Source organism: Micromonospora okii, from assembly GCF_020884795.1.
Taxonomy (GTDB): domain Bacteria; phylum Actinomycetota; class Actinomycetes; order Mycobacteriales; family Micromonosporaceae; genus Micromonospora; species Micromonospora okii.
In genome coordinates this window covers 364664-592385 of the sequence record NZ_BBZF01000012.1, presented here as the reverse complement: position 1 = coordinate 592385, position 227722 = coordinate 364664, and the positions used below count along the sequence as shown (strand labels likewise).

Below are 227722 nucleotides of genomic sequence, written 5' to 3'. Positions count from 1 at the left end.
CCCCGAGGCGGACCAGCTCGCCGACCTCGTCCCGGCACTGGGCGATCACCCGGTCCACGCCACGCCCCAGCTCCCGCTCGTGGTCGATCCGGCCGGCGGGGCTGGTGTCCTGGGCGCCCTGGTGGCGGCGCTTCACCGTGCCGAGGGCGTGGTACGTCTGCACCACCGGCACCCCGGTCCGCCGGCCGGCGGCCAGCGCCGCCAGGCCGCTCATCCAGAAGTGCGCGTGGACCACCTCGGGCGTCCACTCCCCGCCGCGCCACCGCTGCGCCAGCCACCGGCCGAACGCCGGCATGTGCGGCAGCAACGCGTCCTTGGCCACCGGCTCGGCGGGGCCGGCCGGCACGTGCACCACGTCGTAGCCGCCGGGGCCGCGCACCGTGGGCGGCAGGTCCACCGCGTCCCGGCGGGTGTAGACCCGCACGTCGTGGCCGGCGGCGGAAAGCGCGGCGGAGAGCTCCGCGACGTGCGTGTTCTGGCCGCCGGCGTCCTCGCCGCCGAGCACGGCGAGCGGGCTGGCGTGCTCCGAGATCATCGCGATGCGCATACTTCCTCCTCCAGCAGCCGGTCCCAGTCGGCGAGGAAACGCTCCAGGCCGTAGCGGTCCCGGGCGGCCGTGCGGGCCGCCGCGCCCGCCCGGGCGGCGGCGTCCCGGTCGTCGAGGAACCGGCGGGCGGCCTCCAGCAGGTCGTCGACCCGGGTGGAGAGCGCCCCGGCCGAGGGCGGCACCGCCGCCACCGCCTCGGTGGCGGCGAGCGCGACGACGGGCATGCCCAGGGTCATCGCCTCGACGAGGCTGAGCCCCAGGGAGGTCCACCGGCACAGGTGCAGGTACGCCCGCCGCCGGGCCAGCTCGGCGTGCATCCGGTCCTGCGGCACGTCGTCGTGGACGGCGATCCGGTCGGCGGGCAGCCCCAGCCGCTCGGCGAGCCCGGACACCCCCATGCCGAAGACGTCCAGCGGGGCCAGCTCAGCGAAGCGGGGCAGCAGGTCGGTGCCGGTGACCCGCCAGCGGCGGACCGGCTCGTTGACGACGACGGCGAGCCGGTCCAGCTCGCCGGTCCAGCCGACGGCCGGGGGCACGACGCCGTGCTCGACGACGGCGGTGCGGGTGACGCCGCTGTCCCAGAACAGCGCGTTGAAGTGCGTGACGTGCACCAGCAGCAGGTCGTCGCGGTCGGCCATCGGGTGGCGGGTGTTCGGCACGTCGCCCTTGGGGGTGTTGTGCTCCACGTAGACCGCCGGCACGTCCCGGCCGACCCGCCGGCCCAGCCAGTCGCAGGCCAGGTCGAACTCCTCGGGGCGCTGGAGGATCACCGCGTCGACGTCGGCGTGGCGCAGCTCGGCGGGGGCGACCTCGACGGCGTCGTCGGGCCACGGGTAGGTGCGGGCCCGGCCGAGGCCGTAGGGGCCCCGGTCGGGGGTGACCGGCACCAGGTAGCGGTGCTTGCCGTGGACGAACGACGTGGTCCACGAACCGTGGACGTGCCACACGAGGACGTTCATCGGCCGCTCCCGCCGGCGGTCGTCGCGGCCCGGGTGGTCCGGCCGGCGGTCCCGCCCCGCGCCCCGCCGCCGGGCACGCCGAGGATGCGTAGCGCGTCGAGGGCCGCGTCGGGGTCCAGCCGGCTGAGGCAGGGGTGGCCGGGGACGGGGCAGGTGGCGGCGCGGGTGTCGCGGCAGGGCGCGTCGGCGTCGCCGAGGCGGACGGTGGGCACCCGGTACGGCCCCCACTGCCCGAAGGGGACGGTGGGGGCGAAGAGGCTGACCACCGGCACGCCGAGGGCGGCGGCGAGGTGGGCGGGGCCGGTGTTGCCGGCCACGAGGGCGGCGGCGCCGGCGAGGACGCCGGCCAGCCCGGCGAGGTCGGTGCGCCCGCCGAGGTCGGTGGCGCGCCCGGCGGCGGCGACGCGGGCGGTCAGCTCCCGTTCGCCGGGCGCGCCGGTGACCACCACCCGGTGCCCCGCCCCGGTGAGCGCGCCGGCGATCCGGGCGGCCAGCTCGGGCGGGCAGGCCCGGGCCGAGGACGCCGAGCCGGGGTGGAGCACCACGTACCCGGGGCGGTCGAGGCCCGGCGGCGGCCCCGGCACCGCGTCGGGCCGCAGGCGCAGCCGGGGCTCGTCGCCGGCGGGCAGGGCGTAGCCGGCGGCGGCGGCCAGGGAGAGGGCGCGCTCCGGCTCCGGCACCCCCACCGGCACCCGGTGCCGCACGTCCAGCAGGCTGCCCGGGTAGTCGTCGCTGATCGCGGCGACGCGGGGCACGCCGGCCAGGCGCAGCAGCAGGGCCAGGGGCAGCGGCGACTGGTGGAAGCTGGTGAAGAGCACGGCCTCGTCGGCCCCCACCGCCGCCAGCCGCTCCACCAGCGCGCGGGTGCGCGCCGGGTCGACCGGGCGGGGGCGCGGGTCGATCCACTCCAGGGGCCACTCCACGACCTCGTCGACGCCGGGTAGCAGGTCCGCCGCCGCCCGGCCGCGCGGCCCGCACAGCAGCACCACCCGCCCGGCGTGCGCCGCCACGGCCCGGATGCCCGGCCCGGTCACCAGCACGTCGCCGGCCGAGTCCGACCGCGCCACCAGCACCGTCCCGCCCGTACGCGGCGCGGCCGGGGTCAGCGCGCGCTGCCGGCGCAGGATCTCCTCCGCCGCCGCGCCCAGCGTCGGCGCGACGTGCGGGGCGGCGGCGACCTCCTCCGGCCGGGTCACCGGCGTGGGCACCAGCACCCCGGTCGCCCCCGCCGCCAGGGCCGCCGTCATGTCCCGCCCGATGTCGCCCACCACCGCGCACCGCTGCGGCGTGGTGCCCAGGTCGGCGGCGGCGGCGCGGACCAGGCCCGGGGCCGGCTTGCGGCACCCGCAGCCGGCGTCGTCGTCGTGCGGGCAGACCCGCCACGTGTCGAACGGGCCGAGCAGCTCCTCGACCCGGGCGTGCACCCGGGCCAGTTGCGCGGCCGTGAAGTATCCCCGGGCCAGGCCCGACTGGTTCGTCACCACGCCCAGCCGCAGCCCGGCCGCCCGCAGCCGGTCCAGCGCCTCCCGCGCCCCCGGCAACGGCCGCACCTTCTCCGGGTCCCCGTTGTACGGCACGTCCTCGACCAGCGTCCCGTCGCGGTCCAGCAGCACCGCGTCGAACGGGACAGGCCCGCGGGCGCCCGGGTCGCCCCGGGCTGACCCGCGCCGCTGCGGCTCCCTCTGGTCCCGTCGCACGGGCGGCGCGTTCCCTGCGCCCCGGGGAGTAAACGTCGCCGCCCCGGCGCCGGGCCGCCGCGCCGACCCGGCCGGCGAGGGGCCCCGACGGCGTGGCGGAGCGCGCGTGTCCGCGGTGCGGCGATACCCGCCGCCGCGGAGAAGCTAACCCGCGCGGGTCGTTAGCCCGGACGCCCGCCAGGGTACGGGGGCGATGTGGCGATTGTGGAGAAAGTGATCGAGGCGGACCCGCAGCAGGTCTTCGACGTGCTGGCCGACGGGTGGACGTACAGCGACTGGGTGGTGGGCACGGTGCACGTGCGCGACGTCGACGAGGCGTGGCCCCGCGTCGGCGCGCAACTGCACCACAAGGCCGGGCCGTGGCCGTTCTCGCTCCAGGACAGCTCCACGGTGCTGCTCTGCGAGCCGCCGCACCGGCTGGTGATCCGGGCCGGGCTGTGGCCGGCGGGCGAGGCGATCGTGTCCTTCAGCCTGGAGCCGGTCGGGACCGGCTCGACCCGCGTGCGCCTCGGCGAGGACTTCGCCGCCGGGCCGCTGCGCTGGGTCCGCAACAAGGTCAACGACCTGGTGCTGCACCAGCGCAACAAGGAGACGCTGCGCCGGCTCGCCGACATCGCCAAGCGGAAGGTGGAACGGTGAGGCGGCGCGGCGGTCGGGCGGCGCCACGGAGGGCGGGGCGATGACGCAGACGGTGATGATCACCGGGGCCAGCGCGGGCGTCGGGCGGGCGGTGGCCCGCGCGTACGCCGAGCGGGGCGCCCGGCTCGGGCTGCTCGCCCGGGGCGCGGCCGGGCTGGCCGCCGCCGAGCGGGAGTGCCGGGAGCGGGGCGCGGCCGACGTGCGGACGTACCGGGTGGACGTGGCCGACGCCGGCGCGGTGCAGCAGGCCGCCGACGACCTGGCGCACCACGCGGGCGGGCTGGACGTCTGGGTCAACGACGCGATGGTGTCGGTCTTCGCCCCGGTCTGGGAGATCACCGCCGCCGAGTTCCGGCGGGTCACCGAGGTCAACTACCTCGGCACCGTGCACGGCACGCTCGCCGCGCTGCACCACATGCGCCCGCGCGGGCGCGGGCGATCGTGCAGGTCGGCTCGGCGCTGGCCTACCGGGGCATTCCGTTGCAGTCGGCGTACTGCGCGAGCAAGCACGCCGTCCAGGGCTTCAACGACTCGCTGCGCGCGGAGCTGCTGCGCGACGACCCGGGGGTGGCGCTGTCGATGGTGCAGCTCCCGGCCGTCAACACGCCGCAGTTCTCCTGGGTGCGGACCCGCCTGCCCCGGCACCCGCAGCCCGTGCCGCCGATCTTCGCGCCGGAGGTCGCGGCGCGGGCGATCCTCTGGGCCGCCGACCACGGCCCGCGCGAGCTGAACGTCGGCGGGCCGACCTGGCGGGCCCGGCTCGGCAACGTCCTCCTCCCCGGTCTGCTGGACCGCATGCTGGCCCGCGACGGCTACGACAGCCAGCAGACCGGCACGCCGATCGACCCGTCGGCCTGGCGGGACAACGTGGACCGACCGAGGGACGACGAGACCGACCACGGGGCCGAGGGGGTCTTCACCGACCGGGCCCGATCCCGGTCGGCGGCCCTCTGGGTGAGCGCCCACAAGCCGGCCCTGTCGGCGGCCGGCCTGCTCACCGTCGCCCTCGCCGCCACCGGCCTGGCCCGCCGTCTCCGCTGAGGCCGCGCCCGTCCCCTCCCCCGCCGCGCCCGGCTTCGTACCACTGCTCGCCCGGTTGTCGTCCCACTGCTCGCCCGGCTTCCGTCCCACCGCTCGCCCGGTTTTCGTCCCGCTGCACGGCCCGTCACGCGTGCGGGACGGGGAGCCATTACGACATGGAACGGGCAAGTGGCTACCCTCTCAGTGAACGTGTCCGCAGACCGAGGGTGTCCGTCATGATCAAACCCGTGGAGTTGCCCGCCCCCTGGCGGGACGCACGCCTGACCGTCGTGGTTCCCACCTACAACGAGGCGGGGAACCTCCCGGTCCTGGTCGAACGGCTCCTCGCCCTGCCGCTGCCGGGCCTGCGGGTGCTGGTCGCCGACGACAACTCCCCCGACGGGACGGGCGAGGTGGCCGACAAGCTGGCCATCGAGCACCCCGACCGGATCACGGTGCTGCACCGGGCCGGCAAGGAGGGGCTGGGCCGGGCGTACGTCGACGGCATCAGCCGCGCCCTCGACGACGGCGCGGAGTACGTGGCGCAGATGGACGCCGACCTGTCCCACCCGCCGGAGGCGCTGCCCGGGATGCTCGGCGCGCTGCTCTCCACCCAGGCGGGCGTGGTCATCGGCTCCCGCTACGTGCCGGGCGGCCAGCTCGACGAGGCGTGGCCGCTCTACCGCCGCGCGCTCAGCGGCTGGGCCAACCTGTACGTGCACACCCTGCTGCGGGTGCGCATCCGGGACCTGACGGCCGGCTTCAAGATCTGGCGGGCCGACGCGCTGCGCGACATCGGGCTGGAGCGGGTGCAGTCGAACGGGTACAGCTTCCAGGTGGAGATGCACTACCTGGCCACGAAGCTGGGGCACACCATCCTGGAGGTGCCGATCCGCTTCGAGGAGCGCCGCGAGGGCGCGTCGAAGATGACCACCGCCACCAAGATCGAGAGCGCGCTGATGCCGTTCAAGCTGCGCACCCGGCACCGCAACATCGAGCGCTGACCCGGGGCGACCGGCCGCCCGACCGCGAGCGGCCGGCGGCGCCCCGCCCCCGGCCCGCCGGTCAGCGGTAGATCGCCCGGTGGGCCGCGCCGACGACACCCGCGTAGAGGCCGCCGGTGACGGCCCGGTCGCGGGCCAGCGCCGCCCGCGCCGCGTTCGCGCCGGGCGCGCCGTGCACCCCGCCGCCGGGATGGGCCGAGGCGCTGGCCAGGTAGAGCCGGTCCACGGGGGTGTCCGCGCGGCCCAGGCCGGGGATCGGCCGCAGGAAGAGCTGCTGGTACGCCGCGGCGGTACCGCCGCCCAGCGCCCCGCCGACCAGGCTCGGGTCGCCCCGCTCCAGGTCGGCCGGGCCGGCGACGTGCCGGCCGACGACGCGGGCGCGGAAGCCGGGAGCGGCGGCCTCCAACACCTCCTCCATCCGCTCGACGTGCGCGGCCACGTCCTCGGCCCGCCAGTCACGGCGGAACGGCAGGTGGGTGTACGCCCACAGCGACTCCGTGCCGGGCGGCGAGTGGCTGGAGTCGGCGACGCTCATCTGCCCGAGCAGCAGGAACGGGTCCTTCGGGATCTCGCCCCGGGCCAGCTCGGCGGCGTACGTGGTCAGGCCGTCCAGGTCCGCGCCGAGGTGCACGGTGCCGGCGCCGGCCACCGCCGGGTTGGCCCACGGCACCGGCCCGGACAGCGCCCAGTCGACCTTCAGCGTGGAGCCGTCCCAACGGAAGTGGGCCAGGTCCTCGACGAGGCGGGGCGGCAGCGCGGCCGGGCCGACGAGGTCCAGGTAGAGCGCGGGGGCCGGGACGTCGGCCAGCACCGCCCGGCGGGCCCGCCACGCCGCGCCGCCGACGGTGCGCACGCCCATCGCCCGGCCCCGGGCGGTGAGCACCCGGTCGACCCGCGCGCCGTAGACGATCCGGCCGCCCCGCTCGGTGAGCCGGTCGACCAGCGCGTCGGTGATCCGCTGCGCCCCGCCCACCGGCACCGGCCAGCCGACCTGCTGGCCGAGCATGGCCAGCAGCCAGCCGTACACGCCGGAGCCGGCCTCCTCCGGCGCGAGGTCGGTGTGCAGGGCGCAGCCGGCCAGCAGCAGCGTGGCGCCCTCGCCGTCGAACAGCTCGGCGCCGAGCTTGCGCACCGGCACGACGAGGCGGCGGGCCAGCCGCAGCGCCCCGCCGACCCGCAGCCGGCGCAGCAGGCCGAGCCCGCCGCGCACCGGCGGGAAGGGCGTGGTGATGGTCTCCAGCATCGGGCCGGACACGTCCCGCCAGTCGGCGTAGGCGTGCCGCCAGCGCTCGTCGTCGCCCGGCGCGAACGTCGCCATCGAGGCGGCCGTGACGTCGAGATCGCGGTTGAGCACGGCGGCCCGCCCGTCGGGCAGCAGGTGGGCCAGCACGTCGGGGGCGTGGGTCCAGCTCAGGCCGTGCCGCTCGAGGCCGAGGTCGACCAGGACCGGCGAGGCGTACCCGAGGGGGTAGAAGGAGCTGTAGAGGTCGCTGAGGTAGCCGGGGGCGGTCACCTCGGCGGAGCGCACCGCCCCGCCGGGCGCGCCGGTGGCCTCCAGCACCAGGACGTCCCAGCCGGCGTCGGCCAGCAGGTTGGCGGCGACGAGGCCGTTGTGGCCCGCGCCGACGACGACGGCGTCGGCGCTCTCCGCGCCGCTGGGGGTGCCGGTGGCGATCATCCGATCCGCCTACCCGGCCCCTGACGGGGCGAAACGCGTTTGCCCCGCCGGGGCCGGGGGATGCACCGCCGCATGTACACGGTTGCGCAGCTCATCGGTGGCGTGTGGGGGGCGGGCGGCCAGGGCGGGGAGCTGGTCGTGCGCGACCCGGCCGACGGGTCACCGGTCAGCACGGTGCCGGTGGCGACGGCCGACGAGGTCGGCAAGGCGGTGGAGGCCGCGCGGGGCGTGGCGGACGGGTGGGCGGCGACGGCCCCGGCAGAGCGGGCCGCCGCGCTGCACCGGGCCGCGGACGCGGTCGAGGCCGTGGCGGAGGAGCTGGCGGCGGCGGTGACCGCCGAGATGGGCAAGCCTCTCGCGGACGCCCGCGGCGGCGTCGAGGCGGGCATCGGCACCCTGCGACAGTACGCCGAGCTGGCCCCGGTGCGCGGCGGACGCACCCTGCTCGGGGGCGGCCACACCATCGACTTCATGACGCCGCAGCCGCGCGGCGTGGTCGCCGCGATCACCCCGTGGAACGATCCGGTGGCGATCTCCTGCGGGCTGCTCGGCGCGGCCCTGGTGACCGGCAACGTGGTGCTGCACAAGCCGAGCGAGCGGGCCCCGGCGACCGGGTGGCTGCTGGCGCGGGCGCTCGACGGCGCGCTGCCGGCCGGGGTGCTGTCGCTGCTCACCGGCGGCGGCGAGGTCGGCGCGGCGCTGGCCGCGAGCGACGTGGACGTGGTGGCCCACGTCGGCTCCAGCGCCACCGGCCGGGCCGTCGCCGCGGCGGCGGCCCGCAGCGGGGCGAAGGCGCTGCTGGAGAACGGCGGCAGCGATCCCCTCGTGGTCGACGCCGACGTCGACCCGGTCTGGGCGGCCGGGCAGGCGGCGCTGGGGGCGTTCGCCAACGCGGGGCAGATCTGCGTGGCGGTGGAGCGGATCTACGCGCACCGGGACGTCGCCGAGGACTTCGCCGACGCCCTGGTGGGGCGGGCCGAGGCGCTGCGGGTCGGCGCGGGACGGGACCCGGCCACGGAGCTGGGGCCGCTGGTCGACCGGCGGCACCGCGACCACGTCCACGGGCAGGTGACGGCGGCGGTGGCGGAGGGGGCGCGGCTGCGCACCGGGGGCACGCTGCCGGACAGTCCGGGGGCGTTCTACCCGGCGACGGTGGTCACCGACTGCCGGCACGAGATGGCCCTCGTACGCCAGGAGACGTTCGGGCCGGTCGCCCCGGTGGTCGTGGTCGACTCGTTCAGCGAGGCGCTGCGGTGCGCCGCCGACTCGCCGTACGGGCTGGCCGCCACGGTGCTCACCGGCTCGATGAGCCACGCCCAGCGCGCCTGCCGGGAACTGCCCGTCGGCACCGTCAAGGTCAACGCGGTCTTCGGCGGCGCACCGGGCGGCGCGGCCCACCCGCGCCGGGGCAGCGGCCAGGGCTACGGGTACGGCCCGGAACTGCTGGACGAGTTCACCGCCACGAAGGTCGTACACATCGAGGCCCCGGGCGGCGGCCACTGGTAGGGGTGCGCGTGGCACGGAGAGGGGTACGGCCGCGTCGAGCGCCGCCGTACCCCCTCTCGGTCCTCACCGTCGCTCGTCGCGCGCCTTGCGGGTGCTGCGGTCGTTGGCCTTCTCGATGGCCTTGACCAGTTCGGGCTTCGTCATCCTGGACCGGCCGCGAACGTCGAGCTTGCGGGCCACCCCCATCAGGTGCTCCTTGGTGGCGTTGGCGTCCACGCCGCCGGCCGTGGGCGCCCGCCGCTCCGGCCCGCCGCCGGCCGCCTGCCGGTCGCTGGGGCCCTTGCGGCCCTTCGGCTCCCAGTGGTCGCCCACCTTCTCGAACTCGTGCTTCACGGCGGCGAAGGCGGTGCGGTGCGCCCGCTCCCCCTCGCCGTACGTCTCCACCGCCGAGTCGTGCGTCTTCTCCCACGTGCGCTGCGCCTTGTCCGGGGAACGCCGCAGCGTGCTGGGCAGTACCTCGCGCCCGGGCATGTGACTCCTCCTCCGCGTCGGTTCCTCTACCCATCACGGTTCCCCCGCCCCACCCCCCGAAACCGCCCCCTCCCACCCTCACCCCCGGCCCGTCCCGCCCCACCTCCACCAGGCGGCCCACCGGCTCCACCCGTTGCGCCCGCCCTACCGGGCGCGCCCGGGCGCGCCCGCGCGTCCGGCTTGCGGCGGTCGAGGTGACGCGGCGGCCGGGAGCGGGCCCGGTGGGGTTCGCTCGGCCCCTTTGGAGCTGATGTCGTGGACGGATCGTGTCCCACGGCGGCGTGGGCGAACTGTGCGGACGACTGCGCGGACGACTGTGCCCCGATGTCACGGACGACTCAGCTCCAAAGGAGCCGAGAAGGTGACTGGCCGGGCGATCGGGGTCCCGGCAGGGGGCTGATCAAAAAAGGTAACGGGCAACGGGAGCGCCAGCCGGGACGCGACCGGCGGGATCGGCGGTCTGCGCCTGAGCGGCAGCCGCCGCCGGCCCGGGCAGCGTGCCCAGCCCGTGAGGCGGGGCGGGGCGGGGCCGGTGGGGTTTGTCGATTTTCGGGGGCGGGTACCGGCGGGCGGCGAGCGTCGGGTGGCCGGGCACCCGGGGCGCGGGCGCAGGGAGCGGGCATGGCGGCGACGACGGAAGCGGGCAGTGCGCCGACCGGCCGGCCGGCGCGGCTACCCCGGCGGGTTCGCCAGTTGAGCTGGCGCACCTGGCGCGGGGTGCTGGTGCGCAGCGGGCGGAACTTCGTCGAGGACAACTGCTCGGACTGGGCCGCCGCGCTCACCTACTACGGGGTGCTCGCGCTCTTCCCGTCCACGATCGTGGTGGTCGCCCTGGTCGGGCTGGTCTCCGACGGGGAGCGCACGGTGGACACCGTGATCGACCTGGCCCGGGAGGTCGGCGCCGGGGCGGTGGTCGGCAACGACGCCTTCGTGGGCGTGGTCCGGGGTGTGGTGGAGCAGCAGAGCGGGGCGAAGGTGCTGCTCAGTTTCGGTCTGCTCGGCGCGCTCTGGTCCGCCTCCGGTTTCATCGGGGCGTTCACCCGGGCCTCGAACGCGATCTACGGGGTGCGGGAGGGGCGGCCGGTGTGGAAGCTGCGCCCGTTGCAGATCGGCCTGGCCGCCGTGACGCTGGTGCTGCTCGCGGTGGTGGCCACCGGGCTGATCGTCAGCGGCCCGGTCACCGACGCCGTGGGCGACCTGGTCAACGCGGGCGGGCTGGCCCGGACGGTGTGGAGCGTCGCGAAGTGGCCGGTGCTGGCGCTGGTGATGATGGTGCTGCTGTCGCTGCTGTTCTGGATCGCCCCGAACGTGCGCCAGCCCCGGTTCCGCTGGCTCACCCCGGGCGGGGCGGTGGCCCTGTTCGCCTGGGCGCTCGTGTCGTTCGGCTTCGGCCTGTACGTGGCGAACTTCGGCTCGTACGACGTCACGTACGGCAGCCTCGGGGCGGTGATCGCGTTCCTGGTCTGGCTCTACCTGTCCAACTCGGCGCTGATGCTCGGCGTGCAGATCAACGCGGAGTTGCAGCGCGGACGGGCGATCCAGGCGGGCGACCCGGACCCGAGCGAGCCGGTGCTGCCGCCCCGGGCCCCGGCCGACGGTGAGCCCGAGCCTGCCGTTTCGTGACCGCTTGCGGCTTTTCTGGCCCCTCCTTCGGTTTACCGGCGGCCCCGCCGGGTAGCGCAGAAGGCATGGAACGTGGCAGCAGCAAGCACAGCCCGAGGGTCGACGAGCAGATGAGCCAGGAGGTCAGCGGCCTGGTCCAGGGCCCCGGCACCGGCGGCTCGCGCGTCGACGAGTTCCGGCAGCCCGAGCCCGCGGGCGAGGACCAGCCGGAGGCGACCACGGCGCCGGCGGGCGAGCTGCGCACCGGGGCCCCGAAGGGCATGAGCTCCACCGACGTGGCCGAGCGCAGCCGGCTCGGGCGCTACATCACGATGACGGCCCTGCCGGGCGACCGGGAGACGCTGGTCGCCAACGCGCGCGACAACGACGCGCCGGACGACATCGTCGCCGCCCTGGAGGGCCTGCCGCCGGGCACCCGTTACCAGACGGTTTCCGAGGTGTGGGCCGCGCTCGGGAACAAGAACGAGACGACGCGCTGGTGACCCGGATCGGCCCACGATCCGGACCCCGCACCGGCGCACTGAGGAGGATTTGCTGATGAGCGGCGTTACCGAGCACGTCGACGTGGACGTCCCGATCCGCACCGCGTACGACCAGTGGACCCAGTTCGAGGAGTTCCCGCACTTCATGGAGGGGGTGCAGGAGGTCCGGCAGCTCACCGACACGATGACCCACTGGACGGTGGAGATCGCCGGGGTGAAGCGGGAGTTCGACGCCGCGATCACCGAGCAGCTTCCGGACGAGCGGGTGGCGTGGCGGTCCACCGGTGGCACCCAGCAGTCCGGCGTGGTGACGTTCCACCGCCTCGACGAGGCCAAGACCCGGGTCACCCTCCAGTTGGAGTTCGAGCCGCACGGCGTGGTGGAGCAGGCCGGCGACAAGCTGGGCGTCGTCGACCGCCGCGCCAAGGGCGACCTGGAGCGGTTCAAGCAGTTCATCGAGCGGCGCGGTCAGGAGACCGGCGCCTGGCGGGGCAAGGTCGACCGCCCGCAGCCCTGATCCCCCCGGGCACCCGCACGATCCATCCGATGGCCGCCGGACCCCGGCGGCCATCGTCGCGTCCGTGCCGGCCGTTTGCGATCACGGGCCCCGGGTACCGCGACAGGCATGACGGACAACGACAGCCACGTGTGGCGTGACGAGGAACGGGTCCCCCTGCACGAACTGGACCGGGCGATCGCCCGCTCGACGCTCGACGGGCAGGCCGACGACGTGACCGGCAACGACGCGGGCGAGGAGGCCGAGTTCGGGCACGGCCCGGAGGCGGTGGACCGGGGCGCGGCACCCGCCGGGCGGGAGCGCGAGCGCACCGACGCCGATCGGGCGTACCGGCCGTCGACCACGGGACGGACCGGCCCGGACTCGATGTGAGAGCCCTCCCCGCCCCGCCGCCGCCGGCGGGCGCCACCGAGCGCCCGCCGGTGGCGGCGCTAACAGCGGAGCGCCCTGCCCGCTTCCCCCGAACCGGCGAGATGTCCGGTACGTAAGGTTGGTAAAGCGGTCAGGTCATCCAGAATCGGCCGATCGGGTGACGGCGATCGGGCGACATCGCGCAAGACTTTCGGAATGCAACAGGGCTCCGGGTTCCTCACCGTTCGTCAGCGCCGCCTCGCCTGGCTCGGCTTCCTGCTCGCCGCCGTCCAGGCTCCGGTCTCGGCCAGGTTCGCCGCCGACGACTCGTGGCTGTTCGCCGTCTGCGTCGCCCTGATGGTCGCCACGGTGATCATCGCCGACGACGCCAGTCGCCGCCGCCCGGCGGGCGCTCCCTCCTCCGACTAGCGGCCCGGGGGCCGGCCGGTCAGCTCCCGCTCGCCGGCAGCGCCTCGTGCCCCGGGCGGCCCCGGGTACGCCGCCGCTCCTTCATCTCCGCCTCGTACAGGTGTCGGCGGCCGTCGGCCAGCTCGTCGCGGGCCTGCCGGTCCAGGTCGCGGAAGAGGGCGTAGTAGCCGTCGTCGAAGTCCTCGACGATCTGGAACGTCCACCGGCCGGCGATGACGTTGCGGCCGACCAGGTCGGTGGCGATCCGGTCGGCGACGGCGTCGTGACCCGCCGCGCGGAACTTCTCCACCGCGTCGTCCAGCATCAGGTCGGCGTGGCCGACGAGCTGGTGCAGCGAGTAGAGGTGCCCGCGCACCCGCTCGACGGTCTCCAGCGCCTCGCTGAGCTTGCCCAGCGCCTCGACGGTGGCGTCGCTCACCCCGGCCGGGCGGCGGTGCCGCTCGTCGGGCCCGTCCTGCTGTCCCATGTGTTCCTCCACGGTGCCGGCCGCGCCGGTGTCGACCTCGTTCCCCTTCTGCCCCGTCGCGGCCGGGTCAATCCTGTCGGCCGGGGTCAGGCGATGGGTGGGGGATTCGTAACCGACCGAGCGGGCGAGGTCGCGACGGTTACCGGGCCGTTAACCTCGGTCCTCATGCGTGTGCCGTCGAACCGGGCGCCGAGCCGCTCCGCCGTGGACTCCGCCAGCTCCGCCCTCGCCGTGCTGACCGTCTCGCTCGGCACGGCCGGGCTCTCCGCCGCCGCGGCCCGCCCCGGGCTGCTCGCGGAGGTCGACCAGCACGCCGCCGCCGTACGGGACAGCCTCGGCGGGGACCGCCGGCCGCTGACGGCGTCGGCGCTCGCCGGGTACGCCGAGGGCGTCCGGGACGCGGCGCGCGAGCACGGTTGGCAGCCGCCCGCCCGCTCGGCGGACTGGTCGGAGCCGGACTGGCTGCTCACCCGCCTGCTCGCGGTCTGCGCGCTGGCCCGTTCCCTGGACACCCGCCCGGGTCCGCTGCCCACGCCGTAGGGCCCCGGCCCGCGTCCGTCCGTGCGACGCAGCCGACCCCGACCCGCGTCGGCGCGCCCGTGACACCCTGGCCCGCGTCCGCGCGACGGAGGGGGCCCGCGCGGGCCCCCTCCGTCGCCTGCCGTCCCGTCAGCTACCCGGGCGACCGAACTGCTGGGTCTCGTCCCCCGGCGCGTTGCCGGAGCGGTACGTGCCCTGCCCGCCCCGGGCGCCGGACATCGACTCCTGGGTCATCGGCCTGGGCCCGGTGCGCTCGGCGCCGGCCCGGTCGGCCATCTGCCGATCCACGTCGCCCCGCCCGGTGGCCTGGGCCTGGCGGTGCTCCCGCAGCGCGCGGGACTCCTCGGCGGCCCGGCTCAGCCAGCCCTCCCAGCGGTTCTGCATCGGCCGCACCAGGCCGCCGCCGACGCCGATGATCAGGATGCCGGCCACCGTGGCGAGCACCGCGATCAGCACCGGCGTGGTCACCGTGGTGGCGATACCCACCTGGTTCAGCGCGGCGATCACGCCGAGCGCCAGGATGAAGATCGCCGTCACGTCGGCCAGCACCCGGCCGTACGACAGCCCGCCCAGGAAGCCGGTGACCAGGTCGCGCACCGCGTTGGCGATGGCAGCGGCCACGACGACGATGACGATCGCGACGAACGCCCGGGGCAGCCAGGCGACCACGCCCCGGATCAGGTCGCTGATCGCGTTCGGCCCCCACACCCCGAAGGCGAACTGCAGGGTGAACAGCAGGACGGCGTAGTAGGCCAGCTTCGCCAGGATGTCGCTGGCGTCGTACTTGGTGCGTTCCAGCGCACGTCGGATCCCGCCCCGTTCGACCGCGCGGTCGAACCCCACCCGTTCCAGTACCGTGTCCACGATCTTGAGGACCGCTCGGGCGACGAGCCACCCCACCACGAGGATCGCGACGAACGCGATCGCCCTCGGGATGAAGAGCAGCACCGACCTCCACATATCGGTCAGGGCATCACCGATGTCGACCTGCCCGACCGCGAGGGTTCTCTGCATGGTGTCCCTCCTGTCGCATGGACTTCGGCGCGCGCATACCCGTCCCGTCCGGCGGCACGCCGCGCGACCCGTACCGAATTTCCCGACATCTCCTCCCAGAGGGGCGCTGGCCTGCACGGATGGACAGCGGCCCCACCCGGTCGCGGGGTCCGCGTCGCCGCCCGGCCCGACGGCCGGGCCGGGCGCGGACCCGTTCCGGTTAGGCTGCGGACATGCCAGGCACGGTCGGGCGAGTCCCCACGCCAGCAACGCCCGCCGCGACGGCGGCGACCGCCGACGCGGCGGGCGTCGTCCTCGGCCACCCCTGGGCCGCCACGCCGCTCGGTCCGCCCCAGCAGTGGGACCCGGCGGTGCGCGGGGTGGTCGACCTCGTCCTCGCCTCGCCCGTGCCGATGATGCTCGCCTACGGCGACGACCTGCTGATGCTCTACAACGACGGGTACGCGGCGCTGATCGGCGACCGGCACCCGGGCGCGGTCGGGCGGCCGGCCGCCGAGGTGTTCGCCGACGTCTGGGGCGAGCCGGGCGTCGGCGACGTGGTCACCCGCGCCTACCGGCGGGGCGAGTCGTTCCTGGAGAAGGAGGTCGTCCTCCCCTTCGACCGGGCCCGGCCGGGTGCCCGCGAGCAGGCCGTGTTCACCCGGGGGCACTCCCCGGTGCGCGACAGCGCGGGGCGGGTCGTCGGGGTGCTCACCGTCGCCGCCGAGACCAGCCACGTCACCGAGCAGTTACAGAGCCTCAGCGACGTCGCCGCCGCCCTCGCCGGCACGCTCACCCTCGACGACGTCGCCCGCGTCGCCCTGCGCTACCTGCTCACCGCGTTCGACGCCGACCGGGTCACCTTCGGCGTGGACGACGGCGCCGGCTGGCGCACGGTCCGGCGGGTGCGCGGCGAGTTGCTCGACGAGGCCGACGAGCGGCTGCCCCCGCTGTGGCGCCGCTCCCCCGCCGACTCCCCCGGCCCGCTGATCGTCGCCGCGCGCACCGGGGTGCCCCAGTTCGTCGGCGACGGGCAGCCGCTGCGGGACATCGCCGTCGACCGGCACGACCAGAAGGTACGGGCGCTCGCGGCCCAGCCGTTGCGGACCTCGGCCCTGCGCGGCGGCCTGACCGTCGGCTACCACGCGGCGCGCCCCTGGTCGGCCGCCGAGCGGGCCCTGCTGGCCGCCTCGGCCGAGCTGATCGGCCAGGCCGCCGAGCGGGCCCGCCGCTTCGAGACCCAGCACGGCACCGCCCAACTGCTGCAACGCAGCATGTTGCCGGAGCACCTGCCGGACCTGCCCCGGCTGCGGATCGCCGCCCGCTACGACCCCGGCGTCGACGGCAACGCGGCCGGCGGCGACTTCTACGACGCGTTCCTGCTGCCCACCGGGGAGCTGGGCGTCGTCCTCGGCGACGTGGCGGGGCACGACGTGCAGGCCGCGGCCCGGATGGGGCAGGTCCGGGCGGCGCTGCGCGCGCTGGCGCTCGCCGACCCCCGGCCGGACGCGGTGCTCGCCGGGCTGGACCGCCTCGTGGCCAGCCTCGGCACCGAGACCGGCAGCCAGGAGCTCTTCGTGACCGTGGTCTTCGGCGTCGTCGACGCCCACCGGGAGCGGCTCACGCTGGCCAGCGCCGGGCATCCCGCGCCGCTGGTGCGGCGTGCGGGGGCCGACGGAGAGCCCGTCGCGGCGTACCTGGACGTGCCGCCCGGCGCGCCGCTCGGGCTCGGCTGCACCCCGCGCACCACCACCGTCCCGTTCGCGCCCGGGGACACGCTGCTGCTGTTCAGCGACGGGGTGATCGAGCGGCGGCGGCGCAGCCTCGCCGCCGGGCTGGACGACCTGGCCGTGGCCGTGGCCGGCGCGGCCAGCGGCGACCCCCGGGCGCTGTGCGCGGTGGCGACCGCCGCCGTCGCGGGAGCCACGGAGGACGACGTCGCGGTGCTGGCGGTAGAGCACGCGCTGATCCCCAGCCGCTCGGCGAGCATGGAGGTGCCGGCGGAGCCCACCGCGCCGAGCCGGGTGCGGCACTGGATGACCGCCCAGCTCACCGACTGGCAGGTGCCGGAGGGTGTGGTCGGCGCCGCCGTGCTCTGCACCAGCGAGCTGACCACGAACGCGCTGCTGCACGCCGGCACCGCCGCCCGGGTCGAGATCGACCTCAGCCCGGAGCGGCTGCTGGTGTCGGTGGCCGACTCCGGCACCCGGGGCACCGTGACCCGGGCCCGCACCGACACGTTGAGCAGCCGGGGCCGGGGGCTCGGCCTGATCGAGCAGCTCAGCGACGCGTGGGGCACCGACCCGACGGTGCGCGGCTCGACGGTGTGGTTCGAGATCCTCATTCCGGCCGAGCCGCCACGCGTCGGCACGCCGCCGGCCGGGTAGGAGGGGCGCATGGCCACCGACAATCCTCGCGGCGTCCTCCTCGACGTCGACGGCACCCTGGTCGACACCACCTACCTGCACACGGTGAGCTGGTGGGAGGCGCTGCGGCAGCACGACCGGCCGGTGCCGATGGCGACCATCCACCGCTCGATCGGCATGGGCGCCGACAAGCTCCTCGACCACCTGCTCGGCCCCGAACGGGACCGCGGCGCCGACGGCAAGCTGCGCGAGGCCCACAGCACCCTCTACGGCGAGTACTGGGAGCGGCTGACCCCGCTGCCCCGCGCCGCCGACCTGCTGCGCGCCTGCGCCGACCGGGGCCTGCGGGTCGTGCTCGCCACCTCGGCCGCCGAGCACGAGGTCGGGGCGCTGCGCCGGGCGCTGGCAGCCGACGACGTGATCGAGGCGGTCACCTGCGCGGCGGACGCGGAGGAGACCAAGCCCGCGCCCGACATCCTGGTCGCCGCGCTGGAGCAGGCGGGTTTGGAGGCGTCCCGGGTGGTCTTCGTCGGCGACTCGGTCTGGGACGTCGCCGCCGCCGGCAAGCTGGACATCCCCTGCGTGGGCCTGACCTGCGGCGGCACCAGCCGGGGCGAGCTGGCCGGCGCGGGCGCGGTCGCCGTCTACGACGACCCGGCCGACCTGCTGAAGTCCCTGTCCACCTCGCCGATCGCCAGGCTGGGCTGACGGTCGCCACGGCGGCCGGTCCCTGACCCAACCCGGGTCGGGACCACGCGGCCCCTGCAGGGGCCGGTTCGTACGCACGGCAGGGGCGCTCGGCGACACCGCCGCCGGATGCGGCACGGGATCGCTTTGGGACAGCGCGCATACGGCGGTCGTTCACTGGGCAAGGTCCGTCACCGCCTGCCCGCGCCGCGCGGGCCGGGCGGAAGGGTGATGCCGTGGAGCCGGTAGACGTCGCGTTCGCGGTGGTGGGGCTGGGCGCCCTGCTCGCCGGGATCCTCCCCCGGGTGCTGGAGCACCGGCCCCTGTCCATGCCGATCGCGTTCCTCGGCCTGGGCGTGCTGGTGTTCCTGCTGCCGACCGGCCTGCCCAAGCCGGACCCGCTGCGCTACCCCGAGATCGCCACGCACCTCACCGAGATCGGCGTGATCGTCGCGCTGATGGGCGCGGGCCTGAAGATCGACCGGCCGCTGAGCTGGGCTAAGTGGTCGTCGACCTGGCGGCTGCTGGCGATCGCGATGCCGGTGTGCATCGCGGCGGTGGCGCTGCTCGGCTGGTGGTGGGCGGGGCTGGTGCCGGCCGCCGCGCTGCTGCTCGGCGCGGCGCTCGCCCCGACCGACCCGGTGCTCGCCTCCGACGTGCAGGTCGGCGAGCCGACCGACGCGGAGGACTCCGAGGACGAGGTGCGCTTCGCGCTGACCTCGGAGGCGGGGCTCAACGACGGTTTGGCCTTCCCCTTCGTGTACGCGGCCATCGCGATCGCCACCACGGGCCTCGCCCCGGGCGGGTGGTTCGCCGACTGGTTCACGGTCGACGTGCTCTACAAGCTGGCCGCCGGCGTGGGCGGCGGGCTGCTGGTCGGGTGGCTGCTCGGCAAGCTGTTCTTCCGCGCCCCGAGCCGGCTGCGGCTGGCCCGGCACGCCGAGGGCTTCCTGGCCCTGGCCGCCACGTTCCTGGCGTACGGGCTGGTCGAGGTGATCGGCGGCTACGGCTTCCTGGCCGTGTTCGTGGCGGCGCGGGCGATCCGGTCGGCCGAGCGCACCAACGAGTTCCACTCGGTGCTGCACGACTTCGCCGAGCAGGTCGAGCGGCTGCTCACCGTACTGCTGCTGCTGCTCTTCGGCGGCGCGGTGGTCGGCGGCCTGCTCGCCCCGCTGACCTGGCCGGCGGCGCTGGTCGGGCTGGCGCTGCTGTTCGTGGTCCGGCCGCTGGTCGGCTGGGTGTCGCTGCGCGGCGCGCCGGGGCGGCGCGCCGAGCACTGGGTTATCTCGCTGTTCGGCATCCGGGGGGTCGGCTCGTTCTACTACCTGGCGTACGCCACGACGAAGGCCGACTTCCCGCAGGCCGACCTGGTCTGGGCGACGGTCGGGCTGGTGGTGGTCGTCTCGGTGGTGGTGCACGGGGTGGCCGCCACGCCGGTGATGCAGTTGCTCGACCGGGAGGGCGAGCGCAGCCAGGACCCCTCCGAGCGGGAGGCGGCCACGGCGAGCGCCTGACCGGGCGGCCGGCGCCGGTCAGGGGCGCAGGCGGGCGGCCAGGTCGCGGCCCAGGTCGCGGCCGGAGCGCCAGGCGGTCTGCACGCGGGGCGCGCCGAAGGCGTCGCCGGCCAGCCCGATCCCGTCGGCGTCGAGGTGGTAGGTGGCGTCGCCGGCGGGGGCGGCCGGCATGGCGTACGTCCAGCGGTGCACGTGCACGTGCGCGGCGCGCTCGGGCAGGGCGAGCAGGTCGCGCACGGCCTGCTCCACGGCCGGGGCCGCGCCGGTGGGCTGGGCGAGGTGGCCGGCGGCGAACCCGGGCGTGGTGTGCGCGACGAGCACCGGCGCGCCGTCGCCGCGCCGGTCGCCGTCGTCGCAGACCAGGCGCAGCAACGGGTGGTCGTTGACGAACGCCCCCCGGAAGGCGGGCCAGGAGCGGGCCGGGAAGCGCAGCACCCCGCTCAGCGTCGACGACCAGCGCTGCGCGGCGACGGCGGCGGTGGCCGCCGCGAGCGCCGGGTCCAGCAGCAGCGCCGCCTGGGGCCCGGGCAGGGCGAGCGCCACGGCGGCGCAGCGCTCCCCGTCGACGTGCGGGCCGGGCTCGACGCCGAGCACCAGCCGGTCGACCGCCACGGGCAGGTCGGCGGCCAGGTGCTCGACCAGCGAGCGCAGCCCGCGCGGGGCGGCCCAGCGCACCGGGCCGGGGGCCTCGCGCCGGCCGTCGGCCGAGTACGCCACGAAGGTGTCGGTCCACTCCCGGGCCAGCCCGGCGGCCTCCCAGCCGCGTACCACCCGGGCGAAGTCCGGGTCGCTGACGGTGAAGTACGCCGCCCCGAGGTCGGCGGGGCGGCCGTCGAACCGCTTGCTGGCCATCCGGCCGCCCGCCACCCGGGCCCGCTCGTAGATCCGCACGGGGACGCCCGCGCGGGCCAGCTCCGCGCCGCACGCCACTCCGGCGATGCCCGCCCCGACCACCACGACCCGTGCCCGGTCCGCTCCCATCGGGTGATGGTAGGCCCCGCCCGGCTCCGACCCGTCCCGCCGCGCGCGCCGGGGACCGCCGGGCCGGTGAGCCGGGCGGCTCAGCGGCGGGGCAGGCGGGGCGGCTCGACCCGGTCGAGCCGCCCCGCCGCCACCTGCGCGGTGACGTAGGTCGCGTACGGTTCGCGCCGCCGGTCGGTGGGCGAGCCGGGGTTGAGCAGGCGCGGCCCGCCCGGGGCGACGGTGTCCCACGGGATGTGGGAGTGGCCGAAGACGAGCAGGTCGACGTCGCCGTACGCGGCGGCGCAGCGCTCCTCGCGGCGGGCGCGCGGGCCGGTCTCGTGCACCACGGCGACCCGCAGCCCGTCGAGCTCCACCCGAGCCACCTCGGGCAGCCGGGCCCGCAGCTCCGGCCCGTCGTTGTTGCCGTACACGCCGACGAGGCGGCGCGCGCGGGCCTCGACGGCGTCGAGCAGCGCCACGTCGACCCAGTCGCCCGCGTGCAGCACGACGTCGGCGGCGTCGATCGCCGCCCAGAGCTGTTCCGGCAGGTCGCGGGCCCGCTTCGGCACGTGGGTGTCGGCCGTGACGACGAGGCGCATACCGCCATTCTGGTGGGCCGGGGGCCGCCGCGCCGGGCGGGGCGGGCGAGGCGGGGTCTTCACACGGGCGCAATGGGCGCGTACCTTGACGGAAACATCCGCGTGGGAGCGCTTCCACGCACATCCGTCTATCCGTGAGGGATGCCCATGAGAAGCAGACCGGCGCTCGCGGCCCTGGCCGCGACCGCGACCGCGCTCACCGCCACCGTCGCGGTCGGCCTCCTGGACTCGGCGCCGGCCGCCGCCGCCGACTCCGCGTTCTACGTCGACCCGCAGACCAACGCCGCCCGGTGGGTGGCCGCCAACCCGGGCGACCAGCGCGCCGCGGTGATCCGCGACCGGATCGCCACCGTGCCGCAGGCCCGCTGGTACACCACCACCAACACCTCGACCGTACGCGGCGAGGTGGACCAGTTCGTCAGGGCCGCCGCGGCGGCGGGCAGGATCCCGATCCTGGTGGTCTACAACATCCCCAACCGCGACTGCAGCGGCGCCAGCACCGGCGGCGCCCCCGACCACCCCACCTACCGGCAGTGGGTCGACCAGGTGGCCGCCGGGCTGGCCGGGCGCCCCGCCACCATCGTGCTGGAGCCGGACGTGCTCCCGCTCATGACGAGCTGCCAGAACGCGAGCCAGCAGGCCGAGACCCGGGCGTCGATGGCGTACGCCGGCAAGAAGCTCAAGGCCGGCTCCGCGCAGGCGAGGGTCTACTTCGACGCCGGGCACTCGGCGTGGCTCGCCCCCGCCGAGATCGCCTCGCGGCTCAACGGGGCGGACATCGCCAACAGCGCCGACGGCATCTCGCTCAACGTCTCCAACTACCGCACCACGGCGGAGTCCGTCGCGTACGCCAAGCAGGTCATCGCCGCCACCGGCGTGTCGCGGCTCAAGGCGGTCGTCGACACCAGCCGCAACGGCAACGGGCCGGCCGGCTCCGAGTGGTGCGACCCGCCGGGGCGGGCCATCGGCACGCCGAGCACCACGGCCACGGGCGACGCGGCGATCGACGCGTACCTGTGGGTGAAGCTGCCCGGCGAGGCCGACGGCTGCATCGCCGCCGCCGGCCAGTTCGTTCCGCAGCGGGCGTACGACCTGGCGGTCGCCGCCGGGCCGGTCCCGACGACCCCCGTCCCGACCACGCCGCCCGCCACCACGCCGCCCCCGACCACTCCCCCGCCCACCACTGGCCCGCCGACCACGCCGCCGTCCCAGGGCTGCGCGGTCACCTTCACCCCGAACACCTGGAGTGGCGGGTTCACCGCCGAGCTGCGGGTGACCAACCGGGGCGCGGCCCTCAGCTCGTGGACGTTGGCCTTCACCGCGGGCCCCGGCGTGCGGCTGACCAACGGCTGGAGCGGCGAGTGGAGCCAGAGCGGCGAGCGGATCACCGTCCGCAACTCCCCCTGGAACGGCAGCCTCCCCTCGGGCGGCACGGTCAGCGTCGGCTTCCAGGGCACGTACTCCGGCGCGAGCCTGCCCACGCCGGGCGGCTTCACCCTCAACGGCGCGCCCTGCGCCTGATCCCCCACGGGAGCGGGCGGGGCGTTACGGCCGGGCGACCGCGGGAACGCGGGCGGTTGACGAAGGAGGAGGCTCATGACCAGACCTTCGACACCGAACCTCGCCCGGCACCCCGCCGGACCGGGCGGCGACCTCCCGCCCGGTCCGGCGGGCCGCCCCGCCCCGCCCAGCGGCGACGGGCACGGCCCGCAGGCCGGGCCGCCGACCGTGACGATCGGGTCGTATCCGGACTACCCGTCGGCGCAGCGGGTGGTGGACCACCTGGCCGACAACCGGTTCCCGGTGGAGCGCACCGCGATCGTGGGGACGAACCTCACCCTGGTCGAGACCGTGCTGGGGCGGATGACCACGGGCCGGGCGGCGCTGGTCGGCGCGGGCACCGGCGCCTGGTTCGGCCTGTTCATCGGGCTGCTGTTCGGGATCTTCACCGCCGGGAACTGGGTGGCGGTGATCCTCGTGGGCCTGGTCGTCGGTGCGATCTGGGGCGCGGTGTTCGGCGCGGTGGCGCACGCGATGACCGGCGGACAGCGGGACTTCACCTCCGCCAGCTCGCTGCGCGCCGGCCAGTACGCGGTCACCGTCGACGCCGACGTGGCCGAGCAGGCCCGGCAGTTGCTGGGGCGGCTGCACCTGACGCCCGCCGGCGCGACGCCCGGCTGATGCGCCCACCGGTCACCGAGGCCGGGCCGGCGGCCCGGTGATCGCAGTGACGGACGGCCCCGGGGATGCCCCCGGGGCCGTCCGCCGTGCCGGTCAACCGTCGGTCGCGAGGCGGGCGTGCAGGTGCTCGTCGTGCCGGCGGCCGTCGCCGTAGCGGTACGACTCGCGCAGCGTGTTGCACGGGGCATTCTGGCACGCCGCCGGGCCCGCCCGCCCAGTTTTTCACGCCATCCTCTTCACATTCGAATCATCTATGGCCGAACCTGCCCCACTCGACCGATCAACCAGCCCCGGTGCATGTTGTTAAATTTTGAACTAGTGCTAGTGTTGCGGCATGACGGAGAGCCTGGACAGCGAGCGGATGGCCTGCTGGCGCGCCTACATCGAGTCGAGCCAGCGGCTGTTCACCCAGCTCGAGGACGACCTGCGGGCCGACAGCGAGCTGAGCTTCGCCGACTACCACGTGCTCGTGCTGCTCTCCGAGGCGCCGGGGCAACGGCTGCGGATGGGTGAGCTGGCCGGCCGGCTGGTCTTCTCGCCCAGCCGCCTGACGTACCAGATCACCTCGATGGGCAAGCGCGGCCTGGTGGCCAAGCAGCCCTGCGCCGAGGACGGGCGGGGCAGCGAGGCGGTGCTCACCGCCGCCGGGCTGCTGGCGCTGCGCGAGGCCGCGCCGCACCACCTGCGCTCCGCGCGTCACCACCTGATGGACGACCTCGACGACGCCGAGATCGCCTGCCTGACCCGGGTCTTCGAGCGGCTCGGCCGACGCCTGCGCGCCGACCGCGACGCCTCGGCCACCCCCAGCGAATAAGGAGTTCGGGATGCCCGCCATCACCGTCGACGACGTCCTCGTCCTGCCCCGCCTGCCCCGGCTCGACGAGACCACCGGCTACCGGCCGGTCCGCCGGCTGACCACCGCCCCCAGCGGGTACGAGGGCGAGGGCTTCCCGGTCCGCCGCGCCTTCGCCGGGGTGCCCACGCACGAGCTGGACCCGTTCCTGCACCTGGACCAGATGGGCGAGGTGGACTACGCGCCCGGCGAGCCCAGGGGCACCTCGTGGCACCCGCACCGGGGCTTCGAGACGGTGACCTACATGATCGACGGGATCATGGACCACCAGGACTCGCAGGGCGGCGGCGGCACCATCACCGACGGCGACACCCAGTGGATGACGGCCGGCACGGGGATGCCTCTAGACGCACATCACACGACGGCGAAACGCTAGACGGGCAGCGCTTCGCGCTAGACGTCGAGCGTTGTACGCTAGACGCCATGCCCCTTCCGCTAACCGGGCCCGTCGCCGGCCGACGGCGACCCCGCGCGAGTATCTACGTCCGCCTGTCGCACCAGGCGGACGAGTCGAACACGTCGCTTGAAAACATGATCGCCGAATGCCGGGCCCTGCTCGCCCGGGAAGACTTCGAGGAGGCCGCGTTACACATTGACGACGGAATCTCGGGCGGGGTGCGCGACCGCCCCAAGTTCGTCGCCTGGCTCAATGACGCCCGGTATGGGCGCTGTGACGTGTTGGTCGCGCATCACGTCGACCGCATGACCCGCGAGGGTTTAAACGTCGCTGCGATGATTCTCGACGTTCAGGAAGGCAAAGACCCGGCGACCGGGCGAGTCATTCGCCCGCCCGTCCGCCTCATGGACACAAAGGGCGTTGACTCTAACGGCGGGGTGGCGTTCCGCCTCATGTTCCTGATCAAGGCAGAGGCGGCCCGCGAGGAGCGCGAGCGTGCCCGCGAACGGGTCGCCGGCCGCGCCACCCGGCTACGCCTAGCCGGGCGCTGGCCCGGGGGCGAGGTCCCCTACGGATACCGAATCGTGCCCGCGCCCGACGGCAAGGGTAAGACGCTGGCCGAGGCCGAGGAGGAGGCCGCCGCGCTGCGCGACTGCGCCTCGCGCATCCTGGCCGGCGATCCACTCGCCCGGACGGTCCGATGGATGAACCGGCACGGCCCGAAACCGCGCCGCGCCCCCGAATGGTCGCGGATCACGCTCGGGCAATCCCTGACCGGCGACCACATTCTAGGCCGCGTAACCGTCGGCAACGTTGTCCAGCGCGACGCCGACGGCCGGGCGCTGACGCCGTTCCCCGCTGTGCTCGACCTACCCACGGTGACCGAGCTGCGAAAGGCCCTCGCGCCGTCCCCCGACCCCCGGAAGCGGGGCGGACGGAAGCCGGCCCGCCTCGCCTCGCGGCTGGTCGAGTGTGGCGGGTGCGGGGCGTATCTATTCGTCGTCCGACGCACCGCCTCGCACACTGCAACCGAGATCGCGGCCGGTCGCCGCGGGCGGTCAGACCTAATCGCCTACAGGTGCCAGCGACGGGCCGGGGGCGGTCTCTGCGACGCGCCCGTGGTCGTGTCGGCGCTCCCCTTCGAGGCACACCTAGAATCGATGTTCCTCGCTGATTTCGGACGTCTGCCGATGGTGGAGAAACGAGTAGTCGTCGCCGACGACGGCAAGCTAGCCGAGGTCGAGGAGATGATTTCGGCGACGCTGGCCCAACTCGCCCAGGCCGTCACGCCCGAGGCCGTCGCGCGGCTGCAATCGCTACAGGGTGACCGGGACCTCCTCGCGTCTGCGCCCCGCACGCCCGTCGTGACCCGGGTAGCGACGGGGCGGACGATGGCCGAGGAATGGCACGCCCGCGACGTCGAGGGTCGCCGCGAACTACTCGCCGACGCGTACGAATTGCTACGCCTCGGCCCCGGCAAGCGCGGGCGGCGAGGATTCGACCCGGCGCGGCTGACCGCGATTCCCGCCGAAGGTGAGCACGACCCCGAGGATTAGCGCCGGGAGACGGACGCGGGGGTGACGGAGTGACCCCAGTAGCTACACTCCCCTATTCTCTCTCTAGTCGTCGTCGTCGTCTCTAGAGAGAGAATAGGGAAGTGTAGCTACGGGGAGCACTCCGTCACTCCCGCCCACAGAGAAAGGCCCCCAGGGCTAACCCCGGGGGCCTTTCCGTTGCGCCGGTTAGCGCGACGTACGCGCCATGCCCACGAACCCCGCCCACGCGGCCGGGCTGAAAGCCAGCGCCGGCCCGCTCGGGTCCTTCGAGTCCCGCACGGCGACCACGCCGGGAAGGTTGTCGGCGACCTCGACGCAGTCACCGCCGTTGCCGCCGCTGTACGTGCTCTTGCGCCACCGCGCCCGGGTCAGGTCCATGTCTCTGCCGCTTTCGTGAGTAGGTCTAGGGACTGCCCCCGTGGCAGCGCCTCGCCACGGATGCGCTCCCAACGCCGTTCTAGCGTAGCGACCTCGGCCGGCTGGTCAACGATGACCGCGTGCGCCTGACTGTCGACATGCGCCGCCCGTCCGCCGTCGGCGAGTGCGGCGAGCGTGAACGGTCCGTCAAGGCCCGGGTACGTCGGTACGTCCGCGGGCACAATGTGAATTTGGACAGTCGGCAGGTCCGCGCACGCGGCGAGGTGCGCGAGCTGGGCCGCCATGACGCCCCGGGGCCCGGCGGCGGGTCGCCGGATCGCCTGTTCGTCGATCACGGCGACCACGGACGGGGGCCGCTCCCGCGTCAGGATCGCTTGCCGGGCGAGGCGGGCCGAGACGAGGTCGTCGACCTCGGCGGGCGGTAGATCCTGGCCGGCGAACGTCGCCCGCGCGTACGTCTCTGTCTGAAACAGCCCCGGTATCCACGCGAGGTGGAACGCGCGCAGCGACAGCGCCTCGCGCTCGATATCGACCCACGGCCGGAACCACGCCGGTTCGCGACGCTGGATTACGTCCGGCCAGAGGTCCTTTACGTCCCGCCCGAGGATCGCTGCGAGCTGCGAGCGGTACCGGGGCCGCGGCACCCGTCCGCGACTGACCCACCGCTGAGCGGTTTTCGGGTCCACACCCACCTGACCAGCGAGACTGTCGGCGGTCTCGCCGGCCTCGGCCATTGCGGCAATAAGTCCGTGGTTCACACGGCCCTCCCCTGGGGACTCTTTGGACGTCCGGCGGACCCACTTTAGCGCGGTGTTAGCGTCCCGTCACTATCCGCCAGGGTAGGTCCATGACGCCCCGGGCCGGGGGTTACCAGGATCGGGCCCGGGGTTGTCGGGGGCCGCCCGTCCTTCCACGGCACCACACCCGAGCGGGCGGCCCCCTTCCACCATCCCCACCGGACAGGAGGCGTGCTATGGGCGGGCGAGGCGGTCGACACCGGGCCGGCAACCGGCGGGACCGCCCCGCCCCGGCCCCAGCGAGCAACGTCCCGCCCCCGCGCACGACCCCGGGGCACGGGAACGACGCGACGGCGATTCTGTGGTGGCAGGATGGCGCGCGGCCGACCCCGGCGCAGGAATGGCGCGCCAACGGGGGCCGCTGGTGACCGCGCCCACGCTGCGCCCGATCAAGGCCGGCGACGTGCTGCATCTGACCCGCGCCGCGAGTGTGCAATTCGTACGCCCGATCATCGTGCGGGTGATCCGCGAGCTGACCGACCGGCACACCTATTACGGCTGGACGTGGATCGAGGTTTACCAGCTTGACGCCCGCGGCGAGGCGGTCTCGCGGCGAGAGCTGTTCGTGAGGCGGGCGGGGCTGGTATATCTGCGCGCGACTCCCGCGCCCGCCCGCGCCCGGGTGGCCGCGCGGTGACCGCCCCGGAACATAGCCCGGTGCGCCCCCTGTGGCTCTGCCGGCGCTGTGCGGCCCCGTGGCCGTGTGGGGCCGCGCGGGTGGCGTTGCTCGCCGAGTACCGCGGTAACCGGGTGGGTCTCGCGGTCTACCTCGCCGCCCTGATGACCGAGGCCGAGGACCAGCTAACCAAGCTGACCCCCGCGACCCCGCCGGCCGACATGGTCAACCGCTTTCTTTCCTGGGTCCGCGCCCCGCGCCCCTGACCCCCGCCCCGGTGCGGCCCCCTCCCCCGGGGCCCCCGGGGCGGGTCTCTGTCCGGGCCCCGGAAAAGAGTGTGGGGCCGGGTGAACAATCTCGCAGCCCTGGCGCATAGGCGCTGTGTCCGAGCAACACAGCGCCTTAGGAGGCAGCGTGAGCGAGTACATCAACCTTCCGACCACCGACGGTGAAGGCGAGACCGTCGGCCGGCTGTCCGTCGCGCCGTCCGCGTGGGTCGACGGCGGGACGTTCGTCGAGCTGACCCGGTCGGGTCGGCGCAACATCGGCCACCTGTCCGCCGAGGAGGCCGCCCGCCTGGGCGCGTTCCTGGTGAAGCGGTACGGCCTCGACGGCTGGACGGCCGAGGTCGGCGAGCCCGTCGGTTTCAAGGCCGGGACGTGGCCGGCGCGCGACGCGACCCGCGGCACGGTCGAGGCCGCGCCGGATGGCGACGGCGCTTACCGGATCACGTTCACCGAGGGCCCCCGGGCGGGCGGCACTCACTACGTGTACCGGGGCTGCGTGGTCCCGCTCGCGGTCGTTGAGGCCGCCGAGGCACGGAAGCCGGCCGAGGTCAAGACCGAGACCGCGCCCGCCCCTCGCATCGTCGAGGGTGGCGTCTACCGGCTGCTGCCGAACGCCGAGACCGCGCCGGGCATCGGGTCGCAGGCCGCCCGGGACGGCGTGACGAGGGTCAAGGTCGTCGACCTGACCCCGTACCCCAATTCGGGGGCCGTCCGGGCGGTCCCGCTCGACGGGGAGGGGGTCGGACGCGCCGAGCGTCGGTACCTGATCCTGCCGAAGTACCTCGCCCCGCTCCCGGCGGACGCCGAGGCGTCGCCGGCCCCGCTGACGCGTGGTGACCGTGCCGTGGTGACCGAGGATTTCAAGGCCAACTACCGGCAGTTCCGCGCGGGCGACGTTGTCGAGGTGTACACGGTCGGTTCCACGCTGGCCGGCGTGCGCCGGCTGTCCGACGGCGCGACGTGCGCGAGCCGCCTGGACAGGCTGCGCCGGACCGACTCGCCCGCCCCCGCGCTGGCCCCGCTGACGCCGGGCGACATCGTCGCGCTGAAGCCGCGCGCGAAGACGTCGACCGGCGGGAACGTGTACTTCCGGCCCGACGTGACCCGCGTACGGGTCGTGCGCGCGATTTCCGACAGTGATTTCGTCGTGCGCAGCGTCGACGGCTCGGGCGTCGACGGCGGCGGCAAGCGCGCGGCGTTCGGCACGCAGTACGTCGGCCGGGCGTTCCTCGGCGACCCGGAGACGGTCGAGCCCGTCGCGCCGACCGCGCTGAAGCCCGGCGACATCGTCGCGCTGAAGCCGCGCGCGAAGACGTCGCACGGTCACGAGGTCTACTTCCTGTCGGACGTGACCCGCGTCCGGGTCGAGGCGGGCCCGGACCCCGACGGCGATTACCGGGTGTGCAACGTCGACGGCGCGGGGACCGCGTTCGGCCGCGGGACCTACCGCACGCAGTACGTCGGCCGCGCGTTCCTCGGCGACCCCGAGGCCGCGCCGGGCGAGGAGTCGCGCCCGTGGGCCGTCGGCGACGTCGCGGTGGTCACCGACGCCGACGCGTTCGGTCGGTTCCGCTTCCGGGTCGGCGAGCGTGTGCGCCTGGTCATCGACAAGGGCCGGCGCGACGGGAGCGCGCGGCACGCGTACTGGGCCACGTCGGTCGACGGTAGGCACACGGGCATGGTCTACGCGGTGGTACTCCGCCGGGAGGCCGCCCCCGCCGCGTGGGCCGTCGGCGATGAGGCGATCATCACGGAGGACTTCCCGCACTGCGCCTCGCTCTACGCGGGCGACCGGGTCCGCGTGACCAGCATCGGCGACCGTTCGGACAACATCCGGGCGGAGTTCGTCTCCGGCCGCGGCGAGCGGTTCAGCCTGGCCGGCGGGTGGTACCTGTCGACCGGGGTCATCCGCCGCCCGTAACACCCCCTGAAAAGGCCCGTCCCCTCCTCGGGGGCGGGCCTTTTTCATGCTCAAAAACAGGGGCCCTGGGGTGAACAGCCGGCCCGCGCTGGCGCATAGGCGTGGTGTCCGACCACACAGGTCCCGAGGAGGCCCTACATGCCCGAGGTATTCAGTCACACGGACCGCGACGGCGACCGGATCATGGTCGAGCGCCTTACCGCTCGACGGAGCGACGGCGCGACGTTCGGCGTGGTCGCCGACGACTCGCGGACCCGTGAGACGGTCGCCGTGTACCTGACCGACGCCGCCGCGGCCGACTTGCGCGACGCGCTCACGCCGCCGCGTCCGGCCCGGACGGGTGACCGCCGGCCGTCCGTGGTCGCCGACATCGAAGACGCCACCGGCGACAGCCTGACCGTTTACACGCGGTCGACGGGGGGCGCGCCGCTGTCGGTCACGATCAACGCCGAGACTGACCGCGAACAGACCATGACGCTGACCCCGGCGAACGTGACCACGCTGCGCGCGGCGCTGAAGCCGCACGACCCGGCCGAGCGGGACGCGCCGGCCCCGCTCACGACCGTCGAGGCGGGCCGTGTGTACCGACTCCTGCCGTCGGCGACGCTGGCGGGCGGGACGCCGTCGGTCATGGTGCGTCACGGTGTGACCCGCGTCGAGGTGGTCAACGCGCGACCGGACAGCGACGGCGACGTGTGGGTGAAGCGCCTCAACGGTAGGTACGTGGGCACGCGCAACTGCGTTCACCCGTCCGGCCTCGCCCCGCTCGACGACGCCCCGGCGACGCCCGCCACGCCCGACGCCGTCGAGGCGCTGTCGTCGAGGCTGACCGACGTCGCCCCGCAGCTCGACCCGGCGCGGGTCGCCGCGTGGGAGAAGGCCGCCGCCCTGCTGGCGGACAAGGAGGTCGAGTCGTTCGAGGTGCGGGCGCTGGCCGAGTTCCTGATTGGTGACCGGCCGTGAAGCGCGCGCTCCCCTACGCCCTCGGCGGTGCCCTCCTCGGGGCCGCCGGGGGCCTGTCCCTGGGCCTGGGCGTGTGGTGGGCCGCCTGGGTCGTGTGGTTCCTGTACTTCGCCGCGGTCGAGGGCATGGCGCTGTTCAACAGCCGGGCCGGCGACACGCTTTCCGAGCACGTCTGGGCGTGGTTCGGCACGGCGACGCACCCCGGCGGTATGCGTGCTCCGTCCGGGTGGGCGCGGGCGCGGCGGTTCGTGTTGCTGGCCTTCATGTGCTGGCTGTCTGTGCATTTCTTGACGGGAGGGCTGTTCTGATGACGGTCAGTGACTTCAACGGCGTTCAGGTGTCCGACACGCTCGACCGCGACGGCGAGGCCCGTTTCGAGGTCGACGGCGAGTGGCGCTGGTTGCGGCGAAGCGACGTGCGCGAGCTGCGCGACCACCTCTCGCGGCTGCTGGGCGACACCCCGGCGACCGCGCCGGCCGCGGTCGAGTTGGTCGAGGGCCGCGAGTATCGGTTGCTGCCGGATTCGCGGTACGCCGACGGGGGCCGGACCGTGCTGACCGAGGAGGGCGCGACCCGCGTTCGGTTGACCCGGGCGACGCCGGACGACGACGGCGACGTGTTCGTGAAGCCCCTCGACGGTTCGGCGGGGCACATCGCCCACGCTCATCGCTACGTCGACCCGAAGTACCTCGCCCCGCTCGACGACGCCTCGCCGGCCCCCGCGCCGGACGCCGTCCGTGCCGCGCGGGAGGTCGCCGAGGAGTCACGCACCGCTCACCACTACATCACGGCCCGGTGGTGGGACGCGTTCGCCGACAAGCTCGAAGGGAAGGCCCCGTGAAGCTCATCGCCGCGGTTCTGGCCCTGTTCGCGTACCTGATGCTGACCGCCTGGGCATTCATGGTCACGGTCGGCGTGATCCGGGCCGAGTGGGTGCCCGACCTGCCCACCATCGGCTACGGGCCGTCGATCCTGGTCGTCGGCCTGTTGACGGTCATCGCCGCGCTCATGCGGGGCTCATCGTCCGCGTCCGACTAACCGCCTCCTCGAAAGGCCCGCCCCGCCTCGCGCCGGGCGGGCCTTTCCCGTTTCCATCACTAAGGAGATTCTGTGTCCCGCACCCGCTCCGCTCTCCGTCGCCTCGGCGCGGCCATGCTCGCGGCGGCTGTCGCGCTGTCCAGCCTCGCCGCGCTGGTCGCGTGTGGTGACCCTGCGCCGGCCTGCGCCGGCCCGGTCGTGCCTCGCCCAGCCCCGCCCGCACCTCGGCCCGCCGGCCGTCCGGCTGTCCCGCCGGCCCGCCCCGCCCCGCCGGTCAGCAAGCCGTCCGTCTACCGGACCGAGTACCGCGACGGCGTCCCCGTGGTCGTGCCGGTCATCGTGCCCGTCGACCTCGACGACGACGATTGCAACTGACCATGACCGACGACCTAGCGACCCTGTCCGCGCACCTCGCCGAGGCGCACGGCCTCGACCCGGCCGACCTCGCCGCGCGCGTGCGGGCCCAGCTCGCCCGGCGGGCCCGGCGCGGCCGGCAGGCTGTGAAGCGCTGCGGCGACTGCGGCGAGGTGCGGCCCCTGTTCGACTTCGCCGCGGATCGCTCGCGCCCGGACGGGGCGCAGCGCCGTTGCCGGCCGTGCGACAGCGCCCGGCAGGCTGCTCGACGCGCGTCACCCACCCGTGGCGCATAGGCAGTACGTGAGGGCTCGCTAGCACGTCCTCACCCCGCTATGCCCACCGCCGACGACCCGTGAGCCCTATGGGACGGGCTCGGCGGTGGGACCGCATGCACCCGGGACGGGAAGGTCTCGACGCCGACGACAGCCGCACGCGGACCGTCGGCGCACCCGAGTTCGACTCTCGGCCGTTCCACGTACGCCCCTTTGGCCCTCTGTGCTCTGGCACACGGCACTGCCCGCGCTCGACGCGGGGCGCAGACGTGCGCGGGTTTCGTCGCCTGGGCGACGTGCGCTCCTAGCGGACCTGGCCGCGAGGGTGCGTCGCCCGGGTTCCCCTCACGCCCCCGGGTGTGCGCTCCGCTCGCTAGCGATCATTGACCCGCGGCTACGGCGCGGGATGCGGCGTTGAGCGCCCCGGGGGCGTTCTCAAACCCTGGGGGCGTAGCTGTGACGTGGGAGGGTTCCGATCGTAGGGCCCGGCTTCCGCACGACTGGGCCCTGCGCCGGGTGCGGGTGCTGCGTCGGGACGGCTACCGATGCCGGGCGGTGTTCAGCACGGGGGCGCGCTGTGGTGCCCCGGCGGGCGAGGTCGACCACGTCAAACGTGGGGACGACCACGACCTAGCCAACCTGCAAGCGCTGTGTACCTACTGCCACGCCCGGAAGACAGCAGGCGAGGCAGCACAGGCCCGCCGGCCACGGCCCGCGCGTGCGCGACCGAGCGAGCGCCATCCTGGCGCGCTGTGACCGAGTGTGAAGCGCTGACCGTCACGCTGCGTGACCCTGGGGGGAGGCCCCCTCCCCCGCCCCGCCCCCAACCGAAGCGGCATAGCGCCCCGGGCTCTGTACGGGCGTAGAGGTCGTGACGGAAAGCGACCGCGGTTGCATTCCGTAACCCCCTTCGAGAGGTATCAATGCCCCTGTTGGTCCCGCCCCCGGTGCCCACGCCGCGCCACCCGGATACCGAACACTTCCTTCCCCTGTTCGACACGTCGCACCTCCCGCCGCACCTCGCCGCGGTCGCCGCGCCGCTCGCCGCAACGGCGTTCACCACGATTGCGGCCCTGCCGGACGGCCCCGAGCTGACCGCGTGCCTGCGGAAGTTGCTCGAAGCCAAGGATTGCGCCGTGCGGGCGCGGGTGCTGGCGGGGTAGCACCTATTTCGACGTCAGGTGGAATTCGCCGCATGGGCCGCAGGGGTACACCCTGAACGCCACGCCCGGTGGGGTGTGCCGCGCGGCATCCCTGGCGTGCTCTCGCGTTGCGTACCATCGTTTCTCGGGGGTCACCGCACAGGGACCGCGCCGCGGCACATACCACCGCTCGCACTTAGGGCACTGGCTTGCCGCCCTTGCCAGCGACCGGGGGCTACCCCCGAAGCGCGCTGCGAGGGATTCGACCGCCGCCGCGCGACTAGCGAACATACGGCGCGTGCCATGGTAAAGGCACGATGCGGGTAAATCCCCTGCCACATACCAGGCGTCGCAGGGCTCGCAGAAATACGGCGCGGGTGGAACTGGCAGCTTATATAGCTCCGCACTGGCAAGCGCGGATTCCTGGGCGGCCCGTTTGGTCGCATATCGACGGTCGCTCCGGTGCGTGCGCGGGTTAGGCACCCACCACATACCGCAGCACTCGCGGGGTGCGGGGTCGAACGCACAGCCCGGAAAGTGCCCCGAATGCTCATGGACGTAAAGCCGAGCCCCGGTAAGGGTCCAATGACCTGACTCGTTCTCGTGTTCGCGGCACGTCGCCGTTTGCGCCTCGCTGCTCACGTTCCCGAGTTTACGCATCCCACCGCGCTAGCCCGAAAGGAGGTCCCGCCGTGGCCCGCGGCACCATGCACGCCCCTAAGCCCGACGCGACGCGACGCCGTCGCAACGCACCGACGCACGGCGAGACCGTCCTACCGGCCGACGACGGGACCGTTCGCGGCCCTGCGCTGGCGGACCTACTCCCGGGCCGTCCGTTCGCGCCCGAAGTCGCCGCATGGTGGGAAGACTGGCGACGCGCTCCCCAGGCCGCCGCTTTCGAGCGGACGGATTGGCGGCGACTCGCCACGCTCGCGCCGATCCTCGATGCGTATTGGCGTCGCCCGAGCGCCGCGGCGCTGTCTGAGATTCGCATGAACGAGGAGAGGTTGGGCGCGACGGTCGTCGACCGGATGCGCGCACGAATGCGGGTCGAGACCGACGCGGACACCGCGGACGCGCTCCCCGCGGGCGTCACCTCCCTGACCGAGCGTCGCGCCGAGCTGCGCGACCGCCTCGGGTGACCGCGCCGGACGCCCGGGAAGCCGAACTAGCAGACCTCGCCGCCCTCGCCGCGCTCGAAGCGCGCAGGGCCGTCGCTGCACACGCCTTGACCACGCTCGCCCTTTTCCCGCTTGACGGGAGCGTGAAAACGCTTGGCTGGGGGGTCGTTGAATGGGTCGAGGCGTGGTTGCTTCAGCCCGATGGCGACGAGGCCGGCGAGCCATATCGGCTTACCCGGGAACAGCTCAACTTTGTCTTATGGTTTTACGCGGTCGACGACCGCGGGCGCTTTATCTACCGCCGCGCCGTCCTTAGGAGGGCGAAGGGCTGGGGAAAAGCCCGTTCCTCGGCGCTTTAGCGCTGGCCGAGCTGTGCGGCCCGGTCAGATTTTCGCATTGGAGCGCCGAGGGTCGGAATGAGGACCCGCGCCGCGACTTCGAGCCCGTCGGCAAGCCGCACCCCGCGCCGTGGATCGTGATTGCGGGCGTCAGCGAGACGCAGACCGAAAACACAATGGCCGCGATTCGCGCAATGGTCGAACAATCACCGTTGGTCGAGGTCGAGGGCCTTGACATTGGTAAGACGCGAATCTTCACGCCGTCGGGCGGGAAGATTATGCCGGTTACCGCGTCCAGCTCGACCCAGGAAGGTGCGCGCCCGTCCTTCGCCATTATGGACGAGACGCACCATTGGACCGAATCTAACGGCGGGTACGCCCTCGCCCGCGTGATCCGGCGCAACCTCGCTAAGAGCCGCGACGGCATGGCCCGCGCAATCGAGACCACGAACGCGCACGCGCCGGGACAGGACAGCGTCGCCGAGATTTCCTATCTCGCCTATCTGGCGATGCTCGAAAAGCGCACCCGCGCGACCGGCATTCTGTACGACTCCCGCGAGGCCCCCGGGACGATCGACCTCGCCGACCGGGACGCCCTCATGGACGGCCTAGCAATGGCCTACGGCGATTCGCTGTGGGTTGACCTAGAGCGTATCGCCGAGGAGGTCTACGACCCGGCGACCCCGCCCGAGGAGGCGCGGCGATTCTATTTGAACCAAATTGTAGCCGCCGCCGATAGCTGGCTAGCGCCGCACGAATTCGACGCGAACGAACGTGACGACCTCGCCCCGCTGAAGCGCGCCGAGCCTGGTAAGTGGCGCGAGGCCGACACGGTCACGCTCGGGTTTGATGGCTCACGGACGGACGACAGCACGGCCCTTGTCGCCGTACGAATGTCCGACGGCGCGGCGTTCCTCCTCGGCCTCTGGGAAAAACCGGAAGGCCCTTCCGGCGTCGGGTGGGAAGTCAATCAAGACGACGTTCGCGGCGTGGTTGACTACGCGTTCGCCACCCTCGACGTAGTCGCGTTCTTTTCCGATGTCGCGTATTGGGAAACCGACGTGGATCGCTGGCGCGAGCTGCACGGCGAACGCCTGTTGGTGAAGGCGACGACCCGTCACGCCGTCGGGTGGGACATGCGCGCCCATCGCGCCGAGACCGTCCGCGCCGTTGAGGCGCTTCACCGTGCGTTTGTCGACGGCGAGGTCCCGCACGACGGAGACCAACGGCTACGCCGGCACGTCCTGAACGCTCGCCGCCGGCCGAATCAGTACGGCGTGAGTTTCGGCAAAGAGACACGCGAGTCGCCGAAAAAGGTTGACGCACTCGCCGCGCTTCTCCTCGCCGTGATGGCCCGGCAGCGCGTGATCGCCGACGGCGCGCTAGCGAAGCGCCGGAAGCCGACCGGCCGCCTGTACGGATTCTGACCGCTTACACGCCTCGGAAGGGGGCCCGCCCGTTGCCGACTAACGGCAGTATTACCGGCCTCGCCGAGGAACTGATAGGCGAGCACGCACGGGAAACCGGCAACCGCAACGACGGGGCCGGTAAGGTCGCGCGGTACCTCCGTGGCGATCACGATTTGCCGTACGCCCCGCGCGGTGCGCGTGAGGAGTATGTGTCGCTTGCGCGGAAGTCGGTTACCAACTGGCTTCCCCTGATCTCGGAAACGTACGTCAAGGGCCTGTTTGTCGACGGCTACCGCGCCGAGAAGACGACCGAGAACGCGCGCCCCTGGGCGTTCTGGCAGGCTAACCGCCTCGACGCACGGCAAACGATCGCCCACCGCGGCGCGCTCGAATACGGCGCGGCGTATGTGCGGGTCCTGAGGACCACGGCAGAGCCGAGCATTCGCCCGCTTCCGGCGCTGAAGACGCACGCGCGGTACGAAGATGACGACGACGATTTTCCCGTTCACGGCCTTCATATCCTCGGCCGGACCAGCGACGGCGCGCAGCTTTACGACCTGTACGACGGTACGGCCGTGCACCGACTCGCACAGGAGCGCGGCGGGTCGCTGGATGTGGTCACCTCGACGCCGCACGACCTCGGCCGGGTGCCGTGGGTCCGGTTCCGCGACCGCCTCGACGGCGAGAATCGCGGCATCGTCGCGCCGCTGCTGGTCCTACAGGACCGAATCAATGAGGCCGTTTTCTCCCTGCTGATCGCCTTGCAATTCGCGTCGTTTCGACAGCGTTGGGCGACCGGCCTTGCAATCCCGGTCGTCGAGGATGAGGAAAGTCCGCTTTACGGTCAGCCGGTCGAGCCGTTCCAAGCCGCGGTAGATCGCCTGTGGGTCACAGACTCGCCGGACGCAAAGTTTGGTTCGTTCGACCAGACCGACGTTTCCGGGCACCTCGAAACCTACGGTTCCGGCGTGCGAACGCTCGCCGCAATCGCGCAGCTTTCGCCCCATGTGCTGCTCGGCGACCTAGTCAACCTGTCCGCCGACGCGCTCGCCGCCGCCGAGGCCGCGACGCAACGAAAAATCGGCGAGTACGAGACAATCTTCGGCGAGAGCTGGGAACAGGTGTTGCGCCTCGCTGCGTTCGCGGCCGGCGACACGGCCTCGGCCGGCGACACGGCATCCCAGGTGCGCTGGCGCGATACCGAGGCCCGCTCGATGGCGGCGACGGTCGACGCGCTCGGCAAAATGGTCACGATGTTGTCGGTCCCTGCCGAAGCGGCATGGGAGCGCATTCCGGGCGTGACCGACACGGACGTCAAGCGCTGGCGCGAGCTTGCGAGGTCGTCCGACGGCCTGACGCAGCTCGCGGCGACGCTGGCGCGCCGGGCCGAGCCCGCCCGGCAGTCCGGCGACGACCCGGGGGCCGCCGGTGGCACCGACGGCTAATCAGGTCGCCGACGAATACCGGCGACTGCAATCCGAGCTGTCGGGCGAGGCCGCGGCGCAGGTCGCCGTCGCCTATTCGACCCTGCTCGACCCGCTCGACCTCGACCGGACGTGGCCCGTCTATGCCGAGGTGGTCGCGCAGATCATCGAGGCAGCCCGGCGCACCGCGGCGACCCTCGCGGGGGCGTTCTACGTTGCCCACCGCGAGGCGTCGAGGGTGCTCGGCGAGGTCCCGCCGATCGCTTACGCCGGGCAGCTCCCGGCGGCCCAGCTCTCGACGTCCCTTCTCGTGACCGGCCCCGTTCGGGTCAAGTACCTGACGGGGCGGGGCACGCCCCCGGCCCAGGCCGCGACGCAAGCGCGTGCGGCTACGGCCCGCGCCGCGGTTCGCCACGTCACGGACGCCGGGCGAGACACGATCCGCGACACGTCCCGGCGGGACCGCCTCGCGCTCGGATACGCCCGGGTGACCGACGGCGACCCCTGCTATTTCTGCGCGATGTTGGCGAGCCGTGGCCCGGTTTATGAGTCCGAAGAGACCGCCCGCGGCGACGACCCGTATCACGACGGGTGCGGGTGCGTGCCCGCGCCGGTCTACCGCCGGTCGGACCCGTGGCCCGGCGGGGCCCGGGACTACGCGGCCCTTTGGCGCGAGGCGACAGCCGGCAGGTCCGGCCGCGCCGCGATCAACGCCTTCCGGCGCGCGTACGACGCCGCCCGCTGAGACGACCGGAGAGCGGCTGACGCGTGTCGCCCGGCCCGATCCCCTACCCGCTCTGCGCTAGTCGCCTAGCGGAGTTCTGAGACCCGCGCGGACAGGTGCCGCGCATTCGGCACAGGAGGCCGCCCCATGTCCGACCCGACCCCCGCTCCCGCCCCGTCCGCGCCGCCCCCGGCGACCGACCCCGCACCCGCGCCGGCCCCGGTCACCCTCGACGGCCCGTACGACGAGGCGCGCGGTACGCGCCTAATCGCCAACCTTCGTGCCGAGCTGGCCGAGCTGAAGGCGCAGCGCGCCGCGCCCGAGGTTGCCGAGCTGCGGTCGCAGCTTGACGCACTGACCGCCGACCTGACCCGCACGCGCCTAGACGCCGCACGGGCCGAGGCCGCCACCGCGGCGGGCGTCCCCGCGCACCTGGCCGCGTACGTCAACGGCGCGACCGCCGAGGAGATCAAGGCAAGCGCCGAGCGGGTCGCGGCCGACTTCGCGGCGACGCGGACCCCCGCGGACCCGCTCCCGGCAATGCCGCGCCCGGCCCCGACCCCGGGGCGCGCGCCGGCCGACGCCGCTCCCGCTTTCGACCCCGTTGCGACCGCCCGCGCGGCGCGGGGTTACTGACCCCCGAGAGGTAGTTAATGCCGCACGATTTCGTAATCCCCGAGCAGGTCCTTTCGACGGCAATCGCGCTGGTCACTGATGACCTGGCGCTTGCCGCGACCGTGAATCGGGACTATGAGGACAGTTTCGGCGGTGGCCGGGGCACGGTGGTTAACGTGCGCGTGCCGGCGACGCTGAAGGCCCGGCGTCGGAAGATGACGCAGGACGGTACCCCGATCGTGGTCGACACGGTCACCGAGGAGACGATTCCGGTCACCATGACCGAGCACGTCTATTCGGCGACCGACATCAGCGATCTTCAGCTTCGGATGGACGTCACCGATTTCACGCGGCAGGTAACCGTTCCCCAGGTCCGCGGCATGGTCGAGGACCTTGAAAACCTGGTCGCCGAGACCATGCAAGAGCTGCCCGAGTCGGTCGGTATCGCGTTCGACCCGGCGGCCCCGAATAAGACGTTCAACGCCGCCCGAAAGACGCTGCGCGACCTCGGCGTGTCGCCGAACGGCATGTACGCGGCCGTCGGCACCGACGTTTACCGACAGCTTCTCGACGCGCGGGTCCTGTCCGACGCGAGCCAGGCGGGCACCACGTCGGCGCTGCGGAACGCGACCGTCGGCGCGCTGTCAGGCTTTACGGTTGTCGAGAACAACCGTATCGACGAGGACGAGATTATCTGGTATTCGCGCGATGCGTTCACCCTCGCCATTCGCGCCCCGTACCCGCCGGACGGTGCCGCTTTCGCGGCGTCGACCTCGAATGGCGGTTTCGCTATGACGTGGATCAAGGATTACGACTCGTCGATTCTGAAGAACCGGAGCGTTTTCCAGACCTACGCGGGCGCGCAGGCCATGCAAATCAAGCGCCTTGCGAAGGACGGCACCACCTCGAAGGTCGTGCCGGCCCTGCGCGTGAAGACCTCGACCGTCCCGGCCTGAACGGAGAACGCGTGAGCCTGCCCCCGCTCGCCCCGGTTGCCGCAATGGAGCGGCGGCTAGGGGTCGCCCCCGGCACGCTGGCCGGCGCGGACCTGGTCCGGGCGGGGGCGGCCCTCGACGACGCCTCGACGATGGTCCGCGCCGAGGCGGGTAACGACTGGGTCGCCGCCGACGGGACCACGGTCACCGCGCCCCCCGTGGTCGTGACCGTGGTCGTGTCCGCGGCGCTGCGGACCTACCGCAACCCCGACGGGTATTCCGGCGAGTCTGTCGGCGACTACTCCTATCAGTACGCACGGGATTCGACGTCGGGCTACCTGACGCCCGCCGAAGTGCGGATCATCCGGCAGGCCGCCGGCCGCACCGGGCAGGCCGTCTACTCGATTCGGACGCCGTCGGCGTATGAGGGCCCGCCCGCGCCCGGCCTGCCCCCGGCGGTGGTCGCGTGAGGTTTCCCGACGCGGTGACCGTGCTGCGACAGCTCGCCGCCGATGAGTACGGCAACCCAGGCACGGGCGGCCCGTTCGTGCCGGTCGCCGTGCTCGCCGGCTTCCGGGCCGGCGATGCGGTGTACCTCGCCCCCGGCGCAAACATCCAGCGGGGCGACCGCCTGACGATCGGCCCGGACACGTTCGACGTCGAGGGCGACCCGCGCCGGCTGCGGTCGCCGAGCCGCGAGGTGCTGACCCGGGTCGCCGTCCGTCCGCACAGGAGGTGACCGCGTGGCGCGCGTATCCATCCGCTTAGACCACAAGGGTATTGCCGAGCTGCTGAAGTCGCCGGAGTTTGCCGCGGTCATGACCACGAAATCGGCCGAGGTCGCCGCGGTCGTCGGGGCCCATCAATCCATCGTGCGTCACGAAATGCCGGTGACCGCCGAGCCGTACCAAACCGACCGCGCCGCGGCCGAGGTGACAATTGAGCACGCGGGCGGGATCGGCGTCGAGGCGAAGTACGGCGCACTGACCCGCGCGGCGACCGCGACCGGGCTAGAGGTGACCACACCGACCGAGGCGGACGCCCGCATAGCCCAGGCCGACCGTGCCCGTGAGCGTCGGGAGCGTGAGCGAAACCCCCGGGACCTTCGATGGTGAGGGCCCCAATCCGGTTTCACGACCCCCGCGCCTCGACCCTGGCCGTTCTGCGCGAGCTGCGCCCCGGGCTGAGCTACGGCACCAAGCGGTTAGAGGATTTCCCGGCGGGCGACGTGCCGGCCCTGCCGTACGTGATGGTTGCCGCCGACGGGACTTTCGTACGGCAGCGCGCGACAGCGACGGCGACGGTCCGGGTCGCCGCGTGGGGCGAGAGCGACGCAACGGGATACGACCTCGCCGACGACCTTCACGCCCGCCTCCTCGCCTATGAGGGCGGCCCCGGCGTACACGGCTTCCTGCCAATGGCAGGCCCGCTTCCCGCCGAGGATTTCGACACGGGCCGCCCAATGACGTTTTTCACTGTTCGCGCCCGGCTGCGCCCGCGCGACTAAGGAGCAATATGGCAGTCAATCAGTGGACGGGCGCGGACGTTTACACGGCCCCGCCGAACACCGCCGGCCCGTCCGATCTCGCGTCGGCGTGGGCCGATCCGTGGGACGTCGCCGGCCTCCTCGACGGCGCTGAGGGCTTTACCGAGGAGCGCGACGGCGACACTTCCGAGTTCTACGCCTGGGGCGGGAAGCTAGTCAAGGTCGTCCGCTCGAAGCACAAGCGCACCATTACGTTCGTCGCAATGGAAGACAGCGACGTCGTTTTCGCGCTGCGCAATCCGGGGTCGACCCGGACCACGTCCGGCGGCGTCACCACGTCGGTAATCCGGGTGCCCGAGACGCGGGAAACGGGGATCGGCTTCGAGACCCGCGAGGGCGTGCGCGTAAAGCGCCGGATCGTGAAGCGGGCCGTTGCCGAGGTTGACGGCGAGATCAAGGAATCCGAAGAGGCCCCAACCCTCTTCAAGATCAAGGTCACGATCTACCCCGAGGCCGACGGCACGCTCTACACGGAGATTGAGGGCGACGTCACCCCCACCCCGTAACCCGCACTTCCCCAGGCCCCGGAATCGCCGCGCGGACGGTTCCGTGGCCTGTTCCTCCGCGCCCTCTGCGCCGACTCCCGAGGAGACCGAATTGAGTACTAGCCGTGCCCGCGCCGCCCGCGCCGAGGCGACCGAGACCGCGACGACCTTCGATTTTGACGGCGAGTCGTACAGCGTCGCCCCCTCAAATCAGTGGGACCTTGACGCCCTCGACGCTTTCGAGTCCGGCCGCATTCTGACCGCCGTGCGGCTGATTCTGGGCGCTGACCAGCTCGCCCGATTCCGCTCGAAGCCGCGGACGATTGGCGATCTGGACGCGCTTTTCGACGCCGCTCAGAAGGCCGCAGGGATCAGCGAGGGAAACTAAGGGCGCTCGCCCGCGCACTCGCTCGCCACTATGACGCCGTCGAAGCTGACCTTCAGCGCGTCTACGGTATCGACCTCGGCGATTTGTGGGTGGGCGCTCTCTCGCTGCGCCGGCTGTGCGCGCTAGTCGCCAATCTCCCGGCAGGGTCGGCGCTCTGGGCCGCCGAGCACGGCCTACCATTCGGAATTACGCCCTCAGACGTGATCCTTGCCGACATTTACCACGCGGTTACGGGACAGACTCACCCGCTTAGACCCGCTCCGCGCACGGCCTCGACGGACCCCGTCGAGCGTCACAAATCGCTTGCCGATCGCCTCGCCGCCCAGCGCGAGCGGATTCAACGCGCCCGAGAGGAGGGCAAGTGAGTAACGTCGGTTACGCGACGCTGCAAATTCTGCCCTCTCTGCGGAATCTGCGGAAGCACTTGCAGAAAGACGCAGACAAGATCCTCGCCGATTGGGCGAAGGACGCTGGCGAGACCATCGGCGACGCGCTTTCGGAAGCCGCCGGGCGGGGCCTGGGCGACGCGCTGTCACAGGCAACCGAGCTGGACGCCGACCGTATCGCGCGCCCCGTCCGCGAAGGTGTCCGCGAGGGCGTGCGGGACGGGGCCGACGAAGGTGCCGCCGAGGCCGGTAAGCGAGTGCGCGTGCGTCTCCTCGGCCCGACTCGGGCCGCGGTCGCGGACGGCTTCCGGCGCGGGTTCCGCACGGGATTCGGGGTTACGCAGTCGCAGGGCCGCCGGATGCGGGACAGCCTCGCTTTCGGCGTGGCCGGCGGTCTCATCGCAGGTGCGAAGCAAGGCTTTACTGCGCTGACCGAAGGCGTTCAGGCGTTCGTCTCGAATGCTAATGAAGCCTTGCGCGGAATGGCTAAGGGCGCGTTGTCGAGCATCACCACCGCCATTGAGGGTGCGGGCCTCACCGCAGCTACCGGCGGTCTCAATCTGCTGATCGGCGCACTACTCGCTATCTCGATGGCGGTGCCCGCGATTACGACGGGATTCCTTGCGCTAGCGCCGGTCGTGGCGTTGGTCGGCGGTCTCGCCGGCTCGCTGTTTACAATCCTGCTCGGCGGGGCGGCGACCGTAGGCGTTACTGCTCTCGCCTTTCGCGGCCTGGGTGACGCTTTTAAAGACGTCATGGACGACGGGAAGCTAACCCGCGAGACGCTGCGCAAGCTCCACCCCGAGGCCGCGAAGTTTGTCAAGGAATTCGGCAAGCTGCGGAAGCCGTTCCGCGACCTCGCCAGATACGTTCAGGGGCGGTTCTTCGAGGGCCTATCGAAGCCGTTCCGCGACCTGTCTCGGCGCTGGTTGCCCGTGCTAGAGCCGATGCTCGGCAACCTCGCCGGCAGTTTTAACCGCGTCGGCAAACAGGTCATGGACGCGCTCGGCAAGCCCGACTTCATTAAGAATGTGCGACTCGCGGTCGCCGGATTCGGGAAGTTCGTCGAGCACATCGGCAACGGGCTAGAGCCATTCATCGGGGCTATCGGCCGTCTAGGGAAGGCCGCGGTGCCGTTCCTTGATGAACTGGGGCGCAGCCTCGGCGGGGCGCTCGAAAACTTCTCGAAGTGGATCGAAAAGGCCGAGAAGTCGGGGGCACTCGCCGATTTCATGACGGACGCCGCCCAGGCCCTTAAGGACATCTGGGCTATTGGTGGGCTGGTAATCCGCATCGCGGGCGAGCTTATCGATACCTTCTTTCCGTCGTCGAAAAAGGCGTCCGACTCTGTTCTAGGCGGAGTACGCGACGCGCTCGAAAACGTGCGTGCCTGGCTTGCGGACCCCGAGAACAAAAAGCGGCTGCAAGAGTTCATGGACAAGGTGCAAGAGTTTGCCAACCGGGCGGTTACGGAATGGATTCCTAGCCTAATGATGGTCGGCGACACCGTCGACGGCTGGGTCAAGAAAATCGAGGGCTGGGGCCGCAACCTCGAAGCGTGGAAGAACCACGTCAGCCTGATTTTTGCCGCGGTTGAGCTGAACGTCGGAATGCGGATTACCGCACTGAAGCGGGGTCTCGGGACTATCAGCAACGCCGTCACGTCGGCGCTCGAAGCTTTCGAGCGATTCCGCCGGGGCGCAGTCGACCGACTAGGCCGGCTGGTCTCATTCGTGCGAAGCATTCCGGGCCGGATCGTCGCCGCGCTCGGCGACCTCGGCGGGCTGCTGTTCTCGGCCGGGGCGCGCATCGTCGAGGGAATGGCCCGCGGGATGCAGTCCCGAATGGGACTGCTGACCGGCGCGGGATCGGCGCTCGGGGCCGCCGCTCGGCGGGCGGTCGAGCGGTCGCTAGACATCAACAGCCCCTCCCGGGTGTTTATGCGGATCGGCGGTTACGCGGCTGAAGGTATGGCACTGGGCCTGACCGCCGGTACGCCGGCCGTGACCCGGGCCGCCGCCGAAATGGTGCGGGTACCCGATGTCGCGCCGCGCGAGGCGACGCCCTCGCCGGCAGGGGTGCCGATTGGCGCGACCACGTCGCCCGGTCAGACGCATTTCCATTTGCACAACGGAAACGCCACGCTCGCGCAGCTTGAAGCGCTTATGACGCGACAGGCGATTAGGGCACGGATCGGGAGGGCCCGCTAATGCCGCTCATCATTAGCGGGCAGTATCGGGGGCCGGTCATTCCGGCCCCCGGGCCGCCGCCGGCCCTTCTCCCGTTCGTGGCGGACGACCCTACGGCGACCTACCTCGACCCGCGCGGCGGCGTATGGCCGCTGTCGGACCCGGCTCAGGGCTGGGCCACCCTCGACGCCGTCGCCGGCCTGGGCGCGGTGGTGTACGACCTGACGACCGACGCTCACCCGCGCGGCGGGTCGAGGCTGCGCCACGCACAGCCGCAATCGCGCGTCATCACCTGGCCGGTACTGGTCTGGGGCGACACGCACGCCGAGTTCCTGACGCGCTGGCGCGCACTCGCGCGGGCGCTGACGATGACCCTGCGCGCAGGGCCGGGCCGGCTGCGGGTGTATCGCCCGGACGGGTCGGCGCGGGAAGTGCTAGTGCGCTATCAGGGCGGATTTGAGGGCGAGCCGGGTCAGGGCATCACGTACGACACGGCAATTGTTTCCCTCCTCGCTGAGGACCCTTATTGGCGCGACCCGCCGACGACGCTGCGGTTTAGTCAGGCCACGCCGAGGCCGTTCCTTAATCCGTATCCGTCACTGTCGGCTAGCCGCGTATTCGGCGACGTCACGGTCACGAATTCGGGCGACGTCGAGGCGTGGCCGGATTGGGTGCTGCGGGGGCCGTGCAACGGCCTTGCGGCGACCAACCTCACCGCGGGCGAGTCATTCACGCTCACCTACGCGCTAGGCCCCGGCGAGGAAGTCAGGATCACCACGGACCCGCCGGCTGTGCGGGGGCCCGCCGGGCAACCGCTTACGTCGGCGCTTGCGTGGCCCGGGGCGGTGCTCTGGGCGCTCACTGACGGCGCTAACCGCGTGCGGTTGACCGTGCCCGGGTCCGGGCCCGGCGCAGAGGTCGCGTTGTCCTTTACCCCGCGGCACGAAACGGCGTGATGACGTACACCATTCTAATTACAAACCGCGACCTCGACGTGATCGGCGACCCGCTCTCGCGCTGGACTGACCTAGATATCACGTTGCGATTCAACGAACCGGATTCGGGGTCGTTGACAATCCCCGCCGACGGCGTATCGGCCGCCCAGCTCGCCCCGGGTAACCGCGTAGTCGTCGTGCGGAATCCCGTTCCCGCGATCGGCTTTCCGGGCGACGTGGTAACCGCTGGCCCGATGGAGGTACCGGGCGAGCAATCATGGTCCGCCGAGAGCGACCCCGGGGCCGGCACGATGAAAATTGCGTGGGCGTCCGACCTCGCGCGGGTCGTCGGCGAGGTGGTCTACCCGGACCCGCTGAACGAATTGAGCGAGCAGACATCGGTTAGGCGTAAATTCGTAGAGGGCCCCGCAGAGACGACTATGTATCAGATAGTCCGCGAGAGCGTCGGCGCGTCCGCACTCCCCTACCGGCGCATACCGCGGCTAACCCTGGCGGCCCCGGCGGGAATTGGCACCCCGGTTACGACCGGATTCCGCATGACCCCGCTTGGGGACGCCCTCCGGTCGGTCGCCTCGGCGGGCGGGGGCCTGGGATTCCGTACCCGGCAGGTTGGTACGGAAATCCGCTTCGAGGTCTACCAGCCGCGCGACCTGACCGCACACGTCCGATTCTCCCGCGGCCTCGGAAATCTGCTGTCGTACCACTACACGCCCGGCGCGCCGACGGCGACGGTTGCCATTGTCGGCGACGGGTCGGGCGAGGGCGCTAACCGCGCCTGGTTTCACGGTGTCGGGTCCGGCGCGCCGGCCTGGGGCCGGTATGTGACGGTCGTCGACCGACGCGACACCGCCGATGAGCGCGAGATTTGGGCCGCCGCCGAAGAGGCGCTAGCGGCGGGCGCTGAGTCCGCCCAGCTTCGCGCAACCACAATCGACACGCCGACGCAGAGATACGGCGTGCATTACGGCCTGGGCGACCGGGTTTCGTACGAGCTGAATACCGGCGTGGTGCTCGCCGACATCGTCCGCGAGGTCACCATTTCCGCCACCCCGGACGGGGGCGAGCTGGTCACGGCGACCGCCGGCACTGCCTCGGCGAGCACGGACCCGGATTACGTCCGCCTGTTGCATCAATTGATTACCCGCCTGCGGCGATTGGAGGCTGTCTAAATGGCGCAGGAATCGCCGTTGTCGGCTACGGGGGCACTGCACGAATCCCAGTACGAAATGATGGCCGCGGCGACACAGCCGGACGGCCTTATCGGTCACCCGTCGGACCCCGCGCCCGTCCGGGTTTCCGGCGGTCAGGTAATCGTGCGGGCCGGTCTCGAAGGTGCCCTTCGCGGTTTCCCGTGGCGCTCGGGCGACACCGACACCGTTTACACGCCCCCGGTTGCCGGCCCCGCGCGCACTGATCTTGTCGTGCTGCGCCTCAATCGCCCGGACGGGTACGCGGTGCATACGGCTTACCGGGAGGGCACCTCGACGTTCCCGCCGGAACCGGCGAGCGGCACCGGCCCTGACACGGCGTTTGAAATCCCGCTAGCGGAAATCGGCGTCTCGGCCGCAGGGCTGACCGTGCGGCGCATTCGCGCGTGGTACCTCGGCCCCGACGGTCAAATTCTGTGCACGGGTGACAGCCTCCCGCCGCACTCCCCCGGTCGCCGCGTGCGCCGGATCGACACGGGGCAGACGCTTGAATCGAACGGGACTAGCTGGGTTCCCCTCCTCGACGATTCCGGCAACGTCGCATTTCCGTTCGCGGGCGGCTGGTCGGCGAGCATCAAAACGATGTGGAGGCGCAACGGTAGCGCATTCCTGGCGCTGAGTCCGCAACGCACGGGCGCGCCTATCGCAGCGAACGCACCCGTGCTGCTGGGGACGCTGCCCGACGGTTTCAAGCCGGTAACCGCATTCGAGGCGAATCTACACGCGCCGTCGAGCGGTCCGGGCCGCTATTCCGTGTCCGTGAACGGACGTATCGAAGTTGTGCTCTATGGCGGGCTGACGAAAGACAAGTTCATAAACATGGACCCCGTTACCTATTTCGTCGGCCCCGGGCCGCTGTTCACCCCCAACTAGAGAGGCGCTTAATGCGGTATCCCTTTGGCGGGGGCCCCGCCGATTATGTAATTGGTGTCGGCGACGCGGTCACGATCGGTACCCCGCCGACGGCCGTCGAGGGCCGTCAGGCCGTACTCCTCGGCGGGGTAAGCGTCGAGTTTTGGTCGGCCGAGGTGGGCGGGACGCGTTACACGGACCTCCTCGACGACCTCGGGACGCCGGTCGAGGCGGTCGCCTCGGCGAACGGGTCCGGCGTTCGGGGCCTCGGCCAGATTCCGCCCCTCGCCGGCCCGGACAACGTCACGGACATGTGGGCCTCGGCGGGCGGCGGTCCGCGGGTGCGCCTGGTCGCGCTGACCGGCCCGCGCGTCGTCCAGACCGCGGCCGAGCTGGCTACGCACGTCGCCGACCCGACGGCGCACGGCACTAGCGCCGCGGACCTCGCCGACGTCACCATGCCGCCGCCGGCCAACCGGACGCCGGGCGACGTGCTCGGCGTGGTCGAGGGTGGGTCATTGGGCCTGATCACCCCGGCCCAGGCGTCCGGTGCGGTGCTCGCCGACCCGCCGAAGGTCAATGGCGTTTACACGGGTAACACGGTGGCCCCACCGGACGTGACTGCCGGTCAGAACGGCGCGCCGTGGCTACGGATGCACCTGCCGTACTCCGGCGGCGACGACAACCCCGACGCGATACAGATTCACTCGACGTCGTCGACCGGCCAGAGCATCAAAACCGGGTGGTTCAACGGCAACGGCGAGCTTCGCGCCGCGCCCTCGACGCCTAGCAGGGTCGCCGCCCGCGTCTTCGAGGCTTACTCAAACCGCGGCGGCCCAAGTACCGGCCGCTACGTCGAATGGAGTACCAACCCGCCGTCGGCCGGCGACCGCGAGGCCCTGTTGGGCGGCTACGGCACCGGCCATAGCTCCATGCCCGGATGGGTCGTCGCTACCCGGGTGGTCTGGGCGCAGCGCGGGGTGCAAGCGGGCGGCAACTACAACGGTTTGCAGGCGGTCAATTTCCGGGGCCGGTCGACCTCGCTCGGGGCCCCTACCTCGGGCACCTGGGCTGCGGGAGACGTCGTGATCGATGTCGCGGGGGCGCTCTGGCTGTGCACGGCGACCGGCACGCCCGGCACCTGGGCGACCGCCTCGGGCGGTAGCGCGGCCCCGTCGGCGTACGTCGACCTGGCCCCGGGTGTCGGCATGTCCCTCGACGCCGGCAAGCGCGCGGCGGCCCGCCGGGAGCCCGGCGACGTGGTCCGTCTGCGAGGCACGCTGAACGCGACCGCGTCCGTCTCCTCGGGCGCTGTGCTGGCGGTGCTCCCGGTCGGTCACCGCCCGACGGTCACGGCGAACATGTTCGCCCGCTCGACGAGCGGCGGAAATCGCCTGATCGTCACGCCGAATGGCGAGGTCACCTATCAGGCGTCTTTCACCGCAGGTCAGTCGCTCTGGCTCGACTCGCTGACCTTCGATCAGCTTCCCTGACCGCCCGCCGGGGCCGTCCCTCGCCGGGGCGGCCCTCGCGACGTGGCCGAAAGGATTTCATGACCACGGCACCTAAGAACCTGATCGCCGTGCGCGCGTTGCTGCTCGACCACCTCGGCGCGCACGGCCTAGCCTCGGCCGAGGTGGGCATCGTCGGCGACGCTGCGCACCGCGGCGGGTATCACTGCGGGCGAAACCGCGTCGACCTCGACGACTACTCGGTACGGGAGTCGCCGCGCGACCGCGCCGGCCTGGGCGACGACGCCTCGGCGCTCGACGTCGGGACGTTCGCCGTCGGCGCGTACGACCTTCGCCAATTCTCGGCGTGGTTGGTCGCCCAGTGCGCCGCGGGAGCGCCGGACACGGCCGATATCCGCGAGGTCATTTACTCGCCGGACGGGCGGACGGTCAAGCGATGGGACAGGCTCGGCCGGCGCAACAGCGGCGACCGCTCCCACCTGACGCACACGCACATTTCGTTTTTCCGTGATGCGACTAGGTCCGGCCGCGACCTAACTTCGGTTTTCCGCCGGTACCTGAACGCAATCGGAATCCTCGACGGGGAGGCTACTTTGTTCTGCGCGAAGGGCGACAAGGGCACGCATGTTCAGGCCCTACAGGTCGCACTTAATTACCTCGGATTCGACGCCGGGGCCGAGGATGGTTCGTACGGCGACGCGACCACCGCCGCGGTGCTGCGCATGCGCCGGGCCGCCGGCTCGCAGACCACGACCGGCGACAAGTACGACGCATGGGCGCACGTCCAGTTGCAGATTTGCATGGCTCGCAAGTTTGGTGCGGGTGCCCAGGGCCCGAAGGGCGACCGGGGCCCGAAGGGTGACCCGGGCCCTGCCGGCGAGGTCGACTACCCGCGCCTTGTTGGTGCGCTGCTCGCCGAGGCGCGGGGGTAACCATGCCGCACCTGTCCCCCGTCGGCGACCCGGCCGCGCCCCTGCCGGCCGACGGCACCGCCTCCATGCTGATCATCCTCGCCCGGCTAGAGGGCAAGGTCGACGTAGTCACCGCCCAGCACGGCGCGCAGCTCGCCGAGCACGCCCGCCGGATCGACGACAGCGAGGCGCGGCTACGCGCGGTCGAGGCCCGGCCGCCCGTCGCGCCCGCGGTCGACGACCGCCTACGCGCCGTCGAGGCGCGGCCCGTGGTGACGCCCCGGGCGGTCTGGGCGGGCGTGGGCACGATCGGCGCTCTGATCGTGGGCGCGGCGGGCGTGGTGATCAACCTTGCGTCGTGACCCCGCCCAGGCCCCGCCCATCGTGCGCCAACCGATCCTGACGCGCGCCCTAATCCTCGCCGCGCTGGGCGTGGTCTGGGCGGTGCTCGCCCACTACGCCGCGCCCGTCCCGCCCACGATCCGTGAGGCCGTAGACGCGTTCGCCCTCGCGGGCGTCCCGCTCGCCCTCGCGTACTGGGCGCGGCGTCACACCACGCCCACCGCTGACCCGCGGGACGCCCAGGGCACGCCCCTTGTGCCGGCTACGGGCCCCGACTGACCTGCGCTTTCGGGGCCTGGGCGGGCCGTGGGCGGGGCTGGGCGTCGCCCGGTTATCGCCCGTCGCCCGCCCGGACCTCGCCCGAGGCATGCCCGCTACCGCCCGCACCTCGCCCACGCCCCGCCCCCGGCACGCCCAGGGGGCGGGGCGTTTTGCGTGCGTGGTGGGCGGGCTCGCCCAGGGCCGCTGGGCGGGGTGGGCGGGGCTCGCCCAGCGGTGGGCGGGCGGTGGGCGCGGGCCGGACGGGCGTCGCCCGGGACCGGCGGGCGTGGTGGGCGGTTCGCGTGGGGCGGTGGGCGAGGCCACCCGCCCGGTTTGCGCTAGTCGGCTAGCGGAAGGTATCGTCCGGCGTGTAAACAGCGCCTCGCCGGGCGCGGGCCGCAACCCCGCACGCTCCCGGGCGTTAGGCTTTACCGAGGAGGTCTCACATGGACGTTGAGAGCATCGCCGCGCGGGTCATTGCCCAGTCCCGCGCAGAGAGCGGGCGCACCGCCGCTGAGTTTGACCACGACATCGCCGTAAACGGGATCGGGGGTGTTTTCGGCCCGCTGGGGAACGCCGTGGGCGCCGTCGCCAACGCGCACATGCCCGAGGTCGTCCCGGGGCAGGACAACCGGCTTGCCGAGCGGGAGGCGAACACGGCCCGCATGTGGGACGCCCTGCGCCCGGCGTTGGAGGCGTACGGGGAACGGTGCCGCGCGCGAAAGTACCGGGGTTGGTCGTCCGCCGCCCAGGCGCTCGGGCAGCGCATCCGGTACGCCGACTGACCCGCCCCACCCCGAGGCCCCCGGCACCACGCCGGGGGCCTTTCTGCGTTCCCGAGTGAACACACTGCCCAGGGCTGGCGCATATGCCCTGCGTCCGTTCAATCGACGTAGGGAGCCGCATGGCACCGGAGTTCAGGGCGTGGCCGAAGACGCCGCGCCTTCACCGCGACATGATCGTGACCGAGAAGATCGACGGCACGAACGCCGCCGTCATCATCGAGCCGCGCCCCGTGAGCGCCGCCCGTGACTACTTCGGCTGTTACCCGGTCGCGCCCGGGTGCATCGAGGTCAACGGCGAAGGGTGGTTCGTCGGCGCGCAGTCCCGTAAGCGAATCATCACCCCGGGAGACGATAACTTCGGTTTCGCCGCCTGGGTGCGCGAGCACGCCGCGACGCTGGTCGCCCGCCTCGGCCCCGGCTACCACTACGGCGAATGGTGGGGCCACGGTATTCAGCGCGGCTACGGCCTGCCGCGCGGTGACCGGCGCTTCAGCCTGTTCAACGTCAGCCGGTATACCGATCTCGACGTAAGCGACAGTATCGGCCTGGGCGTGGTGCCCGTGCTCGCCCGGCACACGTTCGACACGGGCCGCGTGGCGTCCGTGCTCGACGACCTTCGGCGCGGTGGGTCCTTCGCAGCCCCCGGTTTCGACAGACCGGAAGGCGTCATTGTCTTTCACTCCGCCGCCGGTTGCGTGTTCAAGGCCCTCATTGAGGGCGACGACCGGCCGAAGGGCGAGAGCGCATGACCGTCACCATCACGCGAAACGGTATCGAGATCACCTCGGGCACGCTGGTCCTTACCGGCCGCGCCCTGGGCCGCGTGACCCGCGTCGGCACGCACGCCGGGGCCCCGGGCGCGTGGGTGGTCTCCTCGACCGGCGACCCCGGATCGGCCGGCGGGTACCCGACGTTCTGCCCTGACGTGTGCCTGAAGCCCGCCGTGGTCGGCATGACTGTCTGTGCGACGCCCCGGGGGCACTGCTACTGCGGGCGGGCGCACCTGAGCGCGGGCGAGCTGGGCAGGCTGTCGACCGAGGAGGTGCCCGCGTGACCGTCACCTTCGACCGCGCTGCGGACGACCTCGCGGCCCTGATCGACGCCCTGTACCCGCCCCGGGCCGCTGACGCTCGCGACACCGTCCCGCCCCGCCCCCGTACGGCCCTCGCCGCCCCGCCCCCGCCGCTGGTCGGTCTCCTCGGCCGGGCCCGCGCCGGGAAAGACACGGTCGCGGCGCGGCTGGTCGAGGCGCACGGCTTCCGGCGGTACGCGTTCGCCGACGCGCTGAAGGAAGCCGCACTGATCGCGGACCCGATCGTGGTCCCGGTCGACACGGTCGCCGGGTCGCGCCGGCTGTCCGAGGTCGTCGCCGAGGTCGGATGGGAGGGTGCGAAGGAAATCCGCGAGGTCCGCCGCACTCTGCAACAAGTCGGCGTCGGCGTGCGGCACCTCGACCCGCATTTCTGGGTCAGCGTGGTGATGGACGAGGTAACCGACCCGACGCGCCGCGTGCCGGTCGTCATCACGGACGTCAGATTCCCGAACGAGGCGGCGTCGATCCGGGCCGCGGGCGGGACGCTGGTCCGGGTGGTCCGCCCGGGTCAGGACGAGTCCGACCGGCACGTTAGCGAAGTGGCGCTTTTGGATCACCCGGTCGCCGCCGAGATCACCAACGGAAGCACGCTCGCAGCGCTGCGTGCCCAGGTCGACGCCCTAGCACACATGCTGTAACCCACATCACTCTCACACGGTCGTGATCAAGGCCCCCGTGATGATCAGCTTAGGCTGACCGTCACGGGGGCCTTTTGCGTTTACACATGCTTTAAGACAGGCATAAGACATCGGCTCGGTACCACGCTCGCCGCCGAGCGCGGTTTATGCTGCCGGTACCCCCACGCGACAGGACGGGACGCACCCGCATGACCGAAATGGATAGTCCACGCGACAAGCTACGCGCGCAACTGCTACGGGTACTGCGTGCGCTGCGCCGGGTCGGCGACGATGCCGCACGCCGGACGGCGCTCTACCGCGAGGCCGCCGGGTTGATATTCGATCTGCGAGAGCATTTCAAGACCGGGAGCGGCGACCCCGATTGGCGGGGCGCGACGCCCGCTTACCGGGAGTACGTCCGCAGCGCCTACGCCGAGACCGGGTGGGCACGCGACGCCGCGACGACGGCGCAGACCGCGATCCGGCACCACATATCCAGGCTGGCGCGGGAGCGACTAGCGCCGGACCAGCTCGAAGACCTCGGGTTGCGTGCGGACAACTTCGCCGAACGAAAGCGGGACTCTCGCGCCGCGACCTCGGCGAAGTTGTCAACACTCGGCGAGACCGATCCCCAGCTAGACGCCGCGCGGGCGCTCGCCGCGGCACTGGTCATGGTCGAGCGTGTGACCGCCGAGCAGGCGCGCGAGCTGCGCGGGCGAGGCCGCGAGCAGGCGCGAGCGGTGCTGGCGCGGCTGATAGCGCGGGCCGAGGCACTTCACGCCGAGGTGACGGAGTGACGCAGGTTCCTACACTTCCCTATTCTCTCTCTAGAGTCTTCTTCTTCTTCTAAGAGAGAAATACGGGAGTGTAGCTACTGGCGTCACTTCGGCACGGCACCCCGACCCCTCCCCCGCGAGACCCGCCCGGCCCCGTCCCTGGCGGGTCTCTTGCGTGAACAGTGCGCAATTGCTGGCGCATAGGCCCTATGTACGCATCCGCGCGCATAGGAGGCCCCCGCATGACCACGCCCAAAATCAATACCATTAGCCGGGGGGGCTCACGTTTCTACGTGAATCCCGAGACCGGCGCGAAAGCCCCCGGGGTGACGTCCATCCTGGGGATGCTCCCGAAGCCGTTCTTGCAGCATTGGGCCTCGAAGGTGGTCGCAGAGTACGCCGCCGACAACCTCGGCGAGCTAGTCGGGCTGCGCATTCGCGGCGACCGGCAGGGCGTGATCGACTACCTGAAGGGTGCGCCCCGGCGCGACACGGCGAAGGCCGCCGAGACCGGCACCGCAGCTCACGACATCTTCGAGCGCATGGCGAAGGGTCAGCCCGTCGGCCGCGTGCACCCGGACTATCAGCCGTTCGTCGACCACTTCGCCGCCTTCCTGCGCGTCTTCTCGCCGGAAATCATCCTGACCGAGGAGACCGTGTGGAGCGAGGCGCACGACTACGCCGGTAGCTTCGACGCGTACGGCGTGATCGACGGTCAGCGCGTTTGGCTCGACTGGAAGACGACCCGCTCGGGCGTTCACCCCGAGGTCGCGCTACAGCTAGCCGCGTACCGGCACGCTGACTACATCATCCGCCCGGACCGCACCCGCGTACCGCTCCCGCCCGGCAACGCCGGGGCCGTGCTGCACGTCCGCCCGGAGGGGTGGTCGCTGGTCCCGGTGCGCTGTGACGCCGAGGTGTTCGAGGTGTTTAAGACGCTGCGTAGCGTCTTCGACTGGGATCGGTCAATGAAGGAAACCGTGATCGGTCTCCCGCTGACCGGCTCGAAGCCGGCCCCCGCCGCCGCCCGGACCCCCGCGCCGCGGCGGGCCGCGTGATGACGCCCGAGGAGATCGCCGCGCGCTGCGAGCGGGTCGAGGGTGACGGCCTGGGCGCGTCCGGGCGTGACCTGATCACCGCCATAGCGCGTGGGCGCACGGTTGACGTCGAGGTGACCCACTACTTCGGCGAGTCACAGCGCTTTCGCATCACGGTCGAGGAGGTGACCGGCGAGACCCCCGAGGAGGTCCGCGCCCGGGTCGCCGCGCCGTACGCGCTGACGTTGTACGGCTTGACCGCGCTGGCGTTGTTGGCGATGTGCGTCGGGGTGGTGATGTCCCGGTGAAGACAGTCATTGTCGACAACGGAGACTGCGTGTGCCGGGACTGCGCCCCGTCGGGTGCCCCGATCGAAACCGCGCGCAGGGATGACGTGATCTGGCTCGCCGGCCTTCTCGAAGGCGAGGGCGCATTTGACCTTCAGAGGGGCCGGTACCCCCGCGTGCGTCTGGCGATGACGGATAGGGACGTGACCGGCCGCGCTGCAACCCTCATGGGCGTATCAGTTCGGCTCTCTCTGAAGCCTGCCCCCAACCGGGCCATGTGGCACGCCGAGGCACAGGGCCCGAAGGCTGAGGCGGTCATGCGCGCGATCCTCCCGCACATGGGCGCGAGGAGGTCCGCGAAGATCGCCGAGGTTCTGGGCCGCGCCCCGCTGACCTCGAAGGTCCCGCCGTCGATCTCCCGTCCGCCGGGCCTCCCCCGCGGCTGAACAATCGCGCCTCGCTGGCGCATAAGCGGTGTGACCACCCGTTCGCGCGCGGGGTCCGGGCCCCTTCGCCGCCCGGCTCAAACGACAGGCGTAATTGCGCCCGCGCGCCCACAAAAGGAGTCCCTTAATGGGCCTACGTATCTGGGAGACCGACCCCGAGGCCGCGCCGAAACCGCGTCAGCGACAGGACATTGTCGGCAGGTTCCGTAGCGGCACGCAAATCAACGATCGCCCGATGGCCCTCGACAAGTGGCGCGTGACGACCGGCGACCCCGATGTCGCCGAGGCCGTGCGCCGGCTGTTCGGCGGCGACCCGGCGCAGACGTGGGAAACCAAGGGCGAGGATAACCTCGAAGTCTTCACCACCGCCCCGCGCGTGAAGATCCTCCTCGACGGCCCCGCCGCGGTCAGGCAGGAAATGGTCCTGTTCGGCCCGCGCGGCGCGATCCGGCGCTGTGACGGCGTCGAGCAGACCGGCACGGACGCCACGGACCCGGCGAAGGGCACGCCGTGCGCGTGCCCGGCGAGTTTCGCTGACCGGAAGGATGCCGCGAAGGCGGGCCGCGGGTGCGGGCCGCGTATCACGACCTACTTCACGTTGGCGGACGATCCGTCGTTGGGTCGGTTCAAGTTCGTGTCGGGGTCCTGGTCATTGGTCCGCGACATCGGCACCGCCGAGGCCGCGCTGACCGAGATCGACGGCCCGGCCGAGGCGTGGTTGGCCCTCGAACTGGTCGAGTACACGGCGAAGGCAACCGGCGCACAGCGCAGCTTCATGAAGCCGGTTCTCGACGTGATCGGCCGCGCCCCGGGCGATACCGTCCAGCCCGCCTACTGACCGTCGTACGCTAACCGGCTAGCGGAAAGGGGCCCCGTTGCGCGAATTCGAGTGGAACTGATCTGACAACGGCCCCGGGGTCGGCGCTGCCAAAGGGCCGCCGGCCTCGGGGCCTTTCATTTTTGGAGGGTCGAAATGGAAACGCCGTACCTCCCGCCGGTCGTGTGGCGGGTCGCCATTCCGCGCCGGTCGGGTTACCACGCCACGCCCGCCGGACGCACTTACACGAGCGAGCGCGGGGCGCGCGACTACGCCTCGCTGTACCCCGGCGCTCGCATCTTCCGCGCCGAACAGACCTGGGTCGAGGTGACCGCATGAGTAGCTACGCCCGCGAGTACGTCGAGCCCTACGCCCCGATGTACCGGGCCGCCGCGTACAGCGCCGACGGCGTCTGCGTCGCCTCGACGGGGCCCTACGCCACCCGGGGCGCGGCCTCGTGCTCCCGCTCGCGGATCACCCGGCGCGGTGTGCGGGTCCGGGTCGAGGAGTGCGCCCCGGTCTGGGTTGCCGTGCCGGGTACCGAGGTGACGCGGTGAGTGTCCCTGGCCGCGTGACCGTGCTCGCCCGCACCCTACCCGATGCACGCGCCGCACGCCGTGCGCTGATTGCCACGCATCCCGAGGTCCGCGGTGCGTTCCTCGCGTCCACGCACGGCGCATGCTGGCGCAACCTGGGCGGTCAGCGCACGGCCCGTGCGTTCGTGGTGCCGGGCGCGGAGACCGGGCCCGGCTACCTGCGGTGCCTCGACGTCTTGCGGCGCAACTTGCGAAAGACGCCGGGGGCTGACGCGGACGTGTGTTTCTTGCCCGTGCCGGTGCCACCTGCGGAACGCGCCGTGCGGGCGGTGCTGGCGCTGCACAAGCCGATCACGGGTACCTACGTCAACGCACCTGACGTCGCCGTGTGCGAGCACTGCACAGCCGGCGGCGACCCGTATTGCTATGTCGCCGATACCTACCCGTGCCCGACGGTCGCCGCGGTGCTGGCCGAGGGCGTCGAGGTGATGCTGTGAGCACCCCTCGCCCGCGCTGCGTTGTCCTAATTGCACACGACGATGCCGAGGCCGCCCGCTACGCCCCGTTCGTCGACCCGCATCGGGTAATCCTGACGTCGGGTGCCACGCGCCCGGCCGTTGACGGGCTACGCGTGACGGCGGTCGTCGAGACCGTGGGTGCCTGGCAGGGCGCTCACTATCACGAGGCTTTGGCCGTACTGCGCCGAAGCCTGGCGTTGCTGCCCCGCGATGCCCCGCGCGCCGTGGCGCTGATCTCGGGAGTCCCCTCGTGAGCGCCGCGAAGCGGAAAGGCACCGCGTACGAAACCCTCTGCGTGCGGGCGCTGCGCCGGGTCGGTATCGGCGCGTACCGCCCGGCGCAAGAGGGGTTCCGCGACACGGGAGACCTTCACGGCATGTCCCCGTGGGTGGCCCAGTGCAAGGCGTACGCGAGTTGGGAAGACGCGATCCGCCTCGGCCTCGACGGCGCAGAGAAACAGCGTTTACACGCCCGCGAGTCGTACGGCGTCGCGTTAGTGAAGCGGGTCCGGCGCAGCGTCGGCGAGTCCTACGCCGTCCAGACGCTAGCGACCTGGGCGCGGGTGTACGTCCGCCTGCGCCGTGCCGAGGCGCTGTTGGCCGAGCACGCCCCCGCGGCGCACGCCGAGCACATGCGACAGGTCGGCGTCGAGCTGTCGACGCCGTTCCCGCTCGGAACCGAGCGAGACCCGGATGAACAATCCGCCGTCGCTGGCGCATAAGCGTTTCGAGAGCCCGGACGGGCACCGTAACCACTACTTCCCCAGGGAGTCACCGTGACCGACATCTACACCTCGACCGAGACCCCGCTTCCCGGCACCTCGGCCCTGAGTGAGACCACCGCCGAGACCACCGCCGAGGCCCCGGCGAGCAACGCCGCGTCGGCCGCCGACGTCCGGGCCTGGGCCCGGTCGCAGGGCCGTACCGACGTCGGCGACCGGGGTCGGCTCTCCCGCACGGTCAAGGAGGAGTTCACCAAGGCGACCGGCCGCCCCGTCGCCTGACCCGCACCGCCCCGCAAACGCCCCCGGCACCTCGCCGGGGGCGTTTTGCATTTCCGGCCCGGCCGCTGAACACCGCGCCGGGCGCTGGCGCATAGGCGCGACATGAAACCGCACCGCGGCCTTCGCCGCTTCCGCCTCGCACCGCGCTTCGAGCACAAGCGGAGCGAGGGCCTGACCACGCGCAGGACCAACGGCGGTACGCGGGCCCTGATCCTGCCCGCGCCGGCCCCCTCGACGTCGTCGACCACCTCGACGGAAGGAATCACCCTGTGAAGTTGACTGACCTCCTCGCCCGCCTCGACGCGGTCGACGACGCCGACGGCTGGATTGCCCGGTGCCCGGCGCACAGGGACAGCCGGCCGTCGCTGCGCATCGCCGTCGGCGAGACCGGCGCGGTGCTGTTGAAGTGCCGCGCCGGGTGCCCGACGGCCCCGGCCCAGCGCGCCGACGACCGGCCCGGCGTGCTCGACGCGCTCGGCATGACCTGGGCGCAGCTCGACGCGATCGACACGGCCGACGCGCCGGCCCGCGCCCGGTCGACGTCCCGCCCGGCGGACCCGTCGGCGGTCGCCGCGCTGGCGGCGCAGCTCGACGGGTGGGCGTCCGCCCTCACCACCCGGGCCGCCGATGGACAGGTGTACGCCTGCGGACAGGCCGGCGGCGCTGCGCAGATTTACGCCGCTGACAGGTTCGGCCTAGACGCGGGCGACTGTGCCCGCCTGGGCCTGGGCCTCGCGCTCGACCTCGGCGGGGGCCCGCGCCTTGTCGTCCCGTTCCGCGACCGCGACGGCGTCCCGCGCGGCTACCAGGCCCGCGCCCTCGACCCGGCCGCGCGGGTGCGCTGGCTGGGCCCGCCGTCGCCCGACGGCGCGAGCTGGGCCAAGGTGGGATGGCTGCCGGGTGAGGCCGGATGGTCGGAAGTGATCGTGACGGAGGGCCCCGGCGACGGCCTGACCGCGTGCGCAACCGGGTACGACGCTGCGCCCGTGCGCGGTGCGGGACAGGCCCCGGCCGCGGTCGCCGCCGAGCTGGTCGCGCTCGCCGCCGGCAGGCCGTTCGTCGTCGTCGGCGACGCGGACCCGGCCGGCGACCGCTTCGCGCGGGGCCTGGTCGCCGAGCTGGCCCGGTGCGGCGAGTCGGCGCGGGCGGTCCGGCCGCCGATCGACGGCGACGACCTGACCGAATGGCGTAAGCGCAACAAGGAAGGCTTTGCTACGGAGTTCGTCCGCGCCGTGGTGACCAGTGAGGACCCGGGCGCGCTGCGGGCGCGCCTCGACGCGTGGACCGACGCGGACCTGACCGAAGTCGCGTCGGCGCGCCGGCTGCGCGAGCACTTCGAGGCGAGCGGGTCCGGCGTGCGGTACTCGCCCGAGGCGGGTTTCTTCATCTTGACCGCGGGCGTGTGGACGCTCGACAGCCTCGACCTAGTCCGCACCACCGCGCAAGACGTGGCGGCAGCCTTGTGGGAGGAGGCTTCCGCACTGGCCGACGCGCTGAAGGAGGTCGCCCAGGCGGGCGACAAGGCCGCAACTAAGGAACTGGGCGCGCGGGTCGGCAAACTGAAGGCGTTCGCTAGGGCTGCGAACAGCTCTCGGGGCATTGACGCGATGGTTAAGGAGCTACGCGCACTGCGCGGGGTGGCTCACGACATCAACGAATTCGACAGCCATCACCACCTCCTTGCCTGCCGAAACGGGGTGATCGACCTCCGCACGGGAAAATTGCTCCCGCATGACCCTGATCTGTTGCTGACCAAGCGCGTCGACATCGAGTACGACCCCGAGGCACAGGCCCCGCGGTGGGAAAAGTTTCTGCGCGAGGTGTTCCCCGCAAACCCGGACCTGCCGGCGTACATGCAAAGGCTGACCGGGTACGGCATCACGGGCGAGACCTCGGAACAGTGTTTCGCGGTGTTCTTCGGCAAGGGCCGAAACGGTAAGGGTGTTTTTACCGAAGTGCTCGCGCACCTGTTCAAGGCTCACACCGTGGCAACGCCGTTCAGCACGTTTGAGGCTAAGCCTGCCGGGGGCATCCCGAACGACATTGCCGCGATGAAGGGTGCGCGGTTGGTGCTGGCGAGCGAGGGCGAGGCCGGGGCCCCGATGGCGGAGTCCCTGCTGAAGCGGGTCACGGGTCAGGACACGATCAGCGCCCGCTTCATGCGGAAAGAGTTCTTCGAGTTCCTTCCGACGTTCCTGATCATGTTGAGCACGAACAACAAGCCCAATTTCAAAGGGCAGGATGAAGGGCTCTGGGCGCGGGTGAAGCTCATCCCCTGGGTGCGCTACTTCGCGCCGCACGAGCGCGACCGGAAGCTGAAGCACAAGCTGATTACCGAGGAGGCCGCCGGCATCCTGGCGTGGGCCGTTCGCGGGGCCGTGGATTGGTACCGCGACGGACTTCAGGACCCGCCGTCGGTTATCGCAGCGACGGCGGAATACCGTTACACGTCCGACGCCCTCGCCGGCCTGTTCCCCGGGGTATTCGTATTCGAGGAAGGGGCGCGCGTTCAGGCACGTATCGCGTGGGACGCCTACCGCCAATGGTGCGAAGACGAGGCACTTCCGGCTAAGGAGCGCTGGACGCGTCGCGCATTCTTCGCCGCGCTCGAAGAACGGAAGGCGACGAAAAAGCGAATGAACACGGGAGTCGTCTTCGAGGGTATCCGCCTCGCCCGTCCCACGGACCGCGCGGCGGACGTCGAGGAGGCCGACGGCGAGACCCGCGAAGAAAAGTCGGCCGAGGCGCGAACAAACCCCGATCCGCTGGCGCATAAGCCGGGCGTAAGCATCCCCACCGCCGGGCCGAGCCTCGACGACGTTTTCTAGGAGTGACATGGATCGCAAGCCGTACGTAATCACGCTCGCCACGCCGCGAGGTGAAACCGCCACCGTGGTCTTGCTCACCGAGGTCGAGGCCGACACGGTCCGATTCGTGGCCGAAGGGATCATCTCGGCCGTCAAGGACGGCGCGATCGACGCCTTCGAGGTCGAGGAGGCCCGCGGCGACTGCGCCGGCTGTGGGGGCCTGGGCGAGTACCCGTCGTGGTCCGGTACCCCGTGCGAGACGTGCAAGGGCGTGGGCACGGTGCCCGCCGACAGCCCGGACGCGCTGAACGGGGCGGTCGTCGAGGGTACGGCGGTGCGCCCGTGACCGCCCCCGCCGACGACTGCGGCGTGACCGGCGGTTGCCGGGCCTGCCCCCTGTTCGCCGCGAACGTGTGCGGCGACCCGGGGTCCGAGACCGAGAGCGCGGCCCAGCCCAACTGGGCCGCGCTGGTCGACGCCTACCTCACGCGCGAACTGGCGCGGCTGTCGCCCCCGGCCCGCTTCGAGGTCGACGGGGCCGGCACGGTGACCGACCGGGACGCGCCACCGCTGGTCATCTGCCAGTACGGCGCGACGCCGCACCCGCTCGACGATGAGTGTCAGCGGGTCACCCCGGCCACCCTCGACGCCCCCGACCGCGACCCGGCGGAGCCGGACCTGAGCGGGTGCGACTACTACCGCGGCAAGGGCACCTGTTCCGAGTCGCCCCGGTGCCGGGCGGAACCGGCGTGCATCACGGACGCGCCGCCGGGCGGGTGGCCGGCGCAGCACGAGGCCGCCACCCCCGACGCCGGACCCGTCCCGGTCTGCGTCCAGACGCCCAGCGGGGTTGTTCCGTGCGGGGTGGCAGTGCTGTGCCGGTCGCCCGAGGAGGTCACCGCGGCCCGCACGGGGTACCGCGTTGTGCGGTACGGGGGTGGCACGGTCCGGTACATCGCCCCGGACGCCCCCGACGTCGACCCGGCCGAGCCGCGGCCGGACGGGGCCGGGTGCTGCGGGGGTGCGTGCGGTGGGTGAGTCCTACCAAGACGCGCTGATGCGCGAGCGGCGCGAGACGCTGACCGCCATTGAGCCGTTCGTCAAGGCCGGTATCGGCATGGTGCGTTACCTCGCGTGGATGGCGGTCGCCCGGCAGGGCGTAACGCTGGCTGACTGGCGGGCGCTGTCGTACCCCCGCCGTGAGCGTGTGCTGATCGCCGACCGGAAGGCGGGCGGATGCCGGCGAATCTGCCCGATCGGGCCTCGACCGCGCGGGACGTGGTCGCGGTGACAGGTGCCACGTGGGAAACCGAGCCGATCGGCCCGCCGACCGATCACGTACACGACGTGTCGTGTTGGTACCGCGGGTGTGAGCGGTACGACGTGCACGGCGACCCCGCCGAGCCGAGCGCCGCGAGCCGTCCCGTAGAGACCGACTGATCCGACCGACCTGCTGAAGGGCCGCTTCCCACCCGGGGGCGGCCCTTCAGCCGTATCCGAAAGGGGGCCGCGCGTGCGGACCCTGACGCACAGCGTCGCCGGCTCGACGGTCGGCATTCACATTCCCGAGCGCCGCGACGACCTCGACCGCTTCCGGGCGTTCCTCGCCCAGGGCGACAAGGTGTTGGCGTTCGACACCGAAACGACCGGCCTCGACGTTTACACGCCTGAGCACCGCCTGCGCCTCGCCCAGTTCGGCAACAGCCGCGAAGCGTGGGTGTTGCGCGCTGACGCGTTCGGCGAGGAGATCGCCGCGGCGCTGCGACAGCCGCGCCCGTACACGATGCACAACGCGCAGTACGACCTGTTGGTGGTCGACAGGCATCTAGGCGTGCGCCTCGAAGACCTGGGTCCGCGGACGTACGACACACGCGTCCTGGCGCACCTCCTCGACCCGCGCGCGCCCCAGGAAGGTGGGATCGGCCTCGCGCTGAAGCCGCTTTCGGCGGTGTACGTCGACCCGGACGCCCCGGACACGCAAGAGGGTCTGACGACCGAGTTCCGTCGCCTCGGGCTGACCAAAGCAACTGGGTGGGCTGGCATCCCGATCGACAATGAGTTGTACACCAGGTATGCAGGTCTAGACGTGATCTTCGCGCACCGCCTGTTCCGCGTGCTGGGCCCGATGGTGCGCGAGATCGGGCTAGACCACCTGTCCAAATTCGAGCATCACCTACAAATCCTGTTGGCTATTCTTCAGCGCCGGGGGTTCCGCCTCGACGTGCCGTACGTCGAGACCCTTCGGACGGACCTCCTCGCCGACGCCGAGGCGTATAAACGCGTCGCGGGTCGGTACGGGGTGACCAACGTCAACAGCACGACGCAGGTCGCCGCCGCGCTTGCCGCAATGGGCGAGGCGCTGACCGAGCGGACGGCGTCCGGCGCGACCAAAGTCGACAAGGGCGTTCTCTTGCCGCTCGCCGATCTGTCGCTCGGGTGGGAACGCCTCGACGTGCGCGCGCCTAACCTGCTCGCTGACGCGGTGCTTCGCAGCAAGCGGGCCGAGAAGTGGGCTACGGCGTACGCGTCGGCGTTCCTCGACCTGAAAGACGCGGACGACCGGCTTCACCCGTCGATCGGCGCGCTTCAGGCCCGGACCGCCCGCATGTCGATCAGCCGGCCCCCGCTGCAACAGCTTCCGTCGTCCGACTGGACGATTCGCCGCGCGTTCGTCGCCGACCCGGGGCACACGATCATTGCGGCCGACTATCAGGCGGTTGAAATGCGGGTACTCGCGGCGCTGGCGGACGTGCCGCGCATGAAAGAGGCAATCGCCAACGGCGAGGATCTTCATGCCTTCACGGCGCGACTGATCGAGGGCGACGGGTTTACGAAGCGTCACCGTAAGCTCTATAAGGGCGTGGGCTTCGGCAAGGTCTACGGGGGCGGGGCGGTAACGCTCGCCCGGCAGACCGGCGCGGACCTCGACGCGGTCAAGCGAGCTATTGCGGCGTACGACCGGGTCTATCCCGAGATCAAGCGGTATTCCCGTCGGCTCATGGAACGCGCAGAGTTCGGCCGGCGCGAGGTTGTCACGCCGAGCGGGCGACACCTACCCCTAGACCGTGACCGCCTGTACGCGGCGACCAACTACGTCGTCCAGTCGACGGCGCGGGACCTCCTCGCCCAGGCAATCGCGGATATCTTCGCCGCCGGCCTCGGCGACCACCTGCTACTGCCGGTGCATGACGAGCTGATCGCCCAGGCCCCCACGGCTGACGCCGAGGAGGTTATTCGGGAGATCGGCCGCGCAATGGAGTCGACATTCTTCGGCGTGCGGATTGAGTCTGACCCCGACGTCTACGGGCCTAGCTGGGGGCACGGCTACGGATGCGCAGAAAAGAAGGGGCGCTGCGTGGTTCGTGAATCGCACCCGCGGAAATGGGGAGTTAGGCATGACTAAGGAGGCGGGACGATGACGCCAAGGCGCGGCGGCCCGCGCCGCGCGGTCGATCTTGCCGACCGCGCGCGGGTCGGGGTGGGAGCGCTCGCAAGGGCCCTACCAGGCGTGATGTCCGCACATCGGTCTACCCCGCCCGGCGCGCGGCCGAGGCACGCCACGGCCGAACGGCCAGCAAATATGCACAGTGCCCGCTCCCTGCGATTCGGCGTGGTTGCGGCGTCGTGCCTGGGTAGTACGCTCGGCGAACGCACTTACCGGCGTGATTCTGGCCCGCGACGGCCGGCGCGCCGGGAAGTGCTGTCGGCGCTTGCGCCGCAGAACGGGGAGGACAGCAAATGATCACCGCACGACGGGCGGACGACCTTACTCGCATGGCAGGGCAGCGCGTGTACCTCCTCGGCCCGAGCACGGGCACCCCGGGCGACCGGGCGGCCCGGTTCGGGGCCGCGCTCGACGCGCTGCGCGCGGCCGGCTGCGAGGTCGTCGCCCCCGGGCTAACCGCCGATGCGGCCGGCGACCTGGTTGCCGACGTCGCCGCCGACATGGACGCGCTGACCGCGGCCGACGTGGTCGTGACGCTGCCCGGCGCTGAGGGCCTGTGGGAGTACGCGCTAGCCGCCGCGCTGGGCCTGCGCGTGGTCGCCTACACGGCGCGCGAGGTGCGCCGGTCGGCGTAGCGCGCACTGTCCGATCGGGGCCCCGGGGGTGATTCCTCGGGGCCCTTTGGTGTTCCGCCCCCGCCCGTACGGCGGGCCCTACCTGCCCGTTCGTACCGATGATCGAACAACTCTTGCGCTAGTCGGTTAGCGGAGTAGCGTCGACAGCGCGCCACCGATCGCACACCCGTTCGATCAAAGGCCGGCCTTCAGCCGGCGACCCCGTCACGCCCCCAGGAGGCTACTTATGTCCATCTACGCCCGACTTTGGGACGCTCCCCACCGCGAGATCGCCGACCCCGCCGAGGAGGTCGAGACCATCGCGGCGGCCCGCGACGGCGACGCCGACGCCTACCTGCGCCTCACCTCGGCCTACGTGCCGCACCTGCGCCGCGCCGTCGCCGCCTTCACCCGGGTACTGCCCCTTGACGACGCCCGTCAGGCCGCCTGGGTGGGCCTGATGTCCGCGGTCAAGGCGTTCGACCCCGCCCGGTCGTCCCGGTTGGTGTCGATCCTGCGTCAGCACATGCACGCCGAGCTGACCGCCGCCGCAGCCCTCGCCGGCACGGGGTTCACGGTCCCGCCCCGCACCGTGGAGCGGTTTTTCGGCATCCTCGCCGCGGCTGACGGCGACCCGGCACGGGCCGCGGACCTCGCCCCGTCGTACGCCATGACCCGTGAGACGTTCTTCGCGGTGCTGGCGGCGGTCACGGCCGGACAGTCGATGGAGGCCGCGATTTCGGCGTACGGCGACGGGTCGCTGTCGCCCGTGGTCACGCCGTCGGCGGTCAGCGAGGCGGAAGACCGGGTGCTGTGCGGCCTCGCGTTCGGCGCGGTCGACGCCGCCGAGGAGTCCGTGTGTCGGCTGAAGTACGGCTTCGACGACCGCGCGGCCGGCGACGAGCTGTCCGACGACGCCGTGGGTCACTACCTCGGCATGTCCCGCCTGAAGGCGTACCGCACGCGCACGCGCGCCCTGGGCAAGATGCGTGCTGCGCTCTGTGCGCTAGACGCCTAGCGCAGAAATCGGGGGCCGGGTGGCGAACAGCCCGGCCCCTGCTGGCGCATATGCCGCCTGTCCCGCAAGAGAGGAATTCCACAATGGACCTGTTCGACTTCGAGGCCGTCCGCACGGCCGACACGGGCGGCGAGGTGTACGACCGCCTTGACTTCGAGGCGCGCGACGCGGTCGACGCCGACGCCGCGGCCCACATGCGCGAGGTCGTGACCGGCCTGCCGGCGCGGCCGGGGGTGCTGCGGTGAGCGCCCCGGAGATCGGCCCCGCCGACTTCGCCCCGCACCGGGCCGAGATCACGGGCTGCGAGTGCCCGACGTGCCGCGAGGTGGCCTACGCGTCGTCGAGTGTGCTCGACGGCCCGACGTCGCCCCGGTCGCTCGCCGCGTGCTCGGCCCTCCTCGCCGAGCTGCGCGGGGGCCGGCACCACCGGATGACGCTCGCCGAGCGGGCCGCCCAGGCGCGCGAGGAGAAGGCCGCCCGCCTCGCCGAGCTGTACGCGGCCGGGGCCCCCGCGAGCGAGATCGCGGCGGTCGAGCGGGGCTACGTCAAGTTTCCGTTTTCCGACCCAGTCAAGGGGTCGGGGATCGGCATTGGCGGGAGAATTCAGTGACCGCCCGCCGCCGGCCCCGCGCCGTCCCGCACCCCGGTTCGGCGTGCTGCGACCCGGCGCAGGATCTCGCAGGGTGGATCACCCGTGAAACCGCCCGCCTCGACGTCGCCGACCGATGGGCACGGGTGCTGTCCCGCCGCGGGCAGCGCTTGCGCCGGGCCGGGACGTCGGCGCTGTCCCGGGGCGACCGGGAGCGCGCCGCGCAGCTCGACGCCGAGGCGCTGTCGTGTTCCGGCCGCGCCATGGCGATATGGCAGACCTCCCAAATGCACCGGGGGCACGTCGAGCGCGTCGCCGAGGCGCACGCATGGCGGCTCTCCCCCGCCCCTACCGAAAGGCTCTCCGCATGACCTCGACGCGCGACCTCCTCGCCCAGCTCCCGCCGCGGCTGATGCACGCCGGTACCGGCCTGCTTAACTGGGTCGAACACAGCAAGTGGGAGCACGCCGACAAGGCGGACGACACCGTACGCAAGCTGACCGAGGAGATCATTCGACTTCGGGCCCACCTGGGCCGGCGCGAGTCGTACCTTCTCGACGAGGAGGCGATTCACCCGACGTTGCCGCGGCGCAGTGACGCCCAGTTCGGCCACGCGATCCACGCGGACACCTGCCCGATGTGCGCCGACGACGTCGAGGTGTTCGCAGCATTGCAGCGGAGCGCCGACCGGAGCGAGGCGGGGCGGATCGCCTACGTCGGCGGGGTTCACGAGATTCAGGAGTACCTACGCGCCCTTGACGACCGGCGCAAGCTGGGCGCGACGTTGCCGACGACGGCCGAGCTGGTCACGGCGATGCAAAAGGCACTTACCAAGTTGGGCGAGCGGGCGCGTAAGGCGTTCGCGTGAGCGCGCCCGCACGCGTGTACCCCCGGGCAGACATCGAGGGCCGTCGGGACGGGGCGGAGTCCTGTCCCGGGGTGTGGGTCCGGGTGCCCGGCACTGAGCGCGAGTACCCCGCGAAGGGCATAGGGACTGTGAAGCTGGTATGCAGCGCCCGGCCGAACCACACCACCGCGGGTTTCTGGTTCTTCCCCGCGCAGACCAGCAACCCGCCGGCTTGACCATTTCCGGGCGTCGCTCGCACTTCCCGCGGGCGACGCCCGTTCGCGCTGTGCCTGTTCACGGGCGTTTTTGGATTCGGGGTTGCGCTAGACGGCTAGCGCAAGCTAGGTTGTTTACACGTTCCGCCCCCGAGCAAGGGAGTTCCGAAATGACCGCGCAGCACTCCACCTGGGCCACCGTCAAGGGTCACGGCAAGCCGGAAACCCTGATGTACCACGGGGGCAACCGGAAGGGCCCCGACGCGAACGGCATCCTGGTCCGTGTGGAGCGTTACCACTCCGGCTACTTCCTCCGCGCGGTGGAGGGTGGCCGGGCGGTTCGTGACCTGGGCGTGGCGTCGCGGTTCTGGGCCGCGCCGGTCGAGGTGACCGACACCCCTGAGCCGAAGACCGTGACCGACGTGTCGGCCCCGGTCGCGGGCGCGGTCCCCACCCCCGCCCAGGCGCGTGCCCTGGTCGCCGCGCTGATCGACCAGGCGTACCACGGCCGCGACTTCGCCGACCTGTTCGCGAGCAACGCCCGCGCCGACATGATCGCCCGCATGCACGCCGCCGGGTGGGTCGAGGACCCGGAGGTTATCGGCCTCCCGAGCAAGGCGTTTCGCGTGACCCTCGCCGGCCGCGACGCGGTCGCGCACCTGATCCCGCAGCGCGCGATCGACCGGGCGCACGCGGCGGCGCTGCGGGAGCACGCCGAGCGCGAGGGCCGGCACCTGACGAAGGTCGGCGTTCCTCACCGGACGGTGTGCGGAAAGGTCGCGGCTAACGTGCCCGTCACCGCGCTGCCGCGGAAGGCAACGTGCCCGAAGTGCGTCCCCGTCCCGCCCGCGTGGCCGGTCGCCGCCCGGCGCGAGGAGACCCCCGCCCCGCGCGTCTGCAACGCCGAGGCCCCGGCCCAGGGGCGCGCGTTCGGTACCCGGGAGGAATGGTTGGTCGAGGCCGTCGACATGTTCGTCCCGATCTTCGCGGCCGTAGGCGCGCAGCTCCCGCGCGTGCGCGTCTCCGTCGGGTGGCCGGGCGTGTCCAGCCGGAAGGGCCTTCACAAGGTCATCGGGCAGTGCTGGGCGAGCACGGTCAGCGCCGACAAGGTCCCCCAGGTGTTCATTTCGCCCGTACTCGACGACGCCGGGACCGTGCTCGCCACGCTCGCGCATGAGCTTGTGCACGCGGTCGACGACTGTGCGAGCGGTCACAAGGCCCCCTTTGCTCGCCTCGCCCGTGGGATCGGCCTCGCCGGCAAGATGACTGCGACCCATGCCGGCGACGCCCTCGCGGCCCGCCTCGCCGAGATCGCCGACCACCTCGGCCCGTACCCACACGCCCGGCTGTCGACCGGCGCGGCCGGGGCCGGGGCCGGCGAGAAGAAGCAAACTACGCGAATGATCAAGTGCGAATGCGGGTGCGGGTATGCGGTCCGCACGACGCGGAAATGGTTGGACTCCGTCGGGGCCCCGATTTGCCCTGCCTGCGTGGAGCGCCTGACGGTCTGCGACTAGCGCACCGGGGCGCTTGCCGGTACCGATACGCTCGGCCGGCAAGCGCCCCGACTCCATTAGGGAGAGACCGTGTACCAATCGCCATACCCGCAGCACACGCCCGCCGCCGAGGAGGCCGCCCGGCAGAAAGCCGGGCTGTTCCGCGCCGGCAAGGTCGCCGCGTGGGTGTGGGTCGTGCTGACCATCGGGACTATCGCACTGATCGCCATTTGCTGCGGACTGTGCGTGCTGGGCGGTGCTCTCGGGGTGGTGCTCCCTGCGCCATCCCCCACCCCGTAACGAACAAAGGAGAGACACAATGGAGACGACCACGGCCGGCAAGCTGACGGCGGGGGCACGGGTCCTGATCACGACGGACCCGCACGCCCCGGCGACCTTCGCCACCGGCCCGGACGACGGCCGGGCGGCGATCGTGACGGCTACCGAGAAGACGGGCCGCCGCCGGCTGATCCGTACGGACCTCGGCGACGTCGAGGCGGGGCCGACGGCGCGCGTCGTGCTCGCGCCGACCTCCGTCGAGGTCGAGGAGGGCGCGCCCGCCGAGGTCGAGGCCGCGCCCGCCGTCGAGGAGACCCCGCCGCCGGCCCCGACCGCCCACCCGACGGCGGTCGCCGCGGTCGACCCGGCGGGGCGGTTGACCACGTCGAGCACGGTCACGGTCGAGGGCCGTACCGCGCCCGTGCCGGCCCGGACCGAGCGCGCTGGCATCCTTGCCCCCGTCCGCCTCGCTGAGGCGCTGTCGTCGCTCGGGTGGCGTCCGGTGACCCGGTGGGAGACCGGCCCCGGCGGGGGCAGCGTGACGTGTTTGGTCGCGCCCGTCGAGGACTAGTCACACCCCGTTTAAACGCCCCGTGACCTGGGATTTCCCAGGCACGGGGCGTTTCTACTTGCGCTAGACGGTTAGCGCAGCTATTGTCCTCTCTATTCCCGGCCCCGCTCGAAAGGATCTCCCCGTGACCCGCGCCCCCGCCGACGGTATCCGTTGGATCTACGCCGGGATGATTCTCGGCCTCCTCGCCTCAATCGCGTTCAACGTGGGCCATGCGTTCATCGCCCCGGCTGGGGCCTCGGCGAGCTGGGCCCCGTCGCCGGGCCGCATCCTGTTCGGCGTGTTCCTGCCCGCGGCTGTCGGCATTTTGCTCGAAGTGCTGACCCGGGTCGCGTGGCCGCACAGCGCGGGGTCGACGGCGCTGCGATTCTTGGGCGTCGGGTCGGTCGCACTCGCCGCCGGCTACGTCTCGTATCTGCACACGTCCGGCGTGCTGGCGCACTGGGGCGAGGATCGCCGGACGCAGGTGCTAGGCGCGCTGGCAGTTGACGGCCTGTTGGTGATGTGCTCGACGGCGCTGGTGCTGATCCGTCGCGCGCCGGCCGAAGGCCCGTCGCTGGCTGACCGCCTGGGCGCGGTGGTGGACACGCTCGCCACGGCCGAGCACGTTGCCCCGCCCGCCCAGACGTTCGCCACGGCCCCGGCGCAGCCCGCCCCCACCGCAGACACCTACGCCCCCGCCCCGGCCCCGCACGCGGATTCCTGGGCCCCCGCGCTGGACGCTGTCGCCGCGCCGGTCGAGGCAGTCCCGCCCGCCGTCGAGGTCGAGGCCCCCGCCGACGTCGAGACCGCGGCCCCCGCGCCCGCCGACCCGCGACGGGTGACCGCCGTCGAGATCCCGGCCGCGTGGCCGTCGGCGTGGCCGACCGACCCGACCGAGCGCCGCGCAGAGATTCGGCGTGTGGTGACGCTGCTGAAGGCCGAGCACCCGAAGAGGTCGCAGCGCGACATTGAGGCCCTGACCGGCGTGCCTCGCTGGACGCTGCGCGACGCGCTCGCCGAGGAGGCCGCGCCCGCGCCGACCAGCCCGCCGGTTCTTCAGCTTGTTTCGACGTCCTGACCTGCCGAAACGCCCGCCTCGGGCCGCACCTGGGGCGGGCGTTTCGCTTTCCGTCTTGCGCTAACCGTCTAGCGCAAGCTAGGTTGTTTACACGCCCCACGGGGAACGCAGAACCGAGGAGATAGCCGTGAACGTGCTCGACCCCGCCGCCGTCATCGCCGCCACCCCCGCCCAGCTCGCCGCGCTCGGCCCGGTCGCCCTGGGCGACGCCCGCCGGACCGCCCGCGTCGCCGCCACGATGAGCCGCCCCGGCGCGGCCGAGGCGCTGGCCCGGGTCGAGGAGGCGCGCGCCGCGCGGCCCGCGCTCGTGTTCCGTACCGGCTGGGTCCGCGACCCCCTCGCGGTCGACCCGTCGGCGTTCATCCGGCACGCGTCCTACGCGGGCGACGCCCGGTACTCCGTTCGCAACGCCGCGCCCGGGTGGCCGATGGTCGTCGCGTACGACGGGTTCGGTATCGGCATGGCGGACTGGGGCAACTGGGCCCAGGTCGCCGACGTGGTCGCCCGCCACCACGCCGCGCGGGTCGCCTCCTGACCCGCCCGGGGCCCGCCTCGACCGGGGCGGGCCCCTACCCTGAGGCACAGCGAAGGAGAGACCGTGAGCAATCGAGCGGATAACCGACTGAAGGCCGGCGACTGGGTCGAGGTACCTACGTTCGGTGCGTGGCGACGTGCGCAGGTGACCCACGTCGGGCGGGGGCACCTGATCGCCAGGACGGACATTGGCGGGCAGTGGCGAGGCGACCCCGCGCAGGTGCGCCGAGAAGCGCCGTCGGCCGCCGCCGACCCCGCCCCCGTGCCGGTCGCCGAGGCGCTGCGGGAGTTGGCCGGTGACCCGGGCGACCCGTCGCACGTGATCGTCTCCCGCGCCTACCTGCTGAAGCTCGCCGCCCAGCTCGACGCCTGACCCGCCTACCCAGACAAGGGCCGCTTTATGAGCCGCGTTCAACAGTTCCGCGTCTACTGGGACACGTACAGTCCCAAGGTCGACAAGTTCCGTGACCTGCGCATCGCCCGGCGGTGGATGGAATCGGGCGTACCGGCCCCGGAAGCCGCCGCCTGGGCAAACCTCGGCTTCCTTCCCGAGGAGGCCGCCCCGCTGATCGCCGACGGCATCACCGCGGACACTGTCGAGGAGACCGAGCGGCACGCCGCGCAGGCCGTCGGCGGGCCTGAAGCCCTAGCCGCGCTGCGCGTCGCCGAGCTAACGGGTACCGGGGCGCTTGTCGGCCCGGATGACCTGATTCGGGTCGTCGACCCGCTCGACCCGACCCGAGAGATCATCACGGTACGGCCTACCGACTGACCGACCCCGCCGAACGCCCCGCCCCGGACCTCGGGCGCGGGGCGTTTCGCTGTCCGGGGTGTCCCGTTCTTAGATGTGCGTCTAGAGGCATGTCCGTGGGCAGCGGCCTGCTGCACATCGAGGCGCCGCCGGAGCACCTGGTGGCCAGCGGCGGCCTCTTCCACGGCCTCCAGCTCTGGGTGAACCTGCCGAGGGCGGCGAAGATGATGCCGCCGCGCTACCAGGACATCCGGGGCCGGCAGTCGGCGCTGCTCACCACCGTCGACGGCGGCGCGCTGATCCGCGTCATCGCCGGTGAGGTGGCCGGGCACCGGGGGCCGGGCTCGACCCACACCCCGATCAGCATCGCCCACGTCACGGTGCAGCCCGGTGCCGAGCTGAGCCTGCCCTGGCAGCCGGACTTCAACGCGCTGGTCTACGTGCTCGCCGGTCGCGGCACGGTCGGCACCGACCGCCGGCCGATCCACACCGGCCAGCTCGCCACCCACGGCCCGGGCGACGCGCTGCGGGTCACCGCCGACGCGAAGCAGGACTCGAACACCCCCGCCCTGGAGCTGTACGTCATGGGCGGACAGCCGATCCGGGAGCCGGTGGCGCACTACGGCCCGTTCGTGATGAACACCCGGGCCGAGCTGATCCAGGCGTTCGAGGACTTCCAGGCAGGCCGGCTCGGGGTGGTTCCGGCGGAGCGGCTGCCGCACACCGGCGGCCGGGGCGACCGCCCCTGACCGGCGGAACGGGCGTCACCGGGCTGCCCCGGTGGCGCCCCTCGGCGGGCTCAGGAGACCGCGAAGATCCCCGCCACCCCGAGCAGCACCATCACCAACACGGCGACCAGCGCGCCCCGCTCGTTCTCCACGGGCTGCTCGCGGTGCTCGGTCACGGCATCGGTCGTCTCGGCGGGCATGGAACGGCCTCCTCGGTGTTCGCGTCGGGTCTCGGGTGGCGCCACGTCGATTGTCGACCAGGTCACCGGGGGTGCCCGTCGGCGTGCGGACGCGGCGCGGGGGTCCTACCGTGAAAACGTTGTCGACCTCGGAGGGCTGGAACGTGGCGCTGTGGGACTGGTTCCTCACCACGCCGGAGCGCGCCAACCCGGCCTCTGAGTTACCCGTCTGGACGACTGGAAACCTCGTCGAGCCGCTGATTCACGGCGCGGAGTACTTCGACCGGCTGGTCGACGAGGTGGAGGCCCTGGGAGAGGGCGACCACCTCTTCTTCACCGACTGGCGGGGCGACCCGGACGAGCGGCTGCGCCCGGACGGCCCCACCGTCGCCCAGCTCTTCGCCCAGGCCGCCCAGCGCGGTGTGCTGGTCAAGGGCCTGATCTGGCGCTCGCACCTGGACTCGCTGTCGTTCAGCGAGGCGGAGAACCGCAGCCTCAGCGAGCTGGTCTGCGCGGCCGGCGGCGAGGTGCTGCTCGACCAGCGGGTCCGGCGCGGCGGCTCGCACCACCAGAAGCTCGTCGTGCTGCGTCACCCCGGCGCGCCGGAGCGCGACGTCGCCTTCGCCGGCGGGATCGACCTGTGCCACAGCCGCCGCGACGACGCCGACCACCACGGCGACCGGCAGGCGGTGGCGATGTCGCCCCGCTACGGCGACACCCCGCCCTGGCACGACGTGCAGCTCGCGCTGCGCGGGCCGGTGGTCGGGGCCCTCGACGTCCTCTTCCGGGAGCGGTGGACCGACCCGATGCCGCTGGACTCGGAGAACCCGCTGGCGTACCTGCGGGACCGGCTGCGCGGGGCGGACCTGCGCCCGGACCCGCTGCCCGAGCGGCCGACCGACCCGCCGCCGTGCGGCCCGCACCAGGTCCAGGTGCTGCGCACCTACCCGGCGGTCCGCCCGCGCTACTCCTTCGCCCCGGACGGCGAGCGCACGGTGGCGCGCGGCTACACCAAGGCGGTGCGCCGGGCCCGCCGGCTGATCTACCTGGAGGACCAGTACCTCTGGTCGACCGAGGTCGCCGACCTGTTCGCGCGGGCGCTGCGCGCCAACCCGGAGCTGCACCTGGTGGCCGTGGTGCCCCGGCACCCCGACGTCGACGGCCGGTTCGCGCTGCCGCCGAACATGGTCGGCCGGGAGCAGGCGCTGGCGCTGTGCGGCAAGGCCGCCCCCGACCGGGTGCACGTCTTCGACGTGGAGAACCACGCGGGCGACCCGGTCTACGTGCACGCGAAGGTGTGCGTGGTCGACGACACCTGGGCCAGCGTCGGCAGCGACAACTTCAACCGCCGCTCCTGGACCCACGACAGCGAGCTGTCCTGCGCGGTGCTGGACGAGACCCGGGACGACCGGGCCCCGCTGGACCCGGGCGGCCTGGGCGACGGGGCCCGGCGCTTCGCCCGGGAGCTGCGGCTGCGGCTGTGGCGCGAGCATCTGGACCGGGCCCCGGGCGGCGGCGAGGACGACGACCTGCTCGACCCGGCCTCGGCGGTGGCGGCGATCACCGCCGCCGCCGACGCGCTGCAACGCTGGCACGACTCCGGCCGGGTCGGCCCCCGGCCCCCGGGTCGGCTGCGCCCGCACCGCCCCGAGCGGCTGCCCTGGTACACCCGGGCGTGGGCGCTGCCGGCGTACCGGCTGGTCTACGACCCGGACGGCCGGCCGCTGCGGGCGCGGTTGGCGGGCACCTGGTGACCGCTCGGGTCGCCGGCCGGCGGGCCGTGGGCGAGGGCGCCCCACCCGCCCGGGTACGCGAACGACGCGCGCGGGGAGTAGAAGCCCTCGGTGATGTCGAGCGGGTTCGCCGGGCGTAGCGGGTGGACGGGGTGGTGCGGGTCGAGGAAGTCGACCGACTCCACCTCGAACGGCGCGACCGGCTCGACCAGGTACGGGTGGACCCCGTGGAGCAGCTCCCCGCCGCGGGCGGTGAGGTAGCGGTGGTGCCCGCTGCGGACGACGTGACCGGTGTCGCCGACCAGGGAGCGGGTCCGGATGAGCGGCACGCCGTCGACCTCGGTCTGCGCCACGAGCGTGCCGCCCCGCTGCTCCAGCCAGGTGTGCCCTGCGGCGACCGGGGCGCCGCGCACGGCGGCGTACCCGCGCACCCGGGCGCTGGAGCAGAGGTAGTGCGTCCACCAGCCGCCGGGCTCGTCGACCCCGGCGAGCCCCACCCCGAGGTAGGTCAGCGAGTACGCCCCGAGCCCGGAGGTCTGCGTCCCGTCGTCGACCACGTACTGGTTCATGAAGACCCGCCGGTCCTCGGCGGCGCGCAGGGCGGCCGGGAGCAGGGCGGCGACCGCGTCGGGGTCAGCCGGCAGCCAGCTGAGGAAGACCATGCGGCTGTGCACCACGAGGTGCGGGTCGGCGGGGTCGAGCACGGTGCCTCCCGGGCCGGGGCGACGTTCCCCGCGACGCTACGGGCCGTCCCGTGGGCGGGACAACGACGGAAAGTCGACAGCCCGCCCGCCGGTTTCGAGCCTCGGCAGGAGGAGCACGGGACCTCAGGAAGGAGTAATCGCGATCACAAGTTCCTAGGTTTGCCGCCCTTCTGGGCGTTTTGTTCCTGAAAACACCTTAGACGCATCGTACTTTCGGCTAGATTTCCTGGAGCTGATCGGGCTAAGGTGAGTCCCGAACGGCCCATTCGAAGCTAAACCACAGCGTCACGTCTTTTATCCGCGGACGAGGTGCAGGGAGGACCACCCATGACCGCGCCAACGACCAGCGAGCGGACCACCACAGCTCCGTCCACGACGGAGAAGCTCGACCCGCGTGCGCTCACCGACAGCGCCGCCGACATCCTGAACGCGATGGCCGCGCTGCCCGCCAACCACCCGTCGCGCGCCGCGATGCGGGACCGGGCGATCGAGGCCTGGCTGCCCCTGGCCAACCACCTCGCCCACCGCTACAGCGGCCGGGGCGAGCCCACCGACGACCTGGCGCAGACCGCCGCCGTCGGCCTCATCAAGGCCATCGACAAGTTCGACCCCTCGCGCGGCGTCGACTTCGCCGGCTACGCCATCCCGACCATCATCGGCGAGCTGAAGCGGCACTTCCGCGACCGCACCTGGGACATCCGGGTTCCGCGTCGCCTCCAGGAGCTGCGGCTGGCCATCTCCGACGCCAACAGCTCGCTGCTGCAGACCCTCGGCCGCTCCCCGACGGTCGCCGACATCGCCGCCCACCTCAAGCTCACCGAGGAAGAGGTCCTGGAGGGCCTGGAGGGCGCCCGCGCGTACAACGCGGTGTCGCTGTCCACCCCGACCGGCGACGGCGACCGGGCCACCGAGCTGGGCGACATGCTCGGCGGCGAGGACAACGAGTTCGAGCTGGCCGAGCTGCGGGTCGCCCTCGGCCCGGCGCTCTCCACGCTCGACGAGCGCGAGCAGAAGATCCTGACCCTGCGCTTCTACGGCAACCTGACCCAGTCGCAGATCGCCGAGCAGATCGGCGTCTCCCAGATGCACGTGTCCCGGCTGCTGGCCCGGGCGCTGACGAAGCTGCGGGGGCAGCTCGACGGAACGTACTAGGGCTGAGCCCCACCGGGCCCGGTCGGCGATGCGCCGGCCGGGCCCTTTCGTGCCCCGGTACGCCCCGACGGCCCGGTGGCGGCCGGTGGGACAGTAGGACGGTGCTCGCCGACGTACCCCTCGACCTGCCGGTCCGGCCCGCGCTGCCGGCGCTGCTCGATGCGCTGCGCGCGGCCGGCGGCGCGGTGCTCGTGGCCCCGCCGGGCACCGGTAAGACGACCCTCGCGCCGCTGGCCGTGGCCGGGGCGGTCGCCGGCCGGGTGGTGATCGCCCAGCCGCGCCGGGTCGCCGCCCGCGCGGCGGCGCACCGGATGGCCGCGCTGCTCGGCGAGCGGGTCGGCGACCGGATCGGGTACGCGGTGCGCGGTGAGCGGCGGGTCGGCCCCGCCACCCGCGTGGAGGTGGTGACCACGGGCCTGCTGGTGCGCCGGCTGCACCACGACCCGGAGCTGCCCGGCGTCGACGCGGTGCTGCTCGACGAGTGCCACGAGCGGCAGCTCGACGCCGACCTGGCGCTGGCGTTCAGCGTGCAGGCTCGGGAGGCCCTGCGCCCCGACCTGTGGCTGCTGGCGATGTCGGCGACCCCGGACGCGGACCGGTTCGCCGCGCTGCTCGGCGTCGACGGCGCGCCGGCCCCGGTGGTCCGGGCCGCCTCGGCGCTGCACCCGGTGACCCGGGTCTGGGCCCCGCCGCCCCGGCCGGTCACGCTGACCCCGTCCGGCCGGGTGGACCCGGCGCTGCTGGACCACGTGGCGGCCACCGTCCGCCGGGCCCTCGCCGAGCGCGAGGGCGACCTGCTGGTCTTCCTGCCGGGGGTCGGCGAGATCGCCGGGGTGACCGGCCGGCTGGCCGACCTGCGCGGCCCGGTCGCCCTGCTGCCGCTGCACGGCCGGCTGCGCGGGGCCGAGCAGGACGCCGCGCTGCGCCCGGCCGACCGGCGGCGGGTGGTGCTGGCCACCGCCGTGGCCGAGAGCAGCCTGACCGTGCCCGGGGTGCGGGTGGTGGTCGACGCCGGCCTTTCCCGGGTGGCCCGGGTCGACCTCTCCCGGGGCCTCGGCGCGCTGGTCACCGTGCCGGTGTCCCGGGCGGCGGCGACCCAGCGGGCCGGCCGCGCCGGCCGGGAGGCCCCGGGGCACGTCTACCGGTGCTGGTCGGAGGCGACCCACGCCCGGCTCGCGGCGCAGCCGGAGCCGGAGATCGCCACCGCCGACCTGACCGGGTTCGCCCTGGAGCTGGCCGCCTGGGGCGACCCGGACGGCTCCGGGTTGGCCCTGCCCGACCCGCCCCCGGCGGCGGGGATGGCCGTCGCCCGGGAGACCCTGACCACCCTCGGCGCGCTCGACGCCGACGGCCGGGTCACCGCGCGCGGCCGGGCCATCGCCGGGGCTGGGGCGCACCCCCGGCTGGCCCGCGCCCTGCTCGACGGGGCGCCGGTGGTCGGCGCGGACCGGGCCGCCGAGGTGGTGGCGGTGCTCGCCGAGGACGCCCTCGCCGGGCCGGGCGACGACCTGGCCGCGTCGTGGCGGCGGCTGCGCGCCGGGGTCGACCCGGCGGCCACCGCCCGCTGGCGGGCCGAGTCCCGCCGGCTGCGCGCCGCCCTGCCCGCCGGCCGGCCCCCGAACGGTGGCCCGGCCCCGAACGGTGGCCCGTCCGCGCGTCGGGAGGGTCGCCCGGCCGTCCCGAGCCGGGGGCCGGGGGCCGACCGGCTGCCCGACGACCTCGCCGCCGGGCTGCTGGTCGGGCTGGCGTACCCGGAGCGGCTGGCCCGCCTGCGCCGGGCGGGCGGGTCGGCGTACCTGATGGCCGGCGGGACCGCGGCGGAGCTGGCGTCGGGCTCGGGGCTGGCCGGCGCGGCGTGGCTGGCGGTCGCGGTCGCCGACCGCTCCCCCGGCGCGCCGACCGCGCGGGTACGGCTGGCCGCGCCGCTGGACGAGGCCACCGCCCGGGAGGCCGGCGGGGCGCTGCTGCGCACGGAGCGGGAGGTGACCTGGTCCGGCGGGGACGTGGTGGCCCGGGAGGTGGTCCGGCTCGGCGCGATCGAGCTGGTCGCCCGGCCGCTGACCCGGCCGGACCCGGCGCTGGTCGCCGCCGCCCTGCGCGACGGGCTGCGCCGCGACGGCCTGGCGCTGCTGACCTGGACCCCGGCCGCGCGGGCGCTGCGCGAGCGGCTGGCCTTCTGCCGGCACGCGCTCGGCCCCGACTGGCCGGACGTGGACGACGCCGCCCTGCTCGCCTCGGTGGACGCCTGGCTCGGCCCGGAGCTGGCCGCCGCCCGCCGCCGGGCCGACCTGGCCCGGGTCGACGTCGCCGCCGCGCTGCGCCGGCTGCTGCCCTGGCGCGAGGCGGCCCGGCTCGACGAGCTGGCCCCCGAGCGGCTCGCCGTGCCCAGCGGCTCGCGGGTGCGGGTGGACTACGCCGACCCGGCCGCCCCGGTGCTGGCGGTGAAGCTCCAGGAGACCTTCGGCTGGGCCGACGCGCCCCGCATCGCCGACGGGCGGGTGCCGGTGCTGCTGCACCTGCTCTCCCCCGCCGGGCGGCCCGTCGCGGTCACCGCCGACCTGGCGTCGTTCTGGCGCACCGGCTATCCGCAGGTCCGCGCGGAGCTGCGCGGGCGCTACCCCCGCCACCCCTGGCCGGAGGACCCGACCACCGCCGAGCCGACCCGCCGGGCCGCCCCGCGCCGCCGCTGACCGGCCGCCGCCCGGCGTCAGCTCTCGGCGACGACGTCGGCGACGACCACGGTGACGTTGTCGGGGCCGCCGGCGCGCAGCGCCAGGTCGATCAGCCGGCGGGCGCACTCCTCCCGGTCCGGGTACCCGCCGAGGACCTCGGCGAGGGTGTCCGGACGGACCACGTTGGACAGGCCGTCGCTGCACAGCAGCCACCGGTCGCCCGCCCAGGGCACCATCGTGGCGTACGACGGGGAGACCTCGCCGCCCTGCAACGCCTGGGTGACCACGGCCCGGCGGGGGTGGCTCGCGGCCTGGTCGGGGGTGATGAGGCCCTGGTCGACGAGCATCTGCACGAAGGTGTCGTCCCGGGTGATCTGCTTGAGCACCCGCTCCCGGTAGAGGTACGCGCGGGAGTCACCGACGTGGGCCAGGGCGAGGCAGCTCCCGGTGCGGGCGAAGAGCAGGGCGGTCAGGGTGGTGCCCATGCCCTGCCGCTCGGGGTCCTCCTCGACCGCCTGGCGGATCCGCGCGCTGGCCAGCTCGATGCCGCCCTGGAGGGCGGCGACGAGGGCGTCCTCGGGTGTCGCCTGGTCCAGCGGACCGACCGCGTCGATGGCGATGCGGCTGGCCAGATCGCCGGCGGCCATCCCGCCCATGCCGTCGGCGACGGCGACGAGCCAGGCCCCGGAGTGCAGGGCGTCCTGGTTGCCGCTGCGGATCAGCCCGCGGTCGCTCGCCCCGACGGAACGCAGCTTCAGGGTCATGGGTGGCAGCCTGCCAGTTGGAGGCAGCAGTTGTCTCTAGGAGATCGCGACGACGCCGCGTGGCGCGGCGAATCTCACGCGGCGCCTCGGCGGGGGAAGCGAGCCGACCCCACATTATTCAACTCTCTCGATTGACACGGCCGACGCCCGCTGGAAACATCGGACCGAAAACTGGGAGCGCTCCCAGTTTTCGGCACCCGTCCCCCCGGAAGGATCCCCCCGTGACGCCATCCCCCCGCCGCCGACGCCGCCTGGCGTTGCTCGCCGCGGCGACCGCCCTGGCCCTCACCGGCACCGCCCCCGGCGTGGCCCACGCCGAGGTCCCCCCGGACGCCCCCGAGCAGATCAAGAACGGCACCTTCGACGCGGGCGTCTCCCCCTGGTTCTCGTACGGCACCGGCCCGCTCGGCGTCACCGCCGGCCGGCTCTGCGCTACCGTCCCCGGCGGGCTGGCCAACCCCTGGGACGCCGGCATCGGTCAGGACGCCGTGCCGCTGAAGGCCGGCGCCGAGTACGAGCTGTCCTTCGACGTCTCCGCCACCCCCGGGGCGAACGTGCGGGCCGTGGTCCAGTTGGGCACCGCCCCCTACACCCAGTACGCCGCCGTGGACGCCGCCGCCACCGGCACTTCCCGGCGCTTCGCCACCACCTTCACGGCGAGCGAGGACAACCCCAGCGCGCAGCTCATCTTCCAGGTCGGCGGGGCCGCTGCCGAGCAGACGGTCTGCCTCGACGACGTCTCGCTGCGCGGCGGCGAGCCGCCGAAGCCGTACGAGCCGGACACCGGCCCCCGCGTCCGGGTGAACCAGGTCGGCTACCTGCCGGGCGGCCCGAAGAACGCCACGATCGTCACCGAGGCCACCGCCCCGCTCGACTGGCAGCTCAGGTCGGCCTCCGGCGCGGTCGTCGCCAGCGGGCGGAGCACCCCGCGCGGGGTCGACGCCGCCTCCGGCCAGAACGTGCAGACCGTCGACTTCTCCGCCCACCGGACCCCGGGCACCGGCTACACCCTCGTCGCCGACGGGGAGACCAGCCACCCGTTCGACATCTCCGGCACCCTCTACGACCGGCTCCGCAGCGACGCCCTCCAGTTCTTCTACATCCAGCGCAGCGGCATCGCCATCGACGGCGACCTGGTCGGCGAGGAGTACGCGCGCCGCGCCGGCCACCTCGACGTCGCCCCGAACCGGGGCGACACCTCCGTGCCCTGCCAGCCGGGCGTCTGCGACTACTCCCTCGACGTGCGCGGCGGCTGGTACGACGCGGGCGACCACGGCAAGTACGTGGTCAACGGCGGGATCGCCACCTACCAGCTCCTGAGCACCTTCGAGCGGACGAAGACGGCGGCCACCGCCGACGGCGGCGCGGCGCTGGGCGACTCCACGCTGCGGGTGCCCGAGCGCGGCAACGGCGTGCCCGACGTGCTCGACGAGGCCCGCTGGGAGCTGGAGTTCCTGCTGCGCATGCAGGTGCCCGCCGGCAAGCCGCTGGCCGGGATGGCCCACCACAAGATCCACGACCGGAACTGGACCGGACTGCCGCTCGACCCGGCCGACGACCCGCAGCCGCGCGAGCTGCACCCGCCGTCCACTGCGGCCACCCTCAACCTGGCCGCCGTCGCCGCCCAGTGCGCCCGCCTCTTCGCCCCCTACGACGCGGCGTTCGCCACCCGCTGCGGCACCGCCGCGCGGAGCGCGTACGCGGCGGCCAAGGCCCACCCGGCGATCTACGCGAGCCCGGCCGACAGCACCGGCGGCGGCGCGTACGACGACACCGACGTCAGCGACGAGTTCTACTGGGCCGCCGCCGAGCTCTACCTGAGCACCGGCGGGGCCGCGTACCTGACCGACCTGACCGCCTCGCGGCACCACACCGGCGCGGTCTTCGGCGACCAGGGCTTCGCCTGGCAGGGCGTCGCCGCGCTGGGCCGGCTCGACCTGGCCACCGTGCCGAGCGGTCTGCCGGCCGCCGACCGGGCCCGGGTCCGCGCCTCGGTGACCGCCGCCGCCGACCGCTACCTGGAGATCCTGCGCGGCCAGGCGTACGGGCTGCCGATGCCCGGCGACGCGAACAGCTACTTCTGGGGCGCCAACGGCAACATCGCCAACAACGCCGTCGTGCTGGCGACCGCCTTCGACCTGACCCGCGACGCGAAGTACCGGGACGGGGCCGTGCAGACGGCCGACTACCTGCTCGGGCGCAACGCGCTCAACATGTCGTACGTGACCGGGTGGGGCGAGCAGCACGCGCGCAACCAGCACAGCCGCATCTTCGGCAACCAGTTGGACCCGACCATGCCGAACCCGCCGGCCGGCTCCCTCGCGGGGGGCGCGAACGCCGGCCTGCAGGACCCGTTCTCGGCGAACCTGCTGGCCGGCTGCAAGCCGATGTTCTGCTTCGTCGACGACATCAACTCGTACTCCACCAACGAGGTGGCGATCAACTGGAACTCGGCGCTGGCGTGGCTGGCCTCGTTCCTCGCCGACCAGGACGACGCGGCGGCGGTGCCCGCGCCGACCTGCGCCGCCACGTACACCAACTACGGCGCCTGGTCCGGCGGCACCGGCTTCACCGCCCAGGTCACGATCCGCAACACCGGCACCGCCACGGTCGACGGCTGGACGGCCCGGTTCGCCTTCACCGGTGACCAGAGGGTGCGCGACGCCTGGCTGGCGAAGGTGACCCAGTCGGGCGCCACGGTGACGGCGCGCAACGAGTCGTACAACGCCCGCCTGGCCCCGGGCGCGACGGCGACGTTCGGCTTCAACGCCACGACGTCCGGCGGCGCCAACCCCGCGCCCACCCTGATCACCCTCAACGGCGCCCCCTGCACCCTCTCCTGACGCCCACCCCGCCCGCAGGGGCGCGCACGTACACGGAACGAGGGGTCGTCCCGCTCGGGATGACCCCTCGTTCCGTGTGGTCGTCGGGGTGGGGCCGGCGCGCCCGCTCCCGTTGCGGAGGGAGCGGACGCGCCGACGCGTGGGGGTCAGACGGGCAGGCCGCCGACCTGGGTGTTGATCCAGGAGCGGATCGACGGCAGGTCACCGTAGATCGACGGGGCGGTGGCGCAGGTGGAGCTGTTGTTGCCCGCCCGGCTGGTCGCGCCGATCAGGTTCCACACGCCGTTGGCCCCCCGGGTGACCTGGGGACCGCCGGAGTCGCCGTAGCAGGCGCCGGCGACGCCGCCGGTGTTGTTGGTGCAGATCTCGTACGGGCCGTTGATGCCGCTGCACCGGGTGTCGGCCACGATCGAGGTGTCCAGCTCCCGGGCCCCGGTCGGGGCGGAGCCGCAGCCGGGCGTCGCGCAGGTCTGGCCCCAGCCGATGATGCGGGTGGCGGTGCCGACCGGGCCCGAGGTGGTCGGGATCGGGGCCGGCGCGTGGCTGACCGAGGTGCCGAGCTGCAAGAGCTTGACGTCGATCGTCGGGTGGTTGACCGCCCGGATCACGGAGGCGACCGTGCCGCCGCTGGTGCGGTTGGTGCTGCCCACCCGCACCGAGGCCGGCGTCGAGCAGTGCTTCGCGGTGACCACCCAGTTCGCCTTGATCAGCGAGGCGGTGCAGCCGGAGCTGTAGACGAGGAAGGAGTAGTTCTCCGACGCGGGCACGCCGCCGACGACGTTCGGCGTGATCTCGCCGCCGCTCTCCTCACCGTTCCAGACGTACGTCTTCTCGCCCGCCTGCGCGGCGAGGCCGCCGGCGAAGAGCGAGTTGACCCGGGTCGCCTCCGCCGCGCTGGGGTTGGCGTTGGTACAGGACACGGGCGCGCTGCTGCCCGACATCAGGTCCGAGCAGAGCCCGGTGCGCCGGTCCGGCAGGCCGAGGATGTGGCCGAGCTCGTGGGTGGCGATCCGGGTGCGGTGGTAGCCCTGGTTCACCGCCTGCCAGCCCATCCAGACGTACCCGCTGCCGAGCGAGGTCGTCTGGGCGCGGGGCCAGCCGCTGTCGACGTAGATGGTGATGTTGCCCGGCGTCGCGGGCAGCAGCCGCACCGTGCTGACGCTGCTGTTCCAGATCTGGGCGGCCTGGTCGAAGTTGGTGCGGAACTCGCCGGCCCGGCTGGCGTCGTAGTAGACGGTCCGGACGGCGGAGGCGCTGGTGCCGGTGGCGACCAGCATCCCGGCGGCGGCCAGGACGGCTGCGGCTGCGGCTCCCGCCGCACGCAGCAAGTTTCGTCGGAACACGCGCACTCCTCTGGATACGGGCGGGGAATCCGCCTCCATGGATGTGCGTCGATATTAGAATGAGTCCGGTCGATCCGGCGCATAGCGGTTGCGTCATACGAGCCGCGTGGGCGGGCCGGCGCTCAGCCGATCTCCTCGTCGACGAAGCACCAGCGCCACGTCTCCCCCGGCTGGACCGAGCGCATCACCGGGTGCCCGCTGGTCTCGAAGTGCCGCGTCGCGTGCCGGTACGGCGAGGAGTCGCAGCATCCCACATGCCCGCAGGTGAGGCAGGCCCGCAGGTGCACCCAGTCGTCGTTGCCGACGGCCACGCAGCCGGGGCACTCCGACGTGGTCGACGGCTCGGCGGCGCCCGCCCGGGTCAGGTGCTCGCAGCTCATGACTTCTTCTCCTGTCGCAGCAACGACTCCTCCAGGTCCAGGTCACGGTAGGCCCGCACCAGCACCTCCTCCGGAATCCGGCCGGCGTCGCGGGCGGCCCGGAACACCTCCCGCTCCGCGTCGATCATCTCCTGCCGCAGCCGGCCGTACGCGTGGGACGGGGTTTCCCGCCCGGTGCCGCCCAGCCGCTCCCAGGCCAGGTTGGTGCGCTCCTCCAGGCCCCGGCGCAGCCGGTCCACGACGGCCTTCGGCGCGGTGTCGGCCAACGCGTCCAGCCGCTCCCGCGCGGCGTGACTGGCCTGCTGCTGGACGCCGGCGGCGGAGAGCGCGTCGGCAACCGGGTCGTCCGGCGGCAGCCTGAGCCGGCGTGCCACCGCCGGCAGGGTGGCCCCCTGGGCCACCAGCGTCACCACGATCACCGCGAAGGCCAGCCAGACGAACAACTGCCGGGGGTACGGGCGCTCCTGCGCGAGGGTGAGCGGCAGGGCCAGCGCGGCGGCCAGGGTGACCACGCCGCGCATCCCCGCCCAGCCGAGGACGACGGGGAACTTCGCCAGCGGCGCCGGGTCGCGCTGCCGCGCCCGGGACACCAGCCGGGTCAGGTAGGTGACCGGGAAGAGCCAGGCGAACCGGGTCAGGACGACGGTGGCCAGCACGGCGGCGGTGATCGCGACCAGGAAGCCGAACGGCTCGTTCAGGTCCCGCACCACCTCGCGGAGCTGGAGGCCGACCAGCAGGAAGACCAGCCCCTCCAGCAGGAACCGGGCCAGCCGCCAGAACGCGCCGATCTGCAACCGGGAGGCCGCCGACATGAGTAACGGCATCCGGTGGCCGATGCCGAGACCGGTCACCACCACGGCGACCACCCCCGAGGCGTGGATCTCCTCGGCGGCGAAGACCACCGCGAACGGCACGATCAGCGACACCGCGTTGTCCAGCAGCGGGTCGCTGATCCGCTTGTGCAGGTATCCGAAGACCAGCACCCCGGCCGCCCCGACGAGGATGCCGCCGCCGGTGGCCACCAGCACCTCCCGGGCCACGTCGCCGACCCCGACCGACGTGCCGAGCGTCGCGATGGTGGCCACCCGCAGCAGCACCAGCGCGGTGGCGTCGTTGAGCAGGCTCTCGCCCTCCAGGAGGGTCACCACCCGGCGGGGCAGCCCGATGCGGCGGGCCACCGCCGTGGCGGCCACCGCGTCCGGCGGGGCCACCACCGCGCCCAGCGCGAGGCAGGCCGCGAAGGGCACCCCCGGCAGCAGCAGGTGCACCACGACGCCGACGGCGAACGCGGTGAAGATCACCAGGCCGATGGCGAGCAGCAGGATCGGGCGCAGGTTGAGCCGGAACGCCGGCACGGAGGTCTCCAGCGCCGCCACGTACAGCAACGGCGGCAGGATGCCCACCAGCACCAGGTCGGGGTCGAGCCGAACGTGGGGGAAGCCGGGCACGAAAGAGAGCGCGAGGCCGAGCACCACGAGCAGGATCGGCGCGAGCACCCCGAGCTTGCGGGCCAGCGCCGCCCCGAGGGTCGCCACCGCGAGGACGACGACGACCTCGAACAGGGACTCCATGAACTACGAGCCTAGGCCGCGGCCCGGCGACGGGCTGGTCACACCCCCCGCAGCTTCGGCAGCACCTCGGCGGCGAAGGCGTCGATGAAGGCCCGCTGCTCCTGCCCGACGTGGTGCAGGGCGATCTGGTCGAAGCCCAGCTCCACGTACTCCTCGAGCCAGCCGACGTGCCGGCCGAGGTCGGCGGAGACGTTGACGGTGGAGGTGACCTTCTCCATCGGCACGTCGGCGGAGACCGCGTCGAAGTGCTCGGCGGTCTCCAGGTCCCAGCAGATCGGCGGGGGGAAGACGTTGCTGCGCCACTGGTCGTACGCGATGGCCTCGGCCTCGGCCTGCTCGGGCGCCCAGCTCACGTGCACCTGGAGGTGCAGCGGGCCCCGCCCGCCCGCGTCCCGGTAGGCGTCGATCATCCGCCGCAGGTGGTCGGTGGGGGCGTTGACCGTGATCAGGCCGTCGGCCCACTCGGCGCACCAGCGGGCGGTGGCCACGCTCACCGCCGCGCCGACCAGCGCCGGCGGCTCCTCGGGGCGGGTCCACAGCTTCGCCCGGTCGACCGTGACCAGGCCGTCGTGGCTGACCTCCTCGCCGGCCAGCAGCGCCCGGATCACGTCGACGCACTCGCGCAGCCGGGCGCTGCGGACGTCCTTGCGGGGCCAGGCGCCGCCGGTGATGTGCTCGTTGCTGGCCTCGCCGGTGCCCAGGGCGGCCCAGAACCGACCCGGGTACATCGCCGCCAGGGTGCCGATGGCCTGCGCGATGATCGCCGGGTGGTACCGCTGGCCGGGGGCGTTGACCACGCCGAGGGGCAGGTCGGTGGCCTGCAGGGCCGCGCCGAGCCAGGACCAGGCGAACCCGGAGTGCCCCTGCCGCTCGCTCCACGGGGAGAAGTGGTCGGAGCACATGGCGGCGTCGAAGCCGGCCCGCTCGGCGTGGATCACCGCCTTCAGCAGCTCGGCCGGGTGGATCTGCTCGTGGGACGCGTGGAAGCCGAACACCGTCATGGCTGCCGTTCCTACCCATGACGGCGTCCGCCCAATCGCTACTCCGAGTGCGCCCCGACGCCCGCCCCGGCCCCCTCCTCGCCCCGGCCCACCCAGACGGTCTTGGTGTTGCAGAATTCGCGCATCCCCAGCGCGGACAGCTCCCGGCCGTACCCGGAGTTCTTCACCCCGCCGAAGGGCAGCTCGGGGAAGGAGGTCGTCATCCCGTTGACGAAGACGTTGCCGGCGTCCAGGTCGGTGGCGAAGCGCTCCTGCTCGTCCGGGTCGGTGGTCCAGGCGTTGGAGCCGAGGCCGAACGCCGTGCCGTTGGCGACCTCGATCGCCTCGTCGTACGAGGAGACCCGGTAGAGGCCGGCGACCGGGCCGAACACCTCCTCCGACCACATCCGCATCTGCGGGGTCAGGTCGGCGACCACGGTCGGGGGGTAGAACCAGCCGTCGCCGTCGGGCACCTCGCCGCCGCAGAGCACGGTGGCGTCGCGCTCGACCGCGTCCCGGACCTGGGCGTGCACCTCGTCCCGGCCGCCTTCGCTGGCCAGCGGCCCCACGTCCGTGGCCGGGTCCATCGGGTCGCCCACGGTCAGCGCGGCCATGTTCGCGACGAACCGCTCGGCGAACGCGTCGTAGACGTCGGCGTGCACGATGAAGCGCTTGGCGGCGATGCAGGACTGGCCGTTGTTCTGGCAGCGGGCGGTCGTGGCGGCCTCGGCGGCGGCGTCCAGGTCGGCCGAGGGCATCACCACGAACGGGTCGCTGCCGCCGAGTTCCAGCACCGTCTTCTTCAGCTCGCGGCCGGCGATCTGGGCGATGGACCGGCCGGCGCGCTCGCTGCCGGTGAGGGTGGCGGCGCGGACCCGGGGGTCGCCGAGGACGCGCTCGACGGCGTCCGAGCCGACGAGCAGGGTGGTGAACGCGCCTTCGGGGAAGCCGGCCCGGCGGAACAGGTCCTCCAGGTAGAGGGCGGTCTGCGGCACGTTGGAGGCGTGCTTGAGCAGGCCGGTGTTGCCGGCCATCAGGGCCGGCGCGGCGAACCGCACGACCTGCCAGAGGGGGAAGTTCCACGGCATCACCGCGAGCACCGGCCCGATCGGCTGGTACCGGACGAACGCGCGGGTGGCCTTGACGGCGCGGGCGTCGGCCGGCTCGTCGGCGAGCATCCGCTCGGCGTGCGCGGCGTAGAACCGGCAGGCCGCCGCGCACTTGGTCACCTCGGCCCGCGCGGCGGCGTACGTCTTGCCCATCTCGGTGGTCATCAGCCGGGCGGTCTCGTCGCGCTCGGCGTCGAGCAGGTCGGCGGCGGCGCCGAGCCACCGTCCCCGCTGGGCGACGGTGGTCCGGCGCAGCTCCCGGAAGGCGAGGTCGGTCCGCTCGATCGCGGCGTCGACCTGCTCCTGCGACATCGGGTCGTACGACCTGAGCACCGCGCCGGTGGCGGGGTTGGTGGTGGCGATGGGCATCTCGTACTCCTGTCACTCGAACAGCGAGTGCCGCGCGCCCGGCTCCTCCCGGCGGCGCGCGGCCCGGCGGCGCTGGATCACGACCAGGTCGACCACGGCGACCACGGCGAAGACCGCGCAGACGACGCCCAGGACCACCAGGTCCGCCCGGAACGCCAGCACGGCGAAGACCGTCATGACGACCAGGCCGAAGGCGGCGAGCACGAGGCGGAGGTTCAGCGCGCTGTACGCGTGGCCCACCGTGCCCCGGGCCCGCCGGGGTTGCGATCTCGTCATCCTCCCGGGCTACCCCCGATCGGCCCGGTTAACCGACCGCCGCGCCTCTACCACAGGCGGGGCGAGCCCGGTGCCGACTGCCGGAAAGCCGACAGCACGCCACCCTCCACCCCGGCGCGGCGCGTAGGGTTACCCCGCTGTCGCACTCCGCCACCCCCCTGGGAAGTCATGCCTCGACGCTGGGTTGCCGCCGCCGCCTGCCTGCTGGCCCTGGGCGCGCTCGCCTGCGAGAGCGGCGGCGAGGCCAGCCCCCGCCCCACGGGCAAGCCGCCCGCGTCCGGCACGCCCGCCGTGATGGCCGCCCTCGGCGACTCGATCACCGCTGGCTTCGCCTCCTGCGTGACGCTCAGCTCGTGCCAGCGCAACTCCTGGTCCTCCGGCGACGGGCTGCGGGTGGAGAGCCACTACCAGCGGCTGCTCGACCGCAACCCGAAGCTGCGCGGGAAGGCGTACAACCACGCCAGGCCGGGGACGCGGGCCGCGGCGCTCGCCGGGCAGGCCGAGGCGGCGGTGCGCAACCGCGCCGACTACGTGACGGTGCTGATCGGGGCGAACGACGCCTGCCGCGACGACGTCGACGCGATGACCCCGGCGGCGACGTTCCGCGACCAGGTGGACGAGGGCCTGCGGGTGCTGCGCAAGGGCCGCCCGAAGGCGCGGGTGCTGGTGGTCAGCGTCCCCGACCTGTACCGGCTCTGGGAGGTCGGGCACACCGAGCCCCGGGCGGTGCGGGCGTGGCGGCACGGCGTCTGCCCCTCGCTGCTGGCCGACGCCACCTCGACCGCGCCGGAGGACAGGGCCCGCCGGGCGAAGGTGCGCGACCGCGTCGAGGCGTACAACGACCAGCTCAGGGCTGCCTGCCGGGAGTACGGCTCGCGCTGCCGGTACGACGGCGGGGCGGTGCACCGGGTGCGGTTCAGCCTCGACATGGTCAACGCACTGGACTGGTTCCACCCCAACGTCGCCGGCCAGGGGCGGCTGGCCGACGTGACGTGGCGCGCCTCCGGCTTCGACTGACGGGCCGGGTTCCGGGGCGCGCCGGCCGACCGGCGGCCGGGCCCCCGAGGCCGGCCCGCCGCTCGCCGGCCGGGCCGACCCGACTCCCGGCCGCCCCGCGCGGACCGGCTAGCCGCGCGGCCCGGGCAGCGCGGCGGCCGAGCCCGCGTCCCGGTAGAGCTGCCGGGAGCGCTCGGCGAGTTCCTTGGTCGCCGACGAGTTCGCCCAGGTGCCGAGGATGATCGCCGCCCCCGGGACCACCTTCGCGAACATCCGCTTCGCGGCGCGCACCCCGGCCATCTGGGCCAGCCGGACGCCCAGCCGCAGCATCACCTTGCCCAGCGCGGCCTGACCGGTCGAGCCGAACAGCGCCCCGGCCCGCTCCCGCCCGGCGGCCACCCCCAGGGCCAGGCGGGCGGTCTCGGCGACCTTGTGCACCCGCTGGAGCACCAGCAGGTCGGTCGCCCGGTCGGGGTGCGTCGGGTCGATGCCGTGCGCGGCGGCGATGTGCAGCACCATCCGGGCCTGGGTCCAGGCCAGCACCCCGACGTCGATCACCGCGCCGGGCAGCCCGGCCGCGCCGGAGACCGCCCCGGAGAGCCGGGCGTGGTTGACGAACTTCCGCACCGCCTGCTCGGCCAGCTCCTCCGCCGGGGCGGCGGGGCGCTCCGCGCGCGCCCGGGCCGCCCACCGGGCCGCCTCGGGGCCGAGCCGGCGCACCGCCTCCAGCGCCAAGTGCTCCGGGGCGTACTGCGGGTCCTCCCGCATCCGGTCCCAGAGCCGGGCCGGCGGCGCCTCGGGGACGTCCTCGATGGGTACCAGGGACGCCGCCGGCTGTCGCGGCGCGGGCGGCTCCGACGCGGCGGGCTCCGACCCGGACGGCTCCGACGCGGACGGCTCCGCCGCGGTGGGCTCCGGAAGGGACGCCGGGGTGACGGGCTGGCCGTCGACGGGGGCGGAATCGGTCACGGGGGCTCCCAGGGGATGGGTGACAGGCGGAGACGCGGGTCAGCGGCGGGTGGACAACCGAGAGGCTAGCCGCTTCAGTTTCTGCTGGTTCTCCGGCTTGGCCATCTCGCGTCGGCCCCGGTCGACCAGTTGCTGCCCCTGCGGGGAGCGGAGGAACCGGCTGATCCGCTGCACCAGTGCTGACATGTCGTCCTCCTGTACGGGGTGACGGGCTACCCCATCTGTGTACCCCGTCCCGGCAACATCACTCGTCCACAGTGCCCGGTACGAAACGCCGCCGGCCCGGGCGGGGGTTGCCCACCCGGGCCGGCGGCGCGGGGCCCAAGCGTCCACCCGGGCCGGCGGCGCGGGGCCCAGCCTCCTGCCCGGGCCGGCGGCGCGGGGCCTACAGGAACGCGTCGACCACCCGCGCCGCCCGGGACTCGTGCTGGGCGTACAGGTCCGGATACGCCGAGATCTGCACGGACTGGGCCGCGACCGTCAGCGGCAGCTCCTCCCAACCGGGGATCTCCGCCAGGGCGCGGAGGAACTGCCGGGTGGCGAACTCGGGGTCCATGAGCTGACCCACCTCGCCCCACCCGCTGCTGGCGCGCTGCTGGAACAGCCCGACCGAGTCGTGGTCCCAGCCGATGCCCTGGTGCGGGTGCTCCTGCGACTCGGGCAGCACGCCGCTGGCCACGTTGTAGAGGTTGCTCTCCTGCATCGAGGTGGCCACCGCGATGACCAGCCCCCGCCGGGGGAAGCCCATCTTCTGGCCGGTGCGCACGATCACCTTCGCGTTGGCCATCTGCGCCCTGGTCAGGCCCGCCACCGGGGCGGGGTCGGCGGGGCGGACGGGCCGCGGGCGGGTGACGACCCTGTGGGTCGGGGACGCCGAGGCGGAGGGGGTCGGGGAGGCGGTGGAGGGGACGGGGGTGGGTGAGCGGTCCAGGGACCGGGTCACGGCCTCGGCCTCGGCGCGCTGCGCCAGGTCGGCGTCGGCGGTGGCGGTCGGCCCGGAGTCCGTCTCCTGCCCCGCCTGGGCGAGGGTGGCCAGGCCGAGGCAGCAGGCCACGCCGGCGGCCACGGCCACGCCGGCGCGGCGGGCCCGGCGGGGCGTCCGGGCGGGGTCGGTCGCGCCCTCGGCGGGGCGGCCGGGAAGTGGGAGGTTACGGACCCGCCCGGGGCGGGTACGGGAGAGGGCGGCAAGGGAACTCCAGCGGCGCGCGGGGCGCGCGTCGCCGGTGGTGGTGGATGGCCGTTCGGACGAGGGGGTAACGTCCGAACGGCCTGCCGCCGGTTCGGGGCTCTGCTGGTCGTCGAGGGTGCCGTCGTCACGCATTCGACGAGGCTAGGCAGGTCAGCCCCCGGATGACCCCGGCACATCCGGTGGCCATCGCCACAATTCCGGGTCCCGGAAACGGACAGCCGACCGCGCGACATTTCGGACAGGGTCGGACCGGGCACACCCGGCCAACCCCCCGGGCAGCCATGGACGCTTCCTTTCCGGCGGTTATCACCCGCAAGTCGGGCGAGACCCCTCAAGATCCCTTCCCTCCCCCGTTCGACCGACCCCGGCACCCCCGCCCGGCCGGACGCGGCGGGGACACCCGGCCGAGTGCGGGCTTGGCCGAATTGTGATCATGGATGGCGCGTCGCATCGTCCGAAACAGGAATGCACGAGGATGGCGGGTACGTTCCCCGAACCGGGAGCCGCGCGCGACGCGGCCCCGTACGCGCATCTTGGGAGGTCCGCACCGGTGCTCGACCCACACGAGCTCTACGAGCTCTCCGACGATCTGCCCGAACTCGGGCAACCGGTCCTCGTCCAGGCCCTCACCGGCTTCGTCGACGCCGGAAACGCCACCCGGCTGGCCCGCGAGCAGCTGTTCTCCTCCCTCGACGCCCGCCCGGTCGCCCGCTTCGACGTCGACCAGCTCTACGACTACCGCTCCCGGCGACCGACCATGACCTTCGTCGAGGACCACTGGGAGGACTACGACGCCCCCAAGCTGGAGCTGCACCTGCTGCGCGACGACGACGAGACCCCCTTCCTGCTGCTCACCGGCCCCGAGCCGGACCTGCAGTGGGAGCGGTTCGTGGCCGCCGTCGCCGGGCTCGCCGCCCGCCTCGACGTCCGGCTCACCGTCGGGCTCAACTCGATCCCGATGGCGGTGCCGCACACCCGGCCGACCGGGGTGACCGCGCACGCCACCCGGCCCGAGCTGATCGCCGGGTACGAGCCGTGGCTGCAACGGGTCCAGGTCCCCGGCAGCGTCGGGCACCTGCTGGAGTACCGCCTCGGCGAGGCCGGCCGCGACGCGCTCGGCTTCTCCGCCCACGTGCCGCACTACGTCGCCCAGGCCGAGTACCCGGCCGCCGCCGAGGTGCTGCTCGCCTCGGTGTCGCGCAGCACCGGGCTGCTGCTGCCGGGCGACGCGCTGCGCTCCGCCGCCGAGATGGTGCGCGTCGAGATCGACCGGCAGGTCGCCCAGACCGAGGACGCCGCCGCCCTCGTGGCCGCCCTGGAGGAGCAGTACGACGCGTTCGCCCGGGGCCGGGGCGAGAAGAACCTGCTCGCCGCCGAGGCGGGCCCCCTGCCCACCGCCGACGAGCTGGGCGCCGAGCTGGAGCGCTTCCTGGCCGAGCAGGGCCGGCCGGGCGGCGACACCCAGGGGAGCTGACCGGCGGCCGGGGCGGGGATGGGGCAGGCTGGGGACATGCGCCTGGCGACCTGGAACGTGAACTCGGTGAAGGCCCGCCTGCCCCGGCTGCTGGACTGGCTGGCCACCACCGGCCCCGACGTGGTCTGCCTCCAGGAGACCAAGTGCCCCGACGGGGCGTTCCCGGTGGCCGAGGTCGGCGAGCTGGGCTACGAGGTGGCCAGCCACAGCGACGGCCGGTGGAACGGCGTGGCCGTCCTGTCCCGGGCCGGGCTGGCCGACGTGACGGTCGGCTTCCCCGGCGAGCCGGGCTTCCCCGAGCCGGAGGCCCGCGCCATCTCGGCCACCTGCGGCGGCCTGCGGGTCTGGTCGGTGTACGTGCCGAACGGCCGCGCCCCCGAAGACCCCCACTACGCGTACAAGCTGGCCTGGCTCGCCGCGCTGCGGGACGCGCTGGAGCGGGAGCTGACCGGCGGCCCGCCGCTGGCCGTCTGCGGCGACTTCAACGTCGCCCCCACCGATGCCGACGTGTGGGACCCGGCCCTGTTCACCACCTCCACCCACGTCACGCCCGCCGAGCGGGCCGCCCTCGCGGCCCTGCGCGACCTGGGGCTGCACGACGTGGTGCCGACCCCCATGAAGGGCCCGCACCCGTACACGTACTGGGACTACCGGGCCGGGATGTTCCACCAGAACAAGGGCATGCGCATCGACCTGGTGTACGCGTCCGAGCCGTTCGCCCGCGCGGTCCGCTCGGCGTACGTGGACCGGGAGGCCCGCAAGGGCAAGGGCCCCTCCGACCACGCCCCCATCGTGGTGGACACCGACGACCCGGCCCCGGCGGCCGGGACGGCCTGACCGCGACTGCCGGAGCCCTCCTGACCCCGGCCGCCGGGGCATCCTGACCCGGCGGCTTGCGGCGACCGGGGCGTCCTGACCGCCTCGCCGGCCGAGCGGGCGGGCCGCTGTCGAGACGCGCCGACCCCGCGCCGGCCTGCCGGGGGCGGCGTCGGTGGCTAGGGTGGAGCCATGGCAGTCGTGAAAATCAACGCGATCGATGTTCCCGAGGGCGCGGGCGAGGAGCTGGAGCGGCGGTTCGCCGCCCGGGCCGGCGCGGTGGAGGGCTCCCCCGGCTTCCTCGGCTTCGAGCTGCTGCGCCCCGTGGGCGGCGAGAAGCGCTACTTCGTCTACACGCGGTGGGAGAGCGAAGAGGCCTACCAGGCGTGGGCGGCCGGGCCGTCCCGGGCGGCGCACGCCGGCGGCGAGGGCGGCGAGCAGCGGCGGCCGGTGGCCTCCGGCGCGTCGCTGCTGGAGTTCGAGGTGGTCCAGCAGGTGGCCCCCCGGTCCTGACCGCCCCGGGTGACGCCCGGCACCGCACCGACCGACCCGACCGGCGGCCTCCCGCCCCGGGCCGGCGCGCCCGGGCCGAGCGGGAGGCCCCGGCATCGGAGGCCGGTGCCCGGCCCGGTAGCTTCGGCCGCGTGAGCGCGGCGGCCGGTCAGGTGGAGGCGGACCCCGTTCCGGGGGTCCGGAACTTCCGGGACGCGGGCGGCGTCGGCGCCCTGCGCCGTGGCGTGCTGTACCGGTCCGGCGCGCTGCACGAGCTGTCGCCGGCGGGAGCGCGGTCGCTGGAGCGGCTGGGCGTGCGCACGGTCGTCGACCTGCGCAGCGTGCCGGAGATGGCCGACCGGCCGGACGTGCGGGACGGGCTCGGCGCCGGTCACGTGCGCGCGCCGGTGTTCGCCGAGCGCAGGTGGCCGAGCGACCAGTTGGAGCTCTACCCGTTCATGGCCGAACACGCGGGACGCTCCGTGGTCGCCGTCGTGCGCTGCCTCCTGGCGCCGGGCCCGCCCGTGCTGGTCCACTGCGCCTCGGGCAAGGACCGCACAGGTGTCGTCGTCGCCGTGCTCCAGACGTTGCTGGGAGCGTCCGAGGCGGAGGTCACCGCGGACTTCCTCCGGTCGAACGCCGGGCTGGGCCTGACCGCTGATTCGGCCTCGTCCACGGCGGCGGGACACGGGGGCCTTCCCGTCTCCGCCACGCTCATCCGGCGGGCCATGCTCTGGATCCGCAGCATCCACGGCTCCGTGCCCGCCTACCTCCTGAGGCACGGCGCCGAGCAGTCGGAACTGACGGCGCTGCGGGCGTCCGTCGCCTGACGGCCCCGGGCGGCCACCCGTTCCGGCGAGCCGCGAAACGGCGCGCCCCTGTCGCCAGCCCCGGTTGCCGGCGACAGTCGACGCTCAGGGACGGCGGGTGTCCACCAGCGAGGCGAAGGCGATGACGTTGTCGGCGTAGCCGGTGCTGCCGCCGACCCACACCCCGCCGCAGGTGATCAGCCGCAGCTCCGGCGGGCCGTCGTCGCCGTACACCCGGTCGGCGGGCAGGTCGTCCTTGTCGAAGTGCTCGACGGAGTCGACCGCGAAGACCGCCACCCCGCCGTCGGCCCGGCTCACCTCGATCCGGTCTCCGGTCCTGAGCCGGCCCAGTTGGTGGAAGACCGCCGGCCCGCTCCTGGTGTCCACGTGCCCGACGACGACAGCCCGGCCCGGCTCGCCCGGGGTCGGGCTCCGGTCGTACCAGCCGGTGTCGTCGGCCCGTTCCAGCGGCGGCACGTCGATCGACCCGTCGGCGGCCTGCCCGACCGGGCCGACCGGCGCGGACACCCCGATGGCGGGCACCCGCAGCCCGACCGGGCGACTGGCCGCCAGCCGGGGGAAGTCGCCGGACGCGCCGGCCGTCCGGGCCGCAGGGCCGGCAACCCAGTCGAGCGGCCCCGCCACGCGGCCGAGCCCCGCGCCGGTGACGAAGACGCCCAGCAGCACCAGGGCCACGGCCGCCGGCACCGACCACGGCCGCCGGCCCTCGCCGGCCCGGGACGGCACGACCGGCCGGGACGACACGACCGGCCGGGACAGGCGCGCGGACGACACGACCGACCGGGACACGCGCGCCGACGCCACGGCCGCCGGGGACACGCGCGCCGACGCCACGGCCGCCGGGGACACGCGCGCCGACGCCGTGGCCGGCCGGGACGGGCGCGCCGACGCCACGGCCGGCCTCAGCCGCGGTACGCGCCACGGCGGGCGCGGGGCCGGCGGGCCGCGACCAGCCCGATGGTCACCCCGGCGATGGTCAGCGCCACGCCGCCGGGCAGCAGCAACCCGCCCGAGTCGTCGTCGCCCGCGCCGCCGAAGCCGGTGTTCGGTCCCCGGCTCGGGTGCGGGGCGGGGCGGTGGGTGGGGCGGTCCGGCTGGGAGTGGGTGGGCGCGGGCGAGGGCGTCTTCTTCACCACCTGGAGCATCGTGGTGGCGGTCTCCCCGTCCCGGCACTCCAGCTTCACCCGGTAGTTGCCGGGCCGGGTGCGCTCGTGGACCATCGGCGTCCCGACGAGCACGCCCCGCTGCGCGTGGACGGCGACCCGGCCGAAGGCGTCGGAGACCACGATCGCCGGCACGGTGTTGTCGCGGCAGCTCGCCCGGATGCCGACGAGGTAGCCGGGCTGCACGGTGCCGGGGGTGACCTCGACGAAGACCCAGCCGGGCTGCTGCCCGCCGCCGGGCGGCTCGGGCGCGGGGGCTGCGGCGGGGGCCACGGCGGTGAACCCGGCGGGGGCCACCGCGGAGAACCCGGGGGCCCACGCGGAGGCCGTCCCGGGCGTGCCAGCGGCCCGGGCGACGGTCGCCGGGAGCGGGCCGGCCGCCGCGCCGATCGCCACCGCCAGGGCGGTGCCGAGGCGCGTCGCTGATCCCATGGCCCCTCCCGGTGTCGGTGCGCCGGCCGGTCAGCGGTCACCCGGCCTGCCGTACGGGATGAATCGTCTCATCCCCGTACGTACCTCACGTTCAGCTTCGGCGGATTCGTCGCGTACTCTCGGTGGACTGTGACCACCACCGACCCGCACCCGGCCGCGACCGTCCCGCCGCACGCGTCGCGCATCCGCACCTTCCACCCCCGGCGGGGCCGGATGAGCGGTCGCCAGGTCGACGCCCTGGACCGGCTCTGGTCGGCGTACGGCCTGACGATCACCGACGACCTCGCCGCGCCCGTGGACCTGGCGGCGCTGTTCGGCCGTCGTGCCCCGCTGGTGCTGGAGATCGGCTCGGGGATGGGCGACGCCACGGCCGCGATGGCCGCCGCCGACCCGGACCGAGACTATCTGGCGGTGGAGGTGCACACTCCGGGAATCGCCAACCTGCTGGACCTGGTGGAGGGGCGCGGCCTCGGCAACGTCCGGGTGGCCCGGGGCGACGCCCTCGACCTGGTCCGGGCCCTGCCGGAGGAGTCGCTGGACGCGGTGCACGTGTTCTTCCCCGACCCCTGGCCGAAGGCGCGGCACCACAAGCGGCGGATCATCCAGCCGGCCCACGTGGCGCTGCTGCGCTCCCGGCTGGTGCCCGGCGGGACGCTGCACTGCGCCACCGACTGGGCCGAGTACGCCGAGGCGATGCGCGAGACGCTGACCGCCGACCCGGGGCTGGTCGACGTCCACGGCGGGTACGCGCCGCGCCCGGCGCACCGGCCGGTGACGAAGTTCGAGCGCCGCGCCCTGACCGCCGGCCGCCCCGTCTTCGACCTCGTCCACCTGAAAGGAGGGGCACCTTGTTAACGCATTCCGTTGTACAAGGGGCCCCTCCCAACCGCCGCCGCGCGGGGGCGGGCACCGGCCCGGTTGGCGCGCGGGCGCGTACGGCAGGCACGATGGACGGGCTATGACGCTCACCGCCGCGCTGCCCGCAAGCGCCGACCCCGACACCCTCTTCGACGCGTTCGCCGATTGGGCGAAACAGCGCGGCCTCGACCTCTACGCCCACCAGGAGGAGGCGGTCATCGAGATCGTCTCCGGCGCGAACGTGATCATGAACACGCCGACGGGCTCCGGCAAGAGCCTCGTCGCGATCGCCGCGCACTTCGCCGCCCTGGCCGACGACCGGACCACGTTCTACACCGCCCCGATCAAGGCCCTCGTGTCGGAGAAGTTCTTCGCGCTCTGCGAGGTCTTCGGCGCCGACAACGTCGGCATGCTCACCGGCGACGCCAGCGTCAACGCCGACGCCCCGATCATCTGCTGCACCGCCGAGATCCTGGCCAACCTCGCTCTGCGCGAGGGCACGCGGGCCGACGTCGGCCAGGTGATCATGGACGAGTTCCACTTCTACGCCGAGCCGGACCGGGGCTGGGCCTGGCAGGTGCCGCTGATCGAGCTGCCCCAGGCGCAGTTCGTGCTGATGTCCGCCACCCTCGGCGACACCACCCGCTTCGTCGACGACCTCACCCGCCGCACCGGCCGGCCGACCGCCGTCGTGCGCTCGGCCGAGCGGCCCGTCCCGCTCATCTTCACGTACGCGATGACGCCGCTGCACGAGACCCTCGAGGAGCTGCTGGAGACCAAGCAGGCCCCGGTGTACGTCGTCCACTTCACCCAGGCCGCCGCGCTGGAGCGCGCCCAGGCGCTGATGAGCGTCAACGTCGCCACCCGGGCCGAGAAGGACATGATCGCCGAGGCGATCGGCCGGTTCCGGTTCACCTCCGGCTTCGGCAAGACGCTGTCGCGGCTGGTCCGGCACGGCATCGGCGTGCACCACGCGGGGATGCTGCCCAAGTACCGCCGGCTCGTGGAGACCCTGGCCCAGGCCGGCCTGCTCAAGGTCATCTGCGGCACCGACACCCTCGGCGTGGGCATCAACGTGCCGATCCGCACCGTGCTCTTCACCGGCCTGAGCAAGTACGACGGCGTCCGCACCCGGCTGCTCAAGAACCGCGAGTTCCACCAGATCGCCGGGCGCGCCGGCCGGGCCGGCTTCGACACCCTCGGCCGGGTCGTCGTGCAGGCCCCCGAGCACGTGATCGAGAACGAGAAGGCCCTCGCCAAGGCCGGCGACGACCCGAAGAAGCGCCGCAAGGTCGTGCGGAAGAAGCCGCCGGAGGGCTCGATCGGCTGGGGGCGACCCACCTTCGACCGCCTGGTGGAGGCCGAGCCGGAGCCGCTGACCTCCAGCTTCCAGGTCAGCCACTCGATGCTGCTCAACGTCATCGGCCGCCCCGGCGACGCGTTCGCCGCGATGCGGCACCTGCTGACCGACAACCACGAGGACCGCGCCGCCCAGCGCCGGCACATCCGCCGGGCCATCGCCATCTACCGGGCCCTGCGGGCCGGCGGCGTGGTGGAGGAGCTGCCCGAGCCGGACGAGACCGGCCGCCGGGTCCGGCTCACCGTCGACCTCCAGCTCGACTTCGCGCTCAACCAGCCGCTCTCGCCGCTCGCCCTGGCCGCCATCGAGCTGCTCGACGTCGAGTCCCCGTCGTACGCCCTCGACGTGCTCAGCGTCATCGAGTCGATCCTCGACAACCCCCGCCAGGTGCTCTCCGCGCAGCAGTTCAAGGCGCGCGGCGAGGCGGTCGCCGCGATGAAGGCCGAGGGCATCGAGTACGAGGCCCGCCTCGAACTGCTCGACGAGGTGACCTGGCCCAAGCCCCTCGCCGAGCTGCTGGAGGCCGCGTACGAGATGTACCGGCGGGGGCACCCGTGGGTGGCCGACCACGAGCTGTCCCCCAAGTCCGTCGTCCGGGACATGTACGAGCGGGCGATGACCTTCACCGAGTACGTGCAGTTCTACTCCCTCACCCGCTCCGAGGGTCTCGTCCTGCGGTACCTCGCCGACGCGTACAAGACGCTGCGGCAGACCGTCCCCGAGGACGCCAAGACCGAGGAACTGATCGACCTCATCGAGTGGCTGCACGAGCTGGTCCGCCAGGTCGACTCCAGCCTGATCGACGAGTGGGAGCGGCTGAAGAACCCGTCGGACGTCGCCGAGGCCGCCGAGGCGCACGCCGCCCTGGACGAGCGGCCCCCGGCGGTCACCCGCAACACGCGCGCGTTCCGGGTGCTGGTGCGCAACGCGCTGTTCCGCCGGGTCGAGCTGGCCGCCCTGCGCCGCTGGGACCTGCTCGGCGAGCTGGACGCCGGCTGCGGGTGGGACGCCGACGCCTGGGCCGACGCGCTGGAGCCGTACTTCGAGGCGTACGACGCCATCGGGACCGGCCCGGACGCCCGCGGCCCCGCGCTGCTGATGATCGAGCAGGGCCGGGAGCGGTGGACGGTCCGGCAGATCCTCGACGACCCGGACGACGACCACGACTGGGGCATCAGCGCCGAGGTCGATCTCGCGGCCTCCGACGAGGCCGGCGCGGCCGTCGTGCGGATCACGGAGGTCGGCCAGCTGTAACCAGCTCTACCGTGTGCCGATGCTGATCATTCGGACGGAAGAGCCCCGCGACTGGGAGCCGGTGGACGCGATCCACCGGGCGGCCTTCGGCGACGGGCACGGCGACGTGGTGGTGGGGCTGCTGGACGCCCTGCGCGCCGACGACCCGACCGCCGTGTCGCTCGTCGGCGAGCGGGACGGGACGGTGGTGGGGCACGTCCTGTTCAGCCGGTGCCGCCTCGACGCGCCGCGCCGGCTCGTCGACGTGGTGACGCTGAGCCCGCTCGCCGTGGCCCCGGCCGCGCAGCGGTGCGGCGTCGGCGGCGAGCTCGTCCGCCACGGCCTGCGGGAACTCGACGCGCGGGGCGTACCGCTGGTGTTCCTGGAGGGCGACCCCCGCTACTACGGCCGCCTGGGCTTCTCCCCCGCCGGCGGGCACGGTTTCCGCAAGCCGTCGCTGCGCATCCCCGACCGGGCGTTCCAGGTGGCCCGGCTGTCCGCCCACGAGCCCTGGATGACCGGGACGTTCGTCTACTCGGACACGTTCTGGCGGCACGACTGCGTCGGGCTGCGCGCCGACGACGCCTGACCGGAACCGGGTTCGGTCCGGCCCTCCAAACCCTGGGCGATGTCAGACCCGTCGATTAGAATGTATGTACTAATCAGCGTCGCTGAGCTGGGAGGACGCCCATGACCGCGCCCGCCGCCACCCCCCTCGCCCCGTACGCCACCCTGCTGGGATTCACCCGCTACGTCGACCGCACCGGCCCCACCAAGGCCAGCTTCGTCGGCGGCCTGCGCAAGCAGCGGGCCAGCCGGCACGGCTTCAACCCGCACGGCCAGTTCGTCAAGGCGCTCAAGGCCGACGTCGCCTTCCACACCGGCGGCACCCACCTGACCCAGGTCGTCGACGCGGTCAAGCCGCGCTGGCGCCCGCTCTACGAGGCGCTCGTGCCGGGCGCGACGGCCTGGCTGCGCTCCCTCGGCGAGCCGACCGGCGTCGACCTCGCCCGGACCCGCGACGCGCTCGCCATGCTCGGCGACCTGCCCGTCAAGATCAACCCCCACTTCGGCATCCGGTACGCCTCCGACGGCCGCGCCGAGGCCGTCCGGCTGCACTTCGACGAGACGCCGCCGAGCGAGGAGGCGGCCCTGGCCACCCTGCACCTGATGGCCCGCCACATGGACGCGGTCCTGCCGCACGCCGAGCCGGTCCTGGTCGACGTCCGCCGGGGCGTGACCCACCGCATGCCCGACACGGTCAAGGTCGACCAGGTCGAGCAGTGGCTGGCCGGCGAGGCCGCCGCCTTCCGCGCCATCTGGTCCACCGCCGCCTGACCCCACCCCACCTACGCCCCAAGATCCGTGCAACTTCGGTGAAACTGCTGTCTCGGCGCGCTGCGACCCGGCACCTTCCCTGAAGTTGCGCGGATCTTGGGGTTATCCACAGGGGGTGCGGAGAAAGGGCGAGGCAGTACAGGGTGGGCATGTGGGTGTTTCTCCTCGGCGGCCCGAGCAGTTGCGGGGGCGCGTCTTCCGGGGTTCACAGGTCATCGCCGGTGGGCTGCTGACTCGCTCCGAGCTGCGCAGCAGGGCGTGGCGACCGCTGTTCAAGGACGTCTACGCGGACGCGGACATTGCCGTCACCCACCGGCTCCGGTGCTCCGCCGCCGCCCGGTGGTTGCTCCCCGCCGGGGTGGTGATCGCCGGGCGCAGCGCCGCCGCTCTGTACGGCGCAGGCAGCGTGGACGCCGCCGACCCGCTCGACGTCTTGGTGCCCGCCGGGCAGCGGTTCGGGCCCGTCACCGGACTCGCCGTGCACACCGCGGCACTGTCCGGCGACGACGTCCGCCTGTGGGACGGGATCCCGGTGACCACGCCGGAGCGCACCTGTTGGGACCTGGCCCAGTGGCTCCCGGTCGAGGAGGCGGTGGCGGTGACGGACGCCCTCGTCCGGCGTGGGCTGGTCCACCCCGGTTCGCTCGCCGCGCGGGCCCGGGCCGATGTCGGTGCCCGAGGCTGGAAGCGGACGCTTCGGGTGGCCGGGCTGACCGACGGCGGGGCCGAGTCGCCACAGGAATCCCGGCTACGGGTGCGGATCGTGCTCGCCGGTCTGCCGCCGCCGGTGACCCAGTTCGTCGTCGAGCGCGACGGTCGCTTCATCGCCCGCGTCGACCTCGCCTGGCCGGCGCTGCGGGTCGCCGTCGAGTACGACGGCCTGTGGCACCACGATCCCGAGCAGTTCCACCGCGACCGGCAGCGCCTCAACCGGCTGCTCGGCGAGGGCTGGGTCGTCCTGCACCTCACGGCCACCCGCTTCCGCACTGATTTCGCGGGATTCCTCACGGAACTCCGCCGCGCCCTGGCCGTCCGCGCCCGCTGACACGAAGATCCGCGCAACTTCGCCGAAGATGCTGCCGCGGTGGATGCCGGGGCGGCAGGTTCCCTGAAGTTGCGCGGATCTTGGCGCGGGCGAGGGGAGGGCGGGTCAGGCGAGGTGCTTCTCCAGGTCGTCGATGATCTTGTTGGCGGCGCCGACGCCGATGCCCGTCATCCAGACCTCGTCGGAGACCACGTACGTCTTGCCGGCCTTGACGGCGGACAGCCCCTTCCACAGGGTGCCGCCGGTGACGTTGGCCTGCTCGGCGGCGGCCTTCTCGCCGTACGCGGTCACGAAGATGACGTCGCCGTCGACCTCGTTGACGCGCTCGGGGCTGACCGCGTCCATCCGCTTGTCCTCCTTGCCGGCGAGCTGCTGCCGCTCGGGGCGGCCGAGTCCCGTGTCGCCGACGACGATGCCGGAGAACGAGTCCGGCCCGTAGACCCGGATCAGGCCGGGCATGAAGCGGACGATGGAGATCTTCCGCTGGGCGGCGTCGCCGAGCTTCGCGCCGAAGTCCCTGGCCCGCTTCTCGTACGTGGCGAGCAGGTCGCGGGCCTGCTGCTCCTTGCCGAGGGCCTTGCCGTCGAGGAGGAGGTTCTCCTTCCAGGTGATGCCGACCTTCTCGGTGAACACGGTCGGCGCGATGGCGGCCAGCTCGTCGTAGAACTTCTCCTGGCGGAACTTGCTGCCGAGGATCAGGTCGGGCTTGAGGGCGTTGATCGCCTCCACGTCGGGCTCGGTCAGCACCCCGACCTCCTTGATTCCGGCGAGCTTCTCCGCGCCGAAGTAGGTGGGCCAGCCCTTCGCCTCGCCCGCCGTGGCCGCGCCGACCGGTGTGACGCCCAGCGAGAGCGCTGTGTCGATCTTGTCTGTGTCGAGAACGACGATCCGCTTCGGATCGGCCGGCACCTTGGTGGTGCCCATGGCGTGGGTGATCTCCCGGGTCTCCCCGGTGGCGGTGCCGGCGACGGGGTCGCTCTCACCGCAGGCGGTGAGCCCGACGCCGAGGGCGACGGCCGCGGTGAGCACGGCGGCGAGACGACGCATGGATGGTTCCTTTCGGAGGGGTTCAGCCGGCCGACGGGCCGGCGGAGGACGAGACGGCCGAGGAGGTGGTGGAAGACGAGACGGCCGAGGGGGTGGAAGACGAAACGGCCGAGGGGGCGGTGGTGGAGGAGCCGTCGGGGAGGGCGGAGGAGCTGTCGGGGAGGGCGGCGGGGACGGCGGCGGTCAGGGAGGGGGTGGTGAGGGCCGGGACGACGAGGGGCGCCCCGCTCACCGGGCAGGGCACGACGACGCAGTCGAGGCCGAAGACGTCGCGGACCAGCTCCACGGTGAGGATCTCCCGGGGCGGGCCGACTGCCACCACGCGGCCGGCGCGCATGGCTACCAGGTGGTCGGCGTACCGGGCGGCCTGGTTGAGGTCGTGCAGCACGGCGACCACCGTCCGGCCGCGCTCGACGCGCAGCCGGTGCAGCAGGTCCAGCACCTCCACCTGGTGGGCCAGGTCGAGGAAGGTCGTCGGCTCGTCCAGCAGCAGCGTCTCGGTGTCCTGGGCGAGGGTCATGGCGATCCAGACCCGCTGCCGCTGCCCGCCGGAGAGGGTGTCCACCGGGCGGTCCGCGAGGGCCGCCACGTCGGCGAGGGCCATCGCCTCGTCGACGGCGGCCCCGTCCCGCTCCGACCACTGCCGCCACCACCGCTGGTACGGCTGCCGCCCCCGGCCGACCAGGTCGGCGACCGTCACCCCCTCGGGCACCAGCGGGCTCTGGGGCAGCACCCCGAGCCGTTGCGCGACCTCCCGGGTCGGCAGGTCCCGGATCGCGGTGCCGTCGAGCAGCACCGCGCCCCGGCTCGGGGTGAGCAGCCGGGCCATCGTGCGCAGCAGGGTGGACTTTCCGCAGGCGTTCGGCCCGACGATGACCGTGAACGCGTCGGCCGGCAGGGTCAGGTCGAGACCGTCCAGGACGGTCCGCTCGTCGTAGCCGACGACCAGGTCGCGGGTGGAGAGCATCGCGGCTCCTCGGGAGGGATCGGCGGAGGGGGTCGGGGCGGAACCGGGCGGGACGCGCGGTGTCACGGGGGCACCGGCAGCGGCGGCCGACGCCGGGACGGGAGGAGGCGGCGTCGGGGCGGGAGAAGGCGGCGGCGGCGCGGCGGGAGAAGGCGGCGGCGGCGCGGCGGGAGAAGGCGGCGTCGGCGCGGCGGGAGAAGGCGGCGTCGGCGCGGAAGAAGGCGGCATCAGGACGGGCCCCGGCGTCGGCGCAGCAGCAGGAAGATCAGGTACGGCCCGCCGATGGCGGCGGTCAGCACGCCCGCCGGAAGCTGGGTGGGGGCGAACAGCCGGCGGCCGGCGAGGTCGGCGAGGGTCAGCAGCAGCGCGCCGAGCAGGGCGGAGCAGAGCAGCGGGGGCCGCTCGGCACGGACCAGCCGCCGGGCGAGTTGGGGGGCGACCAGGGCGACGAAGTCGACCGCGCCGACCTGGGCGGTGGCCATCGCGGCGGCGAGCACACCGGTGCCGGCCAGCCCGACGCGGCGGGCCACCGGGCGGAGCCCCAGGCCCCGGGCGGTGTCGTCGTCCAGGGCGGTGCTGTTCAGCGCCCAGCCGGCCCAGAGCAGCGCGGGCAGCAGCGCCAGCAGGGTGGCGGCGATCCAGGCCGTCTCCGTCCAGCCTTTGCCGGCGAGGGTGCCCAGCAGCCAGATCTGGGCGCGCATCCCGTCGATCGGGTCGGCGGCCATGAGCACCACCTCGATCAGCGCCCGCACCCCGAAGGCCACGGCGACGCCGGCCAGGACGAACCGCTGGGCGGCAAGGCCGTGGCGGGCGCCCAGGGCGAACACCGCCGCCGCCGCGGCCAGCCCGCCGAGCAGGGCGGCCGGGGCGATCAGCACGGCGGCGACGCCGCTGGTCAGGGCCACCGTGGCGGCCAGCCCGGCGCCCTGGGTGATGCCGATGACGTCGGGGCTGGCCAGCGGGTTACGGGAGACGCTCTGGACCAGCGTGCCGGCGACGCCGAAGGCGGCGCCGGCCACCGCCGCGAGCACGAGCCGGGGCAGCCGCAGGTCCAGCACCACGAGGTCGTACGGGGTGCCCGCGCCGGTGAGCGCACGCAGCACGTCGGGCGGGGCGACGTAGGGGGTGCCGAGGGAGAGGCTGAGCACCCCGGCGGCGGCGAGCAGCGCGACCAGGGCGGCGGCGACCAGCAGCGGGCGGCGGCGCACGGGCGCCCGCAGCGGGCCGAGGCGCAGCAGGGTACGGCCGGCCGGGGCCGACCGGGGGTGGGCCTCGGTGAGGGGGCGGGCGCTCACGCGGTCACCACCCGGGCGCGGCGGACCAGGAAGGCCAGCAGCGGGGCGCCGAGCAGCGCGGTGACCACCCCGGCGGGCACCTCGCCGGGCGGGGCGACCAGCCGGCCGACGACGTCGGCGACGAGCAGCAGGGCCGGCCCGAGCAGGGCGGCGACGGCGAGGGTCCAGCGGTGGTCCGCGCCGACGAGCGCCCGGGCCAGGTGCGGCACGGCGAGCCCGACGAACGCGATGGGCCCGGCCGCCGCCACGGCCGCCCCGGTCAGCAGCACCCCGGCCGCGCCGCCGCCGAGGCGGACCAGGCCGATGCGGTGGCCGAGGCCACGGGCCACGTCGTCGCCGAGGGCGAGCGCGTCCAGGCCCCGGGCGACCAGCGCGGCCAGGATCAGCCCGGCGAGGACGAGCGGCAGCACCTCACCGGCAACGCCAACGTCGCGGCCGGTCAGCCCGCCGACGACCCAGAACCGGTACTCCTCGAAGGTGCGGGCGTCGATGCTGAGCAGCGCGTACACGACGGCGCCGAGGCTGGCGTCGAGCGCGGCGCCGGTCAGGGCGAGGGTGACCGGTGAGGCGCCGTCGCGGGCCCGGTTGGCGACCGCGAAGACGGCCGCGCCGGCCAGGAGCGCGCCGGCGACGCCGAACCAGACGTACCCGGTGAGGCTGCCGACGCCGAAGACCGCGATGGCCAGCACCACGCCGAACGACGCCCCCGCGCTGACGCCGAGGATGCGCGGCTCGGCCAGCGGGTTGCGGGTCAGCGCCTGGAACAGCACCCCGGCGACGGCGAGGGCGAGCCCGACGACGACGCCCAGGGCGGTGCGGGGCATCCGCAGCTCGCGGACGATGGTGGTGGCGTCGCCGCCGTCCGGGGCGACCAGCGCGTGCCACACCGCGCCGGGCGCGAGCGGCCGGCTGCCGAGGGCGAGGCTGGCCAGCACGGCCAGCGCCAGCACGGTCGCCGCCGCGGCGGTGACGGCAGCCCGGCGGCGGGGCCCACGGCTGCTCCGGTTACGGGCCCGGCCCGCCCGCGCGGCGACGATGGTCACGAATCTCCCTCAACTTAGGTCCGCCTTACCTTAGCGGGGAGTAGTTGAGTGCCGTAACGGGCGGTCTTCGGTCCGGTTCGCCGTACCCCGGTGAGCAGTGTCGTCGGTGACGGAATCGGCGCGCCGGCGGCAACGCCGCCCAACTGACGGTCACGCCGTGTAGCGGAAAGGAGTTGCGGCGGGACGGCTGTGCCCGCAGGCGTGGGGGCGATCGTCCGAGGCGAGTCAGCCGGCCGGCTCGGGCCGGGGCGCCGGCAGCGTGACGGGGGCGGCTGCCTGGTGGTCGGCCCAGACGTACTCCTCGGGCAGCAGCTCGGCGACGGGCACCACGCGCAGCGCGTCCGCCGGACCGACGATCACCCGGATCGAGGGGAAGTAGTCGAGGAGCACCTGTCGGCACCGGCCGCACGGCGGGAGGACGCCCCGCCCCCGGTCCCCCACCGCCACGATGGTCTCCAGCTCCCCCGCGCCCTGCGTGGCGGCGGCGCCGAGGGCCACCACCTCGGCGCACGGCCCGCCGGTGAAGTGGTAGACGTTCACGCCGGTGAAGACCCGGCCGTCGACGCTGCGGACGGCGGCGGCGACGGTGTGGTTCTCGCTGCGGCAGCGCAGCTTCGCCACCGCCGTGGCGGCCTGCACGAGCGCCCGGTCGGTGTCTCGCATGGTCATTCCTGGGCCCCCGTGGTCGTGTCGGTCGGCGGTCAACTCTAGACCCCGGCCGGCGGGCGGGACCTCCGTAACCGGGGGGCGGTTCGGCCGGCGGCTGCCTATCCTTGGCGACGACATGCAGAATCCAGCCGTACCCGCCGCGCCCGACACCGTCCGTGAGCTGCACCGCCGCCTGCCCAGCCTGATGTTCCGCGACCAGCGCCGCATCGGGCGGCGGCTCGACGGCGTGCGCCGGCTGCGCGACCCGCAGCGGCGCGAGGCCGCGCTCGCCGAGATCGCCGCCGACGTGGCGCGGGCCGAGCAGCGGCTCGCCGAGCGCCGGGCGGCGGTGCCGGTGGTCACGTACCCGGCCGGGCTGCCGGTCAGCGAGCGGAAGGACGATCTGGCGGCGGCGATCCGCGACCACCAGGTGGTGATCGTGGCCGGCGAGACGGGCTCCGGCAAGACCACCCAGCTTCCCAAGATCTGCCTGGAGCTGGGGCGCGGGGTGCACGGGCTGATCGGGCACACCCAGCCCCGGCGGCTGGCCGCCCGGACGGTGGCCGACCGGATCGCCGAGGAGCTGGGCACCGAGCTGGGCGACGTGGTCGGCTTCAAGGTCCGCTTCAGCGACCAGGTGAGCGACCGCAGCCTGGTCAAGCTGATGACCGACGGCATCCTGCTCGCCGAGTTGCAGACCGACCGGATGCTGCGCCAGTACGACACGCTGATCATCGACGAGGCGCACGAGCGCAGCCTCAACGTCGACTTCATCCTGGGGTACCTGCGGCAGCTCCTCCCCCGCCGCCCCGACCTCAAGGTGGTCATCACCTCGGCGACCATCGAGACGGACCGGTTCGCGAAGCACTTCGCGGACGCCGAGGGCAGGCCCGCGCCGGTGGTCGAGGTGTCGGGGCGGACGTACCCGGTGGAGGTGCGGTACCGGCCGCTGGTCGAGGTCAGCGAGAGCGAGGACGAGGGCGACGACGGGGAGAACGTCCGCGACCAGGTGCAGGCGATCGGCGACGCGGTCGAGGAGCTGGCCGCCGAGGGGCCGGGCGACATCCTGGTCTTCCTCTCCGGCGAGCGGGAGATCCGCGACACCGCCGACGCGCTGGGCAAGCTGGTGCAGAACAAGCGCTCGCTGCTGGGCACCGAGATCCTGCCGCTGTACGCCCGGCTGTCGGCCGCCGAGCAGCACCGGGTGTTCGCCCCGCACTCCGGTCGCCGGGTGGTGCTGGCCACCAACGTGGCGGAGACGTCGCTGACCGTCCCCGGCATCAAGTACGTGGTGGACCCGGGCACCGCCCGGATCTCCCGCTACTCCAGCCGGCTGAAGGTGCAGCGGCTGCCCATCGAGCCCGTGTCGCAGGCGTCGGCCAACCAGCGCAAGGGCCGCTGCGGGCGCACCTCGGACGGCATCTGCATCCGCCTCTACGACGAGCAGGACTTTCTCTCCCGCCCCGAGTTCACCGACCCGGAGATCCTGCGCACCAACCTGGCCTCGGTCATCCTCCAGATGACGTCGATCGGGCTGGGCGACGTCGCGGCGTTCCCGTTCATCGACCCGCCGGACCGGCGCAACATCACCGACGGCGTGAACCTGCTGCACGAGCTGGGCGCGCTCGACCCGGCCGAGGCCGACCCGGCGAAGCGGCTCACCGCGCTGGGCCGGCGGCTGGCCCAGCTCCCGGTGGACCCACGGCTGGCCCGGATGGTGCTGGAGGGTGAGCGCAACGGCTGCGCCACCGAGGTCGTGGTGATCGCCGCCGCGCTGTCGATCCAGGACCCGCGCGAGCGGCCGGCGGAGAAGCAGGCCCAGGCCGACCAGGCGCACGCCCGGTTCGCGGACAAGGAATCGGACTTCGTCGCGTACCTGAACCTGTGGCGGTACCTGCGGGAGCAGCAGCGGGCCCTGTCGTCCAGCGCGTTCCGCCGGATGTGCAAGGCGGAGTACCTCAACTACCTGCGGGTGCGCGAGTGGCAGGACATCGTCGCCCAGCTCCGCCAGGTGCTGCGCACCCCGGACGGGGGCGACGGGCGGCGCGGCCCGGCGGCGGACCTGCCGGAGGAGATCGATACCCCGAAGGTCCACCAGTCGCTGCTGCCCGGCCTGCTGTCCCACGTCGGGCTCAAGGACGCGCAGAAGCACGAGTACCTGGGGGCGCGGGGGGCGAAGTTCGCCCTGTTCCCCGGGTCGGCGCTGTTCAAGAAGCCGCCGCGCTGGGTGATGGCCGCCGAGCTGGTGGAGACCTCCCGGCTGTGGGGTCGGGTGGCCGGGCGGGTCGAGCCGGAGTGGGTGGAGCCGCTCGCCCAGCACCTCGTCAAGCGCAGCTACAGCGAGCCGCACTGGGAGAAGAAGCAGGCGGCGGTGCTGGCGTACGAGAAGGTCACCCTGTACGGCGTCCCGCTGGTCACCGCCCGGAAGGTCAACTTCGGTCGGATCGACCCGGCGCTGTCGCGGGAGTTGTTCATCCGGCACGCGCTGGTCGAGGGCGACTGGTCCACGCACCACCAGTTCTGGGGGGACAACCGGAAGCTGCTCGCCGAGATCGAGGAGTTGGAGAACCGGGCCCGGCGGCGGGACATCCTGGTCGACGACGAGACGATCTTCGCCTTCTACGACGAGCGGATCCCCGCCGACGTGGTCTCCGGCCGGCACTTCGACGCCTGGTGGAAGAAGGAGCGGCGGCAGCAGCCCGACCTGCTGACCTTCACCCGGGAACTGCTGGTCAACGCCGGTCGGGGCGGCGTCGACGAGACCGACTACCCGGACGAGTGGCGGGCCGACGGGGTCACCCTGCCGCTGACGTACACGTTCGACCCGGGCACCCCCACCGACGGGGTGACCGTGGACATCCCGCTGCCGCTACTCAACCAGGTGCCGGCGGAGAGCTTCGACTGGCAGGTGCCCGGCCTGCGCGAGGAGCTGGTGATCGCGCTGATCCGGTCGCTGCCCAAGGCGGTCCGGCGAAACTTCGTCCCGGTCCCCGACTACGCGCGGGCCGCGCTCGCGGCGATCACCCCCGGGCAGGAGCCGCTGCTGGACGCGCTGGCCCGCCAGCTCCGCCGGATGACCGGGGTGACCGTGCCCCGGGACGCCTGGGCGCCGGAGAAGCTCCCCGACCACCTGCGGGTCAGCTTCCGGGTGCTCGACGAGGAGAACAAGCCGGTCGCCGAGGGCAAGGACCTGCCGGCCCTGCAACGCCAGCTCCGCCAGGAGGTACGCCAGGTGGTGGCGGCCGCCGCGCCGGACGTGGCCCGCACCGGGCTGACCGAGTGGAGCATCGGCACGCTGCCGCGCACCATCGAGCAGGTCCGCGCCGGGTACGCGGTGACGGCGTACCCGGCGCTGGTCGACGAGGGCGCGACGGTCGGGGTGAAGGTCTTCGACTCCGAGGCCGAGCAGGCCGCCGCCCACTGGGCGGGCACGCGCCGGCTGCTGCGGCTGACCGTGCCGTCGCCGGCGAAGTTCCTACAGGGGCGGCTCTCCAACGAGGCGAAGCTGGCGCTGAGCCGCAACCCGCACGGCGGGGTGCAGGAGCTGATCGCCGACGCGGCCGGGGCGGCGATCGACAAGCTGGTCGCCGACGCGGGCGGCCCGGCCTGGGACGCCGAGGGCTTCGCCGCGCTGCGTGACCGGGTCCGCGCCGACCTGGTGGACACCGTGGTCGAGGTGATGGGCCGGGTGCGGCAGGTGCTCGCCGCCGCGTACGCCGTCGAGCAGCGGCTCGGCAAGACCCAGAACCTGGCCGTGGTGGCGGCCCTGGCCGACGTCCGGGCGCAGCTCTCCGGCCTGGTGCACGCCGGCTTCGTCACCGAGACGGGGTACGCCCGCCTGCCGGACCTGCTGCGCTACCTGACCGCGATCGAGCGGCGGCTGGACCGGCTGCCGGGCAACCCGCAGCGGGACCGCCAGCAGCAGGACCGGGTCGCCGCCGTGCAGAAGGAGTACGCCGACCTGCTCGCCGCGTTGCCGCCGAGCCGGCGCGGCTCGGCGGCGGTGCGGCAGATCCGCTGGATGATCGAGGAGCTGCGGGTGAACGTGTTCGCGCAGGCGCTGGGCACCCCGTACCCGGTCTCGGAGCAGCGGATCTACCGGGCGATGGACGACGCCGAGGGGCGCTGACCCGGCTCCGGCCGGCGGGCCGGGTCAGTGCACCGGGGCGGGGACCGCGCGGCCGACCGGGAGGCCCCGCACGGAGTTGGTCAGCGGCCCGACCTGGGCCTCCGGGTACGCGTGCGCCCACCAGGCCCGGTTCTCCCGGTACCAGTGGAAGACCTCGGTCAGCCCGTCGACGAACCGGATCCGCGGCTCGAAGCCCAGCTCGTCGGAGATCTTGGTGTAGTCGAGCGAGTAGCGCTGGTCCTGCACCTTGCGGTCGGCGACGTACCGCACCCGGTCCCAGCCGGCCCCGGCGATGAGCAGGATCTTCTCGGCCAGCGCCCGGTTGGTCAGCTCGACGTCGCCGCCGATGTTGTAGACCTCGCCGGCGCGCCCCTTGGCCAGCACCAGCGCGATGGCCCGGCAGTGGTCGTCGACGTGCAGCCACTCGCGCACCGCGCCGCCGTCGCCGTGCAGGGTGACGTCCCCGCCGGTGAGCAGGCTGGTGACGAAGCGCGGGATGACCTTCTCCACGTGCTGGTACGGGCCGTAGTTGTTGGCGCAGCGGGTGATCGACACGTCGACGTCGTAGGTGCGCCAGTACGAGCGGACGACGCAGTCGCTGGCCGCCTTCGACGCCGCGTACGGGGAGTTGGGCTCCAGCACGCAGCGCTCGGTCCACGAGCCGTCGGTGATCGACCCGTACACCTCGTCGGTGGAGACGTGCACGACGCGGCCTACGTTGGCGCGGGCGCAGGCGGCCATCAGATGGTGTGAGCCCATCACGTTCGTCTCGAAGAACGGGGCGGGGTCGTCGATGGAGCGGTCCACGTGGGACTCGGCGGCGAAGTGCACCACCGCGTCGTGGCCGGGCACCACGTCGGCGAGCAGCGCGCGGTCGCAGATGTCGCCGCGCACGAAGACCAGCCGCGGGTGGTTGGCCGGCAGGTTGTTCCGGTCACTGGCGTAGGTCAGCTTGTCGACCACCGTGACGTGGCAGTCCTCGAAGCCGACGTACCGCCCGTTGAGCAGGCTCCGGGCGAAGTGCGACCCGATGAAGCCGGCACCGCCGGTAACCAGGATCCTCATGTGGTGGCCTCCCTGCCACGCGAGCCCGCGCGGTCGACTCTTCCTCCGCAGGCCGACGGGCGTCGCGCCTGCGCAAGGCTTCACCATAAGTGACCAAGAGGGCCAACGAGCCGTATACCACTCGCTTAAGGACTATTTAACCCAGACGGACATAATCGGGCGGCCGAGGCGCGGATCGTTCAGCAGGGCTCCACGCCGGGCGGCAGGTCGCCCCGCTCGATCGCCGTGCGCACGTACTCCATCAGGATGCGGCGCAGCTCGCGCCCGGCGTGGGTGGGCACGGCGTCACGGCGTCGGGCCACCGCGATGGTGCGGCGCACCCCGGGCGGGGCCAGCCGGGTGACCCGGACGCCGGGGCGGCGGGCCACCACCATGCCCGGCACCAGCGCCACCCCCAGCCCCGCCTCGACGAACCCGAGGACGGCGTCCATCTCGCCGCCGTCGACGGAGAGGGTCGGCTCGAAGCCGGCGTCCCGGCACGCCTGGAGGGTGGCGTCGCGCAGGTCGTACCCCTCGCGGAACATGACGAGGGGCTGGTCGCGCAGGTCGGTGACGCGCAGTTCGCCGGCCGGCGAGGTGCCGGGCACCTCGCCGAGGGAGGCCACGACGAGGCTCTCCCGCAGGATCTCCTCGGCGCGCAGCCCGGGGTCGGCGCCCTGGGCGGGCATGATGATCAGCGCGAGGTCCAGGTCGCCGCGGAGCAGGTGGCGCACGAGGTCCTGCGAGCCGCTCTCCTCCACCCGCAGGTCGACGGCGGGGTGGGCGTCGCGGAACCGGCGCAGCACGGGCGGGGCGAGCGAGGTGGCCAGGCTGGGGGTCGCGCCGAGCCGGACCCGGCCGCGCCGCAGCCCGACCAGCTCCTGCACCTCGCGGGTGGCGGTGTCGACGTCGGCGAGGATGCGCCGGGCCAGCGGGAGCAGCACCTCCCCGGCGGCGGTGAGGGTGATGTTTCCCCTTACCCGCTCGAACAGCGGGGCCCCGAGGTCGGTCTCCAGGGCGTGAACTTGCTTACTCAATGAGGGCTGGGTTATGCCGACGATGTCGGCGGCTTGGGTGAAATGTCGCACTTCTGCTACCGCAACGAAGTACCGAAGCTGATGTAACTGCACCTGAATAGCCTACGGCTATCAAGACTGCGACTTCGATGCATTGGACGACTGATCCCAGGTGCTCCTAGCGTCGGCCGAGTGGTACTCACGAAAACTCGGTCGCCCATCCGCTCCAACGTCGGCCTGAAGGCCGTCATGGCGGTGACGGGCATCCTCCTTGTGCTGTTCCTGATCGCGCACATGCTCGGCAACCTGAAGATCTTCACCGGCGAGACGGCGTTCGACCACTACGCGCACTGGCTGCGCGGCCTCGGCACGCCGCTGCTGCCGGAGACGTGGTTCCTGTGGATCCAGCGCACGGTGCTGCTGGCTGCCGTGCTGGGCCACATCGTCGCCGCCACCGTGCTCGCCGTACGCGCCCGCGCCGCCCGCCCGGTCAGGTACGCCCACCGCAAGGCGGTGCGCGGCAGCTACGCGGCCCGCACGATGCGCTGGGGTGGGGTGATCATCCTGCTCTTCGTGATCTACCACATCCTGGACCTGACGACCGGCCACCTGAACCCCCAGGGCGACTCGGCCAACCCGTACGGCAACGTGGTCGCCGACTTCGCCCCGGAGCGCTGGTACGTCACGCTCTTCTACACCCTGGCGATCGTGGCGCTCGGCTTCCACCTGCGCCACGGCGCGTTCAGCGCGTTCCGCAGCCTCGGCCAGCAGACCCCGGGGGGCGAGCGCCGGGCGCGCGCCGCCGCGCTGGTCTTCGCCGTCGTGCTCTGCGTCGGCTACCTCGTGGTCCCGTTCGCCGTACTCACCGGATTGGTGGCCTGACATGGATCTGTTCACCGAGGGCGACCCGATCGCCGACACGAAGGCCCCCGACGGCCCGGTCGAGACCCGCTGGGACCGCCGCCGCTTCGACGCCAAGCTGGTCAACCCGGCCAACCGCCGCAGGATGACCGTGATCGTGGTCGGCACCGGCCTGGCCGGCGGCTCGGCGGCGGCCACGCTCGCCGAGCAGGGCTACCGGGTCAGGTCGTACTGCTACCAGGACAGCCCGCGCCGGGCCCACTCCATCGCCGCGCAGGGCGGCATCAACGCGGCGAAGAACTACCGCAACGACGGCGACTCGGTGCACCGGCTGTTCTACGACACCGTCAAGGGCGGCGACTTCCGCTCCCGCGAGTCCAACGTGCACCGGCTGGCCGAGGTGTCGGTCAACATCATCGACCAGTGCGTCGCGCAGGGCGTGCCGTTCGCCCGCGAGTACGGCGGCCTGCTCGACACCCGTTCCTTCGGCGGCGCGCAGGTGCAGCGCACCTTCTACGCCCGGGGGCAGACGGGCCAGCAACTGCTGCTCGGGGCGTACCAGGCCCTGGAGCGGCAGATCGGCCTCGGCAACGTGGAGATGAACGAGCGCCACGAGATGCTGGAGCTGGTCGTCGTCGACGGCCGGGCCCGGGGCATCGTGGTCCGGGACATGGTCACCGGCGAGATCAGCACCGAGATGGCCGACGCGGTGGTGCTCGCCTCCGGCGGGTACGGCAACGTCTTCTACCTCTCCACCAACGCCAAGGGCTGCAACGTCACCGCCACCTGGCGGGCGCACCGCAAGGGCGCGTACTTCGCCAACCCCTGCTACACCCAGATCCACCCCACCTGCATCCCGGTCTCCGGCGACCACCAGTCGAAGCTGACGCTGATGAGCGAGTCGCTGCGCAACGACGGCCGGGTGTGGGTGCCGAAGGCCAAGGGCGACGACCGGGCCCCCCGGGACATCCCCGAGGACGAGCGGGACTACTACCTGGAGCGGATCTACCCCTCGTTCGGCAACCTGGTGCCCCGGGACATCGCCTCCCGGGCCGCGAAGAACGTCTGCGACGAGGGGCGGGGCGTCGGCCCGACCAAGCTCGGCGTCTACCTCGACTTCGCCGACGCCATCACCCGGCTCGGCCGCAAGGCCATCGAGGCCAAGTACGGCAATCTCTTCGAGATGTACGAGCGGATCACCGGCGAGGACCCGTACGAGGTGCCGATGCGGATCTACCCCGCCGTGCACTACACGATGGGCGGCCTCTGGGTCGACTACGACCTCCAGTCGACCATCCCCGGCCTGTTCGTGATCGGCGAGGCGAACTTCTCCGACCACGGCGCGAACCGGCTCGGCGCCTCCGCGCTGATGCAGGGCCTCGCCGACGGCTACTTCGTGCTTCCCGCCACCATCGCCAACTACCTGGCGTCTGGGGCGCTGGAGAAGGTCGACGCCGGGCACCCGGCGGCCGTCGAGGCGCGCGCCGAGGTGGAGGACCGCATCCGGCGGCTGCTGGCCGTCGACGGCGACCGGACGGTCGACTCGTTCCACCGCGAGCTGGGCCAGATCATGTGGGAGCACTGCGGGATGGAGCGCAGCGAGGCCGGGCTGCGCAAGGCGATCGACGAGATCCGGGCGCTGCGCCAGGAGTTCTGGAAGCGGGTCCGCGTCCCGGGCAGCGGCGAGGGGCTCAACCAGTCGCTGGAGAAGGCCGGCCGGGTGGCCGACTTCTTCGAGCTGGCCGAGCTGATGTGCATCGACGCCCTGCACCGCGAGGAGTCCTGCGGCGGCCACTTCCGGGCCGAGCACCAGACCCCGGACGGGGAGGCGCAGCGCGACGACGACCGGTTCGCCTACGTGGCGGCCTGGGAGTACACCGGCGACGGCGAGCCGGTCGTGCTGCACAAGGAAGACCTGAAGTTCGAATACGTGCACCCGACGCAGCGGAGCTACAAGTGAACCTGACCCTGCGCATCTGGCGCCAGTCCGGCCCTCAGGACAAGGGTCGGATGGTGGCCTACCAGGTCGACGACGTCTCCCCGGATATGTCGTTCCTGGAGATGCTCGACGTGCTCAACGAGCGACTCATCCTCTCCGGCGAGGAGCCGGTGGCCTTCGACCACGACTGCCGCGAGGGCATCTGCGGCATGTGCGGCCTGATGATCAACGGCGAGGCGCACGGCCCGCAGCGCGGCACCACCGCCTGCCAGCTGCACATGCGGCAGTTCTCCGACGGCGACACGATCGACATCGAGCCGTGGCGGGCCCGGGCCTTCCCGGTCGTCAAGGACCTGGTGGTCAACCGGGGCGCCTTCGACAAGATCATCGCCGCCGGCGGGTACATCACCGCGCCGACCGGCAGCGCGCCGGAGGCGCACGCCACCCCGGTGGCCAAGGCCGACGCGGACGCCGCCTTCGAGGCGGCGGCCTGCATCGCCTGCGGCGCCTGCGTGGCGGCCTGCCCGAACGGCTCGGGGATGCTCTTCACCGCCGCCAAGCTCACCCAGCTCTCCCTGCTGCCCCAGGGCCAGCCGGAGCGGTACACGCGGGTGATCGGCATGGTCGACGCCCACGACGAGGCGGGCTTCGGCGGCTGCACCAACGCCGGCGAGTGCACGGCGGTCTGCCCGAAGGGCATCCCGCTGAACACCATCGGCCGGCTCAACCGCGACTACCTCAAGGCCACCGCCAAGGGCGCCGGCACCCCGGGCTCCTGACCCGATCCACCTACCGCCCACCACCGACCGCCGCGCCCCACCGGGGCCGGCGGTCGGTGCGTCTCAACGCGCCCGACCGAAGGGATACGGCCGGGGACGCTCCTCGGGGGCGCGGCCGGGGGAATGCCACCTGCCGTCCCTTTGGAGCTGAGTCGTTAACGACATCGCGGTCGTCGGCAGCATCGCGGTCGTTGGCGGTCGCGGTCGTTGGCGGTCGCGGTCGTTGGCGGTCGCGGTCGTCGGCGACTTCGCGCGCAGCACGTCGACCGCAATCAGCCCACCGCCCGCCCCAGCGGGCGTCACCGCTGTTCCGCTCAGTCGGCGACCATTCGGCGTGGGCCGTCCCGCACGCCGTTCCGCAACAGCCGTTCCGGCTTCTCCGCACGCTTGAGTCGTTCACGCCATCAGCTCCAAAGGGGCCGGCAGACATCCGGGTCGCCGGGCCAGGCCGGGACCGGGGCAGGTCAGGGCAAGGGCAGGTCAGGGCACGGGCAGGGCGGGGCCTGGGCAGGGCGGCCGGTTCAAGCACCGCAACGCGGGTAGCAGCTCCCGCAGGACACGACGAGGTGAACAAGGGGACGGACGAGATGAAGGCACTGACGTGGCAGGGCAAGCGGGACGTCCGGGTCGAGGAGGTACCGGACCCGCGTATCGAGGAGCCGACGGACGCGATCATCCGGATGACCTCGACCGCGATCTGCGGGTCCGACCTGCACCTGTACGAGGTGCTCGGGCCGTACCTGAAGCCGGGCGACATCCTGGGCCACGAGCCGATGGGGATCGTCGAGGAGGTCGGGGCCGGGGTGACCCGGCTCAAGCCCGGCGACCGGGTGGTGGTCCCGTTCAACATCGCCTGCGGTTCCTGCTGGATGTGCGACCGGCAGCTCTACGCCCAGTGCGAGACCACCCAGGTCACGTCGCAGGGCAAGGGCGCGGCGCTGTTCGGCTACACCTCGCTGTACGGCTCCGTGCCGGGCGGGCAGGCCGAGTACCTGCGGGTGCCGCACGCCCAGTTCGGGCCGGTCAAGGTGCCGTCGATCGGCCCGGACGAGCGCTGGCTGTACCTGTCGGACATCCTGCCGACCGCGTGGCAGGCGGTGAAGTACGCCGACACCCCGCGCGGCGGCACCCTCGCGGTCTTCGGGCTCGGCCCGGTCGGGCAGTTCTGTGCCCGGATCGGCCGGTACCTCGGCGCGGAGCGGGTGATCGGCCTGGACCTGGTGCCCGAGCGGCTGGAGATGGCCCGCCGGCACGGCATCGAGACGCTCGACGTCAGCCAGCTCGACGACGTGCCGGGCGCCCTGATCGACCTGGTCGACGGGCGCGGCCCGGACGCCGTGATCGACGCGGTCGGCATGGAGGCGCACGGCTCCGCCTCCGGCAGGCTGGCCCAGACCGCCGCCGGCCTGCTGCCGGACAAGCTGGCCCAGTCGATGATCGACAAGGCCGGCGTGGACCGGCTGACCGTGCTGAAGGCCGCCCTCAAGGGCGTCCGCCGGGGCGGCACCGTGTCGATCTCCGGGGTGTACGGCGGCGAAACCGACCCGCTGCCGCTGATGGAGATGTTCGACCGGGGCGTGCAGGTGCGGATGGGGCAGTGCCACGTGCGCCGCTGGACCGACGAGATCCTTCCCGTGCTCTCCGGCGACGACGACCCGCTGGGCGTGGAGGACCTGCGCACCCACCGGGTGCCGCTGGCCGAGGCGGCGAAGGCGTACGAGATGTTCCAGAAGAAGGAGGACGGCTGCGTCAAGGTCGTGCTCGCTCCGTGACTCACGCGGTCACCGAAGTCGATCTCTTCCCCTAGGGTGGCGGATGGATGATCCCCCTCACCGACGGGAGAGACGAGTGACGATCAGGGCGAACCGCAGGGTCGCGTTGGGGCTCGGCACCGTGGCCACCGCCGGCACGGTGCTCGGCGCGGGCGCGTCGGCCTCCGCCGCTCCGCGCCCGCGCCGGCCGGCCACCGCGTCGGAGGCGGCGAGCCGGGTGGCGGCCACCTACGCCCAGGAGTCCGCCCGCGCCGGCGGCGCCTGGCGGGGGTACGTGAGCGTCGCCGACGCGTCCGGCGCCCCGCTGGTGGCCGTCGCCGACGAGGCGGACGCCCGGATCGAGGCGTACAGCGTGAACAAGGTCGCGGTGGCCACGGCGGTGCTGGACAAGGTCGACCGGGGGCTGCTCACGCTCGCCCAGCGGGTCGACGTGACGGCGTCGATCGTGGTGCCCGGCGGGGACGGGATCTTCAGCCTGGACGGCGCGTACCCGAGCAGCGTCACCCTCGGGCACGCGCTGGCGGCCCTGCTCACCGTCTCCGACGACACCGCCGTGCGGCTCTGCGGCCTGGTCTGCCCGGCCGCCGAGCTGAACCAGATCCTGGTGGCGAAGGGCTTCCCGAACACGCAGGTGCAGCCGGTGGCCAACCCGAACCGGTTCTTCCTCGGCACCAGCACCCCCCGGGAGACGCACGACCTGCTGCGGGCGCTGGTCGCCGGCACGCTGCTGTCGGTGTCCTCGACGGCGTTCCTGCTCGGCCTGCTGCGCTCCCCCATCGCGTTCACCGACGGGGTCCGGCGGGAGATGTCCTCGGCGCAGCGGGCCCGGATCGCCACCAAGGCGGGCTGGTTCGGCGACGCCCGGCACGAGGCCGGGGTGATCTTCGACGCGGCCGGCGCGGCGGTGCTGACGTACGCCCTCTTCGCCGACGGCCAGGCCGACGCGGACAACTTCGGCGCGACCCACCCGGCGGTCCGGGCCCGGGCCCGGATGGGTCGCGGCTTCCTGGCCGCCGTCGACGGGTTGGGCGGCGCCGGGCCCGTCCACCGGGCGGCGGAGCGGCGGCCGAGCAACGGCGGCTGACCCGGCCCGCACCCGCGCGGTCGGGCCGCCGGAGGCCCGGCGCGCGGGTGCGGCGGCGGACTACGGTGTACTGGCGGGCACCGGCGGAGGGAGGACGGCGCATGGGGGCACCGGCGGAGCGGGCCGCGCGGCGGGCCGTCGCGCTGCGGCTGGGCGGCGTGGCGGGGCTGGCCGCGCTGGCCGGCCTGGCCTGGGTGGCGCGGGACGTGCCGGCGGCGCTCGGCGGGCGGCTGACCGGGGCCCGCGCGGAGCGGGCGGCCCGCTCGCCGCAGTTCCGCGACGGCGCCTTCCACAACCGGGCGGCCACCCGGACGATGGCCAACCCGCCCGACCGCAGCCTGATCCGGGAGCTGATCTTCGGCAAGCAGCGGCGGCGGCCCCGAGCGGCCGTCCCGCTGCTGCGCCCGGCCGAGGCGCCCGCCGCCGAGCGACAGCTCGACATCGTCTGGTACGGCCACGCGTCGGCGCTGATCGAGATCGAGGGGCGGCGGGTGCTGGTCGACCCGGTCTGGAGCGACCGCTGCTCGCCGTCGGCCGTGGTCGGCCCCCGGCGGCTGCACGCGCCCCCGGTCGGCCTCGACGAGCTGCCCCCCGTGGACGCGATCCTGATCTCCCACGACCACTACGACCACCTCGACATGGCCACCGTGCAGGCGCTGACCGCCCGGCAGTCGGCGCCCTTCCTGGTGCCGCTGGGCGTCGGCGCGCACCTCGACCGGTGGGGCGTGCCGGCGCACCGCATCGTCGAGCTGGACTGGTCGGCCAGCCACCGGGTGAACGGGCTGACGATCACCGCCACCGCCGCCCAGCACTTCTCCGGGCGGGGGCTGCGCCGCGACGGCACGCTCTGGAGCTCCTGGGTGGTGGCCGGGGCGCACCGGAAGGTCTTCTACACCGGCGACTCCGGCTACTTCGACGGGTACGCCGAGATCGGCGCCGAGCACGGGCCGTTCGACGCGACGCTGATGCAGATCGGCGCGTACGACGTGGCGTGGCCGACCATCCACATGTTCCCCGAGGAGGCCGTCGCCGCCCACCTCGACCTGCGCGGCGGGCTCCTCGTGCCGGTGCACTGGGCGACGTTCAACCTGGCCCTGCACGACTGGTCGGAGCCGGTGGACCGGCTCTGGGCCGAGGCGAAGGCCCGCGACGTCCGGCTGGCCGTGCCCCGCCCCGGCGAGCGGCTGGTGGTCGACGACCCGCCCGCCGTCGACGGCTGGTGGCAGGCCGTGGCCTGACCGGGCGGCGCGCCGACCGGTCCCGAAGGTCCGCTTCGGGGCGGTTCACCTGGTAGACCTGTTTCCCATGTTGAACGGTCGACTCGTCACCGTCCGCCCCACCCGGGCCGACGACCTCGACTTCCTGGCCGAGCTGGCCGTCGCCGACGGCGTCCGGCACAACGTCGTCGGCTGGGACTGGCCGGTCAGCCGCGACGGTCAGGAGGACTGGTTCCGCCAGTCCCTGCGCGATCCCCGGGTCCGCCGCCTGACCGTGGCCGACCCGGCCACCGACCGGCCGGTGGGCCTGACCGGCCTGTGGGAGGTCGACTGGCACAACGGCACGGCGCTCACCGCCACGAAGCTCATGCCCGGTGCCACGCCGCGCGGCGCCGGCACGGACTCCATCATGCTGATCATGGCGTGGGCCTTCCACGAGGTGGGGCTACGCCGGCTGCACAGCACCATCCTGCCGTTCAACGCCGCCAGCCTCGGCGCGTACGTGCGCAAGTGCGGCTGGCGGGTCGAGGGCCGGGATCGGGAGGCGGTGTTCCGTCGCGGCGAGTGGCACGACCTGCTGCGGGTCGCCGTCCTGCGGCGCGAGTTCGACGCGCTGCCCGACGCCGAGGAGTACGTCGAGCGGGTGTGCGGGCCACGCATCGGGGTGCCGGCGCAGCCGGAGCCGGCTCACAGCACGAACGCGTCCGTCCAGAGCGCCCCGGAGCGGCCGGAGAGGGCGTCGAGCATCGCCACCGCCTGACCGTCGGTGAGCTGCGCGACGAAGTCGACGATCGCCCGGCCCCGGGCCCGGCCGATCCGGTCCGGGGTGCGCGGGTGCAGCTCCGCCTCGGCCAGCTCGACCAGGTCGTGCAGCCGGCGCGGGAGCCGGGTCGCCTCCTCCGGGTCGAGCAGCCACTCCCACAGCGCCTCGACCAGGGTGCCCAGCAGTCGGGCCTGGCCGCGCTGGTGCAGGGCGAGGTCGGGCCGGGCCAGCACGAACCGGTGGTGGACGAACTTGAGCACCTGCACCTCGTGCCACTGCGCGGGGGCCAGCAGCACGTGCCCGGAGCGCATCGACGGGGCCTCGGTGACGGTGATGGCGTCGACGAGCCGGGTGGTCCACCGCGCGGAGAACCGGGCCACGTACTGCTCGGCCTCGATCGAGCCGTCGAACGGCAGCGCGAGCAGCCCCTCGACCAGCTCCTGCCGGACGTGCTCCACGGCGGCGGCGAACGCCTCGTCGTCGGCGATCCAGCCGTCCTTGCGGTGCAACTGCCGGCGTAGCTGCTCGATCGCCGCCCCCGGCCGGCGGCCGGGGGCGGCCAGCGCCGACGCGGTGACGGCCCGGAGGTGCCCGTTCTCCCGCTGCCAGGCCATCAGCTCGGTGGCCACCGCGCCCTGCTGGAGCACCCCGACGCGGTAGAAGTCCTCGACGTCGTGGATGGCGTACGCGATGTCGTCGGCGGTGTCCATGATCGACGCCTCGACGGTCTGCTGCCAGTCGGCGATCCGCCCGGCGAACGGCTCCCGCGCCTGGCGCAGGTCGGTCAGCTCGGTGCGGTACGCGCCGAACTTCGCCGAGCCGCTCTCCGGGTCGTCGGGCGGGGCGGCGGCGCCCCGGGGCGCCGGGTCGAGGTGCCGGGGGTGCGGGTCCGGGTGGTCCAGCCGCGTCCACGGGTACTTCAGCAGGGCCGCCCGGACCGCCGCCGTCAGGTCCAGCCCGGTGGTCGCCGCGCCCCGGATCTCGGTGCTGGTGACGATCCGGTACGACTGCGCGTTGCCCTCGAAGCCGTCGGCCAGGCCGAGCCGCTGCCGGGCCAGCCGGTCGAGCACCCGCTCACCGAGGTGCCCGAACGGCGGGTGCCCGAGGTCGTGGGCGAGCGCGGCTGCCTCCACCACGTCCGGGTCGCAGCCGCCCAGCTTCTCCAGCAGCTCCCGCCAGCGCTCGTCGGCGGTGAGCCGCTCGGCGATGGCCCGCGCCACCTGGGCGACCTTGAGGCTGTGGGTGAGCCGGTTGTGCACCAGCAGGCCGGAGCCGCCGGGGCTGATGACCTGGGTGACGCCGTTCAGCCGGGCGAAGAAGGGCGAGGCCACGATCCGGTCCCGGTCGGCCCGGAACGGGCTGTTGGCGAGGTCGCCCAGGGCGCGGGCGCTGCCGCCGAAGAGCCGCCGGGCGCGCGGGTCAGCGGGGGGTTCCATGATCGCCACGCTAGCGCAGCCCGCGGCGGGTCGCCCGCGGTGGCCGGGAGGCGACGCGCGGGCCGACGGGTGCGGCGAGCCGCGTCGGCGGGTGCGGCGGGTCGCGTCGGTGCGGGGCGGCACAATGCAGGGGCGGAACCCACCGGAGAAGGCGGATGAAGATCGTGACCCAGTCTGTGCACCAGCGGATCGCCGACGAGCTCGGCGTGGCCGAGCGTCAGGTCCGGGCGGCCGTGGAGCTGCTCGACGGCGGCGCCACCGTGCCGTTCGTCGCCCGCTACCGCAAGGAGGCCACCGGCGCCCTCGACGACGCCCAGCTCCGCACCCTGGAGGAGCGGCTGCGCTACCTGCGCGAGCTGGACGAGCGGCGCGCCGCAGTGCTGGAGTCCATCCGCAGCCAGGGCAAGCTCGACGAGGCCCTCGAGGCGCAGATCATGGCCGCCGACTCGAAGTCCCGGCTGGAGGACATCTACCTGCCGTACAAGCCGAAGCGGCGCACCCGGGCGCAGATCGCCCGCGAGGCCGGGCTGGAGCCGCTGGCCGACGCGCTGCTGGCCGACCCGACGCTGGACCCCAGGGAGACGGCCGGCGGGTACGTCGACGCCGAGCGGGGGGTCGCCGACGCCGCCGCCGCGCTGGACGGCGCGCGGGCCATCCTGGTGGAGCGCTTCGCCGAGGACGCCGACCTGATCGGCACGCTGCGCGAGCAGATGTGGTCGCGGGGCCGGCTGGTCTCCCGGGTACGCGACGGCCAGGAGGCCGCCGGGGCGAAGTTCGCCGACTACTTCGACTTCGCCGAGCCGTACCCGAAGCTGCCCTCGCACCGCATCCTGGCGATGTTCCGGGGCGAGAAGGAGGGCGTGCTCGACCTCACGATGGACCCGGAGGCCGAGGGCGACTCCGACGCCGCGCCGACGGGCCCGAGCCGGTACGAGGCGGCCGTCGCCGGCCGGTTCGGCGTCGTCGACCACGGCCGCCCCGCCGACAGGTGGCTGGCCGACACGGTGCGCTGGGCGTGGCGCACCCGCATCCTCATCCACCTCGGGGCGGACCTGCGGATGCGGCTGTGGCAGGCGGCCGAGGAGGAGGCCGTGCGGGTCTTCGCCACCAACCTGCGCGACCTGCTGCTCGCCGCGCCCGCCGGAGCGCGGCCGACGATGGGCCTGGACCCGGGCCTGCGCACCGGCGTCAAGGTCGCGGTGGTCGACGCCACCGGCAAGGTGGTCGCCACCGACACGATCTACCCGCACGAGCCGCGCCGGCAGTGGGACGCCTCGCTCGGCACCCTCGCTCGGCTGGCCGCCGCGCACGGCGTCGATCTGGTCGCCATCGGCAACGGAACCGCCAGCCGGGAGACCGACAAGCTGGCCGGGGACCTGATCAAGCGGCACCCGGAGCTGAAGCTGACCAAGGTGGTCGTCTCCGAGGCGGGCGCGTCGGTCTACTCCGCCTCCGCGTACGCCTCGCAGGAGCTGCCGGGGCTGGACGTGTCGCTGCGCGGCGCGGTCTCCATCGCCCGCCGCCTCCAGGACCCGCTCGCCGAGCTGGTCAAGATCGACCCCCGCTCGATCGGCGTGGGCCAGTACCAGCACGACCTGTCCGAGGTGAAGCTGTCGCGCTCGCTCGACGCCGTGGTGGAGGACTGCGTGAACGCCGTCGGCGTCGACGTGAACACCGCCTCCGCGCCGCTGCTGACCCGGGTCTCCGGCATCGGCGCCGGGCTGGCGGAGAACATCGTGCTGCACCGCGACGCCAACGGCCCGTTCCGTTCCCGGTCGGAGCTGAAGAAGGTGGCCCGGCTCGGCCCGAAGGCGTTCGAGCAGTGCGCCGGCTTCCTGCGCATCCCCGGCGGCGACGACCCCCTCGACTCCTCCAGCGTGCACCCGGAGTCGTACCCGGTGGTGCGGCGCATCCTCGCCCGCACCGGGCAGGACCTGCGCTCGTTGATCGGGCGGAGCGCGATCCTGCGCGGGCTGCGGGCCACCGACTTCGTCGACGACACCTTCGGTTTGCCCACGGTCACCGACATCCTCGCCGAGCTGGAGAAGCCCGGGCGCGACCCGCGCCCCGAGTTCCGCACCGCCACCTTCGCGGAGGGCGTGGAGAAGATCGGCGACCTGATCCCGGGCATGGTGCTGGAGGGCGTGGTCACCAACGTGGCGGCGTTCGGCGCGTTCGTCGACGTCGGCGTGCACCAGGACGGCCTGGTGCACGTCTCGGCGATGTCCCGCACCTTCGTGAAGGACCCGCGCGACGTGGTGAAGTCCGGCGACGTGGTGCGGGTGAAGGTGCTCGACGTGGACGTGCCCCGCAAGCGGATCTCGCTGACCCTGCGGCTGGAGGACGAGCCGGGGGCGGCCGGGGACGGCGACGGCCAGCCCCGCCGGGAGGCCCGCGCCCCCCGCGAGCGCGCGCCCCGCCCGGCCGGCGGCCGACGCTCCGACGGCGGCGCGCGCGGCGGCCAGCCCCGGTCGGGCCAGGGCGGCGGCCAGCCCCGGTCCGGCCAGGGCGGCGGCGGGGGCCAGCCGGCCAACGACGCGATGGCGGACGCGCTGCGCCGCGCCGGCCTGGTGCGGTGACCCCCGTCGGCGCATCACCGGTGAGCCACCGGGTCGTTGTACGGGGGACGACGACCGGCCTGGGCTAACCGGAGCGGGACATGACCTTCCAACGGCGACTGTTGACGGCCCTCCACCGGCGCGTGGGCTTACGGGCGAGTGCCCGGCTGGGGGGCCTCTACCTCTCGGCCCGGGGCCGCCGGCGGTGCGCGGTGGCGTACGACGACGGGATGTGGGTCCACCGGTACCGCGACGGCGCGGTGGTGGACACCGCCCTCACCGGCCGCACCCCGCACGGGCAGGACGGCAACGCCGAGGACGTCTTCCTGTTCGGCCACCGCCCCGGCCCGGGCGACACCGTCGTGGACCTCGGCGCGGGCATCGGCGGCGAGGTCCGGCTCTTCTCCCGCCTGGTCGGGCCGGCCGGGCGGGTCGTCGCCGTCGAGGCCCACCCCCGCACCTTCGCCTGCCTGCGCCGCGCCGTCGAGGAGAACGGCCTGGCCAACGTCACGGCGGTGCACTGCGCGGCGGTGGGCGAGCCGGGCACGGTGTACCTGGAGGACGGCGCGGACGGGCACCTCACCAATGGCCTGACCGCCGACCCGGCCGGCCTCCCGGTCACCGGCCGGACCCTGGAGGAGATCCTCGACCGCGCCGGGGTGGACCGGGTGGGGCTGCTCAAGATGAACATCGAGGGGGCGGAGCTGCCCGTCCTCGAGGGCGCGCTCGGCGTGCTCAAGCGGGTCGACAACCTGGTCGTCTCGTGCCACGACTTCCTGGCCGACGCCCCCGGGCGGCAGTGGCAGCGCACCTTCGACGCCGTGGTCGGGCTGCTCCGGCAGGAGGGCTACCACCTGCGCACCCGCCCGCACGATCCCCGGCCCTGGGTCCGCTGGTACGTCTACGCCTCCCGCCCCTGACGCCGGCCTGCTCGCGCCGCGGGCGTACCGTCGCCGGCATGGACGACGGCCCGGCGTGGCGGGAGCGGCAGCGGCGCGCGGTGCGCGCCCACGCCGAGGCGGACGAGCGGCGGCGGGCCGCCGAGCGGGCCGAGGCGGCCCAGATCGTGGCGTGGTTCGTGGCGGAGGCGACCCGGCGGGGGCTGCCGACCACCCGGCTGCGCGCCCGCTCCTACGACGGCCACGGCCGCTACCGCACCCGGCTCACCGGCTGGTACGTCGACCGGGCCCGCAGCCGGGCGGTGGACGCAGCCGGGCGGTGGTACCTGCTCACCGTCCCGGCCAGCCTGCGCGCGCGGCTGCTCGGGGCCGACCCGCCGCCCTCCCCCGCGCCCCTGGTCGTCGGCGAGGGCGGACGCGACGGCGAGTCGATCCCGCTGCGCGCGCTGCTGGCCCGGCGGCTCGACGAGGGCGACGGGCGGGGCTGACCGGCCCGGCAGCCGGTCAGCCGGCTGCGGCGGCGCGCCGGGCGCGCCGCCGGACCCGCCGGGCCACGCTCCACCACCAGACCTGCTGCACCGCGAGGGTGGCCAGGCCGGCCAGCACGATCGCGCACAGGTTGATCACGAGTTGGAGCGCCGAGCCGGTCGCCTCGTGCCACACCCCGTACGCGACGGCGACGGCGGCGTTGGCGGCGGCCGGCACGGTGGTGACCGAGATCAGCACGCCGACGAGCGAGCCGGACTTCTTCGACGTCAGCGAGAGCATCCCGGCCACTCCGGCCAGCAGGCCGACCACCCAGGACAGCGCGTCGGGCCGCCAGATGAAGTCGGTCAGCGGCCGGGCCGCCAGCAGCATGTCCCGGTCGACCAGGCCGGCGGCGGTCAGCGCCCAGGTGCTGAGCACGGTGGCGGACATGGCCGCCAGGAAGCCCACCACGAGGGCCTGCACCGAGCGGCCGACGACGCCCGGGTCGCGGCGCAGCAGCGCCACGCAGAGCGCGGCGAGCGGGCCGAACTCGGGGCCGACCACCATCGCGCCGACGATGAGGATGGGCTGGTCGAGCAGCACCCCGATCCCGGCGATCATGGTGGCCACCACGATGAGCACCAGGTAGGTGCCCGACAGTTCGGTCTGCTCGCCGGTCTTGGCGGCCACCTCGTCCCAGACGACCGCGTCCGCGCCGCTCCCGGGGGCCTCCTCGGCGGCCCGGTCGGCGGCTGCGGAGAGGGTCATCTCGACGTCGTCGGCGGCGATGCCGCCGCGCGCCTCGACGCCCAGCCGCTGGAGTCCGTCCAGCACCGCGTCGGCCCGCTCCCGGACCACGTCGCAGAGGATCAGGTCGCCGCGCGGCTGCCGGGCCGCGCCGGGCAGCACCACCAGGTGGGTGACGCCGGGGTCGGCGCCCAGCAGGTCCGCCACCGCCGAGGACTGGTCCGGTGGCGCGATCACCCGCAGATGCAGCACGTCGCCTCCCCTCGCCGCCGCCCACGGCGGGCCGGCCGGAGCACTGTACCGGGGGCGGGAAGGCGCCGCACCGCGCCGATCCCGTAATCAACGGCTTTGACGCTTGCGTCCGTAACGTTCCTCGGGACCGGCCGGTTAAGGGAGTACCGGCCTGCCCGTCACGGGGCGCCGGGCGTGCGCCGGTGCCGACGAGAGGGGCTGCGGACATGGCGGGGCAACGGGTCTGCGTGCTCCTGAAGACGAACGAGGGCGGCCTCTGGGTCGTCCCCCAGGTCGAGGAGCTGCGCCGGCGCGGGCACGACGTGGTCGTCGTGCTCCCCCCGGGCCCCGGACACCTGACGGCGCAGCTCGCCGCGCGCGGGTTCCGCACCGTGGACTCGCCGTTCGACTTCCGGTTCCGCCCCACCCCGGCGACCCTGCGGGGCCTGTGGGCGCTGCGGCGGCTGCTGCGGCGGCTGCGGCCCGACGTGCTCAAGTACCACCTCTACGCCGCCGCCCTCGCCGGCCGCCTGGCCGCGATCGGCCTGCCGCCGCGCCGGGTGCACATGGTGGCCAACCAGATGTACCTCGAATCCCCCGTGATCCGGCCCGTCGAGCGGCTGCTGTGGCGGATGGACGACGTGACGATCGGCTGCACCCGCTACATCTCCGGCATCTACGGGAAGCTGGGCTGCCCGGCCGACCGCCGCCCGGTGGCGACGATCGGCATCGACCTCGCCGAGTTCACGCCGCCGGAGCAGGAGGGGGCGCGGGCGGTGGCCCGCGCCAAGGCGCGCGCCGAGATCGGCGTCGAGGAGGACGCGTTCGTCGCCCTGATGGCGGGCTACGTGTACGCCCCGACGCGCCTGGCGCACCGGGGGCGGGGCATCAAGGGCCACGAGGTGCTGCTGGCCGCGTGGCCCGCGTTCCACGCCCGGCACCCCCGGGCCCGGCTGGTGCTGATCGGCGAGGGCGCCACCGAGGCCGCGAAGGCGTACCGACGCCGGCTGATCGAGCGGTTCGGCGTCGCCGAGTCGACCAGCGTCACCTGGCTGGGCTGGGTGCCCGACCTGCGGGCGTACTACACGGCGGCCGACGTCAGCCTCACGCCGTCGCTGTCCGAGGGGAGCAACCGGGTGGTCCGCGAGGCGTCGGCCATGGGGGTGCCGAGCATCGTCAGCGACGCCGGGGGGCTGCCGGAGGCGGTGGACGACTCGTACGGCTGGGTGGTCCCGCGCGGCGACGTCGCCGCCCTGACCGGCGCGCTGGAGGCCGCCCACCGGGAGTTCGAGGCGGGCGCGCTGCACCGGCGCGGCGTCCTGGCCCGCCGGCACGCGCTGCGGGCCTTCGGCTTCGCCGGGCCGGCCGCCGAGGTGGCCGACATCGTCGAGCGCGCGGCGGCCCTGGGGCCACGAGGTCGCCGGCGGCGTCCGGCCGCCGGGGACCGGTGACGGCCTCCCGTCGGCCGTGGGAGGTGGGCTCGGCGTTCACCCTGCCCGCCCCCCACGGCCGGGACGCCGCGCGGTGGCCGTCGCCGGCCCGGCTGTACGGCTCGGGGCGGCAGGCGCTGGTGGCCCTGCTCGCGTGGGGGGCGCGCCGGCACGGCTGGAGCGCGGCGCACCTGCCGGCGTACTTCTGCCCGCCGGTCGCCGAGGCGGCCCGCACGGTCCTGCCCGTGGTCCCGTACGACGCGGGGCCGGGCGGCGGCGCGGGCCCCGGCGCGGTGGGGCCGACCGAGGTCGTGGTCGCCGTGTCGTACTTCGGGATGCCGCCGGCGCTGCCGGCGGGGCGGGGCGCGGCGCTGGTGGTGGACGCCACCCACGACCCCCGCGCGCCCTGGCTGGCCGGCCTCGACGCCGATTTCGTCCTCGCGTCGCTGCGCAAGACCCTGCCCCTGCCCGACGGGGGGCTGCTCTGGTCCCCGGCGGGTCACCCGCTGCCCGTGCCGCCCGCCCCGAGGCCGGCGCACCAGCTCGCGGCGGGCCGGTTCGTGACCGCCATGCTGGCGAAGGGGGCCTACCTGGGCGGCGCACCCGTGCCGAAGGAGTCGTACCTGGCCCTGCTGCGCGCCGCCGAGGAGGGACTGGCGACGCCGGTGGTGAGCGCCGCGTCCGACCTCACCCGACTGCTGCTGCCGGCGCTGCCCGCCGACGACCTGCGGCGGGTGCGGAGCGCCAACGCCCACCGGCTCGTCGACCGCCTCGCCGGGCTGCCCGGGGTGGCCGCGCGGGCGTACCCCCTGGGGGTGGTCTGCGCGATCGACGACCCGGACCGCCGCGAGGAGATCCGGCGGGCGCTCGTCGCGCGGGACGTCTACCCGGCGGTGCTCTGGGCGCTGCCCGACACCGCGCCGCCCGCGCAGCGCCACTGGAGCCGCCGAATGCTCTTCCTGCCGACCGACCACCGCTACGGGGCCGACGACATGGACCGGGTCGCCGCCGCGCTGCGCGAGGCGGCCCGGGTCGCGGGAGGCCCGGCGGCGGGGACGGACCGCGCGTCGCCGCACAGGGCCGGCGCACTTCTTGAGACGCCATAACGCATTCGTCTGGTTTCGACCTCCGCAGGAGCCTGCCGCCATGAACCCACCCGTGACGTCCGTCGCCCGCCCGCCGGTGCCGTCGCCCGCCGCCGCGCCCTGCGACGCGGGCGAGGCGGGCCGCCGGATCGGCCTCTCCGACCCCGACCTCGGGCCGCTGGAGGAGTCCTTCCTGCTCCGCGCGTTCCGGTCCGGGTGGCCGGGGCCGGCGGGGCCCGAGACGGACCGGCTGGAGGCCGAGATCGCCGCGCGGGTGGGCGTCGGGCACGCCGTCGCCGTCAGCTCCGGCACGGCCGCGCTGCACCTGGCCCTGCTCGCCCTCGGGGCCGGTCCCGGGGACGTGGTCGTGGTCCCCACGCTGACCTTCGCGGCCACCGCGAACGCCGTGGTGTACACCGGGGCGCGCCCCGTCTTCGTCGACTGCGACCCGGCGACCGGCATGATCGAACCCGCCCTGCTGGCCGGTCTCCTGCGCCGGCTCGGCCGGGCGGGCGTCCGCCCCGCGGCCGTGCTCTGCGTCGACATCAACGGCGCCTGTGCCGACTACCCGGCGCTCCTGGCGGTCTGCGAGGCGGCCGGCGTGCCGCTGGTCGAGGACGCCGCGCAGGCCCTCGGGTCCACCTCCGGCGGCCGGGCGGCCGGGGCCTTCGGCCGGTGCGCCACCTTCTCCTTCGCCTGGAACAAGATCATGACCACCTCGGCCGGCGGCATGGTCGTCTCCGACGATGCCGCGCTGGTCGCCCGCTGCCGGCACCTGTCGACCCAGGCCCGCGAGCCCGTCCGGCACTACGAGCACCGCGACGTGGGCTACAACTACCGGCTCAGCAACCTGCTCGCCGCCCTCGGCCGGGCGCAGCTCGTCCGGCTCGACGGCATGGTCGAGCGTCGGCGCGCGCTGCGGGCCCGGTGGGAGGCGCTGGTCGCCACCGTGCCCGGCGCCCGCGTCCTCGGCGGCGGCGACACCGGGGCGAACTGCTGGCTGACCTCGCTCGTCGTGGAGCCCGACGTGGCCGGCTGGGACGCCGCGCAGCTCGGGCGGTACCTGGCCGGGCGGGGCATCGAGACGCGGCCGATGTGGAACCCGATGCACCGCCAGCCCGTCTTCGCCGGGCACGAGGCGGTGGTCAGCGGCGCGGCCGACCGGCTCTTCGCCACCAGCCTCTGCGTGCCGAGCGGCTCGGTGCTCACCGACGGCGACGTCGACCGGGTGCTCGCCGCCGTCCGGCAGTTCGTGGACGGCCGATGAGCGTGCGCGCCGCCACCGCGACCGCCGACGGCGCCGCGACCCTCGGCGTCGCCTGGCCCGACGTCTACTTCACCCCCGGGTACGGCGCGGCGGCGGCGGTCGCCGAGCGGGCCGAGTGGCGGCTCACCCACTGGCGGGACCGCGTCCTCGTGCCGCTGCTGGTGCGGCCCGTCGACCCGGCGGGGCGCGACGGCGTCAGCCCCTACGGCTACTGCGGCGTGCACGTCGCGCCCGGCACCACCCCCGCCGAGCTGGCCGCCTTCTGGGCCCGGGCGGTGCCGGCCTGGCGGGAGGCCGGGCTGGTCAGCCTCTTCCTCCGCCTCTCCCCGCTGGACCCGCGCTCGACGGCGGTCGTCCGGGCCGCCGGCGTGGTGTCCCTGGACCCGCGCGGCGACACGGTGACCGTGCCCGTCGGCGGCGGGCCGGGCGACGTGTGGGACGCGATGGCCGGCCGGTCCCGCACGGCGGTGCGCAAGGCGGAGCGGGCCGGCCTCACCGCCGACGTGCGCCCCGCCGGTGCGGAGGACGTGGCGGCGGGGTCGGACTTCCGCCGCCTCTACGAGCGGACCATGCGCCGCGTCGGCGGCTCGCCCGGCTACCTGTTCACCGACGCCTACTACCGGGCGCTGGCCGACGGCGTGGGCAAGGGCCTGCTCCGGGCGTCGGTGACCGCGCCCGACGGCCGCGCGGTGGCCGCCGCCCTGGTGCTGCGCCACGCCGACCGGGCCCACTACCACCTCTCCGGCTCCGACCCGGCCGCCGCCCGCGACGGGGCCAACAACCTGCTGGTCTGGAGCATCCTGCGGTGGGCCGCCGAGTCGGGGTGCGACCTGGTCCACCTCGGCGGCGGGCGCGTCCCCGACGACTCGCTGCTGGCCTTCAAGCGCTCCTTCGGCGGGCGTCGGTCGACCTTCCACACCGCCTCCGTGGTGCTCGACCCCGGGCGGTACGCCGACCTGGTCGCGGCGCGGGCCCGCGAGCTGGGGCGGCCCGCCGACGAGCTCGCCGCCACGAACTTCTTCCCCGCCTACCGTTACGGAGGGTCGAGATGAACGCCCACCGCGTCAAACGGACGACGGACGTGGTCCTCGCCTGCGCGCTGCTGGTGCTGCTCGCGCCGGTGCTCGCGTTCGCCGCCGTCGGCACGCTGGTCGCCACGGGTCGGCCGATCCTGTTCCGGCAGGTGCGCCCCGGCCTGCACGGCGTCCCGTTCACGCTGTGCAAGTTCCGCAGTATGCGGCCGACCCGCCCGGGTGAGCCGTTCTGGGACAGCGACGAGCTGCGGCTCACCGCGTTCGGCCGGCTGCTGCGCCGCACCAGCATCGACGAGCTGCCCCAGTTGTTCCAGGTCGTCTCGGGCGAGATGAGCCTCGTCGGGCCGCGCCCGCTGCTGATGGAGTACCTGCCCCGGTACAGCGCGTGGCACGCGCGGCGGCACGAGGTGCGCCCCGGCATCACCGGCCTGGCCCAGGTGAGCGGGCGCTCCGCGCTGACCCTCGGGCAGACCCTCGACCTCGACGTCGAGTACGTCGACACCTGGTCCCCGCTGCTCGACCTGAAGATCCTGCTGCGGACGCTGGCCGCGCCGTTCCGGCCGGGCTACATCCCCGGCCTGAGCGTCCACGACCGCGACGACGTCCGCCTGATGTCCGCCCCGCTGGAGCGCGTCGAGTGACCGGAGCCGACGCGGCACCGCCCCGCCCGGGAGGCCCGCACCGATGAGAGTCGTCGTCACCACCGAGAGCCGCTACGTCCGGACGCCGGACGGCGGCGTCTGGACCCGGGGGGCCCCGGACTACCGCATCTGGCAGCGCTACCTGTCCGCCTTCGACGAGGTCCGGGTGGTGGCCCGGGTGGCGGACGTCGCCGACGTGCCGGCCGGAGCGCTGCGGGTCGACGGGGACGCGGTGCGGGTGCACGCCCTGCCCTACTACGTCGGCCCCGCCCAGTACCTGCGCCAGCGCGCCCGCATCGGGCGGGCCGTCGCCCGCGCGGCCGGGCCCGGCGACGCCGTGATCCTCCGGGTGCCCTCCGCGCTGGGCTCCCTGCTGGCGGCCGAGCGCCGCCGCCGGGGCCTGCCGTACGCGCTGGAGGTCGTCGGCGACCCGTACGACGTCTTCGCCCCCGGGGTCGTGCGCCACCCGCTGCGGCCCCTGCTGCGGCGGCGGTTCACCGACCGGCTGCGCCGGGAGTGCGCAGCCGCCACCGCCGTCGCCTACGTCACGGAGTCCTACCTCCAGCGGCGCTACCCCCACCGGGGCGACGCGCCGGCCGCCGCGCTGTCGAGCGTCGACCTGCCCGGGGACGCCTTCGTGGCCCGCCCGCGCCCGGCGGCCCGGTGCGCGGGCGCGCGGGGCGACCTGGTCGCCGTGGGCACCCTGGACCAGCTCTACAAGGGGTTCGACACGCTGATCGCGGCGGTCGCGCGGCTGGCCGCCGCCGGGGTCCAGGTGCGGCTGACCCACGTCGGCGCGGGCCGCTACGACGACCACCTGCGGCGGCTGGCCGACCAGCTCGGGGTGGGCCACCGGGTGGACTTCGTCGGCCAGGTGCCGCCCGGCGCGCCGCTGCACGCCCACCTCGACGCGGCCGACCTGTTCGTGATGCCGTCGCGGACCGAGGGGCTGCCCCGCGCCCTGGTCGAGGCGATGGCCCGCGCGCTCCCCGCGATCGGCACCGCCGTGGGCGGCATACCCGAACTGCTGGCGACCGACGACCTCGTCGCCCCCGACGACCCGGACGGGCTGGCCGTCGCGGTGCGGGAGATGCTGGCCGACCCGGCGCGGATGGCCGGGGCGTCGGCCCGCAACCTGGACCGCGCGACCGCCTTCGCCCGGCCCGCCCTCGAACCCCGCCGCGCCGACTTCTACCGCACCGTGCGGGCCCGCTGCCAGCCGACCCCCGGGGACGCCCCGGGCCGGCGCGGAACGACCGACCGGCTCCCGGCGGCCCGGCGGCCGAACGGCGGATGAGGAGGATCCCCATGGCGACGACCGACGGGCGGACCCCCGCGCGGGTCACCACCCCCGCCGCCGCGACCCGGCCGGTGCGGGTGGCGCACGTGATCGGGTGCCTCGACCGGGGCGGGGCCGAGACCGCCTCCCTGGACCTCTGCCGGGCCGTGCCGGCCGACGAGGTGCGGCAGACGTTCCTCACCACGGCGGGGCGGGAGGGCAGCCTCGCGGCGGGTTTCCGCGCGGCGGGCGCGGAGGTCGTCCAGTGCCCGTTCCGGCCGACCGTCCTGTTCCTGCCCCGGCTGGGGCGCGCCCTGCGGTCGCTGCGCCCCGACGCCGTGGTCTCCCACGTCGGCCTGACGAGCGCGCTGGTCCTGCTGGTGGCCCGGCTCTGCGGGGTGCGGGTGCGGGTGGCCCGGATCTGGAGCGAGGGCGACGGCGCGCCGGACACCGCCGCCCGGCGGGCCCGGCGGGCGGCGCTGAGATGGCTGCTGGCCAGGACCGCGACCGACGTGCTCGGGGTCACCGCCGCCGCCCTGCGCCTCGCCCGCACCGGTCCGGCCGACCGCCGGTACCGGGTGCTGCCCAACGCGGTCGCGGTCGACCGGCTCGGCGGGGTGGACCGCGGCGCGGCGCGCCGCCGCTGGGGCATCCCGGCGCAGGCCCGCGTCCTCGGCCACCTCGGCCGCGCCGCGCCGGTGAAGAACCGGGGGTTCCTGGTCGAGGTGCACCGCTGCGCGCGGGCCGCCGGCGTCGACACCCGGCTGCTCGTCGCGGGCCCCGGCGGGACGGGCGACCTGACGGCCGCCCACCCCGGGGTCACCGGGGACCCGACGGTGGTGCTCGCCGGGGAGGTCGAGACGATCGGCGGGGTGCTCGCCGCCACCGACGTGCTCCTGCTGCCGTCGCTGCGGGAGGGCCTGCCCGGCGTCGCCCTCGAGGCCCTGGCCGGCGGCGTCCCCGTCGTGGCGAACGACCTGCCCTGCATGCGGGAGCTCGCCGGCTGCCTCGACGGGATCAGCCTGGTGCCGCTGGCGGCCGGGCCCCGGCGCTGGGCCGAGGTCGCCCTCGCGGAGGCGGGCGCGGGCGCGGACCGACGCCGGCAGCTCGCGCGGGCCGTCCGGTCCTCCCGCTTCACCCTGCCCGAGGTGGCCCGCGAGTGGCGGGCCGTGTGGCGCGTCCCGCCGCCGGAATGAGCCCACCCGCCGCGGGCCGTCCGGCCCCGGGCGGGTCACCGCGCGACCGCCGGCGGCGGCGCGGAAGGAGTCGAGAATGAGCGTGCACAGCCCGCCGCGACCCGTGACCCGCGCGGCCCGGCCCCCCGGCGGCGGCCCGGTTCCCCGTACGGTGAGCAACGGCCTCGTCTCGGCGGTCGCGGTGACCACCCTCAGCGCCGTCCTGGTGCTCCTGGTGCCGAACCTGCGGCACTGGCTGATGGTGCCGGTCACCATCGGCGGCGCCCTCGTGGCGACGGACGCCGTGGGCTGGCTGCTGCGCCGCACCGACCTGTTCGATCCCCGCGCCTGCCTGGGCCTGTTCGGCTTCCACTTCTTCTACGTGGCGCCCGTGCTCCAGGTGGCGCTGGACCACTGGATGAAGCTGGCGTACGACCCGCCGGACTGGCCGGAGGCGGTGGGCGCGCTGGCCACCCTCAACGCCGTCGGGTTGGCCGTCTACCGCTGCGTCGTGGGTGTCCCGCACCGGGGCGGCGCGCGGCGGTCGGCGCGCCGGCTGGACCTGCCGGCGTTCCACCGGATCGGGCTGGTCGCGGTGGTCGTCAGCCTGCTCGCCTTCGCCGCCGAGGTCGTCATGTTCGGCGGGCTCTCCGGCTTCCTGACGGTCATGACGGGCACCCTGAAGCGCCCCGAGCTGGCGGGCCTGGGCTGGCTGATCGTCGTCGCGGAGGCGTTCCCCATGCTCGTGGCCGCGCTCCTGCTGGTGCGGCACCGGGCGGTCCTGGCCCGGCGCCCCGGCCTGCTCCTGCTGCTGATGCTCGGGCTGCTCGTCACGCAGTTCGTCGTCGGCGGCCTCAAGGGCAGCCGCAGCACCACCCTGTGGCCCGTCCTGCTCTGCCTCATGATCGTGCACCTGCTGGTCCGCCGGATCTCCCGCCGGACGGTGTGCGTGCTCGCCGTGCTGGGGGTGGCCTACCTCTACGGCTACGGCATCTACAAGACGGCCGGCACCGACGTGCTCGACATCCCCCGGGGCGACCGCTCGCTGACGGAGATGACCACCGAGACCGGGCGGGACCTGCCCACCCTGCTCACCGGCGACCTGGGGCGCACCGACGTCCAGGCGGTGCTGCTCGACCGCCACCTGCACGGCGACGCCCGGCCGCAGGGGATCACCTACCTCGGCGACCTGGCGATGCTCGTGCCGCGCGCCCTGTTGCCCGAGCGCCCCCCGAGCAAGGTGGAGGTCGGCACGAACCTGGTCTACGGCCCGGCCCGGCTGGAGGCCGGCTACCCGGCGAGCAAGGTCTACGGCCTCGCCGGGGAGGCGATGATGAACTTCGGCCCGCTCGGCGGCGTCGCCTCGTTCGTCGTCCTCGGCCTCGTCGTCCGGGCGGTCCGCCGCTACTACCTGCACGCGCGGCGCACGGCGGAGATCGCCCCGAAGCTCCTCGCGCCGCTGCTGTGGAACCTGGCGCTGCTGCCGCTGTCCGACCTGGACAACACCCTCTGGTTCATGGTGAAGTACGCCGCGCCCCTGGCCCTGGTGGTCCTGCTGGCGACCCGCTGGCGGCCCGGCCCCGCGCTCGCCCGCTCAGGCCCCGCCCGCCCCGTCGCGGGCCGGCACCGGGCGGCCGGGGGCTGAGCGGACCCACGACGCGAAGAAGGGGCCCGTGGACCCACGACGCGAAGAAGGGGCCCGTGGACCCACGACGCGACGGAGGGGCCCGTGGACCCACGACGCGACGGAGGGGCCGGTGGCCGTCTCGGCCACCGGCCCCTCCGTTCGTCGGGCTCCCGCCGTCAGGCCGGGCGGCCGGCGGCGACCGCCGCGTGATGTCCCCGGTACCAGTCGAAGGTCCGCCGCACGCCCTCCTCCAGGGACACGGCGGGCTCGAAGCCGGTGAGCCGGCGCAGCTTCCCCAGGTCGGGGCAGCGCCGCCCCACGGACCCCGGCGGGGCGGGCATCGGCGCGATGGCGGCGCTCACCCCCGCCACCCGCAGGACCAGCTTGGCCAGGTCCGCGATGTTGGTCTGCTCGCTGTCGTCGCCGATGTGCACGATGTCGCCGACGGCGGCCGGCGTCGACATCAGTCGCACCATCGCCTCGACCGCGTCGTCGACGTAGCAGAACGCGCGGTACTGGTCGGCCCCCCAGACCCGGAACGGGTCCTCCCCGTCGAGGGCCCGCAGCGCCATCTCGGGGATCACGTGGTCGGCGCCCATCCGGGGGCCGTAGACGTTGTGGAAGCGGCCGATCACCGCCGCGCAGCGGCCGGCCCGCGCCGCGTGCGCGAGGGCCGCCTCGCCGAGCAGCTTGCTGACCGCGTACGAGAAGCGGGGCGCGGTGACGTCGGTGATCATGACCGGGACGTCCTCGCCGGTCGGCACGGGCACGACGCCCGCGTCTACGCCGCCGGCGTAGACCTCGCTGGTGGAGCTGAAGAAGACCCGGTCGCCGGGAGCGACCCAGTCCAGCAGGTGCAGGGCCGTGAGCGTGTTGACCCGGATGACCCGGCTCGGGTCGGCCTCCACGTTCCGCACGCCGACCACCGCCGCGAGCAGGTAGACCTGGTCGCAGCCCCGGGGCAGGCAGGCCCAGGCGTCGGCGCGGGTCAGGTCGGCCGAGACCACGTCCACGCCCGGGTCGGAGCGCAGCGCGCCCAGCCGGGCGTCGTCGCGCCCCCGGGAGAAGTCGTCCACGACGGTCACCCGGTGACCGTCGGCGAGGAGCCGCTCGGTGAGGTGCAGCCCGACGAACCCGGCCCCGCCGAGGACGAGGGCGTGCATCAGGCCCTCCCGGCGGGCTGCGGGAGCGCGGACAGGTAGCCGATGCCGGCGTACCGGACGCCCTGCGCCGTCACCGTCCGCTCGTCGAGGATCCGCCAGGAGTCGTAGACCAGCCGGACCCGGCCGGCGGCGAGCAGCGGGCCCGCCTCGATCGCCCGGTAGTCGGGGTGGTCGTTGACGATCAGCACGGCGTCGCTGTCGGCGAACGCCTTGTCGAGGCTGGTCGGCTCGCCGCCGTAGCGGCGGATCACGTCGTCGGTGACCATCGGGTCGTGGCCGGCGACGGCCAGGCCGGCGGAGCGGAGGACGGGCATCATGGTGGCGATCGGGGTGCCCCGCATGTCGTCGGTGGGTGGCCACCCCTTGTACGCCCAGCCCAGCACCGCCAGCCGCGCGCCGGCCGTGCTCCCGCGCAGCTCGCGGAGCAGCTCGACGACGCGGGTCGCCACGTGCACCGGCAGGTGCTCGTTGAGCCGGCGCGCGCCGTCGACCAGGAAGGTGCCCGCGTCCCCGGAGCTTTCGATCATCAGGTACGGGTCCTTGGAGAGGCAGCCCCCGCCGACGTACCCGGGTCGGCTCAGGTCGGGGCGCGGGTAGTCGAGGTTGGCGGCCCCGATCACCTCCAGCGGGTCCAGCCCGTGCCGCTCGGCGATCAGCGCCACCTCGTTGCCGAAGGAGTAGATCAGGTCGGTGTGGCAGTTGTTGGAGAGCTTCACCAGCTCCGCGGCCTCCAGGCTGGACACCGGCACGAGGCGCTGCGCGAGGCCGGCGAAGAGCTCCAGGCCCCGGCTCAGGCTGTCGTCGTCGAGGCCCCCGACGACCTGCGGCAGCTCCACCAGCTCCCGCAGGGCCTGCCCCTGGATGGTGCGCTCGGGGGCCATCACCAGCAGGGCGCGGCCCCACGCCCGTTGCAGCGGGGGCAGCACCACGCGGCGGCTCGTGCCCACCGGCACGGTGCTGCGCACCACCACCAGCGTCTCCGGCCCGCACCACCGGGCCACCTGCTCGGCGGCGGCGGCCAGGTTGGCCAGGTCGGGCCGGCGGGTCGAGGCGTCGACCGGCGTGGAGACGCTGAGCACCACGGCGTCGAGGTCGGCCGGGAGCACGTCGTCCACGAACACGGTGCGGCCGACGTGCTCGGCGAAGACCTCGGCGATGCCGGGCTCGAAGATGTGCGGGCGGCCCTCGCGCAGCGCCTCCCGCACGGCGGGGTCGACGTCCGCGCCGTGCACCTCGTACCCCTTGCGGGCCAGCGCCGCCGCGAGCGTCAGCCCGACGTAGCCGAGGCCGACGACACCTATCCTTCGATACACTCCACTGTCCCTTTCGTCCTGGTGCCGGCCGCCGCCGTCCGGTCGCGGGGGCGGGGCCGCTTTCCGGGCGCCGCCGCGCGGGCCCGGGGGTCCTAGCGGGCGCTCGCGGCCCAGCTCGCCTCGTGGCCGCCTGCGGCCGGGCTCGCCCCGCCGCCGCCCACGGTCAGGCTCGCCCCGTCGCTGCCAGCGGCCCGGCTCGCCTCGCCTCCGCCGGTAGCGGCCCAGCTCGCCTCGACCGACTCGGCGAGGTCGTGGGCGGGCGCCCAGCCGACGCAGGCGCGCAGGCGGGCCGCGTCGCCGCACATCCAGTCGACCGCCGCCGACCGCGCCGGGGCGGGGCGGTCCTCGCGGACGGTCCCCGGGAAGCCCGCCACCTCGGCCAGGAGCCGCACCACCTCGCGGGCGGGCACCGCGCTGCCGCTGGCGACGTTGAACACGCGGTAGGTCAGGGGGCCGGCGAGGGCGAGCGCGGCCACGGCCGACGCGACGTCCCGCACGTCGACGAAGTCGCGGCGCGCGCCGAGCGGGCCGACCGAGACGTGCTCCTCCCCCGCCACCAGCGCCCGCCGCAGCAGGTGGGCCACGCGGCCGAGCAGGTTCTCCTCGGGCACGCCGGGCCCGAGGGGGTTGAACACGCGCAGCGTCACCCCGTCGACCCGGCCGGCCTCGGCGGCCACCTCCAGCAGCCGGGTGGCGGCGAGGTGGGTGATCCCGTACGCGCTGACGGGCCGGGCCGGGTCGTCCTCGGTGACCGCGCGGCCGGCGGGGACGGGACCGTACTCGCCGGCCGAGCCGAGGCGGACCAGGCGGGCGGCGGGGGCCTCGGCGGCGACGGCCTCGACCAGTTTCGCGGTGACGGCCACGTTGGCGGCGACCAGCTCGTCGAGGCCGCCGGTCAGCCGCCCGGTGCAGTTCACCACCGCGTCGGGCCGCACGGCGGCGAGCAGCCCGCGCAGCGCGGCGACGTCGCACCCGACGAGGTCGAGGTCGACCCGGCCGGGGCAGGTCAGGGTCGCGGCAGGAGCGAGCGCCGCCCGGACGTGGCGGCCGATGAAGCCGGACGCGCCGAACAGCAGCACGCGGGTCACACCGGCTCCCGGCTGCGGGGGGTCAGCAGCAGCGGTCGGATGCGCTCGAACGCCCGGTTGGCCTCGTCGTAGTCCTCGGGCCGCCCGATGTCGAGCCAGAACCCCTCGAAGTCGTAGCTGGCCGGTGGGTCGCGGCGGGCGAGCAGGTCCAGCACGAGCTGGTCGAAGCCGAAGGCCAACCCCTCCGGGTACGCGGCGATGGTGCGCTTCGACAGCCCGTACACGCCCATGCTGACGTGGTAGTCGAGGACGGGCTTCTCGCTGAACTCGACCACCCGGCCGTCGCGCACCGCCAGCACCCCGAAGTCGATCTTCACGGTGCGGTGGTAGGTGGCCACGGTCAGCGGGGCGGTCGACGCGGCGTGCGCCCGGAGCAGGTCGCCGTAGTCGAGGTCGGTCAGCACGTCGCCGTTCATCACGAGGAAGTGCTCCGGCAGCCGGTCGCGCAGGCCGAACAGCGGGCCGATGGTGGACAGGGGCACGCTCTCCTCGACGTACTCGATCTTCAGGCCGAACCGCGAGCCGTCGCCGACGAAGGCCCGGATCAGCGAGCCGAGGTGGTTGATCGCCAGCGTGACGTGAGTGAAGCCGCTGCGGACGAGCTGGTGCAGGACGATCTCGAGGATGGCGTGGCTGTCACCGATCGGCACCAGCGGCTTGGGCAGCGAGGTGGTGTACGGCTTGAGCCGCGTCCCCTTGCCCCCGGCCATGATCACTGCATGCATCGCACCGCCCGGTCTCTCGTCGCAGCCTCACCACACCAAACGACCGATATGGGGCACAGTTATGCGATTCTCCGCGCCGTGACCATGACGCGGTGGTAGCCGTAGAGCGCGGCGGGGACCAGGGTGCACAGGTAGGCCAGCGTCGAGACGTACGGGACCGCCGCCACGCCGTAGGCGCGCGCGGCCCACCATTTCCCCGCCACCGACAGCACGAGGTAGCCGCCGCCGGCCAGCAACTGGGGCCGCACCAGGCCCGCCGCGTTCTGCACCATCAGCAGCGGCGACGTCACGGCCAGCAGGACCGACCAGGCCCCCAACCCGACGAGCAGGGCCCGGTCGTCGCCCATCGGCGTGCCCAGCCACGCGGTGAACAGCCGGTTCCCGGCCACCACCAGCACCACCGAGGGCACCAGGGCGACGACCCCCGACAGCACGCTCGCCCGCACCACCGTGCGCCGCACCCAGCGCAGTTCCCCCCGGGCGAGGGCGTCGCCGTTCGCCGACCACAGCGGCAGGTTCACCAGCCCCGCGAAGCCGCCCAACTGGTTGAACACGCGGGCCGGCACCGCGTACGCCACCACCGCGCCGAGGCCGACGGTGTGCGCGACCAGCAGCGGGTCGGCGTTGAGGGCGAGGGCCATCAGCAGGTTGCCGGCGAAGAAGAGCCCGCCCAGCCGGTGCAGGTCCCCGGCCAGGCCCCGGTCGACGTGCCGCCAGCCCGGCCGCAGGTGCGGCATCGCCCACCGGTACAGCCACGCAGAGGCCGCCACGTTGGTCAGCGGCGTCCACAGCACCGACGCCGCCACCACCGCCACCGGCGGCAGGCCGGCGGCCACCGCCCCCAGCACCAGCGGCAGCGAGCAGAGGTACCCGGCGGCCTGCCACAGGTTGTTCTGCCCGACCCGCTGGTAGGCGTAGAGGACGCGGGTCACCAGGGACAGCGGGATGTTGACGACGAAGACCGTCAGGCAGACCAGGGAGACGTCGCGCGCGTCGGCGGCGCTCACCGCCCCGGCGGCGTTGAACAGCCCCCGCCACGGGATCACGTCGGCGAGCAGCCACAGGGCCGCGCAGCCGCCGAGGGCGACGGCCCCGAGCAGGACGTACGCGGTGGAGATGTACCGCCGGGCGCGCCCGGCGTCGCCGGTGGCGTAGCAGGGGGCGAGGCGGGTCATCAGGCCCTGCCCCAGGCCGAGGTCCGCGAAGATCGCCATCGCGGTGACCGTGGTGACCGCCGTCCACAGGGCGTACATGTCCGCGCCGACGTACCGCAGGGTCACCGGGATGAGCACGAGCGGCACCAGGATGCCGGCGCCCTTGCCGAGGGCGGCGGTGGCGATCCCGGTGACCAGGCGGCGGCTGCGGCGCGACCCGGACGGCTCGGCGGGGGCCTCGCGGGCCGGGGCGGCGCGGGGCCGGTCCAGCAGGAGCCGGCGACGGGCCATCTCCCCGCCCGGCCTAGCGGCCGGCGAACGCGCGCGCGGACATCCAGGCCACGGTGGCCTCCAGCCCGGCCCGCAGCGGGTGGCGGCGTGCCGAGGGGAACAGCTCGCGCAGCCGGGCGCAGTCGGCCTGGGAGTCGCGCACGTCACCCGGGCGCGGCGGCCCGTGCACCACGTCTAGCCGGCGGCCCAGCACCGCCTCCAGCTCGGCGATCAGCTCCAGCAGCGAGATGCGCGCGCCGAAGGCGAGGTTCACCACGTCCGGCGCGCCGACCCCGCGCAGCACGGCCTCGACGATCACCGACGTGACACTGCCGACGTAGGTGAAGTCGCGGGTCTGGGTGCCGTCGCCGTGCACCCGCAGCGGCTGCCCGACGAGCGCGGCGGAGACGAAGCGCGGCACCACGGCCGCGTACGCGTGGTCGGCCGCCTGGCGGGGGCCGTAGACGTTGAAGAAGCGCAGCGGCAGCACCGTGACGCCGTAGCAGGCCGCGTACGCGACCGCGTACGCCTCGGTGGCGAGCTTCGACACCGCGTACGGGCTGACCGGCATCGGCCGCAGCGTCTCCCGGCGGGGCAGGACGGGGTTCGCCCCGTAGACCGACGACGACGAGGCGAGGACCACCTGGCCGACCCCGTGCCGGCGCACCGCCTCCAGCACGCTCAGCGTGCCGGTGGCGTTGGCGTGGTGGCTGCGCAGCGGGTCGTCGATGGAGCGCGGCACGGAGCCCAGCGCGCCGAGGTGCACCACGGCCGCCGCGCCGGCCACGGCCTCGTCGAGCAGGTCGGGGTCGCAGACCGAGCCGGTGAACAGCCGCACGGGCAGGTCGAGCAGGTTGTCGAGGGAGCCGGTGGAGAGGTCGTCCACCGCCACGATCTCGCCGATCCCCGGTGCGCCCGCCAGCGCCCGTACGAGGTTGGAGCCGATGAAACCGGCGCCTCCCGTGACCACGACCTTCACCCGGTCCCCCTGTGGGCTGCCCTGCACCGCCTGACGAGTCGATAAACGACCCCGGCGGCATCGGGTGACGCAGGGTACGGGCCGGCCGGTCAGCCGGAGAGCACGGCCGTGACCAGCTCCTTCGCCTCATCCTGGATGCGGGTCAGGTGCTCCGGCCCCTGGAAGGACTCGGCGTAGATCTTGTAGACGTCCTCCGTGCCGGAGGGGCGGGCGGCGAACCAGCCCGACGCGGTGGTCACCTTCAGCCCGCCGATCGGGGCGCCGTTGCCCGGCGCGGCGGTCAACGTGGCGGTGATCGGCTCGCCGGCCAGCTCGGTCGCGGTGACCTGCTCGGGCGACAGCTTCGCCAGCACGGCCTTCTGCTCCCGGGTGGCCGGGGCGTCGATGCGGGCGTACGCGGGCGCGCCGAAGCGCTCGGCCAGCTCCGTCCAGTGCTCGCTGGGGGTCCGCCCGGTCGTGCCGATGATCTCGGCGGCGAGCAGGCAGAGCAGGATGCCGTCCTTGTCGGTGGTCCAGGCGCTTCCGTCGCGGCGCAGGAACGACGCCCCGGCGCTCTCCTCGCCCCCGAAGCCGACCGCGCCGTCGAGCAGGCCGGGCACGAACCACTTGAAGCCCACCGGCACCTCCAGCAGCGGCCGGCCCAGGTCGGCGGCGACCCGGTCGATCATCGAGGAGGAGACCAGGGTCTTGCCCACGGCCGCGTCCGGCCCCCAGCTCGACCGGGTGCGGAACAGGTGCGCGATGGCCACGGCGAGGTAGTGGTTCGGGTTCATCAGGCCCCCGTCGGGGGTGACGATGCCGTGCCGGTCGGCGTCGGCGTCGTTGCCGGTGGAGACCTGGTAGTCGGCGCGGGCGGCGATCAGCGACGCCATCGCGTTCGGCGAGGAGCAGTCCATCCGGATCTTGCCGTCGCCGTCGAGGGTCATGAAGCGCCAGGTCGGGTCGACCGCCGGGTTGACCACGGTGAGGTCGAGGCGGTGCCGCTCGGCGATCTCCCCCCAGTACGCCACGCTGGCCCCGCCGAGCGGGTCGGCGCCGATGCGCACCCCGGCGTCGCGCACCGCGTCGAGGTCGAGCGCGGCGGGCAGGTCGTCGACGTAGCGGGCGAGGAAGTCGTACTCCCCGGTCGTGTCGGCGGCGCGGGCCCGCGCGTACGGGATGCGCCTGACCTCCTTGCCCCCGGCGGCCAGGATCGCGTTCGCGCGGTCCTGGATCCACTTCGTGACGTCGGTGTCGGCAGGGCCGCCGTGGGTCGGGTTGTACTTGAACCCGCCGTCGTCGGGCGGGTTGTGCGACGGGGTGATCACGATGCCGTCGGCCAGGCCGGAGGTGCGCCCCCGGTTGTGGGTGAGGATGGCGTGCGACACCGCCGGGGTGGGCGTGTAGCCGTCGCGGCTGTCCACCAGCGTGGTGACCCCGTTGGCGGCGAGCACCTCCAGGGCGTCGACCGCCGCCGGGGCGGAGAGCGCGTGGGTGTCCCGGCCGAGGAAGAGCGGCCCGTCGAGGCCCCGCTCCCGCCGGTAGTCGCAGAGCGCCTGGGTGACGGCGAGGATGTGGTCGGAGTTGAAGCCGTTGCGCAGGCTCGACCCGCGGTGCCCGGAGGTGCCGAAGGAGACCTGCTGCGCCGGGTCGTCGGGGTCGGGGTGCTCGGCGTAGTAGGCGGTGACCAGCCGGGGCACGTCGACCAGGTCGGCGGGCTCGGCGGGCTGACCGGCGCGGGGGTGGGCCACTGCGGAAACCTCCAGGGACGGTACGGGCGCGCTTGCTCTTTCCCGGCCTGCGCCGGGGTCACACCTGGCTCAGGGCTCGATCCGCTGGCCCTTGCCGATCACCACGATGCCGTTGTCGGAGACCGTGTAGCGCTGGCGGTCCTTCTCCAGGTCGACGCCGATCTCGGCCCCCTCGGGGACGACCACGTTCTTGTCTAGGATGGCGCGGCGGACCACGGCGTGCCGGCCGATGTCCACCCCCTCCATCAGCACCGCGCCGTCGACGTGCGCCCAGGAGTGGACCTTCACCTTCGGCGAGACGATCGAGTTCTCCACCAGGCCGCCGGAGATCACCGCGCCGGGCGAGACCATCGAGGCCACGGCCCGGCCGACCCGCTCGCCCCACTGGTGGACGAACTTCGCCGGCGGGTACGGCGGCTGCGCCGTGTAGATCGGCCACTCGAAGTTGTAGAGGTTGAACACCGGATGCACGTTGATCAGGTCCATGTGCGCGTCGTAGAACGAGTCGAGCGTCCCCACGTCCCGCCAGTAGCCGCGGTCGCGGTCGGTGCTGCCCGGCACCTCGTTGTCGCGGAAGTCGTAGACGTTGGCCTCGCCGCGCTCGACCAGCATCGGGATGATGCTGCCGCCCATGTCGTGCTTGCTGGTCTTGTCCGCCGCGTCGCGCTCGACGGCCTCGCAGAGCGCCTTCGTGGTGAACACGTAGTTCCCCATCGAGGCGTAGATCTGGTCCGGGGCGTCGGGCAGGCCCACCGCGTCGGTGGGCTTCTCCCGGAACGCGCTGATGCGCCGGCCGTCGGAGCCGACCTCGATCACGCCGAACTGGTCGGCCATCGACAGCGGCTGGCGGATGCCGGCGACGGTCACCCCCGCGCCGGAGGCGATGTGGTCCTCCACCATCTGCCGGGGGTCCATCCGGTAGATGTGGTCGGCGCCGAAGACGATCACATAGTCCGGCTGCTCGTCGTGGATCAGGTTGAAGCTCTGGTAGATGGCGTCGGCGGAGCCGGCGAACCACCAGGGGCCCCGGCGCTGCTGCGCGGGCACCGGCGTGACGTAGTTGCCGAGCAGCGTCGACATCCGCCACGTCTTGGTGATGTGCCGGTCCAGTGAGTGGGACTTGTACTGGGTCAGCACGACGATCTTGAGATAGCCGGCGTTGGCGAGGTTGGACAGGACGAAGTCGACCATTCGGTACATCCCGCCGAACGGGACGGCGGGCTTCGCCCGGTCCGTGGTGAGCGGCATCAGGCGCTTGCCCTCCCCACCGGCCAGGACGATCGCGAGCACCTTGTCAGCCATGCAAAGACGCTAACCACCCCGCCCCGACTTCACCACTCGGACGGGCACACTCGCCCACCGGGTGGGCGGCCGGCTTCCGCGCTAGGGTGCCGGACATGACGGACCCCGCACCGCTGCGCGTCGACCTGCTCACCCGCGAGTACCCCCCGGAGGTGTACGGCGGGGCCGGGGTGCACGTCGAGTACCTGGCCCGCGAGCTGCGCCGCCTCGCCGACGTGCGGGTGCGCTGCTTCGGCGCGCCGCGCACCGAGCCGGGCGTCACCGCGTACGCCGAGCCGCCCGGCCTGGCCGGCGCGAACGCCGCGCTGCGCACGATGGGGGTGGACCTGGAGATGGCCGCCGGCTGCGCGGGGGCCGACGTGGTGCACAGCCACACCTGGTACGCCAACCTCGCCGGGCACACCGCGAAGCTGCTGCACGGCGTCCCGCACGTGGTCACCGCGCACAGCCTGGAGCCGCTGCGGCCGTGGAAGGCCGAGCAGCTCGGCGGCGGCTACGCCCTCTCCTCATGGTGCGAGCGCACCGCCTACGAGTCGGCCGACGCGATCGTGGCGGTCAGCGCGGGGATGCGCGTCGACGTGCTGGCCGCGTACCCGGCGGTGGACCCCGACCGGGTGCGGGTGATCCACAACGGCATCGACACCGCCCAGTACGCCCCGGACACCGGCACGGACGTGGTGGAGCGGCTCGGCATCGACCCCACCCGCCCCAGCGTCGTGTACGTGGGCCGGATCACCCGGCAGAAGGGCCTGCCGTACCTGCTGCGGGCGGCCCGCGACCTGCCGCCCGACGTCCAGCTCGTGCTGCTCGCCGGCGCGCCCGACACCCCCGACATCGCCGCCGAGGTGGAGGGCCTCGTCGCCGAGCTGCGGGCCACCCGCTCGGGCGTGGTCTGGGTGGCGGAGATGCTGCCCAAGCCCCAGGTGATCCAGGTGCTCACCCACGCCACGGTCTTCGTCTGCCCCTCCGTCTACGAGCCGATGGGCATCGTCAACCTGGAGGCGATGGCCTGCGAGACGGCGGTGGTCGCCACCGCCACCGGAGGCATCCCCGAGGTCGTCGCCGACGGCGAGACGGGCCTGCTGGTGCCCATCGAGCAGGCGACCGACGGCTCCGGCACCCCGCTGGACCCGGACCGCTTCGTGGCCGACCTCTCCTCGACGATCAACGCCGTGCTGGCCGACCCGGCGCGGGCCGCCGAGCTGGGGCGCGCGGGGCGGCGGCGCGCAGTCGCCCACTTCTCCTGGGATGCCGTCGCCGCCCGCACCCTCGCGCTGTACGACGCGGTAAGGAAGGGCCCCCTGTTAACGCCTACGGTATAGAAGGGCACCCCTCTCACACCCCGCTCAGGTGACGTGGAGGGTGGCGGCGAGCCGGAGCAGGCCGGGTGGGGTGGCGTCGGACCGCGCCACGGCGGCCACCAGGTCGCGTACCGCGGGCCGATCATGCACCTCGCCGCGCGCGGTGCGCTCCGCCTCCAGCACCGCCCGGCCCGCCCGGAGCATGTCGCCGGCCAGGGCGTACGCGCGGGCGACGTCGAGCAGGTACGCGGCCCGGTGCTCGGTCGGCAGCCACCGCCAGCCGTCGCCGGCCACCAGCCGCTCGTGCCCTACCGTCGCCGCCGTGACCTCGCCGAGGGCGGACTCGGCCACCACCCGCGCGGCCTCGACCGCCGCCCGGCCGAAGCTCCCGCCGCCGGCACCGGCGTCCCCGGCAGCCGCCCCGGCCTGGTCGAGCAGCTCCCGCACGCCGCGCTCGTCGCCCGGACCGGCGGCGGCGGCGAGGGCGGCCTGGATCAGCAGCGTCCCGAGGAGGAACGGCTCGCCCGCAGGGGCCCCTCCGAATCTCGGCGACGTGAGCCGGTGGGCGGCGACGAGGGCGACCTCCGTCGCGGACTGCCGCCGGCCGCCGTGCCGAAGGGCCTGAGCCAGCGGCACGGTGGCGGCGGCCGCCACCCACGGGTCGTTCGTCGCCAGGGCGGCGGCCATTCCCCGGTCGGCGGCCAGCCAGGCCAGCTCCCCCTGGTCGACCTTCAGCAGCGCCAGGGCGACGAGCCCGTACACGTCGACCAGCAGGTGGTCGGCCGCCCGTCCCGGGCGGGCTGCCCGGGTGGCGTCGAGCAGGCCGGGCAGCAGGGCGAGCAGAGTCGAGTGCCGGGCGTGCCGGTAGGTCTGCTCCGCATGGTCGACCCGGGTACGCAGCTCCGGCAGGTCGGGCGGTCGGGCCGAGCCCTCGACGTGGTACCGGGCCAGGGCGACCCGCAGCCCCTCCACGCCCGCCGCAGCGGGGTCGGGTTGCTGCGGCTGCTCCGCCAGCAGGACCTCCAGGTCTATGCGGAGCGTCTCGGCGATCTCACGCAGGTTGGACATCCGCTCCAGCCGGCGCACCCCGCGCTCGACCTTGTCCACCCAGCTCTTCGACTTGCCGAGGCGGTCGGCGAACTGCTGCTGCGTCATGTTCCGCCGCACCCGCCACTGCGCGACCCGGCGGCCCACCGGCAGCTCGTTCACCGCCGGCCCGTCCCGCTCACCCGAGGATCCCGAACAAGAGCAGCACGAGTACGACCAGCGCGATCACGACGCCGTAGGCGTACTGCCGCCGGGCCAGGGGCGCGCGGGCGGGGCGGGCGGGGCAGGGGACCCGGTCCCCGTCTGGGAGCGGAGGCGGGGCACCAACGACGTGATACGGGATCGACGGTGGGCGTTCACCAGAAGGCTCACGCATCGTGACTCCTCGGATTTCCGGGGTTGTAGGGGTGCCGGGCGAGGCGAAGAGATCCGTGAAGACCTCGCCCGGCGGGGCGCGCCGTCGCCGAACGGAGAGCGCCACCGCAGTCACGGTAAGTCTCATTGGTACCAAAGTCAACGAAGAAGTTGAACAGAATGAGGTGGCATGGTCGAATCGGGCTGCCGAACGGAGACAGCACCCATGACCATCCCGATGGGCTATCGGAAGATAGCCGCCGACCTGCACGCCCGCATCCAACAGGGCGAGTACCCACCGGAGACGAAGCTGCCAACGTACGCCGAACTGGCCCAGCTTTACTCCGCGAGCGTCTCCACCGTCCAGCGGGCGGTGATGCTGCTCCAGGCCCAGGGCATCATCGTCGGCGTACAGGGCGCTGGCCTCTACGTGGCGGCGACACCGCCCGCCTAGACCGGCTCGACAACGTCGTTCCGCCGTCCGGCCGACACGGGGTCACGCCGCGCCCGATGCGATTCGGGACAGGATGCGGCGTGGCCGAATCGGACGAACGGGGCACGCGTCCAGAAGGTCGACTCGATGTCGGCGGCATTGCGCGTTCATCAGCCTTGGGTTCACCCCATGTCGCCGACACGGAGTCGATCACGACGGCTCGGCCCGCCAGCGGCGACGACCGCCCGGCACGATGCTCCCCGTCAGGGCTGCCACCGACCGAGCCATGATCGTCTGCTGGTTTGCGAGAGTTTCGTCGGCGTGTCGTCTCATTCATCTGCAAACGATCATGGCGGGTCGGCTCAGGCGGTGGTGACCTCGGCCTTGACGTCGTCGTAGCCGACCTTCGCGGGCGCGGCGGTCGGCGCGTAGTTCACCCGGATCACGCCCGTCGGGAAGACCTCCGTCGCCAGCACCCGCAGGTGGTACGGCGCGTCGCCGTCGTCGAACAGCCTGCGCCCCTTGCGCGCCGCCACAGGGTGCACCAGCAGGCGCAGCTCGTCCACCAGCCCCGCCGCGAGCAGTTGCCGCACCACGGAGATCGACCCGGGGATGAGGATGCCCCTGACGTCGGCGTCGGCCTTCAGCGCGGCGACGGCCTCGACGAGATCACCCTCGACCAGCTCGGAGTTGCGCCAGGAGAACACCAACGGCTGGCGCGAGACGACCACCTTGCGCATGTCGCCCAGCTCCTTGGCGAACGCCGCGTCCTCCCCGCCCGCGGCCTCGCGGTCGGGCCAGGCCCCGGCGAAGCTGTCGTAGGTCTCGCGGCCGATAAGCAGCACGTCGGCCGTGTCGTAGTCCTCGCCGACGGCGCGGCCCATGTTCTCGTCGAAGTACGGGAGGTGCCAGTCCGGGTCGATCTCGGCCACCCCGTCGGCGGAGATGAACAGCGTGGAGACAACCTTGGCCATCGCCAGGGTCCTTTCGGCTCGGGCCGACCGGCGGTCGGGTCGGCAGCGGGTGGGAGTGCCACACCAACAGAACGAGACCGGATGTGACACGGACGACATCCTGGCCTACCCGTCCGACAATTCGAGCCGACCGGCGTCAGGGCTTTCCGCGCCGAAGCGGCCACCATCCGCCGGCATCCGGCCGAGACTGGACGGGCCGGATCCGGCCGGCTGCTGGCAGGAGGGAACCGACATGGGTACGTACGCGGTGACCGGCGCCGCCTCGGGCATGGGCAGGGCGTCGGCGGAGCGACTGCGCCGCGACGGGCACACCGTCGTCGGCGTGGACCTGCGGGACGTGGAGGTCGTCGCCGACCTGTCCACCACGGCGGGGCGCGCGCAGGCGGCGGCCGAGGTGCTGGAACGCGCCGGGCACCGGCTCGACGGGGCGGTCTGCGCCGCCGGGCTCGGCGGCATCCCCGGGCGGGACCGGATCGTGCAGCAGGTCAACTTCTTCGGCGTCGTGGACCTGCTCGAGGCGTGGCGGCCCGTGCTGGCCGCCGCCGGCAACAGCAAGGTCGTGGTGTTCGGCTCGAACTCCGTCACGCTCACCCCGATGGTGCCGGAACGGGCCGTGCGGGCCCTGCTCGCCCGCGACCCCGACCGGGCGCTGCGCGCGGTGGGGCGCTTCGGCAAGCGGTCGGCGCCGTTCGCGTACGCGAGCTCGAAGCTGGCGGTGACGCGGTGGGCGCGCCGGGCGGCGATCTCGCCGCAGTGGGCAGGCGCGGGCATCCGGGTCAACGTCCTGGCCCCCGGGATCATCGCCACGCCGCTGCTGGAGGAGCAGATCGCCCGGGGCGACAAGGAGTCGGTCGAGCAGTTGGCCGTGCCGATCGGCGGGCGCGGCAGGCCGGCGGACGTCGGCGAGTGGGTGGCGTTCATGCTGTCGCCGGCCGCCGACTTCCTCTGCGGGTCGGTGATCTTCCTGGACGGCGGCTCGGACGCCTATTTCCGCACCGACGACTGGCCCGTCTCGACCGGGCCCGCCGGAGTGTTCCGGTACCTGCGCCGCGCGAAGGCCTGGCGGGCCACCCGACACTGATCCGGCCCTCCTTTGCGCGGGCGACCTGCCTATGGGGCGCGGATGCTAATCCAGGGAAGGCCGCGACAGCTACGGGCCTTCCCTGGATCAGCTTCGCCACTCACATCAGCGCGTTCTACTCACTCGCGCTCGCGCATAATGTAATAGATTATCATTCCCACCAGTGCCGCAAGGAATCCGCCAAAGATCGTTATCACGAGGAGTCCCCGGTCAGATTTCGACCAGTCTGCGGTCAGCGTCTGAAACAGAACGCTCCCGGCCAGGCCGACCACAAAAACGGTGAGCCCGACCTTCACGCTGAACTTCATAGGACCAAAAACCAATCTTTATCTTTATGATGGGTTGTAGAGGTTCCCAGCAATGCCCGCAAGGCCCAGCATGCTGTTTTCAACAGCCGCCGCGGGATCGCCGCCAGTCAATAGTGCAGTGGTGGTACCAGCGAGAGCCCCAAACGTGGCACCGGCGACTGCCGCACCACCGGCGCATGCCAAGAGAGTGACTCCCATAGTTACCGGCGCGCCGGCCATGCACATTCCCATCACACCGGCCGCCGCTATCCCGCTGACGGCATTTCCAACGATGCCAGCGGCCCAGTCCTCCGGCGACTGGCCGGTGGGGTCGACGTAGTTGACGGGGTTGGCCCCTGCATAAGCGTAGCGGTTGCCGTGTTCCGGGTTGCCGATGAAGCTGAGGTTGTCTTGTTGGGTGAAGCGGCCTTGTTGGGGGTTGTACCAGCGCTGGCCGAGCTTGGTCAAGCCGGTGGCCTGGTCGTAGGTGCCGCCGGTGTAGCGGATGAGGCTGTTGGTGCCGAGGTTGGTTTCGTCGGTGGTGGTGGCGTTGCCGTAGGGGTCGTACTTGTAGGTGGCGGCGAGGGTGCCGTTGGCCTTGACGGCGGCGACGGGGGTGCCGAGACCGTCGAGGACGAACGCAGTGTCGGTGCCGTTGATGCGCAGCCCGAGGGGGGTGCCGATGGCGTCGCGTTCGACGTAGACGGTGGTGGCGTTGGCGGTCCAGGACTGGAGCCAGGGCATGCCGTGCTGGTCCTCGTAGCCGTACTGCATGGTGGTGGTGCCGGCGCGGGTGAGTTCGACCTGGTCGGTGCCGGCGTAGGCGTAGGTGCCGGTGTTGGCGCCGGTCATCTGGTTGGCGCCGTTGTAGGTGACGGGGTTGACCGCCGGGCTGCTGGTGCGGGTCTGGTTGCCGCGGTTGTCGTACGTGTTGTTGGTGGTGGTGATCTGGTTGGCGGTGTTGAACGTCAGGGTCTGGGTGGTGGTGCCGTCGACCTTGACGCTGGTGCGGTTGCCATTGCTGTTGTAGGCGTACTCGTAGGTCTTGCCGTTGAAGTTGGTGGCCTTGGTCAGCCGGTTGGCCTCGTCGTAGGTGAACTCGCTGATCGCGGCGTTGGTTTCGTCCTTCTGCCACTGGCGCAGGCCGGTGTCGTCGTCCTCGTCGGTCGAGCAGGGCTGCCCCGAGGTGTACTCGGCGTAGCAGTAGGTGACGTCGAAGATGACCACGGGGGCGGCGGAGTTGCGGGTGGCGGTGATACGGGTGGGCCGGTCGGACTTGTCGTAGACCGTCTTGACGCGCAGGGCGTAGACGCTGTTGGTCGCGTCGGTGGCGAACCAGGTGTTGAGGCGGTTGCCGTCCTTGTCGTAGGAGTAGTTGTAGCGGGTGCCGCCGGCGGTGTCGGTGCGGACCAGCCAGTTACGGGTGTTGTAGTAGTTCGTGGTGGTGCCCCGGCCGTCGGTCAGCTCGGTGAGGTTGCCGGCGAGGTCGTGCTCGTAGAGCAGGGGCGTCGCACCGGGGTTGGTGCGCTTGTGGAGCCGGTTGAGCTGGTCGTAGACCCAGGTGGTGGTGCCGGTGGAGTCGGTGCGGCTGATCAGGTTACCGGCGCGCCCGTATTCGAAGGTGACGTCGGACGCCGCCCCGCAGCCGGAGTAGCTGGTCTTCTGGAGGCGGTCGTCCTTGCTCCACTCGTTCGTGGTGGTGCATCCGCCCTGGGTGGTGGTGGCGATCCGGCCGAAATCGTCGTAGGTGAACGTCTTGACTGCCAGGCCGTTGCCGGTGGGCGGGGTCAGCGTGGTGATCTGCTTGTGGCTGTCGTAGGTGTAGGTGGTGGGGTTGTCGGTGTTGGCCGGGTCGGTGGAGGACTTGACGGTGCCGTTGCTGTTGTAGTCGACGTCGGCCTTGGCCGCCATCGCGTCCTCGGTGGAGGTGCGGTTGCCGGCACCGTTGTAGGTGTAGGTGGAGCTGTTGCTCTGGGTGTCGATCGACGACGAGGGCTGGAAGTTCGCCGTCGGGTTCGTCGAGGTCGCCGCGTTGGCGTACGCCGCCGAGGCGCTCGCCCCCGACGGCGAGGCTGACTTCGTCAGCGACTCGCCGGCGTTGGCACCGTAGGTGTTGGTGACCGTGCCGCCCTCGGGGCTGACGTCGGTGGCCACGTCGCTGAACGGGGTGTAGGTCTTGGAGCGCTCGTTGCCGGCCGGGTCGGTGGTCTTGGTGACCCGCTTGTCGCCGTTGAGGTCGTAGGTGGTGTGCGGCACCGACGCGACCGGCTGCGACAGGTCCTGCCGGGGGTCGGCGACTTTGGTCTGCGACGAGGTGGGGTACGCGAAGCGGGTGGTCGCGCCCTGGCCGGTGGCGTTGTTGGTGACCTGGGTGAACGACGTGACCCGGTGCTGGCCGTCGTAGGTGACGGTGCTCCAGGTGTCGTCCTTGGTCAGGATCTTCACCAGGTCACCGGCGGTGTCGTACTCGAACGCCCAGCGCCGGGACGACGCCGGGGTCTGGATGGCCTTGAGCCGGTTGTTGGCGTCGTACTCGTAGGTCACCTCCCGCAGCGTCGTGTAGCCGTCGGTCTGCCGGTACTTCGTCAACCGGCCGCCGGAAAAGGTGGCCAACGCCCTACGGGCGTACGCGTCGCCCCGGTCGGAGGTGACCTCGGTGAGCTGCCCGCCGCTGTAGGTGTAGTTGGTGATGTTGTCGTTGCGATCCTCGGTCTTGTCCAGCAGGCCGTCGGAGGTGAAGAACAACTCCTTGCCGCTGCCGTGCTCGGTCAGCTTCCATCCCGTGCCGTTGTGCGCGAGGGTCGCCTTGAACTCACCGGGCGAGGTGTAGGCAGAGCCGGAGGCCGTGAACTTCCCCACCACCCCGTCGGCGGCCGCGTAGGTCACCGAACCGTCGTCGGCGGGGTACAGCTTGACGTCCTGACCGGATCGGGTCCGCCAGCCCGGACCGTGCGCCCCGCTCTCCAGGTCACTGCCCAGCATCAGACTGTTGAACGCCGCGCCGAGCGTGACGTTCTCCGCGATCCCCGGCAGCGTCAGGTCCGTGCTGCGCAGCATCAGGTTGCCGGACCCGACGTTGACCTTCGCCTCCAGGCGGTCGCTCAGCGAGAACGACACCTGCGTGCCGTTACGCACCGGCCCGGTCCCTTTCGGCACCGACGGTGCCGCCCCCGCCACCGACACCGGTAGTGCCGCACGCGGCGGCGCGTCGAACAACCACACCTTCGACGACGACTGCGGCGACACCTGCGGCGACGACGCCGTCTCCTCCGCCGCCGCAGGCGCGGCGGACACGGCCGGCGGAAGCGCCAGCACCGAAGCGGCGAGCAGCGCGGACGCCACCCCTATGGCCGCATGACGTTGAACCATGAACACTCCTGACCAATAGATGACCGGCAGACCCATTTCTGCCGGAAATTGGACACACCTCACCGCATCCCGGCACGGCATGAACCGAAACCGGCGCAGGCTGAAACAGCACCCCGGAGAGCGGGTGCGAGGAAGTAGGAAGAATAGGATTCTGGCGGGAGAGTTTGCCCCCGATCAGTCGGTAGGCGGCGGGTGGACAACCACCTCACACGTCGGCTCGGCATCTGCCGGAGATGTTAAATCCCGATTCATGCGGGACGCCGCCTCGGCAACAGCGGAATACCCTCGCCGCAACTGTCAGCCCACAGGAGAGGCGCAACGAAGCGCATCACCAACCCTGCGGACCGACTTTGGTCCGGACTCATACCACCCCGTGGATTCGCTCAATTGCCATTCATCAATCGTTGACTTGATGCAAGCTATCCACCGACCAGACCCCGCGTCAAGGACGATTACAAACGGAAAGGATCAAAGCCTTGCAAGCACACAAATCGCCACCACCCGATGACTTTGCGTAATCATGATGTATACGCCGAGCTGCGACCCGCCGGATATCCGGTCATCGCTCCCCGGACGCTTCCCGTCGGCGCAGCCCGGGCGAGCTGTGGCAGCGCGCGTGAGCTGTGGCGGGTGCCAGTGGCGGCTTGGCCGCGCGCGAGACGATCTCGCACAGTAGGTTGATCGGGTGACTGGACGGTTCCCGATCGAAGACGTCTCCCCCGTCGTCTCCTGCGGTCGCTACCCGGCCAAGGCGGTGGTCGGCGAGGCGGTGCCGGTGTCCGCCCGCGCCTACCGGGAGGGGCACGACGCGCTGGGCTGCAACGTGGTCTGGCTCGGCCCCGACGGCGCGGCGCGGCCGTTCACCCGGATGCGCCCCGGCGAGCCCGGCCAGGACCGCTGGCATGCCACGATCCGCCCCGACGCGGTCGGCGAGTGGAGCTTCGCCGTCGAGGCGTTCCAGGACCCGTACCTCACCTGGCAGAACGCGGTCACGAAGAAGATCGCCGCCGGACAGGGCGCGGCGGAGCTGGCCAACGACCTGGCCGAAGGCGTACGCGTGCTGACCGCCGCCGTGGAGCTGGTGCCGGCGGGCGACGCCGAGCGGGTCCGGGCGGCGGTGGCGGCGCTGCGCGACGCCGGGGAGGAGCTGCCCCGGCGGGTCGCGCCGGCCCTCGACCTGGCCGACCTGCTCTGGGCGCACCCGGTGCGCGAGCTGGTCACCACCGGCGAGGAGCACCGGCTCTGGGTGGACCGCCCCCGGGCGCTCTTCTCCGCCTGGTACGAGTTCTTCCCCCGCTCCGAGGGGGCGATCCCCGCCACGGTCGACGCCCCGGCCCGCTCGGGCACGTTCGCCACCGCGATCCACCGGCTGCCCGGGGTCGCGGCGATGGGCTTCGACGTGCTCTACCTGCCGCCGATTCACCCGATCGGCCGGGTCAACCGCAAGGGCCGCAACAACACGCTGGTCGCCGGGCCCGACGACGTGGGCTCGCCGTGGGCGATCGGCGCGGCCGAGGGCGGCCACGACGCCATCCACCCCGACCTGGGTACGCCGGAGGACTTCCGCGACTTCGTGGCCGCCGCCGCCGAGCAGGGGCTGGAGGTGGCGCTGGACCTGGCCTTGCAGTGCGCGCCGGACCACCCCTGGGTGACCGAGCACCCGGAGTGGTTCACCGCCCGGGCCGACGGCACGATCGCGTACGCGGAGAACCCGCCGAAGAAGTACCAGGACATCTACCCGCTGAACTTCGACAACGACCCCGAGGGCATCCGGGCGGAGATCCTGCGGGTGGTGCTGCACTGGGTCGGCGAGGGCATCCGGATCTTCCGGGTCGACAACCCGCACACCAAGCCGTTCGACTTCTGGCACTGGCTGATCGGCGAGGTCAAGAGCGTCGACCCGGACGTGCTGTTCCTCGCCGAGGCGTTCACCCGGCCGGCGATCATGCACGGGCTGGGCAAGATCGGCTTCACCCAGTCGTACACCTATTTCACCTGGCGCACGACGGCCGCCGAGATGCGGGAGTACTGCGAGGAGCTGGTCGCCTCCGTCGACCACATGCGGCCGAACTTCTGGCCCAACACGCCGGACATCCTGCACGAGTCCCTGCAGCACGGCGGCCCGCCGATGTTCAAGATCCGGGCGGTGCTGGCCAGCCTGCTCTCCCCCTCCTGGGGCATGTACGCGGGCTTCGAGCTGTTCGAGCACACCGCCCGCCCCGGCGCGGAGGAGTACCTGGACAACGAGAAGTACGAGCTGCGCCCCCGGGACTGGGCGGGCGCGCAGGCGCAGGGGCGCTCCCTCGCCCCGTTCGTCGCCACCCTCAACCGGGTGCGCCGCGAGAACCCTGCCCTGCACGGGCTGCGCAACCTGGTCTTCCACGACATCGACAACCCGGCCCTGCTGTGTTGGTCGAAGCACGACCCGGAGACCGGCAACACGGTGATCGTGGTCTGCTCGTTCGACTCGCACACCGTGCAGTGGGGCAACACCACCCTCGACATGCCGGCGCTGGGCCTCGACTGGCACGACCGGTTCACCGTGCGCGACGAGCTGACCGGTGCCGGCTACGACTGGGGGCAGCACAACGCGGTACGGCTCGACCCGTACCTGCAACCCGCGCACGTGTTCACGGTGCGCCGGCCCACTCCCCCGGCCGCCGCCGAGCCGGCCGCACCGGCCGCGCCCGACCTGACGGTCGAGGACGTGCCCGCAGACCTTTCCGGGGGCACCGCCCCCACCGCCGCTGCTGACAAGGACGACGCACGATGGACGAGCTGATCGCCGGCGCGGCGCACGACCCGCACGCCGTGCTCGGCGCGCACCCCGCCGACGGGCGCACCACGATCCGCACCCTGCGCCGGGGCGCGGCGGCGGTGACCGTGCTGGTCGGCGACGAGCGGCACGCCACGCGCCGGGTGCACGACGCGGGCGTCTTCGAGGCGGTCGTGCCGGGCGAGGCGCTCGACTACCGGGTCGAGGTCGACGGCGCGCTGCACGACGACCCGTACCGGCACCCGCCCACCCTCGGCGAGCTGGACCTGCACCTGATCGGCGAGGGCCGGCACGAGCGGCTGTGGGAGGCGCTCGGCGCGCGGGTGCTCGATGCGGGCGTGGCGTTCGCCGTGTGGGCCCCGAACGCGCGCGGCGTGCGGGTGGTCGGCGACTTCACCGGCTGGGGCCCCGACGACGGCTGGCCGATGCGCTCGCTGGGCTCCAGCGGCGTGTGGGAGATCCTCGTGCCGGGGGTGCCGGCCGGGGCGCGGTACAAGTACCGGGTGCTGGGCGCCGACGGGCACTGGCGGGACAAGGCCGACCCCCTGGCCGCGTACGCGGAGGTGCCGCCGGCCACCGCGTCGGTGGTGCACCGCTCGACCTACGAGTGGGGCGACGCCGACTGGCTGGCGCGCCGCGCCCGGCGGTCGCCGCACCAGGAGCCGATGAGCGTGTACGAGGTGCACCTCGGCTCCTGGCGGCCTGGCCTCGGCTACCGGGAGCTGGCCGAGCAGCTCACCTCGTACGTCACGGAGCTGGGCTTCACGCACGTGGAGCTCCTGCCGGTGATGGAGCACCCGTTCGGCGGCTCCTGGGGCTACCAGGTCACCGGCTACTACGCCCCCACCTCCCGCTTCGGTGACCCCGACGACTTCCGGCACCTGGTCGACACCCTGCACCGCGCGGGCGTCGGGGTGATCCTCGACTGGGTGCCCGCGCACTTCCCGAAGGACGAGTGGGCGCTGGCCCGGTTCGACGGCACCCCGCTCTACGAGCACCCCGACCCGCGCCGGGGCGAGCACCCCGACTGGGGCACGTACGTCTTCGACTTCGGCCGCCGCGAGGTGCGCAACTTCCTGGTCGCCAACGCGCTCTACTGGCTCGACGAGTTCCACGTCGACGGGCTGCGCGTCGACGCGGTCGCCTCGATGCTCTACCTCGACTACTCCCGCCCCGAGGGGCAGTGGGTGCCCAACGTGCACGGCGGCCGGGAGAACCTGGAGGCGATCGCCTTCATGCAGGAGGTCAACGCCACCGTCTACAAGCACCACGCCGGGGTGGTGATGATCGCCGAGGAGTCGACGGCCTGGCCGGGCGTCACCCGTCCCACCTCCGACGGCGGGCTGGGCTTCGGGTTCAAGTGGAACATGGGCTGGATGCACGACACCCTGCTCTACACCTCGAAGGACCCGGTCCACCGGCAGCACCACCACCATCAGCTCACCTTCTCGCTGGCGTACGCGTGGAGCGAGAACTACGTGCTGCCGATCAGCCACGACGAGGTGGTGCACGGCAAGGGCTCCCTGGTCGGCAAGATGCCCGGCGACACCTGGCAGCGGCTGGCGAACGTGCGCGCGCTGCTGGCGTTCATGTGGGCGCATCCGGGCAAGCAGCTCCTCTTCATGGGCTGCGAGCTGGGCGACGACCGGGAGTGGAGCGAGGAGCGCGGCCTCGACTGGTACCTGCTGCACGACCCGGCGCGGGCCGGCGTGCAGCGCCTCGTCGGCGACCTGAACCGCGTCTACCGCGACACCCCGGCGCTCTGGGCGCAGGACACCGAGCCGGCCGGGTTCCGCTGGATCGCCGGGGACGACGTGGCCAACAACGCCGTCTCCTTCGTCCGCATCGCCCCGGACGGCGCGACGCTGGTCTGCGTGGCGAACTTCTCCGCCGTACCGCTGGAGGAGTACCGCGTCGGCCTGCCCGCCGCCGGCACGTGGGCGGAGGTGCTCAACACCGACGCCCACCACTACGGCGGCTCGGGGGTGGGGAACCTGGGCGAGGTGCACGCGCAGGACGTGCCGTGGCACGGCCTGCCGGCGTCCGTGGCGCTGCGGGTGCCCCCGCTGGGCGTCCTCTGGCTGCGCCGCGACTGACCTCAGGCTGCGTCCGCCCGGGGTGCGAACGTGACGTCCAGTCTCATGTCCAGCGCTCTGGCCAGCCGTTCGAGCACCGTCAGGGTCGGCACCGTCCCGCCGGCCTCGAAGCGGGCCACCGCCGACTGCGTCATGCCTGCGGCGCGCGCAAGCTGGGTCTGGCTCCAGCCGTTGCGCTCACGCAGCCCTCGTACCGTCTGCCCGAGCTCGAAAGCGATCCGCGCCGCCTCGTAGGCGTCTGCGGCCCCGGGCTCCGCCAGGCGTCGCTCACGTAGTTCGTTCCAGTCGACTCGATCGTTCACTGCTCCGCCCCCTGGTGCACAGTGTGCCGCTCCGCCACGCATCGTTCCCACGCCCGTCGAGCCCGCTCGATCTCGCGATCCTCCCGCATCCGGGTCTTCCGGAAGACCGTCAGCAGGATGATGCGACGACCTGTGGCGATCCAGTAGGTCACCCTGACCGGGTCGCGCTCCAGGTAGAACCGCAGTTCGCGCAGCTTGCCGTCGAGCTGCTTCGTGTACGGCTCGCCGAGGATCGGCCCTCGTCCGGCGAGCAGGTCGACGTAGAAGGCCGCTCTCGCGAAATGCGCTGTCGAAAGTCCCTCCAGCCAGTCCTCGGACTTCGGGCTCAAGCTCCACACTACCCCACGTCATAGCATTGATGCTATGGAACCGGGTCATGTGCGGATCCGAACTCGGCCCCGCGTGTCGGCGTCCGGGCGACCGGCCAGGGCTTACGTCGAAGTCGGTCGCCGTCCCTCGGCGATGTGGCCTGCCGCCGCGCGGCCGACGGAATTCTGTCGTGTCGGTCACTGCTGCTAGCGTGCCGCTGCGTTGATCAACCTCGGCCACATCATCATGGATGCCGGCCGGGAAGGCCACTGTGGAGGGTTCCTGATGGGCTGGCTACCGGTGGGAGACCACTACGAGGTCTCTCTCGTGGACGGGAAGGTGGCGGCCCGGTCCACCGGCCCACGGGCCGGCGGTCGCCCGTTGAAGTCGCTGCCGAAGGTGCTGCGCGACGACCCCGAGGTGGAGCGGCTGCGCCAGCTCGGCCAGTGGCTGGACCGGCACGCGGCCGACTGCCTGGCACGGGTCGACGCCTGGGTGGTGTCCTCGCTGCCGGTGCCGAGCGGGCTGCTGGCCCGCGTCTGGCCGGACCCGGCGTGGCAGGACGCGCTGCGCGACCTCGTGGTGCTCGGGGACGACCCGGCCGAGCCGGGCTTCCTGCGGGACGTCAGCGACGCCGGTGACCTGCGGGTGGTCAACCTCGACGGGGAGACCGTCCGGCTCTCGCCGGCCAGCGCCACGTTGCCCCATCCGGTGCGCCTGCCCGAGCTGGCGGACCTGCGCGAATTCGCCGACGAACTGGACATCACCCAGCGGGTCGAGCAACTGCACCGGGGCACCTGGGGCAGGCCCGCCAACGTGAGGGACCGGGACACCACGATCACCGACTTCCACGGCACCACGGTCCCCAACCGGCTGGCCGCCCGGGCCGCCACGCTCGGCTTCCGGGTGTCCGGCTCGCAGATCAGGTGCCGGGTCTGGGAGGCCGGCCACACGGTCGAGGCGACCCTGCGGTTCGACGAGGACTACTGGGATTCCGAGGCGACCCTGGGCAGCCTCTCCTGGGCGGTCGTCGACGGGCCGACGCTGCGGTTGACCGAGGTCGGGCCGGTGGCCTGGTCGGAAGGAATGCGGATGGCGGCGGCCCTGTCCGGTGCCCCGACGCGAACGGGAGAGAAGGCGTGACCGGGATGACGACCAGGTCGGACGAGGAATCCGCTGCCGCGAGCCTGCTCGCCGCTGGCGCGGTACTGCCGATCGACACCGCCGGCGTCGGCGACCAGGCGGTGCCCCTCACCGTCCGCACCTACCGGCACCCGGCCCTCGGCGACCGGCCGGTGGTCCGCCTGGTCGACGCCGCCCTCGGCGAGGGCGAGGACATCGCGGTCGGGTTCCTCGGCCTGACGCCGAGCGCCGAGCCCGCCGTCGTCGGGCTGGGCCCGCGCCGCCCGCTGGCGTTCCCCGAGTGGGTGCTGGTGCACCACCCGGCGGACGGTCGGCACGCCTTGGCGGTGGTGCCGGAGTTGCAGAAGCTGGCCAAGCAGGTCCGGTCGCGGCCGAAGGCCGCCCTGGACGGCCACCTGGGCGTCGCCGACCGGTTCGCCCGCACGCTGCCGCACCTCCTGCCGACCTTCTACGAGCAGGCGGCGCGGGTGTTCCTGGGCGCCGGGCAGGACACCTACGCGACGCAACTGTTCAACAAGGCGCGCAAGGCGGAGGCGCAGCACGGCCTGCCGGTCGACCTCGACCGGCTGGACGAGGTCCACGTGGAGTTCGCGGCGGCCGGGGTGGTCTCCGCGACCGCGCTGGCCGGTCACGCGAAGGAGTTGTCCGCCCAGTTGCCGGCCGACGAGGCGCTGCGGCGGTTCTGTCGGCTGGCGCTGCGGGCCGCAGCCGCCGGCGTGGTTCCCTCCACGCAGTCGGCCAGCGCGGTGAACCGCCTGGTCCGCACCGCGACGAAGGCCGCCACGACCACGAAGGGCACCACCACCAGGGCCGCCACCACGAGGGCCGCCGGCAGGACTGCCGCCACCAGGGCCACCGCCGCCACCGCCAAAGCCGCCACCAAGGCCGCCGCCGCCGAGGCCATCGCCGCCGTCGCCGAGCGTGAGGCGGCCTACCTGGCCGAGATGGTACGGCTACCGGTGGCCGCCGAGGCGCCGGCCGGCTGGTGGAAGGCGCACCTGCCGGCGCTGACGGCGCTGGCCGGCCGCGACCCGGCGATCCGCGGCAGCCTGCTCGACCTGACGCCGGCCGACCGGGACAACCTGAGGATGTGGCTGTCCCTGTTGGCCGACACCGGTGCGCTGGCCGGGCTGTACGACCCGGACGCGCCGGAGGCGGCCCGCCCGCACGACGGTTCCGTCGGCTGGCTGCGCCGCTACGTGAGCCGGGCAGACCTGAACCACCACCGCCCCTGCGAGGAGTTCTACCCGATCGTGGAGCGGATGGCCGACCGGCTGCGCGCCGAGCTGTCCGACAGCGGCGAGACCCTCGCCGCCGACGACGACCTGGACCTGCTCGACCTGCTGCTCGCCCTCGGGGTGCCGGTGGCCCCGCCCAAGGAAGGCGCTGCCCTGCGCCTGGCGCACTGGGTGAGCGTCGGGGGAAGGCGGGACCTGCTCGCCCTGGCCGGCGACGACCGCTTCACCGGGGCGCTGCGCCGGGGTCTCGACCCTCTCGACGGCCGGCAGGCCGCCCTGCGCCGGATCGTCGAGACGCCGGGCGTCCGGCCGTTGCTGGACGAGTGGCTGAGGGCCCGGATCCGCGCCCGGTTCACCAAGGGGCTGCCGTACCTGCCGGATTCGGTGCGGTGGCTGGACGGCCTGCCGGTCGAGGCGCTGCGCCTGGTCTCCGACGGGCCCGGCGCGGGCGACGAGCTCGGGCAGGCCCTCGACGTCGACCTCGCCGGGAGCGTCGCCCGCTGCCTACGCGGCGGGCTCATCGAGGAGTTGGGCTGGCCGGACTGGGAGCTGGCCTGGCAGGAGGTGACCGGCGGCGACCACAAGGTCGAGGTGGTCCGGCAGGAGGCCTGGCCGTACGTGATCCTGGGCGGGCCGACCACCGTGCGCGTGCTCGGCGCCGAGGGCATCGTGCTCCGCCACGACCTGCGCATCCCGGCCGGCGACCTGTGGGGCCAACCCGGCTACCACTACGTCGACGGCCAACTGCTGGTCTTCTGGCGATCCCGGGCGTTCGAGTACGACAAGTGCGGCTACTGGCACGCGTCGCCCGGCGAGCCGCAGGCCATCAGCGGCTACCTGCACGGCACGCGGAGCCGCGCCAACCACATCACCCTGCCGCTGGCCGGCGGCGGGCGCACCACCGGCGACGGCGTGCTGCACGTCGGCGACACCGCCGTCCCCGCGGAGCTGGCGGTCATCACCGACGGCACCTCCCACTGGGTCCACCGCGCCGGAGAGGAGGGCGACGACCGCGGCTGGCACGAGTACGACCCGACCAGCAACACCCACGGCCGGCGCAGCCTGCCCCGGTTCCTGGCCGACCTGCCGGTGAGCGGAAGCCGCCTCCAGGAGTCGGTGAGCTGGCTGCGCCCGGCCCTGTCCGACCGGGTCACCCCCGCCGCCGCCCCGGTGGACGGCCTGCTCGGCTGGCGGGTGGTCACCCTGCCGGACGGCTCGGTACGCGGCGAGGACCTGGCCGGCCGCAGCGTCGCCGTGGCACCGGGACAGCAGCCGATCGCGGCGCTGGTGCTGCCCGGCGACGACCGGCCCCGGGCCGTCCTCGGCGCTGTCGTCCTGGTCGACCCGGACGGCGTGGTGTCGGCCACCGCCAGGACGTCGCCCGGCCTGAAGGACGGCGCGGCCCCGCTGCCGCCGCAGGACTTCCTCGGCAACATGCTGCCCCGGGATCCGGCCGGCTCCACCGCCCTGCGCCGGGTGGACCGGGACACCGCCGCCACGCTGTTCAAGGCCGCCCTCGACGAGCGCCGCGCCGCCCTGGCAGAGGCCGCGCGGGTCACGGCGGCGGCCCGACCCGGGCTGACCGTGGCGACGCAGGCCATCACCGGCCTTCCCGTCGCCGTCGCGGCGTCCGGGGTCGGCGCGCCGGCCGGTCACGCCGGCGTGACCGGCCCCGCCGTCGAGGACGAGAAGGACACGCTGGTCGAGCTGGTCCGCGCGACGCTGCCGGCGATCAGTCACGACGCGGTGCTGGCCGGGGTGGCCGGGATGCTGCGGCTGGCCGCCCGGGCGCGCACCGACCTGGAGGCGGTCGCCGAGCGGCTCACCGGGTCGCTGGCCGCCCCGACGGCGGCGCCGGCGGGCACCGCGAACGGGCCGGGCGACCGCCAGCTCACCCTGGCGCTGGACGGCCTGCGCGGCTCGACCAGCGGGGCGATCATCGCGCCCCACGCCTTCGCCCAGTTCCAGACGCTCGCCGCCCAGCGCTCCGCCGCAGCCAACAGCGCACCCGCCGTGCGGCTGCACCTCGACGGGCCGTCGATGCCGGCCGCCGTGAACTGGTGGTCCCTGCTCGGCGGTGTCGCGTCCGTCGCCTACCGGGCCGTCGCGGCGGTCACCCCGGACGACCACCGGGAGACCCTGCGCGCCCTGCTCACCGAGTTCGACCGGCTCGACCTGGGCGTCGCCTCCGACCCGGCCCGGTGGCGCCGCTGCACGCTGCACCTGCTGGACGCCGACCTCACCAACCCCGACGGCACCCGCCGCCGAGCCGGTCAGCCCGGCATCCTGCCGTTGCCCGACGGGGCGTTCATCGCCGTCCTCACCTCCAGCGGCACGCGAACCGGCTACAGCTTCGAGGCGCTGCACCACGACCCGGCCGGCGTGTTCGCCGTGCCCGAGCCGTACACGGTGGTCACCTCGATGCCGGTCGGTGACGCGCGGCCGGCCGGTTGGCTGGCCCGGTTCCGCACCGAGTGGGCCGCGCGCGGCCCGCTGCCCTGGCGGCCGGAGGCGGCGGAGCGGTTCGCCGAGCTGACCGGTGTCACTCCCACCGCCGCGAAGCTGGTGCTGGCCGGCCTCCCGCACGCGGACTCGACCAGTCCCCTGCCGCCCGAGCTGCGCAAGGCGCTCGGCGTCCGGCAGGCCGGCGAGGTCAAGCTGGCCTTCGGCGTGCTGCGCGAGGCCAAGCCCCGGCTCCTGCGGGCCGTGGTCTCGGCGCTGCTGCCGGACGACCCGGCCCGGCTCTGGACCGACGGCCCGGACGTGGCCGCCGCCGCAGCGGTCTGGACCGCCGCCCTGGGCCGCCGGGTGGCGGTGCCCGAGCAGCTCCTCGCCGAGGCGACGCGCACGGTCCACACCGGTTGGGGGCCGGCGAAGGCGTTGCCGGCGCTGCTCGACCCGGCCCGTTCGGCCGAGCTGAGCACCGACCTGGCCTTCGAGATCAAGGGCGACCGGGCCCGGCAGGCCGACGGCACCGCGACCGGCTTCACCGGCCCGGTGCTGTGCTCGACGGTCGCCCTCGCGGCCTGGGTGGCCCACCACACGCCCGCCAGCGACCCGTGCCGGGCCGCGCTGCCGGCCGCGCTGGCCGCGATCCGGGCCCGGCTGGCCAACCCGGGCCTGCTGCTCGACCTCGACCGGTACGCCTCCCTGCCCGCGTTCCGGCAGGTGGCGGGCACCCCGTCGGAGACCGGGCCGGGCTGGGAACGGTACGGCGCCATCGTCCTGTCCACCTACGACAGCCAGCCCTCGCCCGCGCTGCGGCCGGACCTGCTCGACGCCGACGGGACGGACCCGTACCTGCCGGCGCTGCGGGCGGACGCGGCCAAGCCGTACCCGACGGAGGTGGCGCTGCGCCTGGCCCGCGACCCACGGTTCGCGGCGCTGCTCGACGATCCGGGGCAGCCGGCCGGCGGCGCGCCAGCGGCGGACGGCACCTGGTGGCCGCAGGACCCGACCCGCTCGGTGCCCGACCTGGTCGCCGAGGTGGCGGGGGAACACGGCCTGGGCGCCGACGCGGCGGCGGTGTACCTGATGCTGCTGGCCATGCCGGACCCGACCGACCGCAACGCGGCCAGGTGGACCGGCTGGAAGCCGGCCCGGCTGGCGGCGGCCCGCGCCGAACTGGCCGGCACCGACCTGCTCGTGGAGGCCAGCCGCCCCCGGGCCGGCCGGTCGCTGTTCCTGCCCGGCCCGTGGCTGGAGCGCGGCAGCGGACAGGCCCCGGTCGAGGGCTGGAAGACCGCCCTGTTCGACCTGGCGCCGGACGGTACGGCCGGGCTCGGCGTGACCGTGCCGTTCGAGCCGGTCGCCGACCTCTACCGACGGGCCTGGCAGCGCCTGCGCGAGGGCGACCGGCCCCGATTCGACGACCTCCCCACCCGCGGCACCCGCCGCTGACCCCGCCCGCACCAGACAGAGATCGAGGAACCGCAGTGACCGTGATGGCACACGCCCACCCCGACGTGGCGTCGGAGACCGCCGCCCAGGTCCTCTCCGCCGAACAGCGGTACGCCGACGAGCTGGCCTTCCTGGCCGCGTACGACGACGGGGCCCGGCCGCCGGGATGGGCGCTGACCCCGCGCGCCGTGGTCACCTTCATCCGGGGCAGCGACGGCGAGGCGTTGAAGCTGCCCGCCGACCGGCGCACCGGCCCGGCCGGCGCCGAACTGCCGGCCAGCATGACCATCGCGGCGAAGTTCGTCGGTGAGCGGAGCCTGGTCGAGCGGTGCGTGGTCACCCTGGCCGGCGAGCGGGGCCTGCTGCTGGTCGGCGAGCCCGGCACCGCCAAGTCCATGCTCTCCGAGCTGCTGGCCGCCGCGGTCAGCGGCACCAGCGCGCTGACCGTGCAGGGCACCGCCGGCACCACCGAGGACGCCTTCCGGTACGGCTGGAACTACGCCCTGCTGCTCGCCCAGGGCCCCACCCCGCAGGCGCTGGTCGACTCGCCGGTGCTGACCGCGATGCGCACCGGCCGGGTGGTCCGGATCGAGGAGGTGACCCGCTGCCTGCCCGAGGTGCAGGACGCGCTGGTGTCCATCCTGTCCGACCGGCGGATGAACGTGCCGGAGCTGAGCGGCACCGACGACGGCCTGATCCGCGCGGCGCCCGGGTTCACCGTGATCGCCACCGCCAACCTGCGCGACCGGGGCGTGTCGGAGATGTCCTCGGCCCTCAAGCGCCGGTTCAACTTCGAGACCATCCACCCGATCTCGGACGCGGAGACCGAGACCGACCTGGTCCGCCGGCAGGCCACCGCCGCCGTGCAGCGCTCCGGCGCGACCTACACGGTGGACGACGCGGTGCTGGACGCCCTGGTCACCGTCTTCCGCGACCTGCGCTCCGGCCGGTCGGGTGAGGGCTGGGACGTGGAGCGGCCCGGCACGGTCATGTCCACGGCCGAGGCCGTGCAGGTGGCGGCGTCGCTCGGGCTGGCCGCCGCGTACCTGCCCGGCGGTGACGTGCTCGACCTGGTGCCCGGGCACCTGCTCGGCGTGGTCCGCAAGGACGACCAGAACGACCACGCCCGGCTGCTCGGCTACTGGGACGGGCCGGTGCGTCGCCGCGCCGAGGACGGCTCGGCGATGTGGCGGCGGCTCTGGGACCTGCGGGAGAACCTGCGGTGACGACCTCGCCCCGCACGTCGCCTCCGGTGGCCTCGTCCCGCACCTCGCCCCCCGTTGCGGTCAGCCCGTCGACCGTCGGGCCGACGCCGGCCGACCCGCGAGCCGTGGTCGACGCGCTCGCCGGTTGCACCCGGCCGTACCTGATCGGGGTGCGGCACCACAGCCCGGCCCTGGCGGCGGTGGTCCCGGCCCTGCTGGACGCCGCCGGGGCCGAGGTGGTCTGCGTCGAGCTGCCGGCCGACTTCCAGCGCTGGCTGCCGTACCTCTCCGACCCGGCCGCCCGGGCTCCGCTGGCCCTGGTCGGCAGCCACGGCGAGGAGGGGCCGACGGGCTTCTACCCGTTCGCCGACTTCTCCCCCGAACTGGCCGCGATCCGCTGGGCCCGGCAACGCGGCGTCGAGGTGCTCTGCTGCGACCTGCCGCTGGCCGACCCCGGCTGGAGCGCCGTCACCACCGAGCCCGACCCGCACGCCGGTGCCGGCACGGACGCCGACGCCGGACCGACCGCCGGGGCCGGAGCGCACGCCGATGCCAGCCCGGATGCCGGTGCCGGACCGACCGCCGAAGCCGACCCGCACGCCGGTGAGCCGGTGGCCGGTCCGCGCCGGTCCGGCTACGCCGCCGCCCTCGGCGCCAGCGGCACCGGCCGGGACGGCGACGACCTGTGGGACCGGGTGGTCGAGGTGCGCGCCCCGGGCTGCCAACCCGAGGCGGTCCGTCGGGCCGCCCTCGGCGTCGGCTGGGCGATGCGTGCCGACAGCGCCGACGGCGACGGCGTGCCGGCCCGGGACCTGGCCCGCGAGCGGCACATGCGCCGGGTCCTGGCCGAGGCGGGCGCGGACGGCCGGCGGGTCGCCGCCGTCGTCGGCGCGTTCCACGCCCCGGCCCTGCTCGCCGCCGCGCCGACCGACGCCCCCTCGGTACCCGCCGCCGGATCCACCGACGACGCCGCCGCGACCCGGACGGTCGGCACGGTCGGCACGGCCGGCGCGGCCCCGACCGGTGAGGTCCGGTCCGTCCCGGCCGCCACCGACGGCGGCGGCGCGGCGGTCACCTCGCTGGTGCCGTACGCGTTCGACCTGCTCGACTCCCGTTCCGGCTACCCGGCCGGGATCCGCGACCCGCGCTGGCAGCAGTCCGTCTTCACCGCCGCCGGCGACCCGGAGCCGATCCGGGCCGCCGCCGCCCGCGCGATCACCGACGTGTGCCGGGAACTGCGCGCGGCCGGGCACACCGCCGGCACCGGCGAGGCCGCCGAGACGGTACGGCTGGCCGGCGACCTGGCCCGGTTGCGGGGCCTGCCCGCTCCCGGCCGGGGCGAGGTGCTGGAGGCGGTGACCACCGTGCTCGGCCAGGGCGAACTGCTCGGCCGTGGCCGGGCCCTGGCCAGGGCGCTGGAGACCGTGCTCGTGGGCGCCGAGCGGGGCCGGCTCGCCCCCGGCACCCCGCGCTCCGGCCTCGGCCCCGCCGTCGAGGCGGAGCTCACCGCGCTGCGGCTGCCCGGCCCGGACAGCCCGAAGGCCCGCGAGGTCCGGCTCGATCCGCTGCGCACCGAGCTGGACGGGCGGCGGGAGATCCTGCTGCGCCGCCTGCGGATCTGCGGCATCGGCTACGGCGAGCCGATCTCGGTCTCCGGCACCGGCGACGGCGCCGCCCTGACCACCCGCTGGCAACTGGCCTGGACGCCGTCCGTGGCGGCCCGGCTGGACCTGGTCGGCGTACGCGGGGTGACCGCGGCCCTGGCCGCGGCCGGCACCCTGCGGGAACGCTTCCGCCGGGAGGCCGCCGACGGCGGCTCCACCGCCGCGCAACTGCTCACCGGGCTGCGCGACGCCGCCCGTTGCGACCTGCCCGAGCTGGTCACCGACCGGCTCGAGCTGGCCTCCGTGGTGCTGCCGGGCACCGGCACGCTGCCCGAGCTGCTGGCCGCCCTGGACCTGCTGGAGGCCCTGCGCCGCGAGCACCTGCCCGGCACCACCGCCGCCGGCCGGGCCCGGGCGGCCGAGCTGGCCGTCGTGCTGCTGGACGCGGCGGTACGCGGGCTGCCGGGCCTGGCCGGCAGCGACGCCACCGCCGACGCCGCCGCGCTGGTCGACCTCGCGGTCCGCGCCGGCGAGGATCGGATCGGCCTGCGCCTGGACGAGGCCCTCGGCCACCTGGCCCGGGCCGGTTCGCCGCTGATCCAGGGTGCCGCCCTGGCCGCCCGGGTGCTGCTCGACCTGACCGACCTGGAGGTGCTGGGCACCCGGGTGGCCGGCTGGGTCGACGCGGCGACCGGGCCGGACACCCGGCGACACCTGCACCGGCTGCTCGGGGGTCTGCTCACCGGGGCGCACCCGCTGTTGCAGTCCGCCCCGGCCGCGTTGGACCCGCTGCTGGAGCGGATCGAGCGGCTCACCGACACCGAGTTCCTGGACCGGCTGCCGGCGCTGCGCGGCGGGTTCGACGTGCTCACCCCGGCGGCCCGCGACCGCCTGCTGCACACCGTCGCCGACCGGCTCGGCGACCGGCTCGACCTGGCCCTGTCCATCCCGCCCGAGCTGCTGGCCCGCTGGACCGCCGCCGACCTGGCCGGCCGGGCCGCCCTGACCGCGCGCCACGTCCCGATCCCGGGCGAGCCGACCGCCCCGGCCGACGTCGATGCCGATCCCGGCTCGGCCGACACCGCCCCGGCCGACACGGACTCCGACCCGGCCGACCCCGATCCCGGCCCGCTCGACGCTGGCCCGGCCGACGCCGCTTCCGGCCCGGACGCGCCGCCCGGCTGCGCGCCGGGTACGCCCGTCGGCTCCGCCACCACCGGGACCCGCCCAGACGCGCCGGCCGCCCAGCTCACCCCCGCCGACCGGTGGCGGCTGCTGCTCGGCCGCCAACCCGACCGGTTGCCGGCCGACGCCCGCCGCTACGCCCGCGCCCTCGACGAGCTGTACGGGGCGGGCCAGGGCGAGGGTGCCACCGACCTCGGCCAGGCGGCCGGCGGTGGCCAGGAAGCTTCCTTCCCGACGGCGCGCGAGTGGGCCGACGAACTCGAGGCGCTCTTCGGCACGGCCGTACGCGAGGAGGTCATCGCCCGGGCGGTTGAGAACGGCCGTACCGACGTGCTCACCGAGCTCGACCCGGCGGCCGTACGCCCCTCGATGGAGCTGTTGACCTCGGTGCTGTCCCTGGCCGGCGGCCTGCCCGAGGGGCACCTGGCCAAGCTGCGGCCACTGGTCCGGCGGCTGGTCGAGGAGCTGACCCGGCAGTTGTCCACCCAGCTCCGTCCGGCGCTGACCGGGCTGTCCAACCCGCGTCCGTCGCGTCGGCCCGGCGGCCGGCTCAACCTCGCCCGTACGCTCCAGGCGAACCTGCGCCACACCCGGCACCTCGACGACGGCCGGACCGTGGTGGTGCCGGAACGTCCAATCTTCCACACCCGCGTCCGCCGGGAGGCCGACTGGCGGCTGGTGCTGGTGGTCGACGTGTCCGGCTCGATGGAGGCGTCGGTGGTGTGGTCGGCGTTGACGGCCGCCGTGCTGGCCGGGGTGCCCACCCTCTCCACCCACTTCCTCGCCTTCTCCACCCAGGTGGCCGACCTGACCGACCGGGTCGACGACCCGCTGTCGCTGCTGCTGGAGGTGCGCGTCGGCGGTGGCACGCACATCGCCGCCGGGCTGGCCCACGCCCGCTCGCTGGTGACCGTGCCGAGCCGCACCATCGTCGCGGTGGTCAGCGACTTCGAGGAGGGCTACCCGCTGGCCGGGCTGCTCGGCGAGGTCCGCGCCCTGGCCGGCTCCGGCGTGCACCTGCTCGGCTGCGCCGCGCTCAGTGACAGCGGAGTGCCCTGCTATTCGGTACCGGTCGCCGAGCAGCTCGTCGCGGCCGGGATGCCGGTCGCCGCTCTCAGCCCGCTCGAACTCGCCCGCTGGGTGGGCGACCGCATCCGCGGAGGATCACGTTGACGGACGTCACGCGCGCCACCCTGTCGCCGGACCGCACGCCCACCGGACTGCTGCCGCCGGTGCTGCCCGAGGTCGCCGCCGCGGCGGTGGCTGCCCTGCCACCTAGGCTGCACAAGCGGCTGGACGTCACCGTCGGACGGCTGGCCGGGGCACCGGTCGACCGGGTGGACGGCGGCGTGTCGGTCGACTGCGGCCCCGAGGCCCTGGTCACCCTCACGCCCGGACCGACCGGCGCGGTGACCGACGCGCACCAGGCGCGGTGCACCTGCCTGCTGGCGCCCCGCTGTCTGCACCGGACCGCGGTCCTGGTCGCCTGCCCGGTCGCCGCCCCGGCCACCCGGCCCGCCCCGGCGTCCGTCGCCGCGTCGTCCGCCCCCGACGGCAGGGGGACGGCGACCGGCCGGACCGGGAAGTCGGCCGCCGGGCGTACCGGCCGGAGCGCGGCACCGACGAAGGCGCAGCGGGCCGCCGCCGGTGCGCTGTGGCGCGCCGCCGCCGCCGTGCTCGCCGCCGGCGCGCCGGCCGCCGGCGCGGTCCCCCAGGCCGAACTGCTGCGGGCCGCGCACGGCGCCCGGCTGGCCGGCCTGCCCCGGGCCGAGACCGCCGCGCTTCGCGCGGTGCGCGGCCTGCGCGCCCACCGGGAACGACAGGCCGGCCACCGGCTGGCCGAGCTGGTCGAGGTGCTGCACGACCTGCTGTACGTGGCCGGCCGACTGGCCGCCGGCGACCCCGACCCGGCGCTGGTCGGCGTCCTCCGGCGGGCCTACCAGCCGGACGGCGCGCTGGAGGTGTACGGCGTCTGCCGGGAGCCGGTGATCAGCGCGAACGGGTACGCCGGGGTGGTCACCCACCTGCTCGCCGCCGACGGGCGTCAACTCTCCTTCGGCGACGTGAAGCCGGGCGGCCCCGACCGGGCGCGGGACTGCGCCCGGGCCGTCACCGAGATGGGCGCGGTCGCGGTCAACCACGCGGTGCTGGCGCGTGGCGGCCTGCGGATCACCGGCACCACCGTCTCCCCCGACGGCCGGCTCGGCGCCGGCAAGGGGGTCCGCGCCAGCCCACTCGCCGGGAGCGACTGGTCCACCGGGCCACTGGCGGAGCTGTTCGCTCGCCCGCTCGCCGAGGTGGTGACCGCCCAGTTCGCCGCCGCCGAGGACCCGGAGGACCCGGCGCGGGCGGGGACCGCGCTGGTCGGCTGCGACCTGATGGTGGTGGGCGCCGTCGGCGACCAGGTGCTGGCCCGCGAGCTGGTCCCCGCCGCCGACGCCACGACGGAGCGCGTACCCGTGCCGGGCGGGCCGGTGATCCGGCTCGCGCCGGTCAGCTCCCACCCGATGCTGGCCCACGTGGCCAACCTGCGGCGGCTCGCCACCCGTCCGGGCCTACGGGTCCGGGTGGTCGGCCGGCTGGACCCGGACCGGGCCGGCACGCTGCGCCCGCTCGCGGTCGGGCCGCTGCCGGGCGCCGCCGCGACGCTGCGGCTGCCGGCGGACTGGCACGGCCGGGCGGACCTCGGCTACGACGAACTCCAGGGCGGTCACCTGCCGCCGCGCGACCCGGCCGCGCCGGTCCTCGCCGTCGGGGCCGACGCGGTCGCGGAGTCCCCGCTGTGGCGGGTGCGCCGGCTGGTGGAGCTGGCCGTCTCCGGCGGCCGTCGCGCGGTCGCCGAGGCGGCCCGGGGCGAGGGCGTCGGACTGACCGGGACGCTGCGCCGCGCCGGCTTCACCACCGCCGCCGCGCTGGCCGCCGCGCTCGCCGACGAGTCCGACCGGCGCGGGCGGGACGCGTTCGGCCGGCGCACCGATCCCGACCCGGACCGGTACGCCTGGGCGTGGGTCGCCGCGACCACCCACCTCGCGGCCACGGAACGGGAGCTGATCCGCTCCTCCTGGACCGCCCCGGAGTCAACCGATCTCTGACGGTCGAGGCCACTGTTGTTCGGCCGTAGGCACCCGGCAGGGCACCTACGGCCGGACGGACCGGCACGGCTCTCACCGTACGAGGGGTTACGCCATCGCGGTCACAGGTAAGGGGACGGGAGGCGAGGATGCCCATGACGGCCGCGCTGGCCAGTTGGCTGAAACGCCGCGAGTTCGATTATCCGCCTTTCAGCATTTCAGGAACATCACGGTACAACGGTGTAGAAGACCGTCAGGCGCGGCCACGGGGCCCGCCCCACGACCATTGCCGGTAGGAGTTCAGGAGAGGGCGAGCGCCGCGCAGACGCCCAGGACGACGAGCACGGCGACGACGTTGAGGATCATCACAGCGGAATAGCCGGTGGACTTCTGCTCGCCGGGCGCACCGAGCGCACCGCGAGCGAGGGTGATGGTGGGGGCCATGTACTCAAGGGCCACGTCCGCCCCCTCGTCGATGCCAAACTCACGGCTGGCACGCCCCGCCTTCCTTGGCAGGACGTATGGCACCCACACTTCCATGCGGTGCTGTCCGGGGCTGACGGCGATCGTGTGCCGGCCCCAGCCGCCGATGGCAACGTCCTCGCCGTCCAACTTCACCCGAGGCTTGGTGGCCCCATAGAGAAAGGTCGCAGCAGGGTGACGCAGGGTGATGGTTAATGTGGTTCGCCGCTCGGCCGGTCCTGCCTTGCTCATTAAGAACTCCCACGTTTGCCGACACCATCGATCCGGCGCTCGGGCTACGACCGTAGCTCAAATGTTCCATAAGGAACGCCCCAGGCGAGGCGGATGGCCGGCGGGCGGGGACTGTGTCGTCCGCCCACCGGCCATCCGCAGCCCAAGGTCATCTCTTGTTACGACGGTTGTACCAGGCAATGACAGCCGGGACACCCACCACTGCCCGGACCAGGGCGAAACTGACCCCGACAGCCAGCAGGAGCAGCAGGCCGATCCTCACTATGCCCATCATCGACAGTGCCAGCGCCCAGACGCGTGCCACAGGACGGCCGTACCGACAATCGGAGTTGTCCTTCCCGTAGCACACTTCCCGGAACTCGACCGCCTTGCCCCGGTCACGCGGAGTGACGACCGAGTGTTCAACGACGGTCTCCACCTCACGGCCGTCGCGGGTCCGAACCGTAACCCCACAGTGCCACCAGTAGCCGAGGCCGTCGCCGCTCACCGGGCCGACCCGCTGGCAATCCCCCACCAGGGCCTCTGCTGGCTGTTCAGGGGGCGTGGACTTGACCGCACCCGTGCCGGGGTAGAAGCTCGCCACCGTGTCGAAGACGACCGTCGACAGGACAATGCCCGCAACGAGGGCCAGTGCCGTCGCCAAGTCCGCCATCCGACCCCAGAAGGGTCCGCGCCGCTCGTATGCGGCGACCTGTTCGCGTTGAGTCGTCGTCATCTGGTCGGGACCCGGGTCGCTCAGCTGAACCCACCTCCCAACAGCGGACCGATGCTGTTCTCCGGCTTGAACTGCCAGCCCTTCTGCACGATGTCCTGCACATCATTCCAGTTGCCGGGCAACGCGCCGGAGACGGCTGCCGGGATGACGCCGTTGCGGGGCGACGCAGCCCCGACGATGAGATCCGTCGCGACCGCCAAGTTCTGCTTCTGCTGCCCGTAAATCCCACCCCTCATCGCCTCGTCGTCGATGGCCCAGCGGGACCCTTCCCAGAAACTCTTTACGTTCTTGGGGGCTAGCGCCTTGAGGGATTCCTTCGCACCGGGGGCAAGGCCCTGCAAGGCTAAGCCCGCCTCTTTCTTCGCTCCGCCGACCAGACCGGCCCTCAAGCCGGCTGCACCTGCGCTGAAGCCAGCTGCACCTGCACCGACGATACTGCCGACTCCACCACCGAGGGCGCCGAGGAGGGCGCCGCTGCCGAAGCTGATGGCGAGGTCCATCCCCCGCTCACCCTTCAGATAACCGGTCAACCCGGAGCTCAACGCCCCGCCGATCGCTCCGCAGACGACGGCGCCCGCGCCTCCCGTGAGCGCCGTGCAACCGACGCCGACGACGATCCCGAGGGCGACCCCCGCAAGGTCCTCCTTGTGCTCGACCACCCAGTCCTTGGCCTGGGACGCCTTCTTGCAGATCCAGGAGAACGAACCACATTCGGTCTTCTTGGGCTTCGGCTTGTGTCGCGGCGGGGGAACGTACTTGCCGCCCGGCTTCGCCTTGCTGCTGGACTTGCCGTTCGACGTGCCCCAGGCCACGTTGCTCGTGGAGCCGCACCCACCGGGGCAGCCGGTGGTGGGGTTGTAGCCGTAACAGTCGAAGTACTTGCAGTCGTCGGGGATCATTCCCGTCGGGTCGCTGGAGGTGACCGGGGTGTTGTTCGCGTAGGAGTAGCCGTTCCACTGCTGTGGCTGGCCGGTGTCCTGCACCGGGTCGACTGAGACGAACCGGCCGAGAGCCGGGTCGTAGGCGCGGGCCCCGACCAGGGTGAGCCCGGTCGGGCTCATCGGCTTGTTGAGGAACCCGCGGTTGTCGGGTGCGGTGACGGCGGCGCCGCGCGGGCCGCCGTACGGGGTGTACTGCCGCCAGGTGGGGTTCTGGGCGGTGTTGTCGAGGTAGAGCGTCGGGGTGCCCTGGTGGTCGGCGACGACGAAGGTGTACGCCGTGCCGCTGCCGGAGCGGACGCAGCTACCCCCGCCCGGCAGGGCGTAGTACCGGTCGCCGTCGACGACGTTGGTGGCGGTATTGAGAGTGAGCTGCTGGCCCGGCAGGTACAGGGTGTTCTTGCCGGGTTCCTTCTGCAGCAGAAGGTTGCCGTCGGCGTCGTAGACGAACGAGTTGTCGCCGCTGCTTCCTCCGGTGATTTCGGCAAGCTTGCCGGAGTCGTCCCAGGTGAGAGTCTGGTTGCCCTGGGCGGCGTTGCGGCCGGTGGTGTTGCCAGCGGCGTCGTAGGTGTACGACGTCGTACCGCTGGCGCCCCCGGTCATCGTGGTGGCGGTCAGCGTGTGTGGCTTGTTCTGGCCGTTGCCGTCATAGGTGTAGGTGGTGGTGGTGTCCGTGCCGCCGGTCAGACTGTGCTCGACCTGCTGGGTCCGGTTGCCGATCAGATCGATCTGCCAACTGGTCCAGTAGGCGCTACCCGCGCCCACCGTGTTGCCGACCATGGATCTGTCGGTGGCAGTCGGCGTGCTGGCGCAGGCGTCGGTGCCGGTCCACGCCTCCCTGAGCCGGGCCAGGCCGTCATAGCCGTAGCACTGCGTCTCCGCGGGGGTGCTGGCACCCAACCGCTTGCTGATCTTGCGGGTGATGTTGCCTGCTGGGTCGTACTGGTACTCCTGCTCGTCCACCGTCGAGGGGGTGGCCGCGGTACGAGTGACGAGTTGCTTGCTCAACCGAGCGGTATGCGGGTCGTACGTGTTCGTCACGTGCGCCTGGCTGCCGAGCGAGCCAAGGGTCTGCTGGTTCACCCGGTTCCAGGCGTCGTAGGTGACGCCGTTGGCGTATGGGGCGAGACCCGCCAGAGTGGTGGGCGTGTCCATGACCCCGGCGTACCCGTGCAGCACGGTCTCCGCAGGGAGACCGCCGCTGGCCGGGTATGTGTCGGTCAGGGGCAGCCCCAACACCGACGTGTACGAGTGGCCGAAGACGTACGACCCGCCCAGGGCTCCTTCGGTTCCGGGGATTGTGACCGTCACACCGAGCGAGCTACCGAAGACATTGAAAGCCTTCTGTTGAGTGGTGTACGCCTGCCCGCCCCGGTAGGAGACGGTGGTGGTCAGCTTCCCGATCGCGTTGGTGACCCCGGCGACGGCGTTACCATTGTCGTACACCCACTCCCCACGCCGATTCGCGGCGGACTGGTTCGCGACCGTGGCGGCGTACTCGCCGGTCTTGCGGTCGAGGACGTCGTAGGTGAACGACAGCGTCTTGGCACGACCGTCAGTGCTCTGCACGACGTTGCCGTTGGCGTCGTAGACCATGCTGCTGGTGCCCGCGTCCGGGTCGGACTTCGATACCACCTGACCCAGCAGGTTGTAGGTCGACGTCCACACGTTGTTCTCGGCGTCGGTGAGCGTCGACTGGTTACCGTGTCCGTCGTATCCCTAGCCGCTGACCGTGGCGGTGCCGCCGGTCAGGGTGAACGTGCCGGTGAACGTGTCCGTCGGCGTCGTCACCATCGGCCGGACGTGGTATTCCTGAATCTCCTTGTCCCGGCCGAGCTGGTCGCTGACCGTGGTCTTGACGACCCCACCGGAGGGGGGCACGGTCGTGATCCGGTCACCGTGGTAGATGTTCATCGTCTGCGAGACGGTCACGCCGTTCTTCGCGCTGGTGACCACCACCGCGCGACCCAGGCCGTCGTAGGTGGTGAAGGTCTGGTTCGGCACCTGCTTGCCCAGGTCCGCGCGCCTTGGTCGACGACGCCGACAGCGCCTGTGGCGCGGCCAGCTCGACCTGCGCAGAGGTGGCCTTCGGCCAGTCCGTCCGCGACGGACGATGGTGGGACTTCGCGTCGTCCGGCGGCGTCACGAACCGCGTCGGCAACGGCTTGACGCCCTTGACCGACGGGCCTGGCGAGGTCGCAGGAGGCTTCGCCACCGCCGCGTCCTTCGGCTTCGCCACCGCCGGCTTACCCGACAACAACCCCGCCGTCAGCGATGCGGCCGCGACCACCGCGACCAGACGTCTGGAACGACTCAGCAGGCGTAAGCCCCCGTGCATGCGCACCCCACTTGTACGAGAAACAAGGAAATGCCACGCAGGGTGACTGACCATGCACTCTGCGAGGCGCGCCGACAATCTTTCACGTTCGACGCCACCGAAGGTAACGGGATGGTAACGATAGGCAAATGTACATAGATCAAATCGCTACATAGAGTCGAAAAGAGGCAACGGGTTGTCATCTCGATGGTTTCCCCGGCCCCGGGCTGGCTGGTTCACTGTGGCCGCTCACCGGGCGCGTCCACGCGCTCATCGGACACACGGGGAGGCGCCCCTTCATGCCCGCAAAACACCGACCACGCCCGGCGGCCGAGAGGACATCCGCAACGGCCGCAGTCGCCGGCCTCCTCCTGGCCAGCGCTGCCGTGGCCCCGCCCGCGTCACCTGCCTTCGCGGCACCGCCCGCTCAGGTCGCGAAGCCGGCCGCCACTCCGATGGGGGTGGACAAGGCCATGGCCGAGGCTCGGCGCAGCGGCAGGCCCGTGGAGGCGACCGCCGCCGGAACTCCCACCGCGACCGTCACCGCCAGACCGGACGGCACGGTGGAGCTCACCCAGACCGCCGCGCCCACCCGCACCCGCGTCGGCGGGCAGTGGAAGGACCTCGACGCCACGCTCGTCCGCCACCCTGACGGGAGCATCGCCCCGGCAGTCACCACCAACCAGGTCCGCGTCTCCCCCGGCGGCGCCGGGCCCCTGGCCGAAATGGCCAGCGGCGACCGCGCCCTGTCGGTGACCGCCCCACTGACGCTGCCCGCGCCCACGCTCTCCGGGCCGACGGCCACCTACGCCGAGGTCCTACCCGGGGTCGACCTGACCGTCACCGTCACCGCCGAGGGCGGCTTCTCCCACGTCTTCGTCGTCAAGAACCGCCGAGCCGCCGCCGACCCGAGACTGAACGCGCTCGACCTGAAGACGACCGCCAAGGGCGTCACCCTTGCCGCCGACGCCGCCGGGAACATCACCGGCCGGGACCGCGCCGGTCGGGCAGTGCTCACCGCCCCCGCCCCCGCCATGTGGGACTCGACCAGGCGAGCGGCAGGCGAGCCGGCGCAGCGCCTCGGCAGCGCCTCCAGTACGGCCGCACCGGGCCGCGACGCCCGTACGGCGGCGATCGGCGTCCGGGTCACCCCCGGAAAGCTGCGTCTCACCCCCGACCCGTCGCTGCTCGCCGACTCACGGACCGCCTACCCGGTCTACATCGATCCGACGTTCACCTGGACCCCTGTCGGGCCGAAGATGTCCGGCTGGGCGACCATCTCCTACCAGCACCAGTCCACCAACTTCTGGAAGGACACCCCTGACCTGATCGGCCGGATGCAGGTCGGCAACTCCGGCAGCCAGCGATCCAACACGTTGATCAATTTCCCGGTTCCCCACAGCACCCTGGCCGGGGCGACGATCAACTCGGCGACCTTCAAGATCACCAACACCCGGTCGTGGAACTGCACCGACCGGACCGTCAACGTCTACGCCCCGGCCACGACCCTCTCCTCGTCGAACGCCACCTGGAACTACTGGGAGGGCGTCAGCAACGGGCCCCTCGCCGCGTCCAAGAGCTTCGCCCACGGCTACAGCGGCTGCAACGCCGCCGCGGTCTCCTTCGACATCACCAACCAGATCAAGGCGGACGTCACCGCGCAGAAGTCCACCCGCACCCTGCGGATGATCGCCGCCAACGAAGCCAGCGACACCCAGAGCTGGAAGGAGTTCGACCAGACGACCCCGACCCTGACCATCGAGTACAACCACAAACCGAACAAGCCGACCGGGCTGACCACCTCGCCGAAGACCGCCTGCGCGGGCGGCAGCACCGTCGGCGACGCCTCGGTCTCGCTGTACGCCCCGGTCTCCGACCGCAACGGCGGCACGCTCGGCGTGAGCTTCAAGCTCTGGAGGACCGCCGACTCCACCGAGACCGCGCTGCTCACCTCCAACCCGAATTCGCTCACCTACTCCTCGGGGAGCACCGCCGTACTCGTCGTGCCGGTCGCCACGTTGCGGGCCGCGGCCAACGGCGCGAGCACGGGCTTCTCCTGGAAGGTGCAGGCGACCGACTTCGGCGCCGCGGGCGACTGGTCAGCCCCCTGCAAGTTCACCTTCGACCCGACCCGGCCGGGGGCGCCCAACATCGCCGAGATCCCGGACAACACGACCACCATCGGTGAGTCCTTCACGGTCGAGATCGCCAAGGCCGACGGCACCGACCCGAGCGGTTACGTCTACCAGCTCAACGCCGGTCCGCCGCAGGACGTGTCGGCCACGGCGGGCGCCGCGACCGTCAGCATCACCCCTAGGCGGTTCACCAACACGCTGACCGTCACCAGCGTCTCCGCAGGCGGGAACGTCGGTGACAGCAGGAGTGTCACGTTCAACTCGAACCCGGCCGCCGTCGCGGCCGACGGCGACCTCAACGGTGACGCCGCCCCGGACCTGGTCGCCGTGGGGGCCACCCACGGACTTCCCCCCGGGCTGTGGCTCGCGCCGGGCGGAACGGAACACCTCGCCGTCGCGGGGACGAACATCGGTGCCTACGGCAACGGGGTCACCGGAAACAATTCACCCACCGACTTCGACGGTGCGCAGGTCATCACCGGCCACTTCACCGGCACCGGTCTTCAGGACGCGCTCGTCTACTACCCCGCCACCGGTAACGGCGGGGTGCTCCGCGCCAACGGGGACGGCTCCGTCATCCAGGCCCAGCTCAGTGGCAACCAGTTCAGCATCTCCGGCGACCTGCTCGCCGAAGGGGACGGCTCGCTGCCGCTTCAGCTCGCCAACGCGGGAAACATCCGGGGGGCGAACACCGGCTTCCCCGAGTTGATCGGCACCAGCGGAAACGTCGAGTCGGGATACCACCTGACCTACTACTCGAACTTCTACGCCACCGGGCTCTACGCCAATCCGCTCGTCATCAGCCAGCCCACACCGACCGGCGGGACGGACTGGGACAAGTGGACCATCACCACGACCCAGGTCGCCGGCGGCACGGCGATGTACCTGTGGAACCGCACGACCGGCGCCCTGTACCTGTGGACCGACCTGGCCTTCGACGGGGTCAACCAGCTCACCCACACCTCGTACAAGCTGCACGAGACCTGGAACGTCGGCGCGGACCTGACGTTGCGGGCGGCCGACATCGACAGCGACGGCACGCCCGACCTGTGGGCCCTGGGGTCCGGCGGCGTGAGCACGGCCTGGCTCGCCACCGACCTGGCCGCCGGAACCGGCACGGTCACGGCTCAGCCTGCCAAGACGCTCGTCACCTCGAACCACAGTTGGCAGCTCAACGACGGCACGGACGGGCCGGTCACCACCGCCAAGGACAGCGCGGGCACGCTGGACGCCACCGGTGCCACCGGCGTCACGTGGAGCACCGGCGACACCTTCGACCCCGACGCCGTCTTCAACCGCCCGCCCGCCACCACCGGCACCCTCACCGCCTCCTCGGCGGTGAACACCAACGCGGACTTCACGGTCTCCGCCTGGGTCAAGCCGACGGCCCTCGGCGGTACGGTGCTGTCGCAGAGCGGGACCAACACGGCCCGCTTCCGGCTCTGGACCAACGCCGGCGACGCGTCGTGGCGTTTCACCATGGCTCGCACCGACGTGGCGAGTCCGGCCCTCGACACGGCCCTCAGCGCCCCGGGCACCGCCCGCGTCGGCGTCTGGACGCACGTGATGGCGAGCTGGAACAAGGCCACCGGTGCGATGACGCTGTACGTCAGCGGGATCAACGCCGGACGTGCCACGCACAGCAGCGGCTGGAACGCCACCGGCCTCTTCCGGATGGGCAGCCACAGGAGCAGTTCCACGGCACACGGCGGCTACTTCAGCGGCGAACTGGCGCACGTGCAGACCTGGAGCCGGATCTGGACCGTCGAGGTCGACACCCGCAGCAGCGGCGAGGTCACGGCCGTGAAATCGACCACCGGTGCGGTACTCGCCTACCGGCGCGGCGCCGACGGCTGGATCTGGGGCAGCCAGCAGAGCAGCGCAGGCGGAACCTTCGGCCCTTGGATGCGCATCGGCGACCGCAGCGGCTTCATCGGCTCGCCGACGGCGTTGAAGGGCGCCAACGGCACGATCGTGCTCTACGCCCGTGGCATCGACAACCAGGTCTACGGGATTGGCCAGCCGTCCGTGGGTGCCGCTTTCACCACCTGGCGGGCCATCGGCACGAGCCCGCCCGCAGCCGGCTTCGCCAGCGACCCCAGCGCCGTGCTCACCTCCGCCAACACGATCGGGCTGTACACGCGTGCCGCCGACGGCTGGATCTGGGGCACCGCCCAGACAGCCGTCGGGAGTTCCTTCGGTCCGTGGGTGCGGATCGGCACGGGCGGCGCGGGTATCACCGGGCGACCGACGGTGATCAAGGCCGCGAACGGCGCGGTCGTCATCTACGCGCGGGCCGGGAACGGGAAGATTCGCGGAGTGAATCAGAGCTCCGCCGGTGCGGCATTCGGCGCCTGGGTGACCTTCGGCACGGGGGAACCGACCGGCGGTTTCGCCGGCAACCCGGCCGCGCTGCTCGGCGCGAACGGCACCCTCGTGCTCTACGTGGTCGGCACGGACGGCAAGCTCTACGGTGCCGGCCAACCCTCGGCCGGGGCGCCCTTCGGCACGTGGGCCGCCATGGGCACGGGGCAGCCCACCTTCGTCGGCGACCCGGCAGTGCTCCTCACCAGTAACGACAAGATCGTCCTCTACGGCCGGGGCACCGACGGCAAGATCTGGGGCACCCAGCAGGCCACCGTCGGAGGCGGCTTCGGCACCTGGAACATCATGAGCTCGGGGCAACCGGCAGAAGGTTTCGACAGCGACCCGACCGCCCTGCTCAACGGCAACAACGCCATCACCCTGCTCGGTCGCAGCACCGAAGGCCGGATCTACAAGACCGACCAGCCATCCCCCGGCGCGGGGCTCGTTCCCTGGACGGAGATCCCCTGATTGAACGGTGGTGCCGTCTCCACCCGTGCAGGTGGAGGCGGCACCACCGGCGGCTCAGAGGCGGGTGATGCGTACGGCGTCGGCGACGACGTACCCCGTCGTGGCGGTCCAACGGCTGACTCCGACGACCTGGCGCGTCCCGGCGGCGAGATCGTAGGTGCCCAGCACCCGCCACTGCCCGCCGCCGGTGCGCTGGTCGACCGTCGCCGTCACGGTGCCGTTCGCCGTCGCCACCAGGTGCGGTGCGGCGCTGTTGTAGCCGGGGTCGGCCGGGTACCAGACCTCGACCCGATACGAGCCGGCGGTGGGCAGCGTCGCGGTGAACCACGCCGGATCGCTGACCGCCTGCGGCTCGGCGAACCGGTAGTTCGCGCCGTACCGGGCGGCGGAGTACGACGACGTGCCCCAGGTCGCGGCGGCCGTGAAGCCACCGGTCGTGGCGTTGTCCACGACCACGCTGAACACCCCGCCCGTGCCCGTGACCACCCGCGCGTTGCTGGCCGGGCCCTCGGCGTGCAGCCGGTCCAGGGCCGTCACCAGGTAGCGGTAGGTCGAGCCGGTCGCGGCGGTGGCGTCGGTGAACGTTCCGGTGCTGCCCGAGGCGCGAACCGCGCCGAGCAGGTTACGGGCGTCGGCCAGGTCGCAGGGGTCGACCGCGCCGTCGCCGGGCAGCCGGTACACCGCGTACGCGGTCGTGCTGCCGGTCGTGCCGCGCTGCCAGGTCAGGGTCACGCCGCCGGTGCCGCGTACCGCCGAGGTGAGGTTTGGCGCGGCGGGCGCTGCGCCGCCCACCCCGGCCGGCACGAGGGCGGGCCGGCGGTAGTGGTCGGTGGCGACCCGCGAGACCGCGCCGATCCGGTCGGCGCGGACGTCCTTGGCGCTGAAGTGGATGTCGCCGGCGACCCTGGGGTGGGCGCGGTTCAGGGTCAGGTGGTCGGTCAGCTCGGCCGGGTCCTGCCAGGCCGCGTCCTGCCCCGACGCGCCGGCCCGGTAGGTGGCCTGCCCGACGAGCAGTTGCACGTTCGTGCCGGTCACGGTCTCCGACCACCAGCGGACCAGCTCGGCGTAGTCGGCCGAGGGGTGGCCGATCTGCCAGTAGAGCTGCGGGGCGATGTAGTCGATCCAGCCCTGCTTCACCCAGCGGCGGGTGTCGGCGTAGATGGCGTCGTACGACTGGAGGCCGGTGGTGCGCGAGCCGAGCGGGTCGGTGCCGGCGTTGCGCCAGATGCCGAACGGGCTGACGCCGAGCTTCACCCACGGCTTGACCGCGCGGATCTTCGCACTCATCTCCTGGACCAGCAGGTTGACGTTGTTGCGCCGCCAGTCGGCGATGTTACTGAAGCCGGCGCCGTACTGGGCGAAGGTGGCCTGGTCGGGGAAGCCCCCGCCGCTGCCCGGGTACGGGTAGAAGTAGTCGTCCCAGTGCACCGCGTCGATGTCGTAGCGGCGGACGGCGTCCATCATCGCGTCCTGCACGAAGGCGCGGACGGCGGGGATGCCCGGGTTGTAGTAGAGCTTGCCGTCGTAGGCGACGGCCCAGCCCGGGTTCTTGCGGGCCGGGTGGCTCGCCGCGAGCCTGGTGAGGTCGGTGTGGTTGGCGATCCGGTACGGGTTGAACCAGGCGTGGAACTCCAGGTTGCGCGCGTGCGCCTCGGCGACCGCGAAGGCCAGCGGGTCGTAGCCGGGGTTGCCGCCCTGGGTGCCGGTGAGCCACTGCGACCAGGGCTCGTAGGTCGACGGCCAGAACGCGTCGGCGGTGGGGCGCACCTGCACGACGACGGCGTTCATCCGCCGCTGCTGGGCCAGGTCGAGCCAGCCCCGGTACTCCGCCTGCTGGGCGGCGGCGGTGAGCCCGCTGCGGCTGGGCCAGTCGATGTTGGCCACGCTGGCGATCCACATGCCCCGGAACTGCCGTTTCGGGGTGGCCGGATCGGTCACGCAGGCCGCCTGGGCGGCTGCCGGCACAGTGTCCGGCGTGGTGGGCGGGGAGGCGGTGGCGCCCGTGGGGACGGCCGCGCCGAGCGCCAGCGCCACCGTCAGCGCCGCGCCGGATAGGAATCGACCATAGTCTCTGAACACGAAAATATATTCAACGCAGTCGAGCTGTTTCGCAAGTATCTTTCATGACCGTCGCCGACCGGGGGCGCTCCGGCACCCTGCGGTGAGGACCGGGAGCCGATCGCATGCCGCAACCAGCCTCGGAGCGGCTGCCGTCGCGCAGGGACCACGGTCGAGCCCCATGGCGCTCGCGGTTCGTCGGCCCCTCACGCCGGCCTGACAAAGTTGGTGGGAAAAAGTTCGCCGGGCTTGTCGATCGCGGCGGGGCGAGTTCGTAGCCCTGGTGAGAGACCGGCTCAGGGCCGGCTTCCATGGCATCGGAGGCACCGCAATTGACCACCACTCGCACTGCCGTCCCACGCGCCACCACCGGAGCTCGCTCGATGCTCGTCGCTGGTGTTGCCGCCACGGCCGTGGCCAGCGTCGCCACCACGCTCGTCGCCGTCGCAGGCCGCGCGGCCGGAATCAGTCTCGACATCTCGGAGGCTCCCATCCCGGTGGTGGGGTTCGCCTCGCTGACCGCGATCTTCTCGCTGGTCGGCCTGGTGCTCGCCGCAGTACTGCGGCGCTTCGCCCGACGCCCGCGCAGCACGTTCGTCCGCACCACCGTGGCACTCACCGTGCTGTCGCTCGTGCCGGACGTCATCGCGGACGCCACGGCCGATACCAAGGTGCTGCTGATCCTGACGCATCTGGTTGCCGCGGCGATCGTCATCCCCGTTGTCGCGCGACGACTGCCCGCCTGACACCCGCTACCGATCAGGAGCCCACCACATGAAGCAGTACCTGCTCGCCGTCCACCACGCCTACGACGCGCCACCGATGTCGGACGAGGAGATGCAGAAGGCGTTCGCTCAGGTCGACCGGGTCAACACCGAACTGCGTAGCGCCGGCATCTGGGTCTTCGGGGGTGGCCTGTTGCCACCGGACAGTGCCACCGTCGTGCGGGTCGAGGGCGGAAACACCACCATGACCGACGGGCCGTTCGCCGAGACCAAGGAACAGCTCGGCGGGTTCTGGGTGATTCGCTGCGCCGATCTCGACGAGGCGCTCGCCTGGGCCGAGAAGTGCTCGCGGGCGTGCATGGGGCCGGTCGAGGTGCGGCCCTTCGAGGACGAGCCGGAAGGTTGATGCTGGGCGGCATGGATCTGGAAAGCATCTACCGGGCGGAGTACGGCCGCTGTGTGGCCACGCTGGCCCGCCTCCTCGGCGACGTCAGCCTCGCCGAGGAGGCCGTGCAGGACGCGTTCGCGGTGGCCCTACAGAAGTGGGGGGTGCCGCCGCCCAATCCCGGGGCGTGGATCGTGACCACCGCCCGCAACCGGGCCATCGACCGGCTGCGGCGGGAATCCACGCGTGAGGCCCGCCATGCCCAGGCATTGCTGCTGCGCCAACCCGACGAGCCCAGGGAGGTGGGACCGGTGCGCGACGACCAACTACGGCTGATCTTCACCTGCTGTCATCCGGCACTCGCACCGCTGGCGCAGACAGCGCTCACCCTGCGGTTGCTGGGTGGGCTCGAGGTGCCGGAGATCGCACGGGCCTACCTCGTACCCGAAGCAACGATCGCGCAGCGCATCGTGCGCGCCAAGAAGAAGATCCGCGATGCCGCCATTCCCTACCGGGTGCCGGACGCCGCCGAGCTGCCCGCCCGGCTTCCACCGGTGCTGACCGTGTTGTACCTGATCTTCAACGAGGGCTACACCTCGACGGCCGGCGCGCTGGTGCGCACCGGCCTGTGCCAGGAGGCCGTCCGCCTGGCCAGGGAACTCGCCGACCTGATGCCCGACGAGCCCGAGGTTCTCGGGCTGCTCGCGCTGCTGGTCCTCATCGAGGCTCGCCGCCCGGCCCGGGTGGGCCCCGCCGGCGAGCTGGTGACCCTCGCCGAGCAGGACCGGTCGCTCTGGAACCGGGAGCAGATCGCCGAAGGACACGCCCTGGTCCGCCGCTGCCTGCGCCGCAACCGGCCCGGCCCTTACCAGATCCAGGCCGCCATCAACGCCGTGCACACCGACGGGTCCGCCACCGACTGGGCCCAGGTGCTGGCGCTCTACGACCAACTGTTCGCCCACAGCCCGACGCCGGTCGTAGCGCTCAACCGGGCGGTCGCCGTCGCCGAGGTGCACGGCCCGGAGACGGCGCTGGCCAGCCTCGATGGGATCGACCTACCGGGCTACCACCTGCTTCCCGCAACGCGGGCCGACCTGCTGGCCCGGCTCGGCCGGACCGCCGAGGCCCGCGCCACGTATGACGAAGCGATCACCCTGGCTGGCAATGACGCCGAGCGGACGTTCCTCCGAAATCGCCGCTCCGACCTGGATTGACAACCTACTTCGCGCTTCAGCCGCCCACGCGACGCTGACGCAGCGACACCCGGCCGCCAGGGGATCAGACCAGGCCGGCCTCGCGCAGCAGCTTCCACAGCCCCGCGCCGTCCGGCGCGGAGAGCCACTTCTGCCCCGCCGGCCCCGACGACGAGCGGCCCGCCGGGGTGGGCAGGCTGCCGGCCAGCACCGACTGGGTGGGCGAGAGGCGGCGGATCGCCACCCCGGCCACGTTGTCGGGGTGCGCGGCGGCGAACTCACGGTAGATCTCCGGGTCGTGCTGGCCGTCGTCACCGACGAGCAGCCAGCGCACGTCGGGGAACTCCCGGGACAGCCGGGCCAGGGTGGCGCGCTTGTGCTCCCGGCCGCTGCGGAACCACCGGTCGTTCGTCGGCCCCCAGTCGGTGAGCAGCAGCGGCCCCGCCGGGTAGAGGTGCCGGGACAGGAACCGGGTCAGGGTCGGCGCGACGTTCCACGCCCCGGTGGAGAGGTAGAACACCGGGGCGCCGGGGTGGGCGGTGGCGAGCCGCTCGTAGAGCACCGCCATGCCGGGCACGGCGGTGCGGGCGTGCTCGTCGAGGACGAAGGTGTTCCACGCCGCCAGCAGCGGGCGCGGCAGGGCGGTGACCATGACGGTGTCGTCGATGTCCGACAGGATGCCGAACTTGACCTCCGGGTCGAGGACGCGGACCAGCGCCTCCACCGGCTCGGCGTCGGCGACGCTGAGGCGCACCGACGCCCAGCCGGGGGTCAGGTCGGCCTCGACCACGGTGTCGACGAAGCCGCTGCGGTCGGCCTTCGCCTCGTGCTTCACCCCGCCGGTCTCGATGGTGACCGTCACGTGCTTGGCGGGCAGGGTGGCGAAGCTGCGCCAGCCCCGGATCTTCTCCAGCCGCTGCCCGCTGCGGGTGTCGGGGCGGCCGAGCAGCACCCGGCACATCACCCGCGCCCAACCGGGGGCGCCGTAGCCGGCGTACGCGATGATGTTGGGCTGCCACCCGGTGCGCCGCAGCCGGCGTTCCGCCAGCTTGTGCAGGGCGTCTTCGAGCCGCGCGGCGCGGTGCAGGGTCGGTACGGCGAGTTCGGCGGCGGGTGTGGGCGGCACGAATGCCACCCTGCCACACCTCGGCGGAGCCGGCCACGCGAGGCCGGGGCCCCGTCTGGGCCGAACCGCCCCGGCCCGCCCCGTTCGCGTGGCACACTGCGGTCGGGGCGGCGACAGGGGCGTTGGTCGTGTCGAGTGTGCAGCAACGCGGGCGGTGGCTCCGGGCGCCCGACCGGCCGGCGCTGGCCGCGCTCCTGCTCGGGCTGGCCGGGTTCGGCTACCGGCTGGTCCTCACGCTGCTGACCCTGCCCACGTCGAACAGCGACGAGGCCACCTTCGGGCTGGCCGCGCTGCACATCGCCGCCGGCCGGGAGCACCCCGTCTTCCTGTACGGGCAGCGCTACATGGGCACGTTGGAGGCGTACCTCGCGGCGCCGCTTGCCGCCGTCGCCGGGCCGAGCTGGCCGGCGCTGCGGCTGCCGCTGCTGGCGCTCTGGGCGCTGTTCACCTGGCTGATGTACCGGCTGACCCGCCGGATCTGCTCGCCGTGGTGCGCGGTGCTGGTCGTCGGCCTGCTGGCGCTCGGCCCCGAGCGGGTGGTGCGCGACCAGCTCACCGTGGTCGGCGGGCGTCCCGAGGTGAAGGCGGCGGTGGCGCTGCTGCTGGTGATCGCCCTGGGGCTGGCCGACGGGCGGATCCGGGCCCGGCGGCTGGCGGCCGGGGCGGCGGGCCTGCTGGTCGGGGTGGCGATCTGGTCGGACTGGCTGATCGTGCCGTACCTGGCCGCCGCCGGGCTGCTGCTGGCCTGGGTGCTCCGCCGGGAGCTGGCCGGCTGGGCGGGGGCGCTGCTGGTGGCCGGCTTCGCCGTCGGCGCGTCGCCGCTGATCGCGGACAACCTGCGCGCGCCGCCCGGCCAGGACTCGCTGTCGGTGCTGCGGCGGATCAACGCCGCCGCGGGGCCCGCGCCGCCGCCCGCCGACCGGCTGCGCGGCGCCCTGCTGGAGGGGGTGCCGCTGGCCACCGGCCTGTGCCCCATGGACGGGTGCGCCCGCTGGCAGCAGTGGTTCGGGCTGCTCTACCCGGTGCTGCTGGTGGCCGCCGGGGTCCTCGCGCTGGTCGCGTACCGCCGGGCCGCGCGAGCGCCGCGCGCCGACCGGGCCGGGCCCGCCGCGCAGCTCGCCCTGGTCGCGGGCGCGGCCGTGACCCTGGCCGCGTACGCGCGCAGCCCGCTGGCCGCCACCGACCCGCTGGGCAACGCGCGCTACCTGTCGGTGCTCCAGCTCTCCCTGCCGGTGGTGCTGTGGCCGCTGTGGCTGGCGGCGACGAGCGCCCGGCGGCGCGCGGCGGGCGCGGCCGGGCGGCTCGCCGGGGCGTCGGCGGCTGCCGTGCTGGTCGCGCTGACCGCCACCGTGCTGCTGGTCACCGGCGCGTTCGTGGCCGGGGCCGGGTCGCTGCGGGCCGAGGAGGGGCGCGCCCGGGAGCTGGCCGACGCGCTGCGCCGGGCCGGGCTGCGCGAGGTGTACGCGGACTACTGGACCTGCAACCGGCTCGTCTTCCACAGCGCCGAGGAGGTCGTCTGCGGGGTGCTCGACGCGAGCCTGATGCCGGGGCAGAACCGGTACCCGCCGTACTGGCGGCAGGTGGGCCGCGCCGACCGGCCCGGGTACGTGCTGGCGGCGGACGGCCGGGCCGAGCGGCGGCTGCGGGGACTGCTCGGGGCGCGCGCCGACTCCGCCCTGCTGACGGAGGTCGGCGGGTATCGCGTGTACCACCCGGAGACGGCCGTGCGGCCGTGGCGCTGAACCCGGCTGCGTAGGCTGGCCCGACCGGCGCGCGCCGGTGGTCGTCGTCGAGGAGTCCCGCACCGATGCTCATCCTGCTGCCGCCCTCCGAGGGCAAGGCCGACGCCGGCACGGGCCGGCGGCTGGACCTGAACCGGCTCTCGCTGCCCGAGCTGAACCCGGCCCGCGCGGAGGTGCTCGCGGCGCTGGTCGGGCTCAGCGCGGGGCCGGAGGAGCCGGCGCTGGAGGCGTTGGGGCTGACCCCGGGGCTGGCCGGCGAGCTGCGCCGCAACGCCCGGCTGGAGCGGGCGGCCACCGCCCCGGCGGGCCGGGTCTACACCGGGGTGCTCTACGAGGCGCTGGACCTGGCCACGCTGCCGGCGGCGGCCGAGCGGGCGGCCCGCCGGTCGGTGCTGATCAGCTCCGGCCTGTGGGGGGCGGTCCGGCTCACCGACCGCATCCCGCCGTACCGCTGTCCCATCGGGGCGCGGCTGCCCGGGGTGGGGGCGCTGTCGGCGTACTGGCGGCGGGCGCTGGCCCCGGCGATGGAGTCGGCGGCCGCCGGCGGCCCGGTGCTGGACCTGCGCTCGGGCGCGTACGCGGCGACCTGGGCCCCGCGCGGCGAGCTGGCCGGGCGGACGGTGACGGTGCGGGTGCTGCACGAGCGGGAGACGCCGACCGGGCCGGTGCGGTCGGTGGTCAGCCACTTCAACAAGGCGACGAAGGGGCGGCTGGTCCGCGACCTGCTGACCGCCGGGGCCCGCCCGCGCACCGCCGACGGGTTGCTGACCGCCCTGCGTGACCTGGGGTACACCGTGCTGGAGCAGCCGGCGGCCGTCGGCCGGCCCCGGGCGGTGGACGTCGTGGTGACGCGGTTGTGACGGGGCGTGCCGCCGGCCCCGGCTGCCGCAAGTTTTCCTCAAGGCTCGCGGCCACGGGTACCGCCGGGCGGCCCGGGGGGCCACGGTAGGGGGTACCCCCGACGCCGACAAGGAGACTGTGGTGGCCCCCGAACCCACGCTGCTCGACCGGCCTCGCCCCGCTGCGGCCCCGCCGCCACTGGACTGGCGGACCGTCGCCGACGCGTTCGAGGTGGCCTGCCTGGTGCGCTGCGCCTCCGCGCCGGCCGTCCCGGCCCGCGCCGGGCGTCACCCAACCCACGCCCTCGCCCCCGCCGCCGAGTTCAACCGGGAGGACGCGGCGCACCGGATGCGCCACCTTCTCGCCCGACTGGAGATCCCGGTCGCCCACGAGAAGATCACCGGCGGCCTGCGCCGCCGCTACGAGCTGCACCGCCTCCAGGTGTCCCGCGAGCATCGGGCGACGTACGCGACGCTGGTCGACGCCGGCTGGCGGCAGAGCCGTCGGGAGCTGCTCGGCGGGGTCGTCCCGGGGGCGTCCGCGGCCCGCCGTGCGGCGCGTCCCCGGCTGGCCGCCGCGGCCTGGCGGGCGGCGCTGCTGGCCGGCGGCCGGCACGTGCGCCGGCACATCCTCGGCGTCCGGCTCACCGACCGGGAGCTGGCCGCCATGCTGGTGCGCGGTGCCACCCTGCTGGACGTGCCCGCCCTGCTGCGGCCCGGCGCGGGCTGCTTCGTGGTCAGCGTCGCCGACGGCCCGGACCGGGACCGCATCCTGCACAGCGTCGCCCTGGACCCGGCGACCGGAGCGGGCGTCGCCGCAGTCGGCTGATCGCGGCGGTCGGCGCTTCACGCCGGCCGGCCGATCGCGGCGGGGGGCGCGTCACGGCGGACGGCGCGGGCCTCGCGGCGGCCCGCCGGTCGCGGCGGGCCGGCTCGTCGCGGCCGGCTGCGGGCTTGCGCGGGGACGGTGGACCGCGCAGAGTGCACCGGGTGAGCCGTAGCTGGACCGTGCCCGCGCGCGCCCGGCGCGTGGGGGCGCTGCTGATGGTGCTGGTGACGGCGGCGGCCGGGCTCGCCGGCTGCCGGGAGGCGCGCGGCGCGCCGATCCCGATCCGGATCGCCACCGGCAGCCCCACCGCCGTCTACCACGCGTTCGGCCAGTCGCTGGCCACCCTGCTCAACCGGGAGCTGCCCGAGGTGCGGGCGAGCGTGGTGATCACCGCCGCCTCGGCGGAGAACATGCGGCTGGTCGGCGAGGGCCGGGCGGAGCTGGGCTTCACCCAGGCCGACGTGCTGCCCACCGGCCGCCAGGAGCACCCGGGCGTGCTGGCGGTGGCCCGGGTCTACGACGACCTGCTGCACCTGGTCACCACGGCCGGCGGCCCCGTCCGCTCGGTGACCGACCTGCGCGGCCGGCGGGTCTCCGTCGGCGCGCCCGGCTCCGGGACGGAGGTCACCGCCACCCGGCTGCTGGAGGTCGCCCACCTCGGCGGCGACCGCGTGCGCCGGGAGCGGCTCGGCCTGGACGAGTCGGTCGCCGCGCTGCGCGCCGGTCGGATCGACGCGTTCTTCTTCTCCGGGGGCCTGCCGGTGCACGGCGTCGAGGAACTCGCCTCCGCCACCGCCACCCGGATCGTCGACCTGGGCGAGTGGAGCGAGCCGCTGCGCCGCGGCTACCGCGAGGTCTACGTGTCCCGGGACATCCCCCGCTCGGTGTACGGGGTCGACCCGGTCACCACCGTGGCGAACCCGAACTACCTCGTCGTGCGGGCGAACCTGCCGGAGCCGCTGGTCCGCGAGGTGACCCGGCTGCTGATGGAGCGCCGCACCGAGCTGGCGGCGACCCATCCGGCGGCCGGCCGGACGAGCCCCCGCTCGGCCATCGCCACCTCCCCGCTGCCGCTGCATCCCGGCGCGGCCGACTGGTACCGGTCGCACAAGCCCTGACGGTCTCCCGGGCCGGGGATCGGCCGGGCCGGTCGACGGATCAGCCGGCAGGTCGGGGATCAGCCGCTCCGGGGATCGGCCGGGCCGCCGGTCCGGGGGTCAGCCGACGCGCTCGGCGGGCGAGTCCGGGCCGGCGGGGAACCACAGCCCCGCCACCAGGCCGCGCGGCTGCGCCGGGCGCATGGTGAGCCGGCCGTCGGAGGCGTCCACCAGGACCGCGACGATGGTCAGCCCGAGCCCGGCGCCCTCCACGTTCTGCACGTCGGGGGCCCGCCAGAACCGCTCGGTGGCCCGGTCGAGCTGGTCGGGGGGCATGCCGGGGCCGGTGTCCCGCACCTCCAGGCACACCCCGCCGTCGGCGGGCCGGACGGTCACCGTCACCTCGCCGCCCGCCCCACTGAACTTCACCGCGTTGTCGATCAGCGCGTCGAGCGCCTGGTCGACCGCCGTCGGCACCGTCCGGGCGTACGTCGGGACGTCGCTCGTGGTCAGGCGCAGGGCGACCGAACGGTGCCGGGCCAGCGGCTGCCAGGCGGCGACCCGGGACGCGGCCACGGCCGCCGCGTCCACGGCGACCCGCTGGTTCTCCGCGCGCTCGGCGCGGGCCAGGGTGAGCAGCGCGTCGAGCAGCAGGGCCAGCCGGTCGGTCTCCTCCAGCGCCAGCCGGTGCTCGGCCCGCCCCTCCGGGTCGGTCAGGCTCGGCCCCAGCTCCTCCACCCGCAGCCGCAGCGCGGTCAGCGGGTTGCGGAGCTGGTGGCTGGCGTGCGCGACGAAGGCCCGCTGCCGGTCCATCACGTCCGACACGGCGTCGGCCATGTGGTTGAAGCTCGCCGCCAGGCGGCGCAGCTCCGGCGGGCCCAGCCGGTGCTGCACCCGCGCGCCCCGGTCCCCCTCGGCGATCTCGTGGGTCACCGCGTCCAGCTCGGTGACCGGGCGCAACACCCAGCCGGCCAGCCCGAACGCGGTCAGCACGCAGGCCAGCACGGCGACGACGCCGATCGCCACGAGCAGCAGCCACCGGGCGGCGACGGCCCGCCGGACGCCGTCCGCCGGGCTGGCGATCAGCACCGCCCCGAGCACCTCGCCGCCGTCGTTGACCGGCACGGCCACCACGACCGGCCCGGCCGCCCACGGCACCACCGAGTCCGGGGCGCTGAACTGCTGCCCGGACAGCGCGTGGTCCAGCGCCGGGTCGGTGTCCGGCCCGGGTCGCCAGCTCCGCGACGCCACCACCGTGCGCCGGTCCCGGTCCACCAGTGCCGCGCCGATGCCGTACAGCTCGTCGTAGCTGGCCAGCTCCCCGCCGATCGGCCCCGGGACGCCGCCGCGCAGCGCCGGCCCGGCCAGCGAGGCGAACCGGGTGGCGTCGGCGAGCCGGTCCGCGCGCAGCAGGTCGGTCTCCCGGCTGGCCAGGGTCGCCGCGAGCGGGGTCTCCAGCGCGATGAGCACCAGCACCATCAGCAGCAGGTAGCTGACGACCAGCCGACGACGCACGGGCCCCCCTCACGCCCCGCGCAGCCGGTAGCCGACCCCACGGACGGTCTCCACGAGGCGGGCGTCGCCCAGCTTGCCGCGCAGCGACCCGACGTGCACCTCCACGGTGTGCCGGTCGCCCCACGTGGTGCCCCAGACGTCGAGCAGGATCCGGTCGCGGGGCACGGCCGCCCCGAGCTGCCGGGCCAGCGAGAGCAGGATGTCGAACTCCTTGCGGGTGAGGGCGACCTCCCGGCCGTCGACGGCGACAATCCGCGCGGCCACGTCGATGCGGACGGGCCCCGCCTCGATGACGTCCCGCCCCGGCGCGGCGTGGGCGGCCCGGCGCAGCACCGCCTCGATCCGGGCCTGGAGCTCCACCATCGAGAACGGCTTCACCACGTAGTCGTCGGCGCCCAGCCGCAACCCCAGCACGCGGTCGCGCTCCTCGCCGCGCGCGGTGACCGCGATGATGCCGAGCTGGGCGCTGCGCCGCCGCAGGGCACGGCAGAGGTCGGTGCCGTCGCCGTCGGGCAGGGTCAGGTCGAGCAGCACCAGGTCGCAGGGGGCGGCGCGGAGGGCCGCCGCCACGGTGGCGGCGTGCTCCACCTGGTAGCCCCGGCGGGCCAGGGCGGACGACAGGGCGGCGGCCACCCGGCGGTCGTCCTCGACGAGCAGGATGCGCAACCCGCCTCCCCCGTTCCTCGTGCTGGATCGTGGAATGGTCGCAGAAGCGTCGCGCGGGCGGGAGGGCCGCCCGGTCAGACCACGACGAACCGAGGGCCCGGACGACCGAGGTCGTCCGGGCCCCCACAGTGTGGTGACGCCTCAGCCGCAGAGGCGGCCGATCTCCTGTCGGAAGCGCTCCATCGAGTTCGGCTCGTCCGGGCCGAGCAGGTAGACCTTCAGATCCCGGCGCGCCTCGGTCATCGGGTCGTCGCCGGCCCGGGTGACGGCGACGATCTTCTCCAGCTCGCCGCAGTCGGCCGAGAGCAGGTACGCCCCCCGCGAGGTGGGGAAGTTGCGGCGGAACTCGTCCTCGGGCAGCCCGCTCGGGTTCGCCACCACGTAGGGGCGCTGGCTCTGCACGAAGTCGGAGACGACGCTGGAGATGTCGCTGATCAGCATGTCGGTCTGGTTGAAGCAGTCGAACAGGGCCGGGACCCGGCCGGTGACGACCCGGTGGCCGGGGCCGTCCAGCGAGGTGGCCTCGGTGTCGCCGCCGGCGGCGCGGATCAGCTCCACCACCCGCTCGTGGACCGCCTTGGTCTCCTTGGACCGGGTGCCGGTCAGCGGGTGCGGCTTGTAGATCACTCGCACCGACGGGCGGGCGGCGAGCAGCCCCCGGATGATGCGCTCCCCCATCGCCGTCAGCGAGGTGTGGTACGGGTCGTCGTCGAGCCACCCCTCCCAGGTCGGCGCGTAGAGCACCGTGAAGGGCCGGTCGATCGACTCCGAGCCGAAGGTGTGCACGCCGGCGAGCTGCGGCCGGCCGATCTCCACGATGTCGGCGTCCAGCACGCCGACGCCGGCCCGGGCGTAGCGCTCCCGCCCGGCCAGGCCGGCCACCCACACCTCGTCGTACACCTTGCTGTACGGGTTGACGCTGGCCTGCTTGTCGCTGTCGCCGTGGCCGACGAAGACGTGCTTCGTGCCCGGCTCGCGGAGCATGTGGATGTTCGCGCCGACGTTCGCCGCGTAGAGGGCGGCGCGCACGCTGGTCAGGTCCAGGTTCATGAAGTCGACGCCGGCCGGCACGCAGATCACGGGCAGGCGGGTGTCGGCCAGCTCGTGGAACGCCTCCCGGCTGCGCATCAGCACCACGGCCCGCCGCTCGAGGGCCTCGGTCGGGGCCAGCCACATGTTGGCCTGGTAGACGTCCTTCGCCGGACCGGCGAAGTAGAGGGCCACCTCGGGGCGGTAGCTCTCCATCCAGTGCTGCACCGCCGGCAGGAGCGGGCTCTTGCCCATACCCCGGCCGCGCAGCCAGGTCAGCGCGACCACGCCGCCGGCCAACGCCGCGGAGAGCACGGTGGCGGCGCCGCCGGCCAGCATCGGCGTGACGCTGTCCCACGCCGCCGCGAGGACGGCGGCGGGAACGAGCAGCATGTTGACCACGGCGAGCCGCTCCCCGGCGACGCCCGCCGCCCACTCGGGCGGGCGCGGGGCCGCGCGCAGCGGGCCGAGGTCGATGTTGCGCACCAGCGCGGATGCCGGGTTGCGCCGGTCGATCATCCGGTTCAGCGCGCCGGCGAAGACCGCGACGACCCAGACCGCGACGGGCAGCAGCAGCACCGTGACCAGTTCCCCGGCGGTGAGGCGCAGCGCCGCGACGACGAGCAGGATGCTGGCGGCGTCCCGGGCGAGCTGGCGGTAGACGCGGCCGAGGCCGACCTTCTCCAGCAGCGTCATGGTGGGGGCCGACCAGCGGGCGAGGGCGAACTCGCCGGCGATGGCCAGGGTCGCGCCGACCGCGAAGACCCAGACCGCGCCCAGCGCCGCCGAGACGAGGGCGACCAGGTAGAACAGCAACAGCACCGCCCCGCGAGCGGCCACTCCCGCCGGTCCCATCAACTTGCCGAACAACGTTTACTCTCCCCCAACGAGATCGGCGACGGGGCCGGCCCCCGTTGCGGGACCGGCCTCGACGTTCAGGTGGCTAACTGCGGGGGCCATCCGTTCGCGGTGCCCGGCCCCACTCGCCCCCAGACCTTAACGCGAGGCGCATGGGAATCCATATTCGGGTATTGCCGTGTTCATCCCGTTGCTACCCGTTCGTCCCCTGCCGCTTCTTCTCGGACGCGGTCGCCTTCCTGTCGGGTTCCTCCAGCGGCCACTTGCGGAAGCACCGCACCGAGCCGGGGGCGAACCGCCGGGCGTACTGCTCGTAGCCGAGCTTCCGCAGGGCGTCCTTGGCCTCCAGGTTCACCCAGTAGACGCAGATCGTCGTCACGTTCAGCCGCCCGAGCGATGCCTCCAGGTCGGGCAGCGGTGGGATCTCCGTGCCGTCGGCGAACGCGGCCAGGCGCCGCCGGTCCCGGACGAAGTCGGAGTTCTGGTCGTACTCGACCAGGTAGCCCACCCGGGGCATGACGACCCGCAGGTGACTGCTGACGATGGGGGCGGTGCGCATCAGCGTCGACGGGGCGAGCAGCAGGCCGGGCTGCCGGGGAAGTCCCTCGATCCACCGGACGATCTCCAGCCGCTGCTGCGGCAGCTTCCACAGGGGACGCGGCGCGACCTCGACGAAGCTCCGCTTGTCCCACATCGGCACGCCGTACTGCACGAAGGAGAAGACCAGCGCGCCCGCCACGACGGTGCCGGCCAGCCGCGACGACCACTTCAGCCGGGGCAGCCCGACGGTGCAGAGGATGCCGATCAGGCCGGGCAGGGCGAGGATCCAGGGCACCCGCCACAGCACCGCCGACACCCCCGTGGCGTCGGCGAGCGCCTCCAGCACGCCGGGCACGAACAGCACGCTCATGGTCACGGCGGCGCTCGCCGCGAGCAGCCGGGGGGTGCGCCGCCGCACGAGCAGGGGCGCGAACCACAGGGCGAGGCCGCCGATCACGCCGAGCGTGCCGACCAGCAGGGTACGGCGGTAGGTGCCCTCGGCGTCGAAGAACTGGGTCTCGCCTCCGACCGCGGCGACCGACCCGAGCACCAGCCGCGACAGCACCACCGCCCCGACCGGGTAGAGCAGCGCGACCGCGCCCGCGGCCAGCGCCGCCCCCCAGCGGCCCACCAGCAGCATCGCCAGCCCGGCCGCGCCGACCAGGATCGGCAGGATGATCGCGGAGGTCGAGCTCAGGCCCGTCGCCACCACGGAGAGCGCGAAGACCAGGAACAGCTTCCACTTCGCGCGCGACTCGAACCAGTCGGTCAGGTAGACCCACATGAGCGGGACCACCGCCGAGACGAACATGCCCTTGCCCTCGTAGAGCCGGGGCAGGTGGAAGGTGCCGAGCGCGGCGTCCGAGCCGACCACGAAGTAGAGGTAGACGACGGCGACCGTGAAGGCCAGCACCGGCCGGCGGGGCGCCCAGCGGTGCACCAGCCGCCACAGGGCGAGCACCGCGAGCACGGCGAGCGCCGGCAGCAGCACGAACCAGGTGGCGTCGGCGGCGTGCAGGCCCAGGAACCGCCCGAGCGCGCCGGCGAAGACCTCGATCGAGGAGATCGGCGGCTGCGTGCTCATCGGGGCGGCCACGTTCTCGGTGAACAGGAAGTCCCGCAGCGGCACGGTGTCCCGCTCCGCCACCCAGACGGACTTGCCGACGTAGAAGACGTCGTCGGGGGTGTTGCGGGCCATGTAGAGCGAGGAGACCGCGACGCCGGCCGAGATGATGAGCACGTAGAGCGCCTGCCAGGGGGTGGCGACCGGCTCCTCGGCGTCGGCCCGGGCCAGCCAGGTGTGGCGGGCCAGCAGCGCCGCGCCGACGGCGGCGGCGAGGCCGAGGCCGGTCGGCACCCACCACGACACCAGCCCGCCCACCCCGGCGGTGACGGCGGCGCCGATGCCGAGCAGGCCGGTGCCCGTGGCGGCGAGCCACCACCAGCGCGCCCGCTCGGGCTCGCCGCCGGCCTCGGGGGGCGGCGGGGCCACGGCGGCACGGCGTCGCCGTACGGCGCGCAGCACCGCGAGGGCCACCGCGCAGACGGCGAGCACGGCACAGCAGACCAGCCAGACCCCGAAGATCGCCGACGGCCGCGCCTCGATCAGGAACGCGGCGTGGTACAGGGCCGTGAACAGCGCGAAGGCCAGCACGGCGGCGTCGGTGATCCGGCGCGGGAGGGCCCCCACGGCGTACCCGAAGGCCGCCGCGAACCGCCGCCAGCCGGACACCCGCGTGGGCTGCTCGACCGGTTGCTCCTCCTGCGGCCCGTCCGTGGCGGGCTGCTCGTCCGGCTCGCGCCGGTCCTCCGCCGCCAGGGCGTCGTCTACGACCTTCGGCACGGGGTGTTCCTTGTTCCTCGTCGAGTGGAGTGGGAAGGGTGCGCCGCCACGGCGGCACCTGGCCGGCGCGGGTCACCGGCCGCCGGGCGACACCCGGCCGGGCCTGGGTCCCCGGCCGGCGGCGCGGCGCACGGTGCGCAGCCTACCCGACCGGGATCGCCGCCCCGGCCGGGCGACACGGGTGCCGGCGGGCCTCAGCGGGAGTCGTCGGCGAAGAGCCGGCCGACGGCCCGGTGCGCGGGGAGGATGCCCCGCCGCTCGGCGTCGGCGTCGGCGACGCCGGCGAGGATGTCCAGGAAGTGGTCGAGCTGGGCGGCGAGGGGCTCCCGGTTGCTGATCAGCTCCGGCACCTCCATGATGCTCTGCTGCCGGTAGCCCCGGCCGTCCGGCGTCGCGGCGTCCAGGGAGACGTGCCGGTAGATGGTGACGTCCCGGCGGATCAGGTCCGCCTCGATCAGCCGGTCCACCTCGCTGATCACCAGGGTCCGCACCTTGCGCTGGCCGATCCGGCTCGCGGAGACGTTGGCCAGGGCGGTGCCGCCGAAGGTCAGCAGGGCCTCGGCGACGTCCTCCGCCCCGGGCAGGGAGCCCGGGTGGAAGTGGCCCAGCGTGCCGTGGACCGACGTCGGCTCCTGGCCGCCGAACGCGCGGATCGCCAGGTCGACGTCGTGGATCAGCAGGTCCCACGCCACGCCCGTGCGGATCCTCGGCGCGTACGGGGAGTGCCGGGTGACGGTGAGGTGCACCGGGTCGCCGACCAGCGCGAGGGCGGTGAGCACCGCCGGGTTGAACCGCTCCAGCAGGCCGCACAGCAGGGGCACGCCGCGCTTCTCGGCGGCCGCCACCACCTCCTCGGTCTCGGCGAGGCTGCCGCAGACCGGCTTCTCGATCAGCAGCGGCGTGTCGGCCGCGAGCACCCGGCCGGCGAGGTCGTGGTGGAACTCGGTGGGGGCGGCGACGACGACGGCGTCGACGCCGGAGAGGTCGTCCAGCTCGGGCGCCCACTCGGTGCCGTACCGGTCGGCGATCTCCCGGCCGGCGGACTCGCGGGGCTCGACGACCCGGGCCAGCGTGGCCCGGTCGGACTGGGCGATGACCCGGGCGTGCAGGGAACCCATCACGCCCGTGCCGACGAGGGCGAACCGCACCCGCCCGCTCACGCGCCGACCGCCTTGCGCACGGCCTCGACCACCCGGTCCACGTCGCCGTCGGCGAGGTGGTGGTGCACCGGGAGGGAGACGCACCGGCGCACCACGTCGTCGGCGACGGGGGTCGGGTCGACCACCACCCGGGGGTGCTCCCGGTAGCAGTCGTAGTCGTGGACCGTCTTCGGGTAGTAGACGCCGCAGCCGACGCCCTGCTCGGTCAGCCGGGCGACGACCTCGTCCCGGGTGGCCGGCGCGGCCTCGGTGACCAGGACGGTGTACTGGTGCCAGACGTGCGACCGGCCGGGCAGCTCGGCGGGCAGCCGCAGGCCGGGCACGTCGGCGAGGCCGGCCGTGAGGCGGGCCGCGTTGTCCCTGCGCCGCTTGACGTTGTCGCCGTACGTGGCGAGCTGCGGGATGCCCAGCGCCGCCTGGAGGTCGGTGAGCCGGTAGTTGTGGCCGGCGACCTCGTACTGGTAGCGCTGCCGCATGCCCTGGTTGCGCAGCACCCGCAGCCGGTCGGCGAGGTGGGCGTCGTCGGTGGTGATCATGCCGCCCTCACCCGTGGTGAGGTTCTTGGTGGCGTAGAGCGAGAACGCGCCCAGCCCGAAGCTGCCCGCCCCCCGCCCCCCGACGGCCGCGCCCAGCGACTGCGCCGAGTCCTCGACCAGCCCCAGGCCGTGCCGCCGGGCGAGCGGCACGATGGCGTCCATGTCGGCCGGCTGGCCGTACAGGTGCACGGGCATGAGCACGCGGGTACGCGGGCCGACGGCGGCGGCGAGCGCCTCCGGGTCGACGCAGAAGTCGTCGGCGCGGATGTCGGCGAAGCGCGCGGTGGCCCCCGCCTCGAGGATCGCGTTGAGCGTCGCGACGAAGGTGAACGGGCTGGTGACCACCTCGTCGCCGGGCTGGAGGTCGAGCACCTCCAGGGCGGCGACCAGCGCGGTCGTGCCGTTGTTGACCGCCACCGCGTGCTCCACCCCGACCAGGTCGGCGAACTCGCGCTCCAACCGGGCGACCATCGGGCCCTGCGCCAGCCGGCCCGAGCGGATCACCTCCACCGCCAACTGCTCAGCCTCCTCGTCGAGTCTGACGACGGAAATCGGGATCACAGGGTTCTCCTTGCGGGTCGTCGGTGGCAGCCAGCACGGTAACAGCGGCGCGGGGCCGGGGAACGGTTGGCGTGTCGGCCTGGGGCGACCGGCACGCGGGGGCCGCACCGGCAGGAAGCGGCGCGCGGGCTCGGTTAGGGTTGTGCCTTGCTCTGTCACCATCTGACTGCCTACGACCGGCAGAACGCGACGCGGAGGCACGTGACGCATGGTTGAGACCGCCACGCGGCAGGACGTCGCCACCTCCGAGGCGGCGGCCCCGCCCGCCCCCGCCGGCCCCCTGAGGCGGTGGCTGTCGGTGGGCCTGCGCGTCGTGGTCGTCGCCGCCATCGCCGTCGGGATGGTGTGGAGCGTGGTCGACCAGTGGCCCCAGGTCCGCTCCACCTGGCTCGGGCTGGCCTGGCAGTCCGTGGTGCTGTCGGTCCTCGCCGCGCTGGCCGGGATGGTGGCCAACACGATGGCCTGGCGGGCCGCCGTGGACGACCTGGAGCACCGGGTGTCCGTCCCCGCCGCCCTGCGCATCTGCCTGGTGGGCCAGCTCGGCAAGTACATCCCGGGCAGCGTGTGGGCGTACGTGCTGCAGATCGAGCTGAGCCGGCGGGTCGGCCTGCCCCGGGCCCGCGCCTTCCTGGCCACCCTGGTCAGCGTGGGGCTCGGCGTGACCGCCGCGCTCGGTCTGGGCCTGCTGAGCCTGCCCGCGCTGCGCGAGGCGGCCGGCGGCGACGACTCCACGTACGCCGACTCGGTGCGGGTCGCGCTCTGGATCGTGGCGGCGCTGTTCCCGGTGGCGCTGGTCTGCGCGGTGCCGCGGGTGCTCACCGCCCTCGTGCAGCTCGCCCTGAGGGTGCTGCGCCGCCCGCCGCTGGAGCACCGGCTCACCTGGCCGGGCGTGCTGCGGGTGGTCGGCTGGAGCGCCCTGGGCTACACGTTGTTCGGCGTGCACCTGTGGCTGCTGGCCAACGCCCAGGCCACCCCCGGCCTGGAGGGGCTGCTGCGCAGCGTCGGCTCGTTCGCCATCGCGATGACGGTGGGCATGTTCGCCTTCCTCTCCCCCTCCGGGCTGGGCGTGCGGGAGGCGGTGCTGGTCGCCGCGCTGGCCCCGTTCCTGGTCGACAGCGGCGGCGTCGGCGCGGCGATGGGCATCGCGCTGGCGTCCCGGCTGATCTTCACCATCGCCGACGTGCTCGCCGCCGGGCTGGCCGCCCTGTCGGGCGTGCGCCAACTCCGCCGGGACGCGCCGGCCGGGGCCGCCCCCGCCGCCGAGTAGCGGCCGGGGCGTCAGCGGGCGACGACGCTGGTGATCCGGGTGAACTCGCGCATCAGGTCGTAGCCGTCCCAGGTGGCGGCGAAGTTCAGCGCGTCGCCGACCGGGACGATGCGGTCCACCCCCCGGCCGCCGAGCGCGCGGGCGAAGGCGACCAGCTCGTCGGCGGTGAACCCGAAGTGGGTGACGGTCTGGTCCCGGCGGACCACCACCGGCGCGAGGTCGGCGAGGGTGTCGACCCGGGCCTGTGGGAACGTCCCGACGCCGAGCCACCGGCGCGGGATGTCGCCCGGCCCGGCCAGCTCCACCGTCGCCAGGTCGTTGCCGTCGAAGTGGACGGCCGTGGCCGCCCCCTCGACGGCCAGGCCGTAGGTGGCCACCCGCTTCTCCACCGCCATCGCGGCGTCGATCTCGGGCCGCTTGCCGTCGAGCACCGCGCGCAGCCGGGCCAGCAGGTCCGCCCGCGCGGCCTCCGTGGCGGCCGGGTCGCCGACCCAGTACACGGCGCGCGGGGAGGCGCAGGCGGCCTGGTCGAACCAGTACGAGTCGTTGTAGAGGCCGAGGGCGGCGGCGTCGCGGTCCCGCTCGTCGGCGGCCAGCCAGCCGGCCGCGCCGATGACGGTGAACGACGACCGGTCCGGGAAGGTGAGGTCCCGGGCGTGCGGGGCGAGCGGATGCCGGCGGATCTCGGTCACCGACCGGTCGCCGCCCCAGACCACCCGCAGGTCGGCGGCGGCCGACAGCGCGGCGGTCACCGCGTCGTCCCGGCCGTACGTGACCATCCGCTGGGTCTGCCGGACCGCCTCGTGGGCGTCGGTGAGGGTGTCGCCGAGCGCGTCGAGCACCGCGTCGGCGGCCCCGGCGGAGCGCGACGAGATCCGCACGACGTTGGCGTTGCCGGCCAGCGCGGACAGCGCCCACGAGTAGACGAAGATGGTGTCCACGTTGGCGGGCGGCACGTGGAAGACCAGCCCCCGGGGGAAGCGGAGCTGCCCGGGTTCGTCGGCCACCCGGGCGAGGGCCCTGCCGATCTCGCCCCGGCGCAGGAAGAAGCCGAGCGAGGCCAGCTCCGGGTGCCGGCGGGCGACGGCCGGGCGCAGCAGCCGCCGGGCGAACGCCACCAGGAACTCCACGACCCGCTCGTCCCCGACGGTCAGCGGCCCGCCCGCCGGGGCCGCGCCCAGCGCGGCGACCAGGTCGTCGACGGCGATCGCGCCTCCGGCCGGGAACCGCTCGATGACCTTGCCGCTCATGCCCGCACCTCGCTGCGCTCGGCGCCGGCATGAGACACCAACGCACCGTGTCCGTTGATTCGCTCGCTGCGCTCGCTCACGCCGCCTCCGCGAAGGTGTCGCTGCATCCGCGCGCCTCGGCGCGGGGCAGCCGGCCCAGGATCTCGAACCGCTTGCCGGGCCAGGCGCCGTCGTCGACGCCCCGCACGACGCCCCGGTCCTCGGTGAGCAGGAGGTGCCCCGGGTACGAGCGGGGCATCGTGCTGACCACCTGCACCACCCCGGGGGTGCCGGCCGGCACCTCCGCCCAGGTGCGCGGGTCGCGGACGATGACGTCGGCGAAGTCCGGGCAGTAGAGCCCGCCGCCGTCGGGCCCCTCCAGGAAGGTGGTGCCGATCTGCTCGACCATGCCGTAGAAGTTGTGGATGCGCCGCAGGCCGGTGTCGGCGGTGAGGCGGCGGCGGAACTCGGCGTTGTCCACCGCGCGGTCGACCAGCTTCTTCCAGCCGCCGCTGTGGATGAGGATGCCGTTGCTCAGGTCGAACGAGTGCTCGCGGGCCAGCTCGTAGAGGTAGAGCCAGGTCATGAAGGTGAAGCCGAAGATGAGGAACGGCCGGTCGCCGTGCCGGTCGAGGAAGGCGCGCACCGCCTCCGGGTCGGGCCGCTCCTGCTCGTCGAGGACGAAGGTGTGGTCCCGGCCGAAGTTCATCAGGCCGAGCACCCCGGCGCCCCGGGCGGAGAACGACGCGCGGTTCTTGAACAGCGCCCTCGTGTCGACCAGCAGCATCGGCAGCCGCTTGGGCCCGGTCACCGCGCCCAGCGTGGCGGAGAGCATCTTCTGCTGGAGGCCGGCGGCCTCCCGGTCCAGGAAGATCCGGCTCACGTCCCCGGTGGTGCCGGAGGAGGTGAGCACCTTGAAGACCTCGTCGTCGGGGATGCTTTTGAGGACGTGGTGCTTGAACAGCCGCACCGGCAGCCAGGGCAGGTCGGCGAGGCGGTCGTACCGGCGGCCGGGCGGGTGGCCGAGGGCGGCGAGCAGCCGGGCGTACTCGGGGCTGCGGGCGCGGTGGTGCTCGGTCAGCTCGACCAGCTCCGGCAGCAGCCGCGCCTCGCGGGCCGCCTGGTCGAGGGTGAACAGGGTCATCCCAGCGCCTCCAGGGAGCGGTAGTCGATCTTGCCGCTGGGTAGCTGCGGCAACCGCTCGACGGTACGCACGTCGAAGCCGGAACGGTGCAGCCGCAGCCGCTCGGACAGCCGGCCGGCCAGGGCCCGCGCGTCGTCGTCGGTGATCTGCTCGGCGTAGAGCACCACCCGGTCCGGGCCGGAGACGGCCGCGACCGGCCCGTGGTCGCGGGCCAGCTCCTCGATGTCGTGCAGGTTCACCCGGACGCCGAAGACCTTGCCGAACCGCTTGAGCCGCCCACGCAGCCACACGAACCCGTCGCCGTCGAGGTGGCCGAGGTCCCCGGTGCGCAGCACCCCGCCCAGCTCGTCGCCCCGGGCCAGGTCGGCCGCGTTCTCGGCGTACCCCATCATCACGTTCGGGCCACGATAGACCAGCTCGCCGACGACGCCGGGGCGGTCGGTCTCCGCGCCGTCGGGGCCGAGCACGGTGAACGAGCCGCCGTCCAGCGCCGGGCCGACCGAGCCGACCCGCTCGGGCAGCGCGTCGGCCGGCAGGGTGCTCATCCGGGGCGACGCCTCGGTGCAGCCCCACATGACGTGGAACCGACCGCCCAGCGCGGTGATCTTCTCGTGGAAGGCGAGGACCAGCTCGTCGCGCAGCCGGCCGCCGGCCTGGGTGAGGGTGCGCAGCGAGGGGTACTTCGCGGGGCTCCACCGGATGCGGTGCAGCATCTCGTAGTTGTAGGGCACCCCGGCCAGCGACGTCGCGCCGTGCGCCGCCACGGCCTGCCAGAACTCGCGAGCCAGCACCCCGCCGTCGACGACGAGGACGGTCGCGCCGGCGGCCAGGTGGCTGTTGAGCACAGACATGCCGAAGCTGTAGTACAGAGGCAGGCTGGTGGGGGCGACCTCGTCCGGGCCGACCGCCAGCGCCCGCGCCACGGCCGCCGCGTTGGACTCCACGGCCGCGCGGGACAACCGGACGAACCTCGGGTCCCCGGTCGAGCCGGACGTCGCCAGCAGCACGGCGAGGTCGGGGTGGGGCTGGTCGGCGCAGGCGCCCTCGCGGACCCAGACCGGCCCCAGGGTCGGGTCGTCGACCGCGCGGTACCGCTTGGGCAGCTCGCCCGGGGTCGCGCCCGCGCCGCCCTCGGCCAGGCCCACCACCACGGCCGGGCAGAAGCGCCCGACGAAGTCGGCCAGCACCGCCGGGTCCAGCCCCGGGTCGAGCAGGGCCACCGGGCGGCCGGCGCGCCACGCGCCGGCGTACCGCAGCACCGCCGGCACCGACGTGCCGCTGCGCGCGAAGACCACCCCGGGCGGGAACCCGGCGTACGCGGCGGCGTGCCGGTCCACCTCGGCGGCGAGGTCGGGGCCGCCGAGCACGGCCCCGCTGGCGGCGTCGATCAGGCGGGCGGTCGGTGCGACCAGGCTCACGGCAGGAGCCCCCCGTCGACGCCGAGCACCTGCCCCGTCACGTAGCGGGCCGCGTCACCGGCCAGGAAGCGGATCACGTCGGCCACCTCGTCGGGCTCGCCGAGCCGACCGAGCGCCGCCGCCGACGCCTGCCGCTCCAGCACCTCGGCCGGCAGCGCGGCGGTCAGGTCGGTGCGGATCACCCCGGGGGCGACGGCGTTGACCCGGATGCCCCGGGGGCCCAGTTCGCGGGCGGCGGAGCGGGCCAGCGCGGCGACGGCGGCCTTCGACGCCGCGTACACCGACTGGCCGGCCGCGCCGTACGTGCCGACGACCGAGGCGAGCAGCACGACGGAGCCGCCCCGCCGCTCGGTGCCGTCGGCGCCCCGGCGCTTGCGGGCCATCGCCCGGCCGGCCGCCTGGACGGCCGCGACCGCACCGGCGACGTTGACGTCCAGGGTGCGGCGCACGTCGTCGGCGCGCAGCATGCCGAGCAGCCCGCTCTCCATGATCCCGGCGTTGGCGACCAGCACGTCCAGCCCGCCGTGCTCGGCGGTCACCTGCTTCACCGCGGCGCCGACCGCGTCGAAGTCGGCGACGTCCAGGCCCAGCCCGTGCGCGCCGAACTCCTTGGCCACCGCCTCGGCGCGGCCGGCGTCGCGGCCGGTGAGGACGACCGTGGCACCCGCCCCGGCCAGCGCGCGGGCGGTGGCCAGGCCGATGCCGCGGGTCCCGCCGGTGACCAGGGCCACCCGGCCGGTCAGCTCACTCATCGACGCCCAGGCCCCGCAGCATGTCGAGGGCGACCTTGAAGCTGCTCATGTCGATGACCTGCTCGGTGTCGAGCTGGACGTCGAACTCGTCCTCGATCGCGGCGACGAGGGTCATGTGGCCGAGGGAGTCCCACTGCTCGATCCCGCGGTAGTTCAGGTTCTCCACGTCGGTGCCCTCGGGCAGCTCCAGGGCGTCGACGAAGACGCCGCGCAGGCGGTCGGTCAGGCTCATGATCGTGTCTTCTCCGTAGCTCGCTCGAGGTTGGTCACTGGCCGTCACTGCGGCGCGGGGGCGACCCCCAGACGGGGTTCTCCCCCCGCGCCTGTGCCTCCGCGCGCAGGGCGGCGTTCTCGGCCCGCACACGTTCGGCCTGGGCCCGGATGTACTCCTGGTCGTAGCGTTGGAACACCCGGGCGGGGTTGCCCGACACCAGACTGTAGGCCGGGACGTCCTTGGTCACCACCGACAGCGGGTTGATCGTGGCGCAGTCACCGATGGTGACTCCCATCATGATCACGCTGTTGCCGCCGATGAAGCAACCCTTGCCGATCTTCACGGGCTTGCGCTCGATGAGGTCGCTGCCGGAATGGTTCTCCAGCATCATGTTCGCCAGCCAACTGGAGTGGGTGAAGACCAGGCAGTTGAGCCCGATGCTGGTGTGGTCACCGATCTCCAGGCCGCCGCTGGCGTCCAGGACGGTGTTCTCCCCGATCCAGCAGTGTTCGCCCATGACCAGGTTCTCCGGGCTGACGATCTTCGTCCGCTCCCGGATGCGGGTGGTCTCGGGCAGGCCGAGGTACCGGGCCCGCTCCACGTCGTTGAGCAGGCCGCCGACGAAGTCGTCGAGGATGCCGTTGCGCAGCCGGTTGCTGCGCTCGTCGGCCGAGAACACGCTCACTTCTTCTCCCCCACCATCCGGTCGAAGGCCGCCAGGTGCTGGCGGGTGACCACGTCCAGCGTGAAGTGGGAGTACACCAGGTCGCGCTGGCGCTTGGCGATCCACTCCCGCTCCTCCGGCTCGTCGAGCAACCGGATCACGGCGTCCGCGAGGTCGGCCGGGTCGTTCGGGCGGACCAGCACGAAGTTCTCCCAGTTGCGCAGGCGCACGGCCGGAAAGTTGGTCTCGGTGACCGTACCGATCGTCGCCCGGCCGGAGGCCATCGCCTCCAGGCTGGCCGTGCCGAAGCCGCCGCCCTGAAGGTCGTGGGCCACCACGTCGGCGGCGGCGAAGTAGGCCGGCACGTCGGCCGACGGGACGACGCCGGTGCTGATGACAGCGTCGGAGACGCCCAGCTCGGCGGCGCGCCTGGCGTACGCGTCGTAGTAGACCCGGCCGATGACCATGACCTTCGTGCCCGGGTGCTTGGCCAGAACGGTCGGCAGCGCCTCCACCAGGGCCAGCCGGTCGCGCAGCGGGATAACGTGCCCCAGCGACACGATCAGCGGCCCGTCGCCGATCCCGTGCCGGGCGCGCACGTCCAGCTCCGGCGCGCCGTCGAAACGGCTGGGCTCCACCGCCACCGGGATGTACTCGAAGTCTGCCGTGGTCGCCCCGTAACGCTGCGCGCAGTAGTGGGCGGCCAACTCGTCCATGATGACGTAGCGGGGACGGAACCGGCGGATCAAAGGCCTTACCAGGAACCGGTCGAGCAGCCGGAACAGGGCCGCATACTTCGGGTCCGGGCTCTCCAGTCGGGTGTGGATGGACAGCAGCACCGGAACCTGGTGCCGGCGCGCGTACCGCCCCGAGATCCAGCTCAGGTCGAAGAACTGGCCGTGCTGGTGGATGACGTCCGGCCGGAACTCGGCCAGCAGTCGGGACACCCGACGCAGGTTTCCGGGTCGGGCGAGGGCGAAGGCCATGTCGAAGTCGATGGAGAGGCCGAGCTTGGGCATCGGCATGGCGGGCAGCCGCACCACCCGGTAGCCGTCACGCTCCTCCTCCGCCGGCGCGTCCCGGTAGGCGGCCGTCAGGACCAGCACCTCGTGACCGGCGGCGGCGTAGCGTTCCGCCAACGCCGCCGAGAGGTGGGAGCTTCCGCCGGGACGCGGGGGGAAGAAGTTGTTGACGACCGCGATCCGCACAGCGGTAACTCCTGTCGAGGTCGGTGTGGGGGCGGGGGCGAAAGGTCCGGATCCACCCGGGATCGTACGGGCTCGCCGGGGATTCACGGAGGCGCCGCCAGCCCACGCTACCGCAGTGAGACGCCCCGCCGACGACTGCGTCCCACACCGCCGATCGCGCGGCGGAATGGCGCAACTACCTCGCGTGACCAGCGCGGATGGAGCACCAAGGCCGTTCGTGGACCGGGGTGGGAAAGCCCATCCGGTAGGCTCTCCGACCGGTGCCGGCCGGGACGACCGGCGACCATGAGCCGAACACCCCGGGCAGAGCGGACAAGCATGACGAACAGCATCCACCCGACCGCCGTGATCGGGGCCGATGTGGAGTTCGGCGACGACAACGTCGTCGGACCGTACAGCGTGATCGTGGGGCCGACCCGGATCGGCAGCGGCAACTGGATCGGGCCGCACGTGGTCGTCGGCACGCCCGCGGAGTACCGCGGCGGCCCCCACCCGAGGGCGTGGGACACCGACGGCGGGCGCGAGGGGGCCGGTGTCGTGATCGGCGACAGGAACACCCTCCGCGAGTTCGTCACCGTGCACCAGGGCGTCCAGGAGACCACCGAGCTGGGCGACGACTGTTACCTGCTGTCCCGCAGTCAGGTCGGGCACGACTGTGTGCTCCGGGACGGGGTGACCCTGGCCGCCGCCGTGCAGTTGGGCGGGCACACCCGGGTGTGGTCCTGGGCCAACCTCGGCCTCGGCACGGTGGTGCACCAGCGCGGTCACATCGGTCCCGGCGCGATGGTCGGCATGGGCTCGGCGGTGCGCCGCACGATCGAGCCGTTCACCATCGCGGTCGGCAACCCGGCCCGGGTGACCGGCGTGAACCGGGTCGGGCTTTCCCGCCGCGGCTGCTCCGAGGAAGTGGTCGACGCGTTCGAGCAGCACCTCAAGGGACGTGCCGAGCTGCCTGTGGGTCTGCCCGACAGGGTCGCCGCCGAACTGGACGCGTGGAGCAGGAGCATCGCCCCGGCCACCTGACCCTGGCCACCGCGAGGACGGGCCCGGGTCGTCCCGTCGAGCCCGTTCGGGTCTCGACCGGCAGCCCGGCGTCTCATGCGGGTGCCGGCGCCGACCGGAGTCGGCACCGGCACGGGACGTCGCGGGAAGAGGTCAGCTGGCCGGCGTCGAGTTGCGGACCAGCTCGTGCATGCCCTCCTCGACGCTGATCCGGGGCTCCCAGCCGAGCACCTCGCGGGCCCGGGTGATGTCGGCGGCCCGCCGGCTGACCAGCACGTCGCGCGGGTTGAAGATGGGCTCCACGTCGGTGCCCACCGCCTGGATCAGGATCTTGGTGAGCTGGGCGATGGAGGTGTCCACGCCGGTGCCGATGTTGACCGGCATGTTGTCCCGCTCCGACTCCAGGGCGGCGACCACGCCCCGGGCCAGGTCGGTGACGTGGATGAAGTCCATCGACTGCTCGCCCTTGCCGTCGATGATCGGGGCCTGCCCGGCGCGCAGCCGCTGGATGAAGGTGTTGATGACGCTGGTGTAGTACGCCTCGATCTTCTGGCCCGGGCCGTACACGTTGAAGAAGCGCAGCGCCACCCAGGACAGGCCCTTGCTGCGCTGGTAGAAGCCGAGCAGGTCCTCACCGGCGCGCTTCGAGATGCAGTACGGGGTGAGCGGGTCCAGCGCGTCGTCCTCGTGCATCGGCAGCTTCTTCGGGTCGCCGTACACCGACGCGGAGGAGGCGAACACCAGCCGCTGGACGCCGTGGTCGGCGGCGGCGGCGAAGACGTTGTTGTTGCCGACCATGTTGATGTCGATCGACTCGTACGGGTCGGCCTGGCTCTTGTTGATCGAGACGGTCGCGAAGTGGATGACGTGGCTGCACCCCCGCATCGCGTGGTGCACCGCGCCGCCGTAGCGCACGTCCTGCTCGACCAGTTCGACCTTGCCGGTCTCGACCAGCTCGTTCACCCGGGCCCGGTCGCCGCGGGCCATGTTGTCGAGGATGCGGACCTCGTAGCCCTTCTCCAGCAGCAGCGGGATGACGTGCAGGCCGATGAAGCCCGCGCCGCCGGTGATGAGGACCTTCTTGGCCATGCGGATCGGTTTCCCTTCTTCAGGCCGGCTCAGCGGCCGGCGGCGACCGCGGTGACGACCTCGCGCACGGTCGCGGCGACCCGGTCGACCTGCTCCTCGGTCAGGTTGGCGTGCATGGGGATCGCGAGGTGGCGGGCGAAGACGTCGGCCGACACCGGGCAGGGGTGGGCCGGCTCGCCGTAGAGCGGCTGCACGTGCGAGGCGTACGTGCCGAAGTTGCACTGCACGCCGCGCTGGCGCAGCCGGGTCGCCACCGCGCCCCGGTCCACGGAGGGGGCGAGGGTGAGGATGTACGCCTGCCACGGGTGTTCCCGGTCGGGCAGCTCGGCCGGCACGGTGACCAGGTCGAGGCCCTTGAGCAGCTCGCCGTAGCGGGCGGCGATGCGCCGCTTGGTGGCCAGCAGGTCGGGCAGCCGGTCGAGCTGGGCGAGCATGATCGCGGCGGCGACGTCGGAGAGCCGGTAGTTGTAGCCCAGCTCGTCGAAGGTGGGGATCGGCAGGTCGGTGGAGGCGGCCCGGGTCAGCGCCCCCTCGATGCCGTACGTGTGCAGCTTGCGCGCGTGGGCGACCAGGTCCTCCCGGTCGGAGGTGAGCGCCCCGCCCTCGCCTGCGGTGATGCCCTTGCGCCCGTGGAAGCTGAACGCGGCCACGTCGGCCAGGCTGCCCGCCGGTCGGCCCCGGTAGGTCGCGCCCGCCGCGCACGCGGCGTCCTCGACCAGGAAGAGCTTGTGCCGGTCGGCGATGGCGCGCAGCTCGTCGTAGTCGGCGGGCTGCCCGGCGACGTCCACGGCGACGATGCCGACGGTGCGGGGGGTGATCGCGGCCTCGACGGCGGCCGGGTCGACCGTCCAGATGTCGGGGCGGACGTCGGCGAAGACCGGCCGCGCGCCGGTCCACATCACCGCGTGGCCGGTCGCCGGGAAGGTGTAGTCACCGACGATGACCTCGTCGCCCGCGCCGGCGCCCAGGGTGAGCAGGGCCAGGTGCAGGGCCGAGCCGCAGTTGTTCGTCGCCAGCGCTGCGGCGGTGCCGGTGGCGGCGGCGAACCGCTCCTCGAACCGGCGGCAGGTCGGGCCGGCGCCGGCCAGCCAGCCGGAGGCGAACACCTCGGCGATCGCCGCGAGCTCCGCCTCACCGACGGTGGGCTGGCCGAGCGCGATGACGTCGTCTGACATGTGGCTCCCTCGAAGACGGACCCGGTGAGTGTAGGCCACCCCCGACCGGCGGAGACGAATCGGGCATGCCGGGTCGTGGTTACCATCGGTCGTCGTTCGCGGGGCCGGACGCAGGCGGGCAGGGGGATCAGATGACGAGGTTCGTGGTCGTGGGTGGCGGCATCGTCGGCCTGGCGGTGGCGCACCGGCTAATGACCGACCGCCCCGGTGACTCCGTCACCGTGCTGGAGAAGGAGGCGGGCTGGGCGGCGCACCAGACCGGCCACAACTCGGGCGTCATCCACGCCGGCGTCTACTACAAGCCGGGCAGCCTCAAGGCGACGATGTGCCGGGCCGGCAGCGCGTCCATGGTGGAGTTCTGCGCCGAGCACGGCCTGGCGTACGAGGTCTGCGGGAAGCTGATCGTCGCCACCGACCCGGCGGAGGTGCCCCGCCTGCGCGCCCTGCACGAGCGGGCGGTGGCCAACGGCCTGCCGGTGCGGCTGATCGATGCCGCCGAGGCCGCCGGGTACGAGCCGCACGTGGCGGCCGTCGCCGCGCTGCACGTCGCCTCGACGGGGATCGTCGACTTCGGGGCGGTCTGCCGCAGGCTGGCCGAGCTGCTCGCCGCCGCCGGGGCCGACCTGCGCACCCGCACGGAGGTGACCGGGGTCACCGACCGGCCCGAGGGCGTGGTGGTGGGCACCACCGGCGGCGAGGTGGTCGCGGACGTGCTGATCAACTGCGCGGGCCTGCACGCCGACCGGATCTCCCGGCTGGCGGGGGTGCCCACCCCGGTGCGGATCGTGCCGTTCCGGGGCGAGTACTACGAGCTGACCCCGCAGCGCCGCGACCTGGTGCGGGGGCTGATCTACCCGGTGCCGGACCCGCAGTTCCCGTTCCTCGGGGTGCACCTGACGAAGATGATCGACGGCAGTGTGCACGCCGGGCCGAACGCCGTGCTGGCCACCGCGCGGGAGGGGTACTCGTGGGGACGGGTCAGCCCCCGGGACGTCTGGGACGAGCTCTCCTACCGGGGGCTGTGGGCGCTGGGCCGCCGGCACTACCGGTACGGCCTGACGGAGGTGGCCCGGTCGCTGTCGAAGCGGAGGTTCGCCGCGAGCCTGGCCCGGCTGGTGCCGGAGCTGACCCCGGCCGACATCGTGCGGGCCGGCGCGGGGGTGCGCGCCCAGGCGATCCTGCCCGACGGCGGCCTCGTCGACGACTTCCTGATCGTCGAGGCACGGCGGCAGGTGCACGTGCTCAACGCGCCCTCCCCCGCCGCCACCAGCTCGCTGGAGATCGCCCGGCACATCGTCTCCCGGCTGCCGGTGGACTGACCGCCGCCGGGCGGCCACCCCGGGCCGCCGGGTGGCACCCCGGGCTCAGGCCGGGGCGGCGGGCGCGACCGCGTCCCGCTGCCGGGGCACGGCCGGGGCGGCGCCGAGCCCGGCCGCCACGGACTCGACCAGCGCGTCGAGGTACGCCCCGGTGGGCACGGCGCGGGTGATCGCGAGCCGCCAGTAGAGCGGCCCGACGATGAGGTCCACGGCGGCCTCGGGGTCGGTGTCGGCGGGCAGCTCGCCGCGCTGGACGGCCCGCGCCACGAGCGACCCGCCGATCTCCTGCTGCTTGGCCCGCAGCACCGCCTGGAGGGTCTCGTCGATCTCGGGGTTGCGGGCGGCCTCGGCCAGCAGGTCGGGGACTATCTGCGAGGCCAGCGGGTGGCTCAGCGCGTGGGCGACCACCTGGAAGATGAGACTGAGGTCACCACGTAGGCTGCCGGTGTCCAGCGACGGCAGCTTGCTTCCCGCCGCGGCGACGACGATCTCGACGACCAGTTCCAGCTTCGAGTTCCACCGCCGGTAGATCGCGGTCTTGCTGACCCCGGCCCGCCGGGCGACGGCCTCGATGGAGAGCCGGCCGTAGCCGACGGCGGCGAGTTCCTGCATCAGGGCGCGCCGGATGGCGGTGGTGATCTCGCCGCGGAGCACGGCCGCGCCGGCCGGCGCGCGCCTCTTGGCCGTGGTCACGGCAGACTCCTGTCGGGTGTCACGGAAGGCTCTTCTCGGCGGTCACGTGGGACAATGTAGCGCAACGACGCTACGGTTGCGTCCCGACGTGTTTATGGACTACCTTCCACGCAGCGACGAGGCGGCGGCGCTCCCCCGCACCGGCCACGCTCGAAATCCGTCGTCGCCCGCATCCCGTTGGTACGACAAGATCGGAGCGCCCATCCCATGGCCAACACCGCGCTGGCCGACCCCGACGCCGGCCTGACCCAGGCGCAGCTGGCCGCCCGGTACGGGCTGCGGGTCGCCGGCGAGCGGCCGTCCCTGGCGGAGTACACCCGCCGCCTGTGGGCGTACCGGCACTTCATCGCGGCGTACTCCAACGCCAAGCTGGTCGCCTCGTTCAGCAGCGCCCGGCTCGGGCAGCTCTGGCAGGTGCTGACCCCGCTGACCAACGCGGCGGTCTACTACCTGATCTTCGGCCTGGTACTGAAGCAGAACAGCATCCCGAACTTCATCGCGTACCTCACCGCCGGGCTGTTCATCTTCAACTTCACCCAGACCGCGGCGCAGCAGGGCACCCAGTCGATCACCAGCAACCTGGGGCTGATCCGGGCGCTGCACTTCCCCCGGGCCTGCCTGCCGCTGGCCGTCATGCTCACCCAGTTCCAGCAGCTACTGGCCTCGCTGGTGGTGCTGCTCGGCATCGTGCTGGTCACCGGCGAGCCGATCACCGTCGAGTGGCTGCTGCTGGTGCCGATCGTGCTGCTCCAGGCGGTCTTCAACGCCGGGCTCACGATGGCCCTGGCCCGGGCGGGCTCGAAGATCGCCGACCTCAAGCAGGTCATGCCCTTCCTGCTGCGCACCTGGATGTACGGCTCCGGCGTGCTCTACAACGTGGCGCTGTTCGAGGAGAACCTGCCCGCCTGGGCGACCCGGATCGTCGAGGCGAACCCGATGCTCGTCTACATCGAGCTGGCCCGGCACGCGCTGCTGGAGGGCGCGCCGCTGCTCAGCTCCTCGCTGTGGCAGGCGTGGTCCTACGCGGTGGGGTGGGCGGTCGTGATGGGCGTGGGTGGTTTCATCTACTTCTGGCGGGGCGAACAGGAGTACGGCCGTGGCTGAGCACATCGAGGCGTCCAACGACGTCACCGTGACGCTGCCGAGGATCACCGAGCGCATCCCGACCGTGGTGGTCGACGACGCGCACGTGATCTACCGGGTGCACAAGGGCGGCACCGGCGGCAGCAGCCCGGTCGCCGCGCTGAAGCGGATCGTGTCGCGCTCCTCCGCGCCGAACATCCGCGAGGTGCACGCGGTCAAGGGGGTCAGCTTCACCGCGTACCGGGGCGAGGCGATCGGGCTCATCGGCAGCAACGGCTCCGGCAAGTCCACCCTGCTGCGGGCCATCGCCGGCCTGCTGCCGGTCAACCGGGGCGCCGTCTACACGCAGGGCCAGCCGTCCCTGCTCGGCGTCAACGCCGCCCTGCTCAACGACCTCTCCGGCGAGCGCAACGTCACGCTGGGCTGCCTCGCCATGGGCATGCGCCCCGACGACGTGCAGCGGATGGCCCCGGAGATCATCGAGTTCTCCGGGATCAACCAGCGCGGCGACTTCGCCTCGCTGCCCATGAAGACGTACTCCTCCGGCATGGCGGCCCGGCTGCGGTTCTCCATCGCGGCGGCGAAGAAGCACGACGTGCTGCTGATCGACGAGGCCCTCGCCACCGGCGACAAGGGCTTCCGCAAGCGCAGCGAGAAGCGGGTCCGCGAGCTGCGGGAGAGCGCCGGCACGGTGTTCCTGGTCAGCCACCAGCTCTCCTCCGTCCGGGACACCTGCGAGCGGACGATCTGGCTGGAGTCGGGCGTGCTGCGGATGGACGGCCCCACCGACGAGGTGCTGCGCGCGTACGAGGACTTCTCCAACGGCAAATAGGTTTCCGGCACCCGCACGCCGTCGTGCGGGTGCCGCCCACCGCGTCGTCCCTGGGGGCGATGCGGTGGGCGCGTTATGGTTCACCCGGCCGCCGTGCGGTCACAGCCCGACGTTGTGCTTCCCCGAGAGTGAGGATTCGGCAATGACGCAGGACCACACCACTGGCCCGGACGCCGCACCGGAGAACCCGGCGCCCTGGCGGCCCTCGCGGACGGTGGCGGTGGTGCTGGCCGGCGGCACCGGAACCCGGCTCGGCCTGGGCATCCCGAAGCAGCTCCTGAAGATCGCCGGCAAGCCGATCATCGAGCACACCCTGGCGGTCTTCGAGGCGGCCCCCGAGATCGACGAGATCATCGTGCTGATGGCCACCGGGCACGTCGACGAGGCCCAGCAGATCGTCGACAAGGCCGGCTTCCGCAAGGTCAGCAAGGTCATCGCCGGGGGCGACACCCGCAACGCCACCACCCGCATCGCCCTCGACGCCGTCGGCGAGGGCGACGTCAACATCCTCTTCCACGACGCGGTGCGCCCGCTGCTCAGCGGCCGGATCGTCCGGGAGTGCGTCAACGCGCTCTGGACGTACGCCGCCGTCGACGTGGCGATCCCCTCGGCCGACACGATCATCCAGGTCGACGCCGACGACTGCATCACCGACATCCCCGTCCGCTCCACGCTGCGCCGGGGGCAGACCCCGCAGGCGTTCCGCTCGGGCACGATCCGCGAGGCGTACCGGATCGCCGAGAGCGACCCGGACTTCGCCGCCACCGACGACTGCGGCGTGGTGCTGCGCTACCTGCCCGGCACCCCGATCAAGGTGATCGACGGCTCGGACGAGAACATCAAGGTCACCCACCCGGTCGACGTGCACCTGGCGGACAAGCTCTTCCAGCTCGCCGCCGCGCAGGCCCCCCGGCCCACCGATCGCGCCTACACCGAGGAGCTGACCGGGCGGACCATCGTCGTCTTCGGCGGCAGCTACGGCATCGGCCACGAGCTGACCGAGCTGGCCCGCCGCTACGGCGCCCAGGTCTTCCCGTTCAGCCGCTCCACCACCGGCACCCACGTCGAGCGGGCCGCCGACGTGGAGGCGGCGCTGAAGACCGCCTTCGAGGCCACCGGCCGCATCGACCACGTGGTCGTCACCGCCGGCATCCTGGAGAAGGGCGAGCTGGCGGAGATGGACCAGGAGACGATGGACCGCGTCCTGCACGTCAACTTCGTCGGCCCGGTCACCATCGCCCGGCAGTCCCTGCCGTACCTGCGGCAGACCAAGGGCCAGCTCCTGCTCTACACCTCCAGCTCCTACACCCGGGGGCGGGCCCGCTACGCGCTCTACTCGGCCACCAAGGCCGCCCTGGTCAACCTGACCCAGGCGCTGTCCGACGAGTGGGCCGAGCTGGGCGTGCGGGTCAACTGCATCAACCCGGAGCGCACCGCCACCCCGATGCGCACCAAGGCGTTCGGCGAGGAGCCGGAGCACACCCTGCTCGCCGCCGAGACCGTCGCCCAGTCGTCGCTGGACGTGCTGATCTCCGAGCTGACCGGGCAGGTCATCGACGTACGCCGGGCGCCGGGCGAGCAGCCCGCCGCGACCGTGCCCGGTCAGGGCGCCAAGCCCGGCGCTCCCGTGACGGCCGGCTGACCCCCGGCCGACGAGCCGCCGACGGGGCGAGAGAAGCGGAAGCGACATGCGTGGTGACCTGGTCAGGAAGCTGGCCGCCCGGGTGGCGGCCACCGGCCTGGCGGTGCTGGCGTTCCTCGTCCTCGCGCTGACCGGCGCGACCGGCTGGGGCTTGGCCCTCGCGGTGGCGGCCCTGGCCGCCGCCGCCTGGGAGCGCCGGGTCCGGCCGGCGGCCGACAGCACCGCCGAGTCGGTGCTGCTCGCGGCCGGCGTCCTGGTCGGGTACGCCCGCCGCCTCGACGACGGCTTCGACCCGGCGCTGGCCGCCACGGCCCTGGTCCTGCTCGGGCTGGTGCTGCTCGTGGGTCCGCTGCGGCAGGCCGGCGACCTGGAGATCCGGGCCGCCAACCTGCCGGTGCGGTCGTGGACCCCGCTGGTGGCGTCCCGGCTCGGCGACGCCCTGCTGGTGCTGCTGGCCGCCGTCGCGCTGGCCGCCGCGCTGGTGCTGCCGGCGTTCGTCGCCCTGCTGCTGGCGCTGGTCGTCGGCGCGGGCGTCGGCGCGGTGGCGCTGGACCTGGCCCGCCGCCGCTTCCGGCCGGGCTCCGCCGGCGGGGCGGTGACCCGGGCGCTGCGGGCGCACCAGCCGGAGTTCCTGCTGCACTTCTCCGCCCCGCCCGGGTCGGAGTACCAGGTCACCATGTGGCTGCCGTACCTGGAGCGGATCGGCCGGCCGTTCCTGGTGATGGTGCGGGAGCCGGAGTTCCTCGCCCCGATCGCGGCGGCCACGAGCGCGCCGGTGGTCTACTGCCCGACGCTGAAGGCGATGGACGAGGCGCTGGTGCCGAGCCTGAAGGTGGCCTTCTACGTCAACCACGGCGCGAAGAACAGCCACTGCATCCGGTTCAACCAGCTCACCCACATCCAGATCCACCACGGCGACAGCGACAAGGCGCCCAGCGCCAACCCGGTCACGGCGATCTTCGACAGGAACTTCGTGGCGGGCCAGGCCGCGATCGACCGGTACGCCCGCGCCGGGGTGGACATCCCGGCGGAGAAGTTCGTCGTGGTCGGCCGCCCGCAGGTCGAGTCGATCGAGGTACGCCGCGCGCAGGTAACCGGCCTGACGAACCCGACGGTGCTCTACACCCCGACGTGGACGGGGCACCACGCCGACGCGAACTACTGCTCGCTGCCGGTCGGCGAGACGATCGTGCGGGGGCTGCTCGCCCGGGGGGCGACGGTGATCCTGCGCGCCCACCCGTACACCTCGCAGAACCCGGCGTCGGCGCGGCAGCTCGCCCGCCTGGTGGAGCTGCTCGCCGCGGACCGGACCCGCACCGGCCGCCAGCACGTCTGGGGGGCGGCGGCGAGCCGGGAGCTGTCGCTGGTCGACTGCGTGAACCGCTCCGACGCGCTGATCTCGGACGTCTCCGGGGTCATCTCCGACTACCTCTACTCCGGCAAGCCGTACGCGGTCACCGACATGGGCGGCGACGGCGACCGGTTCGTGGAGCGGTTCCCGCTGGCCGGCTCCGGCTACGTGCTGCGCCGCGACGCGGGCAACCTCGACGCGGTGCTGGACGACCTGCTCGACACCGACCCCCGGGCGGCGGCCCGCTGGTCCACCCGCACCCGCTACCTGGGCGACTTCCCCGTCGAGTCGTACGCCGAGGCGTTCCTCGCGGCGGCCCGCCGCGAGCTGGACCCGGCCTGGGCCCCGCCGGCCCCGCGCCCGGCTCCCGCCGCACCTCGCTGACCGTTGCCGATCGCGCGGTCCGACGGGGCCGGGCCGGGGTGGCCCGGGGTCAGGCCGAGTAGCCGCGGGTGGCGGCCCAGTGGGCCAGGGCGGTGGTGGTGATCCAGTACGCGGGGACGGACGGGTCGGCCGAGTCGGCGATCCGGACGGTGCGCCCGCCGTCGCGGTAGCCGACGACGGCGACGTAGTGCCCGCCGGGGAAGGAGTGCCAGCCGCCGTCGACGTCGGTGGCCGAACCGGCGATGTTGACCACGACGGCGCGCCCGGCGCTGAGGGCCGCCACCACGTCGGTCCGGAGCCGCTCGGCCTGGGCGGTGGTGGCGGCGCCGCCCGGGATCGTCCGGGTCCGGTACGGGTCGCCCTTGACCATCTCGTTGAGCACCCGCGTGGTGTCCTCGGCCGAGTTGGTCCCCATCTCGGTGGTGCCGAGGTCGTCGGCCAGGTCGTCCTGGGTGGCCTTGACGCCGGTGGCGGAGAGCGCGTTGCGCACGGCGGCGGGGCCGCAGTAGTAGTACGTGCTCTGGGCCGCGTAGTCGTACTTGAGCACCTTGGACGACGGGGTCCTCGCAGCGACCGGCTTCGCCGTGGCCCGCTCCGGGGCGGCCCTGGTGGTCAGGTCGGGGTCCGGGGCGGCCGAGGTGGCGGTCGGCGACGGCGGGGCGGCCGCCCGCGTGGGGCCCCCCGCGCCGGCGGGGCGGGGCGCGACGTCGGTCACGGCGGCGTTGTTGGTCTGCCGGGGGGCGGGGGCGTCGTCGGTGGTGACGAGCAGCGCGCCGGTGCCGGAGGCCAGCAGGAACGCGGCGGCCGAGCCGGCGGCGATCTGGTACGGGCGCTGCGTGGCGAGCCGCCGCAGTCGCCGCTTGACGGGGTGGTTCACGTGTTCCTCCACGGTACGGGGCGGGAAGCTGGCACCCGGGGGCGTGCGTCGTCGCACGGGCGCGGACGCCGAGGTCCACGGCCGGTGGGCACCGCTGCGGGAAGACGCCCGGTCAGCCGGGCGTACGGGCGGGGTGCGACGGTCAGTGCGTCGCCTCGACGGCGACGGACGCGGGCACCACGGCACCGTGGTGGAGGAACGACCGAGGGGTGGGGTCGTGCTGCACGAGGATGGAACTCCTTCCGACACCGCCTACCGGGTTAGCTGACGGGTTCGGGCGGGAAGTCGCCCTACCTCGGGCCGTGGCCCGCGGATTCACCCCGGACGTGCTGGGTCCCCGGTTCGTGTTGGTCACGATTGAGCGGGTCGACGCGGCGTCGCCGGATGCGAACGGGTACCGCGCCGGACGCGCCGACACTACTGGCCGCTCCGGGCCGCGCCAACCCTGCCCCACCTGCGCAAACGTCCTCCGTGCGACTTTCTTTCGGCACATTGGGGAACTGACGCTACTCAATGGGATGAGGGGCCTGTCCGGCTCGTCGGGTGAAGAACCGGACAGGCGGTGGCGATCGTCGGGGAATTACCCGCGCCTATCGCCCGCAACGGTGCCCGGTGCCCGTTTCCCGGGCCATGTGACCGGGCTCACCGAATCGGCGCGGGGCCGATCCCAGCCGGCGTGGCCGACCTGCCCCCTCGGTCGCCCGACCACCATCGTTTCGGATCCTTTGGAGCTGAGTCGTTCGTGACGTCGGGGCACAGTCGTCCGCGCCGTCGTGGAAGGCGATCCGTCCACGACATCAGCTCCAAAGGAGCCGAGCGAAACCCACCCGGCCCACTCCGGCCGCCCCGTCACCTCGATCGCGCCGCAAGTGGGCTTCGGCCGCTCCGTCACCTCGATCGCCGCGAGCAAGCTCCGCCGCTCCGCCGCTCCGGCCGTCACGCACGGGGCCCCGGCCGGCGGTACCACGCTGCTGGGCGGGCCCGGGGGCGGTGAGGGGGCGCGGGGCGGCGCGCCGGGGGACGGGACAGGCTCAGCCGATCCGGGCCGGACGCCAGCGGGCGGCCGAGACGGGGCGATCGGCCGCCGTCGCCGGGCGGGCGGCGGGGACCCGGGCCGGGCGGGCCCGCTCGGCCGCCGCGTACGCCTCGGCGGCCAGCGCCCGGGCGGCCCCGGCGGCCGACTCGGCGTCGCGCCAGGCGGCGCGCTCCCGCTCGGCGGCCACCCGGTACCGGGCCAGCCTCCCGTCGCGCGCCACGCGCGCCAGGACGACCTCCTGCTCGACCGGGTGCAGCCGGGGGTTCCAGCCGCCCCGGTGGGCGAGGACGTCGCAGAGCTGCCGGATGGAGAGCTCACCCCGCAGGTGGGCGGCCGTGGCCGCGTGGTGCAGCCAGCGTTCCCGGGCCGCGTACTCGGCGGGGGTGCGCGGGGTCTGCGGCGTCGGCAGGGCCCCCGCGTCGCGGAAGCGCCGGGCGACGGCGTCGGCCTCGTCGTACGCCCGCCAGGCCCGCTCGACCGCGTCCTGAGCGGCGATCCAGGCGGCGCGCCGGCGGTGGGCGTTCTGGGCGGCGCCGGCGGCGGCCACGGCCACCTCCTCGGCGTACCGGCGCAGGTCGGCGGCCTCCTCGGCGTACCGGCGTTGGTCGGCAACCTCCTCGGCGGCCCCGCCGGGGGCGGGCGCGGCGGCCTCCTCGGCGGGCAGTTCCCGGGTCGGGCGGGCGGCCAGCACGGTGAGCACGGTGAGCGCCACCACGAGCAGCAGGGACCAGATGGCGGTGGCCAGCGGCACCCCGGAGAGGAACTGGTGGAGAACGACGTCCATGGTCGGCACCTCGCGGGAAGAGGTCGCGGGAACAGGTCTTCCGCAGGCCGCGGCCGGGGGACGCGCGGGGCGGCGCGGCCCGGCCGGGCGGTGCGGCGACGAGCTTCGGGGAAAGGACGAGCTTCGGGGAGTGCGAGCGGGGGCGGGCGCGGCCCGCCGTGGGCTCAGGCGCGCGGGGGCGCTCGCGGGCCGGACGCCGCCGGGGCCGACCCGGCCGGGGCCTGCTGCGACCCGGCCGCGACGGCGACCGACGGCCCGGCCGGCGCGGGCCACGCGGCGTCGGCAGGGCCGAGGGCGTCGACGCCGGCCGTCGGGACGGTGCTGTCGGTGGCGACGGAGCCGGCCGTCCGGGCGCTGACGGCCTTGGGGGCGCTGACGGTCGTGGGGGCGGAGCCGGCGGGCGTGGCGGCGGGCGAAAGGCCGGCAGTCGGGAATCCGGGCGGGGACCAGGCCGGGGCCACCGGGCCGGCGACGTCGGCGGGGACGGCCGCGTCGAACGGCAGCGACGTGGCGCCGAGGGAGAAGGCCAGCACGACGGCCAGGCTGGTCAGCATCCGCGCCGTCCAGCGCGCGACCCACCACGGGGGGCAGGTCAACGCGATGTGAAGCACGCGCCCACGCTACCGTCACACCGGCCGTACGGGGCGTCGTCAGTCGGCGTGTCGTACGGTTCCGTTCCCCCGTTCGCCCCCGCCGGCGCGGGCCGGCGGCCGGGGCTTGCGGGGCGGCCCGAGCCGCCGGGTCAGCGGCATCTCCACGAAGCGGTGCAGCAGCGCGGCCAGCCCGAGGTTCAACAGCAGGAAACCGAGCGCG

Annotated in this window: 213 protein-coding genes, 4 pseudogenes and 1 riboswitch (1 of these 218 only partly in view); of the genes and pseudogenes, 143 read left to right on the top strand and 74 right to left on the bottom strand. The window is 73.6% G+C overall.

Going from position 1 to position 227722, the window contains the following annotated elements; all coding sequences use genetic code 11:
• The 3 genes in view from LPU43_RS02130 to LPU43_RS02120 are tightly spaced (each overlapping or abutting the next) and all read right to left on the bottom strand, a layout consistent with a single transcriptional unit that may run on beyond the window.
• Nucleotides 1-547, bottom strand: the 5' end (the start) of a protein-coding gene (locus tag LPU43_RS02130; protein ID WP_229398262.1) for a glycosyltransferase. Its footprint begins 671 nt before the window's first position; 547 of the gene's 1218 nt are visible here — the first part of the coding sequence; its start codon is at nucleotides 545-547; its stop codon lies off the left edge, out of view.
• Nucleotides 532-1506 carry a glycosyltransferase gene (locus LPU43_RS02125; protein ID WP_229398261.1) on the bottom strand — a complete coding sequence of 325 codons (975 nt, stop codon included), beginning with the start codon at nucleotides 1504-1506 and terminating at the stop codon, nucleotides 532-534. The genes LPU43_RS02130 and LPU43_RS02125 overlap by 16 nt, the downstream gene beginning before the upstream one ends.
• On the bottom strand, nucleotides 1503-3203 hold the full coding sequence (locus tag LPU43_RS02120) for an HAD-IIIA family hydrolase (protein WP_373321631.1): 1701 nt from the start codon (nucleotides 3201-3203) through the stop codon (nucleotides 1503-1505). The genes LPU43_RS02125 and LPU43_RS02120 overlap by 4 nt, the downstream gene beginning before the upstream one ends.
• A gap of 204 nt (nucleotides 3204-3407) precedes the next feature.
• Here LPU43_RS02120 and LPU43_RS02115 point away from each other — a divergent pair, with 204 nt between their 5' ends.
• The 3 genes and pseudogenes from LPU43_RS02115 to LPU43_RS02105 all read left to right on the top strand — a co-directional run bounded on the left by LPU43_RS02115 (nucleotide 3408) and on the right by LPU43_RS02105 (nucleotide 5866).
• On the top strand, nucleotides 3408-3842 hold the full coding sequence (locus tag LPU43_RS02115; RefSeq protein ID WP_308444908.1) for an SRPBCC family protein: 435 nt from the start codon (nucleotides 3408-3410) through the stop codon (nucleotides 3840-3842).
• Between the two features lie 40 nt (nucleotides 3843-3882).
• Nucleotides 3883-4883, top strand: a pseudogene (locus LPU43_RS02110) (SDR family oxidoreductase).
• A 215-nt stretch (nucleotides 4884-5098) separates the two neighbouring features.
• A complete protein-coding gene (locus tag LPU43_RS02105; RefSeq protein ID WP_229398255.1) occupies nucleotides 5099-5866 on the top strand; it encodes a polyprenol monophosphomannose synthase in 768 nt (255 codons plus the stop codon).
• Nucleotides 5867-5927: 61 nt separating this feature from the next.
• Here the strand turns inward: LPU43_RS02105 and LPU43_RS02100 are convergent, their stop codons facing one another.
• On the bottom strand, nucleotides 5928-7544 hold the full coding sequence (locus tag LPU43_RS02100; RefSeq protein ID WP_229398253.1) for a phytoene desaturase family protein: 1617 nt from the start codon (nucleotides 7542-7544) through the stop codon (nucleotides 5928-5930).
• A gap of 72 nt (nucleotides 7545-7616) precedes the next feature.
• Between LPU43_RS02100 and LPU43_RS02095 the strand changes: the two genes are divergently transcribed.
• Nucleotides 7617-9050 (top strand): aldehyde dehydrogenase family protein, encoded by a 1434-nt coding sequence (locus tag LPU43_RS02095; RefSeq protein ID WP_229398251.1) that lies wholly within the window; start codon nucleotides 7617-7619, stop codon nucleotides 9048-9050.
• 63 nt (nucleotides 9051-9113) lie between these two features.
• Here the strand turns inward: LPU43_RS02095 and LPU43_RS02090 are convergent, their stop codons facing one another.
• On the bottom strand, nucleotides 9114-9521 hold the full coding sequence (locus tag LPU43_RS02090) for a ChaB family protein (protein WP_229398249.1): 408 nt from the start codon (nucleotides 9519-9521) through the stop codon (nucleotides 9114-9116).
• A 621-nt stretch (nucleotides 9522-10142) separates the two neighbouring features.
• Between LPU43_RS02090 and LPU43_RS02085 the strand changes: the two genes are divergently transcribed.
• The 5 genes from LPU43_RS02085 to LPU43_RS02065 all read left to right on the top strand — a co-directional run bounded on the left by LPU43_RS02085 (nucleotide 10143) and on the right by LPU43_RS02065 (nucleotide 12923).
• Nucleotides 10143-11144: a YihY/virulence factor BrkB family protein gene (locus tag LPU43_RS02085; RefSeq protein WP_229398247.1), complete on the top strand. Its 1002-nt coding sequence runs from the start codon at nucleotides 10143-10145 to the stop codon at nucleotides 11142-11144.
• Nucleotides 11145-11209: 65 nt separating this feature from the next.
• Nucleotides 11210-11626 (top strand): DUF2795 domain-containing protein, encoded by a 417-nt coding sequence (locus LPU43_RS02080; RefSeq protein ID WP_229398245.1) that lies wholly within the window; start codon nucleotides 11210-11212, stop codon nucleotides 11624-11626.
• Between the two features lie 55 nt (nucleotides 11627-11681).
• Entirely contained in the window at nucleotides 11682-12143 is a 462-nt protein-coding gene (locus LPU43_RS02075) for an SRPBCC family protein (protein ID WP_229398243.1), read from the top strand.
• Nucleotides 12144-12251: 108 nt separating this feature from the next.
• The gene (locus LPU43_RS02070; protein ID WP_229398241.1) at nucleotides 12252-12515 is read left to right on the top strand and encodes a hypothetical protein; all 264 of its coding nucleotides are present in this window, start codon (nucleotides 12252-12254) and stop codon (nucleotides 12513-12515) included.
• Nucleotides 12516-12710: 195 nt separating this feature from the next.
• On the top strand, nucleotides 12711-12923 hold the full coding sequence (locus tag LPU43_RS02065; RefSeq protein WP_229398239.1) for a hypothetical protein: 213 nt from the start codon (nucleotides 12711-12713) through the stop codon (nucleotides 12921-12923).
• A 19-nt stretch (nucleotides 12924-12942) separates the two neighbouring features.
• Here LPU43_RS02065 and LPU43_RS02060 read toward each other — a convergent pair whose 3' ends face one another.
• Entirely contained in the window at nucleotides 12943-13389 is a 447-nt protein-coding gene (locus LPU43_RS02060; protein ID WP_229398237.1) for a hypothetical protein, read from the bottom strand.
• Nucleotides 13390-13554: 165 nt separating this feature from the next.
• On the opposite strand from LPU43_RS02060, the gene LPU43_RS02055 reads away from it, so the two are divergent.
• Nucleotides 13555-13929 (top strand): DUF6401 family natural product biosynthesis protein, encoded by a 375-nt coding sequence (locus LPU43_RS02055; RefSeq protein ID WP_229398235.1) that lies wholly within the window; start codon nucleotides 13555-13557, stop codon nucleotides 13927-13929.
• 129 nt (nucleotides 13930-14058) lie between these two features.
• Here LPU43_RS02055 and LPU43_RS02050 read toward each other — a convergent pair whose 3' ends face one another.
• Nucleotides 14059-14943: a mechanosensitive ion channel family protein gene (locus LPU43_RS02050; RefSeq protein ID WP_229398234.1), complete on the bottom strand. Its 885-nt coding sequence runs from the start codon at nucleotides 14941-14943 to the stop codon at nucleotides 14059-14061.
• Between the two features lie 212 nt (nucleotides 14944-15155).
• Between LPU43_RS02050 and LPU43_RS02045 the strand changes: the two genes are divergently transcribed.
• From LPU43_RS02045 to LPU43_RS02035, 3 genes are all read left to right on the top strand, one after another.
• Nucleotides 15156-17309, top strand: a complete 2154-nt coding sequence (locus LPU43_RS02045; RefSeq protein ID WP_229398232.1) for an ATP-binding SpoIIE family protein phosphatase — start codon at nucleotides 15156-15158, stop codon at nucleotides 17307-17309.
• A gap of 9 nt (nucleotides 17310-17318) precedes the next feature.
• Entirely contained in the window at nucleotides 17319-17996 is a 678-nt protein-coding gene (locus LPU43_RS02040; RefSeq protein WP_229398229.1) for an HAD family hydrolase, read from the top strand.
• Nucleotides 17997-18211: 215 nt separating this feature from the next.
• Complete coding sequence (locus LPU43_RS02035) at nucleotides 18212-19489, top strand: cation:proton antiporter domain-containing protein (RefSeq protein ID WP_229398227.1); 1278 nt, start codon at nucleotides 18212-18214, stop codon at nucleotides 19487-19489.
• Nucleotides 19490-19507: 18 nt separating this feature from the next.
• Here the strand turns inward: LPU43_RS02035 and LPU43_RS02030 are convergent, their stop codons facing one another.
• Entirely contained in the window at nucleotides 19508-20470 is a 963-nt protein-coding gene (locus LPU43_RS02030) for an NAD(P)/FAD-dependent oxidoreductase (RefSeq protein ID WP_229398225.1), read from the bottom strand.
• 80 nt (nucleotides 20471-20550) lie between these two features.
• Nucleotides 20551-21051 carry a metallophosphoesterase family protein gene (locus LPU43_RS02025; protein WP_229398222.1) on the bottom strand — a complete coding sequence of 167 codons (501 nt, stop codon included), beginning with the start codon at nucleotides 21049-21051 and terminating at the stop codon, nucleotides 20551-20553.
• Nucleotides 21052-21198: 147 nt separating this feature from the next.
• Between LPU43_RS02025 and LPU43_RS02020 the strand changes: the two genes are divergently transcribed.
• Both LPU43_RS02020 and LPU43_RS02015 read left to right on the top strand, forming a co-directional pair.
• Nucleotides 21199-22572, top strand: coding sequence for a glycoside hydrolase family 6 protein (locus LPU43_RS02020; RefSeq protein ID WP_229398220.1), 1374 nt, complete (start codon nucleotides 21199-21201; stop codon nucleotides 22570-22572).
• Nucleotides 22573-22647: 75 nt separating this feature from the next.
• Complete coding sequence (locus LPU43_RS02015; RefSeq protein WP_229398219.1) at nucleotides 22648-23232, top strand: general stress protein; 585 nt, start codon at nucleotides 22648-22650, stop codon at nucleotides 23230-23232.
• Between the two features lie 93 nt (nucleotides 23233-23325).
• Here LPU43_RS02015 and LPU43_RS02010 read toward each other — a convergent pair.
• Nucleotides 23326-23403: pseudogene (locus LPU43_RS02010) on the bottom strand (GNAT family N-acetyltransferase); the annotation flags it as partial.
• A 163-nt stretch (nucleotides 23404-23566) separates the two neighbouring features.
• Between LPU43_RS02010 and LPU43_RS02005 the strand changes: the two are divergent.
• From LPU43_RS02005 to LPU43_RS01995, 3 genes and pseudogenes are all read left to right on the top strand, one after another.
• A complete protein-coding gene (locus LPU43_RS02005; protein ID WP_229398217.1) occupies nucleotides 23567-24046 on the top strand; it encodes a MarR family winged helix-turn-helix transcriptional regulator in 480 nt (159 codons plus the stop codon).
• 10 nt (nucleotides 24047-24056) lie between these two features.
• Nucleotides 24057-24425, top strand: a pseudogene (locus LPU43_RS02000) (pirin family protein); the annotation flags it as partial.
• A gap of 83 nt (nucleotides 24426-24508) precedes the next feature.
• The gene (locus LPU43_RS01995; RefSeq protein WP_229398215.1) at nucleotides 24509-26038 is read left to right on the top strand and encodes a recombinase family protein; all 1530 of its coding nucleotides are present in this window, start codon (nucleotides 24509-24511) and stop codon (nucleotides 26036-26038) included.
• A gap of 186 nt (nucleotides 26039-26224) precedes the next feature.
• Here the strand turns inward: LPU43_RS01995 and LPU43_RS01990 are convergent, their stop codons facing one another.
• Together LPU43_RS01990 and LPU43_RS01985 are read right to left on the bottom strand one after the other, a co-directional pair.
• Nucleotides 26225-26416 carry a DUF397 domain-containing protein gene (locus tag LPU43_RS01990; protein WP_229398213.1) on the bottom strand — a complete coding sequence of 64 codons (192 nt, stop codon included), beginning with the start codon at nucleotides 26414-26416 and terminating at the stop codon, nucleotides 26225-26227.
• The gene (locus tag LPU43_RS01985) at nucleotides 26407-27174 is read right to left on the bottom strand and encodes a DUF5753 domain-containing protein (RefSeq protein WP_229398211.1); all 768 of its coding nucleotides are present in this window, start codon (nucleotides 27172-27174) and stop codon (nucleotides 26407-26409) included. Before LPU43_RS01985 ends, LPU43_RS01990 begins: the two co-directional genes overlap by 10 nt.
• Before the next feature lie 379 nt (nucleotides 27175-27553).
• On the opposite strand from LPU43_RS01985, the gene LPU43_RS01980 reads away from it, so the two are divergent.
• From LPU43_RS01980 to LPU43_RS01660, 66 genes and pseudogenes are all read left to right on the top strand, one after another.
• Nucleotides 27554-27850 carry a hypothetical protein gene (locus LPU43_RS01980; protein WP_373321640.1) on the top strand — a complete coding sequence of 99 codons (297 nt, stop codon included), beginning with the start codon at nucleotides 27554-27556 and terminating at the stop codon, nucleotides 27848-27850.
• A gap of 20 nt (nucleotides 27851-27870) precedes the next feature.
• Nucleotides 27871-28095 carry a flavin reductase gene (locus tag LPU43_RS01975; protein ID WP_229398209.1) on the top strand — a complete coding sequence of 75 codons (225 nt, stop codon included), beginning with the start codon at nucleotides 27871-27873 and terminating at the stop codon, nucleotides 28093-28095.
• A 148-nt stretch (nucleotides 28096-28243) separates the two neighbouring features.
• Nucleotides 28244-30037, top strand: coding sequence for a hypothetical protein (locus LPU43_RS01970; protein WP_229398207.1), 1794 nt, complete (start codon nucleotides 28244-28246; stop codon nucleotides 30035-30037).
• Nucleotides 30038-30175: 138 nt separating this feature from the next.
• The gene (locus LPU43_RS01965) at nucleotides 30176-31000 is read left to right on the top strand and encodes a hypothetical protein (protein ID WP_229398205.1); all 825 of its coding nucleotides are present in this window, start codon (nucleotides 30176-30178) and stop codon (nucleotides 30998-31000) included.
• Complete coding sequence (locus LPU43_RS01960; protein WP_229398203.1) at nucleotides 30997-31308, top strand: hypothetical protein; 312 nt, start codon at nucleotides 30997-30999, stop codon at nucleotides 31306-31308. The genes LPU43_RS01965 and LPU43_RS01960 overlap by 4 nt, the downstream gene beginning before the upstream one ends.
• Nucleotides 31308-31841, top strand: coding sequence for a hypothetical protein (locus tag LPU43_RS01955; protein ID WP_229398201.1), 534 nt, complete (start codon nucleotides 31308-31310; stop codon nucleotides 31839-31841). Before LPU43_RS01960 ends, LPU43_RS01955 begins: the two co-directional genes overlap by 1 nt.
• Complete coding sequence (locus LPU43_RS01950) at nucleotides 31838-32038, top strand: hypothetical protein (protein ID WP_229398199.1); 201 nt, start codon at nucleotides 31838-31840, stop codon at nucleotides 32036-32038. The genes LPU43_RS01955 and LPU43_RS01950 overlap by 4 nt, the downstream gene beginning before the upstream one ends.
• A gap of 72 nt (nucleotides 32039-32110) precedes the next feature.
• A complete protein-coding gene (locus LPU43_RS01945; protein ID WP_229398197.1) occupies nucleotides 32111-32413 on the top strand; it encodes a hypothetical protein in 303 nt (100 codons plus the stop codon).
• Between the two features lie 2 nt (nucleotides 32414-32415).
• Nucleotides 32416-32688 carry a hypothetical protein gene (locus LPU43_RS01940; RefSeq protein ID WP_229398195.1) on the top strand — a complete coding sequence of 91 codons (273 nt, stop codon included), beginning with the start codon at nucleotides 32416-32418 and terminating at the stop codon, nucleotides 32686-32688.
• Between the two features lie 435 nt (nucleotides 32689-33123).
• Complete coding sequence (locus tag LPU43_RS28855; protein WP_373321630.1) at nucleotides 33124-33423, top strand: HNH endonuclease; 300 nt, start codon at nucleotides 33124-33126, stop codon at nucleotides 33421-33423.
• A 167-nt stretch (nucleotides 33424-33590) separates the two neighbouring features.
• Nucleotides 33591-33830 carry a hypothetical protein gene (locus tag LPU43_RS01935; RefSeq protein WP_229398193.1) on the top strand — a complete coding sequence of 80 codons (240 nt, stop codon included), beginning with the start codon at nucleotides 33591-33593 and terminating at the stop codon, nucleotides 33828-33830.
• Between the two features lie 671 nt (nucleotides 33831-34501).
• Complete coding sequence (locus tag LPU43_RS01930; RefSeq protein ID WP_229398192.1) at nucleotides 34502-34951, top strand: phage terminase small subunit; 450 nt, start codon at nucleotides 34502-34504, stop codon at nucleotides 34949-34951.
• Nucleotides 34948-35289: a hypothetical protein gene (locus LPU43_RS01925; protein ID WP_229398191.1), complete on the top strand. Its 342-nt coding sequence runs from the start codon at nucleotides 34948-34950 to the stop codon at nucleotides 35287-35289. Before LPU43_RS01930 ends, LPU43_RS01925 begins: the two co-directional genes overlap by 4 nt.
• 116 nt (nucleotides 35290-35405) lie before the next feature.
• The gene (locus LPU43_RS01920; RefSeq protein WP_229398190.1) at nucleotides 35406-36695 is read left to right on the top strand and encodes a terminase large subunit domain-containing protein; all 1290 of its coding nucleotides are present in this window, start codon (nucleotides 35406-35408) and stop codon (nucleotides 36693-36695) included.
• Between the two features lie 32 nt (nucleotides 36696-36727).
• Nucleotides 36728-38122, top strand: coding sequence for a phage portal protein (locus LPU43_RS01915; protein WP_229398189.1), 1395 nt, complete (start codon nucleotides 36728-36730; stop codon nucleotides 38120-38122).
• A complete protein-coding gene (locus tag LPU43_RS01910) occupies nucleotides 38106-38846 on the top strand; it encodes a VG15 protein (RefSeq protein ID WP_229398188.1) in 741 nt (246 codons plus the stop codon). The genes LPU43_RS01915 and LPU43_RS01910 overlap by 17 nt, the downstream gene beginning before the upstream one ends.
• 126 nt (nucleotides 38847-38972) lie before the next feature.
• The gene (locus LPU43_RS01905; RefSeq protein WP_229398187.1) at nucleotides 38973-39461 is read left to right on the top strand and encodes a capsid assembly scaffolding protein Gp46 family protein; all 489 of its coding nucleotides are present in this window, start codon (nucleotides 38973-38975) and stop codon (nucleotides 39459-39461) included.
• A 17-nt stretch (nucleotides 39462-39478) separates the two neighbouring features.
• Nucleotides 39479-40396: a major capsid protein gene (locus tag LPU43_RS01900; RefSeq protein ID WP_229398185.1), complete on the top strand. Its 918-nt coding sequence runs from the start codon at nucleotides 39479-39481 to the stop codon at nucleotides 40394-40396.
• An 11-nt stretch (nucleotides 40397-40407) separates the two neighbouring features.
• Complete coding sequence (locus LPU43_RS01895; protein ID WP_229398183.1) at nucleotides 40408-40845, top strand: hypothetical protein; 438 nt, start codon at nucleotides 40408-40410, stop codon at nucleotides 40843-40845.
• Nucleotides 40842-41114, top strand: coding sequence for a hypothetical protein (locus LPU43_RS01890; RefSeq protein ID WP_229398181.1), 273 nt, complete (start codon nucleotides 40842-40844; stop codon nucleotides 41112-41114). Before LPU43_RS01895 ends, LPU43_RS01890 begins: the two co-directional genes overlap by 4 nt.
• 4 nt (nucleotides 41115-41118) lie before the next feature.
• Entirely contained in the window at nucleotides 41119-41490 is a 372-nt protein-coding gene (locus tag LPU43_RS01885; protein WP_229398179.1) for a hypothetical protein, read from the top strand.
• Nucleotides 41484-41882 (top strand): hypothetical protein, encoded by a 399-nt coding sequence (locus tag LPU43_RS01880; RefSeq protein WP_229398177.1) that lies wholly within the window; start codon nucleotides 41484-41486, stop codon nucleotides 41880-41882. The genes LPU43_RS01885 and LPU43_RS01880 overlap by 7 nt, the downstream gene beginning before the upstream one ends.
• Before the next feature lie 8 nt (nucleotides 41883-41890).
• The gene (locus LPU43_RS01875; RefSeq protein ID WP_229398175.1) at nucleotides 41891-42427 is read left to right on the top strand and encodes a phage tail tube protein; all 537 of its coding nucleotides are present in this window, start codon (nucleotides 41891-41893) and stop codon (nucleotides 42425-42427) included.
• 91 nt (nucleotides 42428-42518) lie between these two features.
• Nucleotides 42519-42794, top strand: coding sequence for a hypothetical protein (locus tag LPU43_RS01870; protein WP_229398173.1), 276 nt, complete (start codon nucleotides 42519-42521; stop codon nucleotides 42792-42794).
• A 361-nt stretch (nucleotides 42795-43155) separates the two neighbouring features.
• On the top strand, nucleotides 43156-45390 hold the full coding sequence (locus LPU43_RS01865) for a phage tail protein (protein WP_229398171.1): 2235 nt from the start codon (nucleotides 43156-43158) through the stop codon (nucleotides 45388-45390).
• Nucleotides 45390-46325, top strand: a complete 936-nt coding sequence (locus LPU43_RS01860) for a phage tail family protein (protein WP_229398169.1) — start codon at nucleotides 45390-45392, stop codon at nucleotides 46323-46325. The genes LPU43_RS01865 and LPU43_RS01860 overlap by 1 nt, the downstream gene beginning before the upstream one ends.
• Nucleotides 46325-47494, top strand: a complete 1170-nt coding sequence (locus LPU43_RS01855; RefSeq protein ID WP_229398167.1) for a Gp37-like protein — start codon at nucleotides 46325-46327, stop codon at nucleotides 47492-47494. The genes LPU43_RS01860 and LPU43_RS01855 overlap by 1 nt, the downstream gene beginning before the upstream one ends.
• Nucleotides 47495-48406 carry a hypothetical protein gene (locus LPU43_RS01850; RefSeq protein ID WP_229398164.1) on the top strand — a complete coding sequence of 304 codons (912 nt, stop codon included), beginning with the start codon at nucleotides 47495-47497 and terminating at the stop codon, nucleotides 48404-48406.
• An 11-nt stretch (nucleotides 48407-48417) separates the two neighbouring features.
• Nucleotides 48418-49878, top strand: coding sequence for a hypothetical protein (locus LPU43_RS01845; RefSeq protein ID WP_229398162.1), 1461 nt, complete (start codon nucleotides 48418-48420; stop codon nucleotides 49876-49878).
• Between the two features lie 59 nt (nucleotides 49879-49937).
• Nucleotides 49938-50789: a peptidoglycan-binding protein gene (locus LPU43_RS01840; RefSeq protein ID WP_229398160.1), complete on the top strand. Its 852-nt coding sequence runs from the start codon at nucleotides 49938-49940 to the stop codon at nucleotides 50787-50789.
• A 2-nt stretch (nucleotides 50790-50791) separates the two neighbouring features.
• On the top strand, nucleotides 50792-51130 hold the full coding sequence (locus LPU43_RS01835; protein ID WP_229398158.1) for a hypothetical protein: 339 nt from the start codon (nucleotides 50792-50794) through the stop codon (nucleotides 51128-51130).
• Nucleotides 51120-51389 carry a hypothetical protein gene (locus tag LPU43_RS01830; RefSeq protein WP_229398156.1) on the top strand — a complete coding sequence of 90 codons (270 nt, stop codon included), beginning with the start codon at nucleotides 51120-51122 and terminating at the stop codon, nucleotides 51387-51389. Before LPU43_RS01835 ends, LPU43_RS01830 begins: the two co-directional genes overlap by 11 nt.
• Before the next feature lie 428 nt (nucleotides 51390-51817).
• On the top strand, nucleotides 51818-52156 hold the full coding sequence (locus LPU43_RS01825) for a hypothetical protein (RefSeq protein ID WP_229398154.1): 339 nt from the start codon (nucleotides 51818-51820) through the stop codon (nucleotides 52154-52156).
• A gap of 119 nt (nucleotides 52157-52275) precedes the next feature.
• On the top strand, nucleotides 52276-52905 hold the full coding sequence (locus LPU43_RS01820) for an RNA ligase family protein (protein ID WP_229398153.1): 630 nt from the start codon (nucleotides 52276-52278) through the stop codon (nucleotides 52903-52905).
• Nucleotides 52902-53210, top strand: coding sequence for a hypothetical protein (locus tag LPU43_RS01815; RefSeq protein ID WP_229398151.1), 309 nt, complete (start codon nucleotides 52902-52904; stop codon nucleotides 53208-53210). The genes LPU43_RS01820 and LPU43_RS01815 overlap by 4 nt, the downstream gene beginning before the upstream one ends.
• A complete protein-coding gene (locus LPU43_RS01810; RefSeq protein ID WP_229398149.1) occupies nucleotides 53207-53887 on the top strand; it encodes a deoxynucleotide monophosphate kinase family protein in 681 nt (226 codons plus the stop codon). Before LPU43_RS01815 ends, LPU43_RS01810 begins: the two co-directional genes overlap by 4 nt.
• A gap of 188 nt (nucleotides 53888-54075) precedes the next feature.
• A complete protein-coding gene (locus tag LPU43_RS01805; protein WP_229398147.1) occupies nucleotides 54076-54663 on the top strand; it encodes a hypothetical protein in 588 nt (195 codons plus the stop codon).
• Between the two features lie 221 nt (nucleotides 54664-54884).
• Nucleotides 54885-55700: a hypothetical protein gene (locus LPU43_RS01800; protein WP_229398145.1), complete on the top strand. Its 816-nt coding sequence runs from the start codon at nucleotides 54885-54887 to the stop codon at nucleotides 55698-55700.
• A complete protein-coding gene (locus LPU43_RS01795; protein ID WP_229398143.1) occupies nucleotides 55697-55987 on the top strand; it encodes a hypothetical protein in 291 nt (96 codons plus the stop codon). Before LPU43_RS01800 ends, LPU43_RS01795 begins: the two co-directional genes overlap by 4 nt.
• Nucleotides 55984-56412 carry a hypothetical protein gene (locus LPU43_RS01790; RefSeq protein ID WP_229398141.1) on the top strand — a complete coding sequence of 143 codons (429 nt, stop codon included), beginning with the start codon at nucleotides 55984-55986 and terminating at the stop codon, nucleotides 56410-56412. Before LPU43_RS01795 ends, LPU43_RS01790 begins: the two co-directional genes overlap by 4 nt.
• Nucleotides 56413-56539: 127 nt before the next feature.
• A complete protein-coding gene (locus LPU43_RS01785) occupies nucleotides 56540-57250 on the top strand; it encodes a recombination directionality factor (protein WP_229398140.1) in 711 nt (236 codons plus the stop codon).
• Between the two features lie 135 nt (nucleotides 57251-57385).
• Nucleotides 57386-57568 (top strand): hypothetical protein, encoded by a 183-nt coding sequence (locus tag LPU43_RS01780; protein WP_229398138.1) that lies wholly within the window; start codon nucleotides 57386-57388, stop codon nucleotides 57566-57568.
• Entirely contained in the window at nucleotides 57565-57786 is a 222-nt protein-coding gene (locus tag LPU43_RS01775; RefSeq protein ID WP_229398136.1) for a hypothetical protein, read from the top strand. Before LPU43_RS01780 ends, LPU43_RS01775 begins: the two co-directional genes overlap by 4 nt.
• 14 nt (nucleotides 57787-57800) lie before the next feature.
• Entirely contained in the window at nucleotides 57801-58262 is a 462-nt protein-coding gene (locus LPU43_RS01770) for a hypothetical protein (protein WP_229398134.1), read from the top strand.
• Nucleotides 58259-58537 carry a hypothetical protein gene (locus tag LPU43_RS01765; RefSeq protein WP_229398132.1) on the top strand — a complete coding sequence of 93 codons (279 nt, stop codon included), beginning with the start codon at nucleotides 58259-58261 and terminating at the stop codon, nucleotides 58535-58537. Before LPU43_RS01770 ends, LPU43_RS01765 begins: the two co-directional genes overlap by 4 nt.
• Nucleotides 58534-59004, top strand: coding sequence for a hypothetical protein (locus LPU43_RS01760; RefSeq protein WP_229398130.1), 471 nt, complete (start codon nucleotides 58534-58536; stop codon nucleotides 59002-59004). Before LPU43_RS01765 ends, LPU43_RS01760 begins: the two co-directional genes overlap by 4 nt.
• 54 nt (nucleotides 59005-59058) lie before the next feature.
• Nucleotides 59059-59286, top strand: a complete 228-nt coding sequence (locus LPU43_RS01755) for an Lsr2 family DNA-binding protein (RefSeq protein WP_229398128.1) — start codon at nucleotides 59059-59061, stop codon at nucleotides 59284-59286.
• Nucleotides 59287-59555: 269 nt separating this feature from the next.
• The gene (locus tag LPU43_RS01750) at nucleotides 59556-62114 is read left to right on the top strand and encodes a phage/plasmid primase, P4 family (protein WP_229398127.1); all 2559 of its coding nucleotides are present in this window, start codon (nucleotides 59556-59558) and stop codon (nucleotides 62112-62114) included.
• A 7-nt stretch (nucleotides 62115-62121) separates the two neighbouring features.
• Nucleotides 62122-62439, top strand: coding sequence for a hypothetical protein (locus tag LPU43_RS01745; RefSeq protein WP_229398126.1), 318 nt, complete (start codon nucleotides 62122-62124; stop codon nucleotides 62437-62439).
• Nucleotides 62436-63131, top strand: a complete 696-nt coding sequence (locus LPU43_RS01740; protein ID WP_229398124.1) for a hypothetical protein — start codon at nucleotides 62436-62438, stop codon at nucleotides 63129-63131. Before LPU43_RS01745 ends, LPU43_RS01740 begins: the two co-directional genes overlap by 4 nt.
• Nucleotides 63124-63384, top strand: a complete 261-nt coding sequence (locus tag LPU43_RS01735) for a hypothetical protein (protein WP_229398122.1) — start codon at nucleotides 63124-63126, stop codon at nucleotides 63382-63384. Before LPU43_RS01740 ends, LPU43_RS01735 begins: the two co-directional genes overlap by 8 nt.
• A 222-nt stretch (nucleotides 63385-63606) precedes the next feature.
• Nucleotides 63607-65496: a DNA polymerase gene (locus LPU43_RS01730; RefSeq protein ID WP_229398120.1), complete on the top strand. Its 1890-nt coding sequence runs from the start codon at nucleotides 63607-63609 to the stop codon at nucleotides 65494-65496.
• Nucleotides 65497-65867: 371 nt separating this feature from the next.
• On the top strand, nucleotides 65868-66173 hold the full coding sequence (locus LPU43_RS01725; protein WP_229398119.1) for a DUF4406 domain-containing protein: 306 nt from the start codon (nucleotides 65868-65870) through the stop codon (nucleotides 66171-66173).
• A 226-nt stretch (nucleotides 66174-66399) separates the two neighbouring features.
• Nucleotides 66400-67170: a hypothetical protein gene (locus LPU43_RS01720; protein WP_229398117.1), complete on the top strand. Its 771-nt coding sequence runs from the start codon at nucleotides 66400-66402 to the stop codon at nucleotides 67168-67170.
• A gap of 83 nt (nucleotides 67171-67253) precedes the next feature.
• A complete protein-coding gene (locus tag LPU43_RS01715; RefSeq protein WP_229398115.1) occupies nucleotides 67254-67415 on the top strand; it encodes a hypothetical protein in 162 nt (53 codons plus the stop codon).
• The gene (locus LPU43_RS01710; RefSeq protein WP_229398113.1) at nucleotides 67412-67780 is read left to right on the top strand and encodes a hypothetical protein; all 369 of its coding nucleotides are present in this window, start codon (nucleotides 67412-67414) and stop codon (nucleotides 67778-67780) included. The genes LPU43_RS01715 and LPU43_RS01710 overlap by 4 nt, the downstream gene beginning before the upstream one ends.
• Complete coding sequence (locus LPU43_RS01705; RefSeq protein ID WP_229398111.1) at nucleotides 67777-68130, top strand: hypothetical protein; 354 nt, start codon at nucleotides 67777-67779, stop codon at nucleotides 68128-68130. Before LPU43_RS01710 ends, LPU43_RS01705 begins: the two co-directional genes overlap by 4 nt.
• Complete coding sequence (locus LPU43_RS01700; RefSeq protein ID WP_229398109.1) at nucleotides 68127-68627, top strand: hypothetical protein; 501 nt, start codon at nucleotides 68127-68129, stop codon at nucleotides 68625-68627. Before LPU43_RS01705 ends, LPU43_RS01700 begins: the two co-directional genes overlap by 4 nt.
• A gap of 364 nt (nucleotides 68628-68991) precedes the next feature.
• Complete coding sequence (locus LPU43_RS01695; RefSeq protein WP_229398107.1) at nucleotides 68992-70338, top strand: SprT-like domain-containing protein; 1347 nt, start codon at nucleotides 68992-68994, stop codon at nucleotides 70336-70338.
• Nucleotides 70339-70407: 69 nt separating this feature from the next.
• Nucleotides 70408-70617, top strand: coding sequence for a hypothetical protein (locus tag LPU43_RS01690; protein ID WP_229398105.1), 210 nt, complete (start codon nucleotides 70408-70410; stop codon nucleotides 70615-70617).
• 19 nt (nucleotides 70618-70636) lie between these two features.
• A complete protein-coding gene (locus tag LPU43_RS01685; protein WP_229398103.1) occupies nucleotides 70637-71167 on the top strand; it encodes a hypothetical protein in 531 nt (176 codons plus the stop codon).
• Nucleotides 71168-71291: 124 nt separating this feature from the next.
• Nucleotides 71292-72227: a hypothetical protein gene (locus tag LPU43_RS01680; RefSeq protein ID WP_229398101.1), complete on the top strand. Its 936-nt coding sequence runs from the start codon at nucleotides 71292-71294 to the stop codon at nucleotides 72225-72227.
• Nucleotides 72228-72354: 127 nt separating this feature from the next.
• A complete protein-coding gene (locus LPU43_RS01675; protein WP_229398100.1) occupies nucleotides 72355-72762 on the top strand; it encodes a hypothetical protein in 408 nt (135 codons plus the stop codon).
• Between the two features lie 144 nt (nucleotides 72763-72906).
• Nucleotides 72907-73134, top strand: coding sequence for a hypothetical protein (locus LPU43_RS01670; RefSeq protein WP_229398098.1), 228 nt, complete (start codon nucleotides 72907-72909; stop codon nucleotides 73132-73134).
• Between the two features lie 27 nt (nucleotides 73135-73161).
• The gene (locus LPU43_RS01665) at nucleotides 73162-73533 is read left to right on the top strand and encodes a hypothetical protein (RefSeq protein WP_229398096.1); all 372 of its coding nucleotides are present in this window, start codon (nucleotides 73162-73164) and stop codon (nucleotides 73531-73533) included.
• Nucleotides 73534-73622: 89 nt separating this feature from the next.
• A pseudogene (locus LPU43_RS01660) lies at nucleotides 73623-74261 on the top strand (pirin family protein); the annotation flags it as partial.
• A gap of 50 nt (nucleotides 74262-74311) precedes the next feature.
• Here LPU43_RS01660 and LPU43_RS28520 read toward each other — a convergent pair.
• Nucleotides 74312-74440 carry a hypothetical protein gene (locus LPU43_RS28520; RefSeq protein WP_255684262.1) on the bottom strand — a complete coding sequence of 43 codons (129 nt, stop codon included), beginning with the start codon at nucleotides 74438-74440 and terminating at the stop codon, nucleotides 74312-74314.
• Nucleotides 74441-74583: 143 nt separating this feature from the next.
• On the opposite strand from LPU43_RS28520, the gene LPU43_RS01655 reads away from it, so the two are divergent.
• Complete coding sequence (locus LPU43_RS01655) at nucleotides 74584-76173, top strand: phospholipase D family protein (RefSeq protein WP_229398615.1); 1590 nt, start codon at nucleotides 74584-74586, stop codon at nucleotides 76171-76173.
• Here the strand turns inward: LPU43_RS01655 and LPU43_RS01650 are convergent.
• Nucleotides 76122-76856 carry a hypothetical protein gene (locus LPU43_RS01650; protein WP_229398094.1) on the bottom strand — a complete coding sequence of 245 codons (735 nt, stop codon included), beginning with the start codon at nucleotides 76854-76856 and terminating at the stop codon, nucleotides 76122-76124. The genes LPU43_RS01655 and LPU43_RS01650 overlap by 52 nt on opposite strands.
• Before the next feature lie 327 nt (nucleotides 76857-77183).
• Between LPU43_RS01650 and LPU43_RS01645 the strand changes: the two genes are divergently transcribed.
• Both LPU43_RS01645 and hrpB read left to right on the top strand, forming a co-directional pair.
• Nucleotides 77184-78008, top strand: coding sequence for a SigB/SigF/SigG family RNA polymerase sigma factor (locus LPU43_RS01645; RefSeq protein ID WP_229398092.1), 825 nt, complete (start codon nucleotides 77184-77186; stop codon nucleotides 78006-78008).
• 101 nt (nucleotides 78009-78109) lie between these two features.
• Nucleotides 78110-80698, top strand: a complete 2589-nt coding sequence (hrpB, locus tag LPU43_RS01640; protein WP_229398091.1) for an ATP-dependent helicase HrpB — start codon at nucleotides 78110-78112, stop codon at nucleotides 80696-80698.
• A 17-nt stretch (nucleotides 80699-80715) separates the two neighbouring features.
• Here hrpB and LPU43_RS01635 read toward each other — a convergent pair whose 3' ends face one another.
• Nucleotides 80716-81444 (bottom strand): PP2C family protein-serine/threonine phosphatase, encoded by a 729-nt coding sequence (locus LPU43_RS01635; protein WP_229398089.1) that lies wholly within the window; start codon nucleotides 81442-81444, stop codon nucleotides 80716-80718.
• A 221-nt stretch (nucleotides 81445-81665) separates the two neighbouring features.
• On the opposite strand from LPU43_RS01635, the gene LPU43_RS01630 reads away from it, so the two are divergent.
• Complete coding sequence (locus tag LPU43_RS01630; protein ID WP_229398087.1) at nucleotides 81666-84287, top strand: glycoside hydrolase family 9 protein; 2622 nt, start codon at nucleotides 81666-81668, stop codon at nucleotides 84285-84287.
• A 146-nt stretch (nucleotides 84288-84433) separates the two neighbouring features.
• Here the strand turns inward: LPU43_RS01630 and LPU43_RS01625 are convergent, their stop codons facing one another.
• From LPU43_RS01625 to LPU43_RS01600, 6 genes are all read right to left on the bottom strand, one after another.
• Nucleotides 84434-85564: a snapalysin family zinc-dependent metalloprotease gene (locus LPU43_RS01625; protein ID WP_373321639.1), complete on the bottom strand. Its 1131-nt coding sequence runs from the start codon at nucleotides 85562-85564 to the stop codon at nucleotides 84434-84436.
• A gap of 188 nt (nucleotides 85565-85752) precedes the next feature.
• On the bottom strand, nucleotides 85753-86010 hold the full coding sequence (locus LPU43_RS01620; RefSeq protein ID WP_229398082.1) for a UBP-type zinc finger domain-containing protein: 258 nt from the start codon (nucleotides 86008-86010) through the stop codon (nucleotides 85753-85755).
• Entirely contained in the window at nucleotides 86007-87581 is a 1575-nt protein-coding gene (locus LPU43_RS01615; RefSeq protein WP_229398081.1) for a Na+/H+ antiporter, read from the bottom strand. Before LPU43_RS01615 ends, LPU43_RS01620 begins: the two co-directional genes overlap by 4 nt.
• Before the next feature lie 38 nt (nucleotides 87582-87619).
• Nucleotides 87620-88582 carry a TIGR03885 family FMN-dependent LLM class oxidoreductase gene (locus LPU43_RS01610; protein ID WP_229398079.1) on the bottom strand — a complete coding sequence of 321 codons (963 nt, stop codon included), beginning with the start codon at nucleotides 88580-88582 and terminating at the stop codon, nucleotides 87620-87622.
• Between the two features lie 38 nt (nucleotides 88583-88620).
• Complete coding sequence (locus LPU43_RS01605; protein WP_229398077.1) at nucleotides 88621-90039, bottom strand: NADP-dependent succinic semialdehyde dehydrogenase; 1419 nt, start codon at nucleotides 90037-90039, stop codon at nucleotides 88621-88623.
• A 12-nt stretch (nucleotides 90040-90051) separates the two neighbouring features.
• A complete protein-coding gene (locus LPU43_RS01600; RefSeq protein ID WP_229398075.1) occupies nucleotides 90052-90315 on the bottom strand; it encodes a DUF6343 family protein in 264 nt (87 codons plus the stop codon).
• Nucleotides 90316-90483: 168 nt separating this feature from the next.
• Between LPU43_RS01600 and LPU43_RS01595 the strand changes: the two genes are divergently transcribed.
• Nucleotides 90484-91332 (top strand): GDSL-type esterase/lipase family protein, encoded by an 849-nt coding sequence (locus LPU43_RS01595; protein WP_229398073.1) that lies wholly within the window; start codon nucleotides 90484-90486, stop codon nucleotides 91330-91332.
• 108 nt (nucleotides 91333-91440) lie between these two features.
• Here the strand turns inward: LPU43_RS01595 and LPU43_RS01590 are convergent, their stop codons facing one another.
• The 3 genes from LPU43_RS01590 to LPU43_RS01580 form a co-directional block, all read right to left on the bottom strand.
• Nucleotides 91441-92280, bottom strand: a complete 840-nt coding sequence (locus LPU43_RS01590; protein ID WP_373321629.1) for an EcsC family protein — start codon at nucleotides 92278-92280, stop codon at nucleotides 91441-91443.
• 39 nt (nucleotides 92281-92319) lie between these two features.
• A complete protein-coding gene (locus LPU43_RS01585; protein WP_229398071.1) occupies nucleotides 92320-92466 on the bottom strand; it encodes a hypothetical protein in 147 nt (48 codons plus the stop codon).
• Nucleotides 92467-92665: 199 nt separating this feature from the next.
• Nucleotides 92666-93601 carry a peptidase M23 gene (locus tag LPU43_RS01580; RefSeq protein ID WP_229398069.1) on the bottom strand — a complete coding sequence of 312 codons (936 nt, stop codon included), beginning with the start codon at nucleotides 93599-93601 and terminating at the stop codon, nucleotides 92666-92668.
• Nucleotides 93602-94019: 418 nt separating this feature from the next.
• On the opposite strand from LPU43_RS01580, the gene LPU43_RS01575 reads away from it, so the two are divergent.
• The 4 genes from LPU43_RS01575 to LPU43_RS01560 all read left to right on the top strand — a co-directional run bounded on the left by LPU43_RS01575 (nucleotide 94020) and on the right by LPU43_RS01560 (nucleotide 97081).
• Complete coding sequence (locus tag LPU43_RS01575) at nucleotides 94020-94943, top strand: proteasome assembly chaperone family protein (RefSeq protein WP_229398067.1); 924 nt, start codon at nucleotides 94020-94022, stop codon at nucleotides 94941-94943.
• A gap of 36 nt (nucleotides 94944-94979) precedes the next feature.
• Nucleotides 94980-95780 carry an exodeoxyribonuclease III gene (locus tag LPU43_RS01570; RefSeq protein ID WP_229398065.1) on the top strand — a complete coding sequence of 267 codons (801 nt, stop codon included), beginning with the start codon at nucleotides 94980-94982 and terminating at the stop codon, nucleotides 95778-95780.
• Nucleotides 95781-95951: 171 nt separating this feature from the next.
• On the top strand, nucleotides 95952-96272 hold the full coding sequence (locus tag LPU43_RS01565; RefSeq protein ID WP_229398063.1) for an antibiotic biosynthesis monooxygenase family protein: 321 nt from the start codon (nucleotides 95952-95954) through the stop codon (nucleotides 96270-96272).
• A 131-nt stretch (nucleotides 96273-96403) separates the two neighbouring features.
• A complete protein-coding gene (locus tag LPU43_RS01560) occupies nucleotides 96404-97081 on the top strand; it encodes a tyrosine-protein phosphatase (protein WP_229398061.1) in 678 nt (225 codons plus the stop codon).
• Nucleotides 97082-97165: 84 nt separating this feature from the next.
• Here the strand turns inward: LPU43_RS01560 and LPU43_RS01555 are convergent, their stop codons facing one another.
• Nucleotides 97166-97825, bottom strand: coding sequence for a class F sortase (locus LPU43_RS01555; RefSeq protein WP_229398611.1), 660 nt, complete (start codon nucleotides 97823-97825; stop codon nucleotides 97166-97168).
• Between the two features lie 158 nt (nucleotides 97826-97983).
• Nucleotides 97984-98676, bottom strand: a complete 693-nt coding sequence (locus LPU43_RS01550; protein ID WP_229398060.1) for a hypothetical protein — start codon at nucleotides 98674-98676, stop codon at nucleotides 97984-97986.
• Nucleotides 98677-98805: 129 nt separating this feature from the next.
• Here LPU43_RS01550 and trmB point away from each other — a divergent pair, with 129 nt between their 5' ends.
• The 5 genes from trmB to LPU43_RS01525 all read left to right on the top strand — a co-directional run bounded on the left by trmB (nucleotide 98806) and on the right by LPU43_RS01525 (nucleotide 104510).
• Nucleotides 98806-99531 (top strand): tRNA (guanosine(46)-N7)-methyltransferase TrmB, encoded by a 726-nt coding sequence (gene trmB / locus LPU43_RS01545; protein ID WP_373321628.1) that lies wholly within the window; start codon nucleotides 98806-98808, stop codon nucleotides 99529-99531.
• 103 nt (nucleotides 99532-99634) lie between these two features.
• Nucleotides 99635-102148: a DEAD/DEAH box helicase gene (locus LPU43_RS01540; protein WP_229398058.1), complete on the top strand. Its 2514-nt coding sequence runs from the start codon at nucleotides 99635-99637 to the stop codon at nucleotides 102146-102148.
• A 19-nt stretch (nucleotides 102149-102167) separates the two neighbouring features.
• The gene (locus LPU43_RS01535) at nucleotides 102168-102716 is read left to right on the top strand and encodes a GNAT family N-acetyltransferase (protein WP_229398056.1); all 549 of its coding nucleotides are present in this window, start codon (nucleotides 102168-102170) and stop codon (nucleotides 102714-102716) included.
• A gap of 101 nt (nucleotides 102717-102817) precedes the next feature.
• Entirely contained in the window at nucleotides 102818-103465 is a 648-nt protein-coding gene (locus LPU43_RS01530; protein WP_229398054.1) for a hypothetical protein, read from the top strand.
• A gap of 151 nt (nucleotides 103466-103616) precedes the next feature.
• The gene (locus tag LPU43_RS01525) at nucleotides 103617-104510 is read left to right on the top strand and encodes an endonuclease domain-containing protein (protein ID WP_229398052.1); all 894 of its coding nucleotides are present in this window, start codon (nucleotides 103617-103619) and stop codon (nucleotides 104508-104510) included.
• Nucleotides 104511-104615: 105 nt separating this feature from the next.
• Here the strand turns inward: LPU43_RS01525 and LPU43_RS01520 are convergent, their stop codons facing one another.
• The 5 genes from LPU43_RS01520 to LPU43_RS01500 all read right to left on the bottom strand — a co-directional run bounded on the left by LPU43_RS01520 (nucleotide 104616) and on the right by LPU43_RS01500 (nucleotide 109525).
• Complete coding sequence (locus LPU43_RS01520) at nucleotides 104616-105557, bottom strand: ABC transporter substrate-binding protein (RefSeq protein WP_229398050.1); 942 nt, start codon at nucleotides 105555-105557, stop codon at nucleotides 104616-104618.
• 22 nt (nucleotides 105558-105579) lie between these two features.
• A complete protein-coding gene (locus tag LPU43_RS01515) occupies nucleotides 105580-106524 on the bottom strand; it encodes an ABC transporter ATP-binding protein (protein WP_229398048.1) in 945 nt (314 codons plus the stop codon).
• 227 nt (nucleotides 106525-106751) lie between these two features.
• Entirely contained in the window at nucleotides 106752-107819 is a 1068-nt protein-coding gene (locus LPU43_RS01510; RefSeq protein WP_229398046.1) for a FecCD family ABC transporter permease, read from the bottom strand.
• Entirely contained in the window at nucleotides 107816-108862 is a 1047-nt protein-coding gene (locus tag LPU43_RS01505) for a FecCD family ABC transporter permease (RefSeq protein ID WP_229398045.1), read from the bottom strand. Before LPU43_RS01505 ends, LPU43_RS01510 begins: the two co-directional genes overlap by 4 nt.
• Before the next feature lie 225 nt (nucleotides 108863-109087).
• Entirely contained in the window at nucleotides 109088-109525 is a 438-nt protein-coding gene (locus tag LPU43_RS01500; RefSeq protein ID WP_229398043.1) for a cytidine deaminase family protein, read from the bottom strand.
• 121 nt (nucleotides 109526-109646) lie between these two features.
• Here LPU43_RS01500 and hrpA point away from each other — a divergent pair, with 121 nt between their 5' ends.
• Nucleotides 109647-113639 carry an ATP-dependent RNA helicase HrpA gene (gene hrpA, locus LPU43_RS01495; RefSeq protein ID WP_229398041.1) on the top strand — a complete coding sequence of 1331 codons (3993 nt, stop codon included), beginning with the start codon at nucleotides 109647-109649 and terminating at the stop codon, nucleotides 113637-113639.
• A gap of 24 nt (nucleotides 113640-113663) precedes the next feature.
• Here the strand turns inward: hrpA and rfbB are convergent, their stop codons facing one another.
• Nucleotides 113664-114704: a dTDP-glucose 4,6-dehydratase gene (rfbB, locus tag LPU43_RS01490; RefSeq protein ID WP_229398039.1), complete on the bottom strand. Its 1041-nt coding sequence runs from the start codon at nucleotides 114702-114704 to the stop codon at nucleotides 113664-113666.
• Between the two features lie 179 nt (nucleotides 114705-114883).
• A complete protein-coding gene (locus LPU43_RS01485) occupies nucleotides 114884-115819 on the bottom strand; it encodes a LysR family transcriptional regulator (protein ID WP_229398607.1) in 936 nt (311 codons plus the stop codon).
• 72 nt (nucleotides 115820-115891) lie between these two features.
• On the opposite strand from LPU43_RS01485, the gene LPU43_RS01480 reads away from it, so the two are divergent.
• From LPU43_RS01480 to LPU43_RS01450, 7 genes are all read left to right on the top strand, one after another.
• Entirely contained in the window at nucleotides 115892-116581 is a 690-nt protein-coding gene (locus LPU43_RS01480; RefSeq protein WP_255684261.1) for a succinate dehydrogenase cytochrome b subunit, read from the top strand.
• A gap of 1 nt (nucleotide 116582) precedes the next feature.
• Nucleotides 116583-118520, top strand: coding sequence for a fumarate reductase/succinate dehydrogenase flavoprotein subunit (locus LPU43_RS01475; RefSeq protein ID WP_229398038.1), 1938 nt, complete (start codon nucleotides 116583-116585; stop codon nucleotides 118518-118520).
• Complete coding sequence (locus LPU43_RS01470) at nucleotides 118517-119278, top strand: succinate dehydrogenase/fumarate reductase iron-sulfur subunit (RefSeq protein WP_229398036.1); 762 nt, start codon at nucleotides 118517-118519, stop codon at nucleotides 119276-119278. Before LPU43_RS01475 ends, LPU43_RS01470 begins: the two co-directional genes overlap by 4 nt.
• A gap of 587 nt (nucleotides 119279-119865) precedes the next feature.
• Nucleotides 119866-121050, top strand: coding sequence for a zinc-dependent alcohol dehydrogenase (locus tag LPU43_RS01465; RefSeq protein ID WP_229398034.1), 1185 nt, complete (start codon nucleotides 119866-119868; stop codon nucleotides 121048-121050).
• Nucleotides 121051-121126: 76 nt separating this feature from the next.
• Nucleotides 121127-122134: a serine hydrolase gene (locus LPU43_RS01460; RefSeq protein ID WP_229398032.1), complete on the top strand. Its 1008-nt coding sequence runs from the start codon at nucleotides 121127-121129 to the stop codon at nucleotides 122132-122134.
• Between the two features lie 101 nt (nucleotides 122135-122235).
• Nucleotides 122236-123372, top strand: coding sequence for an MBL fold metallo-hydrolase (locus LPU43_RS01455; protein ID WP_229398030.1), 1137 nt, complete (start codon nucleotides 122236-122238; stop codon nucleotides 123370-123372).
• Between the two features lie 67 nt (nucleotides 123373-123439).
• The gene (locus LPU43_RS01450) at nucleotides 123440-124111 is read left to right on the top strand and encodes a GNAT family N-acetyltransferase (protein WP_229398028.1); all 672 of its coding nucleotides are present in this window, start codon (nucleotides 123440-123442) and stop codon (nucleotides 124109-124111) included.
• Here LPU43_RS01450 and LPU43_RS01445 read toward each other — a convergent pair.
• On the bottom strand, nucleotides 124039-125550 hold the full coding sequence (locus LPU43_RS01445; protein WP_229398026.1) for a deoxyguanosinetriphosphate triphosphohydrolase family protein: 1512 nt from the start codon (nucleotides 125548-125550) through the stop codon (nucleotides 124039-124041). The genes LPU43_RS01450 and LPU43_RS01445 overlap by 73 nt on opposite strands.
• A 155-nt stretch (nucleotides 125551-125705) precedes the next feature.
• Between LPU43_RS01445 and LPU43_RS01440 the strand changes: the two genes are divergently transcribed.
• The 3 genes from LPU43_RS01440 (at nucleotide 125706) to LPU43_RS01430 (ending at nucleotide 129495) form a co-directional block, all read left to right on the top strand.
• Nucleotides 125706-128129, top strand: a complete 2424-nt coding sequence (locus LPU43_RS01440) for a Tex family protein (RefSeq protein ID WP_229398024.1) — start codon at nucleotides 125706-125708, stop codon at nucleotides 128127-128129.
• 191 nt (nucleotides 128130-128320) lie between these two features.
• Nucleotides 128321-129028, top strand: a complete 708-nt coding sequence (locus LPU43_RS01435) for an FkbM family methyltransferase (protein WP_229398023.1) — start codon at nucleotides 128321-128323, stop codon at nucleotides 129026-129028.
• A 38-nt stretch (nucleotides 129029-129066) separates the two neighbouring features.
• Entirely contained in the window at nucleotides 129067-129495 is a 429-nt protein-coding gene (locus tag LPU43_RS01430) for a hypothetical protein (protein ID WP_229398020.1), read from the top strand.
• A gap of 16 nt (nucleotides 129496-129511) precedes the next feature.
• Here LPU43_RS01430 and LPU43_RS01425 read toward each other — a convergent pair whose 3' ends face one another.
• Nucleotides 129512-130474, bottom strand: a complete 963-nt coding sequence (locus LPU43_RS01425) for a DUF389 domain-containing protein (RefSeq protein WP_229398019.1) — start codon at nucleotides 130472-130474, stop codon at nucleotides 129512-129514.
• A gap of 206 nt (nucleotides 130475-130680) precedes the next feature.
• On the opposite strand from LPU43_RS01425, the gene LPU43_RS01420 reads away from it, so the two are divergent.
• The 8 genes from LPU43_RS01420 to LPU43_RS01385 all read left to right on the top strand — a co-directional run bounded on the left by LPU43_RS01420 (nucleotide 130681) and on the right by LPU43_RS01385 (nucleotide 140009).
• Nucleotides 130681-131904 carry a glycosyltransferase family 4 protein gene (locus LPU43_RS01420; RefSeq protein WP_229398017.1) on the top strand — a complete coding sequence of 408 codons (1224 nt, stop codon included), beginning with the start codon at nucleotides 130681-130683 and terminating at the stop codon, nucleotides 131902-131904.
• The gene (locus tag LPU43_RS01415; RefSeq protein WP_229398014.1) at nucleotides 131901-132989 is read left to right on the top strand and encodes an aspartate aminotransferase family protein; all 1089 of its coding nucleotides are present in this window, start codon (nucleotides 131901-131903) and stop codon (nucleotides 132987-132989) included. Before LPU43_RS01420 ends, LPU43_RS01415 begins: the two co-directional genes overlap by 4 nt.
• Before the next feature lie 40 nt (nucleotides 132990-133029).
• Nucleotides 133030-134235 carry a DegT/DnrJ/EryC1/StrS family aminotransferase gene (locus tag LPU43_RS01410; RefSeq protein WP_229398012.1) on the top strand — a complete coding sequence of 402 codons (1206 nt, stop codon included), beginning with the start codon at nucleotides 133030-133032 and terminating at the stop codon, nucleotides 134233-134235.
• Nucleotides 134232-135287 (top strand): lipid II:glycine glycyltransferase FemX, encoded by a 1056-nt coding sequence (locus tag LPU43_RS01405; protein ID WP_229398010.1) that lies wholly within the window; start codon nucleotides 134232-134234, stop codon nucleotides 135285-135287. Before LPU43_RS01410 ends, LPU43_RS01405 begins: the two co-directional genes overlap by 4 nt.
• Nucleotides 135284-135910, top strand: a complete 627-nt coding sequence (locus LPU43_RS01400) for a sugar transferase (protein WP_229398008.1) — start codon at nucleotides 135284-135286, stop codon at nucleotides 135908-135910. The genes LPU43_RS01405 and LPU43_RS01400 overlap by 4 nt, the downstream gene beginning before the upstream one ends.
• A 43-nt stretch (nucleotides 135911-135953) precedes the next feature.
• On the top strand, nucleotides 135954-137207 hold the full coding sequence (locus LPU43_RS01395; protein WP_229398006.1) for a glycosyltransferase family 4 protein: 1254 nt from the start codon (nucleotides 135954-135956) through the stop codon (nucleotides 137205-137207).
• A gap of 11 nt (nucleotides 137208-137218) precedes the next feature.
• Complete coding sequence (locus LPU43_RS01390; protein ID WP_229398004.1) at nucleotides 137219-138385, top strand: glycosyltransferase; 1167 nt, start codon at nucleotides 137219-137221, stop codon at nucleotides 138383-138385.
• A gap of 76 nt (nucleotides 138386-138461) precedes the next feature.
• Nucleotides 138462-140009: a hypothetical protein gene (locus LPU43_RS01385; RefSeq protein ID WP_229398002.1), complete on the top strand. Its 1548-nt coding sequence runs from the start codon at nucleotides 138462-138464 to the stop codon at nucleotides 140007-140009.
• Nucleotides 140010-140167: 158 nt separating this feature from the next.
• Here LPU43_RS01385 and LPU43_RS01380 read toward each other — a convergent pair whose 3' ends face one another.
• The 8 genes from LPU43_RS01380 to glgC all read right to left on the bottom strand — a co-directional run bounded on the left by LPU43_RS01380 (nucleotide 140168) and on the right by glgC (nucleotide 149715).
• Nucleotides 140168-141154, bottom strand: coding sequence for an NAD-dependent epimerase/dehydratase family protein (locus LPU43_RS01380; RefSeq protein WP_229398000.1), 987 nt, complete (start codon nucleotides 141152-141154; stop codon nucleotides 140168-140170).
• Nucleotides 141154-142467: a nucleotide sugar dehydrogenase gene (locus tag LPU43_RS01375; protein WP_229397998.1), complete on the bottom strand. Its 1314-nt coding sequence runs from the start codon at nucleotides 142465-142467 to the stop codon at nucleotides 141154-141156. The genes LPU43_RS01380 and LPU43_RS01375 overlap by 1 nt, the downstream gene beginning before the upstream one ends.
• Before the next feature lie 92 nt (nucleotides 142468-142559).
• The gene (locus tag LPU43_RS01370; protein WP_229397996.1) at nucleotides 142560-143555 is read right to left on the bottom strand and encodes an NAD-dependent epimerase/dehydratase family protein; all 996 of its coding nucleotides are present in this window, start codon (nucleotides 143553-143555) and stop codon (nucleotides 142560-142562) included.
• Complete coding sequence (locus LPU43_RS01365; protein ID WP_229397994.1) at nucleotides 143552-144280, bottom strand: nucleotidyltransferase family protein; 729 nt, start codon at nucleotides 144278-144280, stop codon at nucleotides 143552-143554. The genes LPU43_RS01370 and LPU43_RS01365 overlap by 4 nt, the downstream gene beginning before the upstream one ends.
• A 59-nt stretch (nucleotides 144281-144339) precedes the next feature.
• Nucleotides 144340-145725: a lipopolysaccharide biosynthesis protein gene (locus tag LPU43_RS01360; RefSeq protein WP_229397992.1), complete on the bottom strand. Its 1386-nt coding sequence runs from the start codon at nucleotides 145723-145725 to the stop codon at nucleotides 144340-144342.
• A gap of 13 nt (nucleotides 145726-145738) precedes the next feature.
• Nucleotides 145739-146683 (bottom strand): NAD-dependent epimerase/dehydratase family protein, encoded by a 945-nt coding sequence (locus LPU43_RS01355; protein WP_229397991.1) that lies wholly within the window; start codon nucleotides 146681-146683, stop codon nucleotides 145739-145741.
• An 89-nt stretch (nucleotides 146684-146772) separates the two neighbouring features.
• Nucleotides 146773-148413, bottom strand: coding sequence for a phosphoglucomutase (alpha-D-glucose-1,6-bisphosphate-dependent) (gene pgm, locus LPU43_RS01350; protein ID WP_229397989.1), 1641 nt, complete (start codon nucleotides 148411-148413; stop codon nucleotides 146773-146775).
• 69 nt (nucleotides 148414-148482) lie between these two features.
• Complete coding sequence (glgC, locus tag LPU43_RS01345; RefSeq protein WP_229397987.1) at nucleotides 148483-149715, bottom strand: glucose-1-phosphate adenylyltransferase; 1233 nt, start codon at nucleotides 149713-149715, stop codon at nucleotides 148483-148485.
• A 95-nt stretch (nucleotides 149716-149810) separates the two neighbouring features.
• Here glgC and glgA point away from each other — a divergent pair, with 95 nt between their 5' ends.
• Nucleotides 149811-151037, top strand: coding sequence for a glycogen synthase (gene glgA, locus LPU43_RS01340; protein ID WP_229397985.1), 1227 nt, complete (start codon nucleotides 149811-149813; stop codon nucleotides 151035-151037).
• 24 nt (nucleotides 151038-151061) lie between these two features.
• Here glgA and LPU43_RS01335 read toward each other — a convergent pair whose 3' ends face one another.
• Nucleotides 151062-152225 carry a helix-turn-helix domain-containing protein gene (locus tag LPU43_RS01335; protein WP_229397983.1) on the bottom strand — a complete coding sequence of 388 codons (1164 nt, stop codon included), beginning with the start codon at nucleotides 152223-152225 and terminating at the stop codon, nucleotides 151062-151064.
• A 418-nt stretch (nucleotides 152226-152643) separates the two neighbouring features.
• Between LPU43_RS01335 and LPU43_RS01330 the strand changes: the two genes are divergently transcribed.
• Nucleotides 152644-152871: a GntR family transcriptional regulator gene (locus LPU43_RS01330; protein ID WP_229397981.1), complete on the top strand. Its 228-nt coding sequence runs from the start codon at nucleotides 152644-152646 to the stop codon at nucleotides 152869-152871.
• 341 nt (nucleotides 152872-153212) lie between these two features.
• Here LPU43_RS01330 and LPU43_RS01325 read toward each other — a convergent pair whose 3' ends face one another.
• A complete protein-coding gene (locus LPU43_RS01325) occupies nucleotides 153213-153824 on the bottom strand; it encodes a dihydrofolate reductase family protein (protein WP_229397979.1) in 612 nt (203 codons plus the stop codon).
• Between the two features lie 232 nt (nucleotides 153825-154056).
• Here LPU43_RS01325 and LPU43_RS01320 point away from each other — a divergent pair, with 232 nt between their 5' ends.
• Complete coding sequence (locus LPU43_RS01320; protein WP_229397977.1) at nucleotides 154057-154905, top strand: SDR family oxidoreductase; 849 nt, start codon at nucleotides 154057-154059, stop codon at nucleotides 154903-154905.
• Between the two features lie 119 nt (nucleotides 154906-155024).
• On the opposite strand, the gene LPU43_RS01315 is transcribed toward LPU43_RS01320, so the two are convergent.
• Both LPU43_RS01315 and LPU43_RS01310 read right to left on the bottom strand, forming a co-directional pair.
• Nucleotides 155025-155201, bottom strand: coding sequence for a hypothetical protein (locus LPU43_RS01315; protein WP_229397976.1), 177 nt, complete (start codon nucleotides 155199-155201; stop codon nucleotides 155025-155027).
• Nucleotides 155202-155237: 36 nt separating this feature from the next.
• On the bottom strand, nucleotides 155238-158327 hold the full coding sequence (locus LPU43_RS01310; RefSeq protein WP_229397974.1) for an RHS repeat-associated core domain-containing protein: 3090 nt from the start codon (nucleotides 158325-158327) through the stop codon (nucleotides 155238-155240).
• Here LPU43_RS01310 and LPU43_RS01305 point away from each other — a divergent pair.
• From LPU43_RS01305 to glgB, 3 genes are all read left to right on the top strand, one after another.
• Nucleotides 158314-158550, top strand: coding sequence for a hypothetical protein (locus LPU43_RS01305; RefSeq protein ID WP_229397972.1), 237 nt, complete (start codon nucleotides 158314-158316; stop codon nucleotides 158548-158550). The two genes, LPU43_RS01310 and LPU43_RS01305, sit on opposite strands and share 14 nt — an antisense overlap.
• A gap of 696 nt (nucleotides 158551-159246) precedes the next feature.
• Nucleotides 159247-161343: an alpha-1,4-glucan--maltose-1-phosphate maltosyltransferase gene (locus LPU43_RS01300; protein WP_229397970.1), complete on the top strand. Its 2097-nt coding sequence runs from the start codon at nucleotides 159247-159249 to the stop codon at nucleotides 161341-161343.
• Nucleotides 161331-163433, top strand: a complete 2103-nt coding sequence (gene glgB / locus LPU43_RS01295; RefSeq protein WP_229397968.1) for a 1,4-alpha-glucan branching protein GlgB — start codon at nucleotides 161331-161333, stop codon at nucleotides 163431-163433. Before LPU43_RS01300 ends, glgB begins: the two co-directional genes overlap by 13 nt.
• A 2-nt stretch (nucleotides 163434-163435) precedes the next feature.
• Here glgB and LPU43_RS01290 read toward each other — a convergent pair whose 3' ends face one another.
• Nucleotides 163436-163735, bottom strand: a complete 300-nt coding sequence (locus tag LPU43_RS01290) for a helix-turn-helix domain-containing protein (protein ID WP_229397966.1) — start codon at nucleotides 163733-163735, stop codon at nucleotides 163436-163438.
• Nucleotides 163732-164064, bottom strand: a complete 333-nt coding sequence (locus tag LPU43_RS01285; protein ID WP_229397964.1) for a type II toxin-antitoxin system RelE/ParE family toxin — start codon at nucleotides 164062-164064, stop codon at nucleotides 163732-163734. Before LPU43_RS01285 ends, LPU43_RS01290 begins: the two co-directional genes overlap by 4 nt.
• 265 nt (nucleotides 164065-164329) lie before the next feature.
• On the opposite strand from LPU43_RS01285, the gene LPU43_RS01280 reads away from it, so the two are divergent.
• Genes LPU43_RS01280 through LPU43_RS01260 form a run of 5 tightly spaced genes read left to right on the top strand, consistent with a single transcriptional unit; the run spans nucleotide 164330 to nucleotide 177411 of the window.
• Nucleotides 164330-165187 carry a DUF4132 domain-containing protein gene (locus LPU43_RS01280; RefSeq protein ID WP_229397962.1) on the top strand — a complete coding sequence of 286 codons (858 nt, stop codon included), beginning with the start codon at nucleotides 164330-164332 and terminating at the stop codon, nucleotides 165185-165187.
• A gap of 5 nt (nucleotides 165188-165192) precedes the next feature.
• The gene (locus LPU43_RS01275; protein ID WP_229397960.1) at nucleotides 165193-170325 is read left to right on the top strand and encodes a hypothetical protein; all 5133 of its coding nucleotides are present in this window, start codon (nucleotides 165193-165195) and stop codon (nucleotides 170323-170325) included.
• 44 nt (nucleotides 170326-170369) lie between these two features.
• Nucleotides 170370-171551 carry an ATP-binding protein gene (locus LPU43_RS01270; RefSeq protein ID WP_229398596.1) on the top strand — a complete coding sequence of 394 codons (1182 nt, stop codon included), beginning with the start codon at nucleotides 170370-170372 and terminating at the stop codon, nucleotides 171549-171551.
• The gene (locus tag LPU43_RS01265; RefSeq protein WP_229397958.1) at nucleotides 171548-175492 is read left to right on the top strand and encodes a DUF5682 family protein; all 3945 of its coding nucleotides are present in this window, start codon (nucleotides 171548-171550) and stop codon (nucleotides 175490-175492) included. The genes LPU43_RS01270 and LPU43_RS01265 overlap by 4 nt, the downstream gene beginning before the upstream one ends.
• The gene (locus tag LPU43_RS01260) at nucleotides 175489-177411 is read left to right on the top strand and encodes a hypothetical protein (protein WP_229397956.1); all 1923 of its coding nucleotides are present in this window, start codon (nucleotides 175489-175491) and stop codon (nucleotides 177409-177411) included. The genes LPU43_RS01265 and LPU43_RS01260 overlap by 4 nt, the downstream gene beginning before the upstream one ends.
• A gap of 279 nt (nucleotides 177412-177690) precedes the next feature.
• Here LPU43_RS01260 and LPU43_RS01255 read toward each other — a convergent pair whose 3' ends face one another.
• The 4 genes from LPU43_RS01255 to LPU43_RS01240 all read right to left on the bottom strand — a co-directional run bounded on the left by LPU43_RS01255 (nucleotide 177691) and on the right by LPU43_RS01240 (nucleotide 181761).
• The gene (locus LPU43_RS01255; protein ID WP_229397954.1) at nucleotides 177691-178104 is read right to left on the bottom strand and encodes a hypothetical protein; all 414 of its coding nucleotides are present in this window, start codon (nucleotides 178102-178104) and stop codon (nucleotides 177691-177693) included.
• A 148-nt stretch (nucleotides 178105-178252) separates the two neighbouring features.
• On the bottom strand, nucleotides 178253-178756 hold the full coding sequence (locus LPU43_RS01250) for a DUF6346 domain-containing protein (protein WP_505845296.1): 504 nt from the start codon (nucleotides 178754-178756) through the stop codon (nucleotides 178253-178255).
• A gap of 83 nt (nucleotides 178757-178839) precedes the next feature.
• Nucleotides 178840-181425 (bottom strand): RHS repeat-associated core domain-containing protein, encoded by a 2586-nt coding sequence (locus LPU43_RS28515; protein WP_229397951.1) that lies wholly within the window; start codon nucleotides 181423-181425, stop codon nucleotides 178840-178842.
• Nucleotides 181426-181476: 51 nt separating this feature from the next.
• Entirely contained in the window at nucleotides 181477-181761 is a 285-nt protein-coding gene (locus LPU43_RS01240; RefSeq protein WP_229397949.1) for a hypothetical protein, read from the bottom strand.
• A gap of 786 nt (nucleotides 181762-182547) precedes the next feature.
• On the opposite strand from LPU43_RS01240, the gene LPU43_RS01235 reads away from it, so the two are divergent.
• Nucleotides 182548-187044 carry a LamG-like jellyroll fold domain-containing protein gene (locus tag LPU43_RS01235; protein WP_229397947.1) on the top strand — a complete coding sequence of 1499 codons (4497 nt, stop codon included), beginning with the start codon at nucleotides 182548-182550 and terminating at the stop codon, nucleotides 187042-187044.
• Nucleotides 187045-187098: 54 nt separating this feature from the next.
• On the opposite strand, the gene LPU43_RS01230 is transcribed toward LPU43_RS01235, so the two are convergent.
• The gene (locus LPU43_RS01230) at nucleotides 187099-189123 is read right to left on the bottom strand and encodes a family 10 glycosylhydrolase (RefSeq protein WP_306416105.1); all 2025 of its coding nucleotides are present in this window, start codon (nucleotides 189121-189123) and stop codon (nucleotides 187099-187101) included.
• Nucleotides 189124-189485: 362 nt separating this feature from the next.
• Here LPU43_RS01230 and LPU43_RS01225 point away from each other — a divergent pair, with 362 nt between their 5' ends.
• Genes LPU43_RS01225 through LPU43_RS01215 form a run of 3 tightly spaced genes read left to right on the top strand, consistent with a single transcriptional unit; the run spans nucleotide 189486 to nucleotide 191426 of the window.
• The gene (locus LPU43_RS01225; protein ID WP_229397945.1) at nucleotides 189486-189848 is read left to right on the top strand and encodes a DUF6069 family protein; all 363 of its coding nucleotides are present in this window, start codon (nucleotides 189486-189488) and stop codon (nucleotides 189846-189848) included.
• A gap of 28 nt (nucleotides 189849-189876) precedes the next feature.
• Complete coding sequence (locus tag LPU43_RS01220; RefSeq protein ID WP_229397943.1) at nucleotides 189877-190233, top strand: YciI family protein; 357 nt, start codon at nucleotides 189877-189879, stop codon at nucleotides 190231-190233.
• Between the two features lie 11 nt (nucleotides 190234-190244).
• On the top strand, nucleotides 190245-191426 hold the full coding sequence (locus tag LPU43_RS01215) for an RNA polymerase sigma factor (RefSeq protein WP_229397941.1): 1182 nt from the start codon (nucleotides 190245-190247) through the stop codon (nucleotides 191424-191426).
• 64 nt (nucleotides 191427-191490) lie between these two features.
• On the opposite strand, the gene LPU43_RS01210 is transcribed toward LPU43_RS01215, so the two are convergent.
• On the bottom strand, nucleotides 191491-192531 hold the full coding sequence (locus LPU43_RS01210) for an App1 family protein phosphatidate phosphatase (RefSeq protein WP_229398591.1): 1041 nt from the start codon (nucleotides 192529-192531) through the stop codon (nucleotides 191491-191493).
• Nucleotides 192532-192653: 122 nt separating this feature from the next.
• On the opposite strand from LPU43_RS01210, the gene LPU43_RS01205 reads away from it, so the two are divergent.
• From LPU43_RS01205 to LPU43_RS01190, 4 genes are all read left to right on the top strand, one after another.
• Nucleotides 192654-194273 carry a hypothetical protein gene (locus LPU43_RS01205; protein WP_229397940.1) on the top strand — a complete coding sequence of 540 codons (1620 nt, stop codon included), beginning with the start codon at nucleotides 192654-192656 and terminating at the stop codon, nucleotides 194271-194273.
• A 65-nt stretch (nucleotides 194274-194338) separates the two neighbouring features.
• Nucleotides 194339-195133 (top strand): peroxide stress protein YaaA, encoded by a 795-nt coding sequence (gene yaaA / locus LPU43_RS01200; protein ID WP_229397939.1) that lies wholly within the window; start codon nucleotides 194339-194341, stop codon nucleotides 195131-195133.
• A 121-nt stretch (nucleotides 195134-195254) separates the two neighbouring features.
• Nucleotides 195255-195941, top strand: coding sequence for a hypothetical protein (locus LPU43_RS01195; RefSeq protein WP_229397938.1), 687 nt, complete (start codon nucleotides 195255-195257; stop codon nucleotides 195939-195941).
• 161 nt (nucleotides 195942-196102) lie between these two features.
• Nucleotides 196103-197059 (top strand): TAXI family TRAP transporter solute-binding subunit, encoded by a 957-nt coding sequence (locus tag LPU43_RS01190; RefSeq protein WP_255684257.1) that lies wholly within the window; start codon nucleotides 196103-196105, stop codon nucleotides 197057-197059.
• A 99-nt stretch (nucleotides 197060-197158) separates the two neighbouring features.
• Here the strand turns inward: LPU43_RS01190 and LPU43_RS01185 are convergent, their stop codons facing one another.
• From LPU43_RS01185 to LPU43_RS01160, 6 genes are all read right to left on the bottom strand, one after another.
• Nucleotides 197159-198553 (bottom strand): sensor histidine kinase, encoded by a 1395-nt coding sequence (locus tag LPU43_RS01185; protein ID WP_229397937.1) that lies wholly within the window; start codon nucleotides 198551-198553, stop codon nucleotides 197159-197161.
• Nucleotides 198554-198562: 9 nt separating this feature from the next.
• Entirely contained in the window at nucleotides 198563-199219 is a 657-nt protein-coding gene (locus LPU43_RS01180) for a response regulator transcription factor (protein ID WP_229397936.1), read from the bottom strand.
• 141 nt (nucleotides 199220-199360) lie between these two features.
• Nucleotides 199361-201118: a CDP-glycerol glycerophosphotransferase family protein gene (locus LPU43_RS01175; RefSeq protein WP_229397935.1), complete on the bottom strand. Its 1758-nt coding sequence runs from the start codon at nucleotides 201116-201118 to the stop codon at nucleotides 199361-199363.
• Between the two features lie 181 nt (nucleotides 201119-201299).
• Entirely contained in the window at nucleotides 201300-203489 is a 2190-nt protein-coding gene (locus tag LPU43_RS01170) for a DUF6077 domain-containing protein (protein WP_229397933.1), read from the bottom strand.
• A 194-nt stretch (nucleotides 203490-203683) separates the two neighbouring features.
• Entirely contained in the window at nucleotides 203684-204649 is a 966-nt protein-coding gene (locus LPU43_RS01165) for a Gfo/Idh/MocA family protein (RefSeq protein WP_229397931.1), read from the bottom strand.
• Nucleotides 204646-205746, bottom strand: a complete 1101-nt coding sequence (locus LPU43_RS01160; RefSeq protein ID WP_229397929.1) for a DegT/DnrJ/EryC1/StrS family aminotransferase — start codon at nucleotides 205744-205746, stop codon at nucleotides 204646-204648. The genes LPU43_RS01165 and LPU43_RS01160 overlap by 4 nt, the downstream gene beginning before the upstream one ends.
• Nucleotides 205747-205954: 208 nt before the next feature.
• Here LPU43_RS01160 and LPU43_RS01155 point away from each other — a divergent pair, with 208 nt between their 5' ends.
• Nucleotides 205955-207013, top strand: coding sequence for a lysylphosphatidylglycerol synthase transmembrane domain-containing protein (locus LPU43_RS01155; RefSeq protein ID WP_229397927.1), 1059 nt, complete (start codon nucleotides 205955-205957; stop codon nucleotides 207011-207013).
• An 11-nt stretch (nucleotides 207014-207024) separates the two neighbouring features.
• Here the strand turns inward: LPU43_RS01155 and LPU43_RS01150 are convergent, their stop codons facing one another.
• The 7 genes from LPU43_RS01150 to LPU43_RS01120 form a co-directional block, all read right to left on the bottom strand.
• Nucleotides 207025-208263 carry an acyl-CoA reductase gene (locus LPU43_RS01150; RefSeq protein WP_229397925.1) on the bottom strand — a complete coding sequence of 413 codons (1239 nt, stop codon included), beginning with the start codon at nucleotides 208261-208263 and terminating at the stop codon, nucleotides 207025-207027.
• A 76-nt stretch (nucleotides 208264-208339) separates the two neighbouring features.
• Nucleotides 208340-209386, bottom strand: coding sequence for a LuxE/PaaK family acyltransferase (locus LPU43_RS01145; protein ID WP_229397923.1), 1047 nt, complete (start codon nucleotides 209384-209386; stop codon nucleotides 208340-208342).
• Entirely contained in the window at nucleotides 209383-210804 is a 1422-nt protein-coding gene (locus tag LPU43_RS01140; RefSeq protein WP_229397921.1) for an AMP-binding protein, read from the bottom strand. Before LPU43_RS01140 ends, LPU43_RS01145 begins: the two co-directional genes overlap by 4 nt.
• The gene (locus tag LPU43_RS01135) at nucleotides 210801-211556 is read right to left on the bottom strand and encodes an SDR family NAD(P)-dependent oxidoreductase (RefSeq protein WP_229397919.1); all 756 of its coding nucleotides are present in this window, start codon (nucleotides 211554-211556) and stop codon (nucleotides 210801-210803) included. The genes LPU43_RS01140 and LPU43_RS01135 overlap by 4 nt, the downstream gene beginning before the upstream one ends.
• Entirely contained in the window at nucleotides 211549-211788 is a 240-nt protein-coding gene (locus LPU43_RS01130; protein ID WP_229397917.1) for an acyl carrier protein, read from the bottom strand. Before LPU43_RS01130 ends, LPU43_RS01135 begins: the two co-directional genes overlap by 8 nt.
• 34 nt (nucleotides 211789-211822) lie before the next feature.
• On the bottom strand, nucleotides 211823-212455 hold the full coding sequence (locus LPU43_RS01125; protein WP_229397915.1) for an acyltransferase: 633 nt from the start codon (nucleotides 212453-212455) through the stop codon (nucleotides 211823-211825).
• Nucleotides 212452-213642: a glycosyltransferase family 4 protein gene (locus tag LPU43_RS01120; protein ID WP_229397913.1), complete on the bottom strand. Its 1191-nt coding sequence runs from the start codon at nucleotides 213640-213642 to the stop codon at nucleotides 212452-212454. Before LPU43_RS01120 ends, LPU43_RS01125 begins: the two co-directional genes overlap by 4 nt.
• A 318-nt stretch (nucleotides 213643-213960) precedes the next feature.
• On the opposite strand from LPU43_RS01120, the gene LPU43_RS01115 reads away from it, so the two are divergent.
• Entirely contained in the window at nucleotides 213961-214665 is a 705-nt protein-coding gene (locus LPU43_RS01115; protein WP_229397911.1) for an acyl-ACP--UDP-N-acetylglucosamine O-acyltransferase family protein, read from the top strand.
• Between the two features lie 132 nt (nucleotides 214666-214797).
• Here the strand turns inward: LPU43_RS01115 and LPU43_RS01110 are convergent, their stop codons facing one another.
• The gene (locus tag LPU43_RS01110) at nucleotides 214798-215733 is read right to left on the bottom strand and encodes an NAD-dependent epimerase/dehydratase family protein (protein ID WP_229397909.1); all 936 of its coding nucleotides are present in this window, start codon (nucleotides 215731-215733) and stop codon (nucleotides 214798-214800) included.
• Nucleotides 215734-215762: 29 nt separating this feature from the next.
• The gene (locus LPU43_RS01105; RefSeq protein WP_229397907.1) at nucleotides 215763-216908 is read right to left on the bottom strand and encodes a DegT/DnrJ/EryC1/StrS family aminotransferase; all 1146 of its coding nucleotides are present in this window, start codon (nucleotides 216906-216908) and stop codon (nucleotides 215763-215765) included.
• Nucleotides 216909-217039: 131 nt separating this feature from the next.
• On the opposite strand from LPU43_RS01105, the gene lhgD reads away from it, so the two are divergent.
• Entirely contained in the window at nucleotides 217040-218227 is a 1188-nt protein-coding gene (lhgD, locus tag LPU43_RS01100) for an L-2-hydroxyglutarate dehydrogenase (RefSeq protein ID WP_229397905.1), read from the top strand.
• Nucleotides 218228-218272: 45 nt separating this feature from the next.
• Here lhgD and LPU43_RS01095 read toward each other — a convergent pair whose 3' ends face one another.
• The gene (locus LPU43_RS01095) at nucleotides 218273-218881 is read right to left on the bottom strand and encodes a TetR/AcrR family transcriptional regulator (RefSeq protein ID WP_229398586.1); all 609 of its coding nucleotides are present in this window, start codon (nucleotides 218879-218881) and stop codon (nucleotides 218273-218275) included.
• A gap of 246 nt (nucleotides 218882-219127) precedes the next feature.
• Here LPU43_RS01095 and LPU43_RS01090 point away from each other — a divergent pair, with 246 nt between their 5' ends.
• The 4 genes from LPU43_RS01090 (at nucleotide 219128) to LPU43_RS01075 (ending at nucleotide 224212) form a co-directional block, all read left to right on the top strand.
• Complete coding sequence (locus LPU43_RS01090) at nucleotides 219128-220024, top strand: ABC transporter permease (RefSeq protein ID WP_229397903.1); 897 nt, start codon at nucleotides 219128-219130, stop codon at nucleotides 220022-220024.
• On the top strand, nucleotides 220017-220835 hold the full coding sequence (locus tag LPU43_RS01085) for an ABC transporter ATP-binding protein (RefSeq protein ID WP_229397901.1): 819 nt from the start codon (nucleotides 220017-220019) through the stop codon (nucleotides 220833-220835). Before LPU43_RS01090 ends, LPU43_RS01085 begins: the two co-directional genes overlap by 8 nt.
• A 142-nt stretch (nucleotides 220836-220977) precedes the next feature.
• Nucleotides 220978-222477: a bifunctional cytidylyltransferase/SDR family oxidoreductase gene (locus LPU43_RS01080; protein WP_229397899.1), complete on the top strand. Its 1500-nt coding sequence runs from the start codon at nucleotides 220978-220980 to the stop codon at nucleotides 222475-222477.
• 46 nt (nucleotides 222478-222523) lie between these two features.
• Nucleotides 222524-224212, top strand: a complete 1689-nt coding sequence (locus LPU43_RS01075; protein ID WP_229397897.1) for a CDP-glycerol glycerophosphotransferase family protein — start codon at nucleotides 222524-222526, stop codon at nucleotides 224210-224212.
• 49 nt (nucleotides 224213-224261) lie between these two features.
• Here LPU43_RS01075 and LPU43_RS01070 read toward each other — a convergent pair whose 3' ends face one another.
• The 3 genes from LPU43_RS01070 to LPU43_RS01060 form a co-directional block, all read right to left on the bottom strand.
• Complete coding sequence (locus LPU43_RS01070; protein WP_229397895.1) at nucleotides 224262-225089, bottom strand: C39 family peptidase; 828 nt, start codon at nucleotides 225087-225089, stop codon at nucleotides 224262-224264.
• A 234-nt stretch (nucleotides 225090-225323) separates the two neighbouring features.
• Nucleotides 225324-225463, bottom strand: a riboswitch (cyclic di-AMP (ydaO/yuaA leader).
• 657 nt (nucleotides 225464-226120) lie between these two features.
• Nucleotides 226121-226909: a hypothetical protein gene (locus tag LPU43_RS01065; RefSeq protein WP_229397893.1), complete on the bottom strand. Its 789-nt coding sequence runs from the start codon at nucleotides 226907-226909 to the stop codon at nucleotides 226121-226123.
• Nucleotides 226910-227073: 164 nt separating this feature from the next.
• Nucleotides 227074-227520 carry a hypothetical protein gene (locus LPU43_RS01060; protein ID WP_229397891.1) on the bottom strand — a complete coding sequence of 149 codons (447 nt, stop codon included), beginning with the start codon at nucleotides 227518-227520 and terminating at the stop codon, nucleotides 227074-227076.
• Nucleotides 227521-227722: the final 202 nt, after the last annotated feature.

Coding starts and splice junctions, on each gene's coding strand:
- LPU43_RS02125 (WP_229398261.1), bottom strand. CDS start 1,506: ATGAACGTCCTCGTGTGGCACGTCCACGGTTCGTGGACCACGTCGTTC.
- LPU43_RS02105 (WP_229398255.1), top strand. CDS start 5,099: ATGATCAAACCCGTGGAGTTGCCCGCCCCCTGGCGGGACGCACGCCTG.
- LPU43_RS02100 (WP_229398253.1), bottom strand. CDS start 7,544: ATGATCGCCACCGGCACCCCCAGCGGCGCGGAGAGCGCCGACGCCGTC.
- LPU43_RS02095 (WP_229398251.1), top strand. CDS start 7,617: ATGTACACGGTTGCGCAGCTCATCGGTGGCGTGTGGGGGGCGGGCGGC.
- LPU43_RS02090 (WP_229398249.1), bottom strand. CDS start 9,521: ATGCCCGGGCGCGAGGTACTGCCCAGCACGCTGCGGCGTTCCCCGGAC.
- LPU43_RS02085 (WP_229398247.1), top strand. CDS start 10,143: ATGGCGGCGACGACGGAAGCGGGCAGTGCGCCGACCGGCCGGCCGGCG.
- LPU43_RS02080 (WP_229398245.1), top strand. CDS start 11,210: ATGGAACGTGGCAGCAGCAAGCACAGCCCGAGGGTCGACGAGCAGATG.
- LPU43_RS02075 (WP_229398243.1), top strand. CDS start 11,682: ATGAGCGGCGTTACCGAGCACGTCGACGTGGACGTCCCGATCCGCACC.
- LPU43_RS02070 (WP_229398241.1), top strand. CDS start 12,252: ATGACGGACAACGACAGCCACGTGTGGCGTGACGAGGAACGGGTCCCC.
- LPU43_RS02065 (WP_229398239.1), top strand. CDS start 12,711: ATGCAACAGGGCTCCGGGTTCCTCACCGTTCGTCAGCGCCGCCTCGCC.
- LPU43_RS02060 (WP_229398237.1), bottom strand. CDS start 13,389: ATGGGACAGCAGGACGGGCCCGACGAGCGGCACCGCCGCCCGGCCGGG.
- LPU43_RS02055 (WP_229398235.1), top strand. CDS start 13,555: ATGCGTGTGCCGTCGAACCGGGCGCCGAGCCGCTCCGCCGTGGACTCC.
- LPU43_RS02050 (WP_229398234.1), bottom strand. CDS start 14,943: ATGCAGAGAACCCTCGCGGTCGGGCAGGTCGACATCGGTGATGCCCTG.
- LPU43_RS02045 (WP_229398232.1), top strand. CDS start 15,156: ATGCCAGGCACGGTCGGGCGAGTCCCCACGCCAGCAACGCCCGCCGCG.
- LPU43_RS02040 (WP_229398229.1), top strand. CDS start 17,319: ATGGCCACCGACAATCCTCGCGGCGTCCTCCTCGACGTCGACGGCACC.
- LPU43_RS02030 (WP_229398225.1), bottom strand. CDS start 20,470: ATGGGAGCGGACCGGGCACGGGTCGTGGTGGTCGGGGCGGGCATCGCC.
- LPU43_RS02025 (WP_229398222.1), bottom strand. CDS start 21,051: ATGCGCCTCGTCGTCACGGCCGACACCCACGTGCCGAAGCGGGCCCGC.
- LPU43_RS02020 (WP_229398220.1), top strand. CDS start 21,199: ATGAGAAGCAGACCGGCGCTCGCGGCCCTGGCCGCGACCGCGACCGCG.
- LPU43_RS02015 (WP_229398219.1), top strand. CDS start 22,648: ATGACCAGACCTTCGACACCGAACCTCGCCCGGCACCCCGCCGGACCG.
- LPU43_RS02005 (WP_229398217.1), top strand. CDS start 23,567: ATGACGGAGAGCCTGGACAGCGAGCGGATGGCCTGCTGGCGCGCCTAC.
- LPU43_RS01995 (WP_229398215.1), top strand. CDS start 24,509: ATGCCCCTTCCGCTAACCGGGCCCGTCGCCGGCCGACGGCGACCCCGC.
- LPU43_RS01990 (WP_229398213.1), bottom strand. CDS start 26,416: ATGGACCTGACCCGGGCGCGGTGGCGCAAGAGCACGTACAGCGGCGGC.
- LPU43_RS01980 (WP_373321640.1), top strand. CDS start 27,554: ATGGCGCGCCAACGGGGGCCGCTGGTGACCGCGCCCACGCTGCGCCCG.
- LPU43_RS01965 (WP_229398205.1), top strand. CDS start 30,176: ATGCCCGAGGTATTCAGTCACACGGACCGCGACGGCGACCGGATCATG.
- LPU43_RS01955 (WP_229398201.1), top strand. CDS start 31,308: ATGACGGTCAGTGACTTCAACGGCGTTCAGGTGTCCGACACGCTCGAC.
- LPU43_RS01940 (WP_229398195.1), top strand. CDS start 32,416: ATGACCGACGACCTAGCGACCCTGTCCGCGCACCTCGCCGAGGCGCAC.
- LPU43_RS01935 (WP_229398193.1), top strand. CDS start 33,591: ATGCCCCTGTTGGTCCCGCCCCCGGTGCCCACGCCGCGCCACCCGGAT.
- LPU43_RS01905 (WP_229398187.1), top strand. CDS start 38,973: ATGTCCGACCCGACCCCCGCTCCCGCCCCGTCCGCGCCGCCCCCGGCG.
- LPU43_RS01900 (WP_229398185.1), top strand. CDS start 39,479: ATGCCGCACGATTTCGTAATCCCCGAGCAGGTCCTTTCGACGGCAATC.
- LPU43_RS01880 (WP_229398177.1), top strand. CDS start 41,484: ATGGTGAGGGCCCCAATCCGGTTTCACGACCCCCGCGCCTCGACCCTG.
- LPU43_RS01875 (WP_229398175.1), top strand. CDS start 41,891: ATGGCAGTCAATCAGTGGACGGGCGCGGACGTTTACACGGCCCCGCCG.
- LPU43_RS01860 (WP_229398169.1), top strand. CDS start 45,390: ATGCCGCTCATCATTAGCGGGCAGTATCGGGGGCCGGTCATTCCGGCC.
- LPU43_RS01855 (WP_229398167.1), top strand. CDS start 46,325: ATGACGTACACCATTCTAATTACAAACCGCGACCTCGACGTGATCGGC.
- LPU43_RS01850 (WP_229398164.1), top strand. CDS start 47,495: ATGGCGCAGGAATCGCCGTTGTCGGCTACGGGGGCACTGCACGAATCC.
- LPU43_RS01845 (WP_229398162.1), top strand. CDS start 48,418: ATGCGGTATCCCTTTGGCGGGGGCCCCGCCGATTATGTAATTGGTGTC.
- LPU43_RS01840 (WP_229398160.1), top strand. CDS start 49,938: ATGACCACGGCACCTAAGAACCTGATCGCCGTGCGCGCGTTGCTGCTC.
- LPU43_RS01835 (WP_229398158.1), top strand. CDS start 50,792: ATGCCGCACCTGTCCCCCGTCGGCGACCCGGCCGCGCCCCTGCCGGCC.
- LPU43_RS01825 (WP_229398154.1), top strand. CDS start 51,818: ATGGACGTTGAGAGCATCGCCGCGCGGGTCATTGCCCAGTCCCGCGCA.
- LPU43_RS01820 (WP_229398153.1), top strand. CDS start 52,276: ATGGCACCGGAGTTCAGGGCGTGGCCGAAGACGCCGCGCCTTCACCGC.
- LPU43_RS01815 (WP_229398151.1), top strand. CDS start 52,902: ATGACCGTCACCATCACGCGAAACGGTATCGAGATCACCTCGGGCACG.
- LPU43_RS01805 (WP_229398147.1), top strand. CDS start 54,076: ATGACCGAAATGGATAGTCCACGCGACAAGCTACGCGCGCAACTGCTA.
- LPU43_RS01800 (WP_229398145.1), top strand. CDS start 54,885: ATGACCACGCCCAAAATCAATACCATTAGCCGGGGGGGCTCACGTTTC.
- LPU43_RS01785 (WP_229398140.1), top strand. CDS start 56,540: ATGGGCCTACGTATCTGGGAGACCGACCCCGAGGCCGCGCCGAAACCG.
- LPU43_RS01780 (WP_229398138.1), top strand. CDS start 57,386: ATGGAAACGCCGTACCTCCCGCCGGTCGTGTGGCGGGTCGCCATTCCG.
- LPU43_RS01775 (WP_229398136.1), top strand. CDS start 57,565: ATGAGTAGCTACGCCCGCGAGTACGTCGAGCCCTACGCCCCGATGTAC.
- LPU43_RS01745 (WP_229398126.1), top strand. CDS start 62,122: ATGGATCGCAAGCCGTACGTAATCACGCTCGCCACGCCGCGAGGTGAA.
- LPU43_RS01725 (WP_229398119.1), top strand. CDS start 65,868: ATGGCAGGGCAGCGCGTGTACCTCCTCGGCCCGAGCACGGGCACCCCG.
- LPU43_RS01720 (WP_229398117.1), top strand. CDS start 66,400: ATGTCCATCTACGCCCGACTTTGGGACGCTCCCCACCGCGAGATCGCC.
- LPU43_RS01715 (WP_229398115.1), top strand. CDS start 67,254: ATGGACCTGTTCGACTTCGAGGCCGTCCGCACGGCCGACACGGGCGGC.
- LPU43_RS01700 (WP_229398109.1), top strand. CDS start 68,127: ATGACCTCGACGCGCGACCTCCTCGCCCAGCTCCCGCCGCGGCTGATG.
- LPU43_RS01695 (WP_229398107.1), top strand. CDS start 68,992: ATGACCGCGCAGCACTCCACCTGGGCCACCGTCAAGGGTCACGGCAAG.
- LPU43_RS01685 (WP_229398103.1), top strand. CDS start 70,637: ATGGAGACGACCACGGCCGGCAAGCTGACGGCGGGGGCACGGGTCCTG.
- LPU43_RS01665 (WP_229398096.1), top strand. CDS start 73,162: ATGAGCCGCGTTCAACAGTTCCGCGTCTACTGGGACACGTACAGTCCC.
- LPU43_RS28520 (WP_255684262.1), bottom strand. CDS start 74,440: ATGCCCGCCGAGACGACCGATGCCGTGACCGAGCACCGCGAGCAGCCC.
- LPU43_RS01645 (WP_229398092.1), top strand. CDS start 77,184: ATGACCGCGCCAACGACCAGCGAGCGGACCACCACAGCTCCGTCCACG.
- LPU43_RS01635 (WP_229398089.1), bottom strand. CDS start 81,444: ATGACCCTGAAGCTGCGTTCCGTCGGGGCGAGCGACCGCGGGCTGATC.
- LPU43_RS01625 (WP_373321639.1), bottom strand. CDS start 85,564: ATGCTGGTCGCCACCGGCACCAGCGCCTCCGCCGTCCGGACCGTCTAC.
- LPU43_RS01620 (WP_229398082.1), bottom strand. CDS start 86,010: ATGAGCTGCGAGCACCTGACCCGGGCGGGCGCCGCCGAGCCGTCGACC.
- LPU43_RS01615 (WP_229398081.1), bottom strand. CDS start 87,581: ATGGAGTCCCTGTTCGAGGTCGTCGTCGTCCTCGCGGTGGCGACCCTC.
- LPU43_RS01610 (WP_229398079.1), bottom strand. CDS start 88,582: ATGACGGTGTTCGGCTTCCACGCGTCCCACGAGCAGATCCACCCGGCC.
- LPU43_RS01605 (WP_229398077.1), bottom strand. CDS start 90,039: ATGCCCATCGCCACCACCAACCCCGCCACCGGCGCGGTGCTCAGGTCG.
- LPU43_RS01600 (WP_229398075.1), bottom strand. CDS start 90,315: ATGACGAGATCGCAACCCCGGCGGGCCCGGGGCACGGTGGGCCACGCG.
- LPU43_RS01595 (WP_229398073.1), top strand. CDS start 90,484: ATGCCTCGACGCTGGGTTGCCGCCGCCGCCTGCCTGCTGGCCCTGGGC.
- LPU43_RS01585 (WP_229398071.1), bottom strand. CDS start 92,466: ATGTCAGCACTGGTGCAGCGGATCAGCCGGTTCCTCCGCTCCCCGCAG.
- LPU43_RS01580 (WP_229398069.1), bottom strand. CDS start 93,601: ATGCGTGACGACGGCACCCTCGACGACCAGCAGAGCCCCGAACCGGCG.
- LPU43_RS01570 (WP_229398065.1), top strand. CDS start 94,980: ATGCGCCTGGCGACCTGGAACGTGAACTCGGTGAAGGCCCGCCTGCCC.
- LPU43_RS01565 (WP_229398063.1), top strand. CDS start 95,952: ATGGCAGTCGTGAAAATCAACGCGATCGATGTTCCCGAGGGCGCGGGC.
- LPU43_RS01550 (WP_229398060.1), bottom strand. CDS start 98,676: ATGGGATCAGCGACGCGCCTCGGCACCGCCCTGGCGGTGGCGATCGGC.
- LPU43_RS01540 (WP_229398058.1), top strand. CDS start 99,635: ATGACGCTCACCGCCGCGCTGCCCGCAAGCGCCGACCCCGACACCCTC.
- LPU43_RS01535 (WP_229398056.1), top strand. CDS start 102,168: ATGCTGATCATTCGGACGGAAGAGCCCCGCGACTGGGAGCCGGTGGAC.
- LPU43_RS01530 (WP_229398054.1), top strand. CDS start 102,818: ATGACCGCGCCCGCCGCCACCCCCCTCGCCCCGTACGCCACCCTGCTG.
- LPU43_RS01520 (WP_229398050.1), bottom strand. CDS start 105,557: ATGCGTCGTCTCGCCGCCGTGCTCACCGCGGCCGTCGCCCTCGGCGTC.
- LPU43_RS01515 (WP_229398048.1), bottom strand. CDS start 106,524: ATGCTCTCCACCCGCGACCTGGTCGTCGGCTACGACGAGCGGACCGTC.
- LPU43_RS01500 (WP_229398043.1), bottom strand. CDS start 109,525: ATGCGAGACACCGACCGGGCGCTCGTGCAGGCCGCCACGGCGGTGGCG.
- hrpA (WP_229398041.1), top strand. CDS start 109,647: ATGCAGAATCCAGCCGTACCCGCCGCGCCCGACACCGTCCGTGAGCTG.
- rfbB (WP_229398039.1), bottom strand. CDS start 114,704: ATGAGGATCCTGGTTACCGGCGGTGCCGGCTTCATCGGGTCGCACTTC.
- LPU43_RS01475 (WP_229398038.1), top strand. CDS start 116,583: ATGGATCTGTTCACCGAGGGCGACCCGATCGCCGACACGAAGGCCCCC.
- LPU43_RS01465 (WP_229398034.1), top strand. CDS start 119,866: ATGAAGGCACTGACGTGGCAGGGCAAGCGGGACGTCCGGGTCGAGGAG.
- LPU43_RS01455 (WP_229398030.1), top strand. CDS start 122,236: ATGGGGGCACCGGCGGAGCGGGCCGCGCGGCGGGCCGTCGCGCTGCGG.
- LPU43_RS01450 (WP_229398028.1), top strand. CDS start 123,440: ATGTTGAACGGTCGACTCGTCACCGTCCGCCCCACCCGGGCCGACGAC.
- LPU43_RS01445 (WP_229398026.1), bottom strand. CDS start 125,550: ATGGAACCCCCCGCTGACCCGCGCGCCCGGCGGCTCTTCGGCGGCAGC.
- LPU43_RS01440 (WP_229398024.1), top strand. CDS start 125,706: ATGAAGATCGTGACCCAGTCTGTGCACCAGCGGATCGCCGACGAGCTC.
- LPU43_RS01430 (WP_229398020.1), top strand. CDS start 129,067: ATGGACGACGGCCCGGCGTGGCGGGAGCGGCAGCGGCGCGCGGTGCGC.
- LPU43_RS01420 (WP_229398017.1), top strand. CDS start 130,681: ATGGCGGGGCAACGGGTCTGCGTGCTCCTGAAGACGAACGAGGGCGGC.
- LPU43_RS01410 (WP_229398012.1), top strand. CDS start 133,030: ATGAACCCACCCGTGACGTCCGTCGCCCGCCCGCCGGTGCCGTCGCCC.
- LPU43_RS01405 (WP_229398010.1), top strand. CDS start 134,232: ATGAGCGTGCGCGCCGCCACCGCGACCGCCGACGGCGCCGCGACCCTC.
- LPU43_RS01400 (WP_229398008.1), top strand. CDS start 135,284: ATGAACGCCCACCGCGTCAAACGGACGACGGACGTGGTCCTCGCCTGC.
- LPU43_RS01395 (WP_229398006.1), top strand. CDS start 135,954: ATGAGAGTCGTCGTCACCACCGAGAGCCGCTACGTCCGGACGCCGGAC.
- LPU43_RS01390 (WP_229398004.1), top strand. CDS start 137,219: ATGGCGACGACCGACGGGCGGACCCCCGCGCGGGTCACCACCCCCGCC.
- LPU43_RS01385 (WP_229398002.1), top strand. CDS start 138,462: ATGAGCGTGCACAGCCCGCCGCGACCCGTGACCCGCGCGGCCCGGCCC.
- LPU43_RS01380 (WP_229398000.1), bottom strand. CDS start 141,154: ATGCACGCCCTCGTCCTCGGCGGGGCCGGGTTCGTCGGGCTGCACCTC.
- LPU43_RS01365 (WP_229397994.1), bottom strand. CDS start 144,280: ATGCATGCAGTGATCATGGCCGGGGGCAAGGGGACGCGGCTCAAGCCG.
- LPU43_RS01360 (WP_229397992.1), bottom strand. CDS start 145,725: ATGGCCCGTCGCCGGCTCCTGCTGGACCGGCCCCGCGCCGCCCCGGCC.
- glgC (WP_229397987.1), bottom strand. CDS start 149,715: ATGGCTGACAAGGTGCTCGCGATCGTCCTGGCCGGTGGGGAGGGCAAG.
- glgA (WP_229397985.1), top strand. CDS start 149,811: ATGACGGACCCCGCACCGCTGCGCGTCGACCTGCTCACCCGCGAGTAC.
- LPU43_RS01330 (WP_229397981.1), top strand. CDS start 152,644: ATGACCATCCCGATGGGCTATCGGAAGATAGCCGCCGACCTGCACGCC.
- LPU43_RS01325 (WP_229397979.1), bottom strand. CDS start 153,824: ATGGCCAAGGTTGTCTCCACGCTGTTCATCTCCGCCGACGGGGTGGCC.
- LPU43_RS01320 (WP_229397977.1), top strand. CDS start 154,057: ATGGGTACGTACGCGGTGACCGGCGCCGCCTCGGGCATGGGCAGGGCG.
- glgB (WP_229397968.1), top strand. CDS start 161,331: ATGGACGAGCTGATCGCCGGCGCGGCGCACGACCCGCACGCCGTGCTC.
- LPU43_RS01280 (WP_229397962.1), top strand. CDS start 164,330: ATGGGCTGGCTACCGGTGGGAGACCACTACGAGGTCTCTCTCGTGGAC.
- LPU43_RS01275 (WP_229397960.1), top strand. CDS start 165,193: ATGACGACCAGGTCGGACGAGGAATCCGCTGCCGCGAGCCTGCTCGCC.
- LPU43_RS01270 (WP_229398596.1), top strand. CDS start 170,370: ATGGCACACGCCCACCCCGACGTGGCGTCGGAGACCGCCGCCCAGGTC.
- LPU43_RS01255 (WP_229397954.1), bottom strand. CDS start 178,104: ATGAGCAAGGCAGGACCGGCCGAGCGGCGAACCACATTAACCATCACC.
- LPU43_RS01250 (WP_505845296.1), bottom strand. CDS start 178,756: ATGGCGGACTTGGCGACGGCACTGGCCCTCGTTGCGGGCATTGTCCTG.
- LPU43_RS01235 (WP_229397947.1), top strand. CDS start 182,548: ATGGCCGAGGCTCGGCGCAGCGGCAGGCCCGTGGAGGCGACCGCCGCC.
- LPU43_RS01225 (WP_229397945.1), top strand. CDS start 189,486: ATGCTCGTCGCTGGTGTTGCCGCCACGGCCGTGGCCAGCGTCGCCACC.
- LPU43_RS01220 (WP_229397943.1), top strand. CDS start 189,877: ATGAAGCAGTACCTGCTCGCCGTCCACCACGCCTACGACGCGCCACCG.
- LPU43_RS01215 (WP_229397941.1), top strand. CDS start 190,245: ATGGATCTGGAAAGCATCTACCGGGCGGAGTACGGCCGCTGTGTGGCC.
- yaaA (WP_229397939.1), top strand. CDS start 194,339: ATGCTCATCCTGCTGCCGCCCTCCGAGGGCAAGGCCGACGCCGGCACG.
- LPU43_RS01155 (WP_229397927.1), top strand. CDS start 205,955: ATGGTTGAGACCGCCACGCGGCAGGACGTCGCCACCTCCGAGGCGGCG.
- LPU43_RS01150 (WP_229397925.1), bottom strand. CDS start 208,263: ATGAGCGGCAAGGTCATCGAGCGGTTCCCGGCCGGAGGCGCGATCGCC.
- LPU43_RS01145 (WP_229397923.1), bottom strand. CDS start 209,386: ATGACCCTGTTCACCCTCGACCAGGCGGCCCGCGAGGCGCGGCTGCTG.
- LPU43_RS01135 (WP_229397919.1), bottom strand. CDS start 211,556: ATGAGTGAGCTGACCGGCCGGGTGGCCCTGGTCACCGGCGGGACCCGC.
- LPU43_RS01130 (WP_229397917.1), bottom strand. CDS start 211,788: ATGAGCCTGACCGACCGCCTGCGCGGCGTCTTCGTCGACGCCCTGGAG.
- LPU43_RS01115 (WP_229397911.1), top strand. CDS start 213,961: ATGACGAACAGCATCCACCCGACCGCCGTGATCGGGGCCGATGTGGAG.
- LPU43_RS01110 (WP_229397909.1), bottom strand. CDS start 215,733: ATGGCCAAGAAGGTCCTCATCACCGGCGGCGCGGGCTTCATCGGCCTG.
- LPU43_RS01105 (WP_229397907.1), bottom strand. CDS start 216,908: ATGTCAGACGACGTCATCGCGCTCGGCCAGCCCACCGTCGGTGAGGCG.
- lhgD (WP_229397905.1), top strand. CDS start 217,040: ATGACGAGGTTCGTGGTCGTGGGTGGCGGCATCGTCGGCCTGGCGGTG.
- LPU43_RS01090 (WP_229397903.1), top strand. CDS start 219,128: ATGGCCAACACCGCGCTGGCCGACCCCGACGCCGGCCTGACCCAGGCG.
- LPU43_RS01080 (WP_229397899.1), top strand. CDS start 220,978: ATGACGCAGGACCACACCACTGGCCCGGACGCCGCACCGGAGAACCCG.
- LPU43_RS01075 (WP_229397897.1), top strand. CDS start 222,524: ATGCGTGGTGACCTGGTCAGGAAGCTGGCCGCCCGGGTGGCGGCCACC.
- LPU43_RS01065 (WP_229397893.1), bottom strand. CDS start 226,909: ATGGACGTCGTTCTCCACCAGTTCCTCTCCGGGGTGCCGCTGGCCACC.